This is a genomic window from Aliarcobacter vitoriensis (assembly GCF_048320235.1).
GTDB classification, from domain to species: domain Bacteria; phylum Campylobacterota; class Campylobacteria; order Campylobacterales; family Arcobacteraceae; genus Aliarcobacter; species Aliarcobacter vitoriensis.
Window position 1 is genome coordinate 1324426 of record NZ_CP182882.1, and the last position, 230686, is coordinate 1555111.

208 protein-coding genes, 2 tRNA genes, 3 rRNA genes and 1 pseudogene (2 of these 214 running past the window's edge) are annotated in these 230686 nt (G+C 27.9%); 128 read left to right on the plus strand and 86 right to left on the minus strand.

The window, feature by feature from the left end; genetic code table 11:
• Positions 1-276 carry the 3' portion of a YhdH/YhfP family quinone oxidoreductase gene (locus tag ACNSOS_RS06685; RefSeq protein WP_418184669.1) on the plus strand. 702 nt of this gene lie to the left of the window's left edge, so the window shows 276 of its 978 coding nt (coding positions 703-978); the start codon falls outside the window, past its left edge; the stop codon is at positions 274-276.
• A 53-nt stretch (positions 277-329) separates the two neighbouring features.
• Here the strand turns inward: ACNSOS_RS06685 and ACNSOS_RS06690 are convergent, their stop codons facing one another.
• Genes ACNSOS_RS06690 through purB form a run of 5 tightly spaced genes read right to left on the minus strand, consistent with a single transcriptional unit; the run spans position 330 to position 6572 of the window.
• A complete protein-coding gene (locus tag ACNSOS_RS06690; protein WP_418184670.1) occupies positions 330-818 on the minus strand; it encodes a hypothetical protein in 489 nt (162 codons plus the stop codon).
• Position 819: 1 nt separating this feature from the next.
• Positions 820-1782 carry an OmpA family protein gene (locus ACNSOS_RS06695; protein WP_418184671.1) on the minus strand — a complete coding sequence of 321 codons (963 nt, stop codon included), beginning with the start codon at positions 1780-1782 and terminating at the stop codon, positions 820-822.
• A 21-nt stretch (positions 1783-1803) separates the two neighbouring features.
• Positions 1804-2823 carry a ribonucleotide-diphosphate reductase subunit beta gene (locus tag ACNSOS_RS06700; RefSeq protein WP_113894546.1) on the minus strand — a complete coding sequence of 340 codons (1020 nt, stop codon included), beginning with the start codon at positions 2821-2823 and terminating at the stop codon, positions 1804-1806.
• Between the two features lie 25 nt (positions 2824-2848).
• Positions 2849-5233: a ribonucleoside-diphosphate reductase subunit alpha gene (locus tag ACNSOS_RS06705; protein ID WP_418184672.1), complete on the minus strand. Its 2385-nt coding sequence runs from the start codon at positions 5231-5233 to the stop codon at positions 2849-2851.
• 10 nt (positions 5234-5243) lie between these two features.
• Complete coding sequence (purB, locus tag ACNSOS_RS06710; protein ID WP_418184673.1) at positions 5244-6572, minus strand: adenylosuccinate lyase; 1329 nt, start codon at positions 6570-6572, stop codon at positions 5244-5246.
• A gap of 112 nt (positions 6573-6684) precedes the next feature.
• On the opposite strand from purB, the gene ACNSOS_RS06715 reads away from it, so the two are divergent.
• Positions 6685-7587 carry an RluA family pseudouridine synthase gene (locus tag ACNSOS_RS06715; protein ID WP_418184674.1) on the plus strand — a complete coding sequence of 301 codons (903 nt, stop codon included), beginning with the start codon at positions 6685-6687 and terminating at the stop codon, positions 7585-7587.
• A 56-nt stretch (positions 7588-7643) separates the two neighbouring features.
• Here ACNSOS_RS06715 and ACNSOS_RS06720 read toward each other — a convergent pair whose 3' ends face one another.
• Both ACNSOS_RS06720 and ACNSOS_RS06725 read right to left on the minus strand, forming a co-directional pair.
• Positions 7644-17810, minus strand: a complete 10167-nt coding sequence (locus ACNSOS_RS06720) for a hypothetical protein (RefSeq protein ID WP_418184675.1) — start codon at positions 17808-17810, stop codon at positions 7644-7646.
• A 92-nt stretch (positions 17811-17902) separates the two neighbouring features.
• Positions 17903-19084, minus strand: a complete 1182-nt coding sequence (locus ACNSOS_RS06725; protein ID WP_418184676.1) for a YbfB/YjiJ family MFS transporter — start codon at positions 19082-19084, stop codon at positions 17903-17905.
• 94 nt (positions 19085-19178) lie between these two features.
• Here ACNSOS_RS06725 and ACNSOS_RS06730 point away from each other — a divergent pair, with 94 nt between their 5' ends.
• Entirely contained in the window at positions 19179-20009 is an 831-nt protein-coding gene (locus tag ACNSOS_RS06730) for a LysR family transcriptional regulator (protein ID WP_418184677.1), read from the plus strand.
• Between the two features lie 164 nt (positions 20010-20173).
• On the opposite strand, the gene ACNSOS_RS06735 is transcribed toward ACNSOS_RS06730, so the two are convergent.
• Positions 20174-21424 carry an MgtC/SapB family protein gene (locus tag ACNSOS_RS06735; protein ID WP_418184678.1) on the minus strand — a complete coding sequence of 417 codons (1251 nt, stop codon included), beginning with the start codon at positions 21422-21424 and terminating at the stop codon, positions 20174-20176.
• A gap of 128 nt (positions 21425-21552) precedes the next feature.
• On the opposite strand from ACNSOS_RS06735, the gene ACNSOS_RS06740 reads away from it, so the two are divergent.
• Genes ACNSOS_RS06740 through ACNSOS_RS06795 form a run of 12 tightly spaced genes read left to right on the plus strand, consistent with a single transcriptional unit; the run spans position 21553 to position 32103 of the window.
• Positions 21553-22335, plus strand: a complete 783-nt coding sequence (locus ACNSOS_RS06740) for a TOBE domain-containing protein (protein WP_418184679.1) — start codon at positions 21553-21555, stop codon at positions 22333-22335.
• Between the two features lie 8 nt (positions 22336-22343).
• Positions 22344-23090: a molybdate ABC transporter substrate-binding protein gene (gene modA, locus ACNSOS_RS06745; RefSeq protein ID WP_418184680.1), complete on the plus strand. Its 747-nt coding sequence runs from the start codon at positions 22344-22346 to the stop codon at positions 23088-23090.
• Between the two features lie 2 nt (positions 23091-23092).
• Positions 23093-23485 (plus strand): TOBE domain-containing protein, encoded by a 393-nt coding sequence (locus ACNSOS_RS06750; protein ID WP_418184681.1) that lies wholly within the window; start codon positions 23093-23095, stop codon positions 23483-23485.
• Complete coding sequence (modB, locus tag ACNSOS_RS06755; protein ID WP_418184682.1) at positions 23478-24170, plus strand: molybdate ABC transporter permease subunit; 693 nt, start codon at positions 23478-23480, stop codon at positions 24168-24170. Before ACNSOS_RS06750 ends, modB begins: the two co-directional genes overlap by 8 nt.
• Positions 24171-25025: an ABC transporter ATP-binding protein gene (locus tag ACNSOS_RS06760; RefSeq protein WP_418184683.1), complete on the plus strand. Its 855-nt coding sequence runs from the start codon at positions 24171-24173 to the stop codon at positions 25023-25025.
• Positions 25026-25073: 48 nt separating this feature from the next.
• Positions 25074-27023: a TonB-dependent receptor plug domain-containing protein gene (locus ACNSOS_RS06765; RefSeq protein WP_418184684.1), complete on the plus strand. Its 1950-nt coding sequence runs from the start codon at positions 25074-25076 to the stop codon at positions 27021-27023.
• A complete protein-coding gene (locus tag ACNSOS_RS06770; protein ID WP_418184685.1) occupies positions 27023-28021 on the plus strand; it encodes an LLM class flavin-dependent oxidoreductase in 999 nt (332 codons plus the stop codon). Before ACNSOS_RS06765 ends, ACNSOS_RS06770 begins: the two co-directional genes overlap by 1 nt.
• Positions 28014-29027: an ABC transporter substrate-binding protein gene (locus tag ACNSOS_RS06775; protein ID WP_418184686.1), complete on the plus strand. Its 1014-nt coding sequence runs from the start codon at positions 28014-28016 to the stop codon at positions 29025-29027. Before ACNSOS_RS06770 ends, ACNSOS_RS06775 begins: the two co-directional genes overlap by 8 nt.
• Complete coding sequence (locus ACNSOS_RS06780) at positions 29020-30024, plus strand: FecCD family ABC transporter permease (protein WP_418184687.1); 1005 nt, start codon at positions 29020-29022, stop codon at positions 30022-30024. The genes ACNSOS_RS06775 and ACNSOS_RS06780 overlap by 8 nt, the downstream gene beginning before the upstream one ends.
• Positions 30024-30788 carry an ABC transporter ATP-binding protein gene (locus ACNSOS_RS06785; protein ID WP_418184688.1) on the plus strand — a complete coding sequence of 255 codons (765 nt, stop codon included), beginning with the start codon at positions 30024-30026 and terminating at the stop codon, positions 30786-30788. Before ACNSOS_RS06780 ends, ACNSOS_RS06785 begins: the two co-directional genes overlap by 1 nt.
• 8 nt (positions 30789-30796) lie before the next feature.
• Positions 30797-31603, plus strand: a complete 807-nt coding sequence (locus ACNSOS_RS06790) for a class I SAM-dependent methyltransferase (protein WP_418184689.1) — start codon at positions 30797-30799, stop codon at positions 31601-31603.
• Positions 31600-32103, plus strand: coding sequence for a molybdopterin-dependent oxidoreductase (locus ACNSOS_RS06795; RefSeq protein WP_113909237.1), 504 nt, complete (start codon positions 31600-31602; stop codon positions 32101-32103). Before ACNSOS_RS06790 ends, ACNSOS_RS06795 begins: the two co-directional genes overlap by 4 nt.
• 105 nt (positions 32104-32208) lie before the next feature.
• Here the strand turns inward: ACNSOS_RS06795 and ACNSOS_RS06800 are convergent, their stop codons facing one another.
• From ACNSOS_RS06800 to ACNSOS_RS06825, 6 genes are all read right to left on the minus strand, one after another.
• Complete coding sequence (locus ACNSOS_RS06800) at positions 32209-33264, minus strand: restriction endonuclease subunit S (RefSeq protein WP_418184690.1); 1056 nt, start codon at positions 33262-33264, stop codon at positions 32209-32211.
• A 59-nt stretch (positions 33265-33323) separates the two neighbouring features.
• Positions 33324-35342 carry an HsdM family class I SAM-dependent methyltransferase gene (locus tag ACNSOS_RS06805; protein WP_418184691.1) on the minus strand — a complete coding sequence of 673 codons (2019 nt, stop codon included), beginning with the start codon at positions 35340-35342 and terminating at the stop codon, positions 33324-33326.
• A gap of 72 nt (positions 35343-35414) precedes the next feature.
• Positions 35415-35720 (minus strand): CcdB family protein, encoded by a 306-nt coding sequence (locus tag ACNSOS_RS06810; protein WP_418184692.1) that lies wholly within the window; start codon positions 35718-35720, stop codon positions 35415-35417.
• A complete protein-coding gene (locus ACNSOS_RS06815) occupies positions 35720-35965 on the minus strand; it encodes a type II toxin-antitoxin system CcdA family antitoxin (protein ID WP_113909225.1) in 246 nt (81 codons plus the stop codon). Before ACNSOS_RS06815 ends, ACNSOS_RS06810 begins: the two co-directional genes overlap by 1 nt.
• Positions 35966-36042: 77 nt before the next feature.
• A complete protein-coding gene (locus ACNSOS_RS06820) occupies positions 36043-36216 on the minus strand; it encodes a hypothetical protein (protein WP_418184693.1) in 174 nt (57 codons plus the stop codon).
• 126 nt (positions 36217-36342) lie between these two features.
• On the minus strand, positions 36343-36564 hold the full coding sequence (locus ACNSOS_RS06825) for an addiction module protein (RefSeq protein ID WP_418184694.1): 222 nt from the start codon (positions 36562-36564) through the stop codon (positions 36343-36345).
• 114 nt (positions 36565-36678) lie between these two features.
• Between ACNSOS_RS06825 and ACNSOS_RS06830 the strand changes: the two genes are divergently transcribed.
• On the plus strand, positions 36679-36801 hold the full coding sequence (locus ACNSOS_RS06830) for a hypothetical protein (RefSeq protein WP_418184695.1): 123 nt from the start codon (positions 36679-36681) through the stop codon (positions 36799-36801).
• Between the two features lie 218 nt (positions 36802-37019).
• On the opposite strand, the gene ACNSOS_RS06835 is transcribed toward ACNSOS_RS06830, so the two are convergent.
• The 3 genes from ACNSOS_RS06835 to queF all read right to left on the minus strand — a co-directional run bounded on the left by ACNSOS_RS06835 (position 37020) and on the right by queF (position 38601).
• The gene (locus ACNSOS_RS06835; protein ID WP_418184696.1) at positions 37020-37427 is read right to left on the minus strand and encodes a YqaA family protein; all 408 of its coding nucleotides are present in this window, start codon (positions 37425-37427) and stop codon (positions 37020-37022) included.
• Positions 37428-37631: 204 nt separating this feature from the next.
• The gene (locus ACNSOS_RS06840) at positions 37632-38213 is read right to left on the minus strand and encodes a DNA-binding protein (RefSeq protein WP_418184697.1); all 582 of its coding nucleotides are present in this window, start codon (positions 38211-38213) and stop codon (positions 37632-37634) included.
• A 10-nt stretch (positions 38214-38223) separates the two neighbouring features.
• Positions 38224-38601: a preQ(1) synthase gene (queF, locus tag ACNSOS_RS06845; protein WP_222718434.1), complete on the minus strand. Its 378-nt coding sequence runs from the start codon at positions 38599-38601 to the stop codon at positions 38224-38226.
• A 117-nt stretch (positions 38602-38718) separates the two neighbouring features.
• Here queF and ACNSOS_RS06850 point away from each other — a divergent pair, with 117 nt between their 5' ends.
• The gene (locus tag ACNSOS_RS06850) at positions 38719-39678 is read left to right on the plus strand and encodes an NAD(P)-binding domain-containing protein (RefSeq protein ID WP_418184698.1); all 960 of its coding nucleotides are present in this window, start codon (positions 38719-38721) and stop codon (positions 39676-39678) included.
• Positions 39679-39704: 26 nt separating this feature from the next.
• On the opposite strand, the gene gyrB is transcribed toward ACNSOS_RS06850, so the two are convergent.
• From gyrB to dnaA, 3 genes are all read right to left on the minus strand, one after another.
• Positions 39705-42020, minus strand: a complete 2316-nt coding sequence (gene gyrB / locus ACNSOS_RS06855) for a DNA topoisomerase (ATP-hydrolyzing) subunit B (RefSeq protein WP_418184699.1) — start codon at positions 42018-42020, stop codon at positions 39705-39707.
• Between the two features lie 12 nt (positions 42021-42032).
• Positions 42033-43103, minus strand: a complete 1071-nt coding sequence (dnaN, locus tag ACNSOS_RS06860) for a DNA polymerase III subunit beta (protein ID WP_418184700.1) — start codon at positions 43101-43103, stop codon at positions 42033-42035.
• Between the two features lie 151 nt (positions 43104-43254).
• A complete protein-coding gene (gene dnaA, locus ACNSOS_RS06865) occupies positions 43255-44568 on the minus strand; it encodes a chromosomal replication initiator protein DnaA (RefSeq protein ID WP_418184701.1) in 1314 nt (437 codons plus the stop codon).
• Positions 44569-44792: 224 nt separating this feature from the next.
• Here dnaA and ruvC point away from each other — a divergent pair, with 224 nt between their 5' ends.
• Both ruvC and ACNSOS_RS06875 read left to right on the plus strand, forming a co-directional pair.
• On the plus strand, positions 44793-45263 hold the full coding sequence (gene ruvC / locus ACNSOS_RS06870; RefSeq protein WP_113894721.1) for a crossover junction endodeoxyribonuclease RuvC: 471 nt from the start codon (positions 44793-44795) through the stop codon (positions 45261-45263).
• Between the two features lie 3 nt (positions 45264-45266).
• A complete protein-coding gene (locus ACNSOS_RS06875; RefSeq protein WP_418184702.1) occupies positions 45267-45845 on the plus strand; it encodes a phosphoribosylglycinamide formyltransferase in 579 nt (192 codons plus the stop codon).
• 12 nt (positions 45846-45857) lie between these two features.
• Here the strand turns inward: ACNSOS_RS06875 and ACNSOS_RS06880 are convergent, their stop codons facing one another.
• The 7 genes from ACNSOS_RS06880 to ACNSOS_RS06910 all read right to left on the minus strand — a co-directional run bounded on the left by ACNSOS_RS06880 (position 45858) and on the right by ACNSOS_RS06910 (position 54253).
• Positions 45858-46319: a hypothetical protein gene (locus ACNSOS_RS06880; RefSeq protein ID WP_418184703.1), complete on the minus strand. Its 462-nt coding sequence runs from the start codon at positions 46317-46319 to the stop codon at positions 45858-45860.
• A gap of 71 nt (positions 46320-46390) precedes the next feature.
• Positions 46391-47518 carry a hypothetical protein gene (locus ACNSOS_RS06885; protein WP_418184704.1) on the minus strand — a complete coding sequence of 376 codons (1128 nt, stop codon included), beginning with the start codon at positions 47516-47518 and terminating at the stop codon, positions 46391-46393.
• Between the two features lie 75 nt (positions 47519-47593).
• Positions 47594-48715 carry a hypothetical protein gene (locus tag ACNSOS_RS06890; RefSeq protein WP_418184705.1) on the minus strand — a complete coding sequence of 374 codons (1122 nt, stop codon included), beginning with the start codon at positions 48713-48715 and terminating at the stop codon, positions 47594-47596.
• A 5-nt stretch (positions 48716-48720) separates the two neighbouring features.
• A complete protein-coding gene (locus ACNSOS_RS06895) occupies positions 48721-49761 on the minus strand; it encodes a hypothetical protein (RefSeq protein WP_418184706.1) in 1041 nt (346 codons plus the stop codon).
• An 11-nt stretch (positions 49762-49772) separates the two neighbouring features.
• On the minus strand, positions 49773-50384 hold the full coding sequence (locus tag ACNSOS_RS06900) for a trimeric intracellular cation channel family protein (RefSeq protein WP_113894727.1): 612 nt from the start codon (positions 50382-50384) through the stop codon (positions 49773-49775).
• Entirely contained in the window at positions 50381-51202 is an 822-nt protein-coding gene (locus tag ACNSOS_RS06905) for an FAD-dependent thymidylate synthase (RefSeq protein ID WP_418184707.1), read from the minus strand. The genes ACNSOS_RS06900 and ACNSOS_RS06905 overlap by 4 nt, the downstream gene beginning before the upstream one ends.
• A 42-nt stretch (positions 51203-51244) precedes the next feature.
• On the minus strand, positions 51245-54253 hold the full coding sequence (locus ACNSOS_RS06910; RefSeq protein ID WP_418184708.1) for a diguanylate cyclase: 3009 nt from the start codon (positions 54251-54253) through the stop codon (positions 51245-51247).
• A gap of 205 nt (positions 54254-54458) precedes the next feature.
• Here ACNSOS_RS06910 and ACNSOS_RS06915 point away from each other — a divergent pair, with 205 nt between their 5' ends.
• The 4 genes from ACNSOS_RS06915 (at position 54459) to rhuM (ending at position 59579) form a co-directional block, all read left to right on the plus strand.
• Positions 54459-54932: an RNA polymerase sigma factor gene (locus ACNSOS_RS06915; RefSeq protein WP_113909211.1), complete on the plus strand. Its 474-nt coding sequence runs from the start codon at positions 54459-54461 to the stop codon at positions 54930-54932.
• Complete coding sequence (locus ACNSOS_RS06920; protein WP_418184709.1) at positions 54932-55879, plus strand: FecR family protein; 948 nt, start codon at positions 54932-54934, stop codon at positions 55877-55879. The genes ACNSOS_RS06915 and ACNSOS_RS06920 overlap by 1 nt, the downstream gene beginning before the upstream one ends.
• Before the next feature lie 256 nt (positions 55880-56135).
• The gene (locus ACNSOS_RS06925) at positions 56136-58484 is read left to right on the plus strand and encodes a TonB-dependent siderophore receptor (protein WP_418184710.1); all 2349 of its coding nucleotides are present in this window, start codon (positions 56136-56138) and stop codon (positions 58482-58484) included.
• Positions 58485-58712: 228 nt separating this feature from the next.
• The gene (rhuM, locus tag ACNSOS_RS06930; protein WP_418184711.1) at positions 58713-59579 is read left to right on the plus strand and encodes a RhuM family protein; all 867 of its coding nucleotides are present in this window, start codon (positions 58713-58715) and stop codon (positions 59577-59579) included.
• Between the two features lie 122 nt (positions 59580-59701).
• Here rhuM and yedF read toward each other — a convergent pair whose 3' ends face one another.
• From yedF to ACNSOS_RS06950, 4 genes are all read right to left on the minus strand, one after another.
• Positions 59702-59941: a sulfurtransferase-like selenium metabolism protein YedF gene (yedF, locus tag ACNSOS_RS06935; RefSeq protein ID WP_113894736.1), complete on the minus strand. Its 240-nt coding sequence runs from the start codon at positions 59939-59941 to the stop codon at positions 59702-59704.
• A 10-nt stretch (positions 59942-59951) separates the two neighbouring features.
• Entirely contained in the window at positions 59952-61145 is a 1194-nt protein-coding gene (yedE, locus tag ACNSOS_RS06940; protein ID WP_418184712.1) for a selenium metabolism membrane protein YedE/FdhT, read from the minus strand.
• Positions 61146-61324: 179 nt separating this feature from the next.
• On the minus strand, positions 61325-61720 hold the full coding sequence (gene hutX / locus ACNSOS_RS06945; protein WP_418184713.1) for a heme utilization cystosolic carrier protein HutX: 396 nt from the start codon (positions 61718-61720) through the stop codon (positions 61325-61327).
• An 11-nt stretch (positions 61721-61731) separates the two neighbouring features.
• Positions 61732-63495, minus strand: a complete 1764-nt coding sequence (locus ACNSOS_RS06950; RefSeq protein WP_418184714.1) for an ABC transporter ATP-binding protein — start codon at positions 63493-63495, stop codon at positions 61732-61734.
• A 227-nt stretch (positions 63496-63722) separates the two neighbouring features.
• Between ACNSOS_RS06950 and ACNSOS_RS06955 the strand changes: the two genes are divergently transcribed.
• The 39 genes from ACNSOS_RS06955 (at position 63723) to ACNSOS_RS07145 (ending at position 102187) form a co-directional block, all read left to right on the plus strand.
• Entirely contained in the window at positions 63723-64664 is a 942-nt protein-coding gene (locus ACNSOS_RS06955; protein WP_258238082.1) for a helix-turn-helix domain-containing protein, read from the plus strand.
• Positions 64665-64760: 96 nt separating this feature from the next.
• Positions 64761-65318, plus strand: coding sequence for a HugZ family protein (locus ACNSOS_RS06960; protein WP_113894741.1), 558 nt, complete (start codon positions 64761-64763; stop codon positions 65316-65318).
• Positions 65311-66141 (plus strand): heme/hemin ABC transporter substrate-binding protein, encoded by an 831-nt coding sequence (locus tag ACNSOS_RS06965; RefSeq protein ID WP_418184715.1) that lies wholly within the window; start codon positions 65311-65313, stop codon positions 66139-66141. Before ACNSOS_RS06960 ends, ACNSOS_RS06965 begins: the two co-directional genes overlap by 8 nt.
• Before the next feature lie 2 nt (positions 66142-66143).
• Positions 66144-67172 carry a FecCD family ABC transporter permease gene (locus tag ACNSOS_RS06970; RefSeq protein WP_418184716.1) on the plus strand — a complete coding sequence of 343 codons (1029 nt, stop codon included), beginning with the start codon at positions 66144-66146 and terminating at the stop codon, positions 67170-67172.
• Positions 67173-67180: 8 nt separating this feature from the next.
• Entirely contained in the window at positions 67181-67957 is a 777-nt protein-coding gene (locus ACNSOS_RS06975; RefSeq protein ID WP_418184717.1) for an ABC transporter ATP-binding protein, read from the plus strand.
• A gap of 147 nt (positions 67958-68104) precedes the next feature.
• A complete protein-coding gene (locus ACNSOS_RS06980; RefSeq protein WP_418184718.1) occupies positions 68105-70048 on the plus strand; it encodes a TonB-dependent receptor plug domain-containing protein in 1944 nt (647 codons plus the stop codon).
• A 192-nt stretch (positions 70049-70240) separates the two neighbouring features.
• Positions 70241-72160, plus strand: coding sequence for a TonB-dependent receptor plug domain-containing protein (locus ACNSOS_RS06985; RefSeq protein ID WP_418184719.1), 1920 nt, complete (start codon positions 70241-70243; stop codon positions 72158-72160).
• A 132-nt stretch (positions 72161-72292) separates the two neighbouring features.
• Complete coding sequence (locus ACNSOS_RS06990; RefSeq protein ID WP_418184720.1) at positions 72293-72478, plus strand: hypothetical protein; 186 nt, start codon at positions 72293-72295, stop codon at positions 72476-72478.
• Between the two features lie 9 nt (positions 72479-72487).
• The gene (locus ACNSOS_RS06995) at positions 72488-73408 is read left to right on the plus strand and encodes a ChaN family lipoprotein (protein WP_418184721.1); all 921 of its coding nucleotides are present in this window, start codon (positions 72488-72490) and stop codon (positions 73406-73408) included.
• Positions 73409-73547: 139 nt separating this feature from the next.
• Complete coding sequence (gene typA / locus ACNSOS_RS07000) at positions 73548-75362, plus strand: translational GTPase TypA (protein ID WP_113894749.1); 1815 nt, start codon at positions 73548-73550, stop codon at positions 75360-75362.
• A 105-nt stretch (positions 75363-75467) separates the two neighbouring features.
• A complete protein-coding gene (locus tag ACNSOS_RS07005) occupies positions 75468-75926 on the plus strand; it encodes an RrF2 family transcriptional regulator (protein WP_113894750.1) in 459 nt (152 codons plus the stop codon).
• A gap of 126 nt (positions 75927-76052) precedes the next feature.
• Entirely contained in the window at positions 76053-76886 is an 834-nt protein-coding gene (locus ACNSOS_RS07010; RefSeq protein ID WP_418184722.1) for a cysteine ABC transporter substrate-binding protein, read from the plus strand.
• A gap of 5 nt (positions 76887-76891) precedes the next feature.
• A complete protein-coding gene (locus ACNSOS_RS07015) occupies positions 76892-77551 on the plus strand; it encodes an amino acid ABC transporter permease (RefSeq protein WP_418184723.1) in 660 nt (219 codons plus the stop codon).
• Entirely contained in the window at positions 77532-78209 is a 678-nt protein-coding gene (locus tag ACNSOS_RS07020; RefSeq protein WP_418184724.1) for an amino acid ABC transporter permease, read from the plus strand. The genes ACNSOS_RS07015 and ACNSOS_RS07020 overlap by 20 nt, the downstream gene beginning before the upstream one ends.
• Positions 78210-78215: 6 nt before the next feature.
• Positions 78216-78956, plus strand: a complete 741-nt coding sequence (locus ACNSOS_RS07025; protein WP_113894754.1) for an amino acid ABC transporter ATP-binding protein — start codon at positions 78216-78218, stop codon at positions 78954-78956.
• A gap of 330 nt (positions 78957-79286) precedes the next feature.
• Positions 79287-80231 (plus strand): sulfonate ABC transporter substrate-binding protein, encoded by a 945-nt coding sequence (locus ACNSOS_RS07030; protein WP_418184725.1) that lies wholly within the window; start codon positions 79287-79289, stop codon positions 80229-80231.
• 12 nt (positions 80232-80243) lie between these two features.
• Entirely contained in the window at positions 80244-81398 is a 1155-nt protein-coding gene (ssuD, locus tag ACNSOS_RS07035) for an FMNH2-dependent alkanesulfonate monooxygenase (RefSeq protein ID WP_418184726.1), read from the plus strand.
• A complete protein-coding gene (locus ACNSOS_RS07040; RefSeq protein WP_418184727.1) occupies positions 81382-82167 on the plus strand; it encodes an ABC transporter permease subunit in 786 nt (261 codons plus the stop codon). The genes ssuD (ACNSOS_RS07035) and ACNSOS_RS07040 overlap by 17 nt, the downstream gene beginning before the upstream one ends.
• Entirely contained in the window at positions 82164-82901 is a 738-nt protein-coding gene (locus ACNSOS_RS07045) for an ATP-binding cassette domain-containing protein (protein WP_418184728.1), read from the plus strand. The genes ACNSOS_RS07040 and ACNSOS_RS07045 overlap by 4 nt, the downstream gene beginning before the upstream one ends.
• Positions 82902-82917: 16 nt before the next feature.
• Positions 82918-83775 carry an amidohydrolase family protein gene (locus ACNSOS_RS07050; RefSeq protein WP_418184729.1) on the plus strand — a complete coding sequence of 286 codons (858 nt, stop codon included), beginning with the start codon at positions 82918-82920 and terminating at the stop codon, positions 83773-83775.
• A 43-nt stretch (positions 83776-83818) separates the two neighbouring features.
• Positions 83819-84769, plus strand: a complete 951-nt coding sequence (locus tag ACNSOS_RS07055; protein ID WP_418184730.1) for a sulfonate ABC transporter substrate-binding protein — start codon at positions 83819-83821, stop codon at positions 84767-84769.
• 2 nt (positions 84770-84771) lie between these two features.
• Positions 84772-85932, plus strand: coding sequence for an FMNH2-dependent alkanesulfonate monooxygenase (ssuD, locus tag ACNSOS_RS07060; RefSeq protein WP_418184731.1), 1161 nt, complete (start codon positions 84772-84774; stop codon positions 85930-85932).
• 25 nt (positions 85933-85957) lie between these two features.
• A complete protein-coding gene (locus tag ACNSOS_RS07065) occupies positions 85958-87121 on the plus strand; it encodes an ABC transporter substrate-binding protein (RefSeq protein ID WP_418184732.1) in 1164 nt (387 codons plus the stop codon).
• A 1-nt stretch (position 87122) separates the two neighbouring features.
• Complete coding sequence (locus ACNSOS_RS07070) at positions 87123-87875, plus strand: ABC transporter permease (protein ID WP_418184733.1); 753 nt, start codon at positions 87123-87125, stop codon at positions 87873-87875.
• 15 nt (positions 87876-87890) lie between these two features.
• The gene (locus tag ACNSOS_RS07075; RefSeq protein WP_418184734.1) at positions 87891-88562 is read left to right on the plus strand and encodes an ABC transporter ATP-binding protein; all 672 of its coding nucleotides are present in this window, start codon (positions 87891-87893) and stop codon (positions 88560-88562) included.
• 22 nt (positions 88563-88584) lie between these two features.
• Positions 88585-89094, plus strand: coding sequence for an OsmC family protein (locus tag ACNSOS_RS07080; protein WP_418184735.1), 510 nt, complete (start codon positions 88585-88587; stop codon positions 89092-89094).
• Positions 89081-90145, plus strand: a complete 1065-nt coding sequence (locus tag ACNSOS_RS07085; protein WP_418184736.1) for a hypothetical protein — start codon at positions 89081-89083, stop codon at positions 90143-90145. Before ACNSOS_RS07080 ends, ACNSOS_RS07085 begins: the two co-directional genes overlap by 14 nt.
• Before the next feature lie 322 nt (positions 90146-90467).
• Entirely contained in the window at positions 90468-91550 is a 1083-nt protein-coding gene (locus ACNSOS_RS07090) for a sulfate ABC transporter substrate-binding protein (RefSeq protein WP_113894770.1), read from the plus strand.
• Positions 91551-91565: 15 nt separating this feature from the next.
• Positions 91566-92477 (plus strand): PLP-dependent cysteine synthase family protein, encoded by a 912-nt coding sequence (locus ACNSOS_RS07095; RefSeq protein ID WP_418184737.1) that lies wholly within the window; start codon positions 91566-91568, stop codon positions 92475-92477.
• A complete protein-coding gene (locus ACNSOS_RS07100; protein WP_418184738.1) occupies positions 92474-92896 on the plus strand; it encodes a Mov34/MPN/PAD-1 family protein in 423 nt (140 codons plus the stop codon). Before ACNSOS_RS07095 ends, ACNSOS_RS07100 begins: the two co-directional genes overlap by 4 nt.
• Before the next feature lie 2 nt (positions 92897-92898).
• Positions 92899-93174, plus strand: a complete 276-nt coding sequence (locus tag ACNSOS_RS07105; RefSeq protein ID WP_418184739.1) for a MoaD/ThiS family protein — start codon at positions 92899-92901, stop codon at positions 93172-93174.
• 1 nt (position 93175) lies between these two features.
• On the plus strand, positions 93176-94336 hold the full coding sequence (gene moeB, locus ACNSOS_RS07110) for a molybdopterin-synthase adenylyltransferase MoeB (protein WP_418184740.1): 1161 nt from the start codon (positions 93176-93178) through the stop codon (positions 94334-94336).
• Between the two features lie 15 nt (positions 94337-94351).
• Positions 94352-95296, plus strand: coding sequence for a family 2A encapsulin nanocompartment shell protein (locus ACNSOS_RS07115; protein WP_113909174.1), 945 nt, complete (start codon positions 94352-94354; stop codon positions 95294-95296).
• A complete protein-coding gene (locus ACNSOS_RS07120; RefSeq protein ID WP_418184741.1) occupies positions 95280-96716 on the plus strand; it encodes a family 2A encapsulin nanocompartment cargo protein cysteine desulfurase in 1437 nt (478 codons plus the stop codon). Before ACNSOS_RS07115 ends, ACNSOS_RS07120 begins: the two co-directional genes overlap by 17 nt.
• A gap of 9 nt (positions 96717-96725) precedes the next feature.
• Complete coding sequence (cysE, locus tag ACNSOS_RS07125) at positions 96726-97469, plus strand: serine O-acetyltransferase (protein WP_113894777.1); 744 nt, start codon at positions 96726-96728, stop codon at positions 97467-97469.
• 15 nt (positions 97470-97484) lie between these two features.
• Positions 97485-98423 carry a cysteine synthase A gene (gene cysK, locus ACNSOS_RS07130; protein WP_418184742.1) on the plus strand — a complete coding sequence of 313 codons (939 nt, stop codon included), beginning with the start codon at positions 97485-97487 and terminating at the stop codon, positions 98421-98423.
• A 15-nt stretch (positions 98424-98438) separates the two neighbouring features.
• Positions 98439-99776, plus strand: coding sequence for an FAD-dependent oxidoreductase (locus ACNSOS_RS07135; protein WP_418184743.1), 1338 nt, complete (start codon positions 98439-98441; stop codon positions 99774-99776).
• 57 nt (positions 99777-99833) lie between these two features.
• On the plus strand, positions 99834-100967 hold the full coding sequence (gene moeB, locus ACNSOS_RS07140) for a molybdopterin-synthase adenylyltransferase MoeB (RefSeq protein ID WP_418184744.1): 1134 nt from the start codon (positions 99834-99836) through the stop codon (positions 100965-100967).
• A gap of 8 nt (positions 100968-100975) precedes the next feature.
• Positions 100976-102187 (plus strand): EAL domain-containing protein, encoded by a 1212-nt coding sequence (locus ACNSOS_RS07145; RefSeq protein WP_418184745.1) that lies wholly within the window; start codon positions 100976-100978, stop codon positions 102185-102187.
• 32 nt (positions 102188-102219) lie between these two features.
• Here ACNSOS_RS07145 and ACNSOS_RS07150 read toward each other — a convergent pair whose 3' ends face one another.
• A complete protein-coding gene (locus ACNSOS_RS07150) occupies positions 102220-103389 on the minus strand; it encodes a benzoate/H(+) symporter BenE family transporter (protein WP_418184746.1) in 1170 nt (389 codons plus the stop codon).
• A 178-nt stretch (positions 103390-103567) separates the two neighbouring features.
• Here ACNSOS_RS07150 and ACNSOS_RS07155 point away from each other — a divergent pair, with 178 nt between their 5' ends.
• On the plus strand, positions 103568-104041 hold the full coding sequence (locus ACNSOS_RS07155; RefSeq protein WP_418184747.1) for a pyridoxamine 5'-phosphate oxidase family protein: 474 nt from the start codon (positions 103568-103570) through the stop codon (positions 104039-104041).
• A 176-nt stretch (positions 104042-104217) separates the two neighbouring features.
• Here ACNSOS_RS07155 and ACNSOS_RS07160 read toward each other — a convergent pair whose 3' ends face one another.
• From ACNSOS_RS07160 to ACNSOS_RS07170, 3 genes are all read right to left on the minus strand, one after another.
• On the minus strand, positions 104218-106566 hold the full coding sequence (locus ACNSOS_RS07160; protein ID WP_418184748.1) for a TonB-dependent receptor: 2349 nt from the start codon (positions 106564-106566) through the stop codon (positions 104218-104220).
• Between the two features lie 208 nt (positions 106567-106774).
• Positions 106775-107752, minus strand: a complete 978-nt coding sequence (locus tag ACNSOS_RS07165) for a FecR family protein (protein WP_418184749.1) — start codon at positions 107750-107752, stop codon at positions 106775-106777.
• On the minus strand, positions 107752-108225 hold the full coding sequence (locus ACNSOS_RS07170; protein ID WP_418184750.1) for an RNA polymerase sigma factor: 474 nt from the start codon (positions 108223-108225) through the stop codon (positions 107752-107754). The genes ACNSOS_RS07165 and ACNSOS_RS07170 overlap by 1 nt, the downstream gene beginning before the upstream one ends.
• A gap of 189 nt (positions 108226-108414) precedes the next feature.
• On the opposite strand from ACNSOS_RS07170, the gene cysT reads away from it, so the two are divergent.
• The 8 genes from cysT (at position 108415) to ACNSOS_RS07210 (ending at position 115588) form a co-directional block, all read left to right on the plus strand.
• Positions 108415-109269: a sulfate ABC transporter permease subunit CysT gene (gene cysT / locus ACNSOS_RS07175; RefSeq protein WP_418184751.1), complete on the plus strand. Its 855-nt coding sequence runs from the start codon at positions 108415-108417 to the stop codon at positions 109267-109269.
• Positions 109266-110126 carry a sulfate ABC transporter permease subunit CysW gene (cysW, locus tag ACNSOS_RS07180; protein WP_113895229.1) on the plus strand — a complete coding sequence of 287 codons (861 nt, stop codon included), beginning with the start codon at positions 109266-109268 and terminating at the stop codon, positions 110124-110126. Before cysT ends, cysW begins: the two co-directional genes overlap by 4 nt.
• A 6-nt stretch (positions 110127-110132) precedes the next feature.
• On the plus strand, positions 110133-111158 hold the full coding sequence (locus ACNSOS_RS07185) for a sulfate/molybdate ABC transporter ATP-binding protein (protein ID WP_418184752.1): 1026 nt from the start codon (positions 110133-110135) through the stop codon (positions 111156-111158).
• A gap of 99 nt (positions 111159-111257) precedes the next feature.
• Positions 111258-113519, plus strand: a complete 2262-nt coding sequence (locus ACNSOS_RS07190) for a methyl-accepting chemotaxis protein (protein ID WP_418184753.1) — start codon at positions 111258-111260, stop codon at positions 113517-113519.
• 74 nt (positions 113520-113593) lie between these two features.
• Positions 113594-114034, plus strand: a complete 441-nt coding sequence (locus ACNSOS_RS07195) for a hemerythrin family protein (protein WP_113895226.1) — start codon at positions 113594-113596, stop codon at positions 114032-114034.
• Positions 114035-114088: 54 nt separating this feature from the next.
• Positions 114089-114523 (plus strand): copper chaperone PCu(A)C, encoded by a 435-nt coding sequence (locus tag ACNSOS_RS07200; protein WP_418184754.1) that lies wholly within the window; start codon positions 114089-114091, stop codon positions 114521-114523.
• A 7-nt stretch (positions 114524-114530) separates the two neighbouring features.
• Positions 114531-115019 carry a hypothetical protein gene (locus ACNSOS_RS07205; RefSeq protein WP_418184755.1) on the plus strand — a complete coding sequence of 163 codons (489 nt, stop codon included), beginning with the start codon at positions 114531-114533 and terminating at the stop codon, positions 115017-115019.
• Positions 115019-115588 (plus strand): SCO family protein, encoded by a 570-nt coding sequence (locus ACNSOS_RS07210; RefSeq protein WP_418184756.1) that lies wholly within the window; start codon positions 115019-115021, stop codon positions 115586-115588. Before ACNSOS_RS07205 ends, ACNSOS_RS07210 begins: the two co-directional genes overlap by 1 nt.
• On the opposite strand, the gene ACNSOS_RS07215 is transcribed toward ACNSOS_RS07210, so the two are convergent.
• From ACNSOS_RS07215 to ACNSOS_RS07225, 3 genes are read right to left on the minus strand one after another with little or no spacing between them, the layout of a single operon-like run.
• Positions 115585-116532, minus strand: a complete 948-nt coding sequence (locus ACNSOS_RS07215) for a helix-turn-helix transcriptional regulator (protein WP_418184757.1) — start codon at positions 116530-116532, stop codon at positions 115585-115587. The genes ACNSOS_RS07210 and ACNSOS_RS07215 overlap by 4 nt on opposite strands.
• Positions 116533-116547: 15 nt before the next feature.
• A complete protein-coding gene (locus ACNSOS_RS07220) occupies positions 116548-116829 on the minus strand; it encodes an XRE family transcriptional regulator (RefSeq protein WP_418184758.1) in 282 nt (93 codons plus the stop codon).
• The gene (locus ACNSOS_RS07225) at positions 116819-117184 is read right to left on the minus strand and encodes a type II toxin-antitoxin system RelE/ParE family toxin (RefSeq protein ID WP_418184759.1); all 366 of its coding nucleotides are present in this window, start codon (positions 117182-117184) and stop codon (positions 116819-116821) included. The genes ACNSOS_RS07220 and ACNSOS_RS07225 overlap by 11 nt, the downstream gene beginning before the upstream one ends.
• A 182-nt stretch (positions 117185-117366) precedes the next feature.
• On the opposite strand from ACNSOS_RS07225, the gene ACNSOS_RS07230 reads away from it, so the two are divergent.
• The 4 genes from ACNSOS_RS07230 to ACNSOS_RS07245 are packed head-to-tail and all read left to right on the plus strand — an operon-like array spanning position 117367 to position 124136.
• Positions 117367-119412, plus strand: a complete 2046-nt coding sequence (locus ACNSOS_RS07230; protein WP_418184760.1) for a TonB-dependent receptor — start codon at positions 117367-117369, stop codon at positions 119410-119412.
• 11 nt (positions 119413-119423) lie between these two features.
• Positions 119424-121196: an ABC transporter ATP-binding protein gene (locus tag ACNSOS_RS07235; protein ID WP_418184761.1), complete on the plus strand. Its 1773-nt coding sequence runs from the start codon at positions 119424-119426 to the stop codon at positions 121194-121196.
• Positions 121193-122965 carry an ABC transporter ATP-binding protein gene (locus ACNSOS_RS07240; protein WP_418184762.1) on the plus strand — a complete coding sequence of 591 codons (1773 nt, stop codon included), beginning with the start codon at positions 121193-121195 and terminating at the stop codon, positions 122963-122965. The genes ACNSOS_RS07235 and ACNSOS_RS07240 overlap by 4 nt, the downstream gene beginning before the upstream one ends.
• A complete protein-coding gene (locus tag ACNSOS_RS07245) occupies positions 122952-124136 on the plus strand; it encodes an MFS transporter (RefSeq protein ID WP_418184763.1) in 1185 nt (394 codons plus the stop codon). Before ACNSOS_RS07240 ends, ACNSOS_RS07245 begins: the two co-directional genes overlap by 14 nt.
• Before the next feature lie 16 nt (positions 124137-124152).
• On the opposite strand, the gene ACNSOS_RS07250 is transcribed toward ACNSOS_RS07245, so the two are convergent.
• The 3 genes from ACNSOS_RS07250 to ACNSOS_RS07260 form a co-directional block, all read right to left on the minus strand.
• Entirely contained in the window at positions 124153-125046 is an 894-nt protein-coding gene (locus tag ACNSOS_RS07250; RefSeq protein ID WP_418184764.1) for a metallophosphoesterase, read from the minus strand.
• Between the two features lie 270 nt (positions 125047-125316).
• Entirely contained in the window at positions 125317-126627 is a 1311-nt protein-coding gene (locus ACNSOS_RS07255; protein ID WP_418184765.1) for an aminotransferase class V-fold PLP-dependent enzyme, read from the minus strand.
• A 65-nt stretch (positions 126628-126692) separates the two neighbouring features.
• Positions 126693-127991 carry a saccharopine dehydrogenase C-terminal domain-containing protein gene (locus ACNSOS_RS07260; RefSeq protein WP_418184766.1) on the minus strand — a complete coding sequence of 433 codons (1299 nt, stop codon included), beginning with the start codon at positions 127989-127991 and terminating at the stop codon, positions 126693-126695.
• Positions 127992-128054: 63 nt separating this feature from the next.
• Between ACNSOS_RS07260 and trpB the strand changes: the two genes are divergently transcribed.
• The gene (gene trpB / locus ACNSOS_RS07265; RefSeq protein ID WP_418184767.1) at positions 128055-129257 is read left to right on the plus strand and encodes a tryptophan synthase subunit beta; all 1203 of its coding nucleotides are present in this window, start codon (positions 128055-128057) and stop codon (positions 129255-129257) included.
• A gap of 53 nt (positions 129258-129310) precedes the next feature.
• Here the strand turns inward: trpB and ACNSOS_RS07270 are convergent, their stop codons facing one another.
• The 8 genes from ACNSOS_RS07270 to ACNSOS_RS07305 all read right to left on the minus strand — a co-directional run bounded on the left by ACNSOS_RS07270 (position 129311) and on the right by ACNSOS_RS07305 (position 136419).
• Positions 129311-130399 (minus strand): sulfite reductase, encoded by a 1089-nt coding sequence (locus ACNSOS_RS07270; protein ID WP_418184768.1) that lies wholly within the window; start codon positions 130397-130399, stop codon positions 129311-129313.
• A 9-nt stretch (positions 130400-130408) separates the two neighbouring features.
• A complete protein-coding gene (cysN, locus tag ACNSOS_RS07275) occupies positions 130409-131818 on the minus strand; it encodes a sulfate adenylyltransferase subunit CysN (RefSeq protein ID WP_113895212.1) in 1410 nt (469 codons plus the stop codon).
• A 1-nt stretch (position 131819) separates the two neighbouring features.
• Positions 131820-132734 (minus strand): sulfate adenylyltransferase subunit CysD, encoded by a 915-nt coding sequence (gene cysD / locus ACNSOS_RS07280; RefSeq protein WP_113895211.1) that lies wholly within the window; start codon positions 132732-132734, stop codon positions 131820-131822.
• A 69-nt stretch (positions 132735-132803) separates the two neighbouring features.
• Positions 132804-133508 carry a phosphoadenylyl-sulfate reductase gene (locus tag ACNSOS_RS07285; RefSeq protein WP_418184769.1) on the minus strand — a complete coding sequence of 235 codons (705 nt, stop codon included), beginning with the start codon at positions 133506-133508 and terminating at the stop codon, positions 132804-132806.
• 8 nt (positions 133509-133516) lie between these two features.
• Complete coding sequence (locus ACNSOS_RS07290; RefSeq protein WP_113895209.1) at positions 133517-133747, minus strand: DUF2061 domain-containing protein; 231 nt, start codon at positions 133745-133747, stop codon at positions 133517-133519.
• A gap of 30 nt (positions 133748-133777) precedes the next feature.
• A complete protein-coding gene (cysK, locus tag ACNSOS_RS07295) occupies positions 133778-134710 on the minus strand; it encodes a cysteine synthase A (RefSeq protein WP_418184770.1) in 933 nt (310 codons plus the stop codon).
• A gap of 17 nt (positions 134711-134727) precedes the next feature.
• Positions 134728-135141: an RrF2 family transcriptional regulator gene (locus ACNSOS_RS07300; RefSeq protein WP_113895331.1), complete on the minus strand. Its 414-nt coding sequence runs from the start codon at positions 135139-135141 to the stop codon at positions 134728-134730.
• Between the two features lie 6 nt (positions 135142-135147).
• Complete coding sequence (locus ACNSOS_RS07305; protein ID WP_418184771.1) at positions 135148-136419, minus strand: O-acetylhomoserine aminocarboxypropyltransferase/cysteine synthase family protein; 1272 nt, start codon at positions 136417-136419, stop codon at positions 135148-135150.
• A gap of 166 nt (positions 136420-136585) precedes the next feature.
• On the opposite strand from ACNSOS_RS07305, the gene ACNSOS_RS07310 reads away from it, so the two are divergent.
• Positions 136586-136942 carry a cupin gene (locus ACNSOS_RS07310; RefSeq protein ID WP_418184772.1) on the plus strand — a complete coding sequence of 119 codons (357 nt, stop codon included), beginning with the start codon at positions 136586-136588 and terminating at the stop codon, positions 136940-136942.
• Positions 136943-136951: 9 nt separating this feature from the next.
• Positions 136952-138178 carry an NAD(P)/FAD-dependent oxidoreductase gene (locus ACNSOS_RS07315; RefSeq protein WP_418184773.1) on the plus strand — a complete coding sequence of 409 codons (1227 nt, stop codon included), beginning with the start codon at positions 136952-136954 and terminating at the stop codon, positions 138176-138178.
• A 13-nt stretch (positions 138179-138191) separates the two neighbouring features.
• Here ACNSOS_RS07315 and ACNSOS_RS07320 read toward each other — a convergent pair whose 3' ends face one another.
• Genes ACNSOS_RS07320 through ACNSOS_RS07330 form a run of 3 tightly spaced genes read right to left on the minus strand, consistent with a single transcriptional unit; the run spans position 138192 to position 143799 of the window.
• Complete coding sequence (locus ACNSOS_RS07320) at positions 138192-139550, minus strand: efflux transporter outer membrane subunit (protein ID WP_418184774.1); 1359 nt, start codon at positions 139548-139550, stop codon at positions 138192-138194.
• Positions 139543-142665, minus strand: a complete 3123-nt coding sequence (locus ACNSOS_RS07325; RefSeq protein WP_418184775.1) for an efflux RND transporter permease subunit — start codon at positions 142663-142665, stop codon at positions 139543-139545. Before ACNSOS_RS07325 ends, ACNSOS_RS07320 begins: the two co-directional genes overlap by 8 nt.
• A gap of 3 nt (positions 142666-142668) precedes the next feature.
• Complete coding sequence (locus tag ACNSOS_RS07330; protein WP_418184776.1) at positions 142669-143799, minus strand: efflux RND transporter periplasmic adaptor subunit; 1131 nt, start codon at positions 143797-143799, stop codon at positions 142669-142671.
• Positions 143800-143944: 145 nt separating this feature from the next.
• Between ACNSOS_RS07330 and ACNSOS_RS07335 the strand changes: the two genes are divergently transcribed.
• Positions 143945-144298 carry a hypothetical protein gene (locus tag ACNSOS_RS07335; protein WP_418184777.1) on the plus strand — a complete coding sequence of 118 codons (354 nt, stop codon included), beginning with the start codon at positions 143945-143947 and terminating at the stop codon, positions 144296-144298.
• A 1-nt stretch (position 144299) separates the two neighbouring features.
• On the opposite strand, the gene ACNSOS_RS07340 is transcribed toward ACNSOS_RS07335, so the two are convergent.
• Together ACNSOS_RS07340 and ACNSOS_RS07345 are read right to left on the minus strand one after the other, a co-directional pair.
• The gene (locus ACNSOS_RS07340) at positions 144300-145454 is read right to left on the minus strand and encodes a multidrug effflux MFS transporter (RefSeq protein WP_418184778.1); all 1155 of its coding nucleotides are present in this window, start codon (positions 145452-145454) and stop codon (positions 144300-144302) included.
• Positions 145455-145552: 98 nt separating this feature from the next.
• A complete protein-coding gene (locus ACNSOS_RS07345; protein WP_418184779.1) occupies positions 145553-145990 on the minus strand; it encodes a Dps family protein in 438 nt (145 codons plus the stop codon).
• A gap of 218 nt (positions 145991-146208) precedes the next feature.
• Here ACNSOS_RS07345 and ACNSOS_RS07350 point away from each other — a divergent pair, with 218 nt between their 5' ends.
• Both ACNSOS_RS07350 and ACNSOS_RS07355 read left to right on the plus strand, forming a co-directional pair.
• Positions 146209-146790, plus strand: a complete 582-nt coding sequence (locus ACNSOS_RS07350) for a cytochrome C (RefSeq protein WP_418184780.1) — start codon at positions 146209-146211, stop codon at positions 146788-146790.
• A 3-nt stretch (positions 146791-146793) separates the two neighbouring features.
• Positions 146794-149274 carry a molybdopterin guanine dinucleotide-containing S/N-oxide reductase gene (locus ACNSOS_RS07355; protein ID WP_418184781.1) on the plus strand — a complete coding sequence of 827 codons (2481 nt, stop codon included), beginning with the start codon at positions 146794-146796 and terminating at the stop codon, positions 149272-149274.
• A gap of 23 nt (positions 149275-149297) precedes the next feature.
• Here ACNSOS_RS07355 and ACNSOS_RS07360 read toward each other — a convergent pair whose 3' ends face one another.
• Positions 149298-149963, minus strand: a complete 666-nt coding sequence (locus tag ACNSOS_RS07360) for an HAD family hydrolase (RefSeq protein ID WP_418184782.1) — start codon at positions 149961-149963, stop codon at positions 149298-149300.
• 271 nt (positions 149964-150234) lie between these two features.
• On the opposite strand from ACNSOS_RS07360, the gene ACNSOS_RS07365 reads away from it, so the two are divergent.
• The 3 genes from ACNSOS_RS07365 to ung all read left to right on the plus strand — a co-directional run bounded on the left by ACNSOS_RS07365 (position 150235) and on the right by ung (position 154105).
• Entirely contained in the window at positions 150235-151887 is a 1653-nt protein-coding gene (locus ACNSOS_RS07365) for an acetolactate synthase large subunit (RefSeq protein WP_113895319.1), read from the plus strand.
• Between the two features lie 67 nt (positions 151888-151954).
• Complete coding sequence (locus ACNSOS_RS07370) at positions 151955-153346, plus strand: aldehyde dehydrogenase family protein (protein WP_113895318.1); 1392 nt, start codon at positions 151955-151957, stop codon at positions 153344-153346.
• Positions 153347-153457: 111 nt separating this feature from the next.
• Positions 153458-154105, plus strand: coding sequence for a uracil-DNA glycosylase (gene ung / locus ACNSOS_RS07375; protein WP_418184783.1), 648 nt, complete (start codon positions 153458-153460; stop codon positions 154103-154105).
• 1 nt (position 154106) lies between these two features.
• Here ung and ACNSOS_RS07380 read toward each other — a convergent pair whose 3' ends face one another.
• Positions 154107-154454 (minus strand): nitrous oxide-stimulated promoter family protein, encoded by a 348-nt coding sequence (locus ACNSOS_RS07380; protein ID WP_418184784.1) that lies wholly within the window; start codon positions 154452-154454, stop codon positions 154107-154109.
• A gap of 83 nt (positions 154455-154537) precedes the next feature.
• On the opposite strand from ACNSOS_RS07380, the gene ACNSOS_RS07385 reads away from it, so the two are divergent.
• From ACNSOS_RS07385 to ACNSOS_RS07410, 6 genes are all read left to right on the plus strand, one after another.
• Complete coding sequence (locus ACNSOS_RS07385) at positions 154538-155179, plus strand: Crp/Fnr family transcriptional regulator (RefSeq protein ID WP_418184785.1); 642 nt, start codon at positions 154538-154540, stop codon at positions 155177-155179.
• Between the two features lie 11 nt (positions 155180-155190).
• Entirely contained in the window at positions 155191-155826 is a 636-nt protein-coding gene (locus tag ACNSOS_RS07390) for a MarC family NAAT transporter (protein WP_113895314.1), read from the plus strand.
• Between the two features lie 10 nt (positions 155827-155836).
• Positions 155837-156574 (plus strand): YaaA family protein, encoded by a 738-nt coding sequence (locus ACNSOS_RS07395; RefSeq protein ID WP_418184786.1) that lies wholly within the window; start codon positions 155837-155839, stop codon positions 156572-156574.
• A gap of 11 nt (positions 156575-156585) precedes the next feature.
• Positions 156586-157551 (plus strand): zinc transporter ZntB, encoded by a 966-nt coding sequence (locus tag ACNSOS_RS07400; RefSeq protein WP_418184787.1) that lies wholly within the window; start codon positions 156586-156588, stop codon positions 157549-157551.
• Between the two features lie 148 nt (positions 157552-157699).
• Positions 157700-157906, plus strand: a complete 207-nt coding sequence (locus ACNSOS_RS07405; protein ID WP_258238190.1) for a hypothetical protein — start codon at positions 157700-157702, stop codon at positions 157904-157906.
• 184 nt (positions 157907-158090) lie between these two features.
• Positions 158091-160028 carry a TonB-dependent siderophore receptor gene (locus tag ACNSOS_RS07410; protein WP_418184788.1) on the plus strand — a complete coding sequence of 646 codons (1938 nt, stop codon included), beginning with the start codon at positions 158091-158093 and terminating at the stop codon, positions 160026-160028.
• 55 nt (positions 160029-160083) lie between these two features.
• Here ACNSOS_RS07410 and ACNSOS_RS07415 read toward each other — a convergent pair whose 3' ends face one another.
• From ACNSOS_RS07415 to secG, 5 genes and pseudogenes are all read right to left on the minus strand, one after another.
• Positions 160084-161166 carry an MFS transporter gene (locus ACNSOS_RS07415; protein ID WP_418184789.1) on the minus strand — a complete coding sequence of 361 codons (1083 nt, stop codon included), beginning with the start codon at positions 161164-161166 and terminating at the stop codon, positions 160084-160086.
• A complete protein-coding gene (locus tag ACNSOS_RS07420; protein WP_418184790.1) occupies positions 161166-161648 on the minus strand; it encodes an RDD family protein in 483 nt (160 codons plus the stop codon). The genes ACNSOS_RS07415 and ACNSOS_RS07420 overlap by 1 nt, the downstream gene beginning before the upstream one ends.
• Positions 161648-162247 (minus strand): orotate phosphoribosyltransferase, encoded by a 600-nt coding sequence (gene pyrE, locus ACNSOS_RS07425; RefSeq protein ID WP_113895307.1) that lies wholly within the window; start codon positions 162245-162247, stop codon positions 161648-161650. Before pyrE ends, ACNSOS_RS07420 begins: the two co-directional genes overlap by 1 nt.
• A gap of 3 nt (positions 162248-162250) precedes the next feature.
• The gene (frr, locus tag ACNSOS_RS07430) at positions 162251-162808 is read right to left on the minus strand and encodes a ribosome recycling factor (RefSeq protein WP_113895306.1); all 558 of its coding nucleotides are present in this window, start codon (positions 162806-162808) and stop codon (positions 162251-162253) included.
• Positions 162809-162836: 28 nt separating this feature from the next.
• Positions 162837-163166 (minus strand): annotated as a pseudogene (gene secG / locus ACNSOS_RS07435) (preprotein translocase subunit SecG); the annotation flags it as partial.
• Between the two features lie 95 nt (positions 163167-163261).
• Here secG and ACNSOS_RS07440 point away from each other — a divergent pair.
• Positions 163262-163954: a methyltransferase domain-containing protein gene (locus ACNSOS_RS07440; protein ID WP_418184791.1), complete on the plus strand. Its 693-nt coding sequence runs from the start codon at positions 163262-163264 to the stop codon at positions 163952-163954.
• Here ACNSOS_RS07440 and ACNSOS_RS07445 read toward each other — a convergent pair.
• Positions 163906-164310, minus strand: a complete 405-nt coding sequence (locus ACNSOS_RS07445) for a thiamine-phosphate pyrophosphorylase (RefSeq protein WP_113895303.1) — start codon at positions 164308-164310, stop codon at positions 163906-163908. The genes ACNSOS_RS07440 and ACNSOS_RS07445 overlap by 49 nt on opposite strands.
• 44 nt (positions 164311-164354) lie before the next feature.
• Entirely contained in the window at positions 164355-165068 is a 714-nt protein-coding gene (locus ACNSOS_RS07450; RefSeq protein ID WP_113895302.1) for a Bax inhibitor-1 family protein, read from the minus strand.
• A 520-nt stretch (positions 165069-165588) separates the two neighbouring features.
• Here ACNSOS_RS07450 and ACNSOS_RS07455 point away from each other — a divergent pair.
• From ACNSOS_RS07455 to ACNSOS_RS07500, 10 genes are all read left to right on the plus strand, one after another.
• Positions 165589-167106, plus strand: a 16S ribosomal RNA gene (locus ACNSOS_RS07455).
• Positions 167107-167215: 109 nt separating this feature from the next.
• Positions 167216-167292, plus strand: a tRNA-Ile gene (locus tag ACNSOS_RS07460).
• A 49-nt stretch (positions 167293-167341) separates the two neighbouring features.
• Positions 167342-167417, plus strand: a tRNA-Ala gene (locus tag ACNSOS_RS07465).
• Positions 167418-167830: 413 nt separating this feature from the next.
• Positions 167831-170743, plus strand: a 23S ribosomal RNA gene (locus tag ACNSOS_RS07470).
• A gap of 206 nt (positions 170744-170949) precedes the next feature.
• Positions 170950-171066, plus strand: a 5S ribosomal RNA gene (gene rrf, locus ACNSOS_RS07475).
• The 16S, 23S and 5S rRNA genes sit together here with 2 tRNA genes alongside, the layout of an rRNA operon.
• A 459-nt stretch (positions 171067-171525) precedes the next feature.
• Positions 171526-171726 carry a hypothetical protein gene (locus ACNSOS_RS07480; RefSeq protein WP_418184792.1) on the plus strand — a complete coding sequence of 67 codons (201 nt, stop codon included), beginning with the start codon at positions 171526-171528 and terminating at the stop codon, positions 171724-171726.
• 269 nt (positions 171727-171995) lie between these two features.
• Entirely contained in the window at positions 171996-173879 is a 1884-nt protein-coding gene (locus tag ACNSOS_RS07485) for a TonB-dependent siderophore receptor (protein WP_418186311.1), read from the plus strand.
• 152 nt (positions 173880-174031) lie between these two features.
• Complete coding sequence (gene eno, locus ACNSOS_RS07490) at positions 174032-175309, plus strand: phosphopyruvate hydratase (RefSeq protein ID WP_113892132.1); 1278 nt, start codon at positions 174032-174034, stop codon at positions 175307-175309.
• Positions 175309-175557 carry an FtsB family cell division protein gene (locus tag ACNSOS_RS07495; protein ID WP_113892134.1) on the plus strand — a complete coding sequence of 83 codons (249 nt, stop codon included), beginning with the start codon at positions 175309-175311 and terminating at the stop codon, positions 175555-175557. Before eno ends, ACNSOS_RS07495 begins: the two co-directional genes overlap by 1 nt.
• On the plus strand, positions 175554-176309 hold the full coding sequence (locus tag ACNSOS_RS07500) for a hypothetical protein (RefSeq protein WP_418184793.1): 756 nt from the start codon (positions 175554-175556) through the stop codon (positions 176307-176309). The genes ACNSOS_RS07495 and ACNSOS_RS07500 overlap by 4 nt, the downstream gene beginning before the upstream one ends.
• A 12-nt stretch (positions 176310-176321) precedes the next feature.
• On the opposite strand, the gene ACNSOS_RS07505 is transcribed toward ACNSOS_RS07500, so the two are convergent.
• Positions 176322-178931 carry a DEAD/DEAH box helicase gene (locus ACNSOS_RS07505; RefSeq protein ID WP_418184794.1) on the minus strand — a complete coding sequence of 870 codons (2610 nt, stop codon included), beginning with the start codon at positions 178929-178931 and terminating at the stop codon, positions 176322-176324.
• Positions 178931-180646 (minus strand): site-specific DNA-methyltransferase, encoded by a 1716-nt coding sequence (locus tag ACNSOS_RS07510; protein ID WP_418184795.1) that lies wholly within the window; start codon positions 180644-180646, stop codon positions 178931-178933. Before ACNSOS_RS07510 ends, ACNSOS_RS07505 begins: the two co-directional genes overlap by 1 nt.
• Positions 180647-180920: 274 nt before the next feature.
• Between ACNSOS_RS07510 and ACNSOS_RS07515 the strand changes: the two genes are divergently transcribed.
• Genes ACNSOS_RS07515 through dbpB (ACNSOS_RS07530) form a run of 4 tightly spaced genes read left to right on the plus strand, consistent with a single transcriptional unit; the run spans position 180921 to position 185246 of the window.
• Entirely contained in the window at positions 180921-181814 is an 894-nt protein-coding gene (locus ACNSOS_RS07515) for a hypothetical protein (RefSeq protein ID WP_418184796.1), read from the plus strand.
• Positions 181811-182923, plus strand: a complete 1113-nt coding sequence (gene dbpB / locus ACNSOS_RS07520; RefSeq protein ID WP_418184797.1) for a DGQHR domain-containing protein DpdB — start codon at positions 181811-181813, stop codon at positions 182921-182923. Before ACNSOS_RS07515 ends, dbpB (ACNSOS_RS07520) begins: the two co-directional genes overlap by 4 nt.
• A gap of 2 nt (positions 182924-182925) precedes the next feature.
• Positions 182926-184173, plus strand: a complete 1248-nt coding sequence (gene dpdA / locus ACNSOS_RS07525) for a tRNA-guanine transglycosylase DpdA (protein ID WP_418184798.1) — start codon at positions 182926-182928, stop codon at positions 184171-184173.
• Positions 184167-185246 carry a DGQHR domain-containing protein DpdB gene (gene dbpB / locus ACNSOS_RS07530; protein WP_418184799.1) on the plus strand — a complete coding sequence of 360 codons (1080 nt, stop codon included), beginning with the start codon at positions 184167-184169 and terminating at the stop codon, positions 185244-185246. Before dpdA ends, dbpB (ACNSOS_RS07530) begins: the two co-directional genes overlap by 7 nt.
• 76 nt (positions 185247-185322) lie before the next feature.
• Here dbpB (ACNSOS_RS07530) and ACNSOS_RS07535 read toward each other — a convergent pair whose 3' ends face one another.
• Both ACNSOS_RS07535 and ACNSOS_RS07540 read right to left on the minus strand, forming a co-directional pair.
• Positions 185323-186504, minus strand: a complete 1182-nt coding sequence (locus ACNSOS_RS07535) for a DGQHR domain-containing protein (protein WP_418184800.1) — start codon at positions 186502-186504, stop codon at positions 185323-185325.
• The gene (locus ACNSOS_RS07540; RefSeq protein ID WP_418184801.1) at positions 186488-187414 is read right to left on the minus strand and encodes an HNH endonuclease; all 927 of its coding nucleotides are present in this window, start codon (positions 187412-187414) and stop codon (positions 186488-186490) included. The genes ACNSOS_RS07535 and ACNSOS_RS07540 overlap by 17 nt, the downstream gene beginning before the upstream one ends.
• A gap of 297 nt (positions 187415-187711) precedes the next feature.
• Between ACNSOS_RS07540 and ACNSOS_RS07545 the strand changes: the two genes are divergently transcribed.
• Genes ACNSOS_RS07545 through ACNSOS_RS07560 form a run of 4 tightly spaced genes read left to right on the plus strand, consistent with a single transcriptional unit; the run spans position 187712 to position 192315 of the window.
• The gene (locus ACNSOS_RS07545; protein WP_418184802.1) at positions 187712-188380 is read left to right on the plus strand and encodes a Tn7 transposase TnsA N-terminal domain-containing protein; all 669 of its coding nucleotides are present in this window, start codon (positions 187712-187714) and stop codon (positions 188378-188380) included.
• The gene (locus tag ACNSOS_RS07550) at positions 188373-190259 is read left to right on the plus strand and encodes a transposase (protein WP_418184803.1); all 1887 of its coding nucleotides are present in this window, start codon (positions 188373-188375) and stop codon (positions 190257-190259) included. Before ACNSOS_RS07545 ends, ACNSOS_RS07550 begins: the two co-directional genes overlap by 8 nt.
• A gap of 3 nt (positions 190260-190262) precedes the next feature.
• Complete coding sequence (locus ACNSOS_RS07555) at positions 190263-191132, plus strand: TniB family NTP-binding protein (protein ID WP_418184804.1); 870 nt, start codon at positions 190263-190265, stop codon at positions 191130-191132.
• Between the two features lies 1 nt (position 191133).
• Complete coding sequence (locus ACNSOS_RS07560) at positions 191134-192315, plus strand: TniQ family protein (protein ID WP_418184805.1); 1182 nt, start codon at positions 191134-191136, stop codon at positions 192313-192315.
• On the opposite strand, the gene ACNSOS_RS07565 is transcribed toward ACNSOS_RS07560, so the two are convergent.
• Together ACNSOS_RS07565 and mnmG are read right to left on the minus strand one after the other, a co-directional pair.
• A complete protein-coding gene (locus tag ACNSOS_RS07565; protein ID WP_418184806.1) occupies positions 192298-193998 on the minus strand; it encodes a hypothetical protein in 1701 nt (566 codons plus the stop codon). The two genes, ACNSOS_RS07560 and ACNSOS_RS07565, sit on opposite strands and share 18 nt — an antisense overlap.
• A gap of 71 nt (positions 193999-194069) precedes the next feature.
• A complete protein-coding gene (mnmG, locus tag ACNSOS_RS07570; protein WP_418184807.1) occupies positions 194070-195938 on the minus strand; it encodes a tRNA uridine-5-carboxymethylaminomethyl(34) synthesis enzyme MnmG in 1869 nt (622 codons plus the stop codon).
• Between the two features lie 142 nt (positions 195939-196080).
• Between mnmG and ACNSOS_RS07575 the strand changes: the two genes are divergently transcribed.
• Positions 196081-197049 carry an arsenic resistance protein gene (locus ACNSOS_RS07575; protein WP_418184808.1) on the plus strand — a complete coding sequence of 323 codons (969 nt, stop codon included), beginning with the start codon at positions 196081-196083 and terminating at the stop codon, positions 197047-197049.
• Positions 197050-197658, plus strand: a complete 609-nt coding sequence (ribE, locus tag ACNSOS_RS07580; RefSeq protein WP_418184809.1) for a riboflavin synthase — start codon at positions 197050-197052, stop codon at positions 197656-197658.
• Here the strand turns inward: ribE and mreC are convergent.
• From mreC to ACNSOS_RS07615, 7 genes are read right to left on the minus strand one after another with little or no spacing between them, the layout of a single operon-like run.
• Entirely contained in the window at positions 197648-198463 is an 816-nt protein-coding gene (gene mreC / locus ACNSOS_RS07585; RefSeq protein WP_418184810.1) for a rod shape-determining protein MreC, read from the minus strand. The two genes, ribE and mreC, sit on opposite strands and share 11 nt — an antisense overlap.
• A gap of 6 nt (positions 198464-198469) precedes the next feature.
• Positions 198470-199510 carry a rod shape-determining protein gene (locus ACNSOS_RS07590; RefSeq protein WP_113908884.1) on the minus strand — a complete coding sequence of 347 codons (1041 nt, stop codon included), beginning with the start codon at positions 199508-199510 and terminating at the stop codon, positions 198470-198472.
• A 5-nt stretch (positions 199511-199515) separates the two neighbouring features.
• Entirely contained in the window at positions 199516-200739 is a 1224-nt protein-coding gene (clpX, locus tag ACNSOS_RS07595) for an ATP-dependent Clp protease ATP-binding subunit ClpX (RefSeq protein WP_418184811.1), read from the minus strand.
• Positions 200736-201533, minus strand: a complete 798-nt coding sequence (gene lpxA / locus ACNSOS_RS07600; protein ID WP_418184812.1) for an acyl-ACP--UDP-N-acetylglucosamine O-acyltransferase — start codon at positions 201531-201533, stop codon at positions 200736-200738. Before lpxA ends, clpX begins: the two co-directional genes overlap by 4 nt.
• Positions 201534-201545: 12 nt before the next feature.
• The gene (gene fabZ / locus ACNSOS_RS07605; RefSeq protein ID WP_113908881.1) at positions 201546-201989 is read right to left on the minus strand and encodes a 3-hydroxyacyl-ACP dehydratase FabZ; all 444 of its coding nucleotides are present in this window, start codon (positions 201987-201989) and stop codon (positions 201546-201548) included.
• A gap of 55 nt (positions 201990-202044) precedes the next feature.
• Entirely contained in the window at positions 202045-203088 is a 1044-nt protein-coding gene (gene lpxB, locus ACNSOS_RS07610; RefSeq protein ID WP_418184813.1) for a lipid-A-disaccharide synthase, read from the minus strand.
• Positions 203085-204158, minus strand: a complete 1074-nt coding sequence (locus ACNSOS_RS07615; protein ID WP_418184814.1) for an epoxyqueuosine reductase QueH — start codon at positions 204156-204158, stop codon at positions 203085-203087. The genes lpxB and ACNSOS_RS07615 overlap by 4 nt, the downstream gene beginning before the upstream one ends.
• A gap of 267 nt (positions 204159-204425) precedes the next feature.
• Here ACNSOS_RS07615 and ACNSOS_RS07620 point away from each other — a divergent pair, with 267 nt between their 5' ends.
• Entirely contained in the window at positions 204426-204614 is a 189-nt protein-coding gene (locus ACNSOS_RS07620; protein WP_235826911.1) for a hypothetical protein, read from the plus strand.
• 18 nt (positions 204615-204632) lie between these two features.
• Here ACNSOS_RS07620 and ACNSOS_RS07625 read toward each other — a convergent pair whose 3' ends face one another.
• Entirely contained in the window at positions 204633-205832 is a 1200-nt protein-coding gene (locus ACNSOS_RS07625; protein WP_418184815.1) for an NAD(P)/FAD-dependent oxidoreductase, read from the minus strand.
• 137 nt (positions 205833-205969) lie between these two features.
• Between ACNSOS_RS07625 and nfo the strand changes: the two genes are divergently transcribed.
• Positions 205970-206812, plus strand: coding sequence for a deoxyribonuclease IV (gene nfo, locus ACNSOS_RS07630; protein ID WP_418184816.1), 843 nt, complete (start codon positions 205970-205972; stop codon positions 206810-206812).
• An 11-nt stretch (positions 206813-206823) separates the two neighbouring features.
• On the opposite strand, the gene ACNSOS_RS07635 is transcribed toward nfo, so the two are convergent.
• Genes ACNSOS_RS07635 through ACNSOS_RS07645 form a run of 3 tightly spaced genes read right to left on the minus strand, consistent with a single transcriptional unit; the run spans position 206824 to position 212508 of the window.
• A complete protein-coding gene (locus ACNSOS_RS07635; protein ID WP_418184817.1) occupies positions 206824-208212 on the minus strand; it encodes an efflux transporter outer membrane subunit in 1389 nt (462 codons plus the stop codon).
• The gene (locus ACNSOS_RS07640) at positions 208205-211342 is read right to left on the minus strand and encodes an efflux RND transporter permease subunit (protein ID WP_418184818.1); all 3138 of its coding nucleotides are present in this window, start codon (positions 211340-211342) and stop codon (positions 208205-208207) included. The genes ACNSOS_RS07635 and ACNSOS_RS07640 overlap by 8 nt, the downstream gene beginning before the upstream one ends.
• Positions 211339-212508: an efflux RND transporter periplasmic adaptor subunit gene (locus ACNSOS_RS07645; RefSeq protein ID WP_418184819.1), complete on the minus strand. Its 1170-nt coding sequence runs from the start codon at positions 212506-212508 to the stop codon at positions 211339-211341. Before ACNSOS_RS07645 ends, ACNSOS_RS07640 begins: the two co-directional genes overlap by 4 nt.
• 109 nt (positions 212509-212617) lie before the next feature.
• On the opposite strand from ACNSOS_RS07645, the gene ACNSOS_RS07650 reads away from it, so the two are divergent.
• A complete protein-coding gene (locus ACNSOS_RS07650) occupies positions 212618-213157 on the plus strand; it encodes a TetR/AcrR family transcriptional regulator (protein ID WP_418184820.1) in 540 nt (179 codons plus the stop codon).
• A 63-nt stretch (positions 213158-213220) separates the two neighbouring features.
• Positions 213221-214420, plus strand: a complete 1200-nt coding sequence (locus ACNSOS_RS07655; protein WP_418184821.1) for a multidrug effflux MFS transporter — start codon at positions 213221-213223, stop codon at positions 214418-214420.
• Here the strand turns inward: ACNSOS_RS07655 and ACNSOS_RS07660 are convergent.
• Positions 214409-214732, minus strand: a complete 324-nt coding sequence (locus ACNSOS_RS07660; protein WP_418184822.1) for a hypothetical protein — start codon at positions 214730-214732, stop codon at positions 214409-214411. The two genes, ACNSOS_RS07655 and ACNSOS_RS07660, sit on opposite strands and share 12 nt — an antisense overlap.
• A 97-nt stretch (positions 214733-214829) precedes the next feature.
• Here ACNSOS_RS07660 and ACNSOS_RS07665 point away from each other — a divergent pair, with 97 nt between their 5' ends.
• Positions 214830-215084, plus strand: a complete 255-nt coding sequence (locus ACNSOS_RS07665; RefSeq protein ID WP_418184823.1) for a helix-turn-helix domain-containing protein — start codon at positions 214830-214832, stop codon at positions 215082-215084.
• 50 nt (positions 215085-215134) lie between these two features.
• Here the strand turns inward: ACNSOS_RS07665 and ACNSOS_RS07670 are convergent, their stop codons facing one another.
• Both ACNSOS_RS07670 and ACNSOS_RS07675 read right to left on the minus strand, forming a co-directional pair.
• Entirely contained in the window at positions 215135-215773 is a 639-nt protein-coding gene (locus ACNSOS_RS07670; RefSeq protein WP_418184824.1) for a tetratricopeptide repeat protein, read from the minus strand.
• A complete protein-coding gene (locus ACNSOS_RS07675) occupies positions 215774-216385 on the minus strand; it encodes a tetratricopeptide repeat protein (protein WP_418184825.1) in 612 nt (203 codons plus the stop codon).
• Between the two features lie 119 nt (positions 216386-216504).
• Between ACNSOS_RS07675 and ACNSOS_RS07680 the strand changes: the two genes are divergently transcribed.
• From ACNSOS_RS07680 to ACNSOS_RS07695, 4 genes are read left to right on the plus strand one after another with little or no spacing between them, the layout of a single operon-like run.
• The gene (locus ACNSOS_RS07680) at positions 216505-218238 is read left to right on the plus strand and encodes an ATP-binding protein (protein WP_418184826.1); all 1734 of its coding nucleotides are present in this window, start codon (positions 216505-216507) and stop codon (positions 218236-218238) included.
• A 12-nt stretch (positions 218239-218250) separates the two neighbouring features.
• Positions 218251-219021, plus strand: a complete 771-nt coding sequence (locus tag ACNSOS_RS07685) for a hypothetical protein (protein ID WP_418184827.1) — start codon at positions 218251-218253, stop codon at positions 219019-219021.
• Positions 219022-219024: 3 nt separating this feature from the next.
• The gene (locus ACNSOS_RS07690; protein ID WP_418184828.1) at positions 219025-219894 is read left to right on the plus strand and encodes a menaquinone biosynthesis family protein; all 870 of its coding nucleotides are present in this window, start codon (positions 219025-219027) and stop codon (positions 219892-219894) included.
• Complete coding sequence (locus ACNSOS_RS07695; RefSeq protein WP_418184829.1) at positions 219891-220673, plus strand: UDP-N-acetylmuramate dehydrogenase; 783 nt, start codon at positions 219891-219893, stop codon at positions 220671-220673. The genes ACNSOS_RS07690 and ACNSOS_RS07695 overlap by 4 nt, the downstream gene beginning before the upstream one ends.
• A 7-nt stretch (positions 220674-220680) precedes the next feature.
• Here ACNSOS_RS07695 and ACNSOS_RS07700 read toward each other — a convergent pair whose 3' ends face one another.
• Positions 220681-221187: a hypothetical protein gene (locus ACNSOS_RS07700; RefSeq protein WP_418184830.1), complete on the minus strand. Its 507-nt coding sequence runs from the start codon at positions 221185-221187 to the stop codon at positions 220681-220683.
• A 145-nt stretch (positions 221188-221332) separates the two neighbouring features.
• Between ACNSOS_RS07700 and topA the strand changes: the two genes are divergently transcribed.
• From topA to ACNSOS_RS07715, 3 genes are read left to right on the plus strand one after another with little or no spacing between them, the layout of a single operon-like run.
• Entirely contained in the window at positions 221333-223663 is a 2331-nt protein-coding gene (gene topA / locus ACNSOS_RS07705) for a type I DNA topoisomerase (RefSeq protein ID WP_418184831.1), read from the plus strand.
• Positions 223664-224176 (plus strand): YfcE family phosphodiesterase, encoded by a 513-nt coding sequence (locus ACNSOS_RS07710; RefSeq protein ID WP_418184832.1) that lies wholly within the window; start codon positions 223664-223666, stop codon positions 224174-224176.
• Positions 224166-225014, plus strand: a complete 849-nt coding sequence (locus tag ACNSOS_RS07715; RefSeq protein ID WP_418184833.1) for a biotin synthase — start codon at positions 224166-224168, stop codon at positions 225012-225014. Before ACNSOS_RS07710 ends, ACNSOS_RS07715 begins: the two co-directional genes overlap by 11 nt.
• A gap of 26 nt (positions 225015-225040) precedes the next feature.
• Here the strand turns inward: ACNSOS_RS07715 and recA are convergent, their stop codons facing one another.
• Both recA and ACNSOS_RS07725 read right to left on the minus strand, forming a co-directional pair.
• Positions 225041-226093, minus strand: coding sequence for a recombinase RecA (gene recA / locus ACNSOS_RS07720; RefSeq protein ID WP_418184834.1), 1053 nt, complete (start codon positions 226091-226093; stop codon positions 225041-225043).
• A 95-nt stretch (positions 226094-226188) separates the two neighbouring features.
• Positions 226189-226377, minus strand: a complete 189-nt coding sequence (locus ACNSOS_RS07725) for a hypothetical protein (RefSeq protein ID WP_113908859.1) — start codon at positions 226375-226377, stop codon at positions 226189-226191.
• 108 nt (positions 226378-226485) lie between these two features.
• Here ACNSOS_RS07725 and pseB point away from each other — a divergent pair, with 108 nt between their 5' ends.
• The 5 genes in view from pseB to pseI are tightly spaced (at most 1 nt apart) and all read left to right on the plus strand, a layout consistent with a single transcriptional unit that may run on beyond the window.
• Positions 226486-227478 (plus strand): UDP-N-acetylglucosamine 4,6-dehydratase (inverting), encoded by a 993-nt coding sequence (pseB, locus tag ACNSOS_RS07730; RefSeq protein WP_418184835.1) that lies wholly within the window; start codon positions 226486-226488, stop codon positions 227476-227478.
• The gene (gene pseC, locus ACNSOS_RS07735) at positions 227475-228605 is read left to right on the plus strand and encodes a UDP-4-amino-4,6-dideoxy-N-acetyl-beta-L-altrosamine transaminase (RefSeq protein ID WP_418184836.1); all 1131 of its coding nucleotides are present in this window, start codon (positions 227475-227477) and stop codon (positions 228603-228605) included. Before pseB ends, pseC begins: the two co-directional genes overlap by 4 nt.
• A complete protein-coding gene (gene pseF, locus ACNSOS_RS07740) occupies positions 228598-229311 on the plus strand; it encodes a pseudaminic acid cytidylyltransferase (protein ID WP_418184837.1) in 714 nt (237 codons plus the stop codon). Before pseC ends, pseF begins: the two co-directional genes overlap by 8 nt.
• A 1-nt stretch (position 229312) precedes the next feature.
• Positions 229313-230230 (plus strand): UDP-2,4-diacetamido-2,4,6-trideoxy-beta-L-altropyranose hydrolase, encoded by a 918-nt coding sequence (pseG, locus tag ACNSOS_RS07745; RefSeq protein ID WP_418184838.1) that lies wholly within the window; start codon positions 229313-229315, stop codon positions 230228-230230.
• Positions 230227-230686, plus strand: the 5' portion of a protein-coding gene (gene pseI, locus ACNSOS_RS07750; protein WP_418184839.1) for a pseudaminic acid synthase. Its footprint extends 572 nt past the window's final position; only the first 460 of its 1032 coding nucleotides appear in the window; its start codon is at positions 230227-230229; its stop codon lies beyond the right edge, outside the window. Before pseG ends, pseI begins: the two co-directional genes overlap by 4 nt.

Here is a 230686-nt window from a genome sequence, read left to right on the forward strand (position 1 = left end):
TATGACGGAATAGTTACTTGTTGTGGTTTAACTGCTTCTTATGAGCTAAATACAAATGTTTTTCCTTTCATACTAAGAGGTATTAGACTTATTGGTATAGATAGTGTCGAGTGTAGAATAGAAAAAAAGCAAAAAGCTTGGGAAAAACTAGCTGGAAAGTGGAAAATAGAGTGTTTAGATGATATTACCAAGGAAATATCACTTGAAGAGATAAAAGACGCTTATGAGAAGCTTCTAAGTGGTAAAGCAACAGGAAGATATCTAATTAAAATATAAACATTAAATCGTATGATATTCTAAAACTATAAAGAGGAATGATTTAGAAAGCTCTAATTTTGTTCTTCTTTGATAGTATTTTCTTCATCTAATAAGCTTTGACTATAGTTTGTCTCTTTCCCTGTTCTTAAAATTTTTGCTTGTTCAATCCACTGATGATTTCTTACATAATTTGGAAGGTTTAAAAAGTTTTCTATCCACTCAGAATTTTTTTTAGTCCAATTTGATATTTGATTAAACTGATAAATCCCAAGTTCATATAACGCTGATTCTAAATCTTCATCAATACCTTTAATTTTCTTTAGATTATCTTTAAGACTCGATGAACTCAAAACCATTGGTTTATAGTCTAGTGAAGCACTTTTATTGAAGATTGGGTTCATTCTAAATCTTTTTTCACCAGTACAACAAGAACCTGCATTTGATCCATTTATTTTACTAAATTTTTCTTTTCTTCTTCCAATTAAATAACCTACTAGTATTCCTAAAACAAATGCTATAAATAAATTTACTACTATATATTGAGCAATTTCCCCTAACATTTTATTCCCCTATGTTGAATTCTACTCTTCTATTAATTTCAGATAAACCGTTTTCATCATCTTTTGCAATTGGTCTTTCATTTCCGTACCCAATTGCTGTAATCCTATTAGATTCCACTCCAAAGCTTTCTAATAACGATTTTACACTATTTGCTCTATCTTGAGAAATCTGTTTATTTAATTCCTTATTTCCTCTTGAATCAGTGTGTCCAGCAATTTCAACTTTATAAACAGTATATTGATTTAGAATATCTGCTATTTTTTGAATAGTATCTTTTGATTTTGGTGTTATTTCAACACTTCTTCTTTCAAAAATAATTTTATTTTCAATAATAGAATTATTAATTAATAATTGTATCTCATCTTTTGTTAAAATATTACTTTTGTTTATATCATTATTATCTATATTTATATCTTTTTCTAATTCTTCTACTAAGATTGGCTCTTTTATGTTATTAAAGATAGTTACTGAAGTAATTTTAGAGATCTTATCAAAAACTAAATCTTTATATTTTATGTCTTTCAATACTCCATCAAAAGTTAGTGTATTATTTATAAAAATAATCTTTGAATCATTTTCAAAGAAATCTTTTAATAATTCAATCAAGCCAGAAATTTCAACTAAAAGTTGCTTATTAACTTTACTATTTTCAACTATCTTAATATCATTCATTTTATTTATTTTTAGCAGTTCAACAATTTGATTTACGGTATTTTGATTGGGAAAAGTACCATTTAAAAGAATTAAATTATTCTCTTTATTTATAACAAAATCTGACGGAAGATATTCAACTTTTTTAAATATCTTTTCTTTTATAGATTTTAATATTCCACTATTTTCATCTAAAGTAATCTCTTTTTTTCTATCACTAAAATAATCTTCATAGCTAAAAGTATAAATAGATACTATATTTAAAGCTACAAAAAGTACCAAGAGTATAAGAATCTTTATAAAAATAGACATTATGTTTCCTTTTAATTTATATTAAAAATCATCAAAATCTATACTACCTTTTGAGTAGTTTACTACATTTCCTTCAAAAAAGTTTGTTCTTTGGTCATTGAATGAAGCATAACCATCAACCCATGGAATAGGATGTTTTACATTGTATTCTGGCTTATACCCTACTGCTTCAAGTCTTCTATCAGCCAAATACTCTATATATTGTTTAATAATCGCATCTGTAAATCCTAAGATTTGTCCTTGTGTAATATATGATCCCCATGAAGCTTCTAATTCAACAGCTTTTCTGAACATAGCTCTAACTTCTATCTCTAATTCTTCTGTGAATAACTCAGGTCTTTCTTTTCTAACACTATTTATCATATTTTGAAATAATAAAAGATGTGTTACTTCATCTCTTTGGATAAATCTAATCATTTGAGAACTACCTAACATTTTTCCAGATTTTCCAAGTGCATAAATAGCTGCAAATCCAGCATAGAAATATAACCCTTCTAAAATTTGATTTGCAAATAGTGCTAAAACTATTTTTGTATCATCAATTTCACCTGAAAGATTTTTATAAACTTCTGCGATATAAGTATTTTTTTCTCTTAGTTTAATATCAGTTTTCCACATGTCATAAATTAAATCTGTATTGTCAGAGATTGATTCAACCATAACTGCATAAGATTTACTATGATTTGCCTCTTCATAAGATTGTCTTGATAAACATGCATTTATTTCAGGAGCTGTTATATACGGATTTATATTATCCATAAGATTATTTGTTTGCAAACTATCCATAAAGATTAACTGAGAAAGAACTAAATCATACATTCTTTTCTCAGCTGGAGTTAAAAATTTATAATCTTTTGCATCAGCAGTCATCTGAACTTCTCTTGGAAACCAAGTATTTGCTTCCATTGTATCCCAAAGATTTAAAGCCCATAGATATTTCATTCTAGTGAAATTGATCATCCCATCACTATTTCCACCAAAAACTCTTCTATCATTTAAACTCTCTTTAGAATCTGGATTGTAAATAGTTTTTCTTTCCATTAAACTTTCCTTTTTAAATTTATAATTATTGACAACCTGCACACTCCATACTTCTATCTTCCACATCATTTTTAGCTTCAGGAGATTGGCTTCTTAGATAATAAGTCGATTTAAGACCTAGTTTCCAAGCTAAAGTATAAATTTCATGAAGATATTTTCCACTTGCTTTATCTAAACTCATAAAAATATTTGTTGATTGTCCTTGGTCTATCCATTTTTGTCTAATTGCAGCAGCTTTTATAACTTGTAATTGGTCAATTTCAAAAGCTGGTGTATAATAACCCCAAGTTTCTGGACTTAACTTCGGTACAACAACAGGAATTAATCCTGATAAATTTTCTTCAAACCATTTTCTTTTATAAACAGGTTCTATTGCTTGAGTAGTTCCTACTAAGATTGAAATCGAAGAAGTTGGAGCAATAGCCATCAAGTAACCATTTCTCATTCCATCTTTTTTTACTTTTTCTCGCAAGAAATCCCAATCATAATTTGTATCAAACAAATCTCTATCCACAAGAGCATTAACGCTTTGTGAAGCATGATCATGTGGCATTATTCCTTTACTCCAATTTGAACCAACAAATGTAGGATAACTTCCTTTTTCTATTGCTAAATCAGAACTAGAAAGAATGGTATTATAAGAAATTGATTCCATAATTTTATCTATTTTCTTAAAATGTTCTGTTGAACCCCAAGAAACTCTATATTGAGTTAGCATTTCAGCTTCACCCATCACTCCCAAACCAATACTTCTTGATTTTAAGTTTGTTGCTTTTACTTTTCTAAGAGGATAGAAATTTAAATCAATTACATTATCTAACATTCTTACAGCAATTGGTACAACTCTTTTTATATCTTCATCTGTATTTATTCTTGATAAATTTATTGAAGCTAGATTGCAAACAGCAGTGTCTCCATCAATTTTATCTTTTTCAACAATAAATATTTTTTTTCCATTTATGCTATCCAATGCCGTTACTTTGTTTGCTTTTTTCGTAATTCCACCATCAACAATTACCAAATCTTCTTCTTCAAAAGTTTTAATAGTTCTATCTTCAAACTCAATTTTTATTTTATAGTGATTTGGATTTGTATTTTGGAATATTTCTGTACAAAGATTTGAACTTCTAATATGTCCTACATGAGTATTTGGATTGGCTCTATTTGCTGTATCTTTAAAGCATAAAAATGGACTTCCAACTTCAAAATATGAAGTTAAAACTTTTTTCCAAAGTTCTTTTGCCTTTATTCTATTTTTTGTAACATTATCATCACTTTCATACGCAATATATTTAGATTTAAACTCTTCACCATAACACTCGCTTAAATCTTCTACTTCAACAGGGTCAAATAGTGTCCAATAAGAGTCCTCTAACACTCTTTCCATAAACAAATCAGTTATCCATAAAGCTGGAAATAAATCGTGGGCTCTTCGTCTTTCTTCACCAGAATTTTTCTTTAAATCTATAAAGTCTATAACATCCATATGCCATGGCTCCATATAAACAGCAATTGCACCTTTTCTTGTACCCAATTGATCAACAGCAATAGCTATATCATTTGTAATTTTTAAAAATGGTACCGTTCCACCAGCTGCACTTTTATGCCCATCAATAGCTCCACCTAAACTTCTAATTTTATTCCAATCCCAACCAATACCACCACCATATTTAGATAATAATGCCATTTCTTTGTAACCATCGAAAATACCTTCAATATTATCTGGACTTGAACCAATATAACAAGAACTTAATTGATGTCTATTTGTTCTAGCATTACTTAATGTTGGAGTCGCAAGCATAACCTCAAATTTAGAAATTACATCATAAAACTCTTTTGCTTTTGTCTGTTTATCATTTTCATTTTGAGCTAAAAACATAGCTATAGCCATAAACATTTGTTGTGGTAACTCTATTGGCTCACCTTTACTATTTTTCAACAAATATCTATCATATAAAGTTTTAATTCCTAGGTAGTTAAACAAAAAGTCTCTATTAGGATCAATATATGAGTTTAAATCATCTAAATCATATCCATTGGCTAAATTAGGGATTATTCTTCCAGATTCTATTCCAAAATTAATGTAATCTTTTAAATGTCTATATGCATCACCTTTTACACCATGTGTTGCAATTCCTACTCTATGATATAAATCATATAAAAATAGTCTAGCCGCAACAAATGTCCAATTTGGAACGTCAATATCTATTTTCTCAACTGCTGTTTTAATTAAAGCATCTTGAATATCACTAGAGTTCATTCCATCAATAAATTTAATATGAGCATCAAGTTCTAATTCACTTTGACTAACACCTTCTAAGTTAGCTGTTGCTTCAATAGTCATTTTTTGAATTTTTGTAATATCCAAAACCTCTCTTCGACCATTTCTTTTTTGAATCATTATTGCCATTGGATAACCTTTATTTAAAAACTCTTTTGAATATTGCATCTACATTTTTTGTATAATAATCAAAGTTAAAACAATCTCTTATTTGTTCTTCACTTAAACTATTTCTCAACTCATCATCTGCAAGTAAATATTGAAGATATAAAGACTCTCCTTTTTCATTTGTAGTTGATTTTCCTTTTTGTATCTCTTCCCAAACTTTCATAGCATTTCTTTGAACTATTCTATAAGCATCTTCTCTACTTACACCCTTTAATGGAAGTTCTAATAAAACTCTTTGAGAAAATACCAATCCACCTGTTAAATTTAGATTTTTCATCATATTTTCAGGCATAACAGTTAAATTTGCAATAACACTATTCATTCTATGAAGCATAAAATCAGTTGTGATAAAAGCATCTGGTAACCAAAATCTCTCTGTTGAAGAGTGGCTTATATCTCTTTCATGCCAAAGTGCCACATTTTCCATAGCAGGAATACAATAAGCTCTTATCATTCTAGCAAGTCCTGTTATATTTTCAGTTAAAATAGGGTTTCTTTTATGTGGCATTGCTGAACTTCCTTTTTGTCCAGCTGCAAAATACTCTTCAGCTTCATAAACCTCTGTTCTTTGTAAATGTCTTACTTGAACTGCAAATTTTTCTACACTTGAAGCTAAAAGTGCTAAAGAAGTAGCAAGTCTTGCATATCTATCTCTATGAATTACTTGATTACTACAAGGTTCAGGTTTAAGTCCAAGTTCAGCCATCGCATACTCTTCAAGTTCAAGTGGTGCATGAGCAAAATTTCCCATAGCACCTGAAATTTGTCCAACTGCAATAACTTCCATAGTATCTTCAAGATTTTTAAGATGTCGTGCAACTTCATCATACCAAACAGCTAAAGTCAAACCAAAAGTGATAGGCTCTCCGTGAATACCATGACTTCTTCCTACCATCAAAGTATATTTATGTTCATTTGCTCTTTTTTTGATACTTTCAAGTAGCATTTTCACATCATCAATGATGATATTTAAAGAGTCTCTCATTTGTAAAGCAACACCAGTATCAACAGCATCTGAACTTGTCATACCATAGTGGAACCATCTACTTTCTTCACCTAAACTTTCAGATACACTTGTGTTAAATGCTATTAAATCATGTTTTGTGATAGCCTCTATCTCTTCTATTCTCTCAACTGAGAATTTTGCATTTTCAACTATCTTTTTACAATCTTCATCAGGTATAAGCCCTAATTTATTCCAAGCTTTTACAGCCGCTTTTTCTACTTCAAGCCAAGCTGCATATCTTGCTTCTTGTGTCCATTTTGAGCTCATTTGCTCTCTAGCGTATCTTTCAACCATTGCTAACCTCATATAATCGTATTTCTATATTTTTTATTATAAAATTTCATAAAATTTAGTTTGTATTGTATCTAAAAGAACTAAAAGAAAATTAAAAACGTAAGGTTAGATTTTGCCATTCATTCTCAAAAAATTCAAAGCAATAAAAGATAAAAGAATACAGATTTTTTTAGTTAAAGATTTAAAATACTCACCCAAAATAGCACAAAAACTAACCTCCAAAGGAAGAGTTTTTGACGAAAATATGCAAGTAATAAATGCTGGAGAAACAATACCAACCGAATATATTTTTATAGCACTTTTTGAAGGTCAAACTAGGGGTTTAAAACCAATGTTAGAGTTTACTAATTTTGCTATTTTTGATAAACCTACAAATTTAATGGTTCATCCAATTTCAAAAAATACTCCTTATTCTTTACTTGATGAAATAAGATACCATTTTGGAGAAGATTCTAACTTGATTCATAGAATAGATGCTGAAACATCAGGGCTTGTAATAATAGGTAAAAATAAAAAAAGTGAAATTGAACTAAAAGATATGTTTCAAGAAAAAAAATATCACAAATCATATCTAGCAATAGCAACTGGAAAAATAGAAAATGAAATAACAATAGATAGGAATATAGACAAAGAAGGGCTTTTAATAGGTGTGAGAATGAAAGTTTGTGAAGATGAAAATGAAGGTAAAAAATCAGTAACCATCATAAAACCTCTAAAATACAACAAAGAAAAAGATTTAACACTTGTCGAAGCAATACCACTTACAGGAAGACAACATCAAATAAGAGTTCATCTTTATAGCATAGGTCATACCATTTTAGGTGATCCAATATATGGAATTGATGATGAAAATGCTGAAAATTATCTAAATAAAACTTTAAGCCGTGAAGATAGAATAAAAGTTACAAAATCGCATAGATTGTGGCTTCATGCGAACTATTTAGAATTTACATATAAAAACAATCAATATAAAATATTTTCTAAAAATCAAGATTTATATAAAGAATTTTTTTAAATAAAAAAAGGCAAGGCTAAAAACCTTACCTTTAAAAGTAGCATTTCAAGATGAAATTAGTTTGTAATTCCATCTGAAACTGGTTGCTCAACCTTAACTGTAACAGTAGTATCTCCAGTAGTATTTGACCATTCAGTGTATAATTTATTACCTTTATCATCATTAACTACATTTGATGACCATTCTTTTCCTATTTCATTTTTAAATGTAACTTTATCATCTGAATCTCCAAGAATTGTAAGATTAATATTATTTCCATCTTTTTTACCAATGCTTAAAACATCTTCAAGTGTAAGATTTAAAAGTTTATTTTCACCTTTTGCACTTAAATCTATTGTACTTACGCCTTTGATATCTCCATTTTCAATTTTAGAGAAATCTATATTTACTTCTTTTCCTAAAGTAAATTTACCATTTTCTACTGCATTTTTAGCAAAATCTACTTCCATAAAACCAGTTGCTGGTTTTTCCCTTGTACTATCAATACCATCTGTTGTCCAAGCTTTTATATCTACAGTAGTATCTTTATCATTTGTAAATTGGATATCGTTTATCTTGTCATATGCAATATCTTTAATTGTCCAAACTTTATTAGCAGAGTCATACTCAGATTCTACAATTCCACCATCTTTTAGTTTAAATTGTGCAAATGCTCCAAGACCTTTAAGCTCAAGATACATTTTTTCACTACCATCTAAATCTTTCATGTTTGCATTTAAATTTAAAGTTGTCCATTCAAATCCATTTACATTAGTTCCTGTTTTTGTAGGATCAATTGTAACACCATCCGCAACTTCTTTAACATATACAGATCCTGTGAGTTCTTTTGTAACTTTTGCTTCACCATCTTTTGCATTTATAGTTGCAGTAAATTCGATCTCTCCTCCTAAATGCTCTTTTCCTTTAAAGAATATTTCTGGTAAAGAACCATCACTATTAACAGGAACTAACCAAGAACCATCACCAACATTCATAGCTAAACTACTTCCATTTGAACCATGATAAACAGCAACTCCAGAAGCAACTTTGATAAGTACACTTTCAAATTTCTCTGATGGATCATATTTATCAACAGATAATTTAACACTTGCCATTTGTCCATCTTCAATACCATCTTGTACTTTCTCAACTTTAATTTCAGAAGAAACAACTGGTTGAACAGTAATAGATGCAGTTCCTGTTGAAGTTAATTCATTTGTTGCACCATTTTCTTTATTTAAAGCAACTACTTTTATTTCAACTGTTCCATGTCTATTCTCACCTGATTTATAAGTAAGATTTAAACTATCTCCTAATTTATAATCTGCAGGTAATTTATATTTTCCATCAACTAATTCTAATTTTGTATTTCCTAAATATAGTTCACCTTTTGAAGTTTCTTCTCCAGCTTCAAAGTGTTCATTAATAACTATATAAAAATCATTGATATTTGTAAACTCTTTATCTGAATTATTTGTAAGTTTAACATCAAAATTAAACTCACCATTTTCATTTATAGTTGTACTATCATTTGAAGTTATTTCTACAACCATAGTATCTGTAACAGGAGTTACAGGAACTTTTGCTATTACAGAATTTCCATCAATAGTTACAGTAATATCTAAAGTACCTTTATCTGTTGTATGGTTATTATTGTAATCTTTATTTGGAACAACTTTTAAACTTGATAAAACAGATTCAATATCAGCTCTATTTCCAGTAATTGTATAGTTTCCATTGGCATTTGGAGTTAAACCTTTGATTGTTGCATTTGTCGAATCTAATGTGAAATTTAACGTAACTCTTCCATCACTTCCACCATCAGCAACTACAACTTTGAATACATCCAAGAAATTAAACTCAGTATCTTCCGTTGCTTGATAAGGATTACCATCTTTTAGTTCAATACCTATACCTGAACCATTTCCACCACCAGTTCCATTGTGAGTTTTGTCAAGAGTTATTACAGTACTTGTTTGTTCTTCACTTGAACCTGCGGCATCTTGAGTATAAGCAGTAATTATAATATCTCTATGTTCAAAGTTTGCACCACTAGTTACATTAAATGTAATATTTTTAAAATCAGCATCATTTAATTTATAATTACTATCTTTTGGAATAATAGTATAAATACCATTATGCTGACTTACAGTAACTTTTCCATCTAGTTCAGGATCTCCAAAACTTATAGTAACACCTTGAGGAACTCCACTTATTACAATTTTTGTAATATTTTCACTTCCATCTTTATCTGCTGAAGTTACTTTAATAGGAATTTCTATAGTTTTTGCTTCTCCACTTATAACTTGTATATTAGTTTGTGTACCAGATTCAACTGTTATAGTTGGTTTATCTGTAACTGGTGTAATATTCAATGTATGTTTAAAATCATCTGTTTTTGTTGCTACATAATTTGAATTTGTAGCACCATAGTGACTATCTTCTACAGTATATTTACCTGTTATATCAAAGTTACCATGTTTATTTTCAGGAGCTTGCACATATATATTTTTTAGTTCAGCTTCTGTATAAGTTTTAGTAAAATCAGTTATTTCAGTATATATTCCATCCGCACCTTTTATAACTAATATATAATCTCCATTAGTTGGTTTATCTATAGTAACACTTACTAAAGATTCATCAGTATCACCATTTTGATGTGAAATTCCTAAATCAAGTTTATAATAACTTTTTCCATCAGCTGTTGATTCGGCTCCTATATCTTCAGCTTTTGTAGTATTTGAATTAAATTCAGCATCAACTGTTGGTTTTACAAATATACTTACGCTATCAGTTGATGTTTTACTATCGAAAGTTTTACTTGGATTATTTGCTTCTTTACCTGCTTCAGTAGTTATATAATCAATTTTAAAGTTTAACTCTCCACTATAATTTGGTGGAGTAACTATCTTAATATTTGGAATATCACTAGCTTTGAAAATATATTGACCATTAATTAAAGTTACACTTCCCTCTAAAGTAATACCTGCTGGTAAATCTTTGATAACAATAGTTAAATCTTCACTTGCACTATCATAAGAAGCAAGTTTTGTAGAATCTTTAAATATCGAGTCTAATTTAATTTCTTTATCTTCTTCTGCTACTAAGTTATATTTTTTCTCAGTATTATCAGCTAGAACTAAAACTTGCTCGTTATACTCATTTCCTTCAACACTATCAGCTAAATCTTTTACAACTACAACAATATCTTTTGTAGTAGCAACTTCTTGAGTATTTTTTACTTCTTGACCATCTATTATTGCAGTATCAACTGTTTTAGCTTCAACACCAAGTTTGAAATCACCATGTGCATTGTGTGGTGGAATGAATTTTATAACAGGTTGGTTATCGTTAGTATTTCCACTAATATCTACTGAATTTGATGTTGGAGGTGTTATAGTAACATCTCCTTTATTAGCTGTTATATTACCATCTGTATAAGCAGATTTTGTACCATCAGCATTCCAAATTTCTAATGTAGAATTTCCATCATTATCAAAACTTACAAGAACATCTTTACCTGTAATTGGATCTTTTATAAATAATGCTCCACCATTTGGAATATTTTTAATTTTTAATTCAAATTTTTCACTTCCGTCCGTATCAGTTGATGTAACTTTAATATTTAAAGGAATACCATCTTGTGGATTTGTGATAGTTCCATCTTTTGCAGATGTATTTCCACCAACTCTTCCAGAATCTTCATCTCCAATAGATTGTCCAACTTGTATTGTAGCATCATCAGCAACTGGGTTTACATTTACTTTGAAATCAACTTCAGCAGTTTTTACTTCTCCCCAATTTGCTTCATTTTCTGAAGTTTTTCCATCAGATTTAAAACCTTTATCTATAACACTTAAAGTAATTTTTGCATTTACTGTTCCAGAGAAGTTTTCATCAAATTTCATAGAGAAATTAGGGTCTTCTTTTGTATTATCAGGGAATGGAATAGTAATAGTATATAACTCATTAACATTTTTTGTAATATGACTAGGTAATGTTCCATCTGCATTTAGTTTTACTTCAAAAGTTTTACCATCTAAAGTTATAACTGTACCTAATGGAATATCAGAGATTATATATGTTCGTTTTTCACTACCATCTAAATCCCCACCTTTTCCTTGATGTCCATCTTCTTTTGAAGTACCACTTGTTTGAGAAAGAAGTGCTTTTAAATCAATAGCTTTATTTCCTTCTTTTATATCATTATATGTAAATGTTTTTTTATCATCTGATATAGTTCCTAAAACTTCTCCATTTACATCAGTAGCATTATCAAATTTCAACTCAATATCATCAGTCACTGGTTTAATAACCACTGTCATGCTTTTCGTTGTTGTTTTAGATAAATTAGAATTATTTTTATCTTCATAAGTAGAATCACTTGCATTTAAAGGTTTTCTACTATCATCAACTTCATAAGATGTTACACTGATTTTTATAGCTATATCTGTGTCATTATCTTCTGCATGTTGGATTTTTAATCCTTCATATTCTGCCTTTGTAAGATAAATTACTCCATCTTGTCCTAACTTCACATCTGAATGATGATAAGTTTTATCTACATTTCCATTTTCATCTACTATTACAATTTTTATAGTTTTATTTACTGAATTTATAGTTGCTAATTCTGTTCCGTCTGCTTTAAATATTTTTGCACCAGTACCATCATTATTTTTTAATTTATCTCCATTTGTAAATGTAAGAGTTATCTCTCCATTTCTTTCTGGGTGATCACCAGTAGCATTATTTTTATCTGTTTGATCTTTTGATAAACTTGGTACTTTAAGTTCTAAAGCTACTTTATTTGTACCTTCTTTTGTGTTTCCATCATCTTCTGTAGTTTCTACATTTTTAACAGTGATAGTCGGTGCATCAGCTACTGGTTTTACTTTAATATTTATAGTTCCTTCAGCATAATCTCCATCTGTATCATAAACTTTATATTTGAAGTTTGGTAAGTTATCATTTGTATATTTACTATAATCTTCAACTGGTTTAAACTCTAATTTTCCATCACCTTTATTTGTAAGTGTTCCGATTTTTTGACCATTTTCTAAAATATCAATAGAAGTTGCTCCATTTGTAGGTAAAGTCGTCAAAGTTTTATATGTAGTTCCACCATCATTACTGATTTCAATAGTATTTCCTTTGAAACCTTCATCACTTAAAACAAAAGTGTAAGCTCCATTTGTTTGTCCGTTATTATCTTCATAAATTGTAAGTGTATTTTCCCCTGCAATAGGTGTTGAATCATTTACAGTTACTTTGAATTTTTGTACTTTACTTGTTGAATCTTGATCTGTTATTTTGAATCCAAATTCAAAAGTGATGTTATCATCATTAATAGAATTTGTTGCATCTCCTGCTACTGGATGATCAATATTTTTATATTGAGTATATTTATAATCTCCAGTGTACTTACCATTAGTATCTTTTTCTAAAGTTATTTCAAATACTTTATTTGTATTAGCGTCAGTACCAATATATGCTACTATTTTGTCAGCTCCAACTAATTTATATTTTATTTCATTTCCATCTGATGTTAAAGTAGTTGAACCATCTTCATATTTAAAGTCTTCTAATGTACTAGGATTTGCCCCTTCTTCTGGTCTACCTTTTTGAACTGTTACTATAGGATTTGAAGAGCTATCACTTTCAAAAGATAATTTAAAATCTGTCTCCCCATTTTTGATAATCCCTAAATCTCCCTTTGTATGTCCAGTTTTACCATCAAGGTTACTGATATTTTTTGTAGTATATTCAGAAGATGAGTCTGTGTTATTAAAATCATTTTTATAGAAATTATCTTCATCTACATAAGCATTTTTAGGAGTACCTAAAGTAACACCATCTTTTATTTCTGTTGTTACTTTATTCTCTTCACCTGCTTTTGTTTTATCAAATACAAGGTTTTCAAATTCAGTTGAATCTATTTCACTAATACTTAAATCAAATGTTTCATTACCTTCTGCTGTAAAATCATCTTTTGTTTGGATAGTAAACTGTGTAGATGAACTACCTTTAGGAATAGAAATAGTTAATTCTTGATTAATATTGTCAAAACCTGTAATTTCTGTTGATCCATTTGAACCAAAAAACTTTAATAAATCATCTAAAGAAGCACCTTTTGTATCTGCACCTTTAAATTTAATAGTTACATTTGTATCTGATGATACTGTTACTACTTTACCATCTTTATCTACAAGTTTAACGCTATATGTAACTTTATTACCTTCTATAACTGAAGATTTATCTGATGTGATTACTGCCCAAACTGTATCTTCTAGTCCATAAACTGTTCCATCAACACCACCTTTATCATCAACTGCATGATTTTTTGTAGCTTGATTGTCAATAATTGTAGTTGTTACGGGATCCTTATCTGTAACTACATTCTCATACACTGCACCTGTTGTTGGATGCTCATATGATTTATCTGTAATACTGATTGTATATTTTTCAGTATCTTCATCTTCAGCATAATAGTCATCTAATGTTTCTACTTTTATAACTTTACCTAATTCAACAGTTTCATTTATAGATTTATAGTCATTTGAATCAGCACCAGCATCTTTAGTTGCAATTTTTACTGTTCCACTTTGAATATCTAATTTTGTATTATCATTAAATTTAGTTGTATTTGGTTCAAATGCCAATACTACATAATACGCATTATCTCCCTCTGGAACTTCATTTACTGTTAAATATTCTCCATTTGCATCTTTGATTGGATTCCCATTCTCATCTGCTGCTACTATTTTTAAAACTACTTGTTCTTGTGTTTTCTCAACTTTATTATCATCTGGATTATTTGGTGTATTATCTGTATCATCTTTTATTGTTGTTGTTACTGGATCTTTATCTGTAACTACATTCTCATACACTGCACCTGTTGTTGGATGCTCATATGACTTATCTGTAATTTTTATCTCATATTGTTCACCATTATCTGCTTTCCAATCATCTAATGTTTCTACAGATATCACTTTCCCTAATTCAACTTTTTGAGTTTTTGAAACATAATCTTGTGTTCCATCTTCTTTTGTTTGTGTTGTTGTTCCAGTTGCATCTTTATCAAATGTTTTTACTTCTACTGTTCCACTTTGAATATCTAATTTTGTATTATCATTAAATTTAGTTGTATTTGGTTCAAATGCCAATACTACATAATACGCATTATCTCCCTCTGGAACTTCATTTACTGTTAAATATTCTCCATTTGCATCTTTGATTGGATTCCCATTCTCATCTGCTGCTACTATTTTTAAAACTACTTGTTCTTGTGTTTTCTCAACTTTATTATCATCTGGATTATTTGGTGTATTATCTGTATCATCTTTTATTGTTGTTGTTACTGGATCTTTATCTGTAACTACATTCTCATACACTGCACCTGTTGTTGGATGCTCATATGACTTATCTGTAATTTTTATCTCATATTGTTCACCATTATCTGCTTTCCAATCATCTAATGTTTCTACAGATATCACTTTCCCTAATTCAACTTTTTGAGTTTTTGAAACATAATCTTGTGTTCCATCTTCTTTTGTTTGTGTTGTTGTTCCAGTTGCATCTTTATCAAATGTTTTTACTTCTACTGTTCCACTTTGAATATCTAATTTTGTATTATCATTAAATTTAGTTGTATTTGGTTCAAATGCCAATACTACATAATACGCATTATCTCCCTCTGGAACTTCATTTACTGTTAAATATTCTCCATTTGCATCTTTGATTGGATTCCCATTCTCATCTGCTGCTACTATTTTTAAAACTACTTGTTCTTGTGTTTTCTCAACTTTATTATCATCTGGATTATTTGGTGTATTATCTGTATCATCTTTTATTGTTGTTGTTACTGGATCTTTATCTGTAACTACATTCTCATACACTGCACCTGTTGTTGGATGCTCATATGACTTATCTGTAATTTTTATCTCATATTGTTCACCATTATCTGCTTTCCAATCATCTAATGTTTCTACAGATATCACTTTCCCTAATTCAACTTTTTGAGTTTTTGAAACATAATCTTGTGTTCCATCTTCTTTTGTTTGTGTTGTTGTTCCAGTTGCATCTTTATCAAATGTTTTTACTTCTACTGTTCCACTTTGAATATCTAATTTTGTATTATCATTAAATTTAGTTGTATTTGGTTCAAATGCCAATACTACATAATACGCATTATCTCCCTCTGGAACTTCATTTACTGTTAAATATTCTCCATTTGCATCTTTGATTGGATTCCCATTCTCATCTGCTGCTACTATTTTTAAAACTACTTGTTCTTGTGTTTTCTCAACTTTATTATCATCTGGATTATTTGGTGTATTATCTGTATCATCTTTTATTGTTGTTGTTACTGGATCTTTATCTGTAACTACATTCTCATACACTGCACCTGTTGTTGGATGCTCATATGACTTATCTGTAATTTTTATCTCATATTGTTCACCATTATCTGCTTTCCAATCATCTAATGTTTCTACAGATATCACTTTCCCTAATTCAACTTTTTGAGTTTTTGAAACATAATCTTGTGTTCCATCTTCTTTTGTTTGTGTTGTTGTTCCAGTTGCATCTTTATCAAATGTTTTTACTTCTACTGTTCCACTTTGAATATCTAATTTTGTATTATCATTAAATTTAGTTGTATTTGGTTCAAATGCCAATACTACATAATACGCATTATCTCCCTCTGGAACTTCATTTACTGTTAAATATTCTCCATTTGCATCTTTGATTGGATTCCCATTCTCATCTGCTGCTACTATTTTTAAAACTACTTGTTCTTGTGTTTTCTCAACTTTATTATCATCTGGATTATTTGGTGTATTATCTGTATCATCTTTTATTGTTGTTGTTACTGGATCTTTATCTGTAACTACATTCTCATACACTGCACCTGTTGTTGGATGCTCATATGACTTATCTGTAATTTTTATCTCATATTGTTCACCATTATCTGCTTTCCAATCATCTAATGTTTCTACAGATATCACTTTCCCTAATTCAACTTTTTGAGTTTTTGAAACATAATCTTGTGTTCCATCTTCTTTTGTTTGTGTTGTTGTTCCAGTTGCATCTTTATCAAATGTTTTTACTTCTACTGTTCCACTTTGAATATCTAATTTTGTATTATCATTAAATTTAGTTGTATTTGGTTCAAATGCCAATACTACATAATACGCATTATCTCCCTCTGGAACTTCATTTACTGTTAAATATTCTCCATTTGCATCTTTGATTGGATTCCCATTCTCATCTGCTGCTACTATTTTTAAAACTACTTGTTCCATATCAGATTCAACATTACTATCTTCATTTGGATTTGTTGTTGTATTATCTAATATTGTTGTATCTACGTTTGTTTTTTGTCCGTTCACATCTCCAGTTCTCATATCAAAATGAGTTGAGTTATTTCCTGTGATTTCTAAATTGTAAATTTCACCATTATCTGCTAAATAGTCATCTATTGTTTTTATATTAAATGTAGTTTCGCTTGTTCCTGCTTTGATCACTACTTCTATTACATTGTTATTGTTATATTCTGTATCGCCATCTTGAGTTGTTTTATTTGTATATCTTACATAGATTATTGTATCTTGAGTTGCTATTACTGGATTTCCTGCAGCATCTACTAGTTTTACTACATATTGAGCTTCATCACCTTCATTTACAACTCCTAAACCTTCAATTATAGTATAAACAGGAGGCAAGATAAAAATATTATCTGGTGCATCTTCGATTTGATTATCAGCTCCACCATTCCATGAAGCTTCTCTTAAATCACTAATAACATCTGTTGCATCTCCATCTCTAGCATTAAATTTAGATCTTAATGCTCCACCATCTTGACTCTCTTCATTTCCAGCATTTGTAGCTTGTTCAGTTACATCACCAGCTGCTGTTTCCATATTGTCTATATTTTCTTGTGCTTTATTCCATGCACTTAAAGTTTCATCAACAGCTTTTTTATCAAAAGCTACCTCTTCATTTCCAAAAGATATAGTAGTTAAAGATGAATCAAATAATTGATTATTATCTTGATTTACAACTACTACATCATTTCCTGATAGTTCAATAGCGATATTTGCCAAAGATAAGTTTGTTTTATCTCCAAAAACTACATCATTTTTTGCTATTGTATCGCCGATTTTAAGTTCTCTTACAGCTCCTGAAGAATCTTTTACATAAAATTTACCTTCAGTGATTGATTTTACTGTTCCTAATACTTCCATTAGTATCTCCTTAAAAATAATATACTAGATTATATCAAATTATTTAAGGAGTATGTATCACCCGCGGGGGTGATATTTGGCATAAATTTAGCTTAAATTTTCTCTTTTTCAAACTTTTTAGCTATAAAAAGTAAAAATACTCCTCCTAAAACTATCAAAGCTGTTAAATATAGAGCATAATCATAATTGCCATATTTTTCAATAAAATATATACTATAAAGAGGTGCGATAACCTGTCCTATACCATAAGAAGTCGTTAAAGCACCCATCAAAACAACTGGATTCCCCTTTGAAAGTTGCCCACCCAAATTCATAAAAAGTGCAACAAGCCCTATAAAAGTTCCACCATACAAAACTCCACTTAATAAATTTAAATAAATATTTGTTGTAAAAGCAGGGATTAAAATCCCTATAGCTTGTAAAAGTAGGGCTATGATGATGATATTTACACTTCCGTATTTATGAGCCAATCTCATCCAAATAATACAAGATGGAATTCCAGCAATACCAACTAAAGTCCAAGTCAAACTTCCATATCCTTCAAGTCCAGCAAGATTGTTTATAATATCTGGTAAAAATGTAGCTTGAACAACAAATCCTACACCTTCAGCAAAATATGCCATAATCAAAAGAATAACAAATGGAGTAAAAATAGTAAAATCAAATTTCTGTTTTATTTGAGCTTGTTTTACTTCTTTATCAAAAGATAAAATATACATTGCATAAAAAGATAAAACAATAGCATATATACAAAGTACACTCCAAGCATCTTCCCAAGTATAACCCAAACTTAAAACATATCTTGCTATTAAATCAGTAGTCAAAATAGAAAATCCTATTCCACTAAAATGTATTCCCATCGCTTTTGTTTTACTCTCGATTTTGAGTTTTTGCATAACAATTGCAGATCCTACAACCAAACACATAGCTCCTGCAAATCCACCTAAAACTCTTCCTATCATCCAAAGTGTATCATCTTTACTATAAGCTAAAATAAAAGTTGTAACAATAGCTAAAACTATTCCAAATCTATAAAAATATACTTTGATATTTATGTTTTTTATAAATACCGAAAATATAGAACCAGCTAAATATCCAGCAAAATTTAGAGAAGCTAAAATCCCTACAAATTTAATAGTTAAATACTCATCTATCATAAGAGGGATAAGCCCAGTAAAAGCAAATCGTGCAACGCCTATACCTATGATAATTGAAAATATACCAGCAATTAAAATCGCTAAATTATCATTTCTATCGAATAATCTTCTTAACATAAAACTCTCTTCCTTAGTTTTTTGGCTATCATATCACTAAAGATTATTCTATGTCAAATAATCAATAATGATAGATGATATAAGGAAAAATGATATGGATTTAAATTTATTAAAAGTTTTTGTAAGTGTTTCAAATAATAAAAGTATATCGATAGCTTCAAATGAGTTAAAATGTAGCCAATCAAATGTAACTTCAAGAATAAAACAACTTGAAAAAATATTGAATTTAGAGCTTTTTCATAGAGTTCCAAAGGGTGTTATATTAACTTCAAGTGGAGAGAAGTTTTATCCACAAGCTTTAGAAATAATACATAAAATGGAAAGTTCTATTGCTAGTTTAACTGAAGATAAGAATATAAGTTCTCTAAAAATTGGTTCAACTGATTGCAATGCAGTTGTACGAATTTCACCATTTTTAATACAACTTCACAAAGATTTTCCAAAAATGCAACTAGAACTTTTTACAGGGACTACAAAAGATATTATGCAATTAATCTTAGATTATAAAGTTGATATAGCTTTTATTAGTGGTGAGCCAAGAAATGATAGTTTAATAATATTAAAAAAATTTGAAGAAGAGATAGCTATTTTAGAACCTTATGAAGAAAATACTCCAAATGTAGCTTTAAGTTTTAAAGATGGTTGCGTTTATGATGAATTTTTAAAAGATTATTACAAACAAAAAAATATATATGTTGAAAAAACTTTACCTTTTGGAAACTTAGAAACTATTCTTTCGTGTATAAAAGTGGGTATGGGCAAATCTTTACTTCCAACAAGTATAGTTAAAAAAATGGGTTATGATAAAGATATCAAAATAACAGTTTTACCAAAAAATGAAGCTAATATTCCAACTTGCTTGATTTGTAGAAAAGATAATATTCCAAAAATTAGTGATTATTTAAAAGAAATGCAGATTAATTAATAAGCGATGAGTATAGTGTTTTAGTTAAACTTCTGCTGTAAGTTTTATACTCATCGGTTATCAATCTTTTTGTTTTTGGATTATATCAGAAATTTTTTTTATTTGTATATATTTTAAAATCTTATAATTAAAAATTTGCAAAAGTGTAACCATATGTAGGAAAATTATAAAATTAATCCTACAAATATTGTTAAAATACCTAAAATCATCAAACAAATTGAACTTGAAATTGCTTTTTTCTTTCCAAACCAAACTGTATATAAAGCTTTTAGTATATTATTACTTCCAGCAGCAATAATAATCGCTCCTGCAATTGATAAACTATCAATATTATAATTTCCAGCTAATAAAGATAAAATAAACGGGTCAATATCTGTAAATCCAATTATTACAGAAAGGATATTAAGCCCTGTTGTACCAAAACTATTAACTACTAAATTTGTAATAAGCATAGTCACAACAAACAAAAAGGCAAACACGAATGCTGTTCCTAATTCTAAGGGGTTTGAATCTTCTAATTCAACATTATTATTTACTATATGAGAACCTTTTTTATAGTAAATACCAACTATTAGCAAACAAATAACTGCAAATGCTAAAAATGGATAAACAATGATTTTAAAAACTTCCATATTAAAAATAGCTGCAATTACACTAAGTCTAAGATACATCATTAAAGTTGCACTTACAACAGAAGCTGTAAACATATCACTATTTTCTAAGCATTGAGATTTTTTTGATAAAACAACTGTTGTTGCTGTTGAAGAGTAAAGTCCTCCTAAAACTCCTGTTAAAAGTAAACCTTTTGAAGGGAAAATATATTTCTGAACTATATAACTTAAATAAGAAATAGTTGATATTACTACAACTGTAAGCCAAATTTTATATAAAGAAATTCCAAGATAAGGTATAGTTGTATCTTTTGGGAGAAGTGGCAAAACAACTGCTGAAAGAAGAATAATCTTTCCTAAAGTCTCTAATTCATAGATATTTATTTTTAGTTTGAAATTGAACAATTTATTTTTTGCATTCAGTAAAAATATTATTACAACAAAAATTAAAGAAGCCAACCAAAATGGAAAAATATCTATTAATGCACCAAAACTATATACAATCATAGCAACTAGAAAAAGTACTATACTATTTTTCTTATTTTCAAGGAGTTTATTAAAAAGCATAGTATAAAGAACTGTTATTGATATAAATCCTGATATAAAAATGAAGAAATTATTTGGTTCTAATATATAAAATATAAATCCTACAATACCTATAAAAGTGTAAGTTCTGGTTGTTCCAAAAAATGTTTTTATATCATTTTCATGAAATTTTAATCCATAAGCTTTAACTTCTAACCCTATTAAGAAACTAAAAACTGTTGTTGCAATAAAATCTATTAAAAGTTCATTGATTTCCATTTGTGTATCCTTAGTAAAACTTTGTAATAATATCATATTAATTTTGATTTAAATCAATATTTATTAAGATATATAACGATACTATTTGCCTACGTTATATATCTCAAAATATAACAAAAGGATTATATATGCCAATATCATCTAATTTGACTTTAGAAATTTTGAATCAACCTTTTTTGCTTGAAAAAAGAATTGAACTACTTATGGCTATAAAAAAAACTGGTTCGATAAACAAAGCAGCAAAAGAAGTCCCGATGAGCTATAAAGGTGCATGGGAAGCTATTGAAGCTATGAATAATTTATCAACAACTCCAATAGTTTTAAGAGAAACTGGTGGAGCAGGTGGCGGTGGAACAACTCTTACAAAGTATGGAGAAAATCTTTTAGAAACATATTTTTTACTAAAAGAAGAGCAAAAAAAGTTTATTGAAAATCTAAATCGAATTACTGATTTGAATACTGGAACTTTAAAAACTATAAGGAGGTTATCTATGCAAATTAGTGCAAGAAATCAAATAATCGGTGTAGTTGATAATATCTCACTAGGAGCTGTAAACGCTGAAATAGAGATAAAACTAAAAAGTGGAAACTCAATAGTTTCTATTATAACAAATAATTCTGTTGAGAATTTAGGGCTTAAAATTGGAGATGAAGTTATTGCAGTGATAAAATCTAGCAATGTTTTATTATCAACTCAAAGTGATTTAAAACTTAGTGCAAGAAACTCTTTAAAAGGTACTATTGAAGATATAAGTTTAGGTGCAGTTAATGCAGAAGTTGTAATAAATATCGGAGATAAAGATAAGATAGTTGCCGTTGTAACTGCAAATTCTGTTTCTAATATGAAATTAGAAATTGGAACAAAAGTTGATGCTATTATAAAAGCATCTGATATTATGATAGGAAGATAGGAGATAGTATGAAAAAGATTATTTTAGGATTAGCACTATTATGTTCATCTGTTTTTGCTGGAACAGTTAATATCGCAGTTGCTGCAAATGTTAGCTATGCAATAAATAATTTAATAGCAGAATTTAACAAAACAAATCCAAACACAAAAATAGAAGTAGTTCTTGGAGCTAGTGGAAAATTCACAGCTCAAATTCAAAATGGTGCACCATTTGATATTTTTATGAGTGCTGATATGAAATTCCCTGAAACTTTATATAAAGAGAATTTAACAGCAACTAAGCCTGTTGTTTATGCTCAAGGAAGCTTAGCAATATTAAGTGCAAAACCACTAGATTTCTCAAAAGGAATAGAAATAGTTTCAAATGACACTATCAAAAGAGTTGCGATTGCAAATCCAAAAACTGCTCCTTATGGAACTGCTGCTATTGAAGCACTGAAAAATGCAAATATTTTAGAGAAAAATGAAAGTAAATTTGTTTATGCTGAATCAATTTCTCAAGCTGTAACATATGCTTTAACTGCTGCTGATGTTGGATTTATCGCTAAATCTTTATTGTATGAAGATAAAATGGCTCAATATAAAGAAAATGTTCATTGGGTAAGTGTTGATCCAAAACTTTATACTCCAATTGATCAAGGAATAGTAGTTTTAAATAAAGCAAAAGATAATGCCGAAGCTAAAGCTTTTTATGATTTTATCTTAAGTTCTAAAGCAAAAGAGATATTTAAAAATTTTGGTTATTTGGTAAAATAAATATGATTGCAAGAGTAAAAAGTATTCAAAACAAAGACAATTTGAATATAGTAGAATTTGATTTTCATAATAACACTTTTAAAATGATGAGTTTAGATTTAAGTAGCAATTTACAAATAGGCTCAAAAGTTGAACTTCTTGTAAAACCTACAAATATTGTAATATCTAAAAATCATATAGAAAATATTAGTCTATCAAATCAAGCTCTTGCAATAATTACTGATATACAAAATGGTGAACTTCTAAGTAGTATCAAACTAAAAATAGAAGATACTACTTTAGAAAGCATTATCACAAAAGAGTCTTCAATAAGACTAAACTTAAAAAAAGATGATGAAATAAATATCTTGATAAAAGCTAGTGATTTATCTATAAATAGGGTTTTAAATGATTGATTATTTACTAAATGTTGATTATGCACCTTTTATGCTATCTTTCAAATTAGCATTTATTACGACTTTGATTTTGTTTGTGTTATGTATGCCACTTGCTTGGTATTTATCTCAAACAAAGTCAAAATTTAAACCAATTTTGGAATCGCTTTGTACAATGCCATTGGTTGTTCCTCCAACTGTTTTAGGTTTTTATCTTCTTTGGGGATTATCTCACAACTCTCCAATAGGGCAATTTTTTGAGAACTATTTTGGGATAAAACTTGTATTTAATTTTTATGGAATTATCATAGCAAGTTGTATTTATAGTCTTCCTTTTATGGTTCAACCTCTTCAAAGTGGATTTGAAAGTTTAAATAAAAATATGCTTGAAGCTAGTTATATAAGTGGAAAAAGCAAATTTACAACTGTTTTAAGAGTTGCATTACCAAATATCAAACCATCACTTTTAACAGCACTTATTATAACTTTTGCACATACTGTTGGTGAGTTTGGAGTAGTTTTGATGATTGGTGGAAGTATTCCAAATGAAACAAGAGTTGCAGCTATTGCAATATATGAATTTGTTGAAGTATTGGACTACAAAGATGCTCATATTTATAGTTTGATTATGATTATAATGAGTTTTTTAACTCTTCTTGCAGTTTATGTTTTCAATGGTAATCAAAAAAAAGATAGGTTTTTTTAGATGATAAAGCTAGATATAAAAAAAGAGCTTCATGGGAGTTCTGGAAAAATGCTTTTAGAAGTAGATTTAAATATAAATAGTGGTGAATTTATAGCTTTAAGTGGGGTAAGTGGAAGTGGAAAAACAACTATTTTACGAACTTTAGCTGGACTTGAAGAAGCAAATGGAGAAATAATTGTAGATAATGAAATTTGGTTAAATGATAAAATATCAAAACCTATTCAAAAAAGAGATATAGGATTTGTTTTTCAAGATTATGCACTTTTTCCAAATCTTTGTGTTATTGATAATTTACTTTATGTTACAAAAGATAAAGAGTTAGCAAAACATCTTTTAAATCTTACAGATATGTATGAACTAAAAAATAGATATCCAAATAGCTTAAGCGGTGGACAAAAACAAAGAGTGAGTTTATGTAGAGCTTTGATGAAAAGACCAAAATTGCTACTTTTAGATGAACCACTTTCAGCTTTAGACCCATCAATGAGAGTAAAACTTCAAAATGATATTTTAACTTTACATAAAGAGTTCAATACAACTTCTATTATGGTAAGTCATGACCCAAGTGAAATGTATAAATTAGCATCAAGAGTTTTGGTTATGAGTAATGGACAAATAGTTGAAGATGGCTTACCAAAAGATATTTTATTAAAAACAAAAGGTAGTCAAAAATTTAGCTTTGAAGGTGAACTTTTGGATATAAAAAAAGTAGATGTTATAAATGTAGCAATCATAGCTATTGGACAACAAATTGTAGAAGTTGTAATAAGTGAAAATGAAGCACAAAATTTAGAAATTGGTCAAATAGTAAATGTAAGCACAAAAGCATTTACTCCAAATTTACAAGGAGTATAATTTTTTTTAATAATCGTTATATACAAAAATAAACAAAGGAAGAAGAAAATGACAAAAAAATTGAGTTTTGCAGTTGCAACTGCAGTTATGACATGTTCATTGCTTGCCAATGAAACAACTTACTTAGGTGAAGTAAATATAATAGCTGGAAATAATTATGATAGCAAATTTAAAAGCAATCAAATTTCAAGTGAAGATATGAAACTACAAGAAAAAAATACGGTTGTAGAGGCATTAAATACAATTAGTGGTATAAATATATATGGATATGGAGCAAGAGGTGAACAAACAATATCTATTCGAGGTTTTAGTGCAAGGCATGCTCCTATATTTATAGATGGTATTGCTATAAATGTTCCAAGTGAAGGTTATGTGGATTTATCAAACTATACAACTTTTAATTTAGAGAAAATTCAAGTAAGTAAAGGTTTAACTTCTACTCTTTTGGGAGTAAATACTTTTGCAGGTGCAATTAACTTAGTTACAAAAAAACCAACAAAAGAGTTTGAAGGTACAATATCTGCTGGAGCATTTAGTGGAGATGGAAGAAAAGCTTATTTAAATTTAGGAACAAATCAAGGTAAATACTATATCCAAGCTAGTGGTTCTTATTTAGATAGAGATTATGTTCCTATGTCGAGTAATTTTAACTCAAATTCTGTTCAAGATGATGGGCATAGAGTAAACTCATACAAAGAAGATAAAAATATAAATCTTAAAGTAGGATATACTCCAAATGATACAGATGAATATGCTATCAACTATATAAATCAGAAAACAAATAAAGGAATGCCTGTTAATGTTTATACAGATGGTAAAAAAGGTAATCCTTATAGACAATGGGATTATTCAGATAAAGAGAGTTTTTATTTTCTTTCAAATACAAACTTTGATTTAGGGTATTTAAAAAGTAGAGTTTTCTATGATAAATATGAAGATAATATGCTTTTCTTTACTAATGAAAAATTTAATAAACAAAAATTTGACCCTACACCTTATGATGCAACTACAAAAGGTATTTCACTTGAACTTGGGCAATATGATACACAAAGAAATAGTTTAAAATTAGCTTTTCATGCAAAGCAAGATACACAAAAAGACAATGATAGTGGAATAACTTATGTTAAGAAAATGGATTATTTATCAATTGGTTTAGAAGATACTTTTAGAATTACTGATGATTTTAGAGTAATTGCTGGAATTAGTTATGATAAAGATAAAGTGAAAGAAGCTAACAATAAAAATCCTGACGCAAACTATAGTAATGAGTTTGAACATGCTAATTCTGATTCATTCAATCCTATGATTAAAGTTGAGTATGATATTGATGAAACTTTTGGGCTTTATGCAGGAGTTGCTAAAAAAACAAGGTTTGCTAGTTTAAAAGAAAGATATTCTTATAGATTTGGTAGTTATATTCCAAACCCAGAATTAAAGCCTGAAAAAACTATCAATTATGAAATTGGAGCAAATAAAATATTTGATAATCAAGGTATAAAATCTGTATTGTTTTACTCTGATGTAAAAGATTTTATACAAGATGAACTTATAGATGCAGTAAATGATATTTCTCAAAATAAAAATATTGGAAAAGTAAAACATATGGGTTATGAATTAGAATATTTCTATTCATTTGATGAAACTTTAGATTTTGATGCAAGTTATACAAGACTTTTAGCAGAAGATAAAGATAAAAAAGTTGATATAACAGATGCTCCAAAACATAAAATTGCTTTAGGTGTAACATATAGACCAATCAAAGCTTTAACAACAAATGTAAATATGCAATACTCTTCAAACAGACATACAGCTTCAAATGATAGAAGTAAAGATACAAGCGGTGCAGCTATTTGGAATGCAAAAATTGCTTATGAACTTGTAAAAGGATTAACTATTGATGTAGGTGCTTCAAATATATTTGACAAAAACTACGAATATAACTATGGCTATCCAGAAGCTGGAAGAGTTATATACTCAAATTTAACATACAAATTCTAATGAAAACTGCACTTTTTGCACTTTTTGAGAATTGGGAAGGAGATTTCCAAAAAGCAATAACAGACCAAATTGATTTGGTTTGTTATGCTGAAAATCTGGGTTTTGATGAAGCTTGGATAACAGAACACCATTTTAACAACTTTAGTGTAATTCCATCTCCTTTAACTCTAGTAAACTATCTTTTAGGAAAAACAAAAAATATCAAAATAGGAACAGCTGGAATTTTACTTCCATATTATAATCCTATAAAACTAGCAGAAGAAATAGCCACTATAAAAGCTTTTGATGATAATAGGTTTTTATATGGTATTGCAAAAGGTGCATTTGCTATTTATGATAAAACTTTTCATACAAATGCTTTAACAAATAGAGAAGTTATGTTTGAAGCAAATGAACTCATACAAAAACTTTTACGAGAAGAACAAGTAAACTTTAAGGGTAAATTTTTTTCTTGTGAAGATATATCAATTCGCCCAAAAATAAAAGATAAATTTACAATTTTTTTAGCTTCAGAATCACTTGAAGCGATAGAAAAATGTGCAAAAGATGATTTTGGACTTATTGGAAGTTTAGCTTTAAGCAAAGAAAAGATGAAAGAAATCTTCACGAATTTCCAAAATTTTAACCCAAGTAAAAAGCTATCGTTTAGAGTAGCAAGAGGTATAAATATAGGCTTTGACAAAAAAGAAATAGAAGAAGAAACAAAAAAAAGTACAGATATATTTATCAACTCAATGCGACTTTCAAAAGATACAAATCCAACTTTAGCAAAACTTCTAACATCTGAGTATATTGATATTAGAAATACCATATTTGATAAAAATAGAATTTTAGAAAACTCTATTTATGGAACTCCAAAAGAGTGTATTGAACAAATAAAAGCTTTAAAAAATGAGTTTGATATTGAAGCAATACTTCTAAAGCCACTCACAACTTCTACAAAAAGAGCAAAAGAAGTTTTAAATTTATATATAAAAGAGGTAAAACCTTATGTTTAAAATAGTTTTTTTAATTTTATCTTTATGTTTTTATGCAAATGCAAACAGCTACAAAGATATGTTTGATGAAAATATAGAGATAAAAAAAGTAGATAAAATTTATGCCTCAACTCCTACAATTTTATACTCACTTTATGCTGTTGATAAAAGTAAAATTGCAGGATTGAATTTCCCTTTTAATGAAATAGAAGCAAAATATATAGATGAAGATATAAAAAATCTTCCTATTATTGGTGGTTGGTTTGGAAAAGGAAATACTCCAAATAGTGAGATGATTTTAAAAATAAATCCAGATGTGATACTACTAAGTGAAACTTCAAAAGAGCAAAGTGAAAAAAAAATAAAAGATAGTTTGGGAAATATAAATATTCCATTTTTCTATATCAAATCTTCAACTTTAGAAGATATTATAAACTCATTTTCATATTTAGGTAAATTAACTTCAAATGAAAAAAGAGCAAAAGAGTTAGAAGATTATGCAAACAAAGTTTTAAATGAAGCAAAAGAAGTATCAAAAAAAGTTACAAAAAAACCAAAAGTGTATTATGCTCAAGGAAATAATGGACTTGAAACTGAATGTGATAGTTCTGTAAGATCTGAACTTATAACTTTTGCTGGTGGACAAAATGTACACAAATGCCAGAATTCAAACACTTATGGAAAACAAGCTATAAATTTTGAAAAAGTTTTATCATACAATCCAGAAGTTATATTGGTTTATGAAAAAGAGTTTTATAAAAAGATTTACAATGACCCAAAATGGCAATTTATAGATGCAGTAAAAAATAAAAGGGTATATTTCTTACCAAAAGGACCATTTTCTTGGTTTGATAGACCACCATCTTTTATGAAAATATTAGGTCTTAAGTGGTTACTTCATATCTTACACAATGATATTTATCAAATTGATATAAATAAAGATGCAAAAGAGTTTTATTCACTATTTTTAGGCTTAGAAATAAGCGATGAGCAATTAAATCATATTATGGGAAAAGATATTGAATAAATATCTATTTTTGATTATTGCTTTAGTGGTTTTGATAAATAGTTCTCTATTTATTGGCAACTATGAAATTTCATTTGATAACTATTTAAATTTTCTAAAAGCACTATTTGGTTTTGAATCAAATCTATCAAAAGAGCAATATGACTTATTAAAAAGTATCATCTTTGATATTAGATTACCACGAATTATAGCTGCAGCAATGATTGGGGCTTCTCTCGCAATTTCAGGAGCTTCTTTTCAAGCTATGTTTGTAAATCCACTTGTTTCTCCTGGAATTTTGGGAGTTTTAAGTGGTGCTTCTTTTGGAGCAGCTTTAGGCATGGTTTTAGGTTGGTCTTGGTTTTTCATAAATCTTAGTACATTTATTTTTGGTTTTTTAGCAGTAGTTTTTGCACTTTTTATCTCTTATATTTATTCAAATGCAAAGAATATGATTATCCTAGTTCTTGGTGGGATTATTAGTAGTTCGCTTTTTGGAGCATTACTTTCCATTTTAAAATATAGTGCTGATCCTTATGATACTCTTCCAGCGATTACTTATTGGCTTATGGGGAGCTTATCTTTTAGTACTTCAAGCATAGTTTGGAATTTAACTATTCCTATGCTTTTAGGAGTATTTATTTTGATTTTTCTATCAAAATACCTAAATGCCTTAAGTTTAGGAGATGAAGAAGCAAAAGCTTTAGGAGTTGATACAAAAAAAATTAAAATTGTTGTTATTTTAGTGGCTACTTTTATAAGTGCTTTAAGTGTTATTTTAGCGGGGATTATAGGTTGGATTGGGCTTATTATTCCACATATTGTAAGATTTTTATTTGGAGCAGATAACAAAATAGTTCTTCCAATAAGTGCTATTATAGGAGCTATTTTCTTGCTTATTGTTGATAATACTTCAAGAATGATATTTAGCTTTGAAATTCCCATAGGTATTGTTACATCAATTATTGGAATACCAATATTTATTTTGGTTTTAAAAAATGCAAAAAAAGGTTTTTAATGCTTTTAATTGATGCAAAAAATATCTCTTTTTCTTACCAAAAAAAAGAGGTTTTAAATGATATAAATTTTGAACTTCATCAAGGAGATATATTATCTTTGATTGGGAAAAATGGTTGTGGAAAAACCACTTTATTAAAAATACTTTTGGGAATTTATAAAAGTAGTGGAAATATAAAAATATTATCAAAAAATATCAATGATTATAAAAATAAAGAGTTAGCAAAACTCATATCTTATGTTCCTCAAACACATCAAATACCTTTTGATTATACAGTTTTTGATGTAGTTTTGATGGGAAGATTGGCACATATAAATCTATTTTCAAACTATTCACAAAAAGATATTGAGATAACTATAAAAAACTTAGAAAAAGTTGGCATTTTACATTTAAAAGATAAAATATACTCACAAATTAGTGGGGGAGAACGACAACTAGCCTTTATTGCTCGTGCTTTAACACAAAATGCAAAAATCATATTTATGGACGAGCCTGTAACTGGACTAGATTATGGAAACCAACTAAAACTTTTGAAGTTTTTAAAAGAGTTAGCAAATGAGGGATATACTTTTGTAAAAACAACACATTATCCAGATCATGCTTTGTATGCTTCAAATAAAGTTATGATGTTAAAAGATGGAAAAGTTTTGGATTATGGGACAGTTGATGATAAACTAACAGTTGAAAATATAAACCAACTTTATGATGTAAATGTTGAGATAATATCAAAAGAAAATTATAAATTCTGCATACCAAAAATTTAGGAGAAAAAATGGCACTAGTAAAAACAAATTTAGATGAGTTAAATTTTTCAAAACTGTATAAAAAACAGATGAAAAACTCTACTTTTAAAAGTAAAAGTAGCAAAGATTGGGATAATAAAGCAAAATATTTTAGTCAAAATGTTGTAAATAGTCCTTATACAAAAGAGTTTATAAGCAAAGTGGATACAAGTGATTGTGAAACTTTACTTGATGTTGGAAGTGGACCAGCAACCATCTCTTTGGCTCTTGCAAAAAAGCTAAAAAATGTTTATGCTCTTGATTATTCACAAGAGATGCTAAATTATGCAAATGAAAATGCAAAAGATAAAAATATAGATAATCTTACAACAATTCATAAATCTTGGTATGACTCTTGGGAAGATGTACCAAATACTGATATTGTAGTTGCAAGTCGGTCAATGGAAGTAAAAGATATAAAAAAAGCTTTACAAAAATTAAATGATAAAGCAAATAAAAGAGTTTATATCACTACAAAAGTTGGTGGAAGTTTTATAGATAAAGAGATACTAGAGCAAATCAAAAGAGATATTATTCCAAGACCTGATTATATATATTTAGTAAATTGTTTACATAGTATGGGAATATTTGCAAAAGTTGATTTTATCAAAACAAACTCTTCAAAATTTGATACACCAAATGAAGATGATTTTATACAAAGTTTAAAATGGAGTTTAGGTGATATGTCAAAAAAAGAGGAAAAAATCCTAAGAGAGTATTTTAATACAATATATAAAAATAAGAAATCAAAAGAGACTATAACTTGGGCATTTATTTCGTGGGAGAAAGAAGTATGAAAAAAATATTTTTAGTTTTGATATTTTCATTATCGCTATTTGCAAATGAAAATTACAAAGTATCAACAAAAGTTGAAGTTTCTGGTTTAGTTTTAAATAAGCTATCATTAAATGTAGAAGAGCTTGAAAAAATGAGTTATTTTAAAAGTGGTTCAACTCCTGTTATTTGTATGAGTGGAGAAACAAAAGACAATGTAGAAAGCTATGAAGGTGTCTTGCTAAAAGATATTTTAGATAAAGCTGTTGTTGATATAACTAGCAAAAAAGATTTTAATAAAATATATATTCAAGTTGTTGCAAGTGATGGCTATGATGCAATTTTTTCATATAATGAAGTTTTTAATACAAAACTAGGAGATAATATAATAGTTTTTTATAAGAAAAATGGAGAATATCTTAAAGATTATCAAGGTAAAATCGCACTAATAAGTATAGATGATATAAGAAATGGACCAAGACATATAAAATGGCTTGAGAAAATTGTTGTGGGAAAGATTTAACAATCTTTTATATTTAAAATATTTTAATACAATACATAAAATTTAAGGATTATGAAATATTTTTTTACAATTTCATAATCTTTAGTTTATTTAAAAATTATAAAACTAGCTAACTATACTCTTTATAGTAGATATTTTTTTATTAGCATATAAAACAACATCTTTTATAACTAGTTTTTGAATAGCTGAAATAAATATATTCATAAGTTTATAATTCAATTGATTGTTTTGTATTGGTAACTTTATTAGTTGATTTGCAATAATATTTACACTAAAACTTGAACTCCCCCAAGAAAAATAACTAAATGATTTTGTCATTGTAGTAATAAAAAATAGTGCATTTAAGTTATTAAATCTTTTATCTTTTGATTTTATAATTTTTATTTTATCACCAGTAAAATATGGTTTTTTTTGATAAAACATTGTTGCTGTATCTTGCCCAAAAGATATCGTATTTCCATCATTTAAAAATTCTTCATCTTCATTTATATAACCCCTAATACCATTATTTAAGCTTGTTCTAACAACATAAGGATTACCAATTTCTGAAATATCTACCTTATTTGCATCAAATCGTTTTTTATAAGAATTTATTTCAAATAATTCTCCAATTTTAAAATCTTTAAACTCAATTTTACTACTTATAAAATCATCTAAAACTGCTTTTTCTTCATCATTCAAAGTATAGTCTATTAGATTTGCCGCCGCCAAATAAGCTTCTAACTCTGCTATATGATAAGCTTCTAACTCTGCTATAAGGCTTTCCATAAACTCAAAATCTATTTTTTCATTTTTAATTGGGAGTTGAATTTTTAAATTTAAAAATATTTTATCTACATCTCTGACAAGCCCAGATAATAAATTCTTTTTTTGCTTGTTTAAAATTGTTGTAAAATAAATAATAGATCTTTTATTAAGTTTAAATTTTGGAATTATTTTTCTAATAAACTGTCCAGCATACCAAGGTTTTTCACGATAAAAAAAGTCCATTTGTAAAAGCCCCAAACTCCAATTATCTGATGCATTTATATTTTCTTGATTTACAAATCCTGTTTCTTGCAAAATTCCTTGATTTTGTGATGTTCTAGTAATATAATCATACTCTGAACCATTCGTAAGCTTATCTTTATTAAAACTCAATGTATTTTGAATTTCAAACAAATCTCCAAGTTTATATTCACCCCACTCAATACTTTCTAATTTTTTATTGAGTAGGGTTTCTACTTTCCCAGACTATTATCTCTTACATTTTGCTTTAAAATATTACTTACTTCCCAAGATAGATAATCACTTACAGTTTTTTTAAAATCTTCTAAAGTTGGCTTACTATTTATAATCTTATGCTGGTCAAAATTCCAGTCTGTTCCACTTTGATTTATAAAATCTTCTATATATACTTCTTTTAAATTCCAGTTTGCATCTATTTTTGCATTTAACCCTGCTTTATAAATTTTGATAATATCTGAATATCTTTTTGTAGGTTCATTTATTTCTTGTAATGCCCTACTTGTTCTTTTATATCCATCATCTCTAAAATCTATAAACTTTACTGTTTGTTCAAAATCATGTGGTTTATGTGCTTCAAATATATAGATACTTGTTTGAACTCCAGCCATAGGTTGAAATAAATCAACAGGCATTTTAATACTTGCTTTTAGTGTGTGATTTTTTAATATTTTCTTATTTGTAGAAACTGCTTTTCCACTTCCTGCCGAATCTTGTATAATAATTGCTCCTAATCCGCCTTTTTCCATCTTGTTCAAACCAAATTCAATAAAAGGCATACCATTTTCTTTATAACTAAAGGGTGGATTTAGTAGTAGTTTATTTGCTTTAAAATCTGTATATAGTTTTTCTGGAGTATCAAAAGTATTACCTTTTTGTATATTTGAACTTCCATCTCCTCTTAAAATCATATTTGTTGCAGCTAATGTAAACATTTCAGCATTTAATTCAACTCCTAAAAGTTGCTCTTTTTTGATATTTTCTATTTTTTCATTTGCTTGGCTTGTTTTTTTACCATAAAGATTTTCGCTATCTTGTATCATAAGCTCCATTGCTGAAATTAAAAATCCAGCTGAACCTGTTGCTAAATCCATAACTTTACTATTTTGATTTACATCTAAAATTGTAGCCATCATTTTAGTAACATATGGTGGAGTTAGAACTATACCTATCTCTTTTCCATCTCCCAAAGCATATTTTAAAAATTCTGAATACATCTCTCCCATAATATCAAGATGCCCTGCCATAGCATCAATAGATAAAAATATATTATGATAAATAAAAGTAAATATTTGTTTATTACTACTTTCATTTTTATTTAAAAATTTTGATACTTCTTTATCTAAAACTGTTGGTTCATCTCTTTGAGAATCTTTTGAAATTTCCTTAAAACTAGACAACATAAGTTCTTGTTTATCGGTAGGAATATCTCTAAAAGTTAAAAACTCCTTGATTTGGTTTATTATTTGAACTCCATCTCTTTTAGTTTCACTTTGTATTGCTTTTAAGTCATCTGGAACTAAACCATCTTGAATAATTTTTCCTTCTTTATCTACTACATTTTGCATAGATAAAAGCATACCTGAAACATATAATACTCTTTGTGGAGCGGTTATATTATGATTGTGCATAAGTTTGTTTAGGCTCTTTGCATACTTTTGTAAAGTTGCTTGAGAGTTTATAAGTATTTCGTGTTTTTCTTCTTCTGTTAAAATAGCACTATTATAAAATTCATCAAATGTTTTTTGATTTTCAAGAAAATCAAGAGTTGTTATATTGTCAAGTAATTTATAAGAGTGTTCACCCGAACCATAAACATAGTAAACTTTTATTTCAATAGTTTCCTTACAATCTCCTACAATTCCAATAGCAATTACTTCGTGGTATTTTCCAGATGCTATCATTCCAGTAGCATAATATAAAGCACCATTTACTGCAAAATCTCTTATAGATTTTTCATCAAATCTTATTCCATCTTTTGTTTCAGAGATAAGTTTTTTACTTCCTAATTTATTTTCAATAATAGTAGGTATTTTATATTTTGTAAGACTAAAATCTGGTTTACCAAAATTTGTTCTATTTTCTGTTTTTGCTCGACCCTTTAATGCCTCTTTTAAATATTCAGGAATTGCTGATTCTGTATAAAAATCTTTTTGGTTTTTTAAACCTAACTTTTCAAATTTGGCTTTTACCCAATCATTTATATGCTCTTCTAATTGATATTTTTGTGCCATTTATTCCTCTTATCTGTTTATTAAAGTTTGTATTATATCTTTATGTAAATTTATTATCATTTATCTTTTAAGTTAAAACCCTGTTATCAAAAAATCTATTGAGTTTAAAATCTCATCTGCTTTATCTTTCAAAGAGCAAACTTTATTTCCAAAGTTATCTGTTGAAATAGTTGAAATTTCTTGTGTTGATAATACAACTTCTATACCATTTATACTAAAGTTTGGATTTAAAATATTTATAGTTTTATTTGATTTTCTCATAGGAATTACAACTCTTGAAGATAAATCTTTCAAAATATTATTTTGTATATCAATAATATATGGAAATTTCTCTTTTGTCATTTCATTTATATTTTCATAGACATCAAATTGAGCCATCAAAAACTCCTAAAATGGTCTGAAAAAAGCCCTTGTTGTTTTACTCTTTGATTATAATCTTCTATTGCTTCTTTATTTTGTTTTTCCCAATTTACTTTTTCATACTCTTGTATCAATTTTTCAAGAGTTTTTTCAACATTTGCAGAGATATTTATTTTGTATTGTTTTGCTTTTTCTAGTAATTCAGAGTTTATGGAAATATTTGTAGCTTTTTTCTTTGCATTTTTATCATATATTGCTGTCATATACATATCCTTTATACATATAAATATTGTGTATATTGTATCATAAATATTAGTCTTTTAAACTATATAACAACTTATCATTCAACTCTATCTTGCCAATAGTTTGGTTTTCTACTATTATGCATAACAGATATTATCATTATTTGATTATTTACAATTTTATAGATTATAGAAAATGGGAATTTATTTAAAATATACCGTTTAAATCCATATTGAGAATTTACCCAAGAGTTTGGAAAATTTATTATCACACTATATCCATCTTCAAGTTCAAGTAAAAATCTATCTCCTAAACCTAGAAGTTGTTTTTCATACCAAAGATATGCTCCTTTAATATCTTATGCAACATCAGGGTGAAAAACAATTTGCTTAAACATTTAGCTTAATACTCTTTGTTTTATTTCATTCCAACTTTGAGTTTGAACTTGTCCAGATTGTATTTCTTCATATCTTTTTTTAGAAAGTTCTAGCCATTTATTTTCCGAACTTTCATCGTGTTTTTCATCCATTGAAGCAATCAAAAATTTTATAAGATTGTTTTTTTCATCTTGTGAAAGTTCTTGTATGTCATCTATAACTCTATTCATAACTTTAGTCATAGTAACTCCTTTTGTCATATTTTTTATTATATCAAATTATTTTAGTCTTCATAGTAATAAGTATAAATTATATAAATTTATGTAATATACAACAAGATATTTAAGGATTATAAGATGTATATAAAAAGATTAGTTAAAACTCCAAAAATCTTTTCTATTGATACGGGAGTTCTTTGTCATCTGCTTCAAATTAGTACAGAAGATGAATTTAACAAATCTGTATTAAAAGGAGATTGATTTTATTTTAGAGTATTCAAATAAAATTATTGCGCTTGAGATAAAAGCTTCAAAAACAGTTAAAAAAGATGATTTTAAACATATATATACTCTTAAAAATGAACTACACAAAGAGTTTGATAAAGGAATTGTTTTATATATGGGAGATACATTTTTACAAATTGATGAAAATATGTATGCTATTCCTATTGGATTTTTGAAATAAATTATAAATTTTATTAGATTATCAAAGCTATAAATAGGTACCTTCCTAACTTTGATATTATTACTAAAACCAAAAATATTTTAAAATTATATTTCAAAACTCCAGCTACAAAAGTAATAGGATCACCAATGATTGGTAACCATGCAAAAAGAATAGAGAAAGCTCCATATTTATCAAAATATTTTTTACAAAGATTTATATATTTCTCATTTACAAAATTCTTATTTACTAAATATTCTTCTCCTTTTAAACCCAAATAATAGTTTAAAACGGAACCTAGTACATTTCCCAAAGTGGCAAAAAATAAAAGTAAAAAAAGATTATAACCTTCTAAAATGTTGTAAATCAGTAAAGCTTCACTTCCAAGAGGAAGGAGGGTTGCAGACAAAAATGCTGAAAAGAATAGTATTAAATATGTCATTTTTCCCTTTTATTATATATTAAAGATATATTAGCTAAAATCACAATCTTTAAAAGTAGCATTGAGAACACAAAAAGTGTTTTGAATGCTCCTTTTTAGACCCTTTCAAGCATTACTAAAGACAACGCCCCAGGATGGGAACATAGCAAGGCACCTTTTTTAGTGTTGTGTTTGAGTATCTGGAAAGGAGTACTTTTTGTACTTCTAAATCAAATCTTCAAAATCATCATTTAAAATCAAAAGTTTTTTATCAGTTTTGTTATAAATAAATCTTTTATCATCATTTTTTATAGCTTTAAATATGATATTTTTTATTTCAGCTTCTGTTTTATTTGCTCTTTTTAGTATCATAAAAAACTCTTTTATAGTTATAAATTCACTTTTTTTATCATCACTTTTTTTTTCAATTTGTGGCTTATATATAGCTCTCATTTCATTAAAAGCACTTTGTAAAAGTTTTATTTCACTATTAAAAACTTCTATTATTCTTTTTTGATTTTTTTCCAATCTTTCTATTTCAGAAACATATTGGTTTCTCATCCATTTTATAGATTTTTTTAAGATGATTATTTGTTCATCTTTTGCTTCTATTAATTTATCAAAATTAGTAGTTTCTTGAACATTTTGTGTATTACCTTGTTGTATTAAATTATCATTTATATATACAAAAGTTTTTCCATCTTGTTTTAGTGATTTTAGTTGATTTTTTTTTATACGGTAGTGGATACCTTGTAAAGATAAGCCTAAAATTTCTGCTGCTTCAGAAGTAGTAACTAATCTTTCCAAGACATTTCTCTTATACTTTTGAACTATCTATTTCAATAACTGTATGAACATTTCCTCTTGGTTTAAAATCTGCTATAACTTTAAGCCATCGTGGTTCTAATTTAGAAGAAAGTGTATCAAATATCTCATTTGCTGAATTTTCATGAGAAATATATCTATTCATAAAAGAGTTTATATATATTTTTAGTGCTTTTAATTCTATGACTTTTTTATTTGGGATATATTGTATTTTTATTGTTGCAAAATCAGGGTAACCACTTCTTGGACATTTTGCCATAAATTCTGGTAACTCAATATCTATTGTATAGTTTTTATTATGCTCATTTGGCCAGAAATTTTCAGGATTATTTATATCAAAATCTAAAATCTCTTTTTCACCATATTTTATTTCCATTAGTAACCTTTTTTCAAATAATTAAGAAATATTTTATCCAAATATCTCTTATAAAGCTACTTTATATAAATCAAGTATAAAATATAGATATATTTATCATAGGATTTAATTATGAACAAAGAAATTTTTGATATTTTGATAATTGGAGCTGGTGTATCTGGTGTTAGTTGTGCGATTGAAGCAAAAGTAAAAAATATTGATAATATTTTAGTTTTAGAAAAAAGTGACAATTTTTTCGATACTGTAAGAAAATTTTACAAAGATGGAAAAAGAGTAGATAGAAACTGGAAAAATCATATTGTTGATATTATTGGAAATATAGACTTTTTCGATTCTACAAAAGATGACACTCTAAAATATTTTGAAAATCTTTTAGAAAAACATAATATAAATCCTTTGTACAATAGTGAAGTAGAAAAAGTGATAAAAAATAGCGAAAATATATTTGAAGTTTACTCAAAAACTCAAAAATTTTTAGCAAAAAATGTCATCATCACTATTGGAAAAATGGGAAAACCAAATAAACCTGATTATAAAATACCTTTAGAAATTCAAAAAATAGTAAATTTCAATCTTGATTCCTGTACAAAGAATGAAAATATTTTAGTTATTGGTGGTGGAAATAGTGCAGCTGAATATGCTTATAGCCTTATTGATGATAAAAATAGTGTAACTTTAGCTTATAGACAAAAAAGTTTCTCAAAGATCAATGAAACAAACGAAAACATACTAAAAGAGTATGAAAAGACAAAAGCTTTAAATATAAAATTAGCCTGTAATATATTAAGTTTAGAAGCTTGCGAAACAAAAGTAAAGGTTTATTTTAGCAATGAAGAAAGTAGTGTTTTTGATAGACTAATTTATGCTATTGGTGGTACAACTCCAACTGATTTTTTGAAAAATTGTGGAATACAAATCGATGAACATCATAAAGCCATTTTTGATGAAAATTTTGAAACAAATGTAAAAGGGCTATTTTTAGCTGGTGATTTAGCCGCACACAATGAAGGTTCTATTGCTATTGCTTTAAATCATGGTTTTAAAATAATAGATTATATTTCAAAAAGATAATTTGTAAGGTATAAAAACCTTACAAATTATACATCAAGATGTTCAACATCTTTTGCGTGAGATTCTATGTAGTTTCTTCTAGGTTCTACTTCATCACCCATAAATAGAGTAAATGTATCACTAGCAGCTTCTGCATCTTCTATTTTTACTCTTAAAAGTCTTCTATTTTCAGGTGTCATAGTTGTTTCCCAAAGTTGCTCTGGATTCATCTCTCCAAGACCTTTATATCTTTGAATATATGCACCTTTTTTAGCTAAAGATTCTATTTCTTCAAGAAGTTCTATTAAATCTTTTCCATCAAATAGTGTTAAATCTCTATCTTTTAATTTATTATAAATAAATGTAGATTCACTAAAATATGGTGATGCAAAAAGTTCATCATTTATTATAAGTTCTTCTAGTCCTTCATTTGTTTGTACAAAAAGTTGAATTCTATCATCTAAAACTGTTTTAGAAAGTATGTTATAACCTCGTGCTTCTAAAAACTCTTTTACTTTTTCATACAATACACTATATTCTAAATTTACTAAATCACTATTTTCAATCAAATGTTTTAAAACTTCAAGTAAAGAGTATCTTTTTGCTAACTGCTCAAGCATAGCTCTATATCGTGCTACTTGTTTAAATAAATCTAGTAAATCGTTATATCCCATACCTTCAAACTCAAAATTTTCAAGTCCATTTTCAATTAAATATGAAGATAAAGCACCATTATCTTTTAAATATATTTCATTTTTACCTTTTTTATATCTGTAAAGAGGTGGTTGAGCAATATATAAATAACCTTTTTCAACAACTGGTCTTAAAAATCTAAAGAAGAATGTTAAAAGTAGAGTTTGAATATGGCTACCATCAACATCGGCATCCGTCATAATGATTATTTTATGGTATCTAATTTTCTCTTCATCAAAATCTTCACCAATACCACAACCAAGTGCAGTGATAATATTTCTAATCTCATCTGATTTTAAAATCTTATCAAGTCTTGATTTTTCAACATTTAAAATTTTACCTTTTAGTGGTAAAATAGCTTGATAAACTCTATCTCTTCCTTGTTTTGCAGAACCTCCTGCACTATCTCCCTCAACTAAATAAAGTTCTTTTATAGCTGGGTCTTTACTTTGGCAATCTGCAAGTTTTCCAGGAAGTGTTCCAACACTCATAGAGTCTTTTTTTCTAGTCAATTCTCTTGCTTTTTTGGCAGCTTCTCTTCCTCGTGCTGCCATTAAAGCTTTTTCCATTATTGCTTTTGCATGAGTTGGATTTTCTTCAAAATATTTATCTAAATTATCACCAGTTAATTTTTGTGCAATTGGTCTTACATAAGAACTTCCTAGTTTTCCTTTTGTTTGACCTTCAAATTGTGGTTCTGGAACTTTTACAGAAACAACTGCTATAAGTCCTTCTCTTACATCATCACCAGTTATTTTTGTATCTTTTTCTCTTGCACTTGCATTTTCACTTAAATATTTAGAAATACTTCTTGTAAGTCCAGCTTTAAATCCTGCTTCGTGTGTTCCCCCATCTATTGTTCGTATATTATTTACAAAAGATAGAGTTTTTTCTATATAAGTGTCGTTATACATTAAAGCAATATCTACTTCAACACCATCAACTTTATCACTAAAAGATACAACTTCGCAAAGTGCTGTTTCTTTATTCATATCTTCAACAAATTGTTTTATACCACCTTCAAAATGGTAAACTTCTTTTAATTTTGCAGCTTCATCTTCTAAAGTTATAGATATGATTGGATTTAAATAAGCAACTTCTTTAAATCTCTTTTTTAATATATTAAATTCATATTTTGTAACTTCAAAAATAGTATCATCAACTAAAAATTCAATAACTGTTCCAGTTTTTCTAGGACTATCTCCAATAACTTCTAAAGTTCCTTGTGGAATTCCTTCTTTGAACTCTTGATAATGAATTTTTCCCTCTCTGTAAATTGTCATTTTTAGATGTTTTGATAAAGCATTTACAACTGAAACCCCAACTCCGTGAAGTCCACCTGAAACTTTATATGTGTCTTTATCAAATTTTCCACCAGCATGAAGTACAGTTAAAGCAACAGTTGCAGCACTTATACCTTCTGTTGGGTGAATTGCAGTTGGAATACCTCTTCCATCATCTTCTATTCTTGCCCAACCATCTTTTGTAAGAGTTATTTTTATATTTCTACAAAATCCAGCCATTGCTTCATCAATAGAGTTATCAACTACTTCATAAATTAAGTGATGAAGACCATTTATATTTGTATCTCCAATATACATACCAGGTCTTTTTCTAACAGCTTCAAGACCCTTTAAAACTTTAATATTACTAGCACCATATTCTGACATTATGTTTCCTTTTTATTTTTCTAAAACTATTGGCATTACAACTGTAATGAATTTATTATCTTCTAAGTAAAATGGTAAATTTGATTCATTAAATCCAATTTTTATTTTTTCACTATTTGTCATACTTAAGAAATCAAGTAAATATTTTGCATTTACAGCTAAATAAAAATCATTTGGGATATTTAGCTCCATATCAACTTGAGTGTTTGCAACACTATCTTCATCTAAAGACTCAAAGATAATAGAATTTTGTTTAAATGTGATTTTAATATTTGAAAATAATGAAGTTACAAGTTTAATAGATTCTACAAATATATTTTTTGGAATATATAAAGTATTTTTTAAAGTTTGTGGAATAATTCTTTCATAATCAGGGAATTTTCCATTTATTAGTTTTGTAAAGAATTTTGTATTTTCATTTGCAATTACTAAATTTGTATTATCATAAGATATTTTTGCATTATCTAAAAACAATTTTTGGATTTCAATAATTGCTTTTTTAGGAATAATTAATTGAGCTTCTTCGTTTGCCATATTTTCTAAATGTGATAAAGCAAGTCTTCTAGTATCTGTTGATACAAAATTTATTTTTTGACTTTTAATATCTAATAGTGCTCCATTTAGTTCAAATTTAGGATTATTATTGTCTATTGCTGGAGATATTTTTTTAATAGCATTTATAAAATTTATAGTAGTAATAGATAAATCTTTTAGATTTTCATATTTATTTATATTTGGAAATTCATTTGCATCATAAGTTGGAAGTTTAAAAGTTGATTTACCTTGTTTTATAACTAAATTATTTGAAGTAGATTCTAAAATAATATCTTCATTTTTTAATCTTTTGATTATTCCTAATAGGTTTGAACCATTTACAGTTGTTTTTCCATCTATTGTTTCATTTACATTATCCAATATAGTTTCTAAACCAATTTCATAGTCAGTAGCTTTTATAATTAGATTGTTGTTTATAGTTTCTAAATATATGTGAGATGTTATTGCACTTGAATCTTTTTTCTCTAAAAATGGTTGCATTGAACTTACAACATTTTCAAAAGTAGATTTGTTTATTACCAACTTCATTTTTTCTCCTATTTTTTTATTTAATTTAGTAAAAGTAGTAGTTTATGTGAAAAGATGAAAATATCTACTTAAACACTATAAAATCGATATTTTAAATAGTGATTAAATATTAAAATATATTCACATCTTTTCACAATTTACTTTAAAACTTTTACTCCTTATTGATTAATTTATTCTTTAAATTCTTAATTGTTAAATTAAAATTTTCATCTTTTTTCATTAGTTCATTTGTTTTTTTAATATTATGAGAAATAGAACTATGATCTTTCATTTCCAAAAATTTTGCAATATCAGGCATAGAGTTATGAGTTAGTTCTCTTGCTAGATATATTACAACTCTTCTTGCATTTGCAACTGATGTTGTTCTTTTTTTTGATTTAATATCGCTTGGTTTTATATTTAATTCATTTGCAACTGTATTTATAATATCTGGAAGTTTGATGTTTTCTTTGTTTTCTTTTATTTGGTCTTTTAAAAGATTTTGTACCATTGCAAGATTTATTTCTTGATTGAGTAGTGAAGCACTTGCATTTATTCGTATTAAAACACCTTCAATTTCTCGTATAGAACTATCCAAAGTTGTAGCTATAAATGTGATTATTTCACGGCTTAAATTGATTCCATTTAATTCAGATTTTTTTTCAATAATAGCAATTTTTGTTTCTAGTCTTGGTATTTGAATATCAGTTGTTAATCCCCATTCAAATCTTGATTTTAATCTATCTACAAGACCTGCAATTTGTGATGGAAGTCTATCGCTTGTCATTACTATTTGTTTTTTTGCATTGTGTAGTTCATTGAAAGTATGAAAAAACTCCTCTTGAGTTTGTTCTTTTCCACTTAAAAATTGAATATCATCTATAAGTAAAACATCACAATTTCTATATTTTGCTCTAAAATGTTCCATATTTTTATTTTTTATAGAGAATGTAAAATCATTCATAAATTGCTCTATTGTTACATAGATTACTGTTTTATCATTTTCTAAAGCATGATTTCCAATAGCTTGTAAAATATGTGTTTTTCCCAAACCTGTTCCACCATAAATAAAAAGTGGATTGTACTGTATACCTGGTTTTGTAGAAACTGCTAATGAAGCATTATAAGCCATCTGATTTGATGGACCAACTACAAAAGAATCGAATGTATAAGATGGATTTAGTATAGTACTTTCGGGAGTTTGATTTTGAATTTGTATATTTTGAATATCTTTTTTTGTCTTTTTTTCGCCAATTATTTTTATATCAATTTCTGGTTTTGAGCCATCAAATATTTCAAAACACTGTTGAATAAGATTTGTATATTTGCTTTTTATCCAAGAAGCTATATATTTATTTGCTACTTCAAATGTAGCTAGATTTTCTTCAATTGATACTTTTTTTAGTATCAACTGTTTTAAATATCTATCAAAATCAGTTTTACTTGCTTCTTTTTGAATAATTGTTAAAAACTCTTTGTTTGTCATATAAACCTAAAAATTAATTGTAATAAGTGTTTATTATATCGAAAATTTTTATAAAATAGCTTCAAGAAAGGAAAAAGAGATTAAAATTAGAAAATATTTTATTTTTACACATAGTGAATAAGTTGTGAATAAATTTTTTCTTTTGTATAAAAATATATGTTAAAATTACGATATAATGGCATTTTATAATAAGTGAATAATTATTTGATGAAAAGAGTGAAATATTGAAAATATTAGGGATTGACCCAGGAACTAGAAATTGTGGATATGCAGTTATTGAAAAAAATGGAAGAGATATAAAACTTATAGAAGCAGGCCTTATCAAGATAAAAACTACGATTTTACAAGAACAGATTGTTGAGATGACTGAAGGTATTGATTTGATATTTAAAACTCATAAAATAGATGAGGTTTCTATTGAAGATATGTTTTATGCTTTTAACCCAAAAACAGTTATAAAACTTGCTCAATTTCGTGGAGCTATTTCATTAAAAATACTTCAAAATTTTGGAAATTTTAGTGAATATACACCACTTCAAGTAAAACAAGCAGTAACAGGAAATGGAAAAGCTACAAAAGAACAAGTAGCATTTATGGTAAAAAGATTGCTTGGAATAAAAAAAGAGATAAAACCACTAGATATTACAGATGCTATAGCAATAGCATTAACTCACTCTCAAAGAATAAAAGGATAAAGATTGAAAAAAATAGGAATTTTAGCTTCGTATAATGGAAGTGGATTTGAAACAATCCAAAAAGCGATAGAAGATGGTATTTTAGATGCAAAAGTTGAAGTAATCATCACAAATAATAGTGATGCTGGAGTTTTAGAAAAAGCTAAAAAATATGGTATAAAAAGTTTTGTTATAAACTCAAAACTGTTTCCAAATGAAAATTTAGATTTAAAAATATCTCAAACATTAAAAGAGTTTGCTTGTGATTATATATTTTTATCTGGATATATGAAAAAAATAGAGGGTAATTTACTTAAAACTTTTCCAAATAAAATTATAAATACTCATCCAGCAATTTTACCATCAATTTATGGTGGAAAAGGTATGTATGGACATTTTGTTCATGAAGCAGTTGTAAAAAATGGTGAGAAAAAATCAGGTGTTACAATACACTATGTAAATGAGAATTACGATGAAGGTGAAAAAATACTAATAAAAGAGTTAGAATTAAGTGAAAATGAAACAGCTGAAACTTTAGAAACTAAAATAAAAGATTTGGAAAAGATTGCAATAGTTGAGGCATTTAAAAAAGTTTTAGCATAAAGCTAAAACTTCTTATTTTATAATTTCTGATAACTCTTCAGTAGTAGAAATTTTTCTTATTTCAGTAACTTTTCCATCTTCTAAACTATAAACGATTATTTTTCCATCTTCTTTAGTAAAATTATCTTTATTTGTATCATCTAAAAGTAAAACTGAAAAAGGGTATTTTTTCATTTTAGGAAGAGCTATAAATTTTGAAATTAGACTTGGCATTCCTGAAATATCAGCAACATAAACAGCAGAATTTTTTTCTAAGATATTCTCTTTTTCACTTAATGGTAAAAGATAATCTCTTAATAAATCACTTGTTCCTTTATCACTTGCAAAAAGTATAGTTTTTACATTTGCATCAATAGTTTTTTCAACTTCATGTTGGTCTTTGATTTTTAAATCAGTAATTGTACTCTCAACTGCCAATGGAGCAGCATTTAATCCAAGAGCTAAAAATGTAGCTAAAAGTAGTTTTTTTATCATATTTTTTCCTTAAAAAATTTTGTTGGATTGTATCTTTTAAAGGTAAATGAAAAGTTAAAAATGAGTTTTATCTATTGTAAACTCATCTTTAATTTATTTAGATACATAGAGATATTTTTTTGAATAGTTTGAAGATTTATCAGTTTTTGCTCTACTTGATAATTCTCTTTTTCATTACTGTTTTTTAGATAATTTTTTATTTCATCTATTTGATTATCGACTTTTGATTTGTAATCACTCATAAGCTTTATAACATCATTTAAAGGCTTATTGAATTGTGTTTTGATATAAAAAGCTAGATATTCAAAATCTATAAAATCTTTATAAATTGACTGTTCAATAATCTTTGTTAGTAAATTCTTTTGAGTTAAAACAGTATTTATATTTTCATAAAATTTATTCATATTTTTATCTATTTTTTTTGATAGGTTTGATATTTTCCCATCTTTAAAAGTAGATATTTGATTATTTAATAAATGATATATCTCATCTAATTTCTTTATTTTATCATCAATAATTGTCATATTATCTTTTATTTTTAATTCTACTGATTTATTTATTTTAAAATATAAACTGATAAAAAAGAAGAATATAAAAAAGAAGAAAAAACCTAAAATGATTCCTAAATAGTAGAATATAAATATAAAAGTATGTGAAAACCAATCTTTTTCTTTTGAATTCTTATGGTCATCTGAAATATTCTTTTTTAAAATATTAATATTTTCAGAGAGTTTTGATGGTTTTGATAGGTATTCATCAAATAGTTTTTCATAATCTAAAAGTAAATTTTTTAGTTTACTATCTTCTTCATAGTTAAAAATTTTATTATCAATTATCAAACCTTTTTTTGTATAAAGAATATTTGTAATTTTTGAAAATTTATAAGTCCTAAATAAGAGTTTAATTATTAAATATATAAAAATTGCAATATAAACAAAAGTATAAAATACAAGCATAGTTAGTAATAAACCTAATTTACTTTGGGTTACAAATAAATGTATAACAAATGCTAAAGGTAATATAAATATCATACTAAGTGCTATAAGTATATGAGTATAATTTTCCGAAGCAACAAATGCTAAAAAATCCTTATTTACCGTAAGAAGTAATTCTTTTAAAGAGATATAGTTATAGATACTAAATCCCTTTTTTTCTATCTCTTCTTTTATTTCTTGGTTTAGATAATCTTTTGTGTGCATAGAATTATTTATTCCAAATATGTTTTAATACAAAACTTTGTTTTTTTATCATATTTTCCCCTTAAAATATTTTTGTTACTGTAAACTTAACTCTAATTTATCCAAATATAGATTGATATTTTTTTGTATAGCTTGAAGATTTATCAGTTTTTGCTCTACTTGATAGTTCTCTTTTTCATTACTATTTTTTAGATAATTTTCTATTTCATCTATTTGATTATCGACTTTTGATTTATAATCACTCATAAGTTTTATAACATCAGTTAAAGGTTTATTAAACTGTATTTGAATGTATAAAGCTAAATATTCAAAATCTATAAAATCTTTATAGATTGATTGTTCTATAATATTTTTTAAATTATCTTGATATGTTAAAATATTATTTATATTGTCATAAAAAATATTCATATCTTTATCTATTTTATTGCTTAAATTAGATATTTCTCCATCTTGAAAAGTACCTATTTGCTTATTTAGTAAAAGATAAATTTCATCTAATTTCTTTATTTTGTTATCAATAATTGTCATTTTGTCTTTGATTTTTAACTCTATAGATTTATTTATTTTAAAATATAAATTTATAAAAAATGAGAAAATAAAGAATATAAAAAAGCCTAAAATAAAACCTAAATAATATAAAATAAAAGTTGTTACAGCATAAAAAATAACCAAAACAACAATTATTCCAGTATTTTTACCTCTTATTTGAGATACTTTAGAGAATTTTTCTGAGAAATTTTCTACTAAACCTTTTTGTAAGAATTTAATACTTTCACCTAATTTCGATGGTTTTGATAAATATTCATCAAATAATTTTTCATAATCTAAAAGTAAAACTCTTAACTCTTCATCTTTTTTATAGTGAAAAATTCTATTACCAATTACTAAACCTTTACGAGTATATATAATATTTGTAATTTGTGAAAATTTGTAAGTTCTAAATAAAAGTTTAGCTATTAAATATATAAAAATAAATCCATAAATAATAAAAACCATAGAAACTAAAAGAAGTTGATTAATAAGTCCAACAACTATAAAAAGAACAAATAAAGGAGTATTTAAAGCAGTAATAACTGCTAAATAATCCTTATTTACAGTAAGAAGTAACTCTTTTAAAGAGATATAGTTATATATACTAAATCCCTTTTTTTCTATCTCTTCTCTTATTTCTTTATTTAAATAATCTTTTTGGTACATTAATATTATTTACTTAAAATATGTTCTAATTCATCACTTTGTTGTTTATTAAGTAGTTTTATACTTGCCAAACTTTTTCTTGCATTATCAAAGTTTTCTTGCTCTTTTTTAGCTTCGATAGCAACTTGAGCTCTATAATCTTCAATCTCTTCAAAATGAGTTTTTAATTTACTTACATTTTCTACAAAAACATTTAAAGATAATACAGGTTTTGAAGATAATTCTTCAGCCTTTTTATTGCTTTTTATAGCTTCATCAGTCAAAGTTGAAGACATTTTATCTATTGTTTTACTCATAGCTTCAATAGTTGCCATTGAAGCATCTATTGCTTTTTGTCCTGAAATTTCAATAATTGCTGTTGATAAAAGTGTTTTAAATATTGGTTTTGAAGCATTCATTGATAAAGATAGTTTTCTAGCAGAATCAAGTCTTACAAGAAGTCTTTTTTTTGCCATCTCTAAATTACCTATTAAAACTACTAGATTTGTTTGAAAAAACTCAATACTTTTTACAAAAAGTTTAGTTTTATCATCATCTTGATTTGTTTGTAAATTTTGTTTAAACTCTTCAAGTTTTACATCTAAATACTCTTTATAGTCGATAACTTTTCCTAAATTTTGTTCAATCCCTTCTAAAAAATTGTTTTGCATATCAATAGAAGTATTTAAAGAAGTGTAAGCTTGGTCAAAACCACTAAAGATTGTTGAGATTTTTCCATTTATTGATTGGATATTAAAACTTTGTTCATCCCATTTTTCATCAAGATATTTTGCAACATTTCCAATAACTGGAATGGCTTTGAAAAACTTCATCACTCCACTATCATTGTCTATAATCTCATCATAAACAACATTCATCTCTTTATTCATAGATTCTAAAACTTTTGATACATCCATTATGGGGTCATTTTCTATGATTTTTGCTGTTTCATCTATGATTGAATCTATTGGAGCAGTTATTTGTTCACCTAATTGTCTAAAATCTTTTACTTCTTTAAATGATTTCTCAACTAATTCTTTTTCTACCACTGTTAAACTATTTGCCATAATAACTCCTTTTATTTTGATAAAGTTGGTAAATTCCACTTTTTATAATATGCAAAAACTCTTAAAAGTACACCAAATACAAAAACTATGATAAGTGTCATAAGGTTTCTCATTTCAAATATTTCTAAAATATATACCATAGAACCAATAATCAAAGCAACTGTTGCATAAAACTCCGAAACCAATATAAAAGGCATACGATTTATCAATACATCTCTTATTGTTCCTCCACCAACGGCAGTTATAAATGCCAACATTATTACACTTAAAAAATTAAAACCACTTTCTATTGCTATAATTGCACCAGTTATTGCAAAAGATGATAGTCCAATAGCATCTGATATTACGAACGCCCATTTTCCTTCTAAATTTGTGATTTTGTGTAGTTTAAAAAGCATTGCAATCAAAACAGTTGCAATTACAAGGCTAAGTGGAAGATTTGAAGTAAAAACATAAGGAGTTCTATCTACTAAAACATCTCTTGTCATTCCTCCACCAAAAGCAGTTAAAAATGCAGAGATAAAAACTCCTAAAATATCAAGTTTACAGTGGACTCCTATCAAAAATCCACTTAATGCAAAAGATATTATTCCTATAATATCAGCAATTTCTAATGCACTCATCCTAAAAGCTCTTGCATAGCAAGTGCAGTTTGTCTTATCTCCCATTGTGCGTGATTATCAAGTCTTAATTTGAAATAATTATCCAATTGTTTTGGTTGAAATGCTCCCCAAATTTGAGTATATCCCATTTGAGGAATTACTCTTCTTGCTTCTTGTGGTTTTACACCATTTTCCAATAATTCAAAATATAACTCTTCACTCTCTTTTATAAAGTTTTGCACTTTTTCATTATCTTTTAATTTTTCACTTACATAAAACTCAAAAGGTACTTTTTTACCGCTTACATAACGTCTTGAAAGTTCTTGCCAACAAACTCTATGTCTTACCATCTGACTTCTTGTTGGAAAATCAACTTTAAATAAAAATACTTTGAAATGCTCTTTTATAATTTCACACTCTTGTTTTGTATTAAAAATAGTTCTTATATCAAAGCTAAATTTATCTTTGTCATTTTCAAAATCATAAACTAAAGCTCTATAATTTGTAAGTAAATATTTATCATCTAAAATTTCACCAAATTTTTTAGAGTTTGAATATTCTAACTCCAAAATCTCTTTATGTTTAGGATTTTCATAATCTAGTAATACTGGTACAAATTCAAAACTAGAACTTGGTAATCCCATACTTTCTGCCATAAGTCTATTATAAAGGCTTTCGCTTCCTAATGCTTTTGGATTTTGATAACAAATCGAAGCTACTTGAGTTATTGCTCTTATTCGATTTTCTTCATTCAAATTTGCATGTGAAAAATCCCAATTTTCTACAAAAGCAATATCATCTCCAAAAACATTATCTTTTTTATTTATCAAATTTATCATCTTATTCCTTTTGTAAAAAATTAAGTGTGATTATACAAAAAACTATATAATTATTACTTTATTTCTTCCAGCAGCTTTTGCTTCATATACAGCTTCATCTGCTCTTTTAATGGTTTTAAGGATATCTTCATCATTTTGATATATTGTTCCTCCAAATGAACAAGTTTTTTGACCAACTTTTGGGAAATTATATTGTTCAATTGTTTTTCTCAAATTTTCAAGTATTTTTGGAAGATCATTTGGAGATTTTAATTGTAAAATTAAAATAAATTCTTCTCCACCCCAACGAATTAAAATATCATTTTGCCTAGAAGATTTATTTATAATTTCTACAAATCTTATTAGAACATCATCTCCAATATCATGTCCATAAGTATCATTTACTGCTTTAAAATGGTCAATGTCAAGCATAGCAATTGCAAGATTAGAATCATTTGTGTGATACTTATTAATTAAATTTTTATAGTTTTTATCAAAAAATTCTCTGTTATAGGCATTTGTAAGTTTATCATGCATAATTTTTTTCTCAAGATATATATTTTTTGAAATAGTTTGAGAAATATCAGTAAAGCTTACTATCATTGTTTCATCATCAAAATTGTTCATTTTTACAGAAAAAGCATGTTCTTGAAAATCTTTTCCTACTATTGCAACAATTCTTTTTGATTCTTCAAGTATTTTAATCTCTTTTAACCAAGTATCATTTTTAATAGAAAAGAAATTCTCTTTTTCTATAAATAATTCACAAATACATTTATGCTTTTTATTAAAATCATTAAGATTTCTAAACCCTAAAAAATCAAATAATTTTTGATTTGCAAATTTTATTTGTTCACCATCAGTTAGTATTACAATATTATCTTGTGATTCAATCAATCTTTCAAGATTTTTATAAGATTCTTGAAGTTTCTTTTGTATAAGTTTTTCATTTGTTATATCTCTTGCTGAAGAGTATATAAAATCTTCTCCATCTAGTGTTATTTTTACAAGACTAATTGCAGCATCATAATACGAACCATTTCTTCGTTTATGTACTCTTTCTATAAAAGTTGTATCATATCCAATCATAGATACAATATTATTTCTATATTCTTCAATATTTTTTATATCTTTATCCCAGTCTAATATCGTAAGATTTTTCATCTCTTCATCACTATAACCTAAATATTTTTTGGTTTGTCTACTATATTCTAAAAGTTTTCCTGTATTTATATCTAATATTGCAATTGCATCTGAAGATAGATTTATAAATGTTTGAAATTTTATTTTTTCTTTTAAAATCTCATTTTTAAGTTCTTGCTCTTTTGTAATATCTTTTATAATTGAAAATAATATAACACCACTATTTGTTTCTATTGGAGAAGAGTGAACTTCAACCGTTCTAATATCTCCATTTTTTAATTTATGAAAAAATATAAATAGATTTTTTATTGAACCTTTCGCTTCTTGTTGTTTTTCTTCTATACTTTTTGCTTCTAATAGATTTATTTTAGAAATATCCATTCCCTTTAATTCATCGATAGTATAACCATAAAAATCAATAGCACTTTGATTTGCATCGATTATTTTTCTATTATTAGGATCCGTCAAAAGCATTATTGATGAATGGGTTTTAAACATATTCTCAAATCTATTTTTTACAAGTTCCATTTCTTGGATTAATATTTTTTCTTTAGTTACATCAATATGTGTTCCCATCATTATGATAGGCTTATCTTTTTCATTCCAAGATATTACTTTTCCTCTTGCTTTTATCCATATCCATGAACCATTTTTATGCTTCATTCTCATTTCTGATTCATAATAATCTAGTTCCTTGTTAAAATGCTTTCTTAATAGTTGTTTACTTTTTTCTAAATCATCTGGTTGTACAAATTTCATCCATGTATTTATATCTGCTGGTTCAATTTCGTCCAATGTATAACCTATCATATTTGCCCATTTTTCATTAAATATAACTTCATTTGTTTGTACATTCCATTCCCACGTACCTGCATTTGTTCCAGTTATAATATTTGCTAAACGGTTCTTTTCAGTAATCAAAGAATCTCTAGTTTTCATTAGTTCAATAATAGCTGTTTGTTCTTTTTTATAACTCTTTTTAATGGCGATAAATACTAAAAAAGCTATAAAAATAAATAAAATTATTAAAATAGCAACTATCAATAAATTTCGTTTCCAGTGTTCTAAATACTCTTGTTCTGATATTGCAACTTGTACATAAAATGGATATTTATCCATTACTATAAAACTACCAACTCTTTTATGCTTATCTGTTGAAGCTATATATTCAAGCCCTCCTGCTTTTTCACCGTTTTTTATTTTTATAAATATTGGGTTACTTGGTGGTAATGGTTTATAAATTTCAAGATTATCGGTCATTGGGTATCTTGATATTAATTCAGTATTATCTGAACTTCTTATTAGTGATACGCCACCTTCTCCTATATTTATTGAGCTTAAAGTATTATTTATAGTATGCATATTTATAAATGCTATTAAAACACCTAATAAGTTACCATTTTCATCTTTTATTGCATGAAGTCTAGCAAGGAACTGTTCTTTATTTGGAGAAACTATGATATTAGAAAAAGTTTTTGTTAAACTTGTATTAGTTTTTATGTCTTTAAAATATGGTTTATTGGCTAAATCCATATTAAAATTTAACTGACTAGAAGAATAAATAATCTCTCCATTTGGATTTGCATAGCTTATATTGTCAATATCTTCAAAATTATTTATCAAATAATTAAATTTTTCAGAAACTATTTTTGTTTTTTGTTCAAAAGAGTTTTCTAAAAATAGTTTATTCTCTTTTGGTAAAGTTAATATTATATCTTCTGCAAATTTTAATATATTATCAATCTCTTCAAAATCATTTTCTAATTTTTTTGTAAGTAGTATTGTAAGATTATTTGTTTTGATTGTTGCATTTCCAACGGCATTTTTATATTCAAAATAACCTTGAATTAAAGCAATAGTTATAACTATACAAATAGAGAATATAAACCAGCTATAAGTAAAGGTTTTTCGATTAATATCTTTTTTCAAATTATAAATTCCTATTTTTGAATCTCAAATATAAATATTTTAGTGAAAATATATAAGTAGAGTAATAGTTAATTATATCTTCTAAAGATTTAGCTTTATATAAAGTAAATCTTTTTGAATAATTTAATAAGAGTATAGTTCAAATTTAGCTACAATTTGCATCTTACAATTATAATAATTGTTATTTTAAGGGATAAAGTAAACAATGACAGCACACTATGATGAAATTTTTCAATATGTTAGGAAAAATGTTATAGATAAAGATATAGCAGAAGATATAACTCAGGAAACTTTTACAAGAGCATATAAAAGTGCTAAAAAAGTAGATGTTGAAAATGAGAGAGCTTGGCTATTTAGGATTGCCAAAAATGTTATGTATGATGTATACAAAGAAAAATATAAAATGGATAAAATAAGTTTTGAAGAAGATTATCACATAGAAGAAAGTGATGATATACAAACAATAATGATACAAAATGAAGAAACAGCACTTTTATTGCAAGAAATAGAAAAGCTACCCAAAAAAAGAAGACAAGCTTTTACTTTGCATTTTATTGATTGTTACTCAAGAGAAGAAGTTGCTACAATGATGAATATAACTGTAAATGCAGTAGATAAACATATAAGTATGGCAAGTAACCAAATAAAAGAGAATTTGGAAAATGGAAGTGTAAAGTAATGGAAAATAAAAATATAATTTTAGAAAAAGCTAGATATTACTTGAGTTGTGAACAAGAAAAAAAAGATATATACTCTGATGAAGAATTTTTAAAGTGGATAAGCATAGAAGAAAATAAAGCAGTATTTGAAAAAGAGAAAGCATTTAGACAGATGTTTTCAAAAATACCAAAACAAGATAAACAAAGATTATCGCAACAAGTACAAAAAGAGTTAAGACAAGAAAGATTTTTAAGTAAAATAAAAAAAATATCAACTCTTGCAGCCTGTATTTTGGTAGTTGGTTTTGTATATATCTCTTATTTCAAGGACAACTACTCGCAAAAAATATATTCACAAAATATCATAATGAAAGATATTTTAATGCCAGATGATTCAAAAATAACTCTTGATGTAAAAACAAATATTGAAGTTGAATATTCAAAAGATAAAAGAGAAGTTTTTTTAAAATCTGGAAAAGCTATCTTTGAAGTAAGTCCAAATAAAGAACGACCATTTTATGTACAAAGCAATAATATTTTAGTAAAAGTTATGGGTACAAAATTTGAAGTAAATCAAAAAAGGAATAGTGTAAATATATCTGTTTTAGACGGAATTGTAGATATAAATCATAATGATTTAAAAGTTTCAGAGCTAAAAAAAGGTGATATTTTGGAAATATCAAATGATGGAGAAATTGCAAAGCTAGAACAAGTAGGAATTGAAAAAATGGCTTCTTGGGAAAATGGGAAATTTATTTTTAATCAAACTCCATTGATTGATGTATTAAATGAATTTCAAAGATATTTTGATAAAAAAATTGAATTTATAGTAACAAAAAATGATAAATTTCCAATAACTGGAGAGTTTGATATATATGATTTTGATAAATTCACAAAACTTTTACCTATGATTTATCCTATAAAAGTTCAATATGTAGATGATAAAAAAATTGTTCTTAGAAACTAATTTGTATTTATATTTGTAGTAATTCTTTTTGATTTAATGCGATTAGAATATATCGTTTAATGATAAGTTATGATGGTTATATCAAATATATTATAAAAAATATTTTTATTAAACCCCTATAAAATCGCTATCTTTCAACAAATTTTAACAAATTTCAAAATTTGTTAAAAAATTCTTTCAGGTTTTTTCAATTTTTTAGACTACACTTATAGAGATTAATTCTCATATTGATAATTTTAAAATAAAGGGAGAAAATATGAAATTTTCAAAAAAGCTTGTATTATCTACAAGTTTGTCTATCGTTTTGAGTAGTCAGCTATTGGCTCAAAGTTTTTCAGCAGGTGGTGGTTCACTAGAAGATGCAATAAAAGATATAAGTAAACAATCAAATATGACATATATGGTTGATACTAGAATCTTAGATGGTAAAAAAGCACCAAATATCAAAGATATTGAAGGTGTACAAAATGCTTTAAATGAACTATTAAAAGGTACAGACCTTGAAGCCATTATAAATGACAATACTATTGTTATAAGAAAAGTATCTTCTGTAAAAGTGATTAATGGTACTTATATATTAGATGATGTTTCTGTAAATACTGGTAAAAATGGGAGTGCAGAAGCTGGATACTTAACTGAAAATATAACTGGTGTTGGACTATGGGGAAAAAGAAGTTTACAAGATACTCCTTACTCAATGAATATAATCACAAAAGATTTAATTGAAAATGTACAAGCCAATGATATGGCTCCTATTTTTAAAATGAATCCAACAACTCAAAATAGTATGAATGAATTTAATGGTGCTAATATACCTTATATGAGAGGGTTTGACGTATCAAATTCAATAATTAATGGTATGCCAATAGCTGGTTGGTATAGTTTTATTACAATGGAGGATTTAGAAAGAGTTGAAACTATTAGTGGAGCAACAGGATTTTTATATGGTGGTGGAAGAGTTGGTGGAGCTGTAAATTATGTAACTAAAAAACCAACACTTGAAAATCAAAGAAGTATAAAAATAGGAAATTATGGTGGTGAACAATACTACGGACATATTGACCTAAGTGGACAAATAGATGATAAAAATATCTTTGGATATAGAATAAATGCTCTTTATCAAGATGGAGATAGTGTAAATGATCTTGAAAAAGAACAAAAATATGTGAGTTTGGCATTTGATTTTAAACCAACAGATAACTTTACAATGGATTTAAACTATGCACATAGAGATTTAGAAAAAACTATAAAACCACTTTTTTATATAGGAAATAATATGACTCGACCTAATCTTGATGTAAGTAAAAGCTATTCAGCTGATTGGGCATCGACAGAGGAAGAGAATGATAGAGTAATGACAAGTTTAAAATGGGATATAAATGATATATTTACTCTTAGAAGTTCATTAAGTTATGAAGAAAGTAAACATAAGTATATTGGTGAGCAAATTGTATATATGAGACCAGATGGTTTATATGATGTAGAAACTGGTAAATATTCATCTATTCCTAATGAGTATGAAGGATATTCAGGAAATATATATTTAGATAGTAAATTTGAAACTTTGGGAATAAATCATCTTTTAACAGTTGGTTATTCTGAAAATTATTTAAAATTTTCAAGACCAGAAATAAGAGCTGAATACGAATTCTTTGCAGGTGTAACCTTAGACCAAATAAAAAATCTACCATCAGTATCTACGACTGTTCATAATAGTAAATTGATACCTAGTTGGAAAACTCAATATAAAAATATATTAATTGGTGATGATATAGTTTTCAATGATAAATGGAGTGCTTTAGTTGGAGCAAATTATGCAACTATTATAAGTACAAGATATAATAATAGTGGTATACAAAGCTCAAAATATGATGTATCTGAACTTACTCCTACCCTTTCACTTATGTATAAACCATTTGAAGATTTAACAACTTATGCTACATATATAGAAAGTTTAGAAGCTGGAACTATTGTTGGGAATATATATGCCAATGAGAATGAAATCTTAGATCCATATAAAAGCAAACAATATGAAATTGGAGCAAAATATAGTTTAAATGAAAGTATATTATTAACAGGAGCATTATTTAGAATAGAAAAAGCTAATTCTTATATTGATAATAGCACAGTAGCAAGTTTAGGTAAACCAACACTTACTAAAGATGGAGAACAAATACATCAAGGTATTGAAGTTGGATTGACTGGAAAAGTTACAGATAATCTTACACTTATGGGTGGTGTAACTTTTATGGATTTAAGTGTTGAAAAACATAGTAATAAAGCTATTGAAGGTAAAAAACCAATAGAAGCTTCTACAAAGATGGCAAAACTTTATTCAGAGTATAATATTCCATTTGTAAGTGGATTGACTGTAACTGGTGGAGCATATTATACTGGTAAGAAGTATGTTGATAGTGCAAATACAGATAAAATTCCAAGTTATACTCTATTTGATGCAGGTTTAAGATATAAAACTAAGGTAGATAAATATCCAACAACATTTTTATTAAATGTGTCAAATTTAACTGGAAAAGATTATTGGGCTAGTGGCAATTATTTAGGGGATCCAAGATCTGTTGCATTTTCTATGAAAATGGAGTTTTAAGAATATTTAAAAATAAAGAGAGTTTTTTACTCTCTTTGTGCTTTTAAGCATGGGTTTCAAAGTATTTATTTAATTTTGAGATTAAAATTTCGATATAAAAATATACTTACCTTTTTACTTTGGAACTCATACTTAAGGGTATAAATAAAATCTTACAAAATGCAATATTATTTATCCAATTTTTCTTTTTATGATAGAATTTTAGAATTGTTATCATAAGGATAAAAAATGGAAGATTTATCAAATTTAGTAGTTTATAATGATGGTGAACTAGAACTAAAAGTTTCTGTTGATAGTGAAACCATTTGGCTTACACAAAAGCAAATTGCAGAAGTTTTTAATGTAACTGTTCCAAATATAAATATGCATATAAAAGCTATTTACAAAGATGAAGAACTGATAAAAACCCGAACTATTCAGAATTTCTTAATAGTTCAAAAAGAGGGAAATCGTAAGGTTGAACGAAATGTTGAGCACTATAATCTTGATATGATCATATCTGTTGGTTATAGAGTTAATTCTATTAAAGCGACAAAATTTCGTCAATGGGCAACATCTATTTTGAAGAGTTATATCCAAAATGGATATGTGATAAATGGTGAGAAAATTACAAATGAAAGATTTCTAGGATTAGAAAATGATGTAGTTTTTTTGAAAAATAAAATATCAAAACTTGAAAATAAATTTGAAGATAAAAGCTTAAAACCATCAGAAGGTATCTTTTATGATGGACAAATATATGACTCATACAAATTTATAAATGATTTACTAAAGTTATCAAAAAAAGAAGTTATTTTAATAGATAACTATATAGATGATACAGTTTTTACTCTTTTTAGTAAATATCAAAATATAAACTTTACTATCTATACAAATAACATCTCAAAACAACTAAATTTAGATTTTGAGAAGTATCAAAAACAATATAAAAATATATCTTTGAAAACTTTTAAAAATTCACATGATAGATTTTTAATACTTGATAAAAAAGAGATATATCATTTGGGTGCTAGTTTAAAAGATTTGGGTAAAAAATGGTTTGCTTTTTCTAAAATAAGTTTAGATGTAGATGAAATTTTGAGTAAGTTAAAATAGATATTTTGTTACATATTGAAACACAAAAAAAGAATTTAAAAATTCTTTTCTTATTTGTGTCCGTTTTTTGTAATCTCAAACGTTTAATATATAGAAGAAACTTTTTTATATCTAAATCAAAATTATTTTTGAATAATATATCTTATAGTTGGTCCATCACTATCAACTAAAAGTAATTTATATCCATGATTTTTAGCATCAGCAGGGATATTGTTTATACTTTGTGGACAATCGCTAATAACTTCTAATATTTCTCCATCTTTTAACTCTTTCATTGCTTCAAGAGTATTTATCGCTGGATATGGGCAAGGTTCACCTTGCATATCTATCCTATAATCTGGAACTATTTGTTTATTTTCCATAATTTTTCCTTTATCTATTTCTTGATTTTCTTAAATATCTTTTTTCTAAAACTAAAATTAAAATAAAAAACAATAACAACAATCCATAATTTGCTATTAATCCACCATAATTTCCAAAACTTTCAAGTAGATTTATCTTTGGCCAAGAAGTTGCTAATGTTGGACTTATATCATCCCAAACAAATGCTAAAAGTGTAGCTCCTATGATATTACCAATTCCAACTATCCAAAAATGAACTTGACCTTCAACAGCTCTATACATCCAACCACATTCACAACCACCAGCAAGAACAATACCAAATCCAAAAAGTAATCCACCTATAACAACATTTGGACCAGTCCAGAATATTTTTGCAGGTTGTCCCATCATAATAAATGCAAATACACCTAAAGTTGCTACCGCCATACCTATAATGATAGCTTTTGCTAATTCACTTCTTCCAGTTGTAAAAATATCTCTAAATGCAGATGTAAAACAAATTTGTGCTTTTGCAATAATAAGCCCAAAAGATGCACCAAATAACATAGCCATACCAAGTTTTGCACTATTTACAACAAATATTAAGTATAAAGCCCAAATAATAATAGCTATAAATGCAAAAGTACCAAATGTAAAGAATTTTTTAACTTTTTCTTCATTGTGTTCAAGTGGTTTCGCACAAGATACTTTTTGCATTTTGATTTTTGATTGGAAAAATGGGTGAAGTGCGACTTTTACTCCAAAATATACTCCTACAATCATAAATGCTGTAAATACCCAAGCATGGAATGAGAATTGTGGAATACCAGTAAAGAAACTTGCCAAGTTACAACCCATACCAAGTCTTGCTCCAAATCCAGCTATGATACCACCTATTAGACCTTGCCATATTCTTATGCTATTTAAAGGTAATCTAAACTTTACATTATTCCCCCAAAAAGCTGCTGCAATACAACCTGCAAACATACCAATAATCATAACACCATCAATTCTTGTGAATATATTTCCATCTATTTTCATAAGTTGATAATAACCCCAAGTTGAAACATCAACTCCAAATAGTTGTAGAAAATGTCCACCCCATCTAGTAAACTCACCTGTAACAGCCCAATAAGTTCCAGTTATTCCAAAATAATATGCACTTAAAACTCCAAGTGCAATAACAGCAGGAATTGGCGACCAAAATCTTGAAAGGGAAGCCTTTAAACTTTGCAAAAATTCCATTTTTGCTCCTTAACAATAAAAAATAAGATTGATAAAAGATATTGCTTGAAAGTAAATTGAAGTATAAATCAAGATATCAGTTTGCACCGCAAACCTAAACAAAAAATGATTTTAGTAAATGGAAGATTAATAAAAGCTAAAAAGGTAAAATATTCTTACCTTTTATACTTTATGTTAGATTAAATCCTATCTCTTAAATTCTCAAACTTTTGAACTTGCTCTTTTAAAAGTTCTCCTTGTTCATCTCTAGTTACAAATATCTTAAAAATATCTTCATCTTGTGAGCTAAAAACTACACTATGAGATAGTTTTCCTCTAAGTATTTTTGATACAAAAGATATAGTTTGTATATCACTTACTTTTAAATGCCCTGAAATAGAGCTATTTTTTGAATCAAAATTGTAGTAACCATGACCATAAGTTCCTGTTGGCATATTATCTTTTATCTCTATTACAAAAGATGGTGTAATTTTTATCATTAAAATCTTACCCCAAGTTGAGATATCTTCTATTATTTCATCAAACTTACTTGCTTCGACTTCTTTTATTATCTCATTTTCTACTATTTTTTCCATTTGTACTCCTTTTAAATTAATTGATTTTTGACAAATTCAAGATAGTGTCCTTCTTGTTTTTCTAATTCATTATGGTTACCGCTTTGAACAATTTTACCATCATCTAAAACATAGATTTTATTTGCATTCTTAACTGTACTTAATCTATGAGCTATTGTGATAACAGTTTTATATTTCAAGATATCTTCTAAATCACAAAATAATTTTGACTCTGTTTGAACATCTAAAGCTGAAGTTGATTCATCAAAAATTACAACACTTGGATTTGCTATAATCATCCTCGCAATAGACAATCTTTGTCGTTGTCCTCCACTAAGTCTTACTCCATTTTTTCCAACAAGAGTATCAAGACCATTTTCTAAACTATAAACAACATCTATTAATTGTGCTATTTTCAAAGCTTTATAAATATCTTCATCGTTTATATTTTCATCACCCATAGTTATATTAAATCGTAAGGTATTATTAAATAACATTGGCATTTGTAATACCAAAAAAATCTCATTTCTTAGACATTGTTTGTCTAGCTCTTCTATTTTTATATTGTTATATTTTATTGTTCCATTTGTTTTTGTATAAAATCCAGCAATTATTTGAGCTAAAGTAGTTTTTCCACTTCCACTTGCACCTATTAGAGCTACTTTTTCTCCATATTTGATATTTATATTTATATCTTTTAAAACTTCTTTAGTTTTATTGTATGAAAAACTAACATTTTTTAAATCAATATTTAAACCTTTTTCTTCAAAACATTTATTTCCATTTGGTTCTTTTTGAAGTGCCAAAATCTTGTTTATTCTTCCAATAGCTGCCATTGCTGTCATATATGAATATTGCATTGAGAGTATTTCTTGGACAGGAGTCATAATAAACCAGATATATCCAAACATAGCAAACATCATACCAATGGATAAATCACTATAAGCTACCATTACAAGTCCAGCAGCTCTTAAAACCTCAAAAACTATTAAAAATAGTGTAAAAGAGAATCTTTCATAAGCTACACTTTTATAGCTAAATTTATTTGAAGTTATTTGAATATTTTTTGCCTTGCTTATTGCATTATTAAAAAAATACTCCTCTTTATTACTAGCTTTTATTTGAGAAAATAGGTCTAAAGATTCTCCTACATCATTTTGGAAATCTGATATAGCTTCATTTTCTTCTTTTTTTAGTGTTCCAGTTTTTTTTGCAATATTTCTTGAAAGAAACATAATAAGTGGTTGAACAACTATGATTAAAATCCCTAAAATTGGATGAATAGCAATTATTACAAGCCCAACAGCTATTAAAGTTAAGATTGAAGTTACAAGTTTACTAGCAACTGACATTATAAAACTATCTAAAGTATTTACATCTGTTATCAAATTTGCTGTAACTGCTCCACTTCCTAAACTTTCATATTCATTCATAGATACAGACTTAAGATATTTTAAAAGTTTTTCTCTTATTTTAAATGTTACAAATTTTGCAATATTTGTAAATATTTTTGTGATAAGTACAGAAAATATATAGTGGAAAGCTCTTAAAAAAACTACTGCTAAAGTAACGATAAGAATATATTTGAAAGCATTTTGATTTCCAAAAAAGGCATTTATATTTTCTACAAAAAAACTAGGTTTATCTAAAAGTACTTCATCAACAAGTGCTGGAAGCATCAAAGGTATAGGAACACTTATTAATATTGCAATAATTGTTATAATTTGCCCGATTATTAAAAGTTTTTTTTTCTCTAAAAGTAAATTCCAAATATATTTTAAATCAATTCTATTCATAAAAATCCTGTAAATTTTTTGAAATTTTAGTATAAAGATAGTTTATTCAAAATGAAAATAATAGGTTAGATTTTATAAAAATATACATTTTAAACTATTTTTAAGCTTGTTTTGAAACAAAATATAAGAAAAATTAATTTTTTTGTATGTAAATAATCAAGTTTTAAAAATATATAAACTAAAATCCAAATACAATTTGTTTTAATAATTGTTATTAAGGAAAGATGATGACTAATCTATCAAGATCAAAACTCTATGAAGTAGGTAGAGTTATATTAAAAGAAGAAAGAAGTAAATATTTTGTAAAGCAAGTAGCAAGAGTGAATAATCAATATATAAATTTAAATATTGTAAATGCAATGATTGAAGATAATATATACTTGAATATTGTGGATAACGAGATAAAACAATCTCATATTCAAAAGCTTAGAAGTAAAAAAGAGTCTTTTCAAATAAGAATAATTCTTCAAGGTAATTTAGAAAAATTAGATCAATCTACAAATGAAAAAAGAGTTTATAGTGAAAATGAAATAAGTGTTGAGTATAAAAAAGATATTGAAGAATCTTTACTAAATAAACAAGGTGAACATATAAAATATATTTGTATAACTTTAGATGAAAATTATTTAAAAGAGAATGGCTATATTACGGATATGTTTAAAGAAGATTTTTATAAAAAATTTTATGAACCAGATTTAAAAAATAAATTTTTAGAAGTTTTTAGTAGAGAATATACTAGTGGTATGGATAAAATTTATTTAAAAAATAAAACTATGGAAGTGATACTTTATGTTTTTGAAGAACTTAAAAAAGATGTAATTAAAATAGATAAATTAAATGATGAAGATATAAAGAGAGTAAAAAAAGCAAAAACATATATTGAAGAGTATTTTTATGAAAATATTACTATTCCACTATTGTCAAAAAAAGTAGCATTAAATCAAACAAAATTAAAAAAAGGATTTAAAGAACTTTTTACAAAGACAATTCATGAATATTTAAAAGATTTAAGGTTAGAGAAAGCTGTAAAATATTTAAAAGAAAATAGATATTCTGTTAAAGAGGTTTCCTTAATGGTTGGATATACAAATCAAGGAAGTTTTTCATATGCCTTTTCTAGCAAATATAATACAAAACCAAAAGATGTTCAAAAAAAATCTGATTTGTGAAAAAAATGTTCTAATTTCGATAAGACAATATTGATATTTATTCCTAACTTTAATATAATTCTTTTGAAATTTTAATTTATTTGAAAAGGATTATTTATGGAAAATATGCCACAAACAGCAAGTTTAGAAAAAGCTCAAGAGAAATTAGATATTTTTTTAGACAATATAAAAACAGTTATATTATCAACTGTTAGTTCAGATGGAGAACCATTTGCTAGTCATTCACCATTTGTTCAAGATGAAGATGGAAATTTTTATGTATTTATAAGCACATCAGTTCAGCACTCTCATAATATGTACAATACTGGAAAAGCACATATTCTTTTTTTAGAAGATGAAAGTCTTACAAAACATATTTATGCAAGAAGAAGATTGTATTTTAGAGCTCATGCAGAGAAATTTGATGAAAATGATGAAAGAACTGAGAAAATAGCACAACTTTTTGAAGAAAGATTTGGAAAACAAGCATCGTTAGTTAGAAGTATGCCATCTTCAAGATTTTATAAATTATCTCCTTATGATGGAAATTTTGTTATTGGATTTGGAGCAGCTTACAAACTTGATGATACAAATAAAAAAGTTAAAGAACTTAATACTATGAATGGTAATGCTCATGGAGATACTCATGAATTAGGGTTAAAAAAAGATGCGTAATATAATAAAAATATCTTTGGTCTTTGCTCTTGCTACAACTTATTCTTATGCTTCAAAAATAGTAAGTGTTGGTGGAAGTATCACAGAAACTATTGTTGAGTTAGGACATGCTGATAAATTAATTGGAGTTGATTTATCAAGTGCTTATCCAAAAGAGATTACTTCAAAATTGCCAAATGTTGGATATTGGTTAAATCTTCCACAAGAAGGAATTTTATCTTTAAAACCAGAAGTTGTTATTACAAGTAGTCAAGCAGGACCAAAAAAACTTATAGATAGCCTTCCAAACTATGGAATAAAAACTTATGTTGTAGAAGATAATCCTACAATAGAATCTGCAAAAAATAAGATAAGACAAATTGGTGAGATTTTGGGTGAAGAGAAAAAAGCTTCAAATATTATAGAAAGAATTGAAAGTAATGTTTCAAAAATGCAAGAAGAGATAAAAGATAAGAAAAAACCAAAAGTTCTATTTTTATTCTCAAGAGGTGAGGGCACTATAATGGCTGCTGGAACTGAAACAAAAGCAGGATATATGATAAATATTGCGGGTGGAGAAAATGTAATTGATTTTAAACAATATACACAAATATCACCAGAATCTATTTTAAAGATGAATCCAGATGTTATTATAACTTCAAATCATACTGGTGAAACAGGTTTAGATAAAGATATTGTCGCTTCAACAAATGCTGGAAAAAACAACCAACTTTATACTATGGATATGCTTTTAATATCAGGGTTTACTGTAAGAGTTGATAGTGCTTTGCAAGAACTATCTTGTATGTTTAACAATAATAAACTTTCATATTGTAGTAGATAAAAATGTTTTTACATAAAAAAACTATTATTTGGGTTTTTGTAGTTTTAACTTTTTTATCTATGGTTATAAATACGACTTTAGGAGCATTTAGTATCTCATTTAAAGAGATACTAAATACTATATTAAATCCATCAGAAAATACTATTTTTTACCAAGTTTTAGTTGATATTAGGTTGCCAAGAATTTTTTTAGCTATTTTAATAGGAATTGCTTTTGGAATATCTGGTGCTATGATGCAAACTTTATTTAAAAATCCACTGGCTGATCCTTCTTTGATTGGAGTATCAGCAGGTGCTAGTGCAGGAGTTGTAATATTTATGTTAATTGGTAGTTATTTACCATTTGCACTTACAACTGGATTTTTATCTTATCTTTCACTTCCACTAAGTGCTTTTTTAGGTGCTGTTATTACTATTTTAGCTATATATAAACTAGCAACTATTTACAATAAAGTAGCTATTACAGTTATGCTTTTAGCTGGAATTGCTATAAATGCTATGCTTGGAGCATTGGTTGGACTTTTTACTTATGTTAGTACTGAAGAAGAACTAAAAAGTTTTACTTTTTGGACTATGGGAAGTTTAGCAAATGGTGATATGAAAGTTATCTTAACACTACTTCCTATTGTGATAATCACATTTTTATTTGCTATAAGTAAGAAAACAGAATTAAATCTTATGCTTTTAGGAGAAGATGAGGCTAAAAATTCTGGAGTAAATTCTGAATTACTAAAAAAATTGATTATTCTTTTTGTATCTTTAGCTATTGGTGTTAGTGTAGCTTTTTGTGGAATTATTGGATTTATAGGACTTGTTGTACCACATATTGCAAGAATCTTGGTTGGGTCTAATCATAAATATTATTTACCTCTTAGTGCGATTTTGGGAGCATTTATCCTTTTATGGGCAGATTGTTTAGCAAGGATGATAATTTCTCCAGCAGAACTCCCAATAGGAATAATAACTGCACTTTTAGGAGCACCATTTTTCTTATGGCTCTTAATCAAAAATAGACAAAGCACTATGAACTAAGGATAAAAATGTATAAAATAAAAAATCTTAACTTTTCAATCCAGAAAAGAGATATATTAAATGATATAAATCTTGAAATAAAAACAGATACTTTTTTATCTATTGTTGGTCCAAATGGTTGTGGAAAATCTACTTTGATCAAAAGTATAAATAGAAATTTAGATATTCAAAGTGGAACTATCACTTTAAATGATAAGAATATTGAAGATTTTAGTGATAAAGAGTTGGCTTTAAAGCGTTCAGTTTTAAATCAAGCTTTCTTTTTCCCATATAATTTTAAAGCTATTGAGATTGTAGAAATGGGGCTTTATGCTTATGAATTAAATACAAAAAAGAAAAAAGAGATTTTAGAATATATAGTTTCTAAACTAAATTTAGAATCTTTAAAAGATAAAAATTACTCAAATCTATCAGGTGGAGAGAAACAAAAAATCCAATTTGCAAGAGTTATAGTACAACTTTATGCTAGTCGTGAAAAAGAAAAATATCTTTTTTTAGACGAACCAACACTAAATTTGGATATTTTTTACCAATATAAAATATTGGATTTGACAAAAGAGCTTCAAAAAGATTTAAAAATAGGAGTTTGTGCAGTTTTACACGATATAAATCAAGCCTATTTATACTCTGATGAAATTGTGATGATGAAAGATGGAGAGATAAAATATTTTGGAGAAACAGATGATATTTTAACTTACGAAAATATTTATGATGTTTTTAAAGTAGAAAGTGAATTTGTATACTCAAAAAAGCTTCAAAGAAATATACTTATTACAACTATTTAGTAATTTAGCACTATTTTACAGTGCTAAATCTTTTTAAAAACAATAAAAACCCAATTTGTGAAAAAAGAGTTCCAAATTACAAAAATCAATTATTAATATTTACTATTATTATGGTTATAATTCAAGAAAATTTTAAAAAGGAACACTATGTACAAAAATAGCTTATTTGCAAGTTTGGCTTTGGCAATTGTATCATCTACTGCTTTTGCACAAAGCGATACAACACTTGAGTCAAGTAATGAAACAAAAAGGTTAGATGAAATCTTTGTGAGTACAAAAACAGATAAAACACAAGAAGATATATCAGCTTCTGTTACAGTAATAACAGCTCAAGATATAGAAAAATTAAATGCTACTGATATTAAAGATGTTTTACTGAAATCAGCTGGTATGGTAGAAATTGGTGGAGCAATGGGAAATGGAGGGACTTTTGTATCAATAAGAGGTACAAGAGAAACAGATACTCTTTTTTTAATTGATGGAAAAAGAGCTAATAATACAGCTGGTTATATAGAATCAAGTAATTTCCAATACAATATGGTTCCACTGGATGCCATTGAAAGAATAGAGATTATAAAAGGTGCAAAAAGTTCTATTTATGGTTCTGATGCAATGGGTGGAGTTGTAAATATTATTACTAAAAAAGACAAAAGAGCATTATATGGTTCTATTGATGTTAAAGCTGGAAATTCTTCAGCAGAAAATGGTGGAGATAAACAAAGCTATAGTGCAAATATAGGTGGAAATATATCTGAAAAATTATATATGTTTTTAGATGTAAATAAAACAAATAGAGATGCAACAGGAAATAGTAATGGTACATTTCTCGAAGGTTTAGACTCTACAAGTGGAATTACAAAATTAAGATATGATATTGATGATACACAAAATATTTATGCTTCATATATAAAAGGTGTTGATAAAAGAGAAGATTATAATGGTCCACAAACTTATAAAGTAGAAAGAGATATTTATACTTTTGGATATGAAAAAGTTTTTGATAAATTTGGTGTTGGTTTAGATTATACAAAAGCAAAAACTGATACAAAAGTTAGTTCTAGTGTATTTAATGGTACTCACGATCTTGAAACTGATACTTTGAAAGCTGAAGCAAAAATATCAGCAATAGATTATAATTATATAGTTTTAGGAGCAGAAGCGACAAAAGAAGAGTATTCGAGAAATGGTATGAATCTTAGTCAAAATTTTGATAGAAAAATATATAACTATTATATTCAAGATGAGATAGATTTAGGAGATTTTATATTTACTCTTGGAGCAAATCTTGATGATAATGATAAATATGGTACACAATGGTCACCAAATGCAGGTGCCGTATATAAAATAGATGATAAACAAAGATTAAAACTAAATTATAGTGAAGGTTTTAAAGCTCCAACATTAAAACAAGGTGATGGTGGCTATGTATTTAATGAAAGACCTATTCCTATAATGAATGTAATTATTTTAGGAAATGATGATTTAAAACCTGAAACTTCAAAATCTTATGAACTAGCTTATGAATTTTATGGAGAAGATACTACATTTAAAGCAGCACTTTTTAGAACAGATTTAAAAGATATGATAGAAACAAGAAATATAAGTACTCAAAGAACAGTTATCCCAGGATTTCCTCCTAAAATATCTATTGTAAGTACAAACCAATATTCAAATATAGAAAAAGCTAATATAAAAGGGTTTGAAACGGATTTAAAATATGATTTCAATGAAAATCATACTTTAAATGCAAACTATACTTTTCTTAAAACAGAAGATGAAAGTACAAATGAAGAGTTAGAGTATAGACCAAAACATACATTTAATTTAGGATTGAGTTCAGATTTTGCTTGGGGTATATCTTCTTATTTAAGTGCCAATTATATAGGAACACAATACTATACTGATTCAAATAATACAACAAATAAATCTTCAGGATATGCAATATTCAATGCACAAATTTCTAAAAAAATCACAAAAGATTTAACTGCAAGAATAGGTGTTAATAATATAGGTGATAAAAAATTTGACGATGGCGAGCCTTATTATCTTGAAAGACGATTGGCTTATGTAGGATTGAATTACAAATTTTAATTTTAAATAACTCTTGTAGTTTTAATTTTTATGACTATGAGAGTTTATTTTTCTTCTAAAACTTACTGATAAATTTTAAAAAAGATTAAAAATTCCAATTTATGAAAAAAGAGTTCCAAATCATAAAATATAGCATTGATATTTACTATTAATACATATATAATCCAAGAAAAAATTTATAAAGGAAATATTATGTATAAAAAAAGTTTATTTGCAAGCTTAGCTCTTGCTATGGTTTCATCAAATGCTTTAGCACAAGCTAATGTTGAAACAAAAAAGCTTGATGATTTGGTTATAACTACATCAAAATCAAATAAATCTATAAAGGATACAAGCGGAACAATTACAGTTATAAATGCTGAGGATATAGCAAAAATAAATGCAACAAATATTAAAGATATTTTAGTAAAAACTGCTGGTATAGTTGAAGTTGGTGGTTCAAATGGAATCAAAAGAGTTTCAATAAGAGGAACAAGACCAGTTGATGCACTTATTTTAGTTGATGGTAAAAAAACTAATCGTACTGGTACTTATGCAACTGCTGCTGATTTTGAATATTCACAAGTTCCTATTAGTATGATTGAAAGAATAGAGATTATAAAAGGACCAAAGAGTTCTATTTATGGTTCTGATGCAATGGGGGGAGTTGTAAATATTATTACAAAGAAAGACTATTCTAAAGCAATCTGGGGAGATATAGATTTACAAGCAGGAGTATCTTCAGCTAAGAATGGTGGAGATGAACAAAATCTAAGTGCAAATTTAGGTGGAAATATTTCAGATAAATTTTCATTTATGTTGGGTGTAAATAAATTTAATAGAGATGAAACTTATGGAGAAGGATATAGATGGGTTGGATTTTCTAAATCTAAAGTAGATGATGCTACATATATTGATGGTAGAGAAAGTACAAATGGAAATCTAAAACTAAAATATAATATCGATGACACACAAAATATTTATGCTTCATATTTAAAAGGAAAAGAAGATATAAAACAAAAAGCTAATGAAGATTATTATAGTGCAGATAGAGATGTTTGGAGTGTTGGTTATGAGAAAAATTTTGAAAAAGTATCTTTAAGTTTTGATTATACAAATGCAAAAACAGATGCAAAAATCAAAGATGGATTATTTGCAAATCAAACTCATGCACTTAAAAATGATTATTTAAAAGGTGAAGCAAAAATATCGGCATTAAAAAATAATTATATTGTAATAGGTGCAGAAACAGCAAAAGAGAAATATGAAAGATATAGACCAACAACAAATATAACAGATCAACAATTTGAAATAAGAGCAAATTCTTATTATATTCAAGATGAAATAGAGTTTGGAGATTTTATTTTTACTTTAGGAACAGTTCTTGATGATAATGAAAAATATGGTACTGAATTATCTCCAAATATTGGAGTTGTATATAAAATAGATGATAATCAAAGATTAAAAGCTAGTTATGGTGAAGGTTTTAAAGCCCCAGATGTTAAAATAGGAAGTAGCTCATATTTTGCAAATACAACTTGGGGAAATGATGATTTAAAGCCTGAAACTTCAAAATCTTATGAATTAGCCTATGAGTTTTATGGTGAGAATACTCTATTTAAAACAGCTTTATTTCAAAATAAAATAAATAATATGTTTGTTATTGAACAAAGAGTTATGCCAGGAAATCAACATCAATGGAGAAATGTTGATAAAGCTGATATTAAAGGTTTTGAAGCAGAAGTTGAATACTACATTACTGATAATCATATGTTAAATGCAAACTATACATTACTTAAAACAGAAAATAAATCTGGTACAAATCAAGGTAAAGATATACAATATAGACCTAAAAATACAATTAATGTTGGTTTAAGTTCAGACTTTGATTATGGAATATCTTCATATTTAAGTGCAAATTATATAGGAACACAATATAAAAATGCAGATAATAGTGAAAAAATTAAGGCATATACAATAGCAAATGCACAAATCTCTAAGAAATTAACAAATGATTTAAGTGTAAGAGTAGGTGTAGATAATATTTTTGATAAGCATTTTGATGAAACAATAGATAATGCAGATTATATAAAAAGAAGATTTGCTTATGTTGGTTTAAATTATAAATTTTAGTTATTAAATAAAATGTTAATTTTGCATCTAATACTAGGATTTCTTGAACTTTATATTATAGTTAATATAAATAGAGTTAGGACGTATCATACTTTTTTTGTTTTAGCAGGATTATTTACACATGTATATTTTATGCGTAGTGATAATATATACAATGAATTTTCTTCTAATGAAACGATTTTTGTTATATTATATTTTCTATATCTAATGTATTTAGCAAAAAAAGTTATAGATACAAAAGAAAATGTATCAATAAAAATACCATTATTAATAGTTGCACTTATTATTTTGATAAATGCAATTTATTATATTTTATAAGGGAAAAAAATGTTAAGAATTTCAATAGCTTTTATAGCTACAATTTTTTTATTTACTGGTTGTGCAGAAAAAGTTGCTAAACCATTGACACACAATTTAGAGAAAAAAGAGGATATTTATTCTATAAAACAAGCAAAAAGTATCTCTATGCAAGAGCTTGTAGATGAGGTAGAACATTATCCTGTTATTTTTGTAGGTGACCATCATAATACACAAAAGACACATAAGTTTTTTGCAGATTTTATAAATGAATTGGGTAAAAAAGGTTACAACATAAATCTAGCAAATGAGTGGTTTACTCCTACACAAGATGAGTTATTAAAAGAATATACAGATAATAAATTTGATACTGCTACATTTAAAGATAAAGTAGAGTGGGATAAATTTTCAAAGTACAAATGGGAATATGTATCGTCTTTGTATGAAGCAGTTAAAAACAATAGAGGAAGACTTTATGGTATGAATATCTCAAAAGAGGATAGAGCAAAAATCTCTTTAAAGCAGTTTGATAAAATGAGTCAAGAAGAGAAAGATTTTTATAATAATTTAGATTTAGGAGTGACTGCTCATCAACAACTTGTTTACCCATATCTACAACATTGTGATAAAATGCCATCTACAAGTCCAGAACCTTGTTTAGAAAGAACATATAGAGTTCAAGTTACTTGGGATACTTATATGGCACAAAATGTAGCAAAAATTGTAAAAGATGTTATAAAATCGCCAAAAGATAAACTTTTAGTTTTTGCAGGAGCTATGCATATAGAGCAAAATTTAGGAATCCCTTTGAGATTCTCAAGATTGAGTAATCTTCCATTTATCTCTATTTCAAATGAAAAAATAGATAAAGAAAAAGATTTAAAGATAAATACAAATAAATCGGATATTGTTTATATTTATGAAACAGAAGAAGAAAATAAGAAAAAATAATGCTATTTTTTACTCTAAGATTAAATTAAATAAATAAAACTAAGATAAAATGATTTTGTTTAACCATATTTTAAGCTATTATATATTTCTAAGTTTTTTTTAGATAGAATCCGCGAAAATTTTAAGAAAAAGAAGAAATATGAGAGATATTAGAAACATAGCAGTTATTGCTCACGTTGACCACGGAAAAACAACACTAGTGGACCAACTTTTAAAACAAAGTGGTACATTTTCAGCTCACCAAAATGTAGATGAAAGAGTTATGGATAGCAATGCTATTGAAAAAGAAAGAGGGATTACAATCCTTTCAAAAAATACAGCTATTGATTATGAAGGTGTAAGAATTAACATCATTGACACTCCAGGACACGCCGATTTTGGTGGAGAAGTTGAGAGGGTTTTAAAAATGGTTGATTCTGTTTTACTTCTTGTTGATGCACAAGAAGGAGTTATGCCACAAACAAAATTTGTTGTTAAAAAGGCACTATCTTTAGGACATAGACCAATTGTTGTTGTAAATAAAATAGATAAACCAGCAGCAGAGCCAGATAGAGTTGTTGATGAGGTATTTGACTTGTTTGCTCAAATGGATGCAACAGAGGAACAATTAGAATTCCCAGTTATCTATGCAGCTGCAAGAGATGGTTATGCAAGATATGATGCAACTGATGGAAATATGGATTTCAAACCACTTTATGACACTATTTTAAAAGAAGTTCCAAAACCTAATGGTGCTGATGAAAATGGATTACAACTTCAAGTATTTACTCTTGATTATGATAATTTTATTGGGAAAATAGGAATTGCTAGAATTTTTAACGGTACAATTAGTCATGGTGAAACAGTACTTTTATGTAAAGCAGATGGAGAAAAAGTAAAAGGAAGAGTATCTAAACTTATTGGATTTAAAGGTCTTGATAGAATAGATATCAAAACAGCTGGTTCTGGTGATATTGTTGCAGTTGCTGGATTTGAAACTATTGATGTTGGAGATAGTTTATGTGACCCAACAAACCCAATGCCACTTGATCCTATGCATATTGAAGAACCAACTTTAAGTGTAACTTTTTCTGTAAATGATTCACCACTAGCTGGAACTGAAGGTAAATATGTAACTTCAAATAAAATTGATGAGAGATTAAAAGCTGAAATGAACACTAATATTGCTATGAATTATGAGCAAATTGGAGAAGGTAAATTTAAAGTAAACGGAAGAGGTGAACTTCAAATTACTATTTTAGCTGAAAATATGAGAAGAGAAGGTTTCGAGTTTTGTATTGGAAGACCTGAAGTTATTATTAGAGAAGAAAATGGTGTTAAGATGGAACCATTTGAACATCTTGTAATTGATACTCCAGATGAGCATAGTGGAGCTATTATTGAAAAATTAGGTAAAAGAAAAGCTGTGATGACAAATATGGTACCTATGGGAGAAGGATTTACAAGATTAGAGTTTGAAATTCCTGCTCGAGGACTTATTGGTATTAGAACAGAGTTTTTAACAGATACAAGAGGAGAAGGAGTTATGAATCACTCTTTCTTAGAATTTAGACCATACTCTGGAACTGTTGAAAGTAGAAAATATGGAGCTTTAGTTTCTATGGAAAATGGAGAAGCTCTTGCATACTCTATTTTTAACTTACAAGATAGAGGTGTTATGTTTGTAAAACCTCAAGATAAAGTTTATATTGGAATGGTAGTTGGACAACATGCGAAAGATAATGATTTAGATGTAAATCCTATAAAAGGGAAACAACAATCAAATGTAAGATCTAGTGGTGCTGATGAAGCTATTAAACTTATTCCACCAAGAGTAATGTCTTTAGAAAATGCTTTAGAGTGGATTGAAGAAGATGAGTCTGTTGAAGTTACACCTATTTCTATTAGAGTTAGAAAAAGAGAATTAGATCCAACTGTTAGAAAAAGAACAGCGAAGAAAGAAAAAAACGCTTAATTTTATATATAACTATTAAAAAGGAAGAAACTTTTGTTTCTTCCTTTTTTTATCTTGACACAAAAATAAAAATCAATTATAATTTATCAATTAGGTAGGTGATAGATGAAAGTTTCAAAAAAAACAGATTATGCATTGAGAGCTTTATTCGCAATAGCAGAAGCAGACAATCTTATTTCAATTAGAGAATTGTCAGAATTAGTTGATGTTCCAAGAAGATTTTTAGAAAATATTATGCTTGAGATGAATAGAGCAGGTTGGGTAAAAAGTATTCCAGGACGTTATGGTGGATATGTTTTGGCAAAGGGTGCAGATGAGATAACGATGGGAGAAGTAATTCGATATTTTGAAGGTATGATTGCTATGATATCTTGTGTTTCAGTTTCTAATTATGAACCATGTAGTCAAGAGGGTAAATGCCACTTTAGAAGAGTATTTTTAAATATAAGAAATTTAACAGCACATATTTTGGACAAAACGACAATAGCATCTTGTTTGGCTCAAGCACCTGTTACAAAAGAAGATATTTTAAAAGAAGAGTTTGTTGGTGGATTGGGAATTTGATTTATAATAAATATAATATTTTAATATATATGTTAAATTCTCTTGACAAAAAATGTTTTTATTAGTATTATTTCACCAATCTAGTAGATGATAGATTTTTATTAAAAAACAAAAAAAGGAAGAACAATGAAACAAATTTTTAAAAAATTACTTATTGCTCTAGCAATAGTTCCAGCTTTAGCATTAACTGTGAGTGCAAAAGAAAAAAATTCTATTGATATTATCAAAGAAAAAGGGAAAGTAAGAATTGGAGTATTTAGTGATAAAGCACCATTTGGTTATCTTGATAGCAATGGAAAACATCAAGGATTCGATATCGTTATTGCAAAAAGATTGACAAAAGAACTTTTAGGTGATGAAAGTAAAGTTGAATTTATCAATCTTGAAGCAGCAAATAGAGTTGAGTATTTAGTTACAAATAAAGTTGATATTGTATTGGCAAACTTCACTGTAACACCTGAAAGAGCAAAAAAAGTTGATTTTGCAAATCCATATATGAAAGTTGCTATTGGTGTTGCATCTCCAGAAAAAAGCCCAATAAATAAAGTTGAAGATTTAAAAGGTAAGAAGCTTATAGTTACTAAAGGTACAACAGCTGATGTTTACTTTACAAAAAATCACTCTGATATTGCAACATTGAGTTTTGATCATAATTCTGAATCATTTGCTGCTTTAAAAGATGGAAGAGCAGATGCATTTACTCATGATAATACACTTCTTTTTGCATGGACAAAACAAAATCCAGGATTTGTTGTAGGAATTGATGCTTTAGGACCACAAGATACTATCGCACCAGCAGTTAAAAAAGGAAATACAGTTTTATTGAACTGGCTTAATGAAACTTTAGCAAAACTTGGTGAAGAAAAATTTATAGAAAATGCTTATAATGAAACTTTAAAACCTATATATGGTGATTCTGTAAATATTGAATCAGTTATTATAGAGGGTGGAAAAATATAATTTAGATGGATTTAGATTTTATTATAGAGGTTAGCCCTTTATTCCAACAAGCTTTATTGGTAACAATAAAGCTCTCTTTTATTGGTATATTTTTCTCATTAATTATAGGCTTAGTTTGTAATTTAATATTGGCTAGAGAGAATGTTTTTTTAAACTCTTTAGTCAATGCTTATATTGAAATATCAAGAAATACTCCTTTACTTATTCAGCTATTCTTTTTATATTATGGTTTACCAAAATTTGGTATAAAAATCGATGAACAAGTTTGTGCAATTATTGGTCTTAGTTTTTTGGGTGGAAGTTATATGAGTGAAGCTTTAAGAGCAGGAATAGAAGCTGTACATAAAAACCAAATAGAAGCAGGATTAAGTCTTGGTATGAATAAGGCTCAACTTTTTAGATTTGTGATTTTACCACAAGCTTTGAGTATATCTATCCCATTACTGACTGCAAATGCAATATTTTTAGTAAAAGAGACTTCTGTTGTTGGAATAATAGCTGTTAAAGAGCTAGTAAGTTTGAGTAAAACACTAATTGGTGTTTATTATAATACCTATGAAACGATGTTTATGCTAGTTGTATTTTATTTGATTATTCTTTTACCACTTTCATTTATTTTATCTTATATAGAAAGGAGAGTGCGATATGCAGAACATGGGAATTGAACTAATATTTCAAGGAAATAATCTTTTGCGAATATTAGAAGGTACTTTAAATACTATGTATATTGCATTTATTTCTATATTTTTAAGTTTAATATTTGGAGTTATTTTTGGGATAATTTATACTTCAAAAAATAAAATTATAAGATTTTTTTGTAGATTTTATTTAGAAATTTTTAGAATTATTCCTATTCTTGTACTGCTTTTTTTGTTTTACTTTGTAGTTCCAAGTCTTTTTGATATTGATATAAGTGGTGAATTTGTAGCTATTTATGTTTTTGTTTTATGGGGAATTGCTGAAATCGGAGATATCACAAGAGGAGCTATGGAATCAATACCAAAACATAATAGTGATGTAGCTTTAGCTTTGGGATTTAATAAAGTTCAGTTGTATATTTTTGTTTTAATTCCTTTATCATTTAAAAGAGTTCTTCCTGGTGTTATAAATTTAACAACAAGAATGATAAAAACTACATCATTAGTTATAATGATAGGTGTTGTTGATGTAGTAAAAGTTGGACAACAAATAATAGAAAGCAATATTTTAAAAGTGCCTGATGCTGCTTTTTGGATATATGGATTTATATTTGTAATATATTTTATTATCTGTTATCCTTTATCAAAAGTTGCAAAAATTTTAGAAAATAGATGGAATAAGTAGGAAATTATGGATAAATTGATAGAAATAAAAAACCTTGTAAAAAAATATGCAGATAAAACAGTTATAAATGGAATAGATTTATCTATACAAAAAGGTGAAGTTGTTGTTTTACTTGGACCTTCTGGATGTGGGAAAAGTACACTTTTAAGAACTATAAATGGACTTGAAAATATACAAGGTGGAGAGATACTTTTTCATGGTAAGAATATCCATGATAAAAACTCTAATTGGATAGAAATAAGACAAAAAATAGGAATGGTTTTTCAAAATTATGAACTGTTTCCTCACTTAAATGTAATAGATAATATTTTATTAGCTCCTTTAAAAGTTCAAAAAAGAGCTAAAGAGGAAGTTATGCTTCAAGCAGAAGAACTTTTAAAAAAGGTTGGTCTTGAAGATAGAAAATTTGCATATCCAAGAGAGTTATCTGGTGGTCAAAAACAAAGAATTGCAATAGTAAGAGCTTTGTGTATGAATCCTGAAGTTATGCTTTTTGATGAAGTTACAGCTTCGCTTGATCCTGAAATGGTAAGAGAAGTATTAGATGTAATTTTAAATTTAGCAAAATCAGGAATGACTATGTTTATAGTAACTCATGAGATGGGATTTGCAAAATCTGTTGCAAATAGAATAGTATTTTTGGATAGTGGAAAAATTTGCGAGGAATCTGAACCAAAAGAGTTTTTTTCAAACCCAAAAACACAAAGAGCAAGAGAGTTTTTAAATATCTTTCAATTTGAAGATTAATTACATATTTTTAACTTTTCTTTTATAAGAGAAGTTTAAAAATATTTTAAAATAGTAGATATAAATAAGTATAGATTATTTAAGTTATAAATAAAATATATAATATTCTTTATATTCTCTTGACAAAATATATTTTTATTAGTATTATTTCACCAATTTAGTAGATGATAATATAACTTAAAAAATCATCTAAATCAGAAAGGATAAAAAATGATGTGCGATATGTGTAGATATTCTAAAAATGTAGAATTAATTTAATGAAAGATTAGGTGAGATTTTTTTAAATCTTTAATTATCACACATTTAGTGTATATTAATTTAGGAAAAATTATGACAAAAATAGTTAGAAAAATATTTGCAGTATTAGCAATTATTCCAGTATTAGGTTTTGGAGCTTCAAAAGCTGAACAATTAAGAATAGGGTATCAAAAGTCAGACCCTGGGTTTGTATTGATAAAAGATTCTGGTGCTTTAGAAAAGAGATTAGAGTCAATTGGTGTAAAAGTATCTTGGATAGAATTTCCAGCAGGGCCTCAACTACTTGAAGGTTTAAATGTTGGAAGTATTGATTTAGGGACAGTTGGAGAAACACCACCAATATTTGCACAAGCAGCAAATGCAAAAATCAAATATATAGCTTACAAAACAGGTTTTCCAAAATCTGAAGCAATTTTAGTTCAAAAAGATTCACCTATTAAAACAGTTGCAGATTTAAAAGGTAAAAAAGTTGCTTTAAATAAAGGTTCAAATGTTCATTATTTATTAGTGAAAGCTTTAGAAGAAGCTGGTTTAAAATATAGTGATATTCAACCAATATTCTTACCACCAGCAGATGCAAGAGCAGCTTTTGAAAAAGGAAGTGTTGATGCATGGGTAATTTGGGATCCATTTTTTGCAGCGGCAGAGTTAAAAATTGGTGCTAAAAATTTAAAAGATGGTGTAAATTTGGTAAATAATTACCAATTTTATTTAGTTGAAGAGAGTTATATTAAGAATAAAGAAGTATTAGATATTGTTCTTGAAGAAATAAAAAAAGTTGATGAATATCTTACAAAAGAGCCTCTAAAAACAGCTGAAACTCTTTCTAAAGTAAATGGTTTAGAAGTTGATGCACTTGAACTTTCACACAAAAGAGCAGTATTTCAAACACAATATTTAACACCTAAAATTATAAATGATCAACAAGAAATAGCTGATACATTTTATGATTTAAAACTTATTCCAAAAAAACTAGATATAAAAAGTGTTGTTTGGATACCTGAAAATAATAAATAAGAAAGGTAACAAATGGCTTTAAATATATTTTGGTTTATACCTACATTTGGAGATAGTCAATACATATGTGAAAAAACTGGTTCAAGAATAATTGACTTTAATTATTCAAAACAAATAGCAGTTGCTGCTGATAATTTAGGATTTGATGGAGTTTTAATTCCAACGGGAAGACTTTGTGAAGACCCTTGGGTTGTTGCTTCAAGTTTGATAAGTGTTACACAAAATTTAAAGTTTTTAGTAGCACTTAGACCAGGACTTTTACAACCTTCACTAGCAGCTAGAATGACAGCAACTCTTGATAGATTTTCTAATGGAAGAGTTGCTGTTAATTTAGTTGCAGGAGGAGATAAAACAGAACTTGAAGGAGATGGTTTATATCAAAATCCAGAAGAGAGATATGAAGCTGCAGCAGAGTTTGTAGATGTTTGGAGAGATATTTTAAAATCAAGTTATAAAAAAGAACTTGTAAATTTTGATGGAAAATTTTATAAAACAACAAATGCAAAGCTTTTATATCCTCCTGTTCAAAAACCAACTCCTCCTTTGTTTTTTGGTGGTTCATCTGATGAAGCAAGAGAGTTAGCTGCTCAAAAAGTTGATTTATATATAACTTGGGGTGAGCGACCACAAGATGTTAAAGAAAAAATTGAAGATCTTAAAAAAAGAGCTTCAAAATATGGAAGAACTTTAAGATTTGGAGTTAGACTTCATGTTATTGTAAGAGAGACTGAAGAAGAAGCTTGGAGCGTAGCTGAGAAATTGATAAGTAAACTTGATGATGAAACAATAGAACAACATCACAAAGTTTTAGAAAAAAGAGAGTCAATTGGGCAAAAAAGAATGACAGCTTTAACAAATGGTGGAAAATCAAGAACTAGAGAAGAACTTGAAATTAGCCCAAATTTATGGGCAGGAATAGGACTTGCTAGAGAAGGTTGTGCAACTGCGCTTGTTGGAAGTCCTGAGATTATAGTTGAAAGAATAACTGAATATGCAAATATGGGAGTTGATACTTTTGTATTTTCTGGTTATCCACATCTTGAAGAAGCATATAAATTTGCAGAGTTAGTATTTCCTTTGTTGCCAGATAGAATAAAAAATAGTTTATCAAATCTTGTAAAAGGCGAAACTTTTGGTGGAGTTTTAAACGATGAAACTCATAAATAGAATAAAAATAAGTTTAGTTGACCATTTTATTGTTTGGCTTATTCCTATTTTGATTTTAGTTATTTGGCAAATTGTAGTTCAAAGTGGTTGGTTATCTTCAAGAGTTATGCCAGCACCTCTTGATGTGATAAGTGCAGGAGTTACTCTTACAGCAAATGGAGAGTTAATTCATCACTTTTTGGTTAGTTTACAAAGAGCATTGTTAGGATTAGTTATAGGTGGAAGTATAGGTTTTATTTTAGGATTTATTACTGGTTTATCAAAATTAGCAGAAAATTTACTTGATTCGACTATACAAATGATTAGAACAATTCCATTATTAGCTTTAGTTCCATTAGTTATTTTGTGGTTTGGTATTGGGGAATTTAGTAAAATATTTTTACTAGCTTTAGCAGTGTTTTTTCCTATTTACTTAAATACTTTTCATGGTTTAAGAAGTGTTGATAAAGATTTAATAGAGATGGGAAAAGTTTATGGCTTGAGTCCTTATGGACTATTTAAAAATGTTATTTTGCCAGGAGCAATGCCATCAATTTTAGTTGGACTTAGAATGTCTTTAGGATTTATGTGGCTTTATTTGATTGTAGCTGAAACAATAGCTTCAAGTGAAGGAATAGGCTATATGACGATGAATGCAAGAGAGTTTCTACAAACAGACATCATGGTTTTAGGAATTTTACTATATGCAGTTTTAGGAAAGATTTCAGATATTTTAGCTTCGATTTTAGAAAAAAGATATCTAAAATGGCACAAAGGTTATCAAAAATGAGTAATTTAAGTGGTATAGAAATAGAAACAAATAACTTAACAAAAAGTTTTGGTAATAGAGTAGTTTTGAGTGATTTTAATTTAAAAGTTAATTCTGGTGAATTTGTATCTATCGTAGGGAGAAGTGGTTGTGGTAAAAGTACATTTTTAAGATTAGTTGGTGGACTTGAAAAGTTAAGTTCAGGAAAACTTCTTTTAGATGATGATGAGGTTTTAGGAGTAGATTCAAATACTAGAATAATGTTTCAAGATTCAAGATTACTTCCTTGGAAAACTGTAATAGAAAATGTAGCTTTGGGGTTACCAAAAGAGTCTTATGATTTAGCAATAGATGCTTTAAAAGAAGTAGGACTTGATACAAGAGCAAATGAGTGGCCATCAAATTTATCTGGTGGTCAAAAACAAAGAGTTGCACTAGCTAGAGCATTGGTTCATAAACCAAAGTTACTACTTCTTGATGAACCATTAGGTGCACTTGATGCACTAACTAGAATTGAGATGCAAATGTTGATTGAGAAAATTTGGCAAGAGTATCAATTTACAGTTTTACTTGTAACTCATGATGTTAGTGAAGCTGTTATTCTAGGTGATAGGGTTATTTTAATCGAAGATGGAAAAATTACATTAGATTTAAATATAGATTTACCAAGACAAAGAGAGCGTGGAACTCAAGAATTTGCACAATTAGAAGCAAATATATTATCAAGAGTTCTTGGTAATATGTACTATATCTAAAAATAAGGAGGAAAAGTTGAGTCAGTATAATGGAAAAATTATAGACTTTAGAAGTAGGCCTGCATTGTTGGGTGAATTTTATGGTTCAACTCCAGGGACAAAAGGTTATGAAACTGCAAAATGGTTGAATAGAAGAGTTGGTTCAAAAGATGATGAACATTTTACTAAATCTTTTACTTTGGATGGTTATGTAAAAGAGATTCGAGATAGTGGTATAACAAATGCTGTTGTAATTGGTAGAGATACCCCAGATTTATCAATCTCAAATGACGTAATCAAAGATATAACATCTACATATGAAGAACTTATAGGAATTGCATCGGTTGACCCGCAAACTAAAGGTATTGTTAAAACTTTTGAAGAAATAAATAGAGCAACTGAAACTTTGGGTTTAAAAGGAATAAATGTAGAACCAACTTTTGGAAAACCAGCCGTTTATTTTGATGATAAGGATTTTTTACCTGTATATGATTTATGTCAGAGTTTAAAAATTCCATTATTTATAATGAGTGGACCAACAACACCAAATTTGGAACACACAAATCCTGCAGCAATTGGAAGAATTGCAAGAGAGTTTCCAAACTTGAAAATAGTAGTTTGCCATGGATGTTATCCTTATGTAAATGAGATGATAGGTGTTGCATTTAGATATGAAAATGTTTTTGTAGTACCTGATATGTATATATTTCAAGCAGGCAGTAAGCTTTTTGTAGAAGCAGCAAATGGTTTTTTTAAAGATCAACTTTTATTTGGAACATCGTATCCTTTTAGACCGATGAAACAGACAATTGAAGATTTTATAAAATTAGGTTTTAAAGATGAAATTTTGGACAATTTATTTTATAAAAATGCCCAACAAGTTTTAAGTCTTTAATATTCATACATTTAGTGTATATTTTATTATTCAAGGAAAAATAATGAAAAATTTAGTTAGAAAAATTTTAGTTTTATTAGCAATTATTCCTATTTTTGGATTTTCTGCAAATAAAGAAGATGTTTTAAGAATTGGTTTTCAAAAGTATGGAACTTTGATTTTATTAAAAGCAAGTGGCAATTTAGAAAAAAGATTAGAACCACTAGGTGTAAAAGTAACTTGGAGTGAATTTGCAGCAGGACCACAATTACTTGAAGGTTTAAATGTTGGAAGTATTGATTTTGGAACAGTTGGAGAAACACCACCTATTTTTGCACAAGCAGCAAATGCTAAAATCAAATATATAGGATATGAACCTCCCGCTCCAAAAGGTGAAGCTATTATTGTTCCAAAAAATTCGACTATCAATACAGTTGCAGATTTAAAAGGTAAAAAAGTTGTTTTAAATAAAGGCTCAAATGTACACTATTTGTTAGTTAGAGCTTTAGAAAATGCAGGATTAAAATATAGTGATATAGAAACAGTATTTCTTGCCCCTGCAGATGCAAGAGCAGCTTTTGAAAAAGGAAGTGTTGATGCTTGGGTAATTTGGGATCCATTTTATGCAGCAGCTCAAACAACTTTAGATGCAAAACTTATACAAGATGGAACAAATACAGTAAATAATCATCAGTTTTATCTAGCAGAGGAGAGTTATGCAGCAAGAAGACCAGATGTTGTTGCAATTATTTTTGATGAATTAAAAAAAGTAAATGATTGGGCAATTTCAAAACCAAGTGAAGTAGCAGCTGCTTTATCTCCACTTACAGGATTAGATTTACTTACTTTAGAAAAAGCATTAGCAAGAGGTGGTTATGGAATAAATTATCTAAATGATGAAGTTATCAAAGAGCAACAAAAAATTGCAGATACATTTTATGATTTAAAATTAATCCCAAAAAAACTAGATATAAAAAGTGTTGTTTGGATTCCTGAAACTAAAAAAGGAAAATAAAAATGGCACTAAATATATTTTGGTTTATACCAACATTTGGAGATAACAGATACTTAGGTTCAAAAGATCAATCAAGAGTATCTGACTTTGATTATGTAAAACAAGTGGCAGTTGCAGCTGATACTTTGGGATATGATGGAGTTTTAATTCCTACAGGAAGGTCTTGTGAAGACCCTTTTGTCGTAGCTTCAAGTCTAATAGGTGTAACTTCAAAATTAAAATTCTTAGTTGCACTTAGACCAGGACTTTTACAACCAGCATTAGCTGCAAGAATAGCTTCAACATTAGATAGATTTTCAAATGGAAGAGTTGCTTTCAATCTTGTTGCTGGTGGTGATAAAGATGAACTCGAAGGTGATGGATTATTTCAAGATTCAGATGAAAGATATGAAACAGCAGCTGAATTTGTAGATTTGTGGAAAGCTATTTTAAAAGCAAGTTATGAAAAAGAGCTTGTGAATTTTGATGGGAAACATTATAAAACAAAAAATGCAAAACTTTTATATCCTCCAGTTCAAAGACCACATCCTCCATTGTTTTTTGGTGGAAGTTCACAAAAAGCTCATGAGTTAGCTGCTCAAAAAGTTGATTTATATATAACTTGGGGTGAAACTCCAAAAGCAGTTAAAGCAAAAATTGAAGATGTAAAAGAGAAAGCTTTAAAGTATGGAAGAAGTATAAAATTTGGAATTAGACTTCATGTAATAGTAAGAGATTCAGAAGAAGAAGCTTGGAGTGCTGCTGAAAAACTAATAAGTAAACTTGATGATGAAAAAATCAATGCTTCTCAAACTGCTTTACAAAAACTAGATTCTGAAGGTCAAAGATTAATGACAGCTTTAACTAATGGTGGAAAAGCTAGAACAAGAGAAGAACTTGAAATTAGTCCAAATTTATGGGCTGGAATTGGTTTAGTTCGTGGTGGTTGTGCAACTGCACTTGTAGGAAGTGCTGAAATTGTGGCTCAAAGAATACAAGAATATGTAGATTTAGGAATAGATACTTTTGTATTTTCTGGTTATCCACATCTTGAAGAATCTTTTAGATTTGCTGAACTTGTATTTCCACTATTACCAAATAAAACAAAAGAAAAATTATCTGGACTTGTTCAATCTGGACCATTTGGTGGTGTAACAACTGAAGATACACCAGAAATAAAATAAAAATATTAATTAAAAAGGAAAAATAATGGATAGAAGAAGTTTTATGAAGCAAGCTTCAATATTTTCACTAACAGCAGCATTGCACTCTGGTTTGAATTTAAGAGCAGATACTGGAAAATATTTTGATGAAACTGTTAAGATAGGTTATTTACCTATTACAGATGCAAATTCACTATTGATAGCTCATGAAATAGGTTTATTTAAAGAAGAGGGTTTAAAATCTGAAAAACCTACTTTGCTAAGAGGATGGTCTCCTTTAGTTGAATCTTTTACTGCAAAAAAGTTTAATGTGGTTCATTTACTTAAACCAATACCTATTTGGATGAGATTTGCTAACAATATACCAGTTAAAATTCCTGCTTGGGCTCATACAAATGGTTCAGCTCTTGTAGTAGGTAATCATAAAAATATAACTAGTGTAAAAGATTTAGGTGGAACTAATCTTGCTGTACCATATTGGTATTCAATGCATAATATTATTTTGCAAAAATTATTAAAAGAACATGGTTTAACTCCTGTTATTCAAGATAAAGATATTCCTCTTAAATCAAATGAAGTAAATCTACAAATCTTACCTCCACCTGAAATGCCTTTAGCTTTAGTTGCTAAAAAAATTGATGGTTATATTGTTGCAGAACCTTTTAATGCATTTGGTGAATTAAAAGCAAATGCTACAATTCTTAGATTTACAGGTGATGTTTGGAAGAATCATCCTTGTTGTGCTGTAACTATGCATGAAGATATACTAAATGAAGAACAAGAGTGGAGTCAAAAAGTTATCAATGCAATTGTAAAAGCAGAAATTTTTATTTCAGAAAACAGAGTAGAAACAGCTAAAATATTATCTAATGATAAATCAGGTTTATTACCATTTGAATTTAAAGTGATTGATAGAGCAATGAATTTTTATGATAATCCAGTATATGCACAAATTGGAGCTAATAGAAATAAAGATATATGGAATAATCACAGAATAGATTTTGATCCTTATCCATATCCTAGTGCAACAGAGTACATAATAAATGCTATGAAAGATACACTAGTAGAAGGTAATTTGAAATTTTTGGACAATGTAGATCCAAAACAAGCGGTTAATGAAATTATTGATTATAGATATGTGACGAATGCAATAAATAAATTTTATAAAACACCACCACCATTCTCAAGAGAAGAGAAGCTAGATTTTTAATATGATAACTAATGTAAAATATAGCTTATTTGGGATTGTACTTCTAATACTTTTTTGGCAGATATTAGTAATGATAGGAACTGCAATAAATGACAATTATGTATATACTCAAATTACACCAGTAAATGCTATAGAGGCACTATGGAATTTACTTTTTGAAGTAAAATTTTATGAACATGTGTTTGCAAGTTTATATAGAATTATTTATGCATTATTGTTAGCTTTGCTAATAGGAATACCTATAGGATTGATTTACTCTAGTAATGAAAAGTTAAGAAAGATATTTTATTTACCATTTCAAATATTAAGAATGATATCTCCTTTATCATGGATGCCTATTGCAGTTTTAGTATATGATAGTTGGGATGGAGCAATCATTTTTTTAATAGTTATGGCTGCTGTATGGCCAATTATTTTTAATTTATCACAAGGTATGGCTAAAATTGATATAGGATGGATATATGTTGCCAAAAGTTTTAAAGCTAATTTATTTAACCAATTAAGATATGCTATTTTTCCAGCCATTGCACAGGATTTGATAACAGGGCTAAGATTGGCATTAGGAGTATCTTGGGTTATTATTGTTCCAGCTGAATATTTAGGAGTAACTTCTGGCTTAGGTTATGCAATTAATGATGCAAGAGATACATTAGATTATTCTAAATTAGCAGCATTGATACTAGCTATTGGATTAATAGGATTTGCTATTGATTCTTTTTTACAAAAGTTAAGTAATAAATATAAATGGAATTAATAAAAGGAGTAAATAATGGTAGAAAAACAAGTTATTTTAGGTTCAAAAAAACTTTATTATCAATATAATAATTCTAAAGAGCCTATTATTAATAATCTTAATTTTGAATTATATGCAGGTAGTAAGAGTGCAATAATTGGTCAAAGTGGTTGTGGAAAATCTACATTGCTTAAATTACTAGCTCCACTTATTCAACCAAAATCAGGAGAAATTTTTAATACTTCAAAGACAATGGGTTATATGTTTCAAGATGCTTACCTTTACCCTTGGTTAAGTGTTTATCAAAATGTTACTATTGGTCTTAAAATATTAAAAAAACCTATTATAAAAGAAGAAATTATTAAATTACTTGATTGGCTTGGTTTAAAAGAACATATAAATAAAAAAACGATTGAATTATCTGGTGGACAAAGACAAAGAGTATCATTAGCTAGAACATTGGCAATTTCTCCTGAAGTATTACTCTTGGATGAGCCATTTTCTAGCTTAGATCCTGATACTACAAGGATACTTTGTCAAGATATAAACGAATATTGTGCAAAAAATAAAGCAACTTTATTAATAGTAACTCACAATTATGAAGAGGTAAAAATTTTAGCAAATGATATTTATAGATTTAAAAGTACTTCTTTAGGAGCAACATATTTAGAATCTGTAAATAAAGAGTCTTTAACTTACATAATATAAATTAAATAAAAGGAATAAAAAGATGGCATATAAAAAAATAGATTTAGATGGATTAAAAGAGTTACAAGCTAAAAGTAAAAATACTACTAACCCAATAAAAACGCTTAAATGTAGAACAGTTGCAGTTGAAAAATATAGACATGAAAACTATATAAGAGATTTAGCTGCACATATTATTGATGAGCCTCATGTACTATTAGGTGATGATACTGCTCCAAATCCAAGTGAAGCTGTACTTGCAGCTTTAGGTAGTTGTATTGCAGTAGGGATACAAGCTAACTTAGTAAATAGAGGAATTAACTTTACAAAAATTGAGTTAAAGGTAGAAGGTGATATTGATATTAGTGCTGTATGGGGAACTGGTAAATTATTGGATAAAACAATTGGTTTTACTAATATTAGAGTATTTGTTGATTTACAATCTGATTTAGATGAGAAACAAAGAGATGAGTTAATAGAACATGTACTAAATTACTCTCCTGTTACTGGTACTTTGAGAAATCCAGTAGAGGTTAAGTATGTCGCAAAATAATTTAAACATTGATAATTTATTGACAAAATTAGAGAAACAAGTTTCTCTAATTGATATAAAAGGTATTTACCCAGAAGAGATAGTTAGAGAATTTGCAAAATTGGATGCTTATAAATTGGTTGATGATAATGGAGCATTTAATTTTGAATATGTAATTAGTTTACATACTAAAGTAGCAGCTGTGTGTTTAAATACTGCTTTTTGTATGTGGTGTCAAAGTGCTTGTGTTTGGTATTTATTAAACACTGAAAATAGTTATTTAAAAGAGACATTTTTAAAAGATATAGTAGAAGGTAAAATTCTTGCTGGAACAGGGCTTTCTAATGCTATGAAAGCGTTTTCTAATTTTGAAGAGGTAAAGCTAAAAGCAGTTAAAACTGATGGTGGGTATATAGTTAATGGTTCATTACCATTTGTTTCAAATATTCAAAAAGGTCATTATTTTGGAGCATTAATCCAAACTGATGATGGTTATATTATTGGGCTTATTGATACAAATAATGAAGCTATATCAATACAAGATATTGATAATTTTTTTGCACTCAATGGGTCTGCAACTGTTAAAACAACTTTCAAAGATTATTTTTTAGAAGAAAAATTTTTAATAAGTGATAATGGGCAACAATTTATAGAAAAAATTAGACCAGGGTTCATACTTTTACAACTAGGAATGGCATTAGGAAATATTGATAGTTGTATTGAGGTAATTAAAAAAGAGTTAAAAAGAAAAGGATATCTGAATAATCCGATTTTTGAGGATAAAGTAAGTTTATTTGAAAATAAAAGAAAAGAACTTTGTTTTGGTTTAGATGAATATTTTACTACACCTTACATAAATCAAGTTGAAGGATTAAAAAAGATTCTTAAAGTTAGATTGGATGGAGCTTTATTATCTCAAGAAGTTAGTAACAAAGCATTATTATGTAGTGGTGGTAGTCGTGGATACTTTGAAAAATCAAATGCATTTCGTAAACTTAGAGAAAGTTACTTTATCGCTGTTGTGACACCTTCTATTAAACATTTACAAATATTACTCTCTTCTTTAAAGTAAGATTTTATTGAAAAAAGGAGATGAAATCATTTTCCTCCTTTTTTATATATTGTAAAGAAGTACGGTTTTACCGATAGTTTAATATAAAATCTTAAAATTTATTAAAAAACTCTTGACAAAAAATATTTTTATTGATATTATTTCACCAGTTTAGTAGGTGATAGATAAAATATTTTAAATAAATCACCTTAATATAAAGGATAAAAAATGATGTGCGACATGTGTAAAGTATATAAATCAAAAAATAGAAAATAGGTGAGATTTTTTTAAAATCTTTAATTATCATACATTTAGTGTGTATTAAATTTAAAAAAGAGATAAAATGATAAAAAATATAAAAAACATAGCGTTAGCATCATTGCTAATATCAACATTAAGCTTTGCAGATAATTCAAATTATGATTATAAAGCAGAAGCAAATAAAAAGAGTATTGAGTTATTGAATGTGTCTTATGACCCAACAAGAGAGTTTTATGAAGAGTACAATAAAAACTTTGCAAAATATTGGCAAGAAAAATCTGGGCAAAAATTAACAATAAAACAGTCACATGGTGGTAGTGGAAAACAAGCAAGAGGAGTAATTGATGGTTTAAAAGCTGATGTTGTAACTTTAGCACTAGCTTATGATATTGATGCTATTAGCCAAAAAGCAAAACTATTTTCAGATGATTGGCAAAAAAAGTTAGAGTATAACTCTTCTCCATATACTTCAACAATAGTATTTTTAGTTAGAAAAGGAAATCCAAAAGGGATTAAAGATTGGAATGATTTAATAAAAGATGGTGTTGAAGTTATTACACCAAATCCAAAAACATCTGGAGGTGCTAGATGGAATTATCTTGCAGCTTATGCCTATGGATTAAAACAAGAGTTGGGAACTTTAAATAATATTGATGTTAATTCACCAAAATATAAAGTAGCTGATGAAAAAGCAAAAGAGTATGTTTCAAAACTTTTAAAGCATGTTCCAGTTCTTGATTCAGGTGCAAGAGGAGCAACAAATACTTTTGTTCAAAGAAAAATTGGAGATGTTTTACTTGCTTGGGAAAATGAAGCATTTTTAGCAATAAATGAATTAGGAAAAGATGAGTTTGAAATAGTTGTACCTTCTGTTTCAATATTGGCTGAACCACCAGTAACTGTTGTAGAAAAAAATGCTTTACATAAAGGGACTTTAAATGTTTCAACAGAGTATTTAAAATATTTATATTCAAAAGATGGTCAAGAGTTAGCAGCAAAACACTATTATAGACCAAGTATTCCAGAACTTGTTAAGAAAGAAAATTTAGAAATATTTCCAAAGTTAGAGCTGTTTAAAATTGATGATGTTTTTGGAAGCTGGGCAAATGCACAAAAAACTCACTTTGATGATGGTGGAACATTCGATTTAATTTATAGTAAATAGATTAAAGGAATAACAGTGGCAAATAACACGATTTTAGATCTAGTTGGAAATACGCCACTAATAAAACTAAATCAAATAACAAAAGATTTAGATGGTGTAAGTATTTATGCTAAAGCTGAATATTTAAACCCTAGTGGCTCTGTAAAAGATAGAGCTGCAAAGGGTATTATTTTGGAAGCAATAAAATCAAAGAAACTCACTCGTGATAAGATTTTACTAGATAGTACAAGTGGAAATACAGGGATTGCTTATGCAATGTTTGGTGCAAATTTAGGTTACAAAGTTAGTGTAACTTTACCTAAAAATGCAAATTTTGAAAGAAAGAAAATTTTAAAAGCATTTGGTGCAACAATAATTGAAACAGATCCTCTTTTAAGCTCAGATGGAGCTTTAATAAAAGCAAAAGAGTTGGCACAAGAGAATCCAGAACTTTATTATTATACAAATCAGTATAACAATGAAGAAAATTGGAAAGCTCACTATAACACAACAGCTTTAGAAATTTGGGAACAAAGTGAAAACAAAATTACACATTTTGTTGCAGGTATGGGAACTTCTGGAACTTTTGTAGGTACATCAAGAAGATTAAAAGAGTTAAACCAAAATGTTAAAACTATTGCTATGCAACCATCTTCACCATTTCATGGGCTTGAAGGTATGAAGCATATGGCAACAACAATAGTTCCTGAAATTTATGATAGTTTATTGATTGATGAGACAATTTTAGTAGATACAGAAGATGCAAGAAAAATGGCATTGGAGCTTATAAGAAAAGAGGGGCTTTTTGTAGGTATTTCTTCAGGTGCTAATGTATATGCTAGTTTAGAATTAGCAAAAACATTACCAAAAGGAAGCGTTGTAGTTACTATTTTATGTGATAGTGGATTTAAATATTTAAGCGATAGCTTATGGGAAGAAGATTTATGATAACAATAAGTAAAAATCTTATGGAACAAATCAATAAACATGCACAAAAAGACTATCCATACGAATGTTGTGGGATTCTTTTAGGTAAGTTTAATGATGGAAATAAAAGTGTTAGTGAAGTGATTGAAATATCAAATGAAAGAGAAGATGAAAACAAGCATAATAGGTATTTAATACCTTCAAAAAAGGTTTTAGAAACAGAACTTTATGCTATCAAAAATGGATTGGATATAGTTGGTTTTTACCATTCACATCCAAATCATAGTGCAACACCATCTCAATTTGATATAGATCATGCACTTCCTGTTTATACATATTTGATAGTTTCTGTATATGATGCAAAAGCAGTTGATTATACAGTTTCAACTCTATCAAATGATAGATTAAAATTTGACAAAGAAGAAGTGATAAAGGAGTAAAAATGGCAAAAGTATATATACCAACAGCTTTAAGACTATTTACAAATGGACAATTTGAAATAGCTTTAACTGGTGAAAATATAAAAGATATTGTAGGAAATTTGGTAGATGAATATCAAGATTTAAAAAATCATCTATTTACAAATGAAGGTAAATTAAGAAGTTTTGTAAATATATATCTAAATGAAGAGGATATTAGAACTTTAGATAATTTAGAAACAAAAGTTTATGAAGATGACAAAATAATTTTAGTTCCATCAATTGCTGGTGGATTATAAAATGGCACAAGATGATAAGAGTGATAGATTATCGCAAGAAGAGATAAGTCGATATAGCAGACATTTAATTTTACCAGAAGTTGGACTTGAAGGTCAGCTAAAACTCAAAAATTCAAAAGTTTTAGTTGTGGGGACAGGAGGTCTTGGTGCTCCTGTTATCTTGTACCTTGCAGCTGCTGGTGTTGGAACTATTGGAGTGATTGATTTTGATATTGTTGATGAATCAAATTTGCAAAGACAGATTATTCATACAACAAAAGATATAGGTCGCCCAAAGATTTCTTCAGCAAATGACAGAATAAAAGGGATAAATCCAAATGTTAAAGTTGTTTCATACAATGCAAAATTGACAAGTCAAAACTCTTTGGCAATTATAAAAGATTTTGATGTAGTTGTAGATGGAACTGATAATTTTCAAACAAGATATTTGATAAATGACTCTTGTGTGATTTTAGGAAAACCATTTGTTTATGGTTCTATTTTTAGATTTGAAGGACAAATAAGCGTATTTAATGCTTATGGCGGACCTTGTTATAGATGTTTATATCCTGAACCACCACCAGTTGGGCTTGTTCCTTCTTGTGCTGAGGGTGGGGTTATTGGAGTTTTACCAGGGATTATTGGAACAATTCAAGCAAATGAGACAATAAAGTTAATTTTAGGAATAGGTGAAGTTTTAAAAGGAAGACTTTTGACTTTTGATGCTTTAGATATGCGATTTAGAGAGTTAAAACTAGCAAAAGACAAAAGTTGTCCAGTTTGTAGTGAGAATCCAGTGATTACAGAACTGATAGATTATGAAGAGTTTTGTGGATTAAAAGCACCAGATGAGAAAATAGCAATTGAAGAGATAAGTGCAATAGATTTGAAAAATCTGATAAATGAAAAAAGACCTGTTCAATTAATAGATATTAGACAACCTCATGAGTTGCAAATAGGAAAAATTGAAGGTTCAAAAGGAATACCTTTTGGTTCATTAGTACGAAGAAAAGAAGAGCTTGATAGTAGTAAAAAAGTGGTAGTAATATGTAAAATAGGGCTTTTAAGTGCTGAGGTAATTAGACAATTAAAAGAAGCTGGATATGAAGGTGAAATATATAGTCTAAAAGGTGGGATAACTTCTTGGGCAAACGATATAGATTATACAATGGCTAGATATTAAAAAAAGGGAAATAAAATGGCAGAAGAAAATAAAGTAGTAAGTTTAAGTGCAAAAGCAGCTTATAATTTGGCAGATGTTGTAAAAACAACACCAGTTTTTGATTCATTAACTCCAAGATGGGTTACAAGATTGCTTGATTGGAAATCTTTAGATAGTGGGATTTTTAGATTAAATAAAGTAAAAGAGGGTGATACTCCACTCGATACTTTATGTTCACAAAAAATTCATAATAAAATTCCTGAAGGATTTGTAGATTATGAAGAAAATCCTAGAGAATACCAATTAAATTCAATTCAGACAATTATAAATGTAAATACAAAAGTATCTGATTTATATAGCTCTCCAACACAACAAATTCAAGAGCAACTAAGACTTGCAATTGAGAGTTTAAAGGAAAGACAAGAAAGCGAATTGTTTAATAATGATGATTATGGATTATTAAATAATATTGATGATTCACAAAGAGTTCAAAGTAGAACTGGAAGTCCAACACCTGATGATTTAGATGAGTTATTAACAAAAGTTTGGAAAGAGCCATCATTTTTCTTAGCACATCCAAGAGCAATAGCTGCATTTGGAAGAGAAGCTACAAGAAGAGGAGTTCCCCCAGCAACTATAACTTTATTTGGAACATCATTTTTAACTTGGAGAGGAGTTCCTATTATTCCTACAAATAAACTATTTGTTGATGGATTAAAAGAGCCAAAATCAAAAGCTGGAAAAACTAATATTTTATTAGTTAGAACAGGTTATGAAAAACAAGGTGTTGTTGGGTTATTCCAAAATAATTTACCAAATGAACAATCACGAGGATTGTCTGTAAAATTTAGAGGAATAGATAATAATGGAGTTGGTTCATACCTTTTATCACTATATTGTTCAGCAGTGATTTTATCAAAAGATGCAATAGCAGTTTTAGAAGATGTAGATGTAGGAAACTACTATGATTACGCACAATAATTTACCAAATTTTGATGAAGAGTTCTTTAAAAATCAAATAGAAGTTTTAGCAAATCAGGCATTTCCTGAATTTAATAAAAATGGATTTGGTGAAGATTTTGACTATGAAAAAGTTATTCAAACAAATTTTTATGAGAATAAAGATATATCAAATTTTGAAACTTTTTCAAATATTCAAATAGTTCCACAAAATAACTCTTATGAGATATTTAATGTTGAAGCTATAAGAAAAGATTTTCCAGTTTTAAATGAAAAAGTAAGTGGTAATTATCCACTTATTTGGTTAGACAATGCAGCAACAACGCAAAAACCAAAAAGCGTAATAGATAGAATTAGTTACTTTTATGAACATGAAAATTCAAATATTCATCGAGGTGCTCACACATTAGCAGCAAGGGCAACTGATGCTTATGAAGAGGCTAGACAAAAAGTAGCAAGTTTTGTAAATGCACCTAGTCAAAATAATATTATTTTTGTAAGAGGCGCAACAGAAGCTATAAATTTGATTGCACATAGTTTTGGTAAATTTAATTTGCAAAAAGATGATGAGATAATAGTTTCAAATTTAGAACATCATGCAAATATTGTTCCTTGGCAAATATTAAGCCAAGAAATAGGTGCAAAAATAAAAGTTATACCTGTTGATAATGATGGACAGATTTTACTAAATGAGTTTGAAAGATTAATAACTCCTAAAACAAAAATAGTATCAATAGCTCATGTATCAAATGCTTTAGGAACAATAGTTCCTATAAAAAAAGTAGTAGAAATCGCTCATAGATATGGAGTAAAAGTTTTAATCGATGGTGCTCAAGCAATATCACATATAAAAGTTGATGTTCAAGAGCTTGATTGTGATTTTTATGTTTTTTCAGGGCATAAAGTATTTGCTCCAACAGGAATTGGTGCAATATATGCTAAAAAAGAGCTTTTAGATATTATGCAACCATATCAAGGTGGTGGAAATATGATAGCTGATGTTACTTTTGAAAAAACAGTTTATCAAGGAGCACCAAATAAATTTGAAGCAGGAACAGGAAATATTGCTGATGCAGTAGGACTTGGAGCAGCAATTGATTATGTTACTAAAATTGGAATTGAAAATATTTATAGATATGAACATGAACTTTTAGAGTATGCAATATCTAAAATGAGTGAAATTTCAGGTCTTAGATTAATAGGAACAGCAAAAGAAAAAACAAGTGTTTTATCATTTGTTCTTGATGGATATGATACAACAAAAGTTGGAGAATATCTTACAAGTAAAGGAATAGCTTTAAGATTTGGACATCATTGTGCACAACCAATTTTAAGAAGATTTGGAGTTGAAACAACAGTTCGTCCATCTATTGCTTTTTACAATACAAAAGAAGAGATAGATTTTTTAGTTAAAACTATCAAAGAGTTTAAAAATAGTTAAGGATTTTTAATGCAAAAGAGTAGAAGTGCAAAATTAAATCTTTTTGATCAAATAAGAGAAGATTTTAATCTTCCCAAAAATAATGATCCTGCATTACATTCAAGATTAGAAATATTTTTTAATTATCCTGGTGTTTGGGCTATTATTAATTATAGAGTAGCGAATAGGTTGTATTTAAAAGGATTTAAAAGATTAGCAAGAGTTTATAGTGGAATTAGCCAATTTTTAACAAATACAGATATTCACCCAGCTGCAACTATTGGACGAAGGGTGTTTATTGACCATGGAATAGGTGTAGTTATTGGTGAAACTACTATTGTTGAAGATGATGTTTTAATCTATCAAGGTGTTACTTTAGGTGGAGTTAGTTTAAGTAAAGGGAAAAGACATCCAACTGTTAAAGCAAATAGTGTTATTGGAAGTGGAGCAAAAGTTCTAGGAGATATTACTATTGGTACAAGTAGTAAAATTGGAGCAAATTCAGTTGTAATAAATGATGTTCCAAGTTATTCAACGGCTGTTGGAATACCTGCAAATATTGTAAAAAGATATGATAAAGAAGGCAAATTTACTCATAGTGATTTACCTGATATTGATAAAGAAGCTTTTAGGTATTTAAACAAAAGAATTGAATTATTAGAAAAACTACTTGAAGAAAAAAATATAATAAATAGTGATACTATCGATAAATTACATAAAAGTCCGAAATCTGATTTATTAGATGGATATTTAATTGATGGTGCAGGAATTTAGAAAAAAGGATAAAAGATGAGATACGCAAAAAATGTAACAGAGTTGATAGGAAATACTCCTTTAGTAAAACTACAAAAAGCAAGTGAAGAAAGTGGAGCGACAGTATTAGGTAAATGTGAATTTATGAACCCAAGTCATTCAGTAAAAGATAGAATTGGTACTAATATGATAAAAAAAGCTTTGGAATCAGGTGTTATTACTAAAGATTCAACAATTATAGAACCAACAAGTGGAAATACAGGAATAGCATTGGCTTCAGTAAGTGCAGCTTTAGGTATTAAATTAATATTAACAATGCCAGCATCAATGAGTATAGAAAGAAGAAGACTTCTACAATCATTAGGAGCAAAATTAGTATTAACTCCAGCAGAAAAAGGTATGAAAGGTGCTATTGAGAAAGCTCAAGAGTTGCAATCAGAAATTGAGAATTCTATTATTCTACAACAATTTCAAAATGGTGCAAATCCTGAAATACATAGATTAACAACAGCTCAAGAGATATTAAAAGATACAGATGGAAAAATAGATATTTTTATAGCAGGTGTTGGAACAGGTGGAACATTAACAGGAGTTGGAGAAGTATTAAAAGCACATAACCCAAATATTAAGATTATTGCAGTTGAACCAAAAGCAAGTCCAGTGTTAAGTGGAGGTAATCCAGGACCACATAAAATACAAGGTATAGGAGCAGGATTTGTACCAGATGTATTAAATACAAAAGTGTATGATGAAATAGTAACAATAGAGAATGATGATGCAATAGAGAGTTCAAGAGCATTAGCAAAAACAGAAGGATTACTTGTAGGAGTATCATCAGGAGCGAATGCATTAGCAGCAAAAATAGTAGCTTCAAGATCAGAGAATAAAGGTAAAGTAATAGTTACAATTCTTTGTGATACTGGTGAAAGATATCTAAGCTCTGGTCTTTATGAGTATATAGAAGAAAAAAATTAATTTAAAGGAGAATACATGAATAGAAGAGATTTACTAAAATTAGGTACTTTAGCAACTGCTGTTACAGCAACATCAGTTTTTGGTGCAAGTGGTACAAAAGAAGATATCAAAAGTGTACAAAATGCTGTAAAACCACTAAACAATAACGATAGAGTAATCATTATTGGTGGTGGATATGCGGGTTTAACTGTTGCAAAAAACATAAGATTATATAACCAAAAAGCAGAAGTTATAGTAATTGAAGCAAAAAATATCTTTGCATCTTGCCCTTATAGTAATTTATGGTTTGGTGGAGTAAAAGGTGTGGATTATAATGATTTGATTTTTTCTCCATTAAAACCCGCTTCAACTTATGACTACGATATTATAAATGACAAAGTTGTATCTATAAATAGAGAAAAAAAAGTGGTTACCACTTTAAATGGTAGTTTTGAATACTCTTTATTGGTTTTATCAACTGGAATAGAATATGATTATTCAACTTTTGGTTTAGATGAAAAAGAGGCAAAAAAAGCTTTTACAAAATTCCCAGCTAGTTATAATGGTGGATTTGAACAACTTTCTTTAAAAGAAAAAATAGAAAAATTTAAAAGTGGAACTTTTGTTATAACTGTGCCAAAAGGATCTTATAGATGTCCTCCAGCACCTTATGAAAGAGCTGCTGTAATTGCTGATTATTTTAAATCTAAAAAATTAAATGCAAAAGTTGTGATAATCGACCCAAGAGAAAAACCAACAACAAAAGCTAAAGGATTTTTAAAAGCATTTGATACTTTATATAAAGATTATTTAGAATATATTCCAAATGCAAATATCAAGAAAATAGACTTAGATAAAAAAACTATATATTTTGAAAAAAATAATTTAAAAGAGATGGAAACGACAAATGAAACTTTGGTTTTTGATGATGCAAATATCATTCCAAGTAATAAAGCCTCAAAACTTTTAAAAGATAGTGGATTAGAACTAACAAGTGATGGTTTTGGAAGAGTAAAAACACCAACATTTAGAAGTTACAATGATGATAATATCTATTTAGTTGGAGATGTTGTAGGTGAATATCCATTCCCAAAAAGTGCTCAAATGGCACACTCTTGCGGAATTATTGTAGGTGAACAAATAGCAAGAAGATTAAATAAAGAAGATCCAAAAGAAGGAAGTGTTTATCCTCAAAATGTTTGTTATTCACTTGTTAGCCAAGATACTGGTATTTATGTAACTCACCAAGCATATTTTGATAAGGCTGATGGAAAAGTAAAAGTAAAAACAGAGTTTTTTGAAGATATAGAAAAATCAACTTTTGATGCAACAAAAAGTTGGTATGCAGGAATTACTGCGAATATCTTTGAATAGAAATTATTAACTGCAATTGTGATATTCTTCTATTGAAATTTTAAATAGGAGTATATGATGTCAGAACAAAATAGACTTTCGCAAGAAGAAATAACTAGATATAGTAGACATCTAATTCTTCCTGAAGTAGGTCTTGAAGGACAACTAAAACTTAAAAACTCAAAAGTTTTAGTTGTTGGATCTGGGGCTTTAGGTTCTCCTGTACTTTTATATCTTAGTGCTGCTGGAGTTGGGACTATTGGACTTATAGATTTTGATACTCTTGATGAATCAAATCTTCAAAGACAGATTATCCACTCTACAAAATTTATAGGAAAAAGTAAAGTTTCTTCCGCGAATAATAGAATAAATGAAATAAATCCAAATATAAATGTAGTTGCTATAAATGAAAAATTAACTAGCCAAAATGCCATAGATATTATCAAAGATTTTGATATTGTTGTCGATGGAACTGATAATTTTCAAACAAGATATTTGATAAATGATACTTGTGTGATGTTAAATAAACCTTTTGTTTATGGAGCTATTTTTAGATTTGAAGGGCAAACAACAGTTTTTAATTCAAATAATAGTGCTTGTTATAGATGTATTTTTCCAACTCCACCAAAAGCTGGACAAGTTCCATCTTGTTCAGAAGCTGGAGTTTTAGGAGTATTGCCTGGAATTATAGGAACTATTCAAGCAAATGAAACTATAAAACTTATTTTGGGAATTGGTGATAGTTTAAAAAATAGGCTTTTATCTTTAAATGCTTTGAAAATGGAATTTAAAGAGTATAAAATTGCAAAAGATGAAAACTGTCCAGTTTGTGGGAAAAATCCAACAATAACAGAACTTATTGATTATGAAGAGTTTTGCGGATTAAAAAATCTTAATGACAACTTTGTTATTGAAGATATAACTATTCAAGAGTTAAAAAAGCTACTTGATGAAAAGCAAAATATACAAATAATTGATGTTCGAGAACAAATAGAAGATGATTTAGCTTTAATTAGAAATGCAAAAAATATATCATTTTCAACTTTGCTAGATAGAATTGATGAAATTGATAGTAGTAAAAAAACTATCATAACTTGTAAAATAGGGCTTTTAAGTATTCAAGCTATCTCAAAATTAAAAAAAGCTGGATATAAAGGTGAAATATATAGTTTAAAAGGTGGAGTTACTTCTTGGGTAAATGATTTGATTTAAGGGGATTTATGGAAGAAAATGAGATTTTACTACCAAATAGAAAAGAGTTTCTAAAAGATTTAGAAAGTGAAGTTTTTAATAAGTTAGTTATATTTGATATAAGTGGATTTGGAAATATAAATCACTATTATGGATATAGTTTTGGTGAGAAGATTTTAAAGCTTATCTCTTTAAGATTGGAAGATAAATTTATTGGAAGTAAGATTTACTATTTAGGTGCTGATGTTTTTGCTGCTGCTTCTTGTTTTGAACTCTCAAAAGATAGATTTATTCAATCTATAAAATCAATAATTTGGTATTTCGGATATACTCCAATAGAACTAGATGAATATAAAGTATATATTCCTTTAAGAGCTGGAGTTGCTATAAATTATGATGAACTTGTATTTAGTGCAGAGTTTGCTTTAAAACAAACAAGAGTTTTAAAACATAATTTAGTGATTTATGATAGCGAACAACATCATATAAATCATCCAAATTCATCATCAATCAAAGAAGATTTATATTGGGAAACACAAATAATCCAAGCTATAAAAAAAGATAAATTTGAGATTTTTGCTCAAAGTATAAGTAATCAAACAGATAAAAAATATGAAGTATTAGTTCGAATGAAAGATGAAAAAGGCAAGATAGTATCTCCATATTTCTTTCTTGAAAGAGCTAAAAAATTGAATCTATATAGTGAGATTACAAAAAAAATAGTTCAAAAATCTTTCGAATTCTTTGATAGTAAAAATATAGAGTTTAGTATAAATTTATCTATTAGTGATATTTTAGAAAAAGATGTTGTAGATTATATAATTCAAAAAATATATGAGTTTGATATAGGACACTTATTGACTATTGAAATAACTGAAAGTGAAGGAATAGACAATCTTGAAGAGGTAATATCTTTTATAAGAATTGTAAAAAGTTTGGGAGTAAAAATAGCCATAGATGACTTTGGAACTGGTTACTCAAATTTTTCTTATTTGGTTACCTTACAAGCTGATTTCATAAAATTGGATGGTTCTATAATCCAAGATTTAAATAAATCAAAAACAGCAAAAGCAGTAGTTGAAGCAATAGTTTTCTTTGCTCAAAAAGTTGGTATAAAAACTGTTGCTGAATTTGTATCTTCAAAAGAAATTTTTAATATTTGTAAAGAGTTAGATATTGACTATTTTCAAGGATACTATTTTGATGAACCAAAAAATGTAAAAGAATTAAAATTAAAATAGATATTTTATTCTCAAGCTATAAAGCTTGAGAATTATTTGTTCTTGAATTTTATATTTAAAATAAAATAAGAGATAAGACCTAAAACAAGTCCCCAAAATGCTCCACCAATCCCAAATAAATTGATATTTGCAGCTGTTGCTATAAAAGTTATTAGTGCAGCTTCTCTAGTTTTATCATCACTCATTGCATTTGTAAGGCTTCCAGCAATTGTACTCAATAGTGCAAGTCCAGCTAAAGAACTGATAAATGTTGCTGGAAAAGCTGCAAATAAAGCAGCAAGAGTAACTCCAAAAATACCAACTAAAATATAAAAAATACCAGCTGTAACACCAGCAATCCATCTTTTCTTTGGGTTTTCGTGAGACTCTTTACCTGTACATATTGCAGAAGTTATAGAAGATAGGCAAAATGCATGAGAACCAAAAGGAGCCATTAAAATTGAACCCAATCCAGTAATTGCTAAAATAGGTTTAGCACCAGTTTTAAACCCATCATTTTTGAGTATCAATAATCCTGGCATATATTGTCCAGTTAAAGTTATCAAAAATAGTGGCAAAGCAATACTTAGTGCTGTATTTAGTGAAAAAGTTGGTTCATTAAACACTGGATATGCAAATTTGAGTTCAATTCCTGAAAAATTAATTTGTGATTGTATAGTTAAAAGTATAAAACCAAATACTAAAACACTAACAATAGCGTATCTTGGAGAATATCGTTTTGTAATTAGATATATAAAAAATAGTGAAATTGCTAAAATAGGGCTAATTGTCATATTTAAAAAAGCAGAAATACCAAATTGCAATAATATACCAGCTAACAATCCAGCTGCTATTCCAGATGGAATTAAACGAATTAATTTATCAAAATAACCAGAAAGCCCTAAAATAAGAAAGGCTAAAGCAGAAAGTATATATGCTCCAATTGCTTCAGAATAAGAAACGGTTGCAATAGCAGTTACTAAAAATGCAGCAGCAGGTGTACTCCAAGCAGTAATTATTGGTTCTTTTGTGTACAAACTCAACATTATTCCTGTAATTCCAACACCAATAGAAATAGACCAAACCCAAGAAGCAGTTTGTTCTGGACTAAGTCCTGCCATTTGTGCTGCTTGAAATATTAAAATAAAAGTTCCACCATAATTAACAATAACCGAGATTAATCCAGCAATTATTGGTGGAATAGCCGATATTTTGTTGTTCATTTTATACTCCTTAATTAAAAAATGTTTTGAAAGTATAAAAGTATTAAATAGATTTTACAATCTGTTTATTGCTAATTCTTATTTTTTATAAAAATCTATAAAATAAGCAATTTTTGGATTGATGAAAAAATTATTTTCTTTTATAATTTCTTAAATTTTTTAATAAAAGGGAGATATTATGCGACATAGAACAAAGACACATTTATTGACAAAAGAGCAAATAGATGAATTGCTTTTTAGATCTGAAGTTGGAAGATTGGGAACTATTAGTGAAGATGGTTTTCCTTATATTTTGCCTATGCATTTTGTTTATGTTGATAATAAAATATATATGCATGGTCTTCCAAAAGGTAAAAAAATAGATAATGTAAAACTAAATCCAAATGTATGTTTTGAAGTAGATGAGATGATAGGTTTACTTTATGAAGGAGTTGAAAATCCTTGTGATGTGAATACTGAATTTAATAGTGTTATTGTAGAAGGAAAAGCTTTTTTAGTTAGCGATTTTGATGAAAAATATGAAGCTTTGAGCAAAATTGTAGCAAAATTTACTCCACATTTAGTTGGTAGAGAATTACCAGAAAAAATGATAAAAGGAACGGCTGTAATAAAAATAGATATCTTAAAATGTGTAGGAAGATATTATAAATAAAGATTTATTTTACTATATTAAATAGTGCAAATCATAATGTAATTTTATACTCTTAAGTATGAGTTCCAAAGTATAAAGGAAAGTATATTTTTGTATCAAAATTTTAATCTCAAAATTAAATAAATACTTTGAAACTCACACCTAAAAGTATAAAGAGAGAGAAACTCTCTTTATTTTTAAAACTTTAAAGTTACATTAAAAGCAACACTTCTTGGGTCACTTAAAGTTGTAGTATTTGCCCAATATTTTTCATTTGTCAAGTTTGATGCATAGATTCTAAAAGTAGTATCATAACCATCAAGTTTTGTTTCATATCTAGCACCAAAATCAACTGTTGTATAAGCATCAAGTTTTTCAGTATTTGCACTATCAACCCATTGAGTTCCAGTATAATAAACTCCACCATTTAAAAATATTTTTGGCTCAATCGGTAATCTATACTCTGCATACATTTTTGCTTGATATTTTGCTACATTTTGAGATTCTTTTCCTTCTGTTGCTTTATTTGTAGCTTTTTCTACTTTTGGACTAAGATAAGTAATCCCTCCCATTAAAGTTAAATTATCTGTTGCTTTTCCAGTAAGCAATATTTCAATTCCTTCATTTATTTGTTCTCCATCTTGACTAGTTACTTGTGTTTTTCCATTTCCATTATTAGCAAAATATTCCGTTATACTATTTTTTCTTTCTATTCTAAATAGTGCTGTACTCAAAAGTAAATCTTGATTTATAGAATATTTTGCTCCAATCTCATATTGTTTACTAACTCTTGGATCAAAAACTTTTCCATCATTTATATCATTTTTATTATTAACAACTGTACCATTTTCAAGTGATTCCATATAAGTAATATAAGTTGTTAAATCTTCTATTGGTTTATAAATAAGAGATAGAGTTGGAGTTAAAGCTGATTTATCATAACTTCCATTTTGTGCTTTTGTAAATGTATTCCAACTATCTTGTTTCATAGAAGCAAAGTTTACGCCAACTAAAGCACTCCATTGCTTATTAAATGTAATATTATTTGCTAAAACAACATTTGAATTAAGCTGTTTTCGTACCAAAAATGTTTCATTTGGTTTAGAAAATGCATGATTCCATTGATGAAATGAATTTATATCATTAACTGGAGAATTCATTATAAAATAATCAGGTCCACTATAAAACTTTTCGCTACCAAAAGAACCACCAAAAGTTAAAGCATGATTAATAGAGCCTGTGTCAAAATATCCATCTAAATAAGCATAAGCACCATCATTTTTTGTTTTTTGCTCAGGAAAATAATATAAATCTCTTGTCAAAATACTTGTATTCGTATTTACATTATTGCTAAAATATGGTTTTAGTCTATTTGCTTCATTGTATATATATGCTGTTCTGAATCTTAAGTTATCATTAAAATTATAGTTTGCTTTTAACTCTATTTTATCTGATTTATCATCAATATATACCCAATCTGGAGCATAAGTTTTTTTAGTGTCAAAACTTGAAGCATTAGGTCTTTTCCCTGTAATTATCCATATTGGTTTTACTCCTGTTGAAGCATCTCTATGAGAATAATATAACCCAAAATCGAGATTATCCGTTGGTTTAAAAGCAAATGATACTCCTATTAATTTTTCTTTATCTTCATAATTTTCTATCGCTGTTTCTCCATCTTGATAAGCGACATTTACTCTAACACTTAACTTGTCATTGATATTTTGAGAAGTATCTACTGTCGTATAATAATTCTTTCCACCATTATTTCCAACTGATACTTTTGTAAATGGATTTAAAGTAGGATATTTTAAAGCATAATTTATAACTCCTCCAACATTACCACTTCCATATAGGAAGCCACTAAGTCCACTTATAACTTCTACTCTTTCTACTTCTTTAAGCCCAATTCCAAATGCTAAAGGCAGAGGAATTCCATCTACTAAAGCTTGTGCTATACCTATTCCCCTAATGCTTGTAGAAACTCCAACATTTTGTGAAGCATTTTCTTTATTTGTCATAACAGGACTTGTTTTCGCAATTTGATTTGTATTAGTTATAATTGTATTTTCTATAAAATCAGATGACATAATACTCATAGAATATGGAGTATCTTGAAGAGATAAATTTCCCCAAACTCCTAGAGTTTTTACATCTTCTACAAGATACCCTGATTCACTACTTCCATTTTTTCCACTTTTAACAGAAATATCATCTAATATATAAGTACCATTAATCACTTTTACAGAAGATAATGGTTTTATGATTATTGCTCCATCTTCCATAATAGCTTCTAAACCACTATTTTCTAATACTTTATCTAAAGCGTTTTTTGTTCCTTTTATATCTTTGATAGCATTTGCTGTTTTTCCTTCAAAAATAGAACTATTAGCAATATATGGAATATTTGCTTTTTTAGATATTTTTTCAATAGCATCTTTTAAAGATGATTTATCTAATGAATAGCTTATATTATCTGCATAAACATTTGAGCAAATAATCAAAGCAACAACTGGACTTAATATACTTTTTTTAAGTATTGTCATATTTTCTCCTAATAATTTTATAAAGCAACTATAATAATTGCTTTTATAATATATAAGAGTAAAAATATATCAAAAAACGGACATCATTTTTTACAAATTTTGAAATTTCTTTTACAAGTGTGGTTTTTTGGTACTTTTTGGGAGTATATAAACCTTTATATTAAAGATTTAATAGAAAAAGATAGTAAAATATCTCTAAATTGATATACTATCTTCTTGAAACTTTTAGAACATTATCTTTTTTATCTATTTTTATTGGATATATTTTTGTAATAGTTTTTAAAAATATATCTATTTGAGTTGATGAAAATTCTCCTGTTATAAGATAATTTTCTACTTCTTTTGATAAAAATTCAATTGAAATATCACTATATTTTGAAAATTCTTCTAAAGCATCTTTTAATTGCGTTTTATCTAAAACTATTTTATTTTCTATCCAAGGAGCAATTTTGACTTTTGGTATATCTGCTATTTGGTCTATTGTTCCTATGCTATTTGAGTAACTTATTGTTTGTGCTTTTGTTAAAATTGCTTGATTTTGTTTATCAAAAAAATATTTAGAGTAGTAAGTTTTTACTGTTCCATTTTCTACATTTATAGTTGTAGAATCTTTTTTATGTATAACTTCAAATTTTGTTCCAATTACTTCTATATTGATATTATCGCTTTTTATGATAAATACTCTATCTTCATCTTTTGCTACTTCAAATAAAGCTCTTCCATCTATCAAATGTACTATTCTTTTATTACCAAAAAATTCTATATTTATATTTGTTTTTGCATCAATAAAAATATTTGAACCATCTGGAAGTTGTTCTTTTATAGGTTTTATATCTGTTATGTGAGTTCTTGAAAATTGCACTTTAAAGCTATCATCATAAGCTTTAAAGGCAAAGAAACAGAGTATTAGTAAACTTGCAGCTAAAGTAGAAAATGATTTTATTTTTTTATAAAACTTGTCTTTACTTATTTGTTTATGTGCATTAACACTAAGTTTTTCTTGATTCTCTTTAGAGATAGATTTTGACATATTATGTATAAATTTTATTCTGTTAAAAACTTTTTGATGATTTGTATCTTGTAAAAGCCAATTTTGAAACTCTTTTTTCTGATTGTCATCAAAGCCTTCTTTTTCACATATTACCCAGTATGTTGCTTCTTCTTTGATTTTAATTTCTGTGTTCATTAAAATCCTCTCTTTTGCAATTCTTCTTCTATTTTTAAACTGGCTCTTTTTATAAGTTTTTCTACATTATTTGATGTTGTATCCATCATTGATGCTATTTCTTTTCTTGAATAACCATCAATAGTATATAAAATATAAGCTTCTTTTGTTCTTTGTGGTAGTTCTTCTATAATTTGCATAAAAATTTTTTCTTGATCTTCTTGTATCAAAATCTCTTCTGGTTGTTCATATTCTGGAATTAAACTCAAGTTCTCTTCATATATTGTAGTTTGTAGTTTTTGATTTTCTAAAGCTTCATATGCAACAATATTTTTTACTATTTTATATAAATATGCTCTTTCATTTTCTATTTCATATTTATCTTTTATTTCAAGATACCTGATATAAGTTTCTTGTATTATATCCTTGGCTTTTTCTTTATCACCACATAATTTAAACGAGAAATATAAAAGTTCATCGTAGTATTTCAACATAAATTTACCTAGTATTTTTTTGAGAAGCAGTATGATAACATTTATTAACTGATGAAATACTCCTTGACATAAAAAATAAAATTTGCTAATATTCCACCAACTTAATAGGTGATTAATTTAATCATCTATTTTTTTGTATGTTTTTAATATTCACCAATAAGATGTATATTAGAATTAAAAAGGAATAAAATGAGATTAAATTTTGGAATATTAAAAAGACCAAAATCCCAAATTCCAGGTTTTGGACTAACTATGGGATATACAGTTTTTTATCTAAGTATTATTGTGCTTATTCCACTAATTGCACTATTTTCAGAAGCTTTTAGTATGGGATTTCAAGCTTTTATAGATACAACAATGCACCCAAGAGTTATAGAAAGTTATAAATTGACTTTTTTTACATCACTTATTGCTGCAATAGTAAATACAGTTTTTGGTCTAATAGTTGCTTGGTGTTTGGTTAGATATACATTTTTTGGAAAAAGAATATTTGATGCAATAGTTGATTTACCATTTGCTTTACCAACAGCTGTTTCTGGTATTGCACTTACAACTTTGTATTCATCTCAAGGTTGGTTTGGACAATATTTAGAACCACTTGGAATAAAAGTAGTTTTTTCTCCAATAGGAATAACAATTGCTTTGATTTTTATAGGTATGCCTTTTGTTGTAAGAACTATTCAACCAGCACTTGAAGAGATACAAATAGAGCAAGAAGAAGCTAGTGCAAGTTTAGGAGCATCAAGATGGCAAACATTTTATAAAGTGATACTACCTACTATATTACCAGCAGTTCTTACTGGATTTGCTCTATCTTTTGCTAGAGCTTTGGGTGAATATGGTTCGGTTGTTTTTATATCTGGAAATCTACCGATGAAAACAGAGATAAGTACACTTTTAATTGTTACAAAATTAGAACAATATGATTATGCTGGAGCAACAGCAATAGCAGTTGTTATGCTTTTAATATCATTTGTTATGTTATTAGTGATAAATATACTTCAAAGATGGAGTTCAAGAAGAAAAGGAATGGAGGCAATATGAAAACAGTAAATAACTCAAAAAGTTTACAAAACGAATCAAGTTTATTTAAATATCTATTGATATTTATAGGAGTTACTTTTTTAATGATTATGCTAGTTATTCCTTTGATTACGATATTTGCAGAAGCTTTTAGAAAAGGTTATGAAGCTTATTTTTTAAGCTTTAATGATGAATATGTTTTACAAGCAATAAAACTTACATTTATAACTGCTGCTATTGCAGTTCCTTTAAATCTAGTTTTTGGTGTTTGTGCTTCTTGGGCAATAGCAAAATATTCATTTTTTGGTAAAAGTTTATTAATAACTTTGATTGATTTACCATTTGCAGTAAGTCCAGTAATTTCTGGATTTGTATATATTTTACTTTTTGGTGCTCAAGGTTGGTTTGGTTCTTGGTTGATAGAAAATGATGTACAAATTATTTTTGCAGTTCCAGGGATTGTTCTTGCAACTATATTTGTAACTTTTCCATTTGTTGCAAGAGAGTTAATTCCTTTAATGCAAGAGATGGGAAATGATGAAGAACAAGCAGCATTACTTTTAGGTGCTAGTGGATTTCAAACATTTTGGAAAGTTACTTTACCAAACATAAAATGGGGATTGCTTTACGGTGTTATTTTATGTAATGCAAGAGCTATGGGTGAGTTTGGAGCAGTTTCTGTAGTTTCTGGACATATTCAAGGAGTTACAAATACTATGCCACTTCAAGTTGAGATTTTGTATAACGAATATAACTTTGTTGCAGCTTTTGCTGTTTCAACACTTTTGGCAATATTGGCACTTTTTACTTTGGTTTTAAAATATATTTTAGAGTGGAAAGTTCAAAAAAGAGCAAAAAAATTAGAAAATGAAGAGTAGGAAAAGATGAAAATAGAAGTAAAAAATTTAACAAAACATTTTGGCAACTTTGTAGCCTTAGAAAATATTGATTTAGATATTGTAGAGGGTGAACTTCTTGCCCTTTTAGGACCATCAGGTAGTGGAAAAACTACACTTTTAAGAATGATAGCAGGACTTGAAACAGTTGATGAAACTGATAGTGGAGAGATATTATTTAACGGTATTGATGTTGGAACAAAAAATATAGGTGAGCGAGATATTGGTTTTGTATTTCAACACTATGCACTGTTTCGACATATGACAGTTTTTGAAAATATAGCTTTCGGTTTAAGAGTAAAACCAAAAAAACAAAGATTAAGTAATAAAGAGATTGAAGAAAAAGTTACAAAACTTTTAAAACTTATTCAACTTGATGGTTTTGCTTCAAGATTCCCTTGGCAACTATCTGGTGGTCAGCGACAAAGAGTAGCCCTTGCTAGAGCTTTAGCAGTTGAACCAAAAGTTTTACTTTTGGATGAACCATTTGGAGCTTTAGATGCAAAAGTAAGAACAGATTTAAGAAGATGGTTAAAAGAACTTCAAGAAGAGTTAGGAATAACAACGATTTTAGTAACTCATGACCAAGAAGAAGCACTAGAAGTTGCAAATAGAATAGTTGTGATTTCAAAAGGAAAAATAGAACAAATAGGAACACCACAAGAAGTTTTTCATAATCCTAAAAATGAATTTGTAATAAATTTCTTGGGAAATGTAAACTTATTTCATGAAAGAAAAGATGATGGAAGTGAAGATAAATATCTTATTCGTCCACATGAATTAGAGATAGTTTCATTTGATGATAATGAGTCAATATTAAAAGCTAGAGTAAAATATATTCAATTAGCTGGTTCTTTTGTAAAAGTTGAATTAACACATATAAATGATGAAAAAAGAGTTGTTTTAGTAGAACTATCGCATTATGAATTTAATGATAAAAATTTAAAAATTGGCGATATTATAGGAGTTAGAGCAAGAAAACTTAGAAGTTTTGAAGCTGGAGCAGGAATTTAAAAGAGATTTATATACATTTATAAGTATAAGATAGATTTATTAGAATTATAACTATTTATGGTAACATTAGCCAAAAATTTTACTGTTTAGGGGAAGTTTATGAATTCTGTTATAAAAAAGGTATCCTTTTTTCAAAGTTTATCTGTGGCAATTATTTTAATATTTGCAGTATTTAGTATCAATATAGTTGTGAAAAATTTTATAATTTTAGATGTAAAAGAGAATTTTGAACATAGAGCTACTGATATAAAGGCAACTTTTGAAGTTTTAAATGAATCTATAAAAGAATCTGCAATTACGGTGTTAAGTGTTTTAAAATCACATATTGGTAATATAGAAATTGATAATGATAGAAAAATTGAGATAAATGGTGTACAAACTTCATTTTTAAAATCAAATGAAGTAATTTTAAATAATAACAATGAATTAATAGATGAATTTACAAAAATAACAGGTGCTGTTGCAACACTATTTGTGAAACAAGATAATGATTTTTATAGAGTTGCTACTTCACTTCATAAAGAAGATGGAACAAGAGCAATAGGGACTTTTTTAACTAAAGATAGTCCAGCTTTTGAAAAAATTACAAATAAAGAGAAATATATTGGAACTGTAAAATTGTTCGGTAAGAATTATATGACAGTTTATGAACCAATAATTAAAAATAATGAAGTTATAGGAATTTTATTTGTTGCATATAATTTCGATAGGCTTTATGATATTTTACAGAGTAAATTAGAGAAAATTAAATTTGGAGATAGTGGATATTTATTTATTTTAGACTCTAATGAAGGTATTTTAACTTTACATCCAACATTAAAAGATAAGAAAATTGAAGAGTTGGATATTAATCTTCAAACTCTTTTAAAAAATATGATTAAACAAAAGAATGGAACAGAGATTTATGATTTTATGCAAAATGGTGTAGAAACTAAAAAATTATCTGCATTTACAGCTTTTGATGAATGGAATATGATTATTGTAACAAGTGCAAATTTTGATGAATTACTTGAATTAAATGATACTTTAAGAGTTTATTCGATTTTTGGTGGGATTTTACTTTTATTTACTTTATTAGGGATAAGTTATTTGATCATCAAAAAAACTGTAAATGAACCACTTTTAATTATAAATGAAGATTTAAATGAATTTTTTGCCTACTTAAATAGAGAAAAAGAAGAAGTAAATTTTGTAAATATTGATACAAAAGATGAATTTGGTCGAATGGCAAAAATACTAAATCAAAATATTGAGAAAACACGAATTGGAATAGAAGAAGATAGAAGATTAATCCAAGAAACGATTAGTGTTTTAAGTGAATTTGAGCATGGAGATTTATGCCAAAGATTGAATATTGAAGTATCAAATCCAGCTTTAATGCAATTAAAAAATGTACTTAACAATATGGCAAATAATTTAGAAAATAATATTGAAGATGTTCTTGTTGTGTTAGAACAATATACACACTATAATTATTTAAATAAAGTTCCTACTAAAGAGGTAAAAGAGCATTTACTAAGATTGGCAACAGGTGTAAATGAATTGGGAGCATCAATTACTAGAATGTTAGTAAGAAATAAAACAAATGGATTAACTTTAGAAAATAGCTCAAACATTTTACTTGAAAATGTAAATAAGTTAAATAGCTCTTCTAACTTAGCAGCTGCAAGTTTAGAAGAAACAGCAGCAGCAATAGAAGAGATTACATCAACAGTTAGAAGCACTTCAGAAAATATTACAAAAATGACAATGTTATCAAATAATGTTACAAAATCTGTAAAAGAGGGCGAAGAACTAGCAAATCAAACAACAACAGCTATGGAAGAGATAAATTCTCAAGTATTAAACATAAATGAGGCTATAAGCGTAATAGATAATATAGCATTTCAAACGAATATTTTATCTTTAAATGCAGCAGTAGAAGCAGCAACTGCAGGAGAAGCAGGAAAAGGATTTGCAGTTGTAGCACAAGAAGTAAGAAACCTAGCATCAAGAAGTGCAGAAGCAGCTAAAGAGATAAAAGAGTTAGTTGAAAAAGCAACATCAAAAGCAAATCAAGGAAAGCAAATAGCTACAACTATGATTGAAGGTTATAAAGAGTTAAATGAAAATGTTAATCAAACTATGAATTTAATTGGTGATATTCAAAATTCTTCTAAAGAGCAACTTTTAGGAATAGAGCAAATAAATGATGTTGTAAATAATTTGGATAAACAAACACAAGAAAATGCAAATGTAGCTTCACAAACAAATGATATTGCAAAAGTTACAGATGAAATAGCAAAACTTGTAGTTCAAGATGCAGATAGTAAGATTTTTGAAGGAAAAGATAGTATAAAAGCAAGAAATATAGATTTATGATAGATTGAGTTGATTTTAATCAATTCAATTTAAAAAAAAATCAAATAAAATCTCTTAAAAGATTAGGAGAGAAAATGCTACTTAATAAAGATAATCTACCATTGGTTGATATGGATTTTATGAATGAAACACATTTTGAAGATGTTGATTTATTGAATGAACTTTTTATTAATATTGAAGATTTTGAAAAAGAAGCTTCTGATGAAAATTTTGAGAAATTAAAATCAAAATATAAAGATTGGGTAAATCATACTGTAAACCACTTTGCAACGGAAGAAGAAGAGATGGTAAAAAGAGGCTTTTTTGCTTATCCATTTCACAAAGGTGAACACGATAATAATCTAGCTGAAATTAGAGCAGTTTGGGATAGTTTTGAACATAGTAAAAATATTGAAGAATTAAAAAATTATATAGAATTTGATGTTATAAATTGGTTGATAAATCATATTCGTTCTATGGATACTGTAACTGCAAGATTTTTTAAAACTGGTATGAGCCCTTGTGGTATGATGTGAAATTAACATTAAATTAACACTTATTGTTTATAATTCCAATAAAAAGGAAAATTTATGAAGAAGATATTATTTCTATTTTTATTGGGAAATTTTGCAATATTGAGTGCTTCGAGTATTGAAGTAAAAGAGCCTTATGTAAGAGCAACTCCACCAAATATGAAAAATACGGCGTCTTTTATGACTTTGGAAAATAAAACAGATAAAAACATATCTTTAATAAAAGCTAATTCTGATGTTGCTAAATTTGTAGAATTACATACTCATGATATGAAAAATGGTGTTATGTCAATGTATGAAGTTGAAAAAATTGATATTTTGGCAAATAGTAATACTGTTTTACAACCATCTGGATTTCATATTATGTTTATAGATTTGAATAAATCTTTAAAAAATGGTGAAAAAGTAGATTTAACTTTGGAATTCTCAAATGGTGAAACACAAAAAGTTACAGCTGAAGTTAAAAATGTAATGCATGGAATGAAACACTAAAATAGTTATGAATAAAGAAAATAAAAGCACTCTAACAACTATAATATTACCTTTAGTGGCTATTTTTACTATTGTGATTGGATATTTTTTTATAGATTTCAATTTAGTTTATCAATCATTTAAAGGTGATGTAAACTATGTTGTTCAAGATAAAGGGTGTGATTTACATAAAAGTTCTTGTGAAATAACAATTCAAGATGGAACAAAGTTTGTATTGAGTATTGAACCAAAAAATATACCTTTGATGGAACCTTTAACTTTTTCTATAAAAAGTAATAAAGATAATTTAGAAAATTTAACTTTAAATATCTATGCAACAAATATGTTTATGGGAGAATTTAATTTACCAATCAAAAACTTGGGAAATGGTAATTATGAAGCAATAGGAACTCTTCCTACTTGTCCAGTTGGTAAGATGCAATGGAATGCAGATATAAAAGTAGTACAAACAACACAAGATATTGGTGCAAGATTTCAATTTGAAACGGATATGTAATGAAAAATATTTTTAAAATAGTAGTAGTTTTTTTAATATCTATTGGTTTAATACTACTTTTAAAACCTTTTGTAGAAGAGTATAAAGATGTAAATAAATATGATTTTACACTTGATACAGCAGATGGAAAAATATCAAAAGATGATTTGAAAGGAAAAGTTTTAGCTATATATTTTGGATACACATTTTGTCCTGATGTTTGTCCTACTTCATTGAGCTCTTTATCTCAAGCTTTAAATAGTTTTGATAGTAAACAAGTTGATAATTTTGTAGGGCTTTTTATTAGTGTTGATCCAAAAAGAGATACTCTTTCTAACTTAAAAGAGTATGCAAAATATTTTCATAAAAGTTTTATTGGAGCAAGTTCATCAAAAGAGAATATTGATGATATTGTGAAAAGATATGACTCTTATTATGAAATGGTTACTTTAGAGAATTCAGCTATAGAATACTCTGTAGCACATACTTCTTATATTTATATTTTTGATAAAGATGGGAAATTTGTAGAAAAAATAAACCATTTTTCTAATCCAAACAAAATAAAAAAAGTTTTAGAAAATTTACTTTAAAAATAATACTTTCTTTTTACCATAATATCTTTTGGTGGAAATCCAAAAAATTTAACAAAAGCATTTGTAAAACTTTGTTGATGTGCATAGCCAACAAAATTTGATATTTCAGCAATAGAAAACTCACTAGTTTCAAGTAAATATTTTGCATAAGTCATCTTTTGTTCTAAAACCAATTGATAAATAGTTGTATTAAATAGCTCTTTGAAACCATATTTTAATTTGAATTCATTTATTGCACATCTTTTTGATAAAGTCATCAAATCTGGGAAAGATTTTTCATTTATAATAATATCTTTTGCAAAATGCAATCTTTCTATATCGTCATTTGTTAGTTTTACTTTTTTTTGATGATTTTGTTCATTTGGATTTAAAATATCTAAAAATTCATGATAGATTAGTTCCAAAACTTTACTTTGTAGATAGATATTTTGTAGATCACCTGTAAAAGGGCAGTTGTAAAGTTCTGTTGCTAAGGGAATATTTTTTGAAATCTGATTTTTCAAAGTTACACTAGGAAGTGAAGAAAAATCTTTTGAGTGAATATCAAGAAGTTTAGAGAAGTTATTTTCTATAAATTTATTATTGATATATAATCCTATACCAAATGAACTATTATCTAAATTTGTTGTGATATCAAATTCATTTATATATGTTATTTTTATAGAATTTTTTTTAAAAGTTTCATGTTTACATAAGAAATTATCTTTATAAGATATTTTTCCATCTAAAAGCATTCCTATAAATAAGCCATTTATTTTTTCATTCGATTGTACAATTACATTTTGATTTATTGAAGATTGGGTTTTAAAAAAAAGTATATCATCTGAAATAATAGATTTATTTGTTGCCATCAATCCATTATTGTTTGGAAAAATTATAGAATATCCACTATTTGGTTTTATATTTAAAAGTTCATAAATGTTATTTATACGATAAGACATTGTATTCTTTTTAATTTATAAGATAGAGATACTTAATCTTTTGCCAAGGGCTGTTGTCGCACTTTCAAGAGTACTAAGTGTCAATGAACTATTATCTGGATTCAGAAGTCTATTGACAACTGCACGACTTGTATTCATAAGTTCCGCCATTTTTGTTTTTGTAATATTTTGAGCTTTCATCTCTTGTTCTAACTGATAAGCTATAACTCTTTTTATTGCTATATCGTTTGTTTCTTCATAAATATTGTCTTCTTTTAGAAATTCAGTGAAATCACTACCTACATATTTATTTTTCATCACATTCTCCTAAATCAAGTTTTTTTCTTCTTTCTATTGCTGTATTTTTCTCTTTATCTGGCATTTTTTGGTCTTTTTTAATAAAGCCATGTAAAAGAATCATACAATCTTTATAAATGGTAAAAACTACTCTAGCTATTTTGTCACTAGATAATTTACTTCTTACTTCCCATAAACTATATTTTGAATCAATTTTTTTGACTAAAGGCATACCAATAGGGAAACCAAATTCAACTGTTTGAATATCAGAACCAACAATTTTCCTATCCTCTTTATCAAGAGATAATAACCAATCTTTTACTGGTTCATTGCCAAGTTCACTTTTGAAAAATCTAACTGCTATTATTTTCTGCATATAAAACCTTAGTTTTGTTATTGTATCAAAAAAGATACACTATTTCAATATTTTAAGTTTTAAATTAATATTTTTTCCTTTATTCCTAAAAATTAATCCCTATTTAGGAAGACTACACTTGAAAACAAAAATACTTATCATTATAATTCAAAATAATTAAAAAAATACTAAAAGGAATAAAAATGGAAAGAAAGTTAATACTTGCATCATTATTTGTAAGTTCACTGCTATATGCAAATGAAACTACAAAATTAGATGAGATAACAGTATCAGCAAATAAAATGGAGGAAAATATAAAAGATGTTCCTCAAAGTATCTCTGTAATAACTGAAGAAGATATTGAACAAAAAAGTATTAAAAATATTTCTGATGTAATCAAAGAAGTACCTAATATGAATATTAATAACATTGGTTTTTCTTCATTTAGAGGATTAAATTTTTCTGCATTCACAAGTAATAATCCTGTTGTAATCTATCTTGATGGAATTCCTTATTCTACAAATTATGACTATAATCCATCTTTAGCAAATGTTGAACAAATAGAAGTTTTAAGAGGACCTCAAGGTACAATTTATGGGAAAGATGCAATAGGTGGAGTTGTAAATATAAAAACAAAAACTCCTACAAATCAATGGAAAGGAAATATCCAAGCAGAGTATGGAAATGACAATACTTTTAATACAAAACTAAATACAAGTGGAGCGATAATGGATAATAAACTATTCGCTGGAATAAATGGTTCATATTATCATACTGATGGATGGATGAAAAATCGTTATCAAGGTGTAAAAGAAGATATAAACGAAAAAAATGATAGAAAAGTAGCTGGATTTTTACTTTGGAAACCAACAGAGAACTTATCAGCTAAATTAACAGGTGCAGATAATCATGAAAAGAATTATAACGATGACTCTATTGCTATAAATAAATCTAAATCTTTAAATAGTATTTCAAGAAATGATGTAAAAAATATAAATTCTGAGATACCTTCTATAAGAGAAATGAAAGTAAAAGCACAATCTTTAAATATTGCTTATGATTGGGAAAAAGTAAAATTTGAATCAACTACAACTAATAAAAAAAGCGATTATTACAATGATCAAGACGGAGCTATTGCAAATGACTTTGTTCGTTATATAACTTCTACAGATTCTAAAATGATAACACAAGAGTTTAAATTATCTAGTAAAAATCAAGATATAAAATGGATAACAGGATTATATTTTGATAAAGAAGATTTAGATATTACTACAGGAATGGAATCTCCTGCTATGGTTTTTAAAGTTCCTTCTGAACAAACAAGTAAAACCTATGCAGCTTTTGGACAAACGATGATTCCTTTAGGAGATAGTTTTGAACTTACTTTAGGTGGAAGATATCAAAAAATTAAAAAAGAAATTGATTCAAGAGCAGGTATGTTTATGCCTATATTAGGGCAATTATTAGATCACCCATATAAAGATGAAAAAACTTGGAATGCTTTTTTACCGAAAGCTGCACTTACATATAAAATAAATGATAATTTATCAACTTATATTTCATTTTCAAAAGGTTATATGCCAGGAGGATTTAATACTGGTGCAACTTTTGGTGGAACAACAGAAAATATGTTTGAACCACAAAAATCTACAAACTATGAAGTTGGAGCAAAATATATAGGAAATAGTTTTGCTTTAAATGCCACAATATTTAGAATGGAAATAGAGGATATTCATGTTTTTAAATATGTGAGTCCAATAGAACCAGTAACTTCTAATGCAAAAAAAGCTCATTCTCAAGGTATAGAAATAGATGGAACATATTTTATAACTGATAATTTAAGTATATCTGGAGCTGTTGGATTAATTCAAGCAAAATATGATAATTACGATAATGGCAATAGAAAATTTGATGGAGAAAAAATAGAAAATACTCCAAAATATACTGCAAATTTAGGAATCTCATATTTAGCTGATACTGGAATATATGGAAAAGTTGATTTAAATGCTATAGGAAAAAATAGTTTTTTTGATGGAGAAGGAAATGGTTCTATGCTTGAAGCTGATGGTGCAATAATTACAAATGCTAAAGTTGGTTATAAAGTAGGAGATTTTGATATTTATGCTTTTGCTAAGAATTTAACAAATGAAGATTATGTTACAACCTATTTATCATCAAGTTCTTCAGATTATTGGGTAAGACTAAATGAACCAAGAAGATTTGGTATTGGTGCAATCTATAAATTTTAAGGAATTATTTTATGAATAAAAAAAAAGGTTTATGGGCTATTATAAAGCCCATAAATAATTATGTTAAGTTTTCTATTGGATTATCTATTTTAGGTGGAGTTACTTCCGTAATATCCTATGTTTTAATAGCTTTTGTACTATCTTTAAGTCTTGGTGGAGAGTTTGAAATATTTAGTTTAAAATTTTCTTTTAATGAAGCATTTATCACTTTAGTTTTTGTAATCTTTTTCTCTTTTTTTTCAAGATATTACTCTTTTACAGTTTCTCATTTGGGAGCTTTTAAACTTGAAGCAATACTTAGAATACAACTTACAACTCATTTAGCAAAAGTTCATTTAGGATATATCATAACTACTGGAACTGGTGCTTTAAAAAAAGTTTTACTTGATGATGTAAAAAATCTTCACGCTTTTGTTGCAGATAGTATCCCTATGATTGGGCGAAGTATAGCAACTCCAATAGCTTCACTTCTTGCTTTAATAATCATAGATTATAGATTTGCAATAGTTGCTATTTTTGTTTTAGTTGTTGGTATTTTATTGATGAGTTTTGCTATGAAAAATACAAATGAAAATAGAGTAAAGTATGAAAAAAACCAATCAGATATAAATAAATCAGTTATAGAGTTTGTCCAAGCTATGATGGTTGTAAGAACTTTTGATGATGGTACAACTTCATTTAAAAGATACAATAACTCTTTGGATGAGTATAGAATTCACTTAAAAGAGTGGTTTAGTTCTACAAAAATATCAAGTAAAATTTCTATGATTATTTTTAGCCCTATTCCTACAATACTTGCTATTTGTCTTGTAGGAATATATTTTATACTTAATGGAACTTTAGAGTTTGCTACTTTTTTAGCAACTTTACTTATAAGTACAGGCTTAGTTGATGCTTTACTTCCTTTGATGTGGGTTAGTAACTTTGTAAAAAAATCTAGTGCTTCAGCATTTAGAATACAAGAGATTTTAGAGCTTCCAATTTTAAATTATAAAGAAGATGATAAAAAAATTAAAAACTTCAATATTACTTTTGAAAATGTATCTTTTAAATATGAAAATAGAGATGATTATGCACTAAAAAATATAAGTTTTGAAGTAAAAGAAAATAGTACAACAGCACTTGTCGGATTTAGTGGAGCAGGAAAAAGTACAGTTGCAAAACTAATTCCTAGATTTTGGGATGTAACTTCTGGGGCTATAAAAATTGGTGGGGTTGATATAAAAGATATAAGTAATGAAACTTTGATGAATACAGTCTCTTTTGTATTCCAAGACACTTTTTTATTTAACGATACTATTTTAAATAATATAAAAATGGCAAATCCAAATGCTTCAAAAGAAGATATTATAAATGCTTGTAAAACAGCACAAATTCATGATTTTATAGAAACTTTACCCAAAGGTTACGAAACTTTTGCTGGTGATAGAGGAGCAAATTTATCAGGTGGACAAAAACAAAGAATTACTATTGCAAGAGCAATTTTACGAGATACTCCAATAGTAGTTCTTGATGAAGCAACAGCTTTTGCAGATCCTGAAAATGAAGAAGAAATTGTAAAAGCTTTATCAAATCTTATGAAAAATAAAACTGTGATTGTAATAGCTCATAGACTAACAACTATCAAAGATGTAGAACAAATAGTAGTTTTTGATAGTGGAAAGATAAGTGAAATAGGAAAACATGATGAACTTTTAAAGAGTTTTGGAGTTTATAGCAAACTTTGGAATAACTATAAAGATTCGCAAAATTGGGATTTGCATATAAAAGGAGATGTAAAATGAAAAAGATATTTTCATCAATGTATGAAGTTTATAAAATGACTTTGATTTTTGCAGGAGATTATGCAAGTAGTTTTAAAAAAAGTTTAGTTTTACATACTATTTCTTATATATTCCAAGGTTTAGCATTTGCTATGTTCTATCCATTTTTAAAAGCATTATTTAGTGAAAATTTTATGATAAATGAAGTTTGGTTATATTTTTCTTTGATGGTGTTGTTTAGTTTTATAGCTATTTTTTCAAGGTGGAAAGCTCAAGATTTTGATTATGATGGAGTTATGATTGATATTACACATAAACTAAGAGAAAAGTTGGGAGCAAAGTTAAGAACAATGCCTTTAGAAAAACTTTTCTCTTACAAAACTGGGGAATTAAACTCAACATTTTCTAGTAATATTGATGAGTCTGTTTTGCTTATTGGACTTGCTAGTTCTTTGATTTTACAAATACTTATAGTTCCTTTTATGATTATATCAGTTACTTTTTTTGTAGATTATAGACTAGCTTTGATTATGCTTGTTATGTTTCCTTTAATGATACCTTTAAACTCTTGGAAAAAAAGAGTTTCAAACAATGAATTAAAAGAGTATTTTAATGCAAATGCTAAACTTGAATCTAGTTTTATAGAGTATATTCAAGGTTTACCAATACTAAAAGCTATAAATCAAGTAGGAATAAATGCAAAAAATTTACAAACATCTATAAAATATGTAAAAGAAGTACAAGAACAATCAGTTTATAAAGCAAAACTTCCAGCTTCACTTATGGGAATCATAGTAGAACTTACACTTTTATCTTTACTATTTTTTGGAGTATATTTTGTAGCAAATGATGGTTTGGTACTTATAACTTTGGGAGCTTGTATAGTTGTATTTTCAAGATTAACAGAACCTTTATCCACAACATTAGGACTTATTGGAATGTTTGATTTTATACAAACAGCTTATAAAAGAATCAAAGAGCTGTTAGATATAGAAGAAATTAAAACTTATGAACCAATACAAACACCAAAAAGTTTTGATATAGAGTTTAAAGATGTAGAATTTACATATATAAATCAAGAAAAAAAAGCTATCAATAATATAAGTTTTTATCTACCAAATAAAACTATGACGGCAATAGTTGGAGATTCTGGTTGTGGAAAAACTACACTTACAAAACTTATTATGAGATATTCAGATATTCAAAAAGGAACTATCAAAATTGGTGGAGTAAATATAAAAAATATGAAATATGAAGATTTGATGAAAAATATATCTGTTGTATTTCAAGATGTATATTTGTTTGATGATACGATTTTAAATAATATAAAAATGGCAAATCCATCTGTTTCAAAACAAGATGTAGAAAATGCAGCAAAAAGTGCTTATGCACATGAATTTATAACTAATTTACCAAATGGTTATGATACAAAAATTGGAGATATTGGTGGAAGTTTAAGTGGAGGGGAGCGACAAAGAATAAGTATTGCACGTGCTATACTAAAAAATACTCCAATAGTAATACTAGATGAACCAACAGCAGCACTTGATACACAAAGTGAAGTTGCAGTTCAAAAAGCTATTGAAAAACTAATAATTGATAAAACTGTGATTGTAATCGCTCATAGATTATCAACTATTAAAGATGCAAATCATATCTTGGTTATTGAAAATGGAAGTCTACTTGAAAGTGGAACTCATGATGAGTTAGTTTCTAAACAAGACAAATACTTTGCTATGTGGAAAGCACAACAAAGAGTAAAAAATTGGAGTTTAAATGAAAGAGATTAAGCCTTTAATTATTGTTAATATATTGTGTTTTGCTTCACTGTTTGCTTTTATACCAATTGCAAGTCCTGTGGTGCGAAAACTTAATTTAGAAGAGTGGCATGCAGGACTTATAGTATCACTTACAGGAATTGCTTGGATATTTTTATCAAGATTTTGGGGTAAAAAAAGTGATATTTTCGGAAGAAGAAATATTTTATTGATAGCTATGATTGGATTTTTTATCTCATATTTATTTTTAGCTATATTTATAGATTATGCGACGATAAATCCACCTTTAGTAATTATTTCTTTGATTATATTTACTTTTATTAGAGTATTGAATGGTGGGTTTTATTCAGCTATTCCACCTGTTAGTAGTGCTTTAATAGCTGATAAAGTTGAACCTGAAAAAAGAACTTCATATATGGCAAGTTTAGGTGCTTCAAATGGAATAGGTACTATTTTAGGTTCAGTTTTTGCTGGAGCATTGGCTGTTTATGGTTTGGCTGTTCCTATATATGTAGCAACTTTTTTACTTTTAATTGCAACTTTTATAATAATTTTCTTTTTTGAAAAAGATAAAAGAATCTATCAAACAAAAGAAGAGATAAAAGCTAAAATATCTTTATCTTTTTTTGATAAAAGATTGAGATTAGTAATGTTTACTGGATTTTTAGTAACTTTTGCAAATATAACTTCTCAAATTTGTATAGGATTTTTTATATTGGATAAATTTGGTTTAGTTGAAGAAGAAGGTGCAAAAATTATAGGTTATATTATGACTATTGTTGGAATTGCTTATATTTTAACTCAAATTGCTGTTTCAAAGATAAAGTCTGTAAAACCTATAAATTGGCTAATTTTAGGTTCTATTTTGGCAATGCTTGGTTATTTTTTAATAACTTTTATATCTTCACCAATACAATTAACAATAGCTTATTTAATAACTACTGTTGGATTTGGTATGCTAATACCTGCTTATATGACAATAACGGCAAATAGTGTTGAAGCAAATGAACAAGGAATTGCATCTGGAACTGTTTCCTCTATGAATGGATTTGCTGTTATCATCGCACCTTTATTAAGCACTGTTCTTTATGAGATAGATTTAATATTACCTTTTATTTTTTCAGGAATTGCTTTTTTAGTTTTAGTATTTATTACACTTTTTTATAAAAGAAAAGAAGTTTGATTTTTTGATAACTATTTTATGATAATCTTAAAATAGTTATCTCACTACTAGCACCAAGTCGCATAGGTGGTCCCCAAAATCCTGTACCTTTATTTACATAAACTTGTGTAAACTCATTGTGCTGATGAAGTCCTTTTACATAAGGTTGTTCCAGTTTTACTAGAAAATTAAATGGAAAAATTTGCCCACCATGAGTATGTCCACAAAGAACTAAATCAATATTTTGTGTATTTTCTAAATCTTTTAAATATTTTGGTTGATGTGCTAAAAGAATGGTTGGGCTATTTTCACAATTTTCTAAAGCTTTATTTATATCTGGAATATAAGAACCATATCTAAAACCAAATCTATCGTAAACCCCAGCTAGATTGAAGCCTTGATTTTCAACTCCAATATAAACATTCTCATTCTCTAAAGTTTTAATTCCCAACGAGTTTACATAATCAATAATAGGTTGTACACCATGAAAATATTCGTGGTTTCCAACTATAAAATATGTTCCATACTTTGAATTTATATTTTTTAATTCATCAAGTGCTGGTTTTGCAAATTCCAGTTTTGTATCTACTAAATCACCAGTTATAACTACAATATCAGCATTTAAAAGATTTATTTTGTTTACAAGTTCTTTTATAAACTCTTTTGTTATAAGTCCACCAATATGAACATCACTAATTTGTATTATTGTATAAGGCTTTGAAAGATTTTGGATTTTTACATCTACAACTTCAAGTTCTATATGTCTTGCATTGTCCATAGCTTTTGCGTTTGTTGCTAAAATTAAAGATGTAGTTGTGATATCAAGTGATTTTTTAAAGAAATCTCGTCGGTTTTTTGTATATTTTGTTTTTTTGATACCAAAAGAGATGATTTCGTGAAATAAAGTAATAGTAAATGTTAAAAAAATCATCCCAATCGGCAAGGAAAGGAGAAAATAGAGCCAGTTAGGCACTAGGGGAAAGTATCTAGCAAATGGGTACAGTAAAGCACCAAAAAATGTTAAATATAATGCAAAGCTAAAATACTTTCTAGTTTTATAATTAAAATCCAGTTTATTTATAAATCTCTTTTTTATAACATAAGTTTGAAAAGAGAAAAGTAATAAATAAACAAGAAAAAAAATCATAAAACTCATAAAGAAATTATAGAGATTGTTGGTTAATAGTTACTAAATAGATGATTAATCATTGATATTTATACTATTTTTTATACTATTAACTAAATTTTTTATCTCCTCTTTTGTATGTGAAAAGTGTATAGAAATCCTAATCCATCCTGGACGATTTGTCATATCTAGTTTTTTTAATCCCAATAAATCATGTCCATAAGGTCCTGCACAAGAGCAACCAGCTCTTGTTTGAAAATTACTATCTTTTGAAATCTTATTACAAAGTGTATAAGGGTTTTCACCTTTGATATTAAAAGATATAATTCCTATATTCCTAACATCTATATTTCCATAAATAACACAATTTGGTATTTCTTTTAACTCATTTAAGAGATATTCTACAAGTTCGTCTTTTTGTTTTTTTATAAAATCAAAACCTACTTCATTTCTTAGTTGATATGCTAAACTTGCACGAATGAGTTGAATAATAGGTGGTGTTCCTGCATCTTCTCTCTCTTTTATCTCTTTTTGATAAATTTGTGTTTGTTTATTTACATATAAAACTGTTCCTCCTCCACTAAATGTTGGTGCAATAGAAGTATCAATCAATGATTTTTTTATAACCAACAATCCACAACTTGCTGGTCCTCCTAAAAGTTTATGAGAAGATAAAAACATAACATCAAAAAGATGTGAAGGAATATTCATATAAGGGCTACTTGCAGCTGCATCAAAACATACAATTGCATTGTATTTTCTTAAAATCTTAGATATTTTTTCATAAGGAGTTATGATCCCTGTAACATTTGAAGCAATACAAAAAGATGCGATAATTTCGCTTTTTTTATTTTTTTCTAATATTTTTTTTAGATGTTTTATATCAACTAAACCATCAGATGTAAGTTTTACTCTTTTGATTTTACATAAAGCTTCTCTAAAAGACACTTCATTTGAGTGATGTTCATAAGGACCAACAATAACTAAAGGCTTTTTCTTACTATTTGCTTTAAAGTCATATCTTTTTTTTGTTGCAGGTGGAATATAAAGTCCCATAAGTTCTTGAAAATGCTTTATTGCAGCAGTTGAACCACAGCCACTAGCAAGTACTTCAAAATCATCACTTAGTTCTAAATGTTTTTTTAGATTTGTTCTTGCTTCTTCATAATAGTTTGTTGTCATATCAGCATTTGAAGCCTCTTTTGAATGTGTATTCGCATAAGTTTCAAGTACATCGTGAATTCTATTTTCTATTTGCCTAAAAGCTAAACCAGAAGCTGTATAGTCAAAATACTCTTTTTTATTTTTTCCTATTGTGTTGTACTTGATAAAGTTCAATTTATCTACATTTTCATTTAAAAAAGGTCTAAAAATATCTTTTTGCATAAATTATCTCTTTAAAATTATTAAAATTTATATAAGAGATAATTTTATCTTATTATTGTTTAGTTTCATTTTATAGAATTGATAAGATTGATTTTATAAGAAGTTAATTCTCTTTTTATAATATCATTTGTTACGGCTCCAAGTAGCCAAGGAAGTTTTTCTGATACTAAAACACCTTTTAATTTACTTTGTTTTTTGTTTAGTAAAGAGTAAAATATTAGTATTCCTGCACCAATTCCAGTAGGATATGATACATAAGTTGAACCAGAATAGTGTGTTTTTATCAAATTTGTATATTTATTGAAAGATATTCCAATAGATTCTGTACTTTTTATTTTTTTTGAATTTTGTGGATAAGATATCTCCATTTCTATATCTGCAACAGCTGAGAATTCTGCATATTTTATAATTTTATTTTTGATATATTCTTCAATTGTTTGAGGAGATTTCATCTTTGGTATAACATCTTTTATAATACTATTTATAGAAATTTGTGAGTCTTTATATCCATAGCAATATTTATTTGATAGAAGATTGAGTTGATATAGATTTTTCATCAATTCTATTTCATTTCCTCCGACAAACATTTTTATATCTGCAACATCATCAAAACTTTGTTTTAAAGAGATTAATTCTTCTTGGAATACAGGATAAAGTTCTACAAAATTCTTGAAATATGGGAATTTATATGTTTTTGATTTTGAAAAAGGTTCGAGCTTTTTTAAACTATTTTTCTTAAAGTATAGTGGTGGATATGATATCTCTTCTATTGCAACATTTGGTGACCACGAGAATACTAACTGTTTTGATTGTATCTCTTCTAGCAGATTGATCTCTATTTTTTTTACTTTTGTTTTGTATGGTAGATTTGATAAAGAGTATAATCTTTCACCTATTAAAAAGTTTGTAATTCCTGGGGAAATACCTAAATTTATAAGTCCTAACAGATTGTTGTTTTCAAACTCTTTATTTAAAGTTTGTTGCTCAAATTGTAAAGATGATATAACTTTATCATTGTAAATATCACTTGCCAAATCAGCATAATTAGTTTTAAATTCTAAAGCTAATTTCATTATATCAATATTATAAAGAGGTATTGAACTATTTATAAAGATAGTTGATTTTTTTAGATATTTTTCATAATCTTTTGGATTTCTAAATATATCTTCAAAATTATTTAACTCTAAAAAATTTGAATTTTCTAAAATTTCTTTGTTTTTAAAAAAGAAATCTTTTGACTTTTTAATATCTCTTACTATGAATAAAAATTCCAAATTATTGTTTGAAGTTTTCATATTTAATTCATATAAAACTCTTGCAATTACACTACAAACTGCCCCTACACCAAAAAATACTACTTTCATATTAACCCCAATAATTATATAAAATATGATAACATCCTTTATTTTATTTCAAAGGTACTTAATATGCAAAAACAAAAAACTTATTTAGATAGTTTTCCTGATACTAATGGGTATTTTGGTAAATTTGGAGGTTCTTTTATCCCACCAGAACTTGAAAAACCATTTTTACAAATCAATGAAGCTTATAACAAACTATCAAAAGATTTTAATTTTTTAAATGAGTTAAAAAGTATAAGAAAACATTACCAAGGAAGACCAACTCCTATATATTTTGCAAAAAATTTATCTTCTAAAGTTAATGGAAATATATATTTAAAAAGGGAAGATTTAAATCATACAGGTGCTCATAAATTAAATCACTGTATGGCTGAAGCATTATTGGCAAAATATTTAGGGAAAAAGAAGTTAATAGCTGAAACTGGTGCTGGACAACACGGAGTTGCTCTTGCAACTGCAGCTGCTTATTTTGGATTAGAATGTGAAATTCATATGGGTGAAGTTGATATAAAAAAAGAGTATCCAAATGTTACAAGAATGCAAATATTAGGTGCAAAAATAGTTCCTGCAACACATGGACTAAAAACTTTAAAAGAGGCTGTTGATAGTGCTTTTGAAGCTTATTTAAAAGATACAGAAAATTCACTATTTGCTATTGGATCAGTTGTTGGACCACATCCTTTTCCGAAGATGGTTAGAGATTTCCAAAGTGTAATAGGTTTTGAGGCAAAAGAACAATTCTTTGAAATGACTGGAAAGCTTCCTGACATGGTTACTGCTTGTGTTGGTGGAGGAAGTAATGCTATGGGGATTTTTAGTGCATTTATCGATGAAAGTGTAAAACTATATGCTGTTGAACCATCAGGAAAAGGTAATAAAATAGGTGAACATAGTGCAAGTTTGACTTATGGGCAAGAGGGAGTTATGCACGGATTCAATTCTATTATGTTAAGAGATGAACAAGGAAATCCTGCACCTGTGCATTCTATTGGAAGTGGAATTGATTATCCATCTATTGGTCCAGAACATGCTTATTTACATAGTATAGGAAGAACAAAAATTGGACTTTGTAGTGATAAAGAGGCTGTTGAAGCATTTTATAATCTTTCAAGACTTGAAGGTATCATTCCAGCACTTGAATCTGCTCATGCTGTTGCTTTTGCTATGAAATATGCAAAAGAACACAGTAATGAAGCTATTTTAGTAAGTTTGAGTGGAAGAGGGGATAAAGATATTGATTTTATGGTAGAAAACTATCCAATAGATTAATTTTTATGAAAAACTTTTTTATTTGAAATAAAAGCTTGAATAATATCAAGCTTTTAAATATTTGAGTTGAAACCTATATTTTCTAACTCTTTTGCTAAAATCGAAGCATTTTTTGTAGGTACATCAAGTATTATGATATTTGCTTTATGAGTTATTTTAACCCTTTTTGCTTCAAAACTCTCTAAAATATTTATTAAATTATCCAATATTGTACTATTTAAACTTTTGTGCTCAATTTTACAACCAATAAATGAAAAATCTTTTGTTGCACTTTTATTTATTCCTAACCTAGGTTTTCTAGGGTTCGTATTTTGTTCTAATTGATTATTTGATTGTAGTTTATAATCACACATTGATTCTAAAATATCACAAAAAGTTCCTAATCCTAAATCTTTTACAAAATATTCAAAAGTACTTTTTTCTAGCTCTTCTCTGTTTCCATAATCTTTATAAATATTTGCTACAGCTCTAGTTGTATTTATAATTTGTGAAGAGTTTATAAATCCTATATGCTTACCTAAAATATTTACAGAAAATATTATTTTATCTTTAGAAAATTGAGCTGCATTAAAACTTAAATCAGGTAAGAAACCTACATCACAACCCTCTTCATAACCACTTAATGCTATTTGAAGTTTATTTGGAAGGTTTGCAAAATTTCTATTTCCTACAAAAGTTTCATTTAATTTTTTTGCTAACTCTTCAACATCAAATATTTGACTAGGATCAACTCCATTTACAGGACAAGTTAAAACTCTTCTTATTGTATGACCTGTTTCAAAAAAACTATTTAACTTAATATCTTTTAATATATTAAAAATTTCTGGTAAAGAGCCTATTCTTAAGTTTTTAAACTCTATTTTTTGTTCTTTTAAAAAATTTAAATTATCATCACTAAACTTTTTAGAGATCAAACTTATAGCTTTTAGTTGTTCTATGTTTAACTCTCCTAAAGCAAGAGGAATTCTAAGAGTAAAAAGTGTTTGCTTTTCATCTTGGGCATAAATTCCATACCATTTAAATCTTTCTAAATCTTCTTCTGGTATTAATTCTGCGAAAACAGCATAAAAATAGATATCTCCTAAGATATCTAAATTACTCTTCTCTTTTTTTAGTTTTTCTAAGTTTATATTTGATGACATTTTTTAACCTTATAAAATCTCTTTACATTCCCAATGTGGAAAATGTTTTCTTACAAGTGCATTGAACTCTATTTCAAAAGCACTATATTGACTATCTTTTTTACTTTGATTAGCTGATTTATTTCTTATCATTCCAGCACCAACAGTATTATTTGTAACTCTATCAATAATTATAAAACTACCCATAGTTTTTATTTTATCATAAGAATCAAAGGCTAATGTTTGCTCTAAATCAAGTTTTGCTCTTGCAATTTCATTTAGATTTAAAACATTTGCTTCTTGTTTCTCTAAAGTATTTACATCCGTTTTATAGTAAAATTGGCTAATTGTACCAACAGTTGTAGTTGTTGCTCTTTTGATAAAATATTGTTTTCCTTTTGTTAAAGGTTCTTCATTCATCCATACAATATCAACATCAAAGTTATTTGCAATATCTGGTTGTTCATCGCTTTTTACTATTATGTCTCCACGGCTAATATCTATTTCATCATTTAGAGTAATAGTTATAGCTTGATCAGCATAAGCATATTCTAAATTTCCATCATAAGTTACAATTTCTTTTATCGTTGAACTTTTAAGTGATGGTAAAACTGTAATACTATCTCCAACTTTTATAACTCCACTCGCAATAGTTCCACAAAACCCTCTAAAATTTAGATTTGGTCTATTTACATATTGAACTGGGAACCTAAAATGTGTTAAATCTCTATCGTTATCAATTTTCACATTTTCTAAGTGCTCAATTAGAGTTTCACCTTTATACCAAGGAGATTTTTCACTTCTATTTACTATGTTATCACCATTTAGTGCAGAAATAGGAATTAAAGTTATATTACTCGTAAGTCCTAATTCTTTTGCAAATTTTAGATAATCAGTTTTTATATTTTCAAAAATATCTTCTCTAAAATCCATTAAATCCATTTTATTTATAGCAATAACTATGTGATTTATTCCTAAAAGTTTATTTATAAAAGAGTGTCTTCTCGTTTGTGTTTGCACTCCATATCTTGCGTCTATTAGAATAATTGCTAAATCAGCTGTTGAAGCTCCAGTCGCCATATTTCTTGTATATTGCTCGTGACCTGGAGTATCAGCTATAATAAATTTTCTTTTATCTGTTGTAAAATATCTATAAGCAACATCAATTGTAATTCCTTGTTCTCTTTCACTTTGAAGACCATCAACCAATAAAGATAAATCAAATTCACCATCAGTTGTATTTGTTTTTTTACTATCTTTTTTAATTGCTGCTAGTTGATCTTCAAAAATCATTTTTGAATCATGCAATAATCTTCCAATTAAAGTAGATTTTCCATCATCAACATTTCCACAAGTTATAAATCTTAGTAACTGTTTATTTTCATGCTCTTTTAAGTAGCTTTCTATATCATTTGCTATTTTTTGTTCTATTTGTGACATCTTAAAAGTATCCTTCTATTTTTTTCTTTTCCATTGAACCAGCTTGGTCGCTATCTATTACTCTTCCTTGTCTTTCACTTGTTTTTGTTAAAAGCATTTCTTGAATAATCTCTGGTAAAGTAGTCGCATTAGAGCTTACAGCACCTGTTAGAGGATAACAACCTAGAGTTCTAAATCTTACAGATTCTTCTTTTATAACATCGTCTTTACCTATTGGCATTCTGTCATCATCAACCATTATTTTTACACCATCTTTTTCAACAACAGGTCGTTTAGCTGCAAAGTATAAAGGCACAATAGGAATTTGCTCTAAATAGATATATTGCCAAATATCAAGTTCTGTCCAGTTTGAAAGTGGGAAAACTCTAATGCTTTCATCTTTATGAACTCTACCATTGTAAATATTCCAAAGTTCTGGTCTTTGATTTTTTGGGTCCCATCTGTGATTTTTATCTCTAAAAGAGTAAATTCTCTCTTTTGCTCTTGATTTTTCTTCATCTCTTCGTGCACCTCCAAAAACAGCATCAAATTTATATTTATTTAGTGCTTGTTTTAAACCTTGAGTTTTCATAATATCTGTGTGAACAGCTGAACCATGAGTAAAAGGGCTAATATTCATAGCAATACCTTCAGGGTTTGTATGAACTAATAGTTCAAATCCTTCTTCTTTCGCTCTTTTATCTCTAAAAGCTATCATCTCTTTAAATTTCCATAAAGTATCTACATGAAGTAGTGGAAATGGTAACTTTGCAGGTGCAAAAGCCTTAAGTGCTAAATGAAGCATAACGGCTGAATCTTTTCCAACACTATACATCATAACAGGATTATCAAATTCTGCAACAACTTCTCTTATTATATGAATTGACTCAGCTTCAAGCTGTTTTAAATGTGTTAATTGTTTTGTATCTATTTGCATTTTTCTTTCCATCAATTTTTTGACTAGTTCAAATTGAAAGTTTGAGTTTGTCTTTATCTTTTTTGAATTTTATTTTTTATGTAAACCACACTCTTTGTGTTCAGGATTTTCCCACCACCATCTACCAGCTCTTATATCTTCACCATCCTTAATGGCTCTGGTACAGGGTGCACAGCCAATGCTTGGAAATCCTCTATCGTGAAGCTTATTATAAGGAACTTTATTTGATTTGATATATTCCCAAACTTCCTCTTCACTCCAATTTATAAGTGGATTGACTTTAATAACTTGGAAATTTTCATCCCATTCAACTAAAGGCATATTTGTTCTTGTTACACTTTGAGATGCTCTAAGCCCAGTTATCCAAACTTCAACATCCTTTAATGCCCTTTTTAAAGGCTCTATTTTTCTAATATTACAGCAACTTTTTCTATTTTCTATACTTTCAAAATGACCATTTATCCCTTGAGTGTGATATAGATTTTGTACATTTTCATTATTTGGGAAAAATACATCAATTTTTATACCATATTTTAAATTTGTAGCATCCATTACATCATAAGTTTCTGGATGTAATCTTCCTGTATCAAGTGTAAAAATAGATGCATTTTTATTTTTTTTAAGTAGAATATCTGTTAATACTTGATCTTCAGCTGCTAAACTTGAACTTAAAGCAACATTTTTAAAATTATCTAAAAAATAAGCTACTACTTCCATCGTTGAAGTATTTTCAAGTTTTTTATTAATATTTTCTAAATCTTCTATTTTGCTCATTTATTAACCTAAATTTGATAATCATTTGATGTTTCTTTTACTTTTCCAAAAGATAGTTTGTTCCAAGCTCTTTCGTGAAAATAATATAAAACCATTTTAGTAATCACTTCAATTGTACCAATTGAAGCTGCCATTATTAAGTTTCCAGTTACAAAGTATGAAACTATCATCGTATCTAAAGTTCCAACTGTTCTCCATGACACTGCTTTTACTACTGAACGATAAGGTTTTTCGTGCATTTAGTTTCCTAAAAATATGAAAAAGAGTTTTTACTCTTCTTCATACTCATAAAGACCAGAGCTTAGATATCTTTCACCAGTATCACAAAGAATAGTAACTATTACTTTACCTTTATTCTCTGATCTTGAAGCTACTATTTTTGCTGCTAATGCATTCGCTCCTGATGATACTCCTACTAAAAGTCCTTCTGTTTTTGCTAATGCTCTTGAACTCTCTATTGCATCATCATTCTCTATTGTTACTATTTCATCATACACTTTTGTATTTAATACATCTGGTACAAATCCTGCTCCTATTCCTTGTATTTTATGTGGTCCTGGATTACCTCCACTTAACACTGGACTTGCTTTTGGTTCAACTGCAATAATCTTAATATTTGGGTTATGTGCTTTTAATACTTCTCCAACTCCTGTTAATGTTCCACCTGTTCCAACACCTGCTATAAAAATATCTATTTTTCCATCCGTATCTTTTAATATCTCTTGAGCTGTTGTTAATCTATGTATTTCAGGGTTTGCACCATTTTGAAATTGTTGTAGAATAATAGAATTCTCAATTTCTGATTGCAACTCTTGAGCTTTCTCAATAGCACCTTTCATACCTTTTTCTGCTGGAGTTAATACTAATTTTGCTCCTAATGATTGTAGAAGTCTTCTTCTTTCTATACTCATTGATGCTGGCATTGTTAATATTAATTTAATACCTAAAGCTGCACTAACTGATGCTAAAGCTATTCCTGTATTTCCACTTGTTGGTTCTATAATTGTTGAATCTTTAGTAATAACACCTGATTCCAAAGCTTTTTTTATCATATTAGTACCAATTCTATCTTTTACTGAATGACTTGGGTTCATAAATTCACATTTACCTAATACTGTTGCTCCACTTTCTTCACTTGCTTTTTGTAGTTTTACTAAAGGAGTATTTCCTATCAACTCTGTTACATTTTTTGCGTATATCATCTTTTATCCTTTTAATTTTATATATTATAATGTAAGAAATCATTATATTTTGATTGATATTCATCTAATTTAGATAGTTCTATATCAAAAATATTTTTCATACTATTTTTTGATTCTTCAAAAAATAGATTTAAAATTGGGTTTTCAGCTTTTGAATCAACGATTTTTATATCATCTTCTAAAGCAACTAAAATATCTACGACCTTTATCTCATCAGGGCTTTTAGCAAGTAAGTAACCACCTCTTGCTCCTCTTATACTTGTAACTAAATTAGCACGTCTAAGCTTACTTAGAAGTTGCTCCAAATAGTTTTGAGGTATAGAAGCATTTGATGAAATATCCTTTATTTGCATGGGAGTATCATCTTTATGTTTACTTAGCTCATACATAGCAGCCAATCCGTACACCCCCTTAGTTGAAATTAATGGCATATTTAACTACTTGTTTAATGCTTGAGTTAAATCTTCAATTAAATCTATTGTATTTTCCAATCCAATAGAAAGCCTTACAGTTGTTGGATTTACTCCTGCTTTTAGCAACTCTTCTTCACTTAATTGCGAGTGAGTTGTTGAAGCTGGATGTGTTATTAAAGATTTACTATCTCCAATATTTACAACGATACTAAATAATTTTACACTATCTATTACTTTTTTTGCTTCTTCAAAAGTAGCTACTTCAAAAGACAATAATCCAGAAGCTTTTCCATTATTAAAGTATTTTTGAGCCTTATCGTAATATTTATCACCTTTTAGCCCTGGATAGCTTACAGATTTTACTTTTGGATGACTTTCTAAAAATTTTGCAACTTCTAAAGCATTAGATGAATGTTTATCAACTCTTAAACTTAATGTTTCTAAAGATTGTATTAGTAACCAAGAATTGTGTGGAGATGGAACAGCACCAATATCTCTAGCAAGTGATAATCTAGCTCTTAAACAAAAGTTTGGTAGAGGAACTTCTGTATATACAAGACCATGATATGAAGCATCAGGAGTAGAAAAATGTGGATATCTATCTTTGTTTTGTTTGAAAAACTCTGCTAAATTATCTCTTTCAACAATAACTCCACCTAAAGCTGTTCCATTTCCACTTGTATATTTACTTGTAGAGTGAACTACAACATCAATACCAAATTTTATAGGGTTAAATAAACTTGCCGTTGGTACAGTATTATCACAAATAGTGATGATGCCATATTTTTGTGCAACTTCTACAATTCTTTCTATATTTGGAATTGCAATTTGTGGGTTTGAAAGTGATTCGAAAAATATAGCTTTTGTTTTATCATCAACTAAACTTTCTAAATCAGAAGCATCATCATTGTTGAATACTTTTACACTAATTCCTAATCTTTTCAATGTGAAATGAAATAGTGTAACACTTCCACCATAAAGTTTATCTGCAATTAAAATATTATCTCCAGCTTCAGCTATGTTGATAATAGAGTAAAATATTGCAGCAGCCCCACTTGAAGTTGCAAGAGCAGCAGCTCCACCTTCAAGTTGTGCATATCTTTGTTCGAAAATATCTGTTGTTGGGTTATTTAGCCTTGTGTAAATTGCCCCTAACTCTTTTAATGCGAATAAATTGGCTGCATGAGTACTATCTCTAAAGGCATAAGCTGTTGTTTGAGAAATAGGAATAGCCATCTCACCATTTGAACCTTTCTTATCATAACCTGTATGAATTGCAATTGTCTCTTTTTGCATTTTTAATCCTTTATAAATTAATCAACTTTAAATATGTTGGAATTATAAACTATTTTTTTTACAATGTCAAGTCTTTTAATCAAATTTATATAAATATAGAATAAATAAAAGTTTGAGAGTAAGTTAATTTATTTAATCAACTTTAAAATCTTTGTTAAGTTATGATTTGTTAGAATACCAAGAAATCAATATAAAAGAAGATAAATTGATAGAAAAATATAATATCTTTAAAGAGATTGCTATTGATAAAAACGAAGAACTTTTTTTTGAAGTTTTTAAAAATGATAAAATAAAAATAGAAAAAATTGTATCAAACGGACAAAAATCACCTCAAAACTTTTGGTATGAACAAGAAAATAATGAATATATTTTACTTTTAGAAGGTTTTGCAATACTTGAATTTGAAGATTTTGAAGTTGGACTTAAAAAAGGCGATTGTCTAAATATAGAGGCTTTTAAAAAACATAGAGTAAAATTTACAAGTTTAGATGAACCAACTATATGGTTTGCAGTTTTTTATTAAGGAAATATTTTGAAAATAGCAATAATTGGAGCAGGTGCTTCTGGAATAATGGCTGCAATTACAGCTAAAAGGTTGAATAAAGATTTACAAATAGATATTTTTGATGCAAATAAAAGCATAGGTAAAAAGATATTAGCTTCTGGAAATGGAAGATGTAATATCTCAAATACTTCAATTTCTATTAAAAATTATATAGGTGAAAACCCAGAATTTGTAAATTTTGTTTTAAAAGAGTTTGATTTTAGGGCTTTTGAAAAATTTTGTAAATCTATTGGACTTTTACTTGATATAAAAGAAAATGGCAAAGTTTATCCACTTTCAAATGAAGCAAAATCAGTAACAAATCTTTTATTTTTAGCTTTAGAAGAGTTGGGTATAAATATATTTTGTGAACATTTTGTGCAAGATTTGGAAAAAATAGAAGATAAATTTGTAGTAAAAACAGCTGAACTTGAATATAAAAACTATGATAAAGTTGTTATAACTTCTGGTCTTGGAGCAGCTCCTCAATTAAATTCAAGTGAAATAGGGCTTGATTTTGCTTCAAAATTTGGACATTCATATAATCCAACTTATCCATCTTTAGTAGGACTTCAAACACAAAACAATTATAATGGAAAACTGCAAGGTGTAAAAAAAGAGTGTTTGGTTAGTTTATTTGTAAATGGAACTTGCGAACAAGAAATCTTTGGAGATGTTTTGTTTACAAGTTATGGAGTTTCTGGTTTTGCAATACTTGATATTTCGCAACTTGCTGTTTTTAACTTAATCTCTTATCAAGATGTGAATGTTTCACTTAATTTTTTTCCAAAACTTCCTGTCAACGATTTGGCAAATCAAATACAAAGTTTGTTAAAAGCTATTTCAAATCAAAGAGTTGTTGATATTTTAACTGGAATTATTTCAAATAAAATAGCACCAATTTTACTAGATATTTGTAAAATTGATATAAATATAAAAACAGATGAGATAAATGCAAAGCAAATTAAAGCAATAGCTTATCAATTAAACTCTTGGAAGATGGAAATTATCGATACTCAAGGTTTTTCGCATAGCGAAGCAAGTGGTGGAGGAGTTAGAACAATTGAAATAGATAATAAAACTTATGAGAGCAAATTGTGTAAAAATCTATATTTTGCTGGAGAAGTTTTAGATATAGTTGGAAATAGAGGAGGATATAATCTTCATTTTGCTTGGGCAAGTGGGTATTTAGTAGGCAAAAATTTGATGAAATAAAAGTTTTAAACTTTTATTCCAAGCTCCCACCTAAAGTTTTAAATAGTTCATTTCTATTTTCTAACTCTTCAAGATAAATTTTTACTAGATTTTTTTGTGCATTTATATAAGCCCTTTGTGAAATAAGCATATTTAAATATGTTCCATATCCTATTTTATAAGAGTTTAAAGCTATATTATAAGTATCAAATAGAGATTTCGCAAGCTCTTTTTGATTTTCAACTCTTTGAGTTATGTTTTTTCTGGTTGCTAGTGCATCATTTACTTCTTTAAAGGCATTTTGTATAGTTTTTTCATACTCTTTTAAAGCAATCTCTTTTTGAGTATTACTCAAATCAAGTTTTGCCATATTTTCTCCACCACTAAAAATAGGTAAATTTATACTTGGACTAAATTGCCAAATATTTGTACCACTAAAAAGATTTGATAAACTTGAACTTGCATAACCAGTTGAAGCTGTTAAACTAATACTTGGAAAAAAGGAAGCTCGTGCAACTCCAATATTTGCATTTTTAGCTCTTAATTTATATTCAGCTTCAAAAATATCAGGTCTATTAAAAAGTACATTTGATGATATTCCAGAAGATATTAATTTTAGATATTTTTCACTAGTAAAATCATCATTTATAGTTTTTAAATCTATTTTTGAAGATGTTAAAAATTCTAAAGAGTTTAAATCCTTTTGTATTTGTGTTTCAAAATCTAAAATATCATTTTGAGCATCTTTTAGTGCAGAGTATGAACTTAAAACCTCTTCTTTATTTGTTATTCCTACTTCATACTTTTTTTGTGTTAGATTATAAACATCTTCTAAATTTTTCAAAATATCTTTTGATAGGTTTAAATTATGTATGTTTGATTTAAGGCTTAGATATGAGTTTATTGTTTGTGAAACAAGAGATAATTTTGTTGATTTACTTGCATATTGTGTTGCTAAAAAGTCATTTTTTGCTACATCATTTAAGCTTTTTATTTTTCCAAATAAGTCAAGTTCAAAAGATGTTCCTAAGTTTGCTTTATAGTTGTTTGATATTCCTAAATCTGTTTTTTGTCTTAATAAATTCCCATTTGCATCAAGTGTTGGAAAATATTGTGATTGTTCTATTCTATACAATGATTTTGAAGCTTCTATATTTAAAAGTGCTATTTGTATATCTTTATTGTTTTCTAAAGCAAGATTTACAATATCTCTTAAATTCTCATTTTCTATAAAATTATCCAAAGTTATTTTTGAATATTCAGATAAATTTTGACTATTTTTTAGCTCTTTTGGAATTATCTCATCTTTATTTATTTCTAGTTTTGGTGCTAATGATACACAAGAAGAAAAAAATAGAGTTACAAATGATAAAGAAATTATTTTTTTAGTCATTCTTTACTCCTTTATTAAACATTTTTGTAATTAATATAAAAAATATTGGTACAAAAACTATTGCAAGTATTGTTGCACTTATTGTTCCACCGATTATTCCTGTACCTATTGCAATTCTACTATTTGCTCCTGCTCCTGTTGAAATAGCAAGAGGGATAATCCCTGCAATAAAAGCTAAAGAAGTCATTATAATAGGTCTTAGTCTTAGTGTTGCTCCTTTTATAGTTGCTTCAAACAAGTTCATACCATTTTTATATGCATTATTTATAAATTCCACAATTAAAATTGCATTTTTTGAAGCCAATCCCATAACAGCTAAGAGTGCTACTTGGAAATATACATCATTACTTAAATCTCTAAAATATACAGCTAAAACTGTTCCAAAAATTCCTAAAGGAACTACAAGTAAAACAGAGAATGGAATACTCCAACTTTCATAAAGTGCTGCAAGACACAAGAAAATTACCAATAAAGAGATAGAATACAATAATATTGATTGATTACTAGCCATTCTTTCTTCATATGAAACTCCACTATATGTGTGCATTGTTCCATTTGCATTATTATTTGCAATTTTATCCATTTCGTCCATAGCAACTCCAGAACTTATTTTTGTTGCTGCATTTCCTTCTATCATATAAGACATAAAACCATTAAATCTTGTAAGTTCTTCTGGTCCATATTCCCATGCAAATCTTGAAAATTCACTAAATGGTGTCATAGTTCCAAAACTATTTCTAACTTTCCATTTATATAAATCTTCTGGAGCACTTCTATAAGGTGCATCACCTTGAATATATACTCTTTTTACTCTAGTTCTATCTATATAATCGTTTACATAAATTCCACCCCAAGCTGCACTTAAAGTATTATCTATATCTCTTAAATTTAAACCTAAAGATAAAGCTTTTTGCGTGTCATAATATATTTTAAGTTGAGGAGAATCATCAGTTCCATCTGCTCTTACAGAAGATACTAAAGGATTTGTTTTGGCTTCTTCTATGATAGCTTCTTTTACTTGGGATAACTCTTCTCTTGTAATATTTGTATTTGCTTGAAGTTGAAACTCAAATCCATCACTAGAACCCAAACCTTGAATAACACTAGGATTTATTGTAATAACCCTTGCATCTCTTATAAAATATTGAGATTCTGGATTGTTAAAAGATTCTCTTGCCCTTTTACTTATTTCATCGACATGATTTTCTTTCCCTTTTCTAATACTCCAATCTTTTAAAGATACAAATCCCATTCCAGTATTTTGTCCACTACTTCTACTACTAAACCCTGATATTGTAAATATTGTGTTTAAATTTTCTTTTTCTTCATTTAGAAAATAATCTCTTACAATATCAGCAACTTCAACCGTTCTAGTAGCAACCGCTCCGACTGGAAGAGTTACTTGTACCATTAAACTTCCTTGATCTTCTTTTGGTAAAAAGCTAGTTGGAAGTTTTATAAAAAGATATGTTGTACTCACGATAACTAAAAGATACAAAAACATATATCTTTTTGGAACAAAAATAATTTTGTTAATAAAATTTGTATATCGGTTTGTAAAATTACTGAATTTTCTATCAAACCAACCTATAAATCCACTCTCTTTAGATTTATGTGGTTTTAAAATAGTTGAACAAAGAGCTGGTGTTAAAGTTAAAGCTACAATTACAGATAAAACCATAGCAGATATTATAGTAACAGAAAATTGTCTATAAATAACTCCTGTTGAACCACTAAAAAATGCCATTGGTAAAAATACAACAGATAAAACAGTTGTGATACCTATCAATGCACTTGTTACTTCATTCATTGATATAATAGTGGCTTCTTTTGCATTTAAACCTTTTTCATTCATATTTCTTTCAACATTTTCAACAACAACAATAGCATCATCAACTAAAAGTCCAATAGCAAGAACTAAAGCAAACATTGTTAGAGTATTTATTGTAAAACCTAAGATATTTAAAATGGCAAATGTTCCTAATATTACAACAGGAACAGCAATTGCTGGAATGATAGTTGCTCTAATATTTTTTAAAAATAGAAACATTACTAAAATAACTAAAATAATAGCTTCTATTAAAGTTTTCACAACTTCATTTATTGAAGCTTTTATAAAAGATGTTGTATCTCTTGGATATGCAATATCATATCCTTGTGGTAATATAGTCCTTGCTTGTTCTAAAAACTCCTTTACTCTATTTGAAGTAGCAACAGCATTTGCTCCACTTGCTAATTGTATAGAGATACCAGAAGCTGGAAAACCATTTAGTGCGGTTATATTGTTATAACTTTGAGCTCCTATTTCAACTCTTGAAACATCTTTTAATTTTACACTACTTCCATCTAAATTTGATTTTAAAACAATATTTTCAAATTCATCAACAGTTTTAAATTTAGTTCTAGCTGTTACAGTTATAGCTAATTGTTGTTCATCTAAAGTTGGCATAGCTCCAATTCTTCCAGCACTTGCTTGTGAATTTTGAGTATTTATTGCACTTTGTATATCTGATGGCATCAAAGAGTATTTTTCAAGTTTATATGGGTCAAGCCAAATTCTCATAGCATATTGTCCACCATAAACTGTAACTTCACCAACTCCATCAATTCTTGAAATACTATCTTGAAGATTACTTACTAAAAAATCTGAAATATCAGTTTTTTCAGCTTCTCCAGTTGAATCATAAATAGAGGCTAACATTAAGAAATCGGTTTGAGATTTTGTAATTCTTATGCCTTGTCTTTGTACATCTTCAGGAAGTCTTGATAGTATTTGTTCAACTTTATTTTGAACTTTAACTTGAGCAATATCTGGATTTGTCCCTTGTTTAAAAGTTATTCTTATTCTTGAACTTCCAGATGAACTTGAACTTGAAGAAAAATATAACATCCCATCAAGTCCTGTTAGCTGTTGTTCTATTATTTGAGTTACACTATTTTCAACAGTTTGAGCTGAAGCACCTGTATAAACAGAAGCAATATTTATTTGAGGTGGAGCAATGTCTGGGTATTGTTCAACTGCTAATGTATAGAGGCTTACAATCCCACTAATCATAATAATAAGAGAAATAACCCAAGCAAAAATTGGACGAAAAATGAAAAATTTAGCAATCATTTATTAGTCCTTGTACTTATCTGACAAATCTTTTGGGATTACTTTACTTTTATCATTGATTTTATTTAATCCTTCAATTATGATTTTGTCATTTTCATCTATCCCAGAAGTTACTAGCCATTTGTTGCCTATTGCTCTTTGAATTTCTATAATTTTTGTTTTTGTACCATTGTTTTCATCTATTATTGTTATTATTGGATTTGCTTTTTGGTCTCTTAATACAGCTTGTTGTGGAACCAAAAATGAATCAACTTTTGTTGAGGTTTGAATTATTGCTTTTACATACATTCCAGAAAGTAAAATATTGTCTTTATTTTCAAACTCAGCTCTTAAAGTTACAGTTCCTGTATTTTCATCTACTGCTAATTCTTTACTTTCCATAACTCCTTTTTGAGAATAAACTGAACCATCATCTAAAATTAAAGTTACAGAAGTATTTGTAAAATCATTTGTTGGAAGGAATTTTTTTAATTTTAAAATATCATTATATGATTGATTTAAATCTACAAAAACTTTTGAACTATCTTTTATTGTTGTTAGATAATCACTTTGATTTGCTAATACTAAAGCTCCACTTGTAACAGTTGATATTCCTATATAACCACTTATTGGTGCTTTTATATCACATCTTTGTAAGTTTATTTTTGCATTTTCAAGATTTGCAATTTTCTCTTGAACCAATGCATTTGCTTGGAGATAGTTGGCTTTTGCATCATCAAGTTCTTGTTTTGATGCTCCATCAAATTTTATAAGTTCTTCAACTCTTTTTAGTTTTGCTTCAATACTTACTAAATTTGCTTTTGCACTATTTAAACTTGCATTTGCTTGATTAAATTCCATTTGATAAGTTGATTTATCAATTTTATATAAAATATCACCTTGCTTTACAAAACTTCCCTCTTTAAATAATTGTTCTTGTACAATTCCTGTAATTTGAGGGCGAACTTGTGATATAAATTTTGGTTTTACTCTACCACTTATTTCTTGCTCTAATGCAAATTGCACTTTCTTTAGGTTTATGAAACCTACTTCAGTTGGTTTTGGTGTAAATTTTGTATCTTCTTTTTTCTCACAGGCACTAAAAAGTATTAAAATTGTAGTTATAAAAATAGTAAATTTTGATTTTGTAAACATAATGGTCCTAAAAATTTGAATTGTGGATTTTACACTATCAATATTAATTAAATATTAATATCAATACTCAAGAATACCCTTTAAAAGTAATATTGTAGTTAAAAATTGTTAATATTTTACCTGAAATTTTATATAAGGAATTTTTATGAGTTTAATTATTGATGACTTAGTACAATCAAAATACAATTATAATGTAGCATTTTACGTACATTTAAAAGAATTTAATACAAATGTAAGAGATGAATTAGAAAGAAGAATAAGTGAAGTTTTTTTCTTTTCAAAAGGTGTAAATTGGAAGTTTGATAGTTTTGGTATAGAAAAAGCAGGAGAGAGAAAAACTGATATTTTAGGGTATTTCATATTTAGAAGTGTAGAAGTTGAAAAATTAAAGAAACTATTTTTAGATGAGTTTAAAGACTATTCAAATGCATCAAAAATAAGTTGTTCTGTTGCAAAATATGAGAAAGTTAGTGAAGAATTTTTTGAGCTTGAGATATAAATCAAGCTCTATATGTTTTAATAATAAAATAGTTTAAAATAGAAATTAAAGTTATACTAAAAGCTATTACAAAAAATCCATTATCATCAAAATTTAGTGCTATTGAAGATACTAAAGCTCCCAAACCAAACTGTAAAACACCCAATACTCCAGAAGCAACGCCTGCATTTTTTGAGAAGTGTTCTATTGCTAAAGACATACAATTCCCAAAAATAAATGCCATCATACTCATATATGAAGCGATTATTAACACGGTCAAAAATAAATTCATATCTTTGTGAATTAATATAAAAATTACTCCTACAATAGTTTGGAATAAAATAGCACTTTTTATAATACTAAGAGCTTTATGTTTTTTTAGCAAAGCTACGTTTACATTTATCATCAGTATTAAAAGAATAAAGTTTATACCAAAAAATAGTGGAAAGTAATCAGTAGAAATATTAAAATACTCTATGTATATAAATGATGTTTTAGAAATAATGATAAAAAATCCACCAAAACTTAATGCCAAAACAAGCATAGCTCTCATAGCCATTTTATGAGTTAAAACTATTTTATATGACTCAAAAACTCCTTGTTTGACATATACAAAACTCTCTGGAAAATCTTTGTAAATAAAAAATGCAACTATTAAAGCATAAATTGTTAAAAATACAAAAATTCCTTCCCATGGAAAGAAGTGAATAATAAAAGCTCCAATTACAGGAGCTAAAAGTGGAGCTAAACTTCTTACCATCCCAATTAGAGAAAAAACTTTTGCTGCTTCTTGTCCTTTAAATCTATCTCTAACAGCAGCAGCTGCATTTACAACGGTAATTCCACCAAAAAATGCTTCTAAAAATCTATAAACCCAAAGTTCATAAATAGATGAACTAAATATTATTAAGAAACTAAAAAGTGCATAACCTAAAAGTCCGATTATCGAACCAAATCTTCTTCCATATCTATCAGATATTGGACCACCAAATATTTGACCCATTGAAAAACCTATTAAAAAAATTGCTAAAGAAAGTTCAACTTTGTGAATATTTACTTCAAAATATTTTGCAATTTCTGGAATGGAAGGTAAATAAGTATCAACTCCCATAGGAGCAACTGATGATAAAATAGATATTAAAACTATTAAATATATATGATTAATTGATTTTTTCATAAAAACTCTTTAAATAATGCTTAAAATAAAATGTAGATTTTTTAATAATAAAAAATAGGTATAAGAAAATAAAAAAGGGAATTATTCCCCTTTTTTATTTATTTTAACATACTATGTAACATCCATAAATCTTTTTCAAGTTTTGCAACTTTTTCATCTGCAAATGCTTCTGTACCTTTATCTGAATTCTCTCCAGCGAGTTTACTTAACTCTTTGAAAGCTTTTAAAAGGTATTCAAAATCAGCAATTATTTTTTCTACAATCTCTTTAGATTTGAAACTATCACCTTTTTCAGTTTCAATTTTTGTAGCTTTTATTAACTCTTCCAAAGTTAAATAAGGTTTGTCTCCTAATATGATAACTCTCTCCGCCATATCATCGTACAGTTCTGACATACTATCGTAAACACCTTCTGTATATGAATGAACAGGATGAAAGTCCATACCTTTTACATTCCAGTGGTAGTTATGGATTTTTACATACAGTGCATGTGCATCAGCTTGAATTTGTTTTAATTGTTTAATTACTTTTGACATTATAACTCCTTATAAAATTGTTAAAAAACATTATATAACCATAAAAGATATTTGTCAATAAAAATAAAAGTACGATTTTATTTTTAATAATAATTAATTAATTTAAACTTAATAAATAAAATATTAATAGTTAAATTATATTCTGAAGAGTATAATCTATCTTGTAGGTTTTATTTGGTGTTTTTAAAACAATAATTTGAAATAAAAAAAGGGAATGTATGAAAAAAGTATTTCTATTGTGTTTGGTATTTTTATCGCATAACTTATTTGCGAATGACATTTTGTATGTAAGTAGTGTTAAGAATCTGTATGAAACTTCGCAAAGTAGCGTCTCAAAAGGAAGAATACTTCCTACTTCAAAGATTGAGATTTTAGATGAAGTGGATAATAGATATAAAGTAAAAGTAGTAGGTTATGTAAAGGAAGAAGTTGAATATGCTTTATATTTTACATATAAAAATAGGATTTTAGTTGCTGGATTATCAAAAAATAATAATTTTGAAGTTATTAATTCAAAAAAAGTTGATGATAAAGAGTTCAGCGATTTTAAAGAACTAGAAATTATAGCTTATATAGATAAGGATAATTTAACAAAAGATTTAAACGCTTTATATAAAAAAGCCAATGAATTGTATAGCAATAACTGTGGTATCTGTCATAGTGCCCATGATAAAAAAGAATTTGTTGCAAATCTTTGGCCTAGTGTTATGAAATCTATGCTTAGCAGAACTGCTTTAACAAAAGAGGATAACTATTTAGTTGTTCAATATTTACAAAAACATTCAAAAGATATGGAGTAAAAAATGAAAAATATAGATAAAAAAAGAAGAAGTGTACTAAAACTAGCTGTACTATTTGCAGCTGTTCCTTTTATTGATGTTGTTACAAATCGTTCAAATTTATTAGCATCTAGTATTTCAAAATTTTCTACAACATTGATAACAAATGGAGAAGTTATAACAGCTGCCCATTGGGGATTATTGAAATTAACGATAAAAGATGGAAAAATCACAAATTCACAACCATATCAAAAAACTTCAGAAATTGAAAATCCTTTACAATACTATACTCAGGATTTAGTTTATGCTAATGATAGAATAAAATATCCAATGGTTAGAAAGTCTTATTTAGAAAATCAAAATGATTCAAAACCTGAATTAAGGGGCAATGATGAATGGGTGAGAGTTTCTTATGAAAAAGCTATAAAATTAATAGCAAACCAGCTTAAAAAAACAAGAGAAGAAAAAGGTGCAGAGGGAATTTTTGCTGGAAGTTATGGATGGAAAAGTAGTGGAAATATGCACAATTCAAGAGTATTACTCCATAGATTTATGAATGTAACAGGTGGGTTTACTGGTTCTTTAGGTGATTATTCAACAGGAGCTGCACAAGTTATCATGCCACACGTTTTAGGAACTATTGAAGTTTATGAACAACAAACTTCTTGGCCACTTATTTTGGAAAATTCTAAAGTTGTAGTTATTTGGGGAGCAAATTTAATAAGAACTCTAAAAATTGCTTGGACTTCGACAGATGAACAGGGATTTAAATATTTACAAGAGTTAAAAAAATCGAATAAAAAGATTATTTGTATTGACCCAGAAAAGAATGAAACTTGTACTTATTTGAATGCAAGATGGATACCTATAACTCCTGGAACAGATGTCTCTTTTATGATGGGAATAGCTTATCATTTATTAACAACAAATAATTATGATAAAAAGTTCTTAGAAGAATATACAGAAGGATTTGATGATTTTAAAAAATATCTTTTGGGAGAGGAAGATAATATTCCAAAAAATACTAAATGGGCTTCAAAGATTTGTGGAATAGATGAAAAAACAATCAAAGAGATAGCTTTATTGATGTATGAAAATAGAACAATGATAATGGCTGGTTGGGGTATTCAAAGAGCTCAATATGGAGAACAGACTCATTGGATGATTGTTACTTTAGCTTCAATGTTAGGGCAAATTGGACTTGCTGGTGGTGGATTTGGATTTTCATACCACTATTCAAATGGAGGAGTTCCAACATCTAAAGGTGGTGTTATAGGTGGAATAACTTCAACAATTAATGCTACTAAAACTACTGGAGGCTCTTCTTGGCTTGAAAAAACTGCAAAATATTCTTTCCCCGTTGCTAGAATTGCAGATGCATTATTAAATCCAGGAAAACAAATAGAACATAATGGTAAAACTATAACTTATCCAAATATTGATTTTATATATTGGGTTGGAGGAAATCCAATGGTTCACCATCAAGATACAAATAATTTGATAAAAGCTTTAAGAAAACCTAAAACTATTGTTGTAAATGAAATGTTTTGGACACCAACTGCTAGAATGGCAGATATTGTAATGCCAGTTACAACAAGCTATGAAAGAGATGATATTACAATGAGTGGAGATTATTCTAATTTAAATATTTTTCCAATGAAACAAGCAGTAGAAAAACAAAATGAAGCAAAAGATGATTATGAAATATTTTGTGATTTAGCAAAAGAATTTGGTGTTTATGAAGAATATTCTCAAAATAAAACTCCGTTGCAATGGATAGAAGAGTTTTATAATAGTGCATATAATCAAACTAAAAATTTAGGTTTGGACATACCAACATTTGAAGATTTTTGGAAGGAAAATAAGCCTGTAACATTTGAAGTTCCTTATGAAAATACAGAGTTTATAAGATATTCTGATTTTAGAGAAGATCCTATTTTAGAACCACTAGGAACTCCTTCTGGAAAAATAGAAATATACTCAAAAACAATAGAAGCTATGAATTATGATGATTGTAAAGCTCATCCAACTTGGTTTGAACCAGATGAGTGGTTGGGAATGAAAAATAAAAGTGCAGAGTTTGCATTGATTACTTCTCATCCGAATCTTAGACTTCACTCTCAATTAAATAATACAAAACTTAGGGATAAATATTCTGTATCTAATAGAGAACCAATTTTTATAAATACTGAAGATGCAAAATCTAAAAATATAAAAAATGGAGATATTATAAGAGTTTATAATAACCGAGGTGAGATATTAGCAGGAGCTGTTATTACAGATAATTTAAAAAAAGGTGTTGTAAGAATAGATGAAGGAGCATGGTATGATCCACTTGAAAGAGGGAAAATAGGGACTATTTGTTTAAATGGAAATGTTAATGTTCTTACAAAAGATATACCAACATCAAAATTATCAAATGGGAATAGTTCAAATACAGTTTTAGTAAACATTGAGAAATATAGAAAAAAAGCTCAAGATATCTCTATATTTAAACAACCATAGAATATAAATAAAGCCTTTAGGCTTTATTTATTTGAAATAATATCAACTATTTCTAAAGGAGTTTTTACTATAAAATCAGCTCCAAATTCACTTAATTCTTTTTCATCTCTAAATCCCCATAAAACTCCAATAGCTATCATTCCAGCATTTTTTGCTGTTTGCATATCTACTTTTGTATCTCCTACGAAAAATATATTTTCACAAGGAGTGTTTAAAGCTTGTGCTATATCTATTGCTGCTTTTGGATTTGGTTTTTTAGGAACATTTTGTTTTTGTCCGTGTATCTCTTTAAATCCGTAATCTTTAAAAAAATGATTTACATAAGTAACTGTAAATTCATGTGGTTTATTTGATAAAACTGCTAAATTGCAATCTAGCTTTTTTAATTCATTTAATAATTCATAAATACCTTGATAAGGAAGAGTTTTTGAGTGCATTTTTCCATCATACTCTACTTTAAATCTTTTGATAACTTCATCTTTTATTTGGTTTGTCTGATTTCCTAAGGCATTCTCTACTAAAATATCAACACCTCCACCAACAAAATATTTATAATCTTCAATTGAATGTGTTTGAAGATTTAAACTTTCTAAAACTTTATTCATAGAAATTGCTATATCTTCTATTGAATCTAATAATGTTCCATCTAAATCAAAAATTATAGTTTTTTTATTATCAACTGTTTTCATTCTTCCCACCAAATTTATAGAATATTTATATGAATGCTATTGAAAAGAGTATTAATTTTCTATAAAAGTAACATTTTAAATCAAAGTGTAACTTTTTGTTAATATAAAAATATAAGAAAATAGAATATGATTAATTATATGTAAAGAATAGTTTTAATATGGTTATAATAACAATTGTTTATCAAGCTTTTAAGACTTGTAGATATTGTTACAAAATTTTCATATTTTGAAGTTGTTAATATAATAATAAAATTAAATGGAGTAAAACAAAATGAACGCATCAGAATTATTTATCAAAGCGTTAGAAAATGAAGGTGTTGAGTATATCTTCGGAATCCCTGGAGAAGAAAATCTTGATTTTCTTGATGCTCTTAGAGAATCAAAAATCAAATTAATTTTAACAAGACACGAGCAAGGTGCAGGATTTATGGCTGCGACTTATGGAAGATTAACTGGAAAAGTTGGAGTATGTTTATCAACTTTAGGCCCTGGTGCTACTAACTTTGCAACAAGTGCTGCTTATGCACAACTTGGTGGAATGCCTATGATGATGATTACAGGACAAAAACCAATCAAAAAATCTAAACAAGGTAGATTTCAAATCATTGATATAGTAAGAATGATGAGACCTATGACTAAATTTGCTAAACAAATTGTAAATGGTAACAATGTTCCATCTATGGTTAGAGACGCATTTAAAATAGCAACTACTGAAAGACCAGGAGCTGTTCACCTTGAATTACCAGAAGATATAGCAGCAGAAGAAGTAGATCACGATACAAATGTATATCCAGTAGTTAATGTAAAATATCCAGTTGCTGTTGATGATGTTATTGCTGAAGCAGTTGCTATGATTGAAAAAGCGAAAAGACCACTTTTATTAATCGGAGCTGGTGCAAATAGAACAAGAATTGGAAATACTTTAACAGATTTTGTAAACAAAACTGGAATGCCATTCTTCTCTACTCAAATGGGTAAAGGTGTTGTTGATGAAAATCACCCATTGTGTTTAAGTGCTGCTGCATTATCAAAAGATGATTTTGTTCATTGTGCTATTGATAGAGCAGATTTAATTATCAATGTTGGACATGATGTTATTGAAAAACCACCATTTTTTATGTCAAATCAAGAAGGTGCTACAAAAGTTATGCACGTAAACTTTTTTGCTAGTGAAGTAGATGATACATATTTCCCTCAAATGGACGTTATTGGTGATATCGCTGGAAATATCCAAAAATTCACAGATAAAATAACTGTTCAATCTCACTGGGATTTTGATTATTATGTAAGATTAGCAGATGAAATTAGAACAAGATTAACTAAATATTTTGGTGATAATAGATTCCCAATTTTACCTCAAAGAGCTGTAAGATCTATCAGACAAACATTAGATGCAGAAGATATTTTAACTTTAGATAATGGAGTTTATAAAATATGGTTTGCTAGAAATTATAGATGTGCAAGACCAAATACACTTCTTTTAGATAATGCATTAGCTACAATGGGTGCTGGACTTCCATCAGCTATGATGGCAAAAATGATAAATCCTGATAAAAAAGTTGTGACAGTATGTGGAGATGGTGGATTTATGATGAATTCACAAGAGATGGAAACAGCTGTTAGATTAGGATTAGATTTAACGGTAATTATTTTAAATGATAATGCTTATGGTATGATCAAATGGAAACAAACAGGAATGGGGTTTGAAACATTTGGACTTGATCTTGGAAATCCTGATTTTGTTAAATATGCAGAAGCTTATGGAGCAAAAGGTTATAGACCAACTTCAGTTGAAGATTTTGAAAAAACTTTAGAGCAATGTGTAAATAGTAAAGGTGTTCACTTGATAGACCTTGCTGTTGATTACTCTTTAAATCACTCAATTTTAAATGAGTTATTACCTTCAAAAGCTTGCTTAGTATAAGCAACAGTTTTTAACAGGGGCTTTAAAAAGCCCCTTTTTTTATTCTAAATTTTAATAAGGAGAAAATATGAGTACAATAGAAGTTACATCACCATTTGATGGTAAAGTTGTTGGAACAGTTCCATTTAATAGTTATGAAGAAGTTGAAGCAGCTATTGATTTAGCACATAAAACTTTTACAAATAAAGATGGATGGTTACCAAAATATAAAAGAGTTGAAATCTTAGAAAATGTTATGAAAATTATGAGTTCTCAAGTTGAAGAACTTACAATTCTTTGTGCAAGTGAAGGTGGAAAACCTTATATTGACTCAAAAGTTGAGATTTTAAGAGCAATCAATGGAATTAAAATAGCAATCGAACACCTAAGTGTATTTGAAGGTAAAGAAGTTGCTATGGGACATACAAATACAAGTGCAAATAGATTGGCTTATACATTTAAAGAGCCAATAGGTGTAGTTGCAGCTATTTCTGCATTTAATCACCCATTTAATTTAGCTGTTCATCAAGTAATTCCTGCTATTGCAGCTGGTTGTCCAGTTATCATTAGACCTGCAACTCAAACTCCTATGAGTGCGGTTAGACTTGTAAAAATTCTTGAAGAAGCTGGACTTCCAAAAGGTTGGGCTCAAGCTGTTGTTTGTGATAGAAAAGGTGGAGAGTTACTTTCTACATCACCTAAAACTGCATTCTTAACATTTATTGGTTCAGGTTCAGTTGGTTGGTACTTAAACTCAAAAGCTAGTGATGGAACAAGAGTTGTTTTAGAACACGGTGGAGTTGCACCAGTTATTGTTGAAGCTGATGCAGATATTGAAGATATGATTCCTGCACTTGCAAAAGGTGGTTTTTATCATGCTGGGCAAGTTTGTGTATCTGTTCAAAGAGTATTTGTTCAAGAGTCAATTTGCGAAGAAGTTGCTACTAAATTAGCACAATCTGCTTCAAAACTAATAGTTGGAGATCAATTAGATCCAAAAACAGAAGTTGGACCATTAATTAATAATAATGAAGTTGATAGAGTTGAAGAATGGGTAAATGAAGCAGTTTCAAAAGGTGGAAAAATTTTAACTGGTGGAAAAAGAATAAGTGCATCTTGTTTTGAACCAACAGTTATTTTAAATCCTTCAGATGATGCATTAGTATCTACAAAAGAAGTATTTGGACCAGTTGTTTGTGTATATTCATATAAAGATTTAGATGAAGCAATATCTAGAGCAAATAGTCTTGATGTATCTTTCCAAGCAGCTGTATTTACAAAAAATATTGATAAAGCTTTAAAAGCTGTAAAAAGATTAAATGCAACTGCTGTTATGGTAAATGACCATACTGCATTTAGAGTTGATTGGATGCCATTTGGTGGAGCAAAAGTTTCAGGACTTGGAATGGGTGGAATTCCTCACTCTATGCATGATATGAGTGTAGAAAAAATGATGGTTATAAAATCTCCTGTTTTATAATTTATTAAACTTTTTATATACTTCAAAGCTAAGGTTTATTGCCTTAGCTTTTTTTATTTGTAGATAAAAACTTTGTTCCTTTTAAATAGGAACTATTTGAAAGGATTTAGTATGACTTGGGAAGAAGTAATAGAGCAAGAAAAACAAAAAGATTACTATAAAAATTTAAAAGTACAGATTGATAAAAAGTATGAAATCACAACAGTTTTTCCACCAAAAGAGAAAATATTTAGAGCTTTTGCTTTAACAAAACTTGATAATTTAAAAGTTGTTATTTTAGGACAAGACCCTTATCACGGTAATGGACAAGCTCAAGGTTTGGCTTTTTCAACGCCAGCAAATATTAAAAATCCTCCTTCTATGCAAAATATTTTAAAAGAGATAAATGAAGATTTACAAAGACCTTCTTATTGTCTTGATGGAGATTTAACACCTTGGGCAAAACAAGGAGTATTACTTTTAAATACAGTTTTAACAGTTGAAGAATCAAAAGCTGCAAGTCATCAAAATATTGGTTGGGAAGTCTTTACAGATAATATTATCAAATATATCAGTCAAAATTGTAAAGATATTGTTTTTTTACTTTGGGGAAGTCCAGCTATAAAAAAAAGAGTTTTAATAGATGAAAAAAAACATCATATTTTAACAACAGTTCATCCAAGTCCTCTTAGTGCTTATAGAGGATTCTTTGGTTGTAAACACTTCTCTCAAACAAATAATATTTTAAAATCTTTAGCTAAAGAGCCAATTAATTGGTAATTTAGTTAAATAAATCTTTTACTTTTGATTTTATCTTACTCAAAGATAATTTGATAGCTGAATATTTCATAACATTTGCTATATTTTTCCATCTTTGTTTTTCATAGCAAGGATTTGGACATTTTCTACATCTAGGTTTTATTTCGTGTGGGCAATTTTGCAATCTTTCAAATGAATAATTGATTGATTCAAAGCACTCTTCACATAGATTTAATTCCAAATCAAATACTTTATTTTTAAACTCAATTTTTACAATATGCTTTTCTTGATTTTCATGTTTATTGACACAAAAAAGTTCATAAAATTTTTTGAGTGTATTTATCTCACTTTCAAATTTTTCTATTGTCATTTTGTAGCTTTTACTTAATTTTTACTATTTTTGCATATAATAACTAACAAACTATTGACAAGTATCAAGATAAAGAGAAAATTATGAAAAATATACAAAATGATTATGCCTTTTTCAGTTTTTTAAAAGAGGTAGATATAGAAAGGTTAAAAGAGATATCTTTTAAAAAATCATATAAAAAAGGTGAAATTTTATTTTATAAAGGTGATGAATCAAAATATTTACATCTTTTAATAAAAGGAATAGCAAAGCTTTATACACACGATTTTAAAGATAATGAAGTGATAATTCATAATCTTTTAGCACCAGCACTTATTGCAGAAATTGTAAATTATGAAGAGATAAATTTTATAGCAAATTGTTCTTTTGAAACAGATGCAGAAGTTATACTTATAGATTATAAAAGATTTAAAGATGAGTTTTTGTTAAAGCCTGATATATCAATGTTTTTTATCAAATCTCTCACGAAAAAAATAAAGTATTTAGAAAGTTTTATAAACTATAACATTGCTTTAAATAGTATAGAAAAGATTGCAAAATTTTTACTTGAAAATGAAAAATTACTTCCTAGTTTAAAGCATGTAAAAATTGCACAGATTTTAAATATCACACCTGAAACATTTTCAAGACAATTAGCAAAACTAAAAAAAGATAAGGTAATAGGAAATGATAGAGGAACTATAAAAATATTAGATTATGAAAAACTACAAAGAATTGCACATTAAAGGGACTAAATATGCTTGATTTGATAAATACTATTTCATTGGGACTTATAATCTTAATTCCATTAGCAAACCCAATAACAACTGTTGCATTATTTATTGGTCTATCATCAAATATGACAAAACAAGAAAAAAATAAAGAAGCTTTTTATGCTAGTGTTTATGTATTTTTTATTATTGTTTTATCATTTTATTTTGGTCAATTTATAATGAAAACTTTCGGTATTTCAATTCCTGGATTAAGAATTGCTGGTGGATTGATAGTTGCATATATTGGTTTTAGGATGCTTTTTCCTAGTAAAAAAGATGAAAGTAGCAAAGAAAATGGAAGTATAGCTTTTGTGCCACTTGCAATGCCTAGTACAGCAGGACCTGGAACAATAGCAATGGTTATAAGTGCAGCTTCGACTATTCATAGTGGGCAAAGTGATACTCCAATTTGGATAATTTATGTTGCTTCTATTTTAACTCCACTTATTCTTAGTATAATTTTATGGTTAAGTTTACGAAGTGCAGATAGTATTATGAAAATTGTCGGTCGCAATGGAGTTGATGCAATATCAAGATTGATGGGATTCTTACTTGTTTGTATGGGTACACAATTTGTTATAAATGGTGTCAAAGAGATAATTATAAATTTCCCAAATTAAAGGAATAAATATGAAAATACTATTTTCTCCAAGTGAAACAAAAAATAGTGGAGGAGAACAAAAAAGTTTTGATAAAAATAGTTTTATATTTGGTGAACTTTTTGAAAAAAGGCTTGAAATTGTAAATTCTTACAATGATTTTATAAAAATAGCATCAAAAGAGGAGTTAGAAAAACTTTTTGGTACTAAAAAAGCTGATATTTTACAAAAATATAAAACAGATATTTTCAAATCTTCTACTATGAAAGCAATTCTAAGATATGAAGGTGTTGCTTATGATTATTTGCAATATGCAAATCTTGAAAAAAAAGCACAAAAATATATAGATGACAATGTTTTGATATTTTCAAATCTTTTTGGAGTTTTGAAAGCAGACGATGAAATACCTGACTATAAACTAAAACAAGGTGAAACGTTTGGTGATTTAAAAATAGAGAAGTTTTATAGTGATAATTTTAGCCAAGCTTTAGATGAATATTTAAAAGATGAAGATATCTTGGACTTAAGAGCAGGGTTTTATGAAAAATTTTATACTATAAAAAAGCCGTATCTAACTATGAAATTTATAAAAGATGGAAAAGTTGTAAGCCATTTTGCTAAAGCTTACAGAGGTGAAATCTTAAAGCTAATCGCCCAAAATAGTATAAATAGTTTTGATGAACTTATGAATTTGAAGATAAAAAATTTAAAAGTTGAAGAGATAAAAGAACAAAAATTAAAAAAAGAGATAGTTTACAGTATAAATTAAAGGTTATAAATATGAAGCCATTTCAAGGGTTTTTAATAGAAAAAGATGGAACAGCTCAAGAGCTAGAATATCATAATTTAGATAGTGTTCAAAGAGAAAATAAGATTTTATGGGTACATTTTGATTATACAAGTAAAGAAGCACAAGATTGGATTATAAACAATAGTAATATTGATTCTATTGCAGTAGATGCTCTTTTGGCTGATGAAACAAGACCAAGAACAGTTGTATTAAATGATTCTTTACTTATTGCTCTAAGAGGAGTTAATTTAGAGAAAAATGCAAAACCAGAAAAGATGATTTCTATTCGTATTTTTATATCTTCAGATTTAATTATCTCAACAAGTAGAAAAAATATATTATCTGTAATAGAGTTAAGTGAAGAGTTAAGAAAAGCAAAAGGTGTAAAAAGCTCTTCAGAGTTTTTGGTTGAACTAACTTATAGAATGATAGATAGAATGGATAATGTAATAGATAAAATCCAAGATAAAGCAGATTTTTTAGAAGAAAATATTTTAGATGCTGAAAATAATACAGAGTTTAGAACAGAAATATTAAGAATCAGAAGAGAGTGTATAACCTTAAAAAGATATTTAACACCACAAAAAGAGGCTTTAGTAAAACTATATAATGAAAAATTATCTTGGATAAATGAGTACCAAAGAATTGAATTAAGAGAAACAACAGACCAACTAATACGTCATATTGAAGAACTTGATACAACAAGAGATAAAGTGATACTTTTTCAAGAAGAGTTGGTAAATAGTTTAACCGAACAGATGAACAAAAAGATGTATATTTTGGCTATTTTATCTGCAATATTTTTACCACTTACTTTTTTAACTGGACTTTTAGGAATAAATGTTGGTGGAATACCTGGTGCTTCTAATGATAGTGCTTTTTATATATTTATTATAATTTTATTTGCAGTTGTTGGCTTTCAGTTTTATTTATTCAAAAAAAAGAAGTGGATTTGAGAAATCAAAAAAACACTCTTTTTGTTACCAAAAGTAACTCCAACTAACAAATTTCAAAATTCTTTTGTAAAAATTGTCCATTTTTTTCATTTAAATCGTCTTACTATATAGAGAAACAAATTCTCAAAATTAATACAAAGGATTTAAGATGAAAAACAAAGTTTTCATGTCAGTTGTAACATCATTGATGTTAGGAAGTTCTTTTGCAAATGCAAAAGAGATAAGTTTGCAAGAAGCAGTAGAGAATATAGTAAAGAAATATAATGTAACATATATTTCAAAATCAAAAGATTTGAAGAATAAAATAGTAGATTCAGAAAAAGTGAGTTTCGGGGGGGGGTACGGTATTAGATAGTTTAAATAGTGTACTAAATCCAAATGAATTAAAAGCAATTCAAGAAGATGGTGTAATCTATATAATAGAAAAACCAAAATATCAAAACTTTGGTAATACTACTGTTTTAGATGAAATTTCTGTAAATAGTGGAAATTATCTAGGAAGTACAACAGAGAACTCAAACTCATATACAACTGGAAGTATGAATACTGCTACAAAACTTGATTTATCTATCCGTGAAACTCCACAATCAGTAAAAGTTATAACACAAGAATATTTAGAAGATACAAATATCACTTCATTTCAAGAAATGCTTAGTAATGTTACAGGTGTCTCAGCAATTAGAACAGATGAAAGATTAAGTCCATTTTCAAGAGGCTTTGGTGTAGATTACTACCAAATTGATGGAATTCCAACAGCATCTCTTAATCAATTTGCAAGTGCACATGATCAAGATCTATCTATATATGATAGAGTAGAAATAGTAAAAGGTGCAAATGGACTTATGACTGGAGCAGGAAATCCTGGAGCTTCTATAAATATGATAAGAAAACATGCAAATAGTAAAGTATTTAAAGGAGATATAAACTTAAGTGCTGGTTCTTGGGATAATTATCGGGGGACAGTTGATATTCAATCTCCATTAAATGAAGATAAAAGCTTAAGGCTAAGAATTGTTGGAGGATATGAAGATAAAGGCTCATTTATAGATAGATATAGTACTCAAACAAAAGTATTATATGGAATCTTAGATTATGACCTTACAGATAATACTACACTATCAGCTGGTATAGATTACCAAGAAAAAAATAGAGATGGTGCAAAATGGGCTGGATTACCAGCTTTTTATAGTGATGGTACTAGAACAAACTTTAGTAGAAATCAAGCTATTTCAGATGATTGGAACTATTGGGATAGTGAATCAAAGATGATGTTTACAAATTTAAAACATTATTTTGATAACGATATATCTATTCATGCAAACTATTCATATATGGAAACTAGAGAAAATATTTCTTCTTTGGGTTATTGGGGAAATTTAAATAAAAATACAGGTTCAGGAATGACTTGGATGAATTGGAATGCAGATAGAAAATATAAAGAGCATAATTTTGATACTTATGTTTCAGTACCTTTTTCTTTAGGCAATTTAGAACATGAAATAATAGGAGGTTTTACATATAATCAAGTAAAACCTAGTCATTACAAAGAAAAATTAACTTCTAGTCCATTGACAAATTTTTATAATTTAAGTGTACCTAATCCAAATCTTACTAAAGTTGATGTTTTAACTGCAAATAAAACAATACAAACAGGAACTTATTTTGCAGGTAAATTTTCTTTAATGGAAGATTTAAAACTTATAGCTGGACTTAGAGTTTCAAATTGGGAATATAAAAGTGAAAATGGTAGTGGAAATAGAGAGTTTAAAAATGAACTTACACCTTATGCAGGATTGATTTATGATATAGATGAAAATCACTCAATATATGCAAGTTATACAGATATTTTTAAACCACAAGAAAGTAAAGATAAAAATAATAACTATTTAGACCCAATAGTTGGAAAAAACTATGAAACAGGTATAAAAGGTGAATATTTTGATAAAAGGCTTAATACTGGACTATCTATCTTTAGAGTAGAGCAAGATGGAGTTGCAACTAAAGATGAGGGAGTATTTATAACTGGTACAACACAACAAGCTTATAAAGCTGCAAAAGGAGTTGTAAGTAAAGGAGTAGAGTTTGATATAAGTGGTGAAATCACTGATAATTGGAATCTTAGTTTTGGTATAGCAAACTTTGAAGCTAAAGATGCAAATGATAAAAAATTTAATACAACTTCATCAAGAACAACAGCAAATTTATTTACAAAATATAAAATCAACAAAGATTTTGCTATTGGTGGTGGATTGAACTATAAAAGTAAATTTTACACAGGAAGTGGTGCAACTAAAATCACTCAAGATGCTCATATCTTAGCCAATGTTATGGCTTCTTATGATGTAACAAAAAATTTAAAACTCCAGTTAAATATCAATAACTTATTTGATAAAAAATATTATGAAGGAATTGGTAACTTTAATATGAACTATGGAGAACCTAGAAGTTTTGCTTTAAATATGAGATATTCATTTTAATATAAAGAGAGTTTTTACTCTCTTTATATTTAAGTTATAAATCTATAAAAATAAATCAATCTTTTTTCACAAAACAGATAGCTATAAAAGAAAATAGTGCAAAAACAGAACTAAATAAAAATAGATATTCTCCATAAGTAGCTCCTGCAAGCAAAGCTCCTACAAATCCACCTAATCCATATCCAACACCAAACATAAACTGTTGAGCTAGTTTTTTATTATCATAAAGTGAATATAAGTAAATCACAATTGCACTATGAAATAAAGCAAATGAGAATGCATGAATAGCTTGAGTGAAAAATACAACTTCCAAGGAATTTGGAAATAGATATAAGAGTAACCATCTAAAAGCAGTTATTCCTATACAAAATTTTATGATATTTAGAAGATTATTTTTTAATATTGGTGCTTGATAGTAAAGCATTAAAATCTCACAAATAACTCCAAATGCCCAAAGATAAGAGATAGTTTCTAGTGATAGTCCGTGTTCTAACTCATAAATAGTAAAAAAGTTATAAAATGAACCAAAACTTACTTGCATAAAAAATATACTTGCCCAAAAAGCAGCATATTTTAAAAATGAAAAAACTTCATCGCTAATTGGATTTAGTTTTTCTTCTAAATCATTTTTTAATAAAAGTAGAGCAAATATCACAGTTAATACTACTATTGCTAAATAATAGTGAAGTGCAACAAAAGGAGTTGAAAGAAACTTTGCTAAAACTAAAGCTATAAGCATAAATCCAATAGAACCAAAAAGCCTAGCTTTCCCATATCTATCTTTTCCTAAAACTGTTACTGTTGTAACTTCAAGATATGGTAAAATCAAAGATAAACAAGCAGCCAAAAAAGCATTATTTAACATAAATATATAAAAATGTTCTATTGTGATATAAAAAAGTGCAACTGCAAGAACTGTTAGAAATAGGGCTTTTTTAAACATTGATTTATTTAAGCTAATATGTTTTAAAAATAAAAATGGTATAGCAAATTTCATCAAAGGAGCGACAGCTAAAATAAGTCCAATATCAAAAGCACTATATCCAATATCATTCAGCACTTTTGGTAAAAATATTACATATATACCAACAGCAGCGAAATAGAAGAAATAAAAGGCTGAAATATTAAAAAAGAGCATTACTCTTCATTTATTATAATAGTTCGTGAAAGTATATCTTGTATAGTTTTTTTATCTTTGTTAAAAAAGGCATAAAAAAGTGGAATTATCAATATAATTGAGAATAGTGTTGATAAATAACGAATTAGTGCTTGGAAAAAGTTTATTTTTTCTTTTGTAGAACTATCTACCAGTTTTATTCCATAAGCTTTGAGTCCTGGAGTTTGCCCATTTTTAAGCCATAAAGAAATAAGTATTAAAAAAACAACTATTAAAATAATACTCCAACCTAAAACTCTATTTTGTGCAAAGTTTTCTCCACCACCCATTATAAAATAGATTACAATGTAAAATATAGGAGTTGTTATTAAAAATAAATCTACTAAAAAGGCTCTAAGCCTTTTGCCAAGAGTTGCAAAACCATTTAAATTTGAAGATATTTCTTCAAGCTTTAAATCAGAATTTGTAATTCTTTTTTGTTTTACATCTCTCCATTTTGCCATTAGTTTCCTCGGCTACCTGGTTTATAGGCAATATCTTTAAAATCACAATTTTCTGGCGAATACATTTCAAATGAAAAATCTTCTAGTGCAAAAAGTGGTTTATCAAGTGGAAGTTTACAGTTGTCTTTTCGCTCTAAAGAACTTCCAACTCTTTGACAAAATCCTCTATTTGCTAATGCTGCATAAGCTACAACTTCTCCACCATCTTTTTCTACTTGTTTGGCAGCTTCTAAAGCACTTCCTCCAGTAGTTATAATATCTTCACAGATAATATATTTCTCACCTTTTTTTACTTCAAAGCCTCTTCTTATAGTCATTTCACCTTCAGCTCTTTCAGCAAATATAAATCTTACATCAAGTGCAGTTGCAAGTGCAAAACCTGCAATTAGTCCACCAAGAGCTGGAGAGCAAACAGCATCTATTTTTATTCCAGATTTTTTTATTTCAACTGCTAAAGCTTCTGCTAAAAGTTTTGCAGTTTTTGGGTCTTCTAAAACTTTCGCACTTTGTAAATAAAACTTAGAGTAGTTCCCACTACTTAATTTAAAATGCCCTTCAAGTAAAGCATTTGAGTCTTTGTAAATTTGTTCTATATTCATAAATTATACCGTTAAAATTTCTTTTTCTTTTGCTTTTAAAGTTTCATCAGCTTTTGCTACATAACTATCAGTTATTTTTTGAACTTCATCCTGTGCTTTTTTACTATCATCTTCAGTTATCTCTTTATCTTTTAAAAGATTTTTGATTTTTGTATTTGCATTTTGTCTGATATTTCTGATAGCAACTTTTGCATTATCAGTCATAACTTTTGCTTGTTTTGCTGTTTCTTGTCTTTGATCTACTGTCATTGGTGGGAAGAATAGTTTTATTACTTCTCCATTATTATTTGGATTTACTCCAATGTTCGCAGTTTGAATAGCTTTTTCAATAGTACCTAAAAGATTTTTTTCCCAAGGACTGATTGTAATAGTTGTAGCATCTGTTGCTAAAACTGAACCAACTTGACTTAAATCTGTTGGTGTTCCATAATAATCAACTTTAATATTGTCTAAAATATTTACATTTACTTTACCAGTTCTTAAAGTTTTGTAATCTCTTCTTAAAGATTCAATAGATTTCTCCATTTGCTCTTTTGTTTGTGAATAAACTTCATTTAACATAAAATCTCCTTTTTACTTATTCTGCTTTAGTTGGTACATTTGTTTCAGGTGCAACTGGAGCTTGATTTTGTGTTGTTGGACTTGCTGGAATTAAAAGCTCAGGTTTTATATTATCAATAGCACTTTTATTTCTCTCTTGATTATATGTATATCCTAAAAATAGTGTATTTAATACAAACAGTAGTCCTAAAAACATTGTTGCTTTTGTTAAAAAATTTGCAGGACCTTTTGCTCCAAATAAAGATTCATTACTTCCGCTATAAGCTCCTAAGCCAATACTTGAGCTTTTTTGAAGTAATACAACGATTACAATTAGTACAGCTAAAACAAATTGAACGATTAAAAGTGTAGATGTCATTATCTAGTTCCTTTTTTAAAAATGGTGTCTATTTTATCTAAAACTTGTTAAAATAATGTTAAAAAAATATAAATATAATAATCACAAAGAGATAAATGGAACTTAAAAATCAGTTTTCAAAATATGCTAAAGAGTATCAATCATATAATATTATTCAACAGATTTGTGCAAAGTCATTGATAAGAGAATTAAAAACTAAACCAAAAAGAATTTTAGAATTAGGTTGTGGTTCTGGACAAATCTTTTCAAATATTAGTTGGGAATTTGATTTTTATAAAGCTATTGATGGATCTATTTCTATGTGTGAACTTCATCCAAAAGCTAAAAATCTTGAAGTAAAATGTCTAAATTTTGACAGTGATGAGTTTTTTGAAGAGATAAAGGAAGAATTTTATGATATTGTCTTATCTTCTTCTGCATTACAATGGGCAGATAATTTAGAAAAAGTAGTATGTGCATTATCAAAAGTTACAAAAGATATAAATGCAGTTTTATTTACTTCAAATACTTTTAAAACTATTCAAAAACTAACAAATACTTCATCTCCTATCTTAGATGAAGAAAGTATAAAAAATGCTTTTTCAAAATATTTTTCTTGTGAATTTGAAACAATCTTCTATAAATTAGAATTTGATAGTAAAAAAGAGTTGTTTGATTATATTAAAAAATCAGGTGTTAGTGGAAGTAAAGAATTGTCTTTTGAAAAGGCAAAAAAACTATATCAAAATTATGATTTAAACTATTTAGAGTTTGAAGTTATTTTTGTTAAAACAATTTCTAAATTATAAAGTTCATATCTTATATATTTAAAATTTTCACTAGTTTTTATAGAACTAAGCTTTGTTAGTTCTTCTAATACCCTAGCACTTTCTTGAGCCCTTTTAAAGTTTGCTATTAGGATTGAATTCAAATTTTCTCTATTTTGTTCACTCTTTATGGAATCTTTTAACACATCACCATTTACATCTCTTGTCTCAAGAATTTCAAAATAGTTCTCTGTTCTAGCTTTATGTCTTAGATTTTTTAATTTTGTTGAGTTTTCTTTATCATTATATACGTATCTAAAAATGTCTTCAACTACTCGAATACCTTCTCGTAGTCTATTTAGGTTTGCGTCTATTATTCTTAAAAAATTTGAGTTCATATTAGTTAAATGAGTAAAAAAGAGCTTTTAGCCCTTTTTTACTATTAGTCTTCACTTCTTAAAATTCCAAGAATTTGTAATAGTGATGAGAATAGATTAAAGAAATCTAAATATAAAGATAATGCCGCTTCAACTGGTGAATCATAACCACCTTTAATTATTTGTTGTGTATCATAAAGAATAAATCCACACATTAAAATAGCAATACCAGAAGATAAAAATAAGTGAAACATACTTGAGTATGCAAACCAACCAAAAGCTGTACCTAAAGCAAATATTATTCCAGCAGCAAAAAGTACCCAAAATGCAGAGAATAAAAATCCACCCATAAATGAGAAATCTTTTTTAGTTGTCATAGCAAATAGTGAAATTCCACCAAATGCAACAGCTGTCATTAAAAATGCTTGACCAGCAATACCTGCACCACCTGGCATAGCTAAAATTGAAGCTAATAATGGAGCTATCATTAATCCTGTTAAAAATGTAATACCAAATAAAGCAACTAAATTAATACCAGCTTTATGTTTTACTCTAGGAATTACAAAAAATATTAATCCCATAACCGCAATAAATAGTATCCAATGCATACCAACTAAATATTGAACTATCTCAAGTCCGATGTAAGCTCCTGCACTTGCTGCTAACATTGAACCAGCAAATAATTGGTATGTAGCTTTTAAAAAGCTCATCATATATGCTTGAGATGATTCTTGTGAATGTTCAGATGACTGATTAGTTAAATAATCTCTATTGTACATTTTTCTTTCCTTATTAAAATTTAAAAACATAATTTATATAACAAAAGCTTGTTATACTTGGACATTATAGTATAAAAAAATTGTAAATAAAAGATTAATAAATACAAATTCCAAAATTTAAGCCAGAATTAATAGAAACCTCTTGACAAATAAGAAAAAAGCTATTATAATTCCCGTCCAATTTGACCAGACAGCTGGGAAGGTTGAGATCTTTAAAGTTTGATAGGTTTAGAGAGGGTAATCTTTGTAAACCGAATATATATGTTAAAAGAAAATTTGTACAAGTAGTAATATTTAACCTAGAGATAGGAATAGATATTATTTGAAATACTTGTCTATAACTTGAGTGATAATTTTGTAACTAACTTAATAGAGAGTTATATGTTTAGAGATAGATATATAGTTTAAAAGAGAGTAATTATGGAATATGTCAGTTTCAAACACTATAAAGAGTGATAGAATTTAGAATGTAAATTAAAATGTAATTTTTAATTTGTAGTTTTTTATTTTTCATTGTAAATTTATGGAGAGTTTGATCCTGGCTCAGAGTGAACGCTGGCGGCGTGCTTAACACATGCAAGTCGAACGAGAACGGGTTATAACTTGTTATAACTGTCAGCTAAGTGGCGCACGGGTGAGTAATGTATAGGTAATATGCCTCTTACTAAGGGATAACAAATGGAAACGTTTGCTAATACCTTATATTCCTTATAAACAAAAGTTTGTAAGGGAAAGATTTATTGGTAAGAGATTGGCCTGTATTGTATCAGTTAGTTGGTGGGGTAATGGCCTACCAAGACAATGACGCATAACTGGTTTGAGAGGATGATCAGTCACACTGGAACTGAGACACGGTCCAGACTCCTACGGGAGGCAGCAGTGGGGAATATTGCACAATGGACGAAAGTCTGATGCAGCAACGCCGCGTGGAGGATGACACATTTCGGTGCGTAAACTCCTTTTATATAAGAAGATGATGACGGTATTATATGAATAAGCACCGGCTAACTCCGTGCCAGCAGCCGCGGTAATACGGGGGGTGCAAGCGTTACTCGGAATCACTGGGCGTAAAGAGCATGTAGGCGGATTGATAAGTTTGAAGTGAAATCCTATAGCTTAACTATAGAACTGCTTTGAAAACTGTTAATCTAGAATGTGGGAGAGGTAGATGGAATTTCTGGTGTAGGGGTAAAATCCGTAGAGATCAGAAGGAATACCGATTGCGAAGGCGATCTACTGGAACATTATTGACGCTGAGATGCGAAAGCGTGGGGAGCAAACAGGATTAGATACCCTGGTAGTCCACGCCCTAAACGATGTACACTAGTTGTTGTGAGACTAGATCTTGCAGTAATGCAGTTAACACATTAAGTGTACCGCCTGGGGAGTACGGTCGCAAGATTAAAACTCAAAGGAATAGACGGGGACCCGCACAAGCGGTGGAGCATGTGGTTTAATTCGACGATACACGAAGAACCTTACCTGGACTTGACATAGTAAGAATGATTTAGAGATAGATTAGTGTCTGCTTGCAGAAACTTGCATACAGGTGCTGCACGGCTGTCGTCAGCTCGTGTCGTGAGATGTTGGGTTAAGTCCCGCAACGAGCGCAACCCTCGTCGTTAGTTGCTAACAGTTCGGCTGAGAACTCTAACGAGACTGCCTACGCAAGTAGGAGGAAGGTGAGGATGACGTCAAGTCATCATGGCCCTTACGTCCAGGGCTACACACGTGCTACAATGGAGTATACAAAGAGCAGCGATACAGTGATGTGGAGCAAATCTTATAAAATACTTCCCAGTTCGGATTGTAGTCTGCAACTCGACTACATGAAGTTGGAATCGCTAGTAATCGTAGATCAGCTATGCTACGGTGAATACGTTCCCGGGTCTTGTACTCACCGCCCGTCACACCATGGGAGTTGAACTCATTCGAAGCGGGGATGCTAAAGTAGCTACCTTCCACAGTGGATTCAGCGACTGGGGTGAAGTCGTAACAAGGTAACCGTAGGAGAACCTGCGGTTGGATCACCTCCTTTCAGAGAAGTGTATTAAGATTTGATTCTTAATACATAGAATAAGAAAAAAACAATTAACAATATATGTTCGGTTTATAAAGATTATTTGAATAAATATATATAGGTGAATGGGCCTATAGCTCAGCTGGCTAGAGCGCTCGACTGATAATCGTGAGGTCTCAGGTTCAAGTCCTGATAGGCCCACCATTAAATAATCTTTACTTTTAATAGAGATATTAGAATTAAGAGTTTTGTTGGGGAATTAGCTCAGCTGGGAGAGCGCCTGCTTTGCACGCAGGAGGTCAGCGGTTCGATCCCGCTATTCTCCACCATATATATAAACTAATATTTAAAAATTAGATATAAGCTTTTATAGATTAAAAGTTTATATCTGGTTTTTAAAACTAGAAAACATTACTAAGATAACTTTAGTTATTTTAAGTAGTATGATATTTAAAAATATAATGTTAAAGTCTTTAAAATTTTTTCGTAAGATTAAATAATAATATGAAGATAAAAGATGAGAGTTTTTTATTGTAGTAGAGTTAAATAATTTTAAATAAAAAAATTTCATATCAATAATTTGTGATAAATTAAATTTATTATAAAACTATAGATAGAACACAACTAAATTATTAAATATAAATATATTTAATAAGATAGTAGCCAAAGAATATTATCAAACTAAAAGTATTAAATTAATTTTTAATACTTTAAAGGCAAATAACTTGAAAGAGTTATTTATTAATAAGCTATTAAGGGCTAATGGTGGATGCCTAGACTGTAAGAGGCGATGAAAGACGTATTAGGCTGCGATAAGCCACGGGGAGTTGCCAAAGAGCGTTGATCCGTGGATTTCTGAATGGGGCAACCCAGTATAATGAGAGTTATATTACCCTACGGGGAGCGAACCTAGTGAAGTGAAACATCTCAGTAGCTAGAGGAAGAGAAATCAAAAGAGATTCCGTAAGTAGCGGCGAGCGAACGCGGACAAGGACAAACCCAATACTTGTATTGGGGGTTGTAGGACTATAATATGAATTAAAGATGATAGATGAAATACTTGGAAAAGTGTAGCATAGAAGGTGAAACTCCTGTAATTTAAATCATCAATAATTTTAATAGTATCCTGAGTAGGTCGGAACACGTGATATTTTGACTGAAGCTGGGGGGACCACCCTCCAATCCTAAATACTACTTACAGATCGATAGTGAACAAGTACCGTGAGGGAAAGGTGAAAAGTACTGCAGCGAGCAGAGTGAAATAGAACCTGAAACCATTAGCTTACAATCATTCAGAGCCCTATGATTTATCAGGGTGATGGACTGCCTTTTGCATAATGAGCCTGCGAGTTGTGGTTAGTGGCAAGGTTAAGTCAAGTACGAAGCCGTAGCGAAAGCGAGTCTTAATAGGGCGCCATAGTCACTAGCTGCAGACCCGAAACGAAGTGATCTATCCATGAGCAGGTTGAAGCTGGTGTAAGAGCCAGTGGAGGACCGAACCCGCTGACGTTGAAAAGTCTTGGGATGACTTGTGGATAGGGGTGAAAGGCCAATCAAACTTCGTGATAGCTGGTTCTCTCCGAAATATATTTAGGTATAGCCTTGTGTTGTAGCATATAGGGGTAGAGCACTGAATGGGCTAGGGCTGCTTACCGCGGTACCAAACCCTATCAAACTATGAATACTATATGTGGAATCACAGGAGTCAGGCGGTGGGTGATAAAATCAATCGTCGAGAGGGGAACAACCCAGACTAACAGCTAAGGTCCCTAAGTTACATCTAAGTGGAAAACGATGTGGAGTTACTGTGACAACCAGGAGGTTGGCTTAGAAGCAGCCATCCTTTAAAGAAAGCGTAACAGCTCACTGGTCTAGTGATTCTGCGCGGAAAATATAACGGGGCTAAGATGTACACCGAAGCTTTAGATTCAATTTTTAATTGAGTGGTAGGAGAGCGTTCTATTCAGCGTAGAAGATGTACCGGTAAGGAGCGTTGGAGCGGATAGAAGTGAGCATGCAGGCATGAGTAGCGATAATTAAGGTGAGAATCCTTAACGCCGAAAACCCAAGGTTTCCTACGCGATGCTCGTCATCGTAGGGTTAGTCGGGACCTAAGTCGAGTCCGAAAGGGGTAGACGATGGCAAATTGATTAATATTTCAATACCAACATATAAGCGCGATGTGGGGACGCATAGAGTTAATCGAGGTCACTGATGGAATAGTGGCTCGAAGGACGTAGGTTGTTAAGTAGGCAAATCCGCTTAACATTAGACCGAGATCTTACAGGCTCTTGACACTCTTCGGAGGAGATGGAGAATCGATGATACTGTCGTGCCAAGAAAAGCCACTAAGTATATTATATGTTGCCCGTACCGTAAACCGACACAGGTGGGTGGGATGAGTATTCTAAGGCGCGTGGAAGAACCCTCTTTAAGGAACTCTGCAAAATAGCACCGTATCTTCGGTATAAGGTGTGCCTACTTTGGTATATGAACTTGCTTCAAAAAGCCAAAGAGGTTGCAACAAAGAGTCCCTCCCGACTGTTTACCAAAAACACAGCACTTTGCTAACACGTAAGTGGATGTATAAGGTGTGACGCCTGCCCGGTGCTCGAAGGTTAACTGATGATGTCAGCGCAAGCGAAGCATTTGATTGAAGCCCGAGTAAACGGCGGCCGTAACTATAACGGTCCTAAGGTAGCGAAATTCCTTGTCGGTTAAATACCGACCTGCATGAATGGCGTAACGAGATGGGAGCTGTCTCAAAGAGGGATCCAGTGAAATTGTAGTGGAGGTGAAAATTCCTCCTACCCGCGGAAAGACGGAAAGACCCCGTGCACCTTTACTACAGCTTGACACTGTAGCTTGGATATTCATGTGCAGGATAGGTGGGAGGCTATGATGACTAGACGCCAGTAGAGTCGGAGCCATCCTTGAGATACCACCCTTGAATATTTGAGTTACTAACTGCGTACAATTATCTTGTATCAGGACAATGTCTGGTGGGTAGTTTGACTGGGGCGGTCGCCTCCTAAATAGTAACGGAGGCTTACAAAGGTTAGTTCAAAGCGGATGGAAATCGCTTGTTGAGTATAATGGCATAAACTAGCTTGACTGTGAGACCTACAAGTCGAACAGAGACGAAAGTCGGTCATAGTGATCCGGTGGTTCTGCGTGGAAGGGCCATCGCTCAAAGGATAAAAGGTACGCCGGGGATAACAGGCTGATCTCCCCCAAGAGCTCACATCGACGGGGAGGTTTGGCACCTCGATGTCGGCTCATCGCATCCTGGGGCTGTAGTCGGTCCCAAGGGTATGGCTGTTCGCCATTTAAAGCGGTACGCGAGCTGGGTTCAGAACGTCGTGAGACAGTTCGGTCCCTATCTTCCGTGGGCGTAGGAAAGTTGAAGAGATTTGTCCCTAGTACGAGAGGACCGGGATGAACGTACCACTAGTGTACCAATTGTTCTGCCAAGAGCATCGTTGGGTAGCTACGTACGGATGTGATAAGAGCTGAAAGCATCTAAGCTCGAAGCCAACTCTAAGATGAACTTTCCCTGAAGTTCCCAGCAAGACTAGCTGGTTGATAGGCTGGATGTGTAAGCGTTGTAAGGCGTTTAGCTGACCAGTACTAATAGAACGTTTGGCTTATTTTTATTTCTTTGGTTTACTATCTTATTAAGTATACAATACTTAATAATTGTGTTTACATTAGTTTTTATATGAAATACAAAAAGACTTTAACATTATCTTTATCTAAACTCTATATTTGAGTTGAGTATTAAGAGCAAAGCTTTTAAATGAAAAGTTAAAAATGGAAAATGAATAATTCACTTTTTATTTGCTTTTACTACTCAACTTTGTTAGTGGTTACAGAGAAGTGGAAATACCCAGTCCCCATTCCGAACCTGGTAGTCAAGCACTTCATCGCCGATAATACTGCAGGGTCCCCTTGTGGAAACGTAGGTCACCGCTAACTCTTTGAGTATTCTTTTTACAAATGCCTTTCCTAAGTTACTTCTTCTAGTATTTTAGGGAAGGCTTTTTTTTATTCTATTTCTTCCTTCTCAACACAATTAAACATATTTAAACACCTTCTTTAAATTTTATTTACATAATTTATCTTTTATCTATCTTCTGAAAGATTGAGTTTTATTCAAAAGAAGTTACTCTATACTTTTTATTAAATTTATTTACATAATTTATTTTTTAACTCTTTTTTTTAAAGAAGTTTTATTACATTTTATGACTATTTTTTTAAATATAACTAATAGCAATAAAAAATTTAAAACAGGATTATTTACTAATAATTGTTACTAAAAGTAACTCTAACTAACAAATTTAAAAATTCTTTTGTAAAAATTGTCCATTTTTTTCATTTAAATCGTCTTACTATATAGAGAAACAAATTCTCAAAATTAATACAAAGGATTAGAAGATGAAAAGAAAGATTTTCATATCAGTTTTAGCATCAATGATGTTAAGTGGAACAATGTTAAATGCAAAAGAGATAAGTTTGCAAGAAGCAGTAGAGAATATAGTAAAGAAATATAATGTAACATATATTTCAAAATCAAAAGATTTGAAGAATAAAATAGTTGATTCAGAAAAGTTAGGTTTCGGGGGGGTACGGTATTAAGTAATCTAAATAGTGTACTAGAAGAACATAATCTCAAAGCTATCGAAGAAGATAGTATAATTTACATAATAGAAAAACCAAAATATCAAAACTTTGGTAATACTACTGTTTTAGATGAAATTTCTGTAAATAGTGCAAATTATAAAAATGGAAGTGCAGAATCAGGCTACCTTGTAGAAGAAACATCAGATATAGGTCCTTGGAGAGGTAAATCACTTCAGGATACACCACTATCAATAAATGTAATCACAGAAGATTTAATACAAAATATTCAAGCAACAACAGTAGATCAAATCTACAATATCAATCCAACAGTTTCATCTCATACTGTAAAACAAGAATCTTCATGGAATCCTATTATATTAAGAGGAGTTAGTGGTATTGCTAGTACGGCTTTTGATGGTATGAAAAGGGTGGAATCATTTGATAGTAATAACCCAGAAGAGTTTGAAAGAATAGAAACTATTACTGGTTTTACAGGCTTTTTATATGGAGCAAATAATGTTGGTGGAATAATAAACTATATTCCTAAAAAACCAACTTCAAAAGCACAACATAGTGTAATTATCGGAAATGGTGGTGGAACTAGTGGATATTACGCACATCTTGATTCAGGCGGACAACTAGATAGTGAAGGAAAATTTGGATATAGACTAAATGTAGTTAGCGAAGACCACGATACAATAGTATCAAATCAAGATTATGATAGACAAATGATAAATCTAGCACTTGATTATAAACCAACAGATAATCTACTACTTCAAGCAACAGTTTCAGATAGTAAATATAAACTAAATGGAGCCCAAGAAGCTTGGGCATTAGGAGTTGGAGCCAAAAGACCAAGTGCAAAACTTATAGATAGTAATAAACTTTGGGGAGAAAAATGGGCATATTATTCAAAAGAAAATAGAAGATATAGCACAAATCTTTTATGGAATATCAATGATAATATAGATTTTAGAGCTGCTTATATGTATGAAAAACAAGATAGAGGTGGAAATAATTATATATTGGCAACTATAAATTCTGATGGGACTTATGATAAAGAAGCATATCATAGAGAAAATGGACAAGAGCTTAAAAACTCGGGAGTTTATGCTTTCTTAGACTTTGATTTTGATACAGCAAGTATAAATCATCAATTAACTCTTGGAATTCAAACAAGTGAAGGAAAATCAACTGGAAATATAATAGGTCCAGATAATGGCTATGTAGCAACTTCAACTGGATTAAGTTTTGATTCTCCAACATATATAGGGGAACTTCCTAAAGGAACAGTTATAGGAAGAAGATTACAGTGGCAGAACAAGTATCAAAATCTAACGATTGGTGATAGTATAGCACTAAATCCTCAATGGGATTTAATTTTAGGTGCAAGTTATGTAACACTTGAAAATGTAGTAAGTGGCTATGAAAAAAGTGAATTAACACCATCAGTATCTCTTGTATATAAACCACTTGAAAATCTATCTTTATATACTAGTTATATGGAAGCTCTTGAGCAAGGAGGAATAGCAGGAGATAAATACAATGGTTATGATGTTGTAAATGCAAATGAACAAATGAAACCTATTATGAGTGATCAAATAGAAGTTGGAGCAAAACTTACTTTAGGAAATACACTTCTAACTGCTGCACTTTTTCAAATAGATAGAGCTTTTCAGTTTTATGATGAAAGTGATATAACAAAACCAAAATATGTTCAAGATGGGAGAAATGTATATAAAGGATTTGAGTTTACTGCAACTGGAAAACTAACAGATAATCTAACAGCTATTGGTGGATTTACACTTCTTGATGCAAGTGTAAAAGACAATAAAAGTAATCCAACATTAGAAGGAAAAACACCATTTAATGTTTCTGATAAATTTGCAAAATTGTATTTAGAATATACTCCCTTTGATAGTATTGATTTTGCAGTAAACGGTGGAGCAAACTATACTGGAAGCTTTTATGGTACAAATTTTGAAACAGATAAGATAGATAGTTACACTTTATATAATATAGGTGCTAGATATACTACAAATGCTACACCTTATCCACTAACTTTTAGAGTGAATATAAATAATTTATTTGATAAAGAATATTGGGCAAGTTCTTGGAATACAGGGGATAGAAGAACTATTTATGCTTCTGTTCAGATGAAGTTCTAAAACATATAGTATAAAGAGAGTTTTTCTCTCTTTATACACTCTTTATAGATTACAAAAAATATTCTAATCTTTTAACTTAATTAAGTATAAAGCAAATAACAAATTTTTTTTAGCTATAATCTTATTAAAATATTATAAATTAGGAGACCCAAGTGGTATTTATAGATAATGTATATGCTGATGAAGTTATGGATTCAAGAGGAAATCCAACTGTAAGAGCAACAGTAATTTTAAGTGATGGTTCAAAAGGAAGTGCGATAGTACCAAGTGGTGCTAGTACTGGAAAAAGAGAAGCTTTAGAGTTAAGAGATGGTGATAATAGATTTTTAGGAAAAGGTGTTTTAAAAGCAGTTGAAAATGTAAATACAAAAATTGCTGATGAGTTAATAGGACAAAGTCCTTTTAATCAAGCAGAAGTTGATGCTATCATGAAAGAAATAGATGGAACAAACAATTACTCAAATCTAGGAGCGAATGCAGTTTTAGGTGTATCTATGGCAACTGCTAGAGCTGCTGCGAATTCATTAAATATTCCATTGTATAGATATTTAGGTGGGGCAAATGCTATGACTATGCCTGTTCCTATGTTTAATATCATAAATGGTGGAGAACATGCAAATAACTCTGTTGATTTTCAAGAGTATATGATTATGCCAACAGGTTTTGAAAATTTCAATGATGGATTAAGAGCTGTTGCTGAAATATATCAAAATCTTAAAAAAGTTATTGATGGTATGGGTGAGAGTACAGCTGTTGGTGATGAGGGTGGATTTGCACCAAATTTAAAATCAAATGAAGAGCCAATTCAAGTTATTATGAGTGCTATTACTAAAGCTGGGTATAAAGCAGGTGAGCAAATCTCTATAGCTTTAGATGTAGCTGCTAGTGAGTTAATCAACGATTCTGGAAAATATGTATTAAAAAGTGAAAATAGAGAATTAACAAGTGCTGAACTTGTAGCTTACTATGAAGATTTATGTGCTAAATATCCAATAGTTTCAATTGAAGATGGATTGAGTGAAGATGATTGGGATGGATGGAAAATATTAACTGAAAAATTGGGTTCTAAAGTACAATTAGTTGGAGACGATTTGTTTGTAACAAATGCTTCTATTTTAGCTGAAGGTATCAAAAAAGGTATTGCAAATTCAGTATTAATCAAACCAAATCAAATTGGAAGTGTTAGTGAAACTATGCAAACAATAAGACTTGCACAAAGAAATAACTATAATTGTGTTATGAGTCATAGAAGTGGTGAAAGTGAAGATGCTTTTATTGCTGATTTTGCAGTTGCTTTAAATTGTGGGCAAATAAAAACGGGAAGTACAGCAAGAAGTGATAGAATCGCAAAATATAATAGACTTCTTGAAATTGGTGCAGAGATAGGATATGCTGAATATTTAGGAAAACAACCATTTTCTAAAAAATAATGCAAAAAACAAAAAAGAAAAGTGGTATTGGCGGATTTATACTAATAGTGATTTTTTCACTATTGGTAACAATATATTTTGCTTTACACTGGGTAAATCTTCTTTTTGGAGATAATTCAATAGAAGTTTATAACTCATTGAAAAATAGAAAAGCTTATTTGGAAAATGAGATTGCAAGACTTCAAAAAACAAACGCTTATTTGCAAAAAGAGTATTTTGAACTTAAAAATTTGGAGCCAGAAGAATGAAAACAAAATTGATTATGCTAACAGTAGTTTTGACGATATTTTTGGAGGCAAGAGATAATCCTTTTGCAAAATACGAAGAAGAAACAGGTAGAATGTTTGAATTAAACGAAACGCCTAAGAATCTTGAAGAGATGCAAGAAGCAGAGTATATAAAAAAAGTTCAACAAGAGATAAATCAACAAGTTACTACACAAACTCCTACCAAAACACCTACTCAAACAACAAAACAACCTGTGAAACCAGCTGAAAAAACTTATTCAAAAAAAGAAGTTGATAGTTTAATTCAAAAAACAAAACAACAAAGTGAACAAAAAACTAAAGAGTTGGTAAAAAAAGAGTTGTCAAATGTGAAAAAAGAACCTGAACAAATAGTTTATGTAAAACCACGAGCTGATGTTGAATCTGATGGAAAAACTACTACTTCTTCAAATGACGGTGGGACAAGTGGTGCAAAAAATATTTTACCTTTTCTAAATGTTGAGATATCTGATGACAAGTTGGTAATAAAAAGTGAACATACTATGTTTAAAAAATTTACTATCAATAAAGAAAATAAATTGGCACTTGATTATCGTGCAAAAGTATCTTTTACTACAAAACGAGAAAATATAAATTCTAAAAACTTTAAAAATATTGTTGTTGGGAATCACCAAAAAGGTGGATACTATCGAGTTGCTATTGAACTTGGTGATAAACCATCAAAATATAATGTTGATGTTGCAGGTGGGACTGTGACTATAAGCTTGAAATAGATAAGAATTTTCTTATCTATTTAATATTTCTCTAAAATTATTTTCATATAAAGATAAAAATGTAAAATTTTCATCGACACTGCCCCAAGCATCACCTACTGATTTTTTAGTTTTTTCATATTCAGGAATATAAACTTTTCCTTTATATTCAGCAACTGCTATTTTTCCATTTTTAAATTTGATTATAAAATCTGGATAAAATTTACCTTTTTCCGTTTCAAGCCAAAATGAGTTTTTATAATCTCTATCTACATTTCTAATCCAAATAGAAACATTTTCTAAACTATCAATATACAAAGCAACTTTGTACTCTTCATCACTATCAAACTTATGTACATACTTATATTTATGTTTTTTAAAAATTCCACTTCTATCATCAGGTATTGGGAAATAATTGTTTGAACTAAAATAGATATTATTACTCATAACAAAATTAAATTTACCTTCATTAAACAATTTTCTAAAACTTAAAGTTTTAGAATTTTCTATCATAGATTTTAGTTTATTTAAAATTGCTTTTTTTAGATTATATTTTTTACTAATAAGCAGAGTTAAATCAATATTTTCTCTATTATTAATTAAATCAGTAATTACCAAAGAGATAAAGCTTTTAATTTCAGTTGAGTCAAATATTCTAAAAATATTTTCATCTTCTTCTCTTAAGAGTTTTGATATATTATGAACTAGATTTTGTCTATTTTCTAAGTTATAATCTATTTTATGTGAGTTTATTAGATTTCTTTCATTCTCATTTTCTTCTTCAAAAATTGGTAAAATATCATCTTTTTTTTCTAATTTTTGTTTTATTATTTTATTTTGCTTTATATCTATTAAGCCTAAATTTTCATTTAGCTTTATATCAAATTCATCAATGCTTAATTTACTATTTTTTATTATTTCACTTTCACTAATATCTATAAATTCATTTATCAAACTATCTTCAAAATCATAATTCTCACCTTGGTACTCTATTTGTAATATTGGAATTTCAATATCAGATGTTTTTTCAATAAACTCACTTTTTGATGAGTTTATATTTTCTTTGATTTCATCTAATTTATGATGAATATTTTGTGGTACTACTTTTTTCAAATCTTCAAAAAGTTTTTCTCGTTTTGAAGAGCTTGGAAAATTTGTAATAGTTAAAATATTTGTATCTGTATTTATATTTATGTATGGTTCTATTGATGGTTTCATAAACTCTTCAAGATCCATATTTTCTAACTGAATTTGTCTATCTTCATATAAATTATCTTGAAATAACCCACCTAAAACTATATTTTGATTTGTATTTGAACTTATATCTATACTTATTTTGGCTTCCATATCTTCAAAACCACTATCAACTAAAGTTTTTCCAATATTTTGTGCTACATCTTCAAAACTACTAGAAGCAACATAGACATAACTTTTTTCTAGCTCTTTTTTATTTTTTGATTCAATATATGGCATTCTTAAAACTCTACCTATTAACTGCTCTATTGCAGTAGCTGATTGCATATTTGAAACAACACTTAAAACATAGGCAAAAGAACAATCCCAGCCCTCTTTTAGTGCATCAACAGTTATAATATATCGTATTGGGCAATCTGGACTAAATAAATCAACTCCATCAATCTCTTTTTTATCACCAGTTTGAATAGCTATTTGTTTTTCATCTATTTTAAACTCTTCTATTAAAATAGTTTTTATTTTGTCATAAGTTAAATATTCACTTCCTCTATTTTCATCTGCTCTTATTAGATTTATAGGGCGAATATATCTTGAAGATTGACCTTCTTCTAAAATAGATAATTTCTCTAAATATTCTCTTTTTTCAATTCCCTCTTTTAATATTTTCAAACTATCATCAATAGTTTTTAACATAATTGGAAGTTTTATCATATTCTCTTTTTTTAGTTCAGTTGCATTTACACTATATAAAATATTACTTGCATAAATCTCTTTTGCTTTAATTGTTTTTGTAATAGGAGTTGCAGTTAATTCTAGTATAAAAGATGGTTCAATATCGAGTAAACTTTTTAAAGATAGGGCTGTGCTTGATTTGTGTGCTTCATCTAAAATAACTATCGGTTTAAAGTATTTAATCATATTTTCTAAAGATGGCTTCATATCAAGTGATTTTAACATTTCATAATATGTACTATTTTCATCAAAAAATTTTCTACCATCTTTGTTTGTTGTTCTAAAACTTTGAATTGTCCCTACAATAATCACTAAAGACTCTTTTGGATTAAAACTCTTTTTAAATGCTTCTTGAATACTTAAAATTTCTATATTATCGAACTCTTTATCCAATATTTGTCTATAAGAGTGCTGTTTGTTTTTTAAAACTTCAAGAGTTTGAGAAACTATTTTATCACTTGGAGCTAACCAAAGGACCAAAGAGTAATCTTTATTTAGATAGTTTTGAGTTATAACTCTAATACTTTTTGTAGCAATTAAAGTTTTTCCACCACCTGTTGGAATTCTGATACAAACATAAGGATTGGAAAAGTTATCAACCTCTAAATATTGATTATTTATAATATCTTTAAAACTTTGATTTATACTACTTTCATCTATATTATTACAAAATTGAGTAAGGCTGTTTATAGCCTCTTGTTGATAATTTTTTAGCATTAGTTTTCCTTTATATCATAAGGTATATATCTTATAGTAATGTTTGATTTTTTTAGTTCTTGAGAACTGATAGTGGTTTTTTTAGTGTAGATTATTATCTCTTTGTAGTTTGAATGATTTTTTAAAATATTTTTCATATCAAGCAATTTAAAACTTTTCTCAAAGAAGTAGATATATTTGTCTTCTAATTTTCCTAGAAATGGCTCTTTTATCTCATCTTTTAAAATAGGTTTTTTGAACTCTACAAAGTAGAGATGTTTTGCAATTTGAAGAAAATTAAGATTTTTATTTAACTCTTTATTTTCATCAAAAATATCATCTCCTAATTCACAATACTTAAATCCACCACCTAAACCTTCTTTGAAGCCTTTTATATCTTTTATGCCTTCTATTTTTAGGTTATTTTCTTTAAAAGTTTTCTCTATTTTGTCAAAATTTGAACTATTTTCCTCTATTATCTTATTTGCTTCATTGCTTAAATCTTGCATCTTTTTACTATTTAAAATATCTGTCGTACTTAGTTTTTTCTCAAAAAGTATTGTTTTATCTTTCCCTGTAAAACTATAACCCTCAACTACCCTTTTTACACGCTCTGCTGTAATATCTTTTGCATAGTCCATAGTTTCTATTAAAATAAATTTACGATTTCCACCATCAAGAGCATTTTGCTCTAAAACTGCATGTGCTGTTGTACCACTTCCTGCAAAACTATCAAGTATAATATCGTTTTTTGAAGTAGAAAAAATATGAATTAATTGTTTTATAAAAGATGAAGCTTTGGGATAGGGAAATATTTTATCATCATTAAAAATTTCTTTAATTTGATTTTTTCCTTCTATTGTTCCACCAAAATCAGTAGTTAAGCTTCTGGGTTTTTTACCTTGAATATTTAGGTATTGTTTAAAATGAACACCCCAAGAATTATCATTTTTTTGAAATATTTTGATTTCACCATTTTTGTAATCTTCATAAAATCTTTTTTCTGACCTTATCCATTCGCCATCTATAAAATCTCCATTGGGTGTAGGTATTTTATATTTAATGGGATTTTTCAATCCAGGTCTTGCAAATGTATCCCAAAAGAAATACCCTTTTTCATCTTTATCTTTATATCTCTTGAGATAATTTTCATCAAAATCCATAAATAATTCATCAAGATTATTTATATTTTTTGAATAAATTAATAAATATTCATGTTCTTTTACTATATGTTTACTATCACTGCCCCCACCAACTTTAGATTGTTTTATGAATTTTCCAACGAAATTATCTTTCCCAAAAATCTCATCACAAATCATTCTTAAATGTGTAACTTCTGCATCATCTATACTTATAAATATTACTCCATCATCTTTAAGAAGTTCTCTAAGAAGTTTAAGCCGTGGATACATCATACAAAGCCATTTATCACTTCTGCTTAAATCTTCAGCATTTACAGTTTTTGTAAGCCATTTTTTGATTATTGGGCTATCCATATTGTCATTATAAACCCACGATGTATTTCCGGTATTATATGGTGGGTCTATGTAAATCATCTTAACACTACTTGCATAATATGGCAAAAGAGATTTTAAAGCAAGAAGATTATCCCCTTTGATAATCATATTTGAAGTATTTAACTCTCCAATTTCTTCTTTACACTCTATGGTTTTATATGGAATTTTTTTGTGATGATTTACAACATCTTTTTTCCCCATCCAATCTATATATGGCATATTTTTTCTTTTTTTTAATTTTTTTGTTTTACAAACATGTGAGATTCAAAATAAATTGATAATAGATTCTTCATAATATAAACTCCATTTTTTGGAGGTTTTATAATATTTCTTATTAAAATCTAGTATATAAAATGGAAAATATGAATTGATAATGTTATTAGATAATTGTTTATAGATATAAAGTGTCAACATTAAAGTAAAAGGAGAAAAGAATGTTTTTTTTATGTAATTATTGTTATAATATAAGTTTAAATAAAGCTGAAAGTGTAATATGTTATATATAATATCTAATTGTACAAATGGTAAAAAACTATTGCCAAGTAAATGCAATTTATTTAGAAATTATAGACATAATATTATAGAGAATGTTACATTAGATTGGAAAAGTAATCTCAAAAATTCGAGTAATAAAATTAAAGCAAAAGATTTATACAAAGGGGTAACTTGGAAAGCAATTTTAGATTGTGAAAAAGAATTTAAAATTAAATTTCCTACAAAACTATTAATTGCGTCTGCTGGTTATGGACTAATAGATTCAGAAAAAATGATTTCTTCTTATGGAATAACATTTTCAAAAAATCAATTAGATAGTGTTAATAAGTGTTGTTTAAATAAAATTTGGTGGAATAATATTAATGAATTTTCAGTAAATGAATTTAAAAATGTTTCAGCAATATTTATTTGTTTATCAAAAGAATATTTAGACGCTACTAATAACTATATTGAGAAATTAATTCAAATTTACTCTGACAAAGTCTTTATTATAAATGTTGCAAAAAAATGTGACTTAAAATTTAGAAAAAATTCTCTAAATTTTGATTCTAGATTTAATTTATATGAACCTGGTACTTTGATTAATTTATCCCAAAGAGTTCTCAGATGGTTATCTAAAGAAATTGTAAAAAATGATTTAAAATTAGACCACAATATATTACAAGAGTATATTAATAATTTCTTAAATAAATTTGAAAATATTTATATTAAAAAAGGCAAAAAACTTGAAGATACCGATTTGAAAATAATGTTAAATGATTTTATGTTAAAAGAAAATATTTTATCTGCATCAAAAGGATTAACTTTATTACGAAAAAGTGGATTTTCATGTGAACAAAAAAGATTTCATAATTTATTTAACAATTTAAAAAAAGAGATTCTTAAAAAATGAAAAGTAATTTTAAAACAAGAGCTTTAGAAACAAAGCAAAATAATCAAAAAATTTATAGTTTCTTTATTCCTGCAAAAGAAATTTTGTCTTTTTCTGATATCTCAAGAATACACAGAGATGAGCAAAGTGAATTACAAGGTTTACAAAGAAAAGAAGTAAAAAAACATATTAATGATATTTTAGAATATCTTAATATGGAAAATATTTTATTCCCAAATTCAATTATATTAGCTATAAATGAAGAAGTAAAATTTACAAAAGCAAGAGGTATAAAATTAAATTCAGATAAATATTCAATGAGTGGTACTTTAAGTATACCAATCAAAGAAGAAGGTTTTAGACCAGCTTGGATAGTTGATGGACAACAAAGAGCGATAGCTTTAAGTAAATGTAACAAGCCAAATTTGCCAATACCTATTATTGCTTTTATTGCTGATAGTTTAGAAGTACAGAGAGAACAATTTATTAGAGTTAATAAAACTAAGCCTCTACCAAAAGGTTTAATTGATGAGTTATTACCAACAATAAATGGAATACTTCCTTCTGATTTAGATTCAAGAAAAGTTCCTTCAGCTATAACTGAATTATTAAATTTTGACCCTAAGTCACCATTTTATGGACTAATACAAAAGGTTTCAGTAGAAAATAATGAGAATTTCAAACCAATTATTGCACATAATTCAATTATAACAATATTAAAAAAATCTTTAAATAATACTGCAGGATGTTTATTCCCTTATGTTGGTATTAATAATGGAGAAACAGATTTAGATAGTATATTAAAAATTATTTATACTTACTGGAATTGTGTTAAAAAAGTTTTTATTGAAGATTGGGGAAAACCTTCAAATCAAAGTCGATTAATGCACGGAACAGGTATTTTTGCTATTGGTGCATTGATGGATACAATAATGAGAAATGTTAATCCAGATGATAAAAGGATTGAGAATAGAGTAATGAAAGAATTACATAAATTAAAACCATATTGTAAATGGTCTAGTGGAATGTGGGAAGAACTTAATTTAGAGTGGAAAGATATACAAAATATTCCTCTTCATAAAAAACTTTTAACAACATATTTAATACGACAATTTAATAAAGAGATATAAAAATGAAATTTATATTTGCAGATGCTCAAGATACAATAGATTTAGATTACAATTTTTTAACTGATGAATTTTCAGCTAAAAGAGTAATTCAAAGAACAGATAGATATCCGCATGAAGTTTTTAGTAAAAAACCATATGATGGAATGCTAATATCTAGAGGTTTATTAGATGATGGGATATATAAATCTAATAGTTGTGCATACAATAGTGCTCAAACAAGAAGAATAAAAATGCAGGGAATAAAAAGATTTCTACGATATTACGATGGTGAGATATTTGGTGATAATGGTGCTTTTAGTTACCATATGTTAGATAAACCACCTTATTCTGTATCTGAAACTGTTACATTCTATGAGAAATGTAAATTTAATTATGGAATGTCTGTGGATCATATTATATTTGAATATGATAAAAGATTTGATACAGATGGTGAGTTTGATGATAATTATAAAGTTACAGAAAAAATGCAAAAAAGATATGATATTACTATTAATAATGCAAAAGAATTTTTAAAAGAGTGTGATAAACAAAAAGTGAATTTTCATCCTATTGGAGTAGTTCAAGCATGGTCTCCAAAAAGTATGAAAAGAGCAGCGAGAGAACTTATAGATATGGGGTATACTTATATAGCTATTGGAGGACTTGTTCCATTAGATATTAATTCTTGTGAAGAAATAGTAAAAGCCGTAAGAGATGAAATTGGATATGAAATAAAAATACATTTATTAGGATTTGCAAAAGCAAAACAACTTGATAGATTCATAAAATATAAGATTACTAGTTTTGATTCAACTTCTCCACTAATTAGAGCTTTTAAAGATGAAAAAGACAACTATTATACACCAAAAGATCATTATACTGCCATAAGAATACCATCTTCACAAAAGACACCTGCATTAAAAAGAAAGGTGTCATCAGGTTTGGTTGATCAAGAAGAAGCTGAAAAATTAGAAGAAAAAGCATTATCATCTATAAGAGCTTATGATAAAGGTGAAGAGACTTTAGAAAATACATTAAAAGCTTTAGAAGAATACGAATTAATTTTTAGGGATAAAGTACCTATTCAAAGGTATAAAGATATACTTTCATCAAAATATTGGCAGAAATGTCAATGTGAAGTATGCCAAAATGCTAAAATAGAAACAATTATTTTTAGAAATTCTAATAGAAATAGACGAAGAGGATTTCATAATTTATGGCAATTTCAAAGAGAATTAGAAGAATTAAGAGAGGCAAATAACATATGTTAAAATTTCCTGCATTAAAAGTAAATCAAAATGGAAAGAATATATATACATTTAAAGTATTAGGAAAAGATATTTTAAGTTTTTCATCTATAGATAGAGCAAAACGAAATGAAGATGGGAAACTATTTGGATATCAAAGGGTTAAAATTCTAAAACATATAAAAGAAATAGAAAACTACTTAAATACAGATACAGCAATTCTTGCAAATTCTATAGTAATATGTTTTGACTCACATGTAAAATTTGAATCAATTAATGATGGAGATTTTGGATATTTATGTATTCCAGACGATAAGATTCATGGACAAATAGTAGATGGTCAACAAAGATCTAGTGCCTTACAAAATCTACAAAATAATGAATTTGAAGTGCTTGTTAATGCATTTATTACAGATAATAAATTAGAGCAAACCGAACAGTTTATTTTAATTAATAACACTAAACCTTTATCAAAAACTTTAATATATGAATTATTACCTGAAATAGATACTGAATTACCATCTACATATAAAGATAAACAATTACCTAATAAGATAATTGGAATATTAAATAGTCAAAAATATTCACCATTTTATCAAACAATAAAAACGCATACTTTTCAAGAAGGCTATTTAAAAGACAATACAATAATAAAAGCTATAAATAAAAGTTTAACTAATGGAATATTATATGAGTTAAGTGAACATGAATTAGGTATGAATGATATTGAATCTATGGTGAGTTTATTAAATGCTTTTTGGGGGGCTGTAAAAGTTGTTTTTCCAAAAGATTGGAAATTAAATCCAAGCAAAACAAGATTAACTCATGGTGCAGGAATTTTAGCACTTGCAGATGTAATGGAAGAGATAATATATTCTCAGATTTTAGAAAATAATCCTAATTATTTAGAAGACAAAACCTTTCTTGTAAATGATTTTGAGAAATATTTAATAAAATTAAAAGATAAAATTGATTGGCAAAATGGAAAATATAACTTCGCTAATGATGGGCAGATAAGAAACATTATGGATATCCAAAATACAAGTAAAGATATAGGTATATTTAGTAATTTTATTTTAGAACAAATTAATAGATAGACTAAATAAAAAAGATCTTTTTATTTAGTTTAGATTTGAGTTAAAGAAAGATCAATAAATAATTGTTTTTAGTACTTTATGCATCATCTTTATACAATTCTAAATCTTCAAACCAATCTTTACCACTGTTAATATTTCTTTTCATTTTTATAATTTCTTTGATAATAGTATGTCTCCCTGTTTGACTATCCAAACCTGTTAGTTTCCATGGTGTTGTCCAAAACTCTTCAGGTATACCATTTAATAGTCCACTCATATATTTTAAAGGTGAATCTGGTTTTGTAATATCTATTTCATCAGTTGCAAAAACTATTTCGTCAGATAATTTTAAACAAATATATTCTGTTATTGCCTGTATATTAGCTTTTTTGAATAAATTTACATATTTCTCAACATTATTTAATTGAATTTTATATATATCTACTACTGGTCTCCAAATATTATATAAAATATCTAAGGCTAATGTTTTATTTTCATTATTATCTTCTATTAATTCTGGGAAAGTTTTTTGTATAATCTTTAATGAATTTTCAATAGCAACCGTAGAAACTATTTTTTTACCAGTTCTATTATTGACCCAGTCAATAAGTTGATAAAATGGACTTTCGCTATCTGAATTTACGATATCTATTGAAGTTGAAAACTTACCAGCCGAAATTGATGCAGTAGCTAATCTATCTTTTAATGTATTCTCAATTTTATCAAAATTTGAAATTAGTGCTTTTATATTATCTGTTTTAACTTTACTAGCTTTATTATTAATTGTCAAAAACTGAAATGCTCTATTCAATTTATCAATATTAATAAATAAAGAAACAATTACAGGTAAATCTTCATCTACTTCTGCCATACCCTTTAACCTATGCTGTCCATCAATAATATAAGTATTATTTTTTATAGCATCATCAATAATTAATTCCACAATATCACTATCAGTAGTTACCCTCAATATATATCCATCTGACCTATTATCTATTACTTCATCTGCATTATAAAGTTCTTTAACTTCGCTAACTTCATCATCAAAGGCTAAAATAACATTATTTGGAATAATATTGTCTTGATGAGTATTAAAGAATTTTGTAATTTTATCCCATTTTGATTTTTCTAGCATTCGTTGAATACCATTTTTATCTATCTCTATATTGTCTGCATGAGACCAATTATAAACATCTTTTGCAATTGCTACAAAAGATAAGAACACAAAATCACTGTTTTGCCTTTGCTTTATTTTAAAACATTTATAAGTATAAACCATACTCTACTCCTTTAATTTGTTTACTGTTTGAACAATTTTCACAACACATTAATATATTAGTAAAATGAAATGGCTCATCATCTTCTTTTTTATAAAATATTATTTTATCAATATCTAGATCATATAATTTGGTATTACATTCATTACATTTAAATTCTTGTTTATATAAAATAGAAAATTTTATATTTTTAGTTAATTTTGAATTAATTGCCACTTTATTATCACTACTTACCATAAAATCTTCAAAATAACAATCAGCATACGATAATTTATCATCTTTAATTTTATTACAATGTTCACATGCAACTGTAATATTTTCTTTGTTTAATCCTCCACCATACACCCTAGGTAAGATATGCTCTATTTCTAATAAATCTCCAAAATATTCTTCCTTAACTATTTTTGCTTTAATTTCAGTCATTTTAGTCGATGTTTGTTTATCAGTATCTAATTTTCTTCCACAAATATAACAAGAATGTAAAGATTGTTTGGCATGTTTTCTTATTGTATCTTTTATTCTTTGAGAAGGATCAGTTTTTTCATAATTCATACAAATGTGTTTTACTAATATAAATAACTTATTAATATACTCTTCTTCAGTATCTAAAAATTCATTTAATTTAGCTAACAATTTTGACTCATATTTAGTTGACTCTTCACTAAAAGTATCTAAATAATAATACCCTATATTAATTATTCTTGACACTGTATAATCAATTAATCTTTGATGATTTGCATTCATATAAGATTCATCTTTTATTGTTTCTGATTTATTTTTTTTTATAATACTATTGACAATGTAGATTAATTGATATCCATAACTTGTATATTTAGAACTATCGCTATTAATTCTATATTTATACGTATGAGTATGTAATTCACAATAATTGTTCTTTAATTCTGTAACCATTAATATCACTTACATTATTTGTATTTTTTTCTTTAATTGCAAACTTGGCAATTTTTACAAGATATATAATTCTTATAAATCTGAGCAGTGCAGTATTATCACGCCCTCTACTATGGCTAACTACCGTTAATTTCATCATAGATAAATTTTTTCCCTATAAAACTTATATTCTACAGATTTCAACTTAAATTATTCTTTGATTATTTTAATATAATTTGATATTACGAGGAATAATTTCATATTATAATAAGGTGGATTTAATATAATTTAATATTATAAACTTACCAGGAAATATATATGAAAGATTCCATTATAAAATTTACTCAGCGTAAAATAAAAAAGAATTATCGTTCTATTACGGGACACTTCCCAAGTATTAAAAATAATACTTCCATAGGATTTGAATCAAAACTTGAAAAAGCTCATTTTTTATACCTAGAATTTGATAATGAAGTAATATCTTATCAAGAGCAACCGCAAATAGAAATATTTTTTGATGGTAAAAATCAAATTTATAGTGCAGATTGTTATATTAAAAGAGTTAAAAGTTCATCAAAAAAAGACACCATAGTTGAAGTTAAATATACAAGTGAAATAGAAAAAAGAAAAGATTATTTTGAAAAAAGATTTGAATCTGCAAAAGTTTCAGCAAATAAATTAAATTTTGATTTTGAAGTTTATACTGAAAAAAATCATAGTGAAATATATTTAGATAACTTAGACTTCTTGTATAGGTATAAACTATATCCTATAGAAAACAAATATGAAAATCAAATTTTAGAATTAGCAAATAAAAACAAAAAAATATCTGCTTTTGATTTGGCAAATTCAATTTCACAAAATTTAACAGAATATGGACTTACTTCAAATTGTATTTGGGATTTGGTATGTAAAGAAAAATTAAAAAGTAATTTAGAAATAGCAAAACTTAGCATGAATTCATTAGTGGAGCTAAATTATGAGTAATATAATTAAATTCGAAATTGATTCAAAAATATTTTATAAAGATTCAGAATATATAATTAAAGGTTATCCATCATTTGATGAAGTTTTATTAAAAAGAAGTATTGCACCATTTAATGAAAAAATTGTAAAAATTCATGAGTTATTAATTGAACCAAAAAATATAAAAGAAAATAGAAAAACATTAATTGATTTAGAACAAAAAGATTTTGATAAAGCAAATGAGAGATATGAAATTATAAAATCTTTAGTAGATAAAAAAGATAGAACTGCTTCAGATGTTTTAAAAATTGCAAAAAAATATAAAAAAGGAATAGCTACTATTTATAGATGGCTAAATACTTATGAACAATATCGAAGTGTTAGTTCTTTAGCTTCAAAAAGGGAGTTTTGTGGAGCAAAAGGTAAAAGTAGACTAGATAATAATGTTGATACCATAATAAATAGTGTTATAGAAGAGTATTATCTTCATAAACAAAAATACCCTTTGCAAATGATTTATGATGAAATAATTTATAAGTGCAAAAATTTAAGGCTAAAATCTCCTACAAAAAATACAGTAAGAAGTAGAATCAATAATTTACATCCAAAAATCATTGCAAAAAATAGACATGCAATAAGAGTAAATGAATCTAGAGGAATGAGTGGAAGTTTTCCAGAAGTAAAAATACCTTTGGACATTATTCAAATAGATCATACTAAAGTTGATGTTATTTTAGTTGATGACGAGACAAGAAAGCCAATAGGAAGACCATTTATTACAGTTGCTATTGATGTTTATAGTAGAATGATTTTTGGTTTTTATATTTCACTTGAAGCACCAAGTTATTTTAGTGTTGGTCAGTGCTTACTTAATGCAATTTTGCCAAAAGATGATTTTATTAAAAAATATGGAGTAGAAGGAGAATGGGCTGTTTATGGCTTACCAAAGAAAGTTCATATGGATAATGGAAAGGATTTTAGAAGTATAAGTTTACAAAATTTCTGTAAAGAGTATAGGATTGAAGATATCTATAGACCAGTTGCAAGACCTGAATTTGGAGGAGCAATTGAAAGAGTTATTGGGACTTGTATGAAAAAAGTTCATACTTTACCAGGAAGTACATTTTCAAATATTTTTGAAAAAGGAACTTATGATTCTGATGGCAATGCTGCTATGACAATTGATGAATTAGAAAAATGGTACCTAGATTTTGTAATAAATATATATCATAAAACAGAGCATAGCTCTTTAGGAATGACTCCTGAAGAGAAATTCTATCAAGGTTTATATGGTGTTGGTGATGACAAATCAATACCCTTTTTACCAATTGTTCCAGCAGATACTTTAAAGCTTAGAATGGCACTATTACCTATAATTAATAGAACTGTTCAAAAGAATGGAATCACAATTGATTATATTACTTATTTTAGTGAAACCCTTAGAAAATATATAATCCCTACTCAATATAAAAAACTAAAACCTAATTTAGAAAATAATGTAGTTTGTAGAAGAGACCCAAGAGATATTAGTAAAATATATGTTTATGATGAAGATATAAAAGATTATATAACTGTCCCATATGCTGATATAAGAAGACCTCAAATAAATCTATCAGAGTTAAGAGCTGCTATTGCTGAAGCTAGGAGAAAAGTATCTGGAAGAGAGCTAGAACAACATGATATTTTTGAAGCATATGAAAGGTTACACTCTTATGTAGCACAAGCAAAACAAGAAAAAAAATCTATAAGAAGAAAAGAGAGTTCTAAAAAGCATCAAGAAAAAACTTTGCAAAAAGATAAAGAAAGAATTGATTATAAAGAAAATCTGCACTCTTATATTTCTGCAACTCCAAAAAATGAAGAAGATGATAGTGACTATGAAATCTATCCAATAGGCTAATTTATGAATGATAGAAATTTAACACCTGAAACTTTTGAATATTTAAACAAAAGCGATGAAGAAAGAATCTTATATTGTAAAAAAGATCATTGGATTGGTTATGGTGCAGCAGTTAAATTAATAGAAATTTTAGAAGATAAATTTTTAGATCCTCCTCAAATGAGACATGAAGGATTACTCATATATGGAGATTCAAATAATGGAAAAACAGCAATATTAAAAAGAATGTATGAATTGCATAAAACAAAACTTGATTATGTTACAAAAGATGGTGAAGCAATTTATGAAATACCAATAATTTATTTCCAAGCACCTACAATTCCAGATGAAAGTAGACTATATAGTTTAATATTAGAAGAGTTATGCGTTCCACAAAATAGAGTTGATAAAGTTGCAACAAAAGCTTACCTTGCAAAACATCATTTAAATAAATTAGGTACTAGAATGATATTAATTGATGAAATACATAGTTCATTAAGAGGAAATTTAAATAAGCAAAGAACTTTTATTGATGATTTAAAACAGTTAAGCAATAGTTTATCACTAACAATTGTTTTAGCAGGTACAAGAGAAGCGTATTCAGCATTATCAATAGGAAATGAAACAAGTACAAGATTCCCTGCACTTGAGCTTCCTAGATGGAACAATGATAAGAAATTTAGATCATTTGTGGCAACTTATGAGAGATGCTTACCCCTTAAAAAAGCTTCCAATATGGTTGAAAATCCTGAACTTATTAACAAATTATTTTATAATTCTGAAGGCTTAATTGGCAAAACTGTAAATTTATTAAAAAAAGCCTCTATAAAAGCAATCAAATCTAAAAGAGAATATATCACTGTTGATGATATAGAATATTTACCAAAGTTGTAATATGGCAAAGAAAAAAAGAAATAATGCTTGGGTTCAAGACTATTTCTTTTTAATAGTACCAAAACCTTTAGAAGATGAACTTTTAAGCTCTTGGCTTACTAGAGTTGCCATTGAACATAGACGACAACTTTCTATTTTTTTAACTCTTTTTGTGAAAAAAGAAGGGAATCAAATTTCAAGGGTCGATATAGATTTTTTATATGATGAAAAATTATTTGAAGCTTTATCAAATAAAAGTAACTTAGCTAAAGAAGATATTCTTAAAATGTCTTTGCGAAGTGAAGAAGGATATTTGTTTTCATGTAATAATTGTTTATATCCACCTTTACAAATTAGAAAATTGACTGATAAAAGAACACATAATGGTTTGATGTATTGTCCAAAATGTTTAGCTGAAGATAAAATTCCATATTTTAGAAAAAAATGGAGATATCAATTTTATAATGCTTGCCCTAAACATAAAGTTTTTTTAACTGATAGATGTTGGAGATGTTATGAAAAAATTAATTTTGCAAAAATAAAACATTTTAAAGAAATTTGCATCTGCCATAAATGTAAAAAAGATTTTAGAGAAAATCTTGTTATAAAAATAAATTCAAATTTTGAATATGGATTAAAAGCAATTAATTGGTTTGAAAAAGGGCTGAATGACGGATATTTTACTATTAATGATAAAAAAATAAATTCACTATTTGTATTTGAAAGTTTTACTGCATTAAGAAGTTTAGTTGATAGAAAAAATGAATTAAATTTAGAAGATTTCCCATTAATTGAAGAGTATAAAACTATTTGTAAAAAACTTGAAAAATATAATTCAAAAAAAGCCTTATCTATTAAAAAAGAGTTTTTATTAACTTCTTTAGTTTTTTATCTTTTTGAAAAATTTCCAGATAATTTTCAAAAATTTATTGTTGAACATAAATTAACACATAGAGATTTTATCCATGGATTTAGAGATATTTCTTTTTGGTATAAAAAAATGATTGATAAGCTTGTTCCAATGGAAAATAAAATAGGTAGAGAAATAGTTGAAGGTGAAGTTCTTAGAGCAATAAAATATTTAGAAAGTATAGGAGAGAGCGTGAATATTATAAATGTTGCTAAAATTGTTGGTTGCCATGCGAGTATTCATAAAGAATTCAACAAAATTTATAAAAAGTTAAAATTAAACAATTTTTCCTAACAATCCGGCATACCACTTAGCAAGTTGAATTTTATTTAAATTTTTATTTCTCTCATGATTTTTTTTAGTAAATCTGGGATTAGTTTGAGAATATTTTTTTAGTATATTATCAATTCCTATATCTTCTTTAAAATATAGATTTATAAAAAAATCAAAATTACTATTTTGTATTGGTGAGCTAGATACCACTACCCAAGTCGAACAAGCAGAATAAGTATTATTTTCTAATTCCAATAATCCCACATAAGAATTTTCATATTTAAATGTTGCTGTTAGATATTGTCTAGGTCTTTTTTTTATTTTGCATTTTGGATTGATTTTTGTTTCATCATCTTTAAGTGTATATTGAGGTAAATCTTTTTTTTCATTTACATGAAAGTTTTCTATATCAGGACGTTTTTGCAAAAAATTTATATATTGATTAAATACTACAAAGTTATCTATTTCATTTAAAGGTTTAGATTCAAATTCTTTAATAAACTCACTTGAAATAACAACTTTTCTAATAGTTTTATTCCCTTTAGAAGATGACTCAGTTAAACTCTGATGAGTTACATCATTAGTTTGTTGTTCTTTATAAATTTTCAGTAAATCTTCTATAATATCTCTAGGTGAAGATTCTTCATCAACTAAAATATTTTTTAAACTACCACAACTTTTTTTTCTATTCTTTTGATGACTAGTTTTTGTATTCTTTTTGCTTGCATGCGTTATTTTTAATACTTCAGATGTTTCATTAGGAATATCTTTTTCAACTTTTGGAAGATTATCTAAATCTCCTAAATTTAAAATAACTTTATTCTTTTCTATAATTTTTGTTAGTTTTTCAAAACCTATATCTGAATAATCATTTGTAATTTCATGAATAAAGTAATACTTTTCATTTGTTTCTTTATTTGTAACAAGAGAACTTCTTGTATCAATTTGGAATTCTTGTTTTGTTGGGAAATTAAACTTCAAATGCATTTTATATATATCATCATCTAAATTATTTTCTTGCATATATTTTAGATAATTATGAATATAGTTAGATACATTGTCAAACTCTCTTTTTGCAATCTCTTGGCAAGCATATCTATGTATAAAAGCAGCATCTTCATCAGTTTTATATTTTGGTAAAACTATTTTTGCATCAGTTTTATTATCATCACACAAGACATATAGCTCTTCTAATGTAGAATCAAAAACGGCTTCTCTTAATTCTGAAAATCTAAAATAATAGTATATTCCTATAGCAAAGTGAGGGATGACTATTTTAATATCATCTTGTTCTACTAGATAACAATTAATATTCTTTGCATCTGATAAATATTTATAACTCCAACCTAATAAAGTTCCAATACTTTTATCATCTAAAATATCTTTTAATTTTTTTTCATTATTTCTATTAATAAATTTTGTATCAATTTTAAAACTTTTTTCTTCAACAAATTCATTCTTATATTTATCTACTTTTTTACCATTTTGATAATACTCTAAAAATTGATAATGCGAAAACAATAATTCAGGTGATACATTATATTTAAATAATTGTTTTTTAGATATATTTTCTACAACGACTTCATAGTGACTATTACCATATTTATCTTCATTAAGTACTATTTTCAGGGGAAATAAAAATTCAAAAGTATCATCTGGATTATCTTTCATAAACTCTGGAATGATACCTTTCTTAGTTGCCATAGTTAGATTAAACTCTCATTATCACTTTTTATTTTACATATTATCAATTTATATTGAACCATTATCATTTTTTATTGCTTGTGACAAAACATATTCAAATTTAAATGTATAATATCAAGTGCAGCTGGAGTAATACCAGATATTAAACTTGCATTATAAAGTGTTGGTGGTCTGTGTTTTTCTAGCTTCTCTACAACTTCATTTGAAAGTCCTGGAAGTCCTTTATATGAGAATTCATCAGGTATTCTTAGTTTTAACATCTTTTTCATTTTTTCTATTTGTTTTTGTTGTTTTTGAATATATCTATAATATTTTGCTTCGATTATAATTTGTTCTTTTGTGTATTCATCGATATTTGCTAAAGTTGGTACAAGAGTATCAAATTTATGATTGTCAATAGTATTTCTTCCTATCAAATCTATCAATAAAACTTTATCATTTATTTTTTCTTCCCCAATACTATCAAGAAGTTCTAAAGTCTCTTTTTTTGAAGTTATCCAAGTTGAAGCCATAAGCTCGACAGCATCACTTAAAATCTTTCTTTTTTCTTCTACTTTGTCTAGTTGCTCTTTAGAGATTAATCCTAACTCATATCCATACGGGCTTAGTCTTAAATCGGCATTTTCTTCTCTTAAAAGTAGTCTATATTCAGCTCTTGAAGTAAACATTCTATATGGTTCATGAGTTCCTTTTGTTACTAAATCATCGATTAAAACTCCAATATAAGCTTCATCTCTTCGTAAAATAAAAGGCTCTTTTTCATCTATTGATAAACTTGCATTTATACTTGCCATAAGTCCTTGAGCTGCTGCTTCTTCATACCCTGTTGTAGCGTTGATTTGTCCTGCATGATAAAGATTTTTGATTTTTTTAGTTTCAAGTGTGTGTTTTAACTCCGTTGGATCAACATAATCGTACTCAATAGCATATCCATATCTTACAATTCTAGCATTTTCTAAACCACGAACAGAATGAATCATCTTTTTTTGAACTTCAATAGGCAAAGAGCTTGACATACCGTTTATATAGTATTCTGTACACATTGAAGTTTGTGGTTCTAAAAATAGTTGATGTCTATCTCTTTCACTAAATCTTTTTACTTTATCTTCAATACTAGGACAATATCTAGGTCCTAAGCCTTCTATTTGTCCAGTATAAATAGGTGCTCTATGAAAATTTTGTGAGATAATATCATGTGTTCCAAGATTTGTATATGTTACATAACATGGATATTGTGTTGGTTTGAATTTAGTTTTATCTGTTCTAAATGAAAATGGTGCAGGGTTTACATCTCCACCATGCAGGTCCATAACTGAAAAATCTATCGAATTTGCATCTATTCTTGATGGAGTTCCAGTTTTTAGTCTTCCTACATTTAATCCTAACTCTTTTAACTGAATTGAAAGTGTAGAAGATGGCAATTCCCAAGCTCTACCAGCTGAATAAGTATTTTCCCCGATATGAACAAGCCCACGCATAAAAGTTCCTGTTGTAAGAATCACTTTTTTTGCTAAAAACTCCTCTGTTAGTTTTGTTTTTACTCCAAATACTTCATCATTTTTTACTAAAAGTTCAGATACTTCATCTTGATAAATATCTAAATTAGGAGTGTTATGACAAACTTCTCTCATATAAGCACGATATTTATCCATATCAATTTGTGCTCGACTTCCTTGAACAGCAGCACCTTTTGAACCATTTAAAATACGAAATTGTATTCCAGTTGCATCTGTACAAAGTCCCATTTCTCCACCCAAAGCATCTAGCTCTCTTACTAAATGTCCTTTTGCTAAACCTCCAATGGCAGGGTTGCAACTAGCAGCTCCTATTTGTTCAACAAGCATAGTTATCAAAAGTGTTTTTTTACCTAATCTTGCACCAGCAAGTGCTGCTTCTATTCCAGCATGTCCACCACCAACAACGATAATATCGTATTGCATATATTTTCCTTTTTGAAAGACTATTTCGATTTTGTAAAATTAGTTAAAATAAGCTTCTTATAAATTTTTGCAAGATTATATCTAAATTATAAATAAAGCTATTTTAAGTATAATCGAAACTTAAATTTATAATGGAGTTTAAATGAATTTTATAAAATTAAAAGATTTTATGGAGAATTATCAAATTGCTATATACTTTATAATAATCGCAATTGCTATTTTAATCACTTTTGTTGTACCAAATACATCATCTTTTCAAAGTTTGATAAATCCTGCTTTAGCTTTGATGTTATTTGTGACTTTTTTACAAGTTCCTATTTCTGAATTGACTCAAGCATTTAAAAAGATTAGATTTATTTTTGCATTACTTTTTTCAAATTTCATTCTTATTCCACTTCTTGTTTTTGGACTTATACAGTTTTTACCTGATAACCCTTTGCTAAAATTAGGAGTTTTATTTGTTTTATTAACTCCTTGTGTTGATTATGTTGTGACATTTTCACATTTGGGAAAGGCTGATTCAAAACTTCTTTTAGCCTCAACACCTATTTTATTGATAGTTCAGATGTTACTTTTACCAGTTTATTTATCTGTTTTTTTAGGAGAAGAAGCATCAAGTTTAGTAGATATTTCTCCTTTTATTGAAGCTTTTGTTTTTTTGATTTTAGCCCCATTGCTTCTTGCAGGTTTTTTTCAAATATTTTCTAAAAAGAGTGTTTTTATAGAAAAAATTGTAGATATTTTCAATCTTCTTCCAGTTCCATCAACAGCGTTTGTTTTGTTAGTTGTTATTTTGAGTGTTGTTCCACAATTAAGTTCAGTGATAAATGACATATTGTTTATAGTTCCAATTTATATAGCTTTTGCTATTATTGCACCTATTATTGGATTTAGTGTAGGAAAAATTTTCAAGTTTGAAACAAAAGAAAAAAGTGCAATAGCATTTAGTTCAGCAACTAGAAATTCGTTGATTATTTTACCTTTGGCTTTGGCTGTACCAAATGCTTTACCACTACTTCCAGCAGTTATTGTTATGCAAACTTTTGTAGAGTTGATAAGCTCTATAATCTATATTTTTATCTTTAAAAAAATAAATAAAAAAGGTTTTTAAGTGTTTACTGGACTTATAAGAGAATTAGCAAAAGTTGAGAGTTTTTCAAATAATTTTTTAACTTTAAAAGCAAAATATAATCCAAAAATAGGTGATTCTATAGCTATAAATGGAGCTTGTTTAACTGTTGTAAAAGTTTCAAAAGAGAGTTTTACTGTTGAGTTATCTCCTGAATCTCAAAAGATTTTAGCTATGGAAAATTATAAAAATGAAGTTCATATTGAACCTGCTATGATGATGGGTGATAGATTTGAAGGTCATATAGTTCAAGGGCATATTGATTGTATTGGTAATATTACAAAAATTGTACAAAATGGTAATTCGACAGATTTTTTTATAACAATTCCTAAAGATTATTTAAAATATATTATTCCAAAAGGAAGTGTAACTATAGATGGAGTTTCTTTAACAGTAAATGAAGTTTTAAAAGATGGATTTAGGCTTACTATTATACCTCATACAATTGATAATACACTTTTTAAGAGATATAAAGTTGGCTCAAAAGTAAATATAGAAACTGATATGTTTGCAAGATATATCTATAATATGTTTAAAAAAGATGATAAATTAACTTGGAGTGAAGTTGATAAAATTATGGCTAGTTATTAGATTCTTGGATATTTTCTTCTAAAGGCTCTATTGTATCTAGGTGATTTATTTTTTTATAGGTATAGAAATATCTTTTTTTAAGTGGATTTGCATAAGGCTTTATAGTTGCAATCTTCATATCTGGTAACTCTTTGATTTGAGTTACTTTTCCAACTTTTAATCCTTCAAAGAATATATTATCCATTCCAGATGTTATAACTTCATCACCGATATTTATATCGGCCCAAACAGGGATAAATTTTACAAAAAGTTCATCTAATCTATCAGCAGCAGTTACAATACCAGGGCTTTTTTCATTTCCTATAAATACTGCATAAGTACAATCTTTGTTTCCATTTAAAAGACCAATTGATTTACCTTGTTTATTCAGTAAAATTCCAGAAGCATAATTTTCAGATATTAAGCCTAAAATTTTATTATTTTGTTCAGGTTTCTTATCTAACCAAACATTTGTAAAATCGTCAAAATTTATATAAGATAGAACTCTTACTATTTCTATTTTTGAATTAACTTCAGGTAGTTCGACATTATTGATAAACTCTTGAAAATTCTCAATTCTTGCCTTTGCTTCACTATAAAGAATTTTATATTCTTTGAGTTCTAAATTTTCATTTAGAAGGTCTCTTATCATTCTTTCATGTTCAAAATGGTTTGCTATTTTTTCTGATACTGATATATAATTGTTTATATATGCAGTTTTAATTGTAGCAAATATACTAAAATGTTTTGCTAGAAACTTATCTAATTCAAAAAGATAAGCTAATCCAGCAATTAAGAATAAAAAGATAAATAGTATTCGCTTCATTTAAAATTAAGAGTTTTTCATATCTTCAATAACTTTTAAAAGTCCTGGTTCATCAAGAACTTGACTTGTTCCGTAAGCAACAGATAATAAAGGTTCATCTGCTATTTTTACAGGTATTTTTACAATTTCCATTAGATATTTATCCAATCCTCTAATTAAAGCACCACCACCAGTTATGATAATACCATTATCAACAACATCTCCAGCCAAATCTGGTGGCATATTTTCTAAAACACTTCTAATTGCTGATGCAATCTCTTTTAAAGGCTCTTTTATAGCTATTCTTATACCTTCACTTCCAAGTTCAATAGTAGATAAATATCCAGAATGGTCTTTCCCTTTAATTTGAATTTTTAGCTCAGGATCTAGTTTTATAGCTGCTCCAACTTCTATTTTTACAGTTTCAGCAGTTCTCTCACCTATAAATAAGTTATAATTTTGTCTTACATATTCAATAATTGATCTATCGATTTTATCTCCACCAACTTTTACGCTTTTACATAAAACTAATCCACCTAAACTTGTAACCCCAATTTCAGTAGTTCCTCCACCAATATCAACAATAACATGTCCTTCTGGGTCTGATACTGGAATTCCAGCACCAATAGCTGCTGCCATTGGTTCTTCAACTAAAAATACTTCTCTTGCTCCTGCACTCATAGCAGATTCTTCAACAGCTTTTCTTTCAACTTGAGTTATACCATAAGGGATACAAATAATTACTCTTGGACGAATAAACGATTTTCTTGAGTGTGCTTTTTCAATAAAATATCTAATCATTCTTTCAGTCATCTCAAAATCTGCAATAACTCCATCTTGCATTGGTCTTACTGCTTGAATATTAAGAGGTGTTTTACCAAGCATTCTTTTTGCTTCTTGCCCAACTGCCAAAATTTTATCTTTTCCATGTCTATCATTTTGTACTGCTACAACTGAAGGTTCATTTATAATAATACCTTTTCCTCTTACTGATACAATCGTATTTGCAGTACCTAAATCTATTGCCATATCGTTTGAAAAAACGCCAATTAATTTATCTAAAATCATTTTATTTATCCTTTACTCACTATTGGTTCTTCTTTTTTTTGAATAACATTTTTTGTAATAACAATTTTTTTATTTTTATATTTTGGAAGGTCAAACATAATATCTAGCATAATATCTTCTAGTATTGATCGAAGTCCTCTTGCTCCAGTTTTTCTTTTTATTGCAAGTTCAGCAAGTTCTAAAAGGGCATCTTTCTCGAATTCCAAAGTTACATTATCCATTTCAAAAAGTTTTATGTACTGCTTTATAAGAGCATTTTTAGGTTCAGTTAAAATATGTACCATATCTTCTTTTGTGATTTCATTTAAAGTTGCTACCATATGTAATCTTCCAATTAATTCTGGAATAAGACCATATTTTACTAAATCATCAGTTTCAACTTTTGATATAATCTTGTCTTGCTCATCTTTTGATTTTTTATCTTGATTAAATCCTAAAACATTTGAACCTTGTTTTCTTCTAATAATATCTTCAAGTCCATCAAAAGCTCCACCACAAATAAATAAAATATTTGTAGTATCTACTTGTAAAGAGTCTTGTCCTGGGTGTTTTCTTCCACCTTTTGGTGGAACATTTACAACGGCACCTTCAACTATTTTTAGTAAGGCTTGTTGAACACCTTCTCCTGAAACATCTCTTGTGATACTTCTGTTTTCACTCATTCTTGCAATTTTATCTATTTCGTCAATAAAAATAATTCCTCTTTGAGCTTTCTCAATATCTCCAGAAGCTGCTTGAACAAGTCTTGTTACGACATTTTCAACATCATCTCCAACATATCCAGCTTCTGTTAAACTCGTCGCATCAGCAATTGCAAGTGGAACATCGAGATATTTTGAAATTGTTTGAGCAAGTAGTGTTTTCCCACTTCCTGTTGGACCAATTAAAAGGACATTTGATTTATTTAATTCAATATCTCCATTTACTTCATCTTTTCTAAATATTCTTTTATAATGATTGTAAACAGCTACTGAAAGAACTTTTTTTGCTCTATCTTGACCTATTACATATTCATCTAAAATCTTTTTTAGTTCAGCTGGAGTTTTTATTTTAATCTCTATTTTTGCATCTGAATCTTTTTGTGTTGAAGTTGTACCTTCTAATTCAGCATTCATTATTTCACTTGCAGCATTTACACAAGCTTTACAAATACTTGCGTTATCTCCAGTAATTATTGGATTTGTTTTTGTATCTGCTGCTCCACAAAAATCACAAACTATTTTACTCATATTTTATCTTCACTTTTTCTATTAAATGGAATTCCTCGTTTTGTGTTTAAAACAAAACTTGCTAACTCTTTTACATATTTATTTTCGTAATTCTCAAATAAATCACGTGCTACTTCTTGTAGTGGTTTACCAGACTCAAAAAGTTCTCTATATGCATGTTTTATAGCATCAATATCTTCTCTATTTTCAAATCTTCTTCTAAGACCTGTTAAATTTAATCCTCTTAAAACAGCTTTATTTCCTTCAGCTAAACAAAATGGTGGAATATCTTGTGCAACAGCACTTGCTCCTCCAACCATAACTTGAGTACCTAACTTACAAAATTGATGAATTGGAGTCAATCCTCCAACTACAACAAAATTATCGCACTCTACATGTCCTGCTAATGTTGCTCCATTTGCAAAAATACAATTATTACCTATTATACAATCGTGTGCTACATGAACATAACCCATAAATAAATTGTTATCACCGATTTTTGTTATGCTTCCACCACCAGCAGTTCCAGGATTAAATAGAGTAAATTCTCTTATTTTATTATTATCTCCAATTATCAACTCTACATCTTCGTTGTTAAATTTTAAATCTTGAGGAATAGAACCTATTGAAGCATGAGAAAAAATATGATTATTTTTTCCTATCGTAGTTTTTCCTGTAATCAGTGAATGTGAATCTATAATAGTTCCATCACCAATCTTTACATTTTTACCAACAATTGTATAAGCTCCAATAGTTACATTCTCGCCTAAAACTGCACCATCTTCAATGATGGCTGTTTTGTGAATATTATTCATATTTTGACCTAATTATTTATCAACAATCATAGCTTTAAACTCAGCTTCTGCAGTTAATTTCCCATCAACATAAGCTTTGCCTTCTAGCACCATTAGTGTACTTTTCATTTTAACTGCTGTTAGTTCATAATCAAGTCTATCACCTGGTTTTACAGGATTTCTAAACTTTGCTTTGTCAATACTCATAAAGTATATAACTTTTTCTTTCATTTGTTCATCTGTAAGTCCTGAACTTTTAAGAGCTAAAACTCCACCACATTGAGCCATACCTTCAAGTATTAAAACACCAGGATATATTGGGTGTCCAGGAAAATGTCCTTGAAAAGCTGGTTCTGAAATAGAGATATTTTTATAACCTTTTATTGATTTTGCTAATTCCATATCTGTAATTCTATCAACTAAAAGAAGTGGGTATCTATGAGGTAAAATCTCTTGAATTTGTATAATATCAAACATAATTGAATCCTGAGTATTAAATTTACTAAAGTTCAAGATTTTATCTAAAAGTAGTTTAATTTTCTATAACTGAAGCTACATTTTGAGAACTACCATTCTTTAAATATTGCCTTAAAATCTTAGAATTTTCAAAGAATTTATGTTTATCCATACTATTGTAATCACTTAAAAGATTTTCAACAGTAACATCACTTTGTAAAAATTCACTATGAAGTTTTTCTTTTCCCATTTTTTCAAAGAATATATTTGCAAGACCGACAAAATTAAGCTTTACAAAGGTTTTGCCTATAAAAAAATCTAGTTTTTTTGCTATATATGAAAGTGTAAATGGAGTTCCTATTAGTGCTGCTTCAAGTGTTGCGGTTCCACTACAAATAAAAGCATATTCAGCTTGGGATAATGCTTCATGAGCATTTTTTGAAACAGTAAAATTTGAAATATCACCATAAGTTTTTTTTATATAATTATCATCAAATTTTGGTGGAATTACTAAAATATACTCTTTATTTGGGATTTTTTTAATAAGTTCTTTAAAAATTGGCATAAGATTTGTAATTTCTGTTTTTCTACTTCCAGGCATAAAAACAATTTTTGCTGAATTTGAAAGTTCTTGTTTAAACTCTTTAATTTCATCAAGTAAAGGGTGTCCTACATAAGTGATTTTTTCTTTGTCATTGTAAATATCTTTTTCAAATGGTAATATTGAACAAAGTTTCGAGCAAGTTTGTTCCAAAACTTTTACCCTTCCTTTTTTCCAAGCCCAAGCTTGAGGTAGGATATAATAAATAATTTCTTTATTTGGATAAGTTTCTCTTAACTTTTTTGCTAGTGGTAAATTAAATCCTGAACTATCAAGAAGTAAAACTTTATCACAATCTTTTGCTAATTCTACCAATTCATCACGAAGACGAAAGAAAAACCTTATTTTCTTTAATGCATCAACAAATCCCATAATTGCAAGATTTGTTAAATCATAAAGTGGTTTTCCTAACTCTTTATCAAAAACTCCAACAAACTCTACCTCATCACTTAAATATTTTTTTAACTCTTTTAAATGTACATTTGATGATGTTTCCATAGCACTTACTAAAATTTTCATATTATCTCTTCTTTTATATCTTCATAAGTTACAGAATTTATCTCAATTTCATATTTTTCGTCTAATATCTCATCTAAAACTATCAACGAACTTAAATCATATGGATTTTTTAAAATCTCATTTCGTAAGTTTATTTCATCATAAAAATCAATAGGATGATATAAAAGTTCTTTTACATTTTTATATGAAGTTTTTGCTAAATTATTGAATGTTTCAATATTTATAAATTTTATCTCATCACGATTAAAATAGAAAATTCCATCTTTTTGATAATCTATTCTTCCATTTGAACTTTTTTTATTCAAAGTTGAATAAGCAAAAAAATATGAAGGTATTGTCTTTTTCTGAATACTTACTTTTGCATTTAGAAGTCTATAATTTAAGAATCTTTTTTTTATGATTTTGTACTCTTTTTTTTCATCTTCAAGTTTGTTTCTTAGTTTGTATAATTCTAATCTTTCTTCTATTGATTCTGGTAATATTTGATTTGAAATTGGATTAAACATCTCATCCATAATCTTTTTTTGAGCTTCTCTTTGTGCAGTTAAACCAAACAAGCAACCACAATAGTTTTGTCTATAAAGACTATTTTCTTTTACTTTTTCACCTTGAATTTGTCCACCATTCCCACTTCTATAATCTTTAAAAATAAATTCAACACCAGTTTTTTTAGTTAAGTTTTCTCCTATAATTGCTAATTTTTCTTGAGATTTTTTAGGAGATATTAATAAGCTTGTAGTAAATTTATCGTGTCCTAATTCCATTGCTTTTTGAACACTAACATCCAATCTATCATCATAACAAACTGTACATCTGTCACCTTTTTCAGGCAAATGCTCCATTCCTTTTACTTTTTTTAGCCACTCTTCAAGATTGTATGAACCTTCAATTAATGGAATGCCAAGTTTTTTACAAGAGTACTCTACATCTAAATATCTAAGACGATATTCACTATACGGATGAATATTTGGATCGTAAAAATAACCAACTAACTTTTCATTTGGATAATCTTCTTGTATTTTTTCTAAAAAATAGTGGCTATCAACAGCACAGCAAATATGAACTAACAAAATCAAAAACCTTTAAAATATAAAATAAGGTACAATTATAGTTAAAAAATTTTAAACAAAGGATTTATTATCAAAAATTTAATATTTCTAATTATTCCACTATTTTTATTTACTGCTTGTAGCCAAAAAGAGCCACAACTATCTTCAAATAGTGCAACAATTCTTTTTAAAACACCACAAATAAAGTTTCATGATAAAGGTTTTATATATAAATTTAAAGATTATACACAAGTACAAGTTTTTAGTTTTGGAAATGCTATCTTTGATATGAAAATTTATAATGATAAAATATGTAAAAGTACATTTAAATGCCAAGATTTAGATACTTTTAACAAAGAAAATTTAAGTTCAACATATCCAAAAAATTTCTTAAAAGAGTTATTTGATACAGATAAAAAAGAGATAATTCATAGGGATAATGAAAACTCTATTTTGATTAAAATTATTAAAGATTAAAGTTTTTTTCTTTAATCTTTAATGTCTTTTTAATTTTGCATAACCTTTTTTTATAAGCTTCAATAAAGGAGATCTATATGAACTAAATACATATTTTTTTATTTCATAGGCTAATCTTCCTTTTACTGTAAGAATACCGTATATATCTCCAGCAGCGTATTTACCACCAAGAGCGATTAAAATTCCATCTAGCTTGGGATTACATTTTTCTAAAGCTTTCCCTTTAATCATATTTAATACATTTTTTCCAGCATTTATTCCACTATGTCTTGCTATTGTAACGCTTGGTGGCATAAGTTCGCCTTTGTTGTCTCTAATTTCTGCTACATCTCCTGCTGCAAAAATATTTTCATATTTATTGGTTTGCATATATTCATTGACAATAATTTGCCCTTTAGAATTTCTTGCAACATCTATTTCTGCTGAAATAGTTGAAGCTTCGATTCCTCCAGTAAATACTACAAAAGAGTGCTGGATTTTTGTTCCATTTGTTAATGTACAATAATTATCTTCAATTGATTGAAGCTTTGTATTTGTAATGACATTTATTCCCAAATCTTTCAATCTTTTTTGAGAAATGTTGATTAAATCTTGTTTTAATCCAGGTAAAATAGAAGATGAGCTACTAATAATAGAGATTTTTAAGTTATCGCAAGAAAAATTTCCTCTTTTGAAAAACTTAATTGAATAGTAAGCCATTTCAGCAGCTATTTCAACTCCCGAAAGACCAGCACCAACAACAACTATATGTGTGTCTGCACACTGTTTTAATTCATCTCTTATTTTTTCAAATAGCTGTTTTTCAAATCTTTGTTTAAAACTAATAGCTCTGTGAAGTTTTTTAATATCATCTGCATTATCGAGTCCTGAAATAGTAGGTGGAAAGAAAGTTCTTGTTCCTGCTGCTATAATTAAATAATCAAACTCGACTATTTCTTGTTCTTCAGTGTATATTTTTTTATTTTCTCTATCTATTTTTCTAACTTTTAAATTTTTGAAATCTAAATGATTGTGTTCAAATCCTCTGCATAAAGTTGTAAGATCAATAGTAACATCAGCGAAAGTGGAGTTATTTGCTATTAAATCATAAACTTCTGGTTGTAAATTGTGATAAGTATGTTTGTCTAATAAAGTAATTTTAATATTTTTATTTTTAACTAATTCTCTTAATGCATATATACCTGCATACCCACCACCTATAATAACGACTTTTTCCATAAAAGCGACCTTTAAAATTTTTAATACGTAATTCTATACTTAGCCTTTTTAGGATATGATAAAAAGTAACATATTTACACAATAAAAAAATTGAGAGTGTTTATAAATGTTACTTTTAGAAATAATAGGATTTTAAAATGAAATATATAGGTGCTCATGTAAGTGCAAGTGGTGGAGTTTTTAATGCTCCAATAAATGCAACGAAAATTGGTGCAAAGGCTTTTGCACTATTTACAAAAAATCAAAGACAATGGAATGCAAAGGCACTTGATAATAAAACAATAGATTTGTGGTTTAAAGAACTAGAAAAGAGTAAAATTGAAACAAAACATATTTTACCTCATGATAGTTATTTGATAAATTTAGGACATCCTGATATTGAAGCTAGAGAAAAATCTTTACAAAGTTTTATAGATGAAGTTCAAAGATGTGAAATTTTGGATTTAGATAGACTAAATTTTCATCCTGGAAGTCATTTAAGACAGATAAGTGAAGAAGAGTGCTTAGATAATATTTCAGAGTCTATGAATCAAGTTTTGGATAAAACAAGTGGTGTAAAACTAGTACTTGAAAACACTGCAGGTCAAGGAAGTAATCTTGGATATAAATTTGAACATTTAGCTTATATTATTGATAAAATCGAAGATAAAAGCCGTGTTGGAGTATGTATTGATACCTGTCATATGTTTACTGCTGGTTATGATATAAGAACTAAAGAAGCTTATGATAAAACATGGAATGAGTTTGGAAAGATTGTTGGATTTGAGTACCTAAGCGGAATGCATATAAATGATTCAAAACCACCTCTTGGAGCAAAAGTTGATAGACATGATAGCTTAGGAGCTGGGCAAATTGGTTGGGATAGTTTTAAATTTTTGATGAATGATGAAAGAATGGACGATATTCCACTTATTTTAGAAACTATTGATGAAGATATTTGGGCACAAGAGATAGAAACTTTATATAGTTTTGTTAAATAAAGAAAATAGATTTAATCTATTTTCTCATTTCCTCCTAAAGAAGTATATAAACTCACTCTATTTATTAGCTCAATTAATTTTGTATCTACTAAAACTCTTTGTGTATCAAATAATGTTTTTTGTGCAACTAAAACGTTTAAATAAGTTCCTAATCCATACTTATACGAATTTAAAGCTACTTCATAACTTTTTTTTGCTGTATTCACTAAATCTTCTTGAGCATTTAACTGTTTACTTATATTTGCTCTTTCAATTAAAGCATCAGATACATCTTTAAATGCTGATTGTATAGTTTTCTCATATTGAGCAAGAGCTATTTTTTGTTGAGCATTCGCATAATCTAGATTTGCTTTATTTTCTCCACCTTTAAATATTGGTAAATTTATACTTGGTATAAAAGACCATATTGTTTGAGCATTTCCATTAAATAAAGAACTCAATGAAGTACTAGCAAGACCATAATCTGCTGTTAAAGTAATTGAAGGAAAAAATGCAGCCCTTGCAACACCTATATTTGCATTTTTTGCTTTTAAATTATATTCTGCTTCAATAATATCAGGACGAGAAAAAAGAACTTTTGATGAAAGTCCAGCTTGTATTAACATCAAACTATTTTCACTATCTTTAAATCCAGTTGGTAATAAATCCTTTGGAATACTTGTTGATACTAATAACTCTAAAGCATTTTTATTTTTTTCAATTATTGTTAGCTGATTTAATAAATTAACTTCGGCTTCTTTTAGACTTGTTTGTGAACTAAAAACATCATCAATTAAAATAATTCCCATATCAAATTTTTTTTGAGTTAATTCAGAAGCTACTTTTAAGTTATCAATACTGTTTTGCAATAGTTTTAAATGTTCAATATTTGAAGAAAGAGTATTCCAAATATTAATTACTTCTGATATTAAACTAATTTTTGTTGATGTTGCTGCATATTTTGTAGCTAAATAACTTTGTAGTGCAGAGTCATTTAAACTTTTAGTTTTGCCAAATAAATCAAGTTCATAAGAAGCTCCAAATTTTGCTGAATATGTACGAGAGATTTCTGTGTTGTTATTTGAAGTAACATCTCTTGCATTTGTATTACTTGCTTTTGCCTCAATAGATGGAAAATATTTTGCTTTTTCTATTCTATAAGTAGCTCTTGCTGACTCAATATTTAAAATAGCTATTTTTAAATCTCTATTATTTTCAAGAGCTAATGTAATTAACTCTTTTAGCTTATTATTTTTCACAAAATCTTGCCAATTTGGTTGAATATACTCTAAATTGCTATTTTTATCTGTACTATTTTTAAACTCTGTTGGTATTATTGAATCATCATACTTTATTTCTGGCTTCAAACTACAACCAGTAAATATAAAAAGATTTATCAAAATAAATAAAAATTTAAACATTTTTTATACCTTTTTGTTCTTTTCTTGCAAATATTTTTTTGATTAGAATAAACATCAAAGGGACATAAAATATTGCTAAAATTGTACCTGTTAAAGTTCCACCAATAATTCCCGTACCAATTGAAATTCTACTATTTGCTCCAGCTCCACTTGAAATTGCTAGAGGTATAATTCCTGCAATAAAAGCCAATGAAGTCATAATGATTGGTCTAAATCTTAAGCTAGCACCTTCTATTGCTGATTTTATAAGTGGTTTTCCACTTTTATATGCATTTTCAACAAATTCTATGATTAAAATTGCATTTTTTGCTACAAGCCCAATCGTTGTTAAAAGTGCAACTTGGAAATATACATCGTTATTTAAATCTCTAAAATAAACTGCTATAACTGCACCAATAATACCTAATGGAACAGCTAATAAAACAGAAAAAGGAATACTCCAACTTTCATATAAAGCAGCTAAACATAAGAAAATTACTATTAAAGATAAAATATATAAATAAATTGCTTGTCCACCTGATAATTTTTCTTGATAAGATAGTCCACTCCAAGCATAATTAATATCTGAATTATTAGCTTTTGCTAATCTCTCCATTTCATCCATTGCAACTCCTGAACTTACTCCATAATTGGCTTGTCCTTGAAATAAATAAGAAGCCAAACCATTGTATCTTGTTAATGATTTCTCAGTTGGCTCCCAAGATATATTGGTGAACTCCTCAAAAGAGACCATTTTATTATCTTTATTTCTAACATTCCATTGATATAAATCTTCTGGTTTTGCTCTATATTGTGCATCAGCTTGGATATAAACTCTTTTCACTCTGGATTTATCAATAAAATCATTTACATAGTTTCCAGCCCAAGCAGAACTTAAAGTATTGTCAATATCTTCATAAGATAAACCTAAAGAATATATTTTCTTTTTATCATAATTGAGTTTTAATTGATGAGTTTCTTCTGTACCTTCAACTCTTGCTCCAACTATTAATTCATTTGATTTCACTGTTTCTAATAAAGAATTTTTTGCTTCAAGAAGTTCTTCTCTTGACATTTTTGCACCAGCTTGTAACTGAAATTCAAAACCTTCCGAGTTCCCAAGTCCTGGAATAGAAGATGGATTCATTACATAAACTTCTGCATCTCTTATAAAATATTTTGAGTTATTTTTAGAAAAAGCTATCATTGCTCTTTGGGCAATTTCATCTGCTTTGTTTTCTTTACCACTTCTTTGACTCCAATTTTTTAATTCAACGAAACCTAAACCACTATTTTGTCCATTCCCTGCAAATGTAAATCCTATAATAGTAAAAATAGAATTAACACTTGCCTTTTCTTCTATTAAGAAATAATCTCTTATTACTTTTTCAACATCTTCTGAACGTGTTGTACTAGCTCCAACTGGAAGAGTAAATTGAAGCATTAAATCCCCTTGATCTTCTGATGGTACAAATCCTGTTGGTAATTTTAAAAATAATAAAATTGTTACAGCTACTATTGCAACATAAGCAGTCATCCATTTTAAGGGTTTATTTACAAAATTAAAAATACTCATTTTATATTTTCTAGTTAAATTATCAAATTTTTTGTTAAACCATACTATTGGACCACTATCTTTTGCATTTGGGTTATGTGGTTTTAAGAACGTTGCACAAATTGCAGGAGATAAAGTGATTGCTACAATAACTGATAAAACCATTGAAGAGATAATTGTAACAGCAAACTGTTTATATATTATTCCAGTTGAGCCACTAAAAAATATCATTGGTAAAAATACAACTGAAAGAACAGTTGCAACTCCGATTAGAGCACTTGTTATTTCACTCATTGCAATAATAGTAGCTTCTTTTGCACCTAGATTTTTTTCTCTCATATTTCTTTCAACATTTTCAACTACAACAATAGCATCATCAACTAATAAACCAATTGATAAAACCATAGCAAACATTGTTAAAGAGTTTATTGTAAATCCTAAGAAGTTTAAAATAGCAAATGTTCCAAGTAATACAACTGGTACAGCAACCGCAGGAATGATAGTTGCCCTCCAACTATTTAAAAAAACAAACATCACAATAACAACTAAAACTATAGCTTCAAAAAGTGTTTTTACAACCTCTTTTATAGATGCTTCAATAAAAATAGTTGTATCATAAGGGTAAGAGATTATGTAACCATTTGGTAAATTATTTTCAAATGAAGATATATACTCTTTAACTTTTTTTGCTGTTTCTACTGCATTTGATCCTGATGATAATTTAATTCCTACTCCACTTGCTTGAAAACCATTTACCTTTGATATAAACGAATAATCTTGGCTTCCTAATTCAATTTTTGCAACATCTGATAAAAGTACATTTGCTCCATTAAGATCGCTTTTTATTATAATATCTTCAAACTCTCTTTTATTTTCTAATTTTGTTCTTGATACAACATCAGAATTTAACTCTTGATTTTTTAATTGAGGTCTTGCTCCAATACTTCCTCCAGATGCTTGAGTATTTTGTATCATAATTTCTTTGTTTATATCAGATGGCATCAAATTGTATGATTTTAGTTTTTTAGGGTCTAGCCAAATTCTCATAGCATATTCAGTACCAAAAAGTTCAACTCCACCAACACCATCAACTCTTGCTAATCCATCTTTTATATTACTAATCAAATAATCTGATATATCATTTTCACTAGATTTCCCTGATTCATCATGAATAGAAAATATCATCAAATAGTCATTTTGAGCTTTTACAACACTTACCCCTTCTTTTCTAACATCTTCAGGAAGTCTTGGCAAGATTTGTTGAACTTTGTTATTTACTTGAACTTGAGCTATATCTGGGTCTATTCCCTTTTCAAATACAACACTTATTGTTGAAGAGCCTGAACCACTTGTTGAAGAGAAATATAATAAACCATCTAATCCAGTTAATTCTTGCTCTATAACCTGAGTAATACTATTTTCTATAGCTTTAGGAGAAGCACCTGAATATGTAGCTCTTATTTCAATAGTTGGAGGAGCAATATCTGGATACTGTTCTATTCCTAAATTTTTTATTGAAAGTATCCCTGCTAACATTATAATTAAAGAAATAACCCAAGCAAAAATTGGATGATGGATGAAAAATCTAGCTATCATTTTACATCTTCTTTTAAACTATTGATATCTTTTGGTATTACGATACTTTTATCGTTTATTTTACTTAAACCTTCTATTATAATTTTATCTGTTTGCGTAATACCATCTGTTACAAGCCAGTTATTTTCTATTGCTCTTTCTACTTTTATCAATTTTCTTACAAGCTTTGCTTGTTCGCTCTGTGTTGTTTTTATAGTATTATCTTCTTGAATAACAGTAACTATATAATTTGATTTTGCATCTAATGTAACAGCTTGTTGAGGAACTAAAAAAGCATTAATATTACCATTTTTTATTATTGTATTTACAAACATATTATCTAATAATTCACCATCTGGATTTGGAAATTCTGCTCTTAAAGTTACATATCCTGTATCTTCATCAACTGATATTTCTTGAAGCTTTAGTGTTCCACTATGTTTGTATATTGTGTCATCTGGTAATATGATATTTACATTTATTTCATCTTGTTTTATATTATTTTGATTTGATTTTTTTAATTTAAATAATTGATTATTTGACTGACGTAAATCAACATAAACTTTACTTGTATCTCTTATTGTTGTTAAAACATTTTCTTGATTTTGAGAAACTAATGCTCCAACAGTATAGTTAGATATTCCAATAAATCCAGAAATTTGTGCTTTGATTTTTGTTCTATCAAGATTTATTTTTGCACTTTTCACTAAGGCTTTATTTTGTTCAACCAAAGCAATTGCTTGTAGATACGCAGCTTTTGCATCATCAGCATCTTGTTTTGATATTACATTAAACTTTACAGATTCTTCATATCTTTCATTTTTTAGTTTTAGTGTTATTAAATTTGCTTCTGAACTTTTTAGTGTTGCTAAGGCTTCTTCATAAATAGCTTGATATGAATCTGAATCAATTACATATAAAATATCTCCTTGTTTTACAAAACTTCCTTCTTTAAAAAGTTGTTCTTTAATAATTCCATCAATTTGTGGTCTTACTTCTGATTTATAAATAGATTTTATTCGTCCTGATAACTCTTGTTGTAAAGGAACTTCTTGGCTTTTTAATGTTATATATCCAACTTCAATTGCTTGGTTTTCTGATGAATATTCAGTTGCCTCTTCACCACTACATCCAACAAAAAAAGTAAAAAACAATAAACAAATTAATCTTTTTAAGTAAAAATACATTATTTGACCTTTATAATACATACGTATGTATTTAATATTTTTGAAATAGTATTTAAAGAAATATTAAATTTTAATTAAATAATATGTAGCTAAATATAGGAGTTATAAAGTGAGCACAAAGAATAAAATAGATAAAAACCACTTAATAAGTGTTATTGAAGATATTATATTAGATGAAGGTATTTCAGGTTTAAGTATTAGAAAAGTTGCAGCCAAAGCAAATATTTCAATAGGTGGAGTTCAATATGCCTTTGGAAATAAAGAAGGAATGATAAAAGCAGTTGCATATAAAAATGAAGACGATTATAACCAACAAATAGAAATTTTATCAAAAAATGATAATTCAAAATATGCCAAATTAAAAGCTCATATTAACTATATAGCAAATTGTAATAGCACTGAAGAATTCAGCAAAATGTCAAGAATGGTAACTATGCTTTTACAAGATGAAATTATTTTAAAAGAATTCCAAGATTGGTATACTACTTCTTTAGATTCCATTGATACAACAAACGATGAAGGTAAAAAATTAAGGTTGGCCTTTTTACTTTCAGAAGCACTATTTGCTTTGTTATCTTTTAAATATATAAAATTAACAGATAAAGAACAAAAAGAGATTTTTGAAGATTTAAAGAACTTTTTACTTTAAGTTTTTTTTGATACACTTTCAATCTCAATACAGTTGTATTGAAATATAATTTGAAAGAATTTTATGAAAAAAAGATTAATTACCTTTAAATTTATTATGACCATCGCTTTAGTTGAAGTTCTTTGTTATATGGCTGTTGATTTTTATTTAGCTTCTATGCCACATATTGCTACATACTTTGAAACATCTTATTCAAAAGTTCAGCTTTCACTTACATTTTTTCTATTTGCAATGGGTATTGGACAACTATTTTTTGGTCCAGTTATTGACTATTTTGGAAGAAAAATACCTTTACTTTTAGGAATTGTTCTTTACTCTTTATGTTCAATTCTTATGACTTTTGCAATAAATATAGAAGCATTTTTACTTTTTAGAGTTATTCAAGGTTTAAGTGTAGCTTTAATATATGTTTGCGTGATAAGTATGGTTAGAGATGTATCAAAAGGTAGAGTTGCAGCAAATATTTTTGCAATATTAATTACTATTGGAGCTACAACTCCTATTTTAGCACCAACATTAGGTGGTTATATAGATCAAGAGTTTGGATGGAAAGCAGTCTTTTATATACTTTTTATCTTATCAATTATTTTGGCATTAGCATCACAATTTACATTACAAGAGACGTTAAAAGAGCAAAAAAGGGTTACAATAAATTTTAAAAATATTTTTATTATTTATTTTAATATTATAAGAGATAGAGATTTCTTAACACCAGCTATTGCTGCTTGTTTAATGTATATGTTTGTATTTGCATATATTGCGGGAGCAAGTTTTGCTTATCAAGAGATATATAAACTTGATTCAAAAACATTTGGTTTAGTATTTGGAGCAACAGGAAGTGCATTACTATTTGGAGCATTAATTTCTACTAAACTATTAAAAATATTTAATATGAAGCAACTATCAATTAGTGGAGCAACTATTTTAGTTTTTGGTTCAATTATTAGTTTTACTAGTGCAAATATATCTTTTATTGGTTTTGATGGAATAGTTGCAGGGTTTTTTATCTCATTTTTTGGTTTAGGACTTTGTGAAGCAAGTCTATTTTCTATGGCTATGTCTTCTCAAAAGAAGTCTGTTGGAGCAACTGCTGCACTATTAGGTTCATTGCAACTTTTATTACCTGCTAGTGTAACTTTGATTGCAGGGTATTTAGTAGAGATATCAACACTTTATTGGTTAGGAATTATACTTATTTTAGGTATTTTATCATTTTTATTTACTTACATAGTTTTTAAAAATAAAAAACAATTAATCAATTAAAATATATTTTTCAACATCTACGATATCAATTTGTGAATATGGTAGATGTTTTTTGATATATTTCAAGAACTCTCCACTTCTTAGAAAATCATTAAAAATATCTTTTTGTATATAATGATAAACTACTAAACTTTTCAGTATCTCTAAAATCTCTTGAGCATTTTTAATATTGTTTGATAAAATCAATATTTCAAAAATTTCAAAATAAATTTCAATTTTTTTATCTATTTTAGAATTTACAACACTATCTAAATTTGTGTAATCCAAAAAATCACTAGAAACACAATTTTCTAAGCCTAATTTTCTATGCATAAAATCCTCTTTATGGACGATATATATATCGTTGTTTAAATCTTAACAAAAACTATATTATTTAAAACTTAGATATATATATCGTTAGGAAAATATTTTGCAAAATGAATTAGAAATTGATTTAGAAAGTTATAGTGAAAAAATTTTGGATATTGTTTCATTAAATGTAAAAAAATATAGAGAAGAAAAAGGATTAACCCAAATGCAACTAGCTTTAGAAATAGGAATGAGCGGAGGAGCATATTTAGGTCGTGCTGAACTTAGAAAAAGCAACCATCATTTTAATATACGACATATAGCAAAAATCTCTAAGATTCTAAATGTAGATATAAAAAATTTTTTTGAAGTTTAATTTTTGATTTTAATATATTGAAAAGCCAAAGTTAAAAACTTTGACTTTAGTTAAAAGATATAAATTTTATGATTTAAATCTTCTTTATTTGTTTTTGCTTTATCTAGCCAATATTCATATTTTACTTGGTCTTTTGCTTGTTCAAAAAGTCCTTGTTTATAAATATTTGCTAACATCTCTTGAGCTTGAAAAACACCTTTTTGTGCTGCAAAATTTAATAACTCTACACCTTTATCATTGTCAATTTTTGTGTTTATACCTTGAAGATAAAATCTTGAAAGTTGAAAGGCAGCAACAGGATCAATAGAAGAAGACTCTTTTAAAAGTTCAAAAGATTTATTTATATCTTTTCTTACTCCATCACCTTTATAATAAATAAAAGATATAGGTAAATTTGCAAAAAGATTATCTTTTTGTTTTGCTTCATTTAGATATGTTAGAGCTTCTTGATACTCTTTTCTATCAGCATGATAAGTACCTAATCGAATTTTAGCAAATGAGTTAGTCGATAGGTTTTTATAGCAATATAGTTTATTTGATTCATTTTCCATAGCTTGGCACTCATTTGCTTCTTTTAGCTCTTGTTCATAATTTATATTAGAACCAAATGTTAAAAAATCTGGCATTTTAAATGAACAAGCTGTTAATAAAAATATTGAAATAATTGAAATAAATATATTTTTTAACATCTATCTTCCATATATCTTTTTTGTAAAATCTTCTTGCCCATCTTGATATAAGTTGTCATAATATAGGCTTTTTTCTTCATCTTCTTCTAAATATTGATTATTTGAAAATACCAAAACTAAATCTTTTTGAGCATCTTTTACACCATTTTGTGCAGAATATTCAAGAAGTTCAATAGCTTTTTGTGGATTATTTTCTGTGAAGTAATAAAAAGATAGTCTATATGCTGCGATTGGATCAACTTCTTGAACATCTTTTAGTAGATTAATAGATTTTTTTTCATCAACTTCAACTCCTATACCATTTGCATAAAGATTTGAAATAAGGGCATTTGAATAAAAGTTTCCAGCTCTTTGTGCTTTTGTGTATCTATCCAAAGCTTCTTGTGCTAAACCTACATTTTGTGCTTGAATTCCAAGTCTTATTTGTGCAAAAGAGTTTTTATATGAGATTAAATCATAGCAATCCATCTCAAAATTTATATTCATATTTTTGCATTGGTCTGCAATTTCGAGTTCATTTGGTAAAACCTTCATTGCTTGATTGTGGCTAGAACAAGCTATAATGAAAGGTAATATAGCTACTAAAATAGCAAGTTTTATAACTTTAAACATAGTTAAATCCTTGTTTTGAAATTTAAAATAGCTCTATTCTATCATTTTTTTATTCATATGTAGTTAAGAAGATTTAAGATAACATATAATCTTAAGCAGATTTTATTTATTGAGGAATAATGCAAGAAGTAATAAATTTTTTAAAAGCAAAAGATATAGAAAGTACAAAATTTTATAATCAACTAAAGTGTTCAGTTGAAGAAGCAAAAATTTTACAATATATTTCAAAAGAGTATATAAATGGAAGAGATGTTCTGAGTGTTATTGATATATTAGGTCAATTTTACAATATCGAGAAATATGAGCATTTAGATAAGCTAATTTTGATTAAGTCATTACTTGAATTTGGTTGGTTGATTCAAGTATCTTTTGATCAAGTAAAGTTAAATGAAGCATCAAAACTTGAATTGATAAATTCTAGTATTACACTTTCTAGTGCATATTTAAAGATGTTGGAAAATGGAAGTAATGATTTTGTTTTACCTGAAATCAAAAATTATGGAGATCATTTAGAGTATTTACAAGATCAATTTTTAAAAATTGATTTAGCACAACAATTAAATATTGTTAGAAAAAATTTTGATGTAAATAGTCCTAGTTCAAATAGGTTAAAAAATAAACTTTTACTTCTTGAGAATCGTATAAAAGATAGAATAGTTGCTACTACAAGCCCAATTATGATAGAAGATTTTTTTAAAGAATATAATCTTTCTGAACAAGAAAAAACACTTTTCTTGGCTCTTTTAAAAGAAGAATATAGTGGTGGAGATGGTACATTAAGAGAGATGAATTATCTGATTGAACTTATTTCAAATGATGATTATGAAAAGATAAAATATAGAAGTTTACTTGAAGAGAGTTCAACACTTATTTCAAAAAATTTAGTTGATTATGATGAGGTTTTAACTCCTTTTGGTGGTATAAATAGAAACTTTTATATTCCAGATGAAGTTTTATACAAAATATCACATCCTGCAAAAAAGACTTCAAATGTAGCAAAAATAAAACTTGAAACAATCATAAAAGATCAAGAGATGTTTGAGTTAATATCTACAACAAAAAATTTAAGTGATGTTGTACTAAATCCAAAAACAAAAGATACTTTAAACAATCTTTTAAAACAAGTTGATAAAAGTGTTATAAATAGGCTAAAAGCTTGGGGAATAAAAGATAAAAAAAGAGGAATTGATGCGAAAATAATCTTTTATGGAGTTGCTGGAACTGGAAAAACTATCACAGCTTTAGCTTTAGCAAAATCTTTGAAAAAAGAGGTTTTAAGCTTTGATTGTTCAAAAATATTATCTATGTATATTGGTGAAAGTGAAAAAAATGTACGAGCAATATTTGATAAATACAATGAAATAAAAGAACAAACAAAAAGTGAACCAGTTTTACTTCTAAACGAAGCAGACCAATTTTTGAGTTCAAGAAGTAGTGGAAGCAGTAGTAGTGCTGATAAAATGCACAATCAAATGCAAAATATTTTTTTAGAGCAAATAGAGAGATTTGATGGTATTTTAATAGCAACTACAAACTTACTCGAAAATCTTGATAAGGCATTTTCAAGAAGATTTAACTATAAAATAGAGTTTGTAAAACCAAATCTAGAACAAAGAGTTGAACTTTGGAAGAAATTAATTCCTAGTTCTTTACCATTAGAAAAAGAATTTGATTTTGAAAAAGTTGCAAAACACGAGCTAACTGGCGGACAAATAGAGTTAGTTATAAAAAATACTGCTTATAAACTTGCAATTAGTGAAAATGCAATATTTACTTTGAAAGATTTTGAAGAACAAATATCAAAAGAGAAAAAAGGTCAATTTGATAGTGAAACAAAAGTTGGATTTTTTTAAGAAGGAAAATGAGTGAAAATTATAGAAAATTATGATTATATTTTAAGTATTGGAACATTTTTTGAAGATGAAGAGTTAAAAAATAGTTTACAAAAAGCTTGTAAAAATGGAACAAATTTTACATATATGCATCCAATAGATAATTTTGAATTAAAAAGTTCATATACTCAATTTATAAAATATGAAGTAGGAAGTGAAGAGGGAATCTGTGCTTTGATTCTTGATACTTTTGTAAAAAATTGTGATGAAACAACACAAAATTTTATAAATAATCTTGATTTAGGATATATTTCAGCTGAAAGTAGTGCAGGAGAAGAAGAGTTTGAAGAGTCTTATGAAAGCTACAAAAATTCAAATTCTAAACTTTTGATTATCGGAAATGATATAAAAAACCACGAAAGAGTTGAAAATATCATAAAACTTTTAGCAACTATAAAAAAATATACAGATTTTGAAGTTCTCTTTTTAGATGAAGATTTACAAAAGATGTTTAATTCATGTGAGAATTTTGAATTAGAAGATATTGAAGATTTAAAGTCATTTAATGGAACTTTAGTTTACTCTTTATTTGGAACAGATAAATCTTTTTTATTAGCAAGTCAAACTTTTGCAAATATAGCAAAAGCAAAAGATGGTGAAAATATAGAGATAATTTCTAAAAACGATAAATTAAAAAGAGTTTTGAAAATAGATGAAACTTTAACAGGCACAATTGCAATACTAAATGTTGAGAATTTGGCAAATGAATATAGATATAAACAAGTAAAAATAGAAAAGGAGTGATATATGAATAAAACTATTAGTGTAGGACACTCTCCTGATGCAGATGATATTTTTATGTATTATGCTATCAAATTTGGTTGGGTTAGTTTAGAAAATACAAAGTTTGAAAATATTGCTTTAGATATAGAGACTTTAAATCAAGCTACTTTAAAAGGTGTTTACGATATTTGTGCTATTTCATTTGCACTTTATCCATTTGTAAAAGATGATTTTGCACTTTTAAAAACGGCTGTTTCTTTTGGTGAGGGCTATGGTCCAAAACTTATCAAAAAAAAAGACACTAAGTTAAAACGAAACTTTAAAGTCGCTTTAAGTGGAGAGTTTACTACAAATGCACTTTTATTTAAAATTGCTTATCCAGAAGCACGAATTTCATATATGAATTTTTTAGATATTGAAAAAGCTGTTCTTGATGGAACAGTTGATGCTGGAGTTTTAATCCACGAATCAATCTTAACTTATAGCAGTGAACTTGAAGTAGAACGTGAAATTTGGGATATTTGGGTAGAACTTTGTGATGGTGAAGATTTACCTCTTCCTCTTGGTGGAATGTGTCTTCGTCGTTCAATTCCTCTTCACGATGCTATAAAATATGAAAATGCACTTATAAAAGCTGTTGATGTAGCAAATAAAAATCGAAAAACTTTAGCTCCAATGCTCTTAGAAAAAGGTTTAATAAGAGTTGATGCACCAACACTTGATAAATATTTGGATTTGTATGCAAATGATAATTCTGTAAAAATGAGTGAAATTCAATATAAAGCACTAAATAAACTTTTTGAACTAGGCTATAAAAGTGGGCACTATCAAAACCTAATAAAAGCAGAAGATTTTTTAATCCCAAATGAATATGAAGAGCTAAGAAGTAGATGAATAGCACTAAAGTAATAGATTTCAAAAGATACTCTTCTATTCATATTGGAGGAGTAAAAGAAATTTTAGTTATCAATGAAATTGGCGACTACAAAGATTTTCAAATTATTGGTCGAGCAAATAATTTGCTAGTTTCACCAAAATGTGAAAAAAAATTTGCCATTTTAGGTGAAGCTTTTGACTATATAAAAGAAGAAAATGATTTAATTTATGTTGGTTGTGCAACGAGTAGTGGAAAACTTCTAACATATACAAGAAAAAATGATATAGCAAATTTGGAGTTTTTAGCAAAATTACCAGGGAATTTGGGTGGTTTGGTAAAAATGAATGCTGGATTAAAACAGTGGGAAATTTTCAACTATATTCACTCTATAAAAACAAAAGATGGCTATATTTTAAAAGAAAATTTAGATTTTTCATATAGAGAAACAAAAATAGACACTATTGTTTATGAAGTAGTTTTTCATAAAGAGTCTGGTTTTTCGCAAAGTAAACAAAATGAATTTACAAAAATGCGAGATAATCAACCTCAAATGGCTAGTGCTGGAAGCTGTTTTAAAAATCCAAAGGGTGATTTTGCAGGACGATTGATAGAAGCTGTTGGGCTAAAAGGATATAGAGTAGGAGATATGGAGTTTTCAAATACTCATGCAAATTTTTTAGTAAACCATGGAAATGGAACTTTTGAAGATGCAATAACTTTGATAAATCTTGCAAAACAAAGAGTAAAAGAGCAGTTTAAAATAGAACTTGAAACTGAGATTATAATCTTTAATTAAAATATACCTATAAAGTTGTTAAATCTTTAATATACAAGTTTCTTAAATAGCCATGTCTTTTGTACTCTTTTATAAATTTCATACCTAAATTTGATAAAGATTTATTACTTGCAATATTATTAGGATGAGCAGTAGCTAAAAGATATTTTATATTTTTAGCTTTTGCTATTTTTATTAACTCTTTATTTATGTTTAGCATACAACCTTTTCCTCTAGCACTTAATAAAGTCATAGAAGCACCTATTTCTACACAATCAGTAAACTTTATATTAAGAAGTGTTAATTCATCATAAAAATCTTCAACATCAAAAATCAATCCAGATAAAGCTATTAAGTGCTCATTTTCTAAACATCCATAAAATATAGCTTTTTTATCATCTTTTAAAAATTCATCTATTTCATTGTTGCTAAAAAAACCTATGAAAAAATCTGGATTTTCCAAAGTTTGTTTTGTGTGTTGATTGATATATATAAAATCATCTTTATGTTTTTTTTCTAGTTTTATGATTTTCAATTTTTATTCCTTAATTAATAAAAATAATTTTACCAAAAGAAAGATTTATAGCTAACAATATTTTAAAAAAAGAGTTATACATTACTACAATATTACATTTTTTATGCTAGAATGCAAGCTTTTAGAAAATATGAAGGTAATTTAAGTGAAAAATTTAGTAATAGTGGAGTCTCCAGCAAAGGCAAAAACAATCTCAAAATTCTTAGGTAAAGATTTTACCGTTATGGCATCTATGGGGCATGTACGGGATTTGCCAAAATCAACTTTAGGATTTGATCCAGATGATAACTTCAAACCAAGTTATCAAGTAAGCACTGATAAGAAGAAAGTTATAAGTGAACTTAAAAAGCAAATCTCAAAAGATACAACTATCTATCTAGCAGCCGATGAAGATAGAGAGGGAGAAGCTATTGCTTGGCACTTAATACCAGCTCTTAAAATAGAAAAAAACCCAATAAAAAGAATAGTTTTTCACGAAATTACAAAAGATGCAATATTGAAAGCTTTGGAAAATCCAAGAGATGTTGATCAAAATTTAGTTGATGCCCAACAGGCAAGAAGAATTCTTGATAGAGCTGTTGGATATGAACTTTCGCCACTTTTATGGAAAAAAGTAAGATATGGGCTTAGTGCTGGAAGAGTACAAAGTGTTGCAGTAAGAATAATAGTTGAACGAGAAAATGAAATAAGAGAGTTTATTCCAGAAGAGTATTGGAAAATAAAAGCTGATTTTATAAATCCAGAACTAAAATCAGAACTTGCAAAACAAAATGGAAAAACTGTAAAAATATCAAATGAACAAGAAGCTTTAAAAATTGAGGCTTCATTAAATCAAGGAATATATCAACTTATAGATATTGAAGAAAAAGATAGCACAAGAAATCCAGCAGCTCCTTTTACAACTTCAACTTTACAACAAGAAGCAAGTAGAAAAATAGGGCTTAGTGTCGCACAAACTATGATGGTAGCACAACAGTTATATGAAGGAAATACAGCAAATATTCCAAATCATACAGGCGGACTTATCACTTATATGAGAACGGACTCTTTAAATCTTTCAACTATTGCTACAAGTGCAGCTAAGAAAGTTATTGAAGAGGAGTATGGAAAAGATTATGCTCTTAAAAGCCCACGAGTTTTTAAAGCAAGTTCAAAAGGAGCTCAAGAAGCACACGAAGCAATTCGTCCTGTTGATATGAGTTTGAAACCAAGTTATGTAAAAGAGTATTTGGACAATGCTCAATATAGACTTTATAGTCTTATTTGGAAAAGAACAATAGCTACTCAAATGGCACAAGCTAAAATTGCAAATACGACATATAAAATAGAGGCTGGAAAAAATAAAGAGTTTGAATTTCAAGTAAAAGGGCAAAGAATTATTTTTGCTGGATTTATGAAAGCTTACACTGAAGGTAGTGATAATCCAGAAGCTGCACTTGATAGTACAGAAAAGTTATTACCAAATATAAAAGTTGGAACAGTTTTAGAGTTAGAAAAACTTGAATCAGAACAAAACTTTACAAAACCACCTGCAAGATATACAGAAGCTTCTTTAGTAAAAAAGCTTGAAAGTGAAGGAATAGGGCGACCATCAACTTATGCTCCAACAATTTCAACTATTCAGGCACGTGAGTATGTAGTAAAAACAGAAGATAAAAAATTAGCACCAACTCCAACAGGTGAGATTGTAAATAGTTTTTTAACTGATCACTTCTCAAATATAATTGATTTAGGCTTTACTGCAAGAATTGAAGAAGAGTTTGATGATATTGCTGATGGTAAAAAAGTTTGGACTGATGTTATGAAAAACTTTTATACAGGGTTTAAAGACACTATAAAAGATAAAGAAGAGAATATTAGTAAAGCTGATTATTCACAAGTAAGAGAGCTTGGAATTGATCCAAAATCTGGAAAACCTGTGAGTGCTAGAATTGGGAGATTTGGTCCATTTGTACAAATTGGAACAAAAGATGATGAAGAAAAACCAAAATTTGTTGCAATTCCAGATAATTTAAATATGGATACAATAACACTTGAAGAAGCTTTATTCTTATTTACACTTCCAAGAGTTGTCGGATTAACTGAAAATGGTGAAGAGATAAAAGCAAATATTGGAAGATTTGGACCATATTTACAAGTAAAAACAAAATACTATTCATTAAAAACTGATGATCCATATACTGTTGGTGAAACAAGAGCAAAAGAGATAATAAAAGAGATTGATGAAGCAAAAAGTAAAGCTTTAATAAAAGAGTTTACAAAAGAAAAAATATCTGTACAAATTGGACAATATGGTCCATATATCAAACAAGGTAGAAAAAACTTTAAAATACCAAAAGGTAAAGTTGCAGAAGATTTAACTTTAGAAGAGTGTTTAGAAATAATTGAAAAAGATAGTAAAGCTACAAAAAAACCAGCAAGGAAAGTAAGCAAAACAACTACTAAAACTACTAAAAAAACAACAAAAAAAGAGTAGATGCGAATAGGAATACTATCTGATAGCCATTTTAAAGTGGCTTATCAAAAAGAAGTTATTGAATTATTCAAAAATGAAAGATGCGAATATTTAATTCATGCTGGGGATTTTTGTTGTGAAGAAAATATTAAAAATTTAGAAGATTCAAATCTAAAATACATATCAGTTTTTGGGAATAATGATAGAGATTTGTTTGATTTATCATCAGAATATAATATTAAAAAAGAGCCATACTATTTTAAAATAGAAGATATTAGTTTTAAACTTATGCACTTGCCACTCCATTTAAGTCCTGATACAGATATTGTGATTTTTGGTCATACACATCAATTTCATTGTGAATATGTAAATAGAAGACTATATTTAAATCCTGGTGAAGTTTGTGCAAGAGAGAAGCCAATTATATCTTGTTTAAAACTTGAGATTAATCAAAATGAGTATATAATCACACACTATTATAAAGATGTAAATCAAAAAAATTTTATGAAAGAAGAATTTAAATATGAGCGATAATAAAATATATTTATGTGCAATTTCAAATATTGAAAGTGGAACTTGCAACGAAGATTGTCAATTTTGTACGCAAAGTGTTAAATACAAAGCAGATATTCAAAGATACAGAAGAAAAGAGATAGAGCTAATAGTTGAAGAAGCTAAAAGAGCAAGAGAAAATAAAGCTGTTGGATTTTGCTTAGTTACTGCTGGAACAGGACTTGATGATAAAAGACTTGATTATGTTTGTAGAGCTGCTGATGCTGTGCATAAAGCAGTTCCAGATATTTCAATTATTGCCTGTAATGGAATTGCTAGTTTTGAGCAGTTAAAAGAGTTGAAAAAACATGGTGTAGAAAATTACAATCATAATTTAGAAACAGCTAGAGAATTTTATAGCCAAATTTGTACAACACACTCTTGGGATGATAGATATAATACTTGTTTAGATGCAAAAAAAGCTGGACTTCATCTTTGTACAGGAGGAATTTTTGGTTTAGGAGAGACTCAAGAAAATAGAATTTCTATGCTTGAATCTATTGCATCTTTAGAACCAATGTCTGTTCCTATCAATTTTTTCCATCCAAATGATGCACTTCCTTTGGTGAAAAACCCTTTAACAAAAGAAGAAGCATTTAAATTGGTTGAATTATCAAGAAGTTATTTACCAAATCAAATGCTAATGATTGCTGGTGGAAGAGAAGTAATGTTTGGTGAAAATCAATATGATGTATTTAAACATGGTGCAAATGCACTTGTTGTTGGAGATTATTTAACAACCGGAGGAGCAAGTGCTGAAGATGATATAAAAGCCGTTACAGCTTTAGGATATGAGATAGCCTTTGCTTGTCATCAATAAATAAGAGTATGAAACTCTTATTTATTTTAGTCATCTAAAGAAGAGCTATCTTCTTCACTGTCATCACTTCCCCCAGTGATAATTGCATCATTTACACCCATAGAATTTAGGATTTTATCTTCTATTTCTTTTGAAATTTCTGGATTATCTTTTAAAAATACTTTGGCATTTTCTCTACCTTGACCTATTTTTGTATCACCATAACTAAACCAAGAACCAGCTTTGTCAATAATATCAAGTTTAACACCATAATCAACTACTTCACCAGTTTTAGAAATACCTTCCCCAAACATAATATCAAACTCTGCTTGTTTAAATGGAGCTGCAACTTTATTTTTTACAACTTTTACTTTTACTCTATTTCCAATAGAATTTTCACCTTGTTTTAAAGTTGCAATTCTTCTTATATCAAGTCTTACCGATGAGTAAAATTTAAGTGCATTTCCACCTGTTGTTGTTTCGGGGCTTCCATATCCTGTCATACCTATTTTCATTCTTATTTGATTAATAAAAATAACTGTACAATTCATTTTACTTAAAAGTCCAGTTACCTTTCTTAAAGCTTTACTCATAAGTCTTGCTTGAACACCAACTTGTTGATCATCCATATCTCCATCAATTTCTACTTTTGGAGTTAAAGCTGCAACTGAATCAACTACAACTAAATCAACTGCACCACTTCTAATAACAGTTTCAAGGATTTCTAAAGCTTGTTCTCCAAAATCAGGTTGAGAAACAAGTAAATTATCTGTATCAACTCCAATATCTTTCGCATATTTTACATCTAAAGCATGTTCAGCATCAATAAAAGCACAAACTCCACCAGCTTTTTGAGCTTCTGCAATAGCATGTAAAGTTAAAGTTGTTTTTCCTGAACTTTCTGGTCCATATATCTCTATAACTCTTCCTTTTGGAAGCCCACCAACACCTAAAGATAAATCAAGTCCTAAAGAACCTGTACTGATGGCTTCTGTTGGGATAACTTCTTTGTCTCCAAGTCTTATTAAAGTTCCTTTTCCAAAAGCTTTATCTATTTGTTTTATAGCAAGTTCAAGTGATTTTTTTTGATTTTCATCCATTGTGATTACCTCTTTTTTAGTTGTTTTTTATCTTATGTTGAAATCTTAGCAAAAAATTTTAAAAATTCATAAAAATATTACAATTTGCAATATTTTTATTTCTTATTTAGATTTTGTATAGTTTCAATTACTTTTATATGTGCTTTTACTCTTTGTTGCATAGTATGAGATTTTATATGTTTTGCTAATATTTTTGTATATTTTTTATAATTTCTTGAATCTTTCTCAAAATTTGCAAGTTTTTTTTGTATTTTTAAAATATTATCGGGAATAACTTCTTTCATTTTCTCTTTTCCATATAAAGTTAATTTTTATTATTACATAATAAAATAAAATATTAAATAAATTTAAATTTAGCTAAAATAAAATCTAATTTAATATACGAGGCAAATATGTTTAATGGTAAAAATATACTTATAACTGGTGGAACTGGAAGCTTTGGTAAAAAATATACAAAAATAATATTAGAAAAGTATAAACCTAATAAAATAATCATATTTAGTAGAGATGAATTAAAACAATATGAAATGGCTCAAGAATATAATGATAAATGTATGAGATACTTTATTGGAGATGTAAGAGATCCTGACAGATTAAAAAAAGCTATGAAAGGTGTAGATTTTGTAATTCACGCAGCTGCACTTAAACATGTTCCAATTGCTGAATATAACCCTATGGAATGTATTAAAACAAATATAAATGGTGCACAAAATGTAATTGATGCAGCAATTGAAAATGGTGTTTCTAGAATAATTGCTCTTTCAACAGATAAAGCTGCAAATCCAGTAAATCTTTATGGGGCTACAAAATTGGCTTCAGATAAACTTTTTGTTGCTGCAAACAATTTAGTTGGTAAAAATGATATAAAATTTTCAGTTGTTAGATATGGAAATGTTGTAGGAAGTCGTGGTTCTGTTGTCCCATTTTTTCAAAAACTTATAAAAGATGGAGGAAAGGTACTTCCTATAACAGATGAAAAAATGACACGATTTTTCATAACACTTGATGATGGAGTTAATTTTGTACTTAAAAACTTTGAAAGAATGCAAGGTGGAGAGATATTTATACCAAAAATACCATCTATGAAAATAGTTGATATGGCAAAAGCACTTGCTCCTAATTTACCACATAAAATAATAGGGATTCGTCCTGGTGAAAAACTTCATGAAATTATGTGTCCTGCTGATGATAGCCATTTAACTTTAGAATTTGATGATCATTATATGATTAAACCAACTATTAAATTTACATCTGGTGTTGATTATTCAAAAAACCTTTTAGGAGAGTTTGGAAAGCCTGTTTATCAAGGATTTGAGTATAATTCAGGAAATAATACAAAATGGTTAAATAGTTATGAATTTTTGGAAATGGTAAAAACTATATGAAAACTTTTATCCCTTATGGAAAACAAACCATAGATGAAGATGATATAAATAGTCTGGTTGAAACATTAAAATCTGAATTTTTAACAACTGGACCAAAAATTAAAGAGTTTGAAGAAAAACTTGCTAACTATTGTAATGTAAAATATTGTGTCGCTGTAGCAAATGGAACTGCAGCACTTCACCTAGCTTCACTTGTACTTTTAAATACAAATGACAAAGTTCTTACAACTCCAAACTCTTTTTTAGCAACATCAAACTCTATACTTTATGTTGGTGCAAAACCAATTTTTGTAGATATAAAAGATGATGGAAATATAGATTTAGATATTTGTGAAGAAGAGCTAAAAAAAGATTCTTCAATAAAAGCTATATATATTGTACATTTTAGTGGAAATCCAATAAATCAAGATAAACTGAAATATTTAAAAAATAAATATAATATTAAAATATTAGAAGATTGTGCTCATAGCATTGGAGCGACTTTTGGTGAAATAAAATCTGCCAGTTGCACAAACAGTGATTGTAGTATCTTATCTTTTCATCCAGTTAAACATATAACTACTGGTGAAGGTGGAGCAATTACTACAAATTCAAAAGAGCTTTATGAAAAACTATTAGAACTTAGGGCACATGGAATGGTAAGAAAATCAGAAATTGCACCTTGGTATTATGAAATGCAATCTTTAGGATTTAATTATAGAATAACTGACATAGCTTGTGCTTTGGGCATTAGTCAGTTAAAAAAACTTGATGATTTTATAGAAAAAAGAAAAATTATTGCAAAAAAATATGATGATGCTTTTCTAAACACTATGATAAAACCCTTATATTTATATGACGGAAATTCATCTTATCATCTTTATGTAGTAAGAGTTGATTTTTCAAAATTAACTATTTCAAAAATAGAATTATTTAACAAAATGAAAGAAAAGAACATAGGTTTACAACTTCACTATATCCCTATAAATAAACAACCTTTTTATAAAAAATTAGGTTATGGAGATGAAAAAACTCCAATTATGGATAAATATTATGAAGAATGTTTTTCTCTTCCAATATATCCTAGTTTAAGTAAAGATGAACAAGAATATATTATAAAAAATTTATTAGAAATTTTAAATGTCTAACTGTGTAGCAATAATTCCAGCTCGAGGTGGAAGTAAACGAATCCCTAAAAAGAATATAAAAGATTTTCATGGAAAACCACTAATTGCATATAGTATTGAGGCTGCTCTAAAATCAAAACTTTTTGATAGAGTCATAGTTTCAACTGATAATGAAGAAATTGCAAAAATTGCAAAAGAATATGGAGCAAAAATTCCATTTTTAAGACCAAAAGAGTTAAGTGATGATTTTACTGGAACTGGTGCTGTTGTAAATCATGCTATAAATTTTTTAAAAGAGCAAGGTGAAAAAATAGATTTTGTTTGTACTATTTATGCTACAGCTCCTCTTTTAAATGAAAAATATTTGATTGAAGGATTTACTAAACTAAAAAATTCAAATGCAAAAAATGCCTTTTCTTGTACCTCTATGCCATTTCCAATACAAAGAACTTTTAAAGTAACACGAAATGAAAGATGTGAGATGTTTTGGCCTGAAAATTTTACGAAACGAAGTCAAGATTTAGAAGAGGCTTATCAAGATGCAGGGCAGTTTTATTGGACAAACTTAAATATAAACTCAAATAAAATTATTTTTGGGGAAGATAGTATTCCTATAATCTTACCAAGATATTTGGTTCAAGATATTGATACTCTTGAAGATTGGACTAGAGCTGAATTTATGTATGAAGCCCTAAAAAAATCTGAAAATCAAAAGAATGAAAAATAGTATGAATATTTTAATAAGAGCAGATTCTTCTTCATATATTGGAACTGGTCATATTATGAGAGATTTAGTTTTAGCAAAGCATTTTCCAAAAGATAATATTATTTTTGCAACGCAAAATTTACAAGGAAATATAAATCATAAAATAGTTGAAGAAAATTACCAAATTGAACTTCTAAAAACTAATGATTTTGAAGATTTAAACCAACTTATAAAAAAACTAAATATATCTATGATTATAATTGACCACTACGACATAAATTATAATTTTGAAAAAAAATTGAAAGAAGAAAACCCTACTTTAAAAATTTTTGTTTTTGATGATACTTATGAAAAGCACTATTGTGATATTTTACTAAACCATAACATTAGTGCAAATGAAGAAAAATATATAAATTTAGTACCTAAAAATTGTGAATTAAGATGTGGGGAAAAATATACTCTTTTAAGAAAAGAGTTTTTAGAGGCAAAAAAACAACAAAATATAATTACAAAAAATGTAAAAGTTAAAACTATATTTATTGCTATGGGTGGCGCAGACCATAAAAATCTAAATATCAAAATATTAAAAACTATAAAGAAAGTTTCTAACAAGTCTATTACAGTGAATATTGTAACAACAATAGCAAATAAAAATTTAAAAAAACTAAAAAAATATTGTCAAGATAAAAAATGGATAAATTTATATATAAACTCAAATGAAATTGCAAAGCTTATGATAAAAAGTGATTTTGCTATTGTAACACCAAGTGTTACAGTAAATGAAATTTATTATTTAGATATTCCTTTTATTGCTATTAAAACAGCCAAAAATCAAATTGATATGTATAAATATCTTAAAAAAAATGGATATTATGTTATGAAAGAGTTAGATAAAAAAATTTTAAAAAAATATATAAAGCTATTTTTGGAGAAGAAATGAAAATAGGTACTTTTGATTTAAAAAAAGATGGAACTTTTATTATTGCAGAACTTAGTGCAAATCATAATGGTAGCTTACAAACTGCACTTGATACAATAAAAGCTGCTAAAGAAATAGGTGCAAATGCTATAAAACTTCAAACATATACTGCTGATACAATTACACTAAATAGTAAAAATCCTGATTTTATGATAGATGGTGGAACTTTATGGGATGGCAAAAATCTTTATGAATTATATCAAGAAGCTTATACTCCATGGGAATGGCATAAAGAGTTATTTGATTATGCAAGAAGCTTAGATATAGATATTTTTTCAACTCCTTTTGATAAAAGTGCAGTTGATTTTTTAGAAACTTTAAATCCAACAGCTTACAAAATAGCATCTTTTGAAATAACTGATTACGAATTAGTTAGATACACTGCAAGTAAACAAAAACCAATTATTATAAGTACAG

Excerpts from the sequence above, each read along its gene's own strand:
- ACNSOS_RS07020 (WP_418184724.1), top strand. The coding sequence starts at position 77,532 with ATGCAGAACATGGGAATTGAACTAATATTTCAAGGAAATAATCTTTTG.
- ACNSOS_RS07085 (WP_418184736.1), top strand. The coding sequence starts at position 89,081 with ATGTCGCAAAATAATTTAAACATTGATAATTTATTGACAAAATTAGAG.
- ACNSOS_RS07240 (WP_418184762.1), top strand. The coding sequence starts at position 121,193 with ATGAAAAAGATATTTTCATCAATGTATGAAGTTTATAAAATGACTTTG.
- ACNSOS_RS07255 (WP_418184765.1), bottom strand. The coding sequence starts at position 126,627 with ATGCAAAAAGATATTTTTAGACCTTTTTTAAATGAAAATGTAGATAAA.
- ACNSOS_RS06970 (WP_418184716.1), top strand. The coding sequence starts at position 66,144 with ATGTTTTTACATAAAAAAACTATTATTTGGGTTTTTGTAGTTTTAACT.
- ACNSOS_RS07505 (WP_418184794.1), bottom strand. The coding sequence starts at position 178,931 with ATGCTAAAAAATTATCAACAAGAGGCTATAAACAGCCTTACTCAATTT.
- ACNSOS_RS07115 (WP_113909174.1), top strand. The coding sequence starts at position 94,352 with ATGGCAGAAGAAAATAAAGTAGTAAGTTTAAGTGCAAAAGCAGCTTAT.
- ung (WP_418184783.1), top strand. The coding sequence starts at position 153,458 with ATGACTTGGGAAGAAGTAATAGAGCAAGAAAAACAAAAAGATTACTAT.
- ACNSOS_RS06980 (WP_418184718.1), top strand. The coding sequence starts at position 68,105 with ATGTACAAAAATAGCTTATTTGCAAGTTTGGCTTTGGCAATTGTATCA.
- ACNSOS_RS07440 (WP_418184791.1), top strand. The coding sequence starts at position 163,262 with ATGGAACTTAAAAATCAGTTTTCAAAATATGCTAAAGAGTATCAATCA.
- ACNSOS_RS07320 (WP_418184774.1), bottom strand. The coding sequence starts at position 139,550 with ATGACTAAAAAAATAATTTCTTTATCATTTGTAACTCTATTTTTTTCT.
- ACNSOS_RS07210 (WP_418184756.1), top strand. The coding sequence starts at position 115,019 with ATGAAAAATATTTTTAAAATAGTAGTAGTTTTTTTAATATCTATTGGT.
- ACNSOS_RS07710 (WP_418184832.1), top strand. The coding sequence starts at position 223,664 with ATGCGAATAGGAATACTATCTGATAGCCATTTTAAAGTGGCTTATCAA.
- ACNSOS_RS07105 (WP_418184739.1), top strand. The coding sequence starts at position 92,899 with ATGGCAAAAGTATATATACCAACAGCTTTAAGACTATTTACAAATGGA.
- modB (WP_418184682.1), top strand. The coding sequence starts at position 23,478 with ATGATTGATTATTTACTAAATGTTGATTATGCACCTTTTATGCTATCT.
- ACNSOS_RS06885 (WP_418184704.1), bottom strand. The coding sequence starts at position 47,518 with ATGCACACAAAAGATTATCTAAACCAAGAAATAAAAGAAGAGATAGAA.
- ACNSOS_RS07230 (WP_418184760.1), top strand. The coding sequence starts at position 117,367 with ATGGAAAGAAAGTTAATACTTGCATCATTATTTGTAAGTTCACTGCTA.
- ACNSOS_RS06905 (WP_418184707.1), bottom strand. The coding sequence starts at position 51,202 with ATGATAAATTTGATAAATAAAAAAGATAATGTTTTTGGAGATGATATT.
- ACNSOS_RS07305 (WP_418184771.1), bottom strand. The coding sequence starts at position 136,419 with ATGCAAAAAGAGACAATTGCAATTCATACAGGTTATGATAAGAAAGGT.
- lpxA (WP_418184812.1), bottom strand. The coding sequence starts at position 201,533 with ATGAATAATATTCACAAAACAGCCATCATTGAAGATGGTGCAGTTTTA.
- ACNSOS_RS06975 (WP_418184717.1), top strand. The coding sequence starts at position 67,181 with ATGTATAAAATAAAAAATCTTAACTTTTCAATCCAGAAAAGAGATATA.
- ACNSOS_RS06955 (WP_258238082.1), top strand. The coding sequence starts at position 63,723 with ATGACTAATCTATCAAGATCAAAACTCTATGAAGTAGGTAGAGTTATA.
- ACNSOS_RS07015 (WP_418184723.1), top strand. The coding sequence starts at position 76,892 with ATGGATTTAGATTTTATTATAGAGGTTAGCCCTTTATTCCAACAAGCT.
- ACNSOS_RS07405 (WP_258238190.1), top strand. The coding sequence starts at position 157,700 with ATGAAAAACAAAGTTTTCATGTCAGTTGTAACATCATTGATGTTAGGA.
- ACNSOS_RS07080 (WP_418184735.1), top strand. The coding sequence starts at position 88,585 with ATGGCATATAAAAAAATAGATTTAGATGGATTAAAAGAGTTACAAGCT.
- ACNSOS_RS07480 (WP_418184792.1), top strand. The coding sequence starts at position 171,526 with ATGAAAAGAAAGATTTTCATATCAGTTTTAGCATCAATGATGTTAAGT.
- ACNSOS_RS07335 (WP_418184777.1), top strand. The coding sequence starts at position 143,945 with ATGAGTTTAATTATTGATGACTTAGTACAATCAAAATACAATTATAAT.
- ACNSOS_RS07220 (WP_418184758.1), bottom strand. The coding sequence starts at position 116,829 with ATGAAAAATAAATATGTAGGTAGTGATTTCACTGAATTTCTAAAAGAA.
- ACNSOS_RS07690 (WP_418184828.1), top strand. The coding sequence starts at position 219,025 with ATGAATAAAACTATTAGTGTAGGACACTCTCCTGATGCAGATGATATT.
- ACNSOS_RS07245 (WP_418184763.1), top strand. The coding sequence starts at position 122,952 with ATGAAAGAGATTAAGCCTTTAATTATTGTTAATATATTGTGTTTTGCT.
- ACNSOS_RS06815 (WP_113909225.1), bottom strand. The coding sequence starts at position 35,965 with ATGACAGCAATATATGATAAAAATGCAAAGAAAAAAGCTACAAATATT.
- ACNSOS_RS07365 (WP_113895319.1), top strand. The coding sequence starts at position 150,235 with ATGAACGCATCAGAATTATTTATCAAAGCGTTAGAAAATGAAGGTGTT.
- ACNSOS_RS07575 (WP_418184808.1), top strand. The coding sequence starts at position 196,081 with ATGAATTTTATAAAATTAAAAGATTTTATGGAGAATTATCAAATTGCT.
- ACNSOS_RS07270 (WP_418184768.1), bottom strand. The coding sequence starts at position 130,399 with ATGTCATCAAATATAAACTTAGAAAAACTAAAAAAAGAGAAGAGTAAT.
- gyrB (WP_418184699.1), bottom strand. The coding sequence starts at position 42,020 with ATGTCAGAATATGGTGCTAGTAATATTAAAGTTTTAAAGGGTCTTGAA.
- ACNSOS_RS07155 (WP_418184747.1), top strand. The coding sequence starts at position 103,568 with ATGCGACATAGAACAAAGACACATTTATTGACAAAAGAGCAAATAGAT.
- pseG (WP_418184838.1), top strand. The coding sequence starts at position 229,313 with ATGAATATTTTAATAAGAGCAGATTCTTCTTCATATATTGGAACTGGT.
- ACNSOS_RS07385 (WP_418184785.1), top strand. The coding sequence starts at position 154,538 with ATGAAAAATATACAAAATGATTATGCCTTTTTCAGTTTTTTAAAAGAG.
- ACNSOS_RS07695 (WP_418184829.1), top strand. The coding sequence starts at position 219,891 with ATGAATAGCACTAAAGTAATAGATTTCAAAAGATACTCTTCTATTCAT.
- ACNSOS_RS06950 (WP_418184714.1), bottom strand. The coding sequence starts at position 63,495 with ATGAATAGAATTGATTTAAAATATATTTGGAATTTACTTTTAGAGAAA.
- ACNSOS_RS07340 (WP_418184778.1), bottom strand. The coding sequence starts at position 145,454 with ATGAAAAAATCAATTAATCATATATATTTAATAGTTTTAATATCTATT.
- ACNSOS_RS07160 (WP_418184748.1), bottom strand. The coding sequence starts at position 106,566 with ATGACAATACTTAAAAAAAGTATATTAAGTCCAGTTGTTGCTTTGATT.
- dnaA (WP_418184701.1), bottom strand. The coding sequence starts at position 44,568 with ATGACAAACAAAGAGTTTTTAACAATTATTCAAAAAGAAGCAAGTAAA.
- ACNSOS_RS06700 (WP_113894546.1), bottom strand. The coding sequence starts at position 2,823 with ATGGAAAGAAAAACTATTTACAATCCAGATTCTAAAGAGAGTTTAAAT.
- ACNSOS_RS06720 (WP_418184675.1), bottom strand. The coding sequence starts at position 17,810 with ATGGAAGTATTAGGAACAGTAAAATCAATCACTGAAGGTAAATTTTAT.
- ACNSOS_RS07195 (WP_113895226.1), top strand. The coding sequence starts at position 113,594 with ATGCTACTTAATAAAGATAATCTACCATTGGTTGATATGGATTTTATG.
- ACNSOS_RS07410 (WP_418184788.1), top strand. The coding sequence starts at position 158,091 with ATGAATACTGCTACAAAACTTGATTTATCTATCCGTGAAACTCCACAA.
- ACNSOS_RS07680 (WP_418184826.1), top strand. The coding sequence starts at position 216,505 with ATGCAAGAAGTAATAAATTTTTTAAAAGCAAAAGATATAGAAAGTACA.
- ACNSOS_RS06730 (WP_418184677.1), top strand. The coding sequence starts at position 19,179 with ATGGATTTAAATTTATTAAAAGTTTTTGTAAGTGTTTCAAATAATAAA.
- ACNSOS_RS06925 (WP_418184710.1), top strand. The coding sequence starts at position 56,136 with ATGAAATTTTCAAAAAAGCTTGTATTATCTACAAGTTTGTCTATCGTT.
- ACNSOS_RS07135 (WP_418184743.1), top strand. The coding sequence starts at position 98,439 with ATGAATAGAAGAGATTTACTAAAATTAGGTACTTTAGCAACTGCTGTT.
- ACNSOS_RS07325 (WP_418184775.1), bottom strand. The coding sequence starts at position 142,665 with ATGATTGCTAAATTTTTCATTTTTCGTCCAATTTTTGCTTGGGTTATT.
- ACNSOS_RS07370 (WP_113895318.1), top strand. The coding sequence starts at position 151,955 with ATGAGTACAATAGAAGTTACATCACCATTTGATGGTAAAGTTGTTGGA.
- ACNSOS_RS07170 (WP_418184750.1), bottom strand. The coding sequence starts at position 108,225 with ATGTTGAAATACTACGATGAACTTTTATATTTCTCGTTTAAATTATGT.
- ACNSOS_RS07055 (WP_418184730.1), top strand. The coding sequence starts at position 83,819 with ATGAAAAATTTAGTTAGAAAAATTTTAGTTTTATTAGCAATTATTCCT.
- moeB (WP_418184744.1), top strand. The coding sequence starts at position 99,834 with ATGTCAGAACAAAATAGACTTTCGCAAGAAGAAATAACTAGATATAGT.
- dpdA (WP_418184798.1), top strand. The coding sequence starts at position 182,926 with ATGAAATTTATATTTGCAGATGCTCAAGATACAATAGATTTAGATTAC.
- ACNSOS_RS06810 (WP_418184692.1), bottom strand. The coding sequence starts at position 35,720 with ATGGCTCAATTTGATGTCTATGAAAATATAAATGAAATGACAAAAGAG.
- ACNSOS_RS07445 (WP_113895303.1), bottom strand. The coding sequence starts at position 164,310 with ATGAACTCAAATTTTTTAAGAATAATAGACGCAAACCTAAATAGACTA.
- ACNSOS_RS07190 (WP_418184753.1), top strand. The coding sequence starts at position 111,258 with ATGAATTCTGTTATAAAAAAGGTATCCTTTTTTCAAAGTTTATCTGTG.
- yedF (WP_113894736.1), bottom strand. The coding sequence starts at position 59,941 with ATGGAAAATAAACAAATAGTTCCAGATTATAGGATAGATATGCAAGGT.
- ACNSOS_RS06725 (WP_418184676.1), bottom strand. The coding sequence starts at position 19,084 with ATGTTAAGAAGATTATTCGATAGAAATGATAATTTAGCGATTTTAATT.
- ACNSOS_RS06775 (WP_418184686.1), top strand. The coding sequence starts at position 28,014 with ATGTTTAAAATAGTTTTTTTAATTTTATCTTTATGTTTTTATGCAAAT.
- ACNSOS_RS07290 (WP_113895209.1), bottom strand. The coding sequence starts at position 133,747 with ATGCACGAAAAACCTTATCGTTCAGTAGTAAAAGCAGTGTCATGGAGA.
- ACNSOS_RS07390 (WP_113895314.1), top strand. The coding sequence starts at position 155,191 with ATGCTTGATTTGATAAATACTATTTCATTGGGACTTATAATCTTAATT.
- ACNSOS_RS07045 (WP_418184728.1), top strand. The coding sequence starts at position 82,164 with ATGAGTAATTTAAGTGGTATAGAAATAGAAACAAATAACTTAACAAAA.
- ACNSOS_RS07040 (WP_418184727.1), top strand. The coding sequence starts at position 81,382 with ATGAAACTCATAAATAGAATAAAAATAAGTTTAGTTGACCATTTTATT.
- ACNSOS_RS07300 (WP_113895331.1), bottom strand. The coding sequence starts at position 135,141 with ATGCCATTAATTTCAACTAAGGGGGTGTACGGATTGGCTGCTATGTAT.
- ACNSOS_RS07560 (WP_418184805.1), top strand. The coding sequence starts at position 191,134 with ATGGCAAAGAAAAAAAGAAATAATGCTTGGGTTCAAGACTATTTCTTT.
- ACNSOS_RS06890 (WP_418184705.1), bottom strand. The coding sequence starts at position 48,715 with ATGTACCAAAAAGATTATTTAAATAAAGAAATAAGAGAAGAGATAGAA.
- ACNSOS_RS07625 (WP_418184815.1), bottom strand. The coding sequence starts at position 205,832 with ATGGAAAAAGTCGTTATTATAGGTGGTGGGTATGCAGGTATATATGCA.
- ACNSOS_RS06690 (WP_418184670.1), bottom strand. The coding sequence starts at position 818 with ATGTTAGGGGAAATTGCTCAATATATAGTAGTAAATTTATTTATAGCA.
- ACNSOS_RS07225 (WP_418184759.1), bottom strand. The coding sequence starts at position 117,184 with ATGCAGAAAATAATAGCAGTTAGATTTTTCAAAAGTGAACTTGGCAAT.
- hutX (WP_418184713.1), bottom strand. The coding sequence starts at position 61,720 with ATGGAAAAAATAGTAGAAAATGAGATAATAAAAGAAGTCGAAGCAAGT.
- ACNSOS_RS07150 (WP_418184746.1), bottom strand. The coding sequence starts at position 103,389 with ATGAACAACAAAATATCGGCTATTCCACCAATAATTGCTGGATTAATC.
- ACNSOS_RS06965 (WP_418184715.1), top strand. The coding sequence starts at position 65,311 with ATGCGTAATATAATAAAAATATCTTTGGTCTTTGCTCTTGCTACAACT.
- ACNSOS_RS07380 (WP_418184784.1), bottom strand. The coding sequence starts at position 154,454 with ATGACAATAGAAAAATTTGAAAGTGAGATAAATACACTCAAAAAATTT.
- ACNSOS_RS07495 (WP_113892134.1), top strand. The coding sequence starts at position 175,309 with ATGCAAAAAACAAAAAAGAAAAGTGGTATTGGCGGATTTATACTAATA.
- pseF (WP_418184837.1), top strand. The coding sequence starts at position 228,598 with ATGTCTAACTGTGTAGCAATAATTCCAGCTCGAGGTGGAAGTAAACGA.
- ACNSOS_RS07645 (WP_418184819.1), bottom strand. The coding sequence starts at position 212,508 with ATGTATTTTTACTTAAAAAGATTAATTTGTTTATTGTTTTTTACTTTT.
- ACNSOS_RS06920 (WP_418184709.1), top strand. The coding sequence starts at position 54,932 with ATGGAAAATAAAAATATAATTTTAGAAAAAGCTAGATATTACTTGAGT.
- ACNSOS_RS07030 (WP_418184725.1), top strand. The coding sequence starts at position 79,287 with ATGACAAAAATAGTTAGAAAAATATTTGCAGTATTAGCAATTATTCCA.
- ACNSOS_RS06785 (WP_418184688.1), top strand. The coding sequence starts at position 30,024 with ATGCTTTTAATTGATGCAAAAAATATCTCTTTTTCTTACCAAAAAAAA.
- dbpB (WP_418184799.1), top strand. The coding sequence starts at position 184,167 with ATGTTAAAATTTCCTGCATTAAAAGTAAATCAAAATGGAAAGAATATA.
- ACNSOS_RS06770 (WP_418184685.1), top strand. The coding sequence starts at position 27,023 with ATGAAAACTGCACTTTTTGCACTTTTTGAGAATTGGGAAGGAGATTTC.
- ACNSOS_RS07715 (WP_418184833.1), top strand. The coding sequence starts at position 224,166 with ATGAGCGATAATAAAATATATTTATGTGCAATTTCAAATATTGAAAGT.
- ACNSOS_RS07450 (WP_113895302.1), bottom strand. The coding sequence starts at position 165,068 with ATGTACAATAGAGATTATTTAACTAATCAGTCATCTGAACATTCACAA.
- ACNSOS_RS07100 (WP_418184738.1), top strand. The coding sequence starts at position 92,474 with ATGATAACAATAAGTAAAAATCTTATGGAACAAATCAATAAACATGCA.
- cysT (WP_418184751.1), top strand. The coding sequence starts at position 108,415 with ATGAGATTAAATTTTGGAATATTAAAAAGACCAAAATCCCAAATTCCA.
- ACNSOS_RS07185 (WP_418184752.1), top strand. The coding sequence starts at position 110,133 with ATGAAAATAGAAGTAAAAAATTTAACAAAACATTTTGGCAACTTTGTA.
- ACNSOS_RS06805 (WP_418184691.1), bottom strand. The coding sequence starts at position 35,342 with ATGGCACAAAAATATCAATTAGAAGAGCATATAAATGATTGGGTAAAA.
- ACNSOS_RS07500 (WP_418184793.1), top strand. The coding sequence starts at position 175,554 with ATGAAAACAAAATTGATTATGCTAACAGTAGTTTTGACGATATTTTTG.
- ACNSOS_RS07515 (WP_418184796.1), top strand. The coding sequence starts at position 180,921 with ATGTTATATATAATATCTAATTGTACAAATGGTAAAAAACTATTGCCA.
- ACNSOS_RS06915 (WP_113909211.1), top strand. The coding sequence starts at position 54,459 with ATGACAGCACACTATGATGAAATTTTTCAATATGTTAGGAAAAATGTT.
- ACNSOS_RS07260 (WP_418184766.1), bottom strand. The coding sequence starts at position 127,991 with ATGAAAGTAGTATTTTTTGGTGTAGGGGCAGTTTGTAGTGTAATTGCA.
- ACNSOS_RS06880 (WP_418184703.1), bottom strand. The coding sequence starts at position 46,319 with ATGATAAAAAAACTACTTTTAGCTACATTTTTAGCTCTTGGATTAAAT.
- ACNSOS_RS07675 (WP_418184825.1), bottom strand. The coding sequence starts at position 216,385 with ATGTTTAAAGTTATAAAACTTGCTATTTTAGTAGCTATATTACCTTTC.
- ACNSOS_RS06900 (WP_113894727.1), bottom strand. The coding sequence starts at position 50,384 with ATGAGTGCATTAGAAATTGCTGATATTATAGGAATAATATCTTTTGCA.
- ACNSOS_RS07635 (WP_418184817.1), bottom strand. The coding sequence starts at position 208,212 with ATGTTTAAATTTTTATTTATTTTGATAAATCTTTTTATATTTACTGGT.
- ssuD (WP_418184731.1), top strand. The coding sequence starts at position 84,772 with ATGGCACTAAATATATTTTGGTTTATACCAACATTTGGAGATAACAGA.
- ACNSOS_RS07235 (WP_418184761.1), top strand. The coding sequence starts at position 119,424 with ATGAATAAAAAAAAAGGTTTATGGGCTATTATAAAGCCCATAAATAAT.
- pyrE (WP_113895307.1), bottom strand. The coding sequence starts at position 162,247 with ATGAATATAGAACAAATTTACAAAGACTCAAATGCTTTACTTGAAGGG.
- ACNSOS_RS07010 (WP_418184722.1), top strand. The coding sequence starts at position 76,053 with ATGAAACAAATTTTTAAAAAATTACTTATTGCTCTAGCAATAGTTCCA.
- ACNSOS_RS07510 (WP_418184795.1), bottom strand. The coding sequence starts at position 180,646 with ATGCCATATATAGATTGGATGGGGAAAAAAGATGTTGTAAATCATCAC.
- trpB (WP_418184767.1), top strand. The coding sequence starts at position 128,055 with ATGCAAAAACAAAAAACTTATTTAGATAGTTTTCCTGATACTAATGGG.
- ACNSOS_RS07350 (WP_418184780.1), top strand. The coding sequence starts at position 146,209 with ATGAAAAAAGTATTTCTATTGTGTTTGGTATTTTTATCGCATAACTTA.
- ACNSOS_RS07590 (WP_113908884.1), bottom strand. The coding sequence starts at position 199,510 with ATGATTTTAGATAAATTAATTGGCGTTTTTTCAAACGATATGGCAATA.
- ACNSOS_RS06995 (WP_418184721.1), top strand. The coding sequence starts at position 72,488 with ATGTTAAGAATTTCAATAGCTTTTATAGCTACAATTTTTTTATTTACT.
- ACNSOS_RS07145 (WP_418184745.1), top strand. The coding sequence starts at position 100,976 with ATGGAAGAAAATGAGATTTTACTACCAAATAGAAAAGAGTTTCTAAAA.
- frr (WP_113895306.1), bottom strand. The coding sequence starts at position 162,808 with ATGTTAAATGAAGTTTATTCACAAACAAAAGAGCAAATGGAGAAATCT.
- mnmG (WP_418184807.1), bottom strand. The coding sequence starts at position 195,938 with ATGCAATACGATATTATCGTTGTTGGTGGTGGACATGCTGGAATAGAA.
- cysE (WP_113894777.1), top strand. The coding sequence starts at position 96,726 with ATGCAAAAGAGTAGAAGTGCAAAATTAAATCTTTTTGATCAAATAAGA.
- ACNSOS_RS06985 (WP_418184719.1), top strand. The coding sequence starts at position 70,241 with ATGTATAAAAAAAGTTTATTTGCAAGCTTAGCTCTTGCTATGGTTTCA.
- cysK (WP_418184770.1), bottom strand. The coding sequence starts at position 134,710 with ATGATATACGCAAAAAATGTAACAGAGTTGATAGGAAATACTCCTTTA.
- cysD (WP_113895211.1), bottom strand. The coding sequence starts at position 132,734 with ATGCAAATAGATACAAAACAATTAACACATTTAAAACAGCTTGAAGCT.
- modA (WP_418184680.1), top strand. The coding sequence starts at position 22,344 with ATGAAAAAGATTATTTTAGGATTAGCACTATTATGTTCATCTGTTTTT.
- ACNSOS_RS07330 (WP_418184776.1), bottom strand. The coding sequence starts at position 143,799 with ATGTTTACAAAATCAAAATTTACTATTTTTATAACTACAATTTTAATA.
- ACNSOS_RS06695 (WP_418184671.1), bottom strand. The coding sequence starts at position 1,782 with ATGTCTATTTTTATAAAGATTCTTATACTCTTGGTACTTTTTGTAGCT.
- ACNSOS_RS07655 (WP_418184821.1), top strand. The coding sequence starts at position 213,221 with ATGAAAAAAAGATTAATTACCTTTAAATTTATTATGACCATCGCTTTA.
- ACNSOS_RS06735 (WP_418184678.1), bottom strand. The coding sequence starts at position 21,424 with ATGGAAATCAATGAACTTTTAATAGATTTTATTGCAACAACAGTTTTT.
- ACNSOS_RS07400 (WP_418184787.1), top strand. The coding sequence starts at position 156,586 with ATGAAGCCATTTCAAGGGTTTTTAATAGAAAAAGATGGAACAGCTCAA.
- ACNSOS_RS07555 (WP_418184804.1), top strand. The coding sequence starts at position 190,263 with ATGAATGATAGAAATTTAACACCTGAAACTTTTGAATATTTAAACAAA.
- ACNSOS_RS07090 (WP_113894770.1), top strand. The coding sequence starts at position 90,468 with ATGATAAAAAATATAAAAAACATAGCGTTAGCATCATTGCTAATATCA.
- ACNSOS_RS07620 (WP_235826911.1), top strand. The coding sequence starts at position 204,426 with ATGAAAATTTATAATGATAAAATATGTAAAAGTACATTTAAATGCCAA.
- ACNSOS_RS07355 (WP_418184781.1), top strand. The coding sequence starts at position 146,794 with ATGAAAAATATAGATAAAAAAAGAAGAAGTGTACTAAAACTAGCTGTA.
- pseC (WP_418184836.1), top strand. The coding sequence starts at position 227,475 with ATGAAAACTTTTATCCCTTATGGAAAACAAACCATAGATGAAGATGAT.
- mreC (WP_418184810.1), bottom strand. The coding sequence starts at position 198,463 with ATGAAGCGAATACTATTTATCTTTTTATTCTTAATTGCTGGATTAGCT.
- ACNSOS_RS07395 (WP_418184786.1), top strand. The coding sequence starts at position 155,837 with ATGAAAATACTATTTTCTCCAAGTGAAACAAAAAATAGTGGAGGAGAA.
- ssuD (WP_418184726.1), top strand. The coding sequence starts at position 80,244 with ATGGCTTTAAATATATTTTGGTTTATACCTACATTTGGAGATAGTCAA.
- ACNSOS_RS07660 (WP_418184822.1), bottom strand. The coding sequence starts at position 214,732 with ATGCATAGAAAATTAGGCTTAGAAAATTGTGTTTCTAGTGATTTTTTG.
- ACNSOS_RS07070 (WP_418184733.1), top strand. The coding sequence starts at position 87,123 with ATGATAACTAATGTAAAATATAGCTTATTTGGGATTGTACTTCTAATA.
- ACNSOS_RS07345 (WP_418184779.1), bottom strand. The coding sequence starts at position 145,990 with ATGTCAAAAGTAATTAAACAATTAAAACAAATTCAAGCTGATGCACAT.
- nfo (WP_418184816.1), top strand. The coding sequence starts at position 205,970 with ATGAAATATATAGGTGCTCATGTAAGTGCAAGTGGTGGAGTTTTTAAT.
- dnaN (WP_418184700.1), bottom strand. The coding sequence starts at position 43,103 with ATGAAGTTGGTAATAAACAAATCTACTTTTGAAAATGTTGTAAGTTCA.
- ACNSOS_RS06825 (WP_418184694.1), bottom strand. The coding sequence starts at position 36,564 with ATGACTAAAGTTATGAATAGAGTTATAGATGACATACAAGAACTTTCA.
- pseB (WP_418184835.1), top strand. The coding sequence starts at position 226,486 with ATGTTTAATGGTAAAAATATACTTATAACTGGTGGAACTGGAAGCTTT.
- ACNSOS_RS07250 (WP_418184764.1), bottom strand. The coding sequence starts at position 125,046 with ATGATTTTTTTAACATTTACTATTACTTTATTTCACGAAATCATCTCT.
- yedE (WP_418184712.1), bottom strand. The coding sequence starts at position 61,145 with ATGGAATTTTTGCAAAGTTTAAAGGCTTCCCTTTCAAGATTTTGGTCG.
- ACNSOS_RS07545 (WP_418184802.1), top strand. The coding sequence starts at position 187,712 with ATGAAAGATTCCATTATAAAATTTACTCAGCGTAAAATAAAAAAGAAT.
- ACNSOS_RS07215 (WP_418184757.1), bottom strand. The coding sequence starts at position 116,532 with ATGTCTTATCGTATAAATAACATTTATGAACTTTTAAATATAAAACCA.
- ACNSOS_RS07285 (WP_418184769.1), bottom strand. The coding sequence starts at position 133,508 with ATGAGCAAAATAGAAGATTTAGAAAATATTAATAAAAAACTTGAAAAT.
- ACNSOS_RS06750 (WP_418184681.1), top strand. The coding sequence starts at position 23,093 with ATGATTGCAAGAGTAAAAAGTATTCAAAACAAAGACAATTTGAATATA.
- ACNSOS_RS07075 (WP_418184734.1), top strand. The coding sequence starts at position 87,891 with ATGGTAGAAAAACAAGTTATTTTAGGTTCAAAAAAACTTTATTATCAA.
- ACNSOS_RS07535 (WP_418184800.1), bottom strand. The coding sequence starts at position 186,504 with ATGGTTTATACTTATAAATGTTTTAAAATAAAGCAAAGGCAAAACAGT.
- recA (WP_418184834.1), bottom strand. The coding sequence starts at position 226,093 with ATGGATGAAAATCAAAAAAAATCACTTGAACTTGCTATAAAACAAATA.
- ACNSOS_RS06760 (WP_418184683.1), top strand. The coding sequence starts at position 24,171 with ATGATAAAGCTAGATATAAAAAAAGAGCTTCATGGGAGTTCTGGAAAA.
- ACNSOS_RS06830 (WP_418184695.1), top strand. The coding sequence starts at position 36,679 with ATGTATATAAAAAGATTAGTTAAAACTCCAAAAATCTTTTCTATTGAT.
- purB (WP_418184673.1), bottom strand. The coding sequence starts at position 6,572 with ATGGTTGAAAGATACGCTAGAGAGCAAATGAGCTCAAAATGGACACAA.
- ACNSOS_RS07165 (WP_418184749.1), bottom strand. The coding sequence starts at position 107,752 with ATGAACACAGAAATTAAAATCAAAGAAGAAGCAACATACTGGGTAATA.
- lpxB (WP_418184813.1), bottom strand. The coding sequence starts at position 203,088 with ATGAAAATTTTAGTAAGTGCTATGGAAACATCATCAAATGTACATTTA.
- ACNSOS_RS07415 (WP_418184789.1), bottom strand. The coding sequence starts at position 161,166 with ATGCTCTTTTTTAATATTTCAGCCTTTTATTTCTTCTATTTCGCTGCT.
- ACNSOS_RS06990 (WP_418184720.1), top strand. The coding sequence starts at position 72,293 with ATGCGTAGTGATAATATATACAATGAATTTTCTTCTAATGAAACGATT.
- ACNSOS_RS07550 (WP_418184803.1), top strand. The coding sequence starts at position 188,373 with ATGAGTAATATAATTAAATTCGAAATTGATTCAAAAATATTTTATAAA.
- ACNSOS_RS07725 (WP_113908859.1), bottom strand. The coding sequence starts at position 226,377 with ATGAAAGAAGTTATTCCCGATAATATTTTAAAAATACAAAAAAAACTT.
- ACNSOS_RS07640 (WP_418184818.1), bottom strand. The coding sequence starts at position 211,342 with ATGATAGCTAGATTTTTCATCCATCATCCAATTTTTGCTTGGGTTATT.
- ACNSOS_RS07205 (WP_418184755.1), top strand. The coding sequence starts at position 114,531 with ATGAATAAAGAAAATAAAAGCACTCTAACAACTATAATATTACCTTTA.
- ACNSOS_RS07670 (WP_418184824.1), bottom strand. The coding sequence starts at position 215,773 with ATGTTAAAAAATATATTTATTTCAATTATTTCAATATTTTTATTAACA.
- ACNSOS_RS07360 (WP_418184782.1), bottom strand. The coding sequence starts at position 149,963 with ATGAAAACAGTTGATAATAAAAAAACTATAATTTTTGATTTAGATGGA.
- fabZ (WP_113908881.1), bottom strand. The coding sequence starts at position 201,989 with ATGTTTGATATTATACAAATTCAAGAGATTTTACCTCATAGATACCCA.
- ACNSOS_RS06850 (WP_418184698.1), top strand. The coding sequence starts at position 38,719 with ATGAACAAAGAAATTTTTGATATTTTGATAATTGGAGCTGGTGTATCT.
- moeB (WP_418184740.1), top strand. The coding sequence starts at position 93,176 with ATGGCACAAGATGATAAGAGTGATAGATTATCGCAAGAAGAGATAAGT.
- typA (WP_113894749.1), top strand. The coding sequence starts at position 73,548 with ATGAGAGATATTAGAAACATAGCAGTTATTGCTCACGTTGACCACGGA.
- ACNSOS_RS06740 (WP_418184679.1), top strand. The coding sequence starts at position 21,553 with ATGCCAATATCATCTAATTTGACTTTAGAAATTTTGAATCAACCTTTT.
- ACNSOS_RS06790 (WP_418184689.1), top strand. The coding sequence starts at position 30,797 with ATGGCACTAGTAAAAACAAATTTAGATGAGTTAAATTTTTCAAAACTG.
- cysK (WP_418184742.1), top strand. The coding sequence starts at position 97,485 with ATGAGATACGCAAAAAATGTAACAGAGTTGATAGGAAATACTCCTTTA.
- ACNSOS_RS07565 (WP_418184806.1), bottom strand. The coding sequence starts at position 193,998 with ATGGCAACTAAGAAAGGTATCATTCCAGAGTTTATGAAAGATAATCCA.
- ACNSOS_RS07065 (WP_418184732.1), top strand. The coding sequence starts at position 85,958 with ATGGATAGAAGAAGTTTTATGAAGCAAGCTTCAATATTTTCACTAACA.
- ACNSOS_RS06795 (WP_113909237.1), top strand. The coding sequence starts at position 31,600 with ATGAAAAAAATATTTTTAGTTTTGATATTTTCATTATCGCTATTTGCA.
- ACNSOS_RS06765 (WP_418184684.1), top strand. The coding sequence starts at position 25,074 with ATGACAAAAAAATTGAGTTTTGCAGTTGCAACTGCAGTTATGACATGT.
- rhuM (WP_418184711.1), top strand. The coding sequence starts at position 58,713 with ATGGAAGATTTATCAAATTTAGTAGTTTATAATGATGGTGAACTAGAA.
- clpX (WP_418184811.1), bottom strand. The coding sequence starts at position 200,739 with ATGAGTAAAATAGTTTGTGATTTTTGTGGAGCAGCAGATACAAAAACA.
- cysW (WP_113895229.1), top strand. The coding sequence starts at position 109,266 with ATGAAAACAGTAAATAACTCAAAAAGTTTACAAAACGAATCAAGTTTA.
- ACNSOS_RS07420 (WP_418184790.1), bottom strand. The coding sequence starts at position 161,648 with ATGGCAAAATGGAGAGATGTAAAACAAAAAAGAATTACAAATTCTGAT.
- ACNSOS_RS06705 (WP_418184672.1), bottom strand. The coding sequence starts at position 5,233 with ATGGCAATAATGATTCAAAAAAGAAATGGTCGAAGAGAGGTTTTGGAT.
- ACNSOS_RS07200 (WP_418184754.1), top strand. The coding sequence starts at position 114,089 with ATGAAGAAGATATTATTTCTATTTTTATTGGGAAATTTTGCAATATTG.
- ACNSOS_RS07540 (WP_418184801.1), bottom strand. The coding sequence starts at position 187,414 with ATGGTTACAGAATTAAAGAACAATTATTGTGAATTACATACTCATACG.
- ACNSOS_RS06895 (WP_418184706.1), bottom strand. The coding sequence starts at position 49,761 with ATGGCAAATAGTTTAACAGTGGTAGAAAAAGAATTAGTTGAGAAATCA.
- ACNSOS_RS06960 (WP_113894741.1), top strand. The coding sequence starts at position 64,761 with ATGGAAAATATGCCACAAACAGCAAGTTTAGAAAAAGCTCAAGAGAAA.
- ACNSOS_RS07005 (WP_113894750.1), top strand. The coding sequence starts at position 75,468 with ATGAAAGTTTCAAAAAAAACAGATTATGCATTGAGAGCTTTATTCGCA.
- ACNSOS_RS06835 (WP_418184696.1), bottom strand. The coding sequence starts at position 37,427 with ATGACATATTTAATACTATTCTTTTCAGCATTTTTGTCTGCAACCCTC.
- cysN (WP_113895212.1), bottom strand. The coding sequence starts at position 131,818 with ATGTCACAAATAGAACAAAAAATAGCAAATGATATAGAAAGCTACTTA.
- ACNSOS_RS07025 (WP_113894754.1), top strand. The coding sequence starts at position 78,216 with ATGGATAAATTGATAGAAATAAAAAACCTTGTAAAAAAATATGCAGAT.
- dbpB (WP_418184797.1), top strand. The coding sequence starts at position 181,811 with ATGAAAAGTAATTTTAAAACAAGAGCTTTAGAAACAAAGCAAAATAAT.
- ACNSOS_RS07120 (WP_418184741.1), top strand. The coding sequence starts at position 95,280 with ATGATTACGCACAATAATTTACCAAATTTTGATGAAGAGTTCTTTAAA.